203 protein-coding genes, 4 tRNA genes and 1 riboswitch (2 of these 208 only partly in view) are annotated in these 230,686 nt (G+C 61.6%); of the genes, 56 read left to right on the top strand and 151 right to left on the bottom strand.

Translation table 11 applies throughout. The annotated features are described in order from the left end of the window. On the top strand, window positions 1-2,538 hold the 3' portion of the coding sequence (locus CVS27_RS05870; protein ID WP_103464819.1) for a glycoside hydrolase family 2 TIM barrel-domain containing protein. It extends 549 nt beyond the left edge of the window; 2,538 of the gene's 3,087 nt are visible here — the last part of the coding sequence; its start codon lies beyond the left edge, outside the window; its stop codon occupies window positions 2,536-2,538. Window positions 2,539-2,686: 148 nt separating this feature from the next. On the opposite strand, the gene tsaD is transcribed toward CVS27_RS05870, so the two are convergent. The 5 genes from tsaD to alr are packed head-to-tail and all read right to left on the bottom strand — an operon-like array spanning window position 2,687 to window position 6,814. Continuing rightward, window positions 2,687-3,778: a tRNA (adenosine(37)-N6)-threonylcarbamoyltransferase complex transferase subunit TsaD gene (gene tsaD, locus CVS27_RS05875; RefSeq protein WP_103464820.1), complete on the bottom strand. Its 1,092-nt coding sequence runs from the start codon at window positions 3,776-3,778 to the stop codon at window positions 2,687-2,689. Further along, entirely contained in the window at window positions 3,775-4,311 is a 537-nt protein-coding gene (rimI, locus tag CVS27_RS05880) for a ribosomal protein S18-alanine N-acetyltransferase (RefSeq protein ID WP_306418477.1), read from the bottom strand. The genes tsaD and rimI overlap by 4 nt, the downstream gene beginning before the upstream one ends. Continuing rightward, a complete protein-coding gene (gene tsaB, locus CVS27_RS05885) occupies window positions 4,308-5,042 on the bottom strand; it encodes a tRNA (adenosine(37)-N6)-threonylcarbamoyltransferase complex dimerization subunit type 1 TsaB (RefSeq protein ID WP_103464821.1) in 735 nt (244 codons plus the stop codon). Before tsaB ends, rimI begins: the two co-directional genes overlap by 4 nt. A 12-nt stretch (window positions 5,043-5,054) precedes the next feature. Continuing rightward, entirely contained in the window at window positions 5,055-5,624 is a 570-nt protein-coding gene (gene tsaE / locus CVS27_RS05890; RefSeq protein WP_103464822.1) for a tRNA (adenosine(37)-N6)-threonylcarbamoyltransferase complex ATPase subunit type 1 TsaE, read from the bottom strand. Further along, on the bottom strand, window positions 5,624-6,814 hold the full coding sequence (gene alr, locus CVS27_RS05895) for an alanine racemase (RefSeq protein ID WP_306418478.1): 1,191 nt from the start codon (window positions 6,812-6,814) through the stop codon (window positions 5,624-5,626). The genes tsaE and alr overlap by 1 nt, the downstream gene beginning before the upstream one ends. Before the next feature lie 217 nt (window positions 6,815-7,031). Here alr and mshA point away from each other — a divergent pair, with 217 nt between their 5' ends. Then, window positions 7,032-8,282: a D-inositol-3-phosphate glycosyltransferase gene (gene mshA, locus CVS27_RS05900; protein WP_103464824.1), complete on the top strand. Its 1,251-nt coding sequence runs from the start codon at window positions 7,032-7,034 to the stop codon at window positions 8,280-8,282. A 351-nt stretch (window positions 8,283-8,633) separates the two neighbouring features. Continuing rightward, window positions 8,634-11,765 (top strand): S8 family serine peptidase, encoded by a 3,132-nt coding sequence (locus tag CVS27_RS05905; protein ID WP_243400072.1) that lies wholly within the window; start codon window positions 8,634-8,636, stop codon window positions 11,763-11,765. A gap of 100 nt (window positions 11,766-11,865) precedes the next feature. On the opposite strand, the gene CVS27_RS05910 is transcribed toward CVS27_RS05905, so the two are convergent. Together CVS27_RS05910 and CVS27_RS05915 are read right to left on the bottom strand one after the other, a co-directional pair. Then, on the bottom strand, window positions 11,866-12,411 hold the full coding sequence (locus CVS27_RS05910) for a serine protease inhibitor (RefSeq protein ID WP_306418479.1): 546 nt from the start codon (window positions 12,409-12,411) through the stop codon (window positions 11,866-11,868). Between the two features lie 88 nt (window positions 12,412-12,499). Continuing rightward, window positions 12,500-13,675, bottom strand: a complete 1,176-nt coding sequence (locus tag CVS27_RS05915; RefSeq protein WP_103464826.1) for an ROK family transcriptional regulator — start codon at window positions 13,673-13,675, stop codon at window positions 12,500-12,502. 106 nt (window positions 13,676-13,781) lie between these two features. On the opposite strand from CVS27_RS05915, the gene CVS27_RS05920 reads away from it, so the two are divergent. The 5 genes from CVS27_RS05920 (at window position 13,782) to CVS27_RS05940 (ending at window position 20,205) form a co-directional block, all read left to right on the top strand. Next, window positions 13,782-15,935 carry an alpha-galactosidase gene (locus CVS27_RS05920; RefSeq protein WP_103464827.1) on the top strand — a complete coding sequence of 718 codons (2,154 nt, stop codon included), beginning with the start codon at window positions 13,782-13,784 and terminating at the stop codon, window positions 15,933-15,935. Between the two features lie 9 nt (window positions 15,936-15,944). Then, window positions 15,945-17,255, top strand: coding sequence for an ABC transporter substrate-binding protein (locus CVS27_RS05925; RefSeq protein ID WP_103464828.1), 1,311 nt, complete (start codon window positions 15,945-15,947; stop codon window positions 17,253-17,255). A gap of 2 nt (window positions 17,256-17,257) precedes the next feature. Continuing rightward, window positions 17,258-18,187: a carbohydrate ABC transporter permease gene (locus CVS27_RS05930; protein WP_103464829.1), complete on the top strand. Its 930-nt coding sequence runs from the start codon at window positions 17,258-17,260 to the stop codon at window positions 18,185-18,187. Further along, window positions 18,184-19,062: a carbohydrate ABC transporter permease gene (locus CVS27_RS05935; RefSeq protein WP_103464830.1), complete on the top strand. Its 879-nt coding sequence runs from the start codon at window positions 18,184-18,186 to the stop codon at window positions 19,060-19,062. Before CVS27_RS05930 ends, CVS27_RS05935 begins: the two co-directional genes overlap by 4 nt. A gap of 192 nt (window positions 19,063-19,254) precedes the next feature. Continuing rightward, window positions 19,255-20,205, top strand: coding sequence for a DUF559 domain-containing protein (locus CVS27_RS05940; RefSeq protein ID WP_103464831.1), 951 nt, complete (start codon window positions 19,255-19,257; stop codon window positions 20,203-20,205). 144 nt (window positions 20,206-20,349) lie between these two features. Here the strand turns inward: CVS27_RS05940 and CVS27_RS05945 are convergent, their stop codons facing one another. From CVS27_RS05945 to glmS, 6 genes are all read right to left on the bottom strand, one after another. Then, a complete protein-coding gene (locus tag CVS27_RS05945; RefSeq protein WP_103464832.1) occupies window positions 20,350-21,429 on the bottom strand; it encodes an inositol-3-phosphate synthase in 1,080 nt (359 codons plus the stop codon). Window positions 21,430-21,650: 221 nt separating this feature from the next. Then, window positions 21,651-22,688, bottom strand: a complete 1,038-nt coding sequence (gene mgrA, locus CVS27_RS05950) for an L-glyceraldehyde 3-phosphate reductase (RefSeq protein ID WP_103464833.1) — start codon at window positions 22,686-22,688, stop codon at window positions 21,651-21,653. A gap of 109 nt (window positions 22,689-22,797) precedes the next feature. Further along, window positions 22,798-24,918, bottom strand: a complete 2,121-nt coding sequence (gene glgX / locus CVS27_RS05955) for a glycogen debranching protein GlgX (RefSeq protein WP_103464834.1) — start codon at window positions 24,916-24,918, stop codon at window positions 22,798-22,800. Between the two features lie 14 nt (window positions 24,919-24,932). Then, entirely contained in the window at window positions 24,933-26,438 is a 1,506-nt protein-coding gene (locus tag CVS27_RS05960; RefSeq protein ID WP_103464835.1) for an NAD(P)H-hydrate dehydratase, read from the bottom strand. A 1-nt stretch (window position 26,439) separates the two neighbouring features. Beyond that, window positions 26,440-26,787: a holo-ACP synthase gene (locus CVS27_RS05965; protein WP_103464836.1), complete on the bottom strand. Its 348-nt coding sequence runs from the start codon at window positions 26,785-26,787 to the stop codon at window positions 26,440-26,442. A 196-nt stretch (window positions 26,788-26,983) separates the two neighbouring features. Next, window positions 26,984-28,888 carry a glutamine--fructose-6-phosphate transaminase (isomerizing) gene (glmS, locus tag CVS27_RS05970; protein ID WP_103464837.1) on the bottom strand — a complete coding sequence of 635 codons (1,905 nt, stop codon included), beginning with the start codon at window positions 28,886-28,888 and terminating at the stop codon, window positions 26,984-26,986. A gap of 133 nt (window positions 28,889-29,021) precedes the next feature. Between glmS and coaA the strand changes: the two genes are divergently transcribed. The 3 genes from coaA (at window position 29,022) to mscL (ending at window position 31,463) form a co-directional block, all read left to right on the top strand. Then, window positions 29,022-29,999: a type I pantothenate kinase gene (coaA, locus tag CVS27_RS05975; protein ID WP_243399918.1), complete on the top strand. Its 978-nt coding sequence runs from the start codon at window positions 29,022-29,024 to the stop codon at window positions 29,997-29,999. A gap of 242 nt (window positions 30,000-30,241) precedes the next feature. Continuing rightward, window positions 30,242-30,991, top strand: a complete 750-nt coding sequence (locus CVS27_RS05980) for a M15 family metallopeptidase (protein ID WP_103464839.1) — start codon at window positions 30,242-30,244, stop codon at window positions 30,989-30,991. Window positions 30,992-31,055: 64 nt separating this feature from the next. Next, the gene (gene mscL, locus CVS27_RS05985) at window positions 31,056-31,463 is read left to right on the top strand and encodes a large conductance mechanosensitive channel protein MscL (protein ID WP_103464840.1); all 408 of its coding nucleotides are present in this window, start codon (window positions 31,056-31,058) and stop codon (window positions 31,461-31,463) included. 67 nt (window positions 31,464-31,530) lie between these two features. Here the strand turns inward: mscL and glmM are convergent, their stop codons facing one another. The 38 genes from glmM to rpsJ form a co-directional block, all read right to left on the bottom strand. Next, a complete protein-coding gene (glmM, locus tag CVS27_RS05990; protein ID WP_103464841.1) occupies window positions 31,531-32,877 on the bottom strand; it encodes a phosphoglucosamine mutase in 1,347 nt (448 codons plus the stop codon). Window positions 32,878-33,213: 336 nt separating this feature from the next. After that, entirely contained in the window at window positions 33,214-33,729 is a 516-nt protein-coding gene (rpsI, locus tag CVS27_RS05995) for a 30S ribosomal protein S9 (protein ID WP_103464842.1), read from the bottom strand. A 36-nt stretch (window positions 33,730-33,765) separates the two neighbouring features. Continuing rightward, window positions 33,766-34,209: a 50S ribosomal protein L13 gene (gene rplM / locus CVS27_RS06000; RefSeq protein ID WP_103464843.1), complete on the bottom strand. Its 444-nt coding sequence runs from the start codon at window positions 34,207-34,209 to the stop codon at window positions 33,766-33,768. Window positions 34,210-34,457: 248 nt separating this feature from the next. Next, window positions 34,458-35,378 (bottom strand): tRNA pseudouridine(38-40) synthase TruA, encoded by a 921-nt coding sequence (gene truA / locus CVS27_RS06005; RefSeq protein ID WP_243400073.1) that lies wholly within the window; start codon window positions 35,376-35,378, stop codon window positions 34,458-34,460. Window positions 35,379-35,483: 105 nt separating this feature from the next. Beyond that, window positions 35,484-35,978, bottom strand: a complete 495-nt coding sequence (rplQ, locus tag CVS27_RS06010; RefSeq protein ID WP_103464844.1) for a 50S ribosomal protein L17 — start codon at window positions 35,976-35,978, stop codon at window positions 35,484-35,486. 87 nt (window positions 35,979-36,065) lie between these two features. Beyond that, the gene (locus CVS27_RS06015; protein WP_103464845.1) at window positions 36,066-37,076 is read right to left on the bottom strand and encodes a DNA-directed RNA polymerase subunit alpha; all 1,011 of its coding nucleotides are present in this window, start codon (window positions 37,074-37,076) and stop codon (window positions 36,066-36,068) included. A 130-nt stretch (window positions 37,077-37,206) separates the two neighbouring features. Next, window positions 37,207-37,608, bottom strand: a complete 402-nt coding sequence (rpsK, locus tag CVS27_RS06020; RefSeq protein WP_038464649.1) for a 30S ribosomal protein S11 — start codon at window positions 37,606-37,608, stop codon at window positions 37,207-37,209. A gap of 103 nt (window positions 37,609-37,711) precedes the next feature. Next, window positions 37,712-38,089, bottom strand: coding sequence for a 30S ribosomal protein S13 (rpsM, locus tag CVS27_RS06025; RefSeq protein WP_103464846.1), 378 nt, complete (start codon window positions 38,087-38,089; stop codon window positions 37,712-37,714). A 188-nt stretch (window positions 38,090-38,277) separates the two neighbouring features. After that, window positions 38,278-38,391, bottom strand: coding sequence for a 50S ribosomal protein L36 (gene rpmJ / locus CVS27_RS06030; protein ID WP_011775570.1), 114 nt, complete (start codon window positions 38,389-38,391; stop codon window positions 38,278-38,280). 29 nt (window positions 38,392-38,420) lie between these two features. After that, the gene (gene infA / locus CVS27_RS06035) at window positions 38,421-38,642 is read right to left on the bottom strand and encodes a translation initiation factor IF-1 (RefSeq protein ID WP_009358723.1); all 222 of its coding nucleotides are present in this window, start codon (window positions 38,640-38,642) and stop codon (window positions 38,421-38,423) included. 160 nt (window positions 38,643-38,802) lie between these two features. Then, window positions 38,803-39,780: a P1 family peptidase gene (locus CVS27_RS06040; protein ID WP_103465082.1), complete on the bottom strand. Its 978-nt coding sequence runs from the start codon at window positions 39,778-39,780 to the stop codon at window positions 38,803-38,805. Window positions 39,781-39,957: 177 nt separating this feature from the next. Continuing rightward, window positions 39,958-41,307 carry an ABC transporter substrate-binding protein gene (locus CVS27_RS06045; protein ID WP_103464847.1) on the bottom strand — a complete coding sequence of 450 codons (1,350 nt, stop codon included), beginning with the start codon at window positions 41,305-41,307 and terminating at the stop codon, window positions 39,958-39,960. Window positions 41,308-41,411: 104 nt separating this feature from the next. Beyond that, window positions 41,412-42,332 carry a carbohydrate ABC transporter permease gene (locus CVS27_RS06050; RefSeq protein ID WP_103464848.1) on the bottom strand — a complete coding sequence of 307 codons (921 nt, stop codon included), beginning with the start codon at window positions 42,330-42,332 and terminating at the stop codon, window positions 41,412-41,414. Beyond that, entirely contained in the window at window positions 42,332-43,261 is a 930-nt protein-coding gene (locus tag CVS27_RS06055) for a carbohydrate ABC transporter permease (RefSeq protein WP_103465083.1), read from the bottom strand. Before CVS27_RS06055 ends, CVS27_RS06050 begins: the two co-directional genes overlap by 1 nt. A gap of 34 nt (window positions 43,262-43,295) precedes the next feature. After that, the gene (locus CVS27_RS06060; RefSeq protein ID WP_103464849.1) at window positions 43,296-44,066 is read right to left on the bottom strand and encodes a glycerophosphodiester phosphodiesterase; all 771 of its coding nucleotides are present in this window, start codon (window positions 44,064-44,066) and stop codon (window positions 43,296-43,298) included. A 249-nt stretch (window positions 44,067-44,315) separates the two neighbouring features. Beyond that, window positions 44,316-45,152, bottom strand: a complete 837-nt coding sequence (map, locus tag CVS27_RS06065; RefSeq protein ID WP_103464850.1) for a type I methionyl aminopeptidase — start codon at window positions 45,150-45,152, stop codon at window positions 44,316-44,318. 110 nt (window positions 45,153-45,262) lie between these two features. Continuing rightward, window positions 45,263-45,823, bottom strand: a complete 561-nt coding sequence (locus tag CVS27_RS06070) for an adenylate kinase (protein WP_207767467.1) — start codon at window positions 45,821-45,823, stop codon at window positions 45,263-45,265. Between the two features lie 5 nt (window positions 45,824-45,828). Further along, entirely contained in the window at window positions 45,829-47,154 is a 1,326-nt protein-coding gene (gene secY / locus CVS27_RS06075; RefSeq protein WP_103464852.1) for a preprotein translocase subunit SecY, read from the bottom strand. A gap of 222 nt (window positions 47,155-47,376) precedes the next feature. Beyond that, entirely contained in the window at window positions 47,377-47,856 is a 480-nt protein-coding gene (rplO, locus tag CVS27_RS06080; protein ID WP_103464853.1) for a 50S ribosomal protein L15, read from the bottom strand. A 1-nt stretch (window position 47,857) separates the two neighbouring features. Further along, window positions 47,858-48,070: a 50S ribosomal protein L30 gene (gene rpmD, locus CVS27_RS06085; RefSeq protein ID WP_103464854.1), complete on the bottom strand. Its 213-nt coding sequence runs from the start codon at window positions 48,068-48,070 to the stop codon at window positions 47,858-47,860. After that, window positions 48,070-48,780 (bottom strand): 30S ribosomal protein S5, encoded by a 711-nt coding sequence (rpsE, locus tag CVS27_RS06090; protein ID WP_103464855.1) that lies wholly within the window; start codon window positions 48,778-48,780, stop codon window positions 48,070-48,072. Before rpsE ends, rpmD begins: the two co-directional genes overlap by 1 nt. After that, entirely contained in the window at window positions 48,777-49,148 is a 372-nt protein-coding gene (gene rplR / locus CVS27_RS06095; protein WP_103464856.1) for a 50S ribosomal protein L18, read from the bottom strand. Before rplR ends, rpsE begins: the two co-directional genes overlap by 4 nt. 2 nt (window positions 49,149-49,150) lie before the next feature. Beyond that, window positions 49,151-49,687 carry a 50S ribosomal protein L6 gene (rplF, locus tag CVS27_RS06100; protein ID WP_103464857.1) on the bottom strand — a complete coding sequence of 179 codons (537 nt, stop codon included), beginning with the start codon at window positions 49,685-49,687 and terminating at the stop codon, window positions 49,151-49,153. 23 nt (window positions 49,688-49,710) lie between these two features. Beyond that, window positions 49,711-50,109, bottom strand: a complete 399-nt coding sequence (gene rpsH / locus CVS27_RS06105; RefSeq protein WP_103464858.1) for a 30S ribosomal protein S8 — start codon at window positions 50,107-50,109, stop codon at window positions 49,711-49,713. Window positions 50,110-50,212: 103 nt separating this feature from the next. Next, entirely contained in the window at window positions 50,213-50,797 is a 585-nt protein-coding gene (gene rplE / locus CVS27_RS06110) for a 50S ribosomal protein L5 (RefSeq protein ID WP_103464859.1), read from the bottom strand. Beyond that, window positions 50,794-51,156: a 50S ribosomal protein L24 gene (gene rplX, locus CVS27_RS06115; protein ID WP_103464860.1), complete on the bottom strand. Its 363-nt coding sequence runs from the start codon at window positions 51,154-51,156 to the stop codon at window positions 50,794-50,796. The genes rplE and rplX overlap by 4 nt, the downstream gene beginning before the upstream one ends. A 3-nt stretch (window positions 51,157-51,159) precedes the next feature. Next, window positions 51,160-51,528: a 50S ribosomal protein L14 gene (gene rplN, locus CVS27_RS06120; RefSeq protein WP_062286641.1), complete on the bottom strand. Its 369-nt coding sequence runs from the start codon at window positions 51,526-51,528 to the stop codon at window positions 51,160-51,162. Window positions 51,529-52,123: 595 nt separating this feature from the next. Continuing rightward, window positions 52,124-52,420, bottom strand: a complete 297-nt coding sequence (rpsQ, locus tag CVS27_RS06125; RefSeq protein WP_103464861.1) for a 30S ribosomal protein S17 — start codon at window positions 52,418-52,420, stop codon at window positions 52,124-52,126. Beyond that, on the bottom strand, window positions 52,417-52,740 hold the full coding sequence (gene rpmC, locus CVS27_RS06130) for a 50S ribosomal protein L29 (protein ID WP_103464862.1): 324 nt from the start codon (window positions 52,738-52,740) through the stop codon (window positions 52,417-52,419). Before rpmC ends, rpsQ begins: the two co-directional genes overlap by 4 nt. A gap of 2 nt (window positions 52,741-52,742) precedes the next feature. Continuing rightward, a complete protein-coding gene (gene rplP, locus CVS27_RS06135) occupies window positions 52,743-53,159 on the bottom strand; it encodes a 50S ribosomal protein L16 (RefSeq protein WP_062286639.1) in 417 nt (138 codons plus the stop codon). Then, on the bottom strand, window positions 53,160-54,008 hold the full coding sequence (rpsC, locus tag CVS27_RS06140; RefSeq protein ID WP_103464863.1) for a 30S ribosomal protein S3: 849 nt from the start codon (window positions 54,006-54,008) through the stop codon (window positions 53,160-53,162). Continuing rightward, on the bottom strand, window positions 54,009-54,374 hold the full coding sequence (gene rplV, locus CVS27_RS06145) for a 50S ribosomal protein L22 (RefSeq protein ID WP_062286637.1): 366 nt from the start codon (window positions 54,372-54,374) through the stop codon (window positions 54,009-54,011). It lies immediately after the preceding gene. Window positions 54,375-54,412: 38 nt separating this feature from the next. Further along, the gene (rpsS, locus tag CVS27_RS06150; protein ID WP_062007556.1) at window positions 54,413-54,694 is read right to left on the bottom strand and encodes a 30S ribosomal protein S19; all 282 of its coding nucleotides are present in this window, start codon (window positions 54,692-54,694) and stop codon (window positions 54,413-54,415) included. Window positions 54,695-54,706: 12 nt separating this feature from the next. Continuing rightward, window positions 54,707-55,546, bottom strand: a complete 840-nt coding sequence (gene rplB / locus CVS27_RS06155) for a 50S ribosomal protein L2 (RefSeq protein WP_103464864.1) — start codon at window positions 55,544-55,546, stop codon at window positions 54,707-54,709. Between the two features lie 30 nt (window positions 55,547-55,576). Then, window positions 55,577-55,882, bottom strand: a complete 306-nt coding sequence (gene rplW / locus CVS27_RS06160) for a 50S ribosomal protein L23 (RefSeq protein WP_103464865.1) — start codon at window positions 55,880-55,882, stop codon at window positions 55,577-55,579. Further along, complete coding sequence (gene rplD / locus CVS27_RS06165) at window positions 55,879-56,712, bottom strand: 50S ribosomal protein L4, sunset domain variant (protein ID WP_103464866.1); 834 nt, start codon at window positions 56,710-56,712, stop codon at window positions 55,879-55,881. The genes rplW and rplD overlap by 4 nt, the downstream gene beginning before the upstream one ends. Before the next feature lie 4 nt (window positions 56,713-56,716). After that, window positions 56,717-57,367 carry a 50S ribosomal protein L3 gene (gene rplC / locus CVS27_RS06170; protein WP_103464867.1) on the bottom strand — a complete coding sequence of 217 codons (651 nt, stop codon included), beginning with the start codon at window positions 57,365-57,367 and terminating at the stop codon, window positions 56,717-56,719. A 17-nt stretch (window positions 57,368-57,384) separates the two neighbouring features. Next, entirely contained in the window at window positions 57,385-57,693 is a 309-nt protein-coding gene (rpsJ, locus tag CVS27_RS06175) for a 30S ribosomal protein S10 (RefSeq protein ID WP_038464699.1), read from the bottom strand. Between the two features lie 445 nt (window positions 57,694-58,138). On the opposite strand from rpsJ, the gene CVS27_RS06180 reads away from it, so the two are divergent. Further along, window positions 58,139-59,401 (top strand): MFS transporter, encoded by a 1,263-nt coding sequence (locus CVS27_RS06180; protein ID WP_103465084.1) that lies wholly within the window; start codon window positions 58,139-58,141, stop codon window positions 59,399-59,401. Window position 59,402: 1 nt separating this feature from the next. Here CVS27_RS06180 and CVS27_RS06185 read toward each other — a convergent pair whose 3' ends face one another. From CVS27_RS06185 to rpoB, 9 genes are all read right to left on the bottom strand, one after another. Then, the gene (locus CVS27_RS06185) at window positions 59,403-63,185 is read right to left on the bottom strand and encodes a hypothetical protein (RefSeq protein ID WP_103464868.1); all 3,783 of its coding nucleotides are present in this window, start codon (window positions 63,183-63,185) and stop codon (window positions 59,403-59,405) included. Window positions 63,186-63,642: 457 nt separating this feature from the next. Beyond that, the gene (locus tag CVS27_RS06190) at window positions 63,643-64,119 is read right to left on the bottom strand and encodes an SRPBCC family protein (RefSeq protein WP_103464869.1); all 477 of its coding nucleotides are present in this window, start codon (window positions 64,117-64,119) and stop codon (window positions 63,643-63,645) included. A 3-nt stretch (window positions 64,120-64,122) separates the two neighbouring features. Continuing rightward, complete coding sequence (locus CVS27_RS06195) at window positions 64,123-64,674, bottom strand: hypothetical protein (RefSeq protein WP_103464870.1); 552 nt, start codon at window positions 64,672-64,674, stop codon at window positions 64,123-64,125. Between the two features lie 443 nt (window positions 64,675-65,117). Further along, window positions 65,118-66,308: an elongation factor Tu gene (tuf, locus tag CVS27_RS06200; protein WP_103464871.1), complete on the bottom strand. Its 1,191-nt coding sequence runs from the start codon at window positions 66,306-66,308 to the stop codon at window positions 65,118-65,120. 159 nt (window positions 66,309-66,467) lie between these two features. Then, the gene (gene fusA / locus CVS27_RS06205) at window positions 66,468-68,582 is read right to left on the bottom strand and encodes an elongation factor G (RefSeq protein ID WP_103464872.1); all 2,115 of its coding nucleotides are present in this window, start codon (window positions 68,580-68,582) and stop codon (window positions 66,468-66,470) included. Window positions 68,583-68,655: 73 nt separating this feature from the next. Continuing rightward, window positions 68,656-69,126, bottom strand: coding sequence for a 30S ribosomal protein S7 (rpsG, locus tag CVS27_RS06210; protein ID WP_038464713.1), 471 nt, complete (start codon window positions 69,124-69,126; stop codon window positions 68,656-68,658). 1 nt (window position 69,127) lies between these two features. Further along, the gene (gene rpsL, locus CVS27_RS06215) at window positions 69,128-69,502 is read right to left on the bottom strand and encodes a 30S ribosomal protein S12 (RefSeq protein WP_038464715.1); all 375 of its coding nucleotides are present in this window, start codon (window positions 69,500-69,502) and stop codon (window positions 69,128-69,130) included. Between the two features lie 513 nt (window positions 69,503-70,015). Continuing rightward, window positions 70,016-73,918 carry a DNA-directed RNA polymerase subunit beta' gene (locus tag CVS27_RS06220; protein WP_103464873.1) on the bottom strand — a complete coding sequence of 1,301 codons (3,903 nt, stop codon included), beginning with the start codon at window positions 73,916-73,918 and terminating at the stop codon, window positions 70,016-70,018. 102 nt (window positions 73,919-74,020) lie between these two features. Then, window positions 74,021-77,539: a DNA-directed RNA polymerase subunit beta gene (gene rpoB / locus CVS27_RS06225; protein WP_103464874.1), complete on the bottom strand. Its 3,519-nt coding sequence runs from the start codon at window positions 77,537-77,539 to the stop codon at window positions 74,021-74,023. A gap of 511 nt (window positions 77,540-78,050) precedes the next feature. Here rpoB and CVS27_RS06230 point away from each other — a divergent pair. Beyond that, window positions 78,051-79,250: an acetyl-CoA C-acetyltransferase gene (locus CVS27_RS06230; RefSeq protein ID WP_103464875.1), complete on the top strand. Its 1,200-nt coding sequence runs from the start codon at window positions 78,051-78,053 to the stop codon at window positions 79,248-79,250. Beyond that, window positions 79,247-79,735, top strand: a complete 489-nt coding sequence (locus CVS27_RS06235; RefSeq protein WP_103464876.1) for an aminoacyl-tRNA deacylase — start codon at window positions 79,247-79,249, stop codon at window positions 79,733-79,735. Before CVS27_RS06230 ends, CVS27_RS06235 begins: the two co-directional genes overlap by 4 nt. Before the next feature lie 148 nt (window positions 79,736-79,883). Here CVS27_RS06235 and rplL read toward each other — a convergent pair whose 3' ends face one another. The 9 genes from rplL to CVS27_RS06280 all read right to left on the bottom strand — a co-directional run bounded on the left by rplL (window position 79,884) and on the right by CVS27_RS06280 (window position 85,862). Continuing rightward, window positions 79,884-80,258: a 50S ribosomal protein L7/L12 gene (gene rplL, locus CVS27_RS06240; protein ID WP_103464877.1), complete on the bottom strand. Its 375-nt coding sequence runs from the start codon at window positions 80,256-80,258 to the stop codon at window positions 79,884-79,886. Window positions 80,259-80,359: 101 nt separating this feature from the next. Continuing rightward, entirely contained in the window at window positions 80,360-80,947 is a 588-nt protein-coding gene (rplJ, locus tag CVS27_RS06245) for a 50S ribosomal protein L10 (protein ID WP_103464878.1), read from the bottom strand. 377 nt (window positions 80,948-81,324) lie between these two features. Beyond that, on the bottom strand, window positions 81,325-82,404 hold the full coding sequence (locus tag CVS27_RS06250) for a GNAT family N-acetyltransferase (RefSeq protein ID WP_207767457.1): 1,080 nt from the start codon (window positions 82,402-82,404) through the stop codon (window positions 81,325-81,327). Window positions 82,405-82,411: 7 nt separating this feature from the next. Beyond that, window positions 82,412-82,975, bottom strand: a complete 564-nt coding sequence (locus CVS27_RS06255; RefSeq protein ID WP_103464879.1) for a GNAT family N-acetyltransferase — start codon at window positions 82,973-82,975, stop codon at window positions 82,412-82,414. Window positions 82,976-83,097: 122 nt separating this feature from the next. After that, the gene (gene rplA, locus CVS27_RS06260) at window positions 83,098-83,805 is read right to left on the bottom strand and encodes a 50S ribosomal protein L1 (RefSeq protein WP_103464880.1); all 708 of its coding nucleotides are present in this window, start codon (window positions 83,803-83,805) and stop codon (window positions 83,098-83,100) included. A gap of 150 nt (window positions 83,806-83,955) precedes the next feature. Then, on the bottom strand, window positions 83,956-84,387 hold the full coding sequence (rplK, locus tag CVS27_RS06265) for a 50S ribosomal protein L11 (protein ID WP_062286616.1): 432 nt from the start codon (window positions 84,385-84,387) through the stop codon (window positions 83,956-83,958). A gap of 129 nt (window positions 84,388-84,516) precedes the next feature. Continuing rightward, window positions 84,517-85,296, bottom strand: a complete 780-nt coding sequence (nusG, locus tag CVS27_RS06270) for a transcription termination/antitermination protein NusG (protein ID WP_103464881.1) — start codon at window positions 85,294-85,296, stop codon at window positions 84,517-84,519. An 88-nt stretch (window positions 85,297-85,384) separates the two neighbouring features. After that, window positions 85,385-85,675 (bottom strand): preprotein translocase subunit SecE, encoded by a 291-nt coding sequence (gene secE, locus CVS27_RS06275; RefSeq protein ID WP_103465085.1) that lies wholly within the window; start codon window positions 85,673-85,675, stop codon window positions 85,385-85,387. A 114-nt stretch (window positions 85,676-85,789) separates the two neighbouring features. Further along, a tRNA-Trp gene (locus CVS27_RS06280) sits at window positions 85,790-85,862 on the bottom strand. A gap of 254 nt (window positions 85,863-86,116) precedes the next feature. On the opposite strand from CVS27_RS06280, the gene CVS27_RS06285 reads away from it, so the two are divergent. Continuing rightward, window positions 86,117-87,349 (top strand): pyridoxal phosphate-dependent aminotransferase, encoded by a 1,233-nt coding sequence (locus tag CVS27_RS06285; protein ID WP_103464882.1) that lies wholly within the window; start codon window positions 86,117-86,119, stop codon window positions 87,347-87,349. Between the two features lie 157 nt (window positions 87,350-87,506). Here CVS27_RS06285 and CVS27_RS06290 read toward each other — a convergent pair whose 3' ends face one another. Both CVS27_RS06290 and CVS27_RS06295 read right to left on the bottom strand, forming a co-directional pair. Further along, window positions 87,507-88,163 (bottom strand): LuxR C-terminal-related transcriptional regulator, encoded by a 657-nt coding sequence (locus CVS27_RS06290; protein WP_103464883.1) that lies wholly within the window; start codon window positions 88,161-88,163, stop codon window positions 87,507-87,509. Continuing rightward, the gene (locus CVS27_RS06295) at window positions 88,160-89,434 is read right to left on the bottom strand and encodes an ATP-binding protein (RefSeq protein ID WP_103464884.1); all 1,275 of its coding nucleotides are present in this window, start codon (window positions 89,432-89,434) and stop codon (window positions 88,160-88,162) included. Before CVS27_RS06295 ends, CVS27_RS06290 begins: the two co-directional genes overlap by 4 nt. A 114-nt stretch (window positions 89,435-89,548) precedes the next feature. Here CVS27_RS06295 and CVS27_RS06300 point away from each other — a divergent pair, with 114 nt between their 5' ends. The 3 genes from CVS27_RS06300 (at window position 89,549) to CVS27_RS06310 (ending at window position 92,384) form a co-directional block, all read left to right on the top strand. Beyond that, on the top strand, window positions 89,549-90,898 hold the full coding sequence (locus CVS27_RS06300; RefSeq protein ID WP_165788259.1) for a PspC domain-containing protein: 1,350 nt from the start codon (window positions 89,549-89,551) through the stop codon (window positions 90,896-90,898). A 53-nt stretch (window positions 90,899-90,951) separates the two neighbouring features. Continuing rightward, window positions 90,952-91,233 carry a hypothetical protein gene (locus CVS27_RS06305; protein WP_103464886.1) on the top strand — a complete coding sequence of 94 codons (282 nt, stop codon included), beginning with the start codon at window positions 90,952-90,954 and terminating at the stop codon, window positions 91,231-91,233. 125 nt (window positions 91,234-91,358) lie between these two features. Next, on the top strand, window positions 91,359-92,384 hold the full coding sequence (locus tag CVS27_RS06310) for a 6-phosphofructokinase (RefSeq protein WP_103464887.1): 1,026 nt from the start codon (window positions 91,359-91,361) through the stop codon (window positions 92,382-92,384). A gap of 151 nt (window positions 92,385-92,535) precedes the next feature. On the opposite strand, the gene CVS27_RS06315 is transcribed toward CVS27_RS06310, so the two are convergent. The 3 genes from CVS27_RS06315 to CVS27_RS06325 all read right to left on the bottom strand — a co-directional run bounded on the left by CVS27_RS06315 (window position 92,536) and on the right by CVS27_RS06325 (window position 97,795). Further along, a complete protein-coding gene (locus CVS27_RS06315) occupies window positions 92,536-93,462 on the bottom strand; it encodes a class C sortase (RefSeq protein ID WP_103464888.1) in 927 nt (308 codons plus the stop codon). Window positions 93,463-93,539: 77 nt separating this feature from the next. Next, window positions 93,540-94,988, bottom strand: coding sequence for a SpaH/EbpB family LPXTG-anchored major pilin (locus CVS27_RS06320; RefSeq protein ID WP_103464889.1), 1,449 nt, complete (start codon window positions 94,986-94,988; stop codon window positions 93,540-93,542). Window positions 94,989-95,056: 68 nt separating this feature from the next. Then, window positions 95,057-97,795 (bottom strand): LPXTG cell wall anchor domain-containing protein, encoded by a 2,739-nt coding sequence (locus CVS27_RS06325; RefSeq protein WP_133162889.1) that lies wholly within the window; start codon window positions 97,793-97,795, stop codon window positions 95,057-95,059. Window positions 97,796-98,087: 292 nt separating this feature from the next. Here CVS27_RS06325 and CVS27_RS06330 point away from each other — a divergent pair, with 292 nt between their 5' ends. Next, a complete protein-coding gene (locus tag CVS27_RS06330; RefSeq protein WP_103465086.1) occupies window positions 98,088-98,819 on the top strand; it encodes a GNAT family N-acetyltransferase in 732 nt (243 codons plus the stop codon). Here CVS27_RS06330 and CVS27_RS06335 read toward each other — a convergent pair. The 5 genes from CVS27_RS06335 to CVS27_RS06355 form a co-directional block, all read right to left on the bottom strand. Continuing rightward, window positions 98,758-100,263 (bottom strand): DHA2 family efflux MFS transporter permease subunit, encoded by a 1,506-nt coding sequence (locus CVS27_RS06335; protein WP_103464891.1) that lies wholly within the window; start codon window positions 100,261-100,263, stop codon window positions 98,758-98,760. The two genes, CVS27_RS06330 and CVS27_RS06335, sit on opposite strands and share 62 nt — an antisense overlap. A gap of 40 nt (window positions 100,264-100,303) precedes the next feature. Next, the gene (locus CVS27_RS06340) at window positions 100,304-100,867 is read right to left on the bottom strand and encodes a PadR family transcriptional regulator (RefSeq protein WP_103465087.1); all 564 of its coding nucleotides are present in this window, start codon (window positions 100,865-100,867) and stop codon (window positions 100,304-100,306) included. A 91-nt stretch (window positions 100,868-100,958) separates the two neighbouring features. Continuing rightward, window positions 100,959-102,056 (bottom strand): CAF17-like 4Fe-4S cluster assembly/insertion protein YgfZ, encoded by a 1,098-nt coding sequence (gene ygfZ / locus CVS27_RS06345; protein ID WP_103464892.1) that lies wholly within the window; start codon window positions 102,054-102,056, stop codon window positions 100,959-100,961. Window positions 102,057-102,226: 170 nt separating this feature from the next. Next, complete coding sequence (locus CVS27_RS06350) at window positions 102,227-102,829, bottom strand: nitrobindin family protein (protein WP_103464893.1); 603 nt, start codon at window positions 102,827-102,829, stop codon at window positions 102,227-102,229. Window positions 102,830-103,004: 175 nt separating this feature from the next. Beyond that, on the bottom strand, window positions 103,005-103,739 hold the full coding sequence (locus CVS27_RS06355; RefSeq protein ID WP_103464894.1) for a permease: 735 nt from the start codon (window positions 103,737-103,739) through the stop codon (window positions 103,005-103,007). Window positions 103,740-103,881: 142 nt separating this feature from the next. Between CVS27_RS06355 and CVS27_RS06360 the strand changes: the two genes are divergently transcribed. From CVS27_RS06360 to asd, 13 genes are all read left to right on the top strand, one after another. Next, entirely contained in the window at window positions 103,882-104,580 is a 699-nt protein-coding gene (locus CVS27_RS06360) for a winged helix-turn-helix transcriptional regulator (RefSeq protein ID WP_103464895.1), read from the top strand. 302 nt (window positions 104,581-104,882) lie between these two features. Beyond that, window positions 104,883-105,869: a mycothiol synthase gene (gene mshD / locus CVS27_RS06365; protein ID WP_103464896.1), complete on the top strand. Its 987-nt coding sequence runs from the start codon at window positions 104,883-104,885 to the stop codon at window positions 105,867-105,869. Between the two features lie 127 nt (window positions 105,870-105,996). Next, complete coding sequence (locus tag CVS27_RS06370) at window positions 105,997-108,207, top strand: RNA degradosome polyphosphate kinase (RefSeq protein ID WP_370739478.1); 2,211 nt, start codon at window positions 105,997-105,999, stop codon at window positions 108,205-108,207. Next, on the top strand, window positions 108,207-109,172 hold the full coding sequence (locus CVS27_RS06375; RefSeq protein WP_103464897.1) for an NUDIX hydrolase: 966 nt from the start codon (window positions 108,207-108,209) through the stop codon (window positions 109,170-109,172). Before CVS27_RS06370 ends, CVS27_RS06375 begins: the two co-directional genes overlap by 1 nt. A 122-nt stretch (window positions 109,173-109,294) precedes the next feature. Beyond that, entirely contained in the window at window positions 109,295-110,311 is a 1,017-nt protein-coding gene (locus CVS27_RS06380) for an isopenicillin N synthase family dioxygenase (protein WP_103464898.1), read from the top strand. Window positions 110,312-110,405: 94 nt separating this feature from the next. After that, entirely contained in the window at window positions 110,406-112,073 is a 1,668-nt protein-coding gene (locus tag CVS27_RS06385; RefSeq protein ID WP_165788260.1) for a hypothetical protein, read from the top strand. Window positions 112,074-112,079: 6 nt separating this feature from the next. Then, on the top strand, window positions 112,080-112,475 hold the full coding sequence (locus CVS27_RS06390; protein ID WP_103464900.1) for a GntR family transcriptional regulator: 396 nt from the start codon (window positions 112,080-112,082) through the stop codon (window positions 112,473-112,475). Between the two features lie 10 nt (window positions 112,476-112,485). Continuing rightward, on the top strand, window positions 112,486-113,304 hold the full coding sequence (locus CVS27_RS06395) for a thymidylate synthase (RefSeq protein ID WP_103465089.1): 819 nt from the start codon (window positions 112,486-112,488) through the stop codon (window positions 113,302-113,304). After that, the gene (locus tag CVS27_RS06400; protein ID WP_103464901.1) at window positions 113,301-113,891 is read left to right on the top strand and encodes a dihydrofolate reductase; all 591 of its coding nucleotides are present in this window, start codon (window positions 113,301-113,303) and stop codon (window positions 113,889-113,891) included. The genes CVS27_RS06395 and CVS27_RS06400 overlap by 4 nt, the downstream gene beginning before the upstream one ends. Window positions 113,892-113,893: 2 nt before the next feature. After that, entirely contained in the window at window positions 113,894-114,253 is a 360-nt protein-coding gene (locus tag CVS27_RS06405; protein ID WP_103464902.1) for a hypothetical protein, read from the top strand. Between the two features lie 69 nt (window positions 114,254-114,322). Then, entirely contained in the window at window positions 114,323-114,700 is a 378-nt protein-coding gene (locus CVS27_RS06410) for a hypothetical protein (protein WP_103464903.1), read from the top strand. Window positions 114,701-114,727: 27 nt separating this feature from the next. After that, a complete protein-coding gene (locus CVS27_RS06415; protein ID WP_103464904.1) occupies window positions 114,728-115,231 on the top strand; it encodes a hypothetical protein in 504 nt (167 codons plus the stop codon). Window positions 115,232-115,356: 125 nt separating this feature from the next. Further along, window positions 115,357-116,493: an aspartate-semialdehyde dehydrogenase gene (gene asd, locus CVS27_RS06420; RefSeq protein ID WP_103464905.1), complete on the top strand. Its 1,137-nt coding sequence runs from the start codon at window positions 115,357-115,359 to the stop codon at window positions 116,491-116,493. Window positions 116,494-116,559: 66 nt separating this feature from the next. On the opposite strand, the gene CVS27_RS06425 is transcribed toward asd, so the two are convergent. From CVS27_RS06425 to CVS27_RS06455, 7 genes are all read right to left on the bottom strand, one after another. Beyond that, window positions 116,560-117,693: a winged helix DNA-binding domain-containing protein gene (locus CVS27_RS06425; protein ID WP_103464906.1), complete on the bottom strand. Its 1,134-nt coding sequence runs from the start codon at window positions 117,691-117,693 to the stop codon at window positions 116,560-116,562. Window positions 117,694-117,812: 119 nt separating this feature from the next. Continuing rightward, window positions 117,813-118,940 carry a fatty acid desaturase family protein gene (locus CVS27_RS06430; RefSeq protein WP_103464907.1) on the bottom strand — a complete coding sequence of 376 codons (1,128 nt, stop codon included), beginning with the start codon at window positions 118,938-118,940 and terminating at the stop codon, window positions 117,813-117,815. Between the two features lie 229 nt (window positions 118,941-119,169). Next, complete coding sequence (locus CVS27_RS06435) at window positions 119,170-120,261, bottom strand: UDP-N-acetylmuramate dehydrogenase (protein ID WP_103464908.1); 1,092 nt, start codon at window positions 120,259-120,261, stop codon at window positions 119,170-119,172. Further along, window positions 120,258-121,574 carry an MFS transporter gene (locus CVS27_RS06440; protein ID WP_103464909.1) on the bottom strand — a complete coding sequence of 439 codons (1,317 nt, stop codon included), beginning with the start codon at window positions 121,572-121,574 and terminating at the stop codon, window positions 120,258-120,260. Before CVS27_RS06440 ends, CVS27_RS06435 begins: the two co-directional genes overlap by 4 nt. Continuing rightward, complete coding sequence (locus CVS27_RS06445; RefSeq protein WP_103464910.1) at window positions 121,571-122,011, bottom strand: MaoC family dehydratase; 441 nt, start codon at window positions 122,009-122,011, stop codon at window positions 121,571-121,573. The genes CVS27_RS06440 and CVS27_RS06445 overlap by 4 nt, the downstream gene beginning before the upstream one ends. Then, the gene (locus CVS27_RS06450) at window positions 122,011-122,460 is read right to left on the bottom strand and encodes an FAS1-like dehydratase domain-containing protein (protein ID WP_103464911.1); all 450 of its coding nucleotides are present in this window, start codon (window positions 122,458-122,460) and stop codon (window positions 122,011-122,013) included. The genes CVS27_RS06445 and CVS27_RS06450 overlap by 1 nt, the downstream gene beginning before the upstream one ends. 38 nt (window positions 122,461-122,498) lie before the next feature. After that, window positions 122,499-123,065, bottom strand: a complete 567-nt coding sequence (locus tag CVS27_RS06455; protein ID WP_103464912.1) for a TetR family transcriptional regulator — start codon at window positions 123,063-123,065, stop codon at window positions 122,499-122,501. 79 nt (window positions 123,066-123,144) lie between these two features. Between CVS27_RS06455 and CVS27_RS06460 the strand changes: the two genes are divergently transcribed. Beyond that, the gene (locus CVS27_RS06460; protein ID WP_103464913.1) at window positions 123,145-124,701 is read left to right on the top strand and encodes an MFS transporter; all 1,557 of its coding nucleotides are present in this window, start codon (window positions 123,145-123,147) and stop codon (window positions 124,699-124,701) included. A 94-nt stretch (window positions 124,702-124,795) separates the two neighbouring features. Here the strand turns inward: CVS27_RS06460 and CVS27_RS06465 are convergent, their stop codons facing one another. The 19 genes from CVS27_RS06465 to CVS27_RS06560 form a co-directional block, all read right to left on the bottom strand. Continuing rightward, complete coding sequence (locus tag CVS27_RS06465) at window positions 124,796-125,041, bottom strand: DUF3188 domain-containing protein (protein WP_103464914.1); 246 nt, start codon at window positions 125,039-125,041, stop codon at window positions 124,796-124,798. 55 nt (window positions 125,042-125,096) lie between these two features. Further along, window positions 125,097-126,011, bottom strand: coding sequence for a DUF2797 domain-containing protein (locus CVS27_RS06470; protein ID WP_103464915.1), 915 nt, complete (start codon window positions 126,009-126,011; stop codon window positions 125,097-125,099). An 8-nt stretch (window positions 126,012-126,019) separates the two neighbouring features. Beyond that, window positions 126,020-126,892: an HpcH/HpaI aldolase/citrate lyase family protein gene (locus CVS27_RS06475; RefSeq protein ID WP_103464916.1), complete on the bottom strand. Its 873-nt coding sequence runs from the start codon at window positions 126,890-126,892 to the stop codon at window positions 126,020-126,022. A 63-nt stretch (window positions 126,893-126,955) separates the two neighbouring features. Beyond that, window positions 126,956-130,156: a hypothetical protein gene (locus CVS27_RS06480; protein WP_103464917.1), complete on the bottom strand. Its 3,201-nt coding sequence runs from the start codon at window positions 130,154-130,156 to the stop codon at window positions 126,956-126,958. Window positions 130,157-130,243: 87 nt separating this feature from the next. Continuing rightward, on the bottom strand, window positions 130,244-131,818 hold the full coding sequence (locus CVS27_RS06485; RefSeq protein ID WP_103464918.1) for a Na+/H+ antiporter: 1,575 nt from the start codon (window positions 131,816-131,818) through the stop codon (window positions 130,244-130,246). 34 nt (window positions 131,819-131,852) lie between these two features. Then, the gene (locus tag CVS27_RS06490; protein ID WP_103464919.1) at window positions 131,853-132,518 is read right to left on the bottom strand and encodes an NAD(P)H-binding protein; all 666 of its coding nucleotides are present in this window, start codon (window positions 132,516-132,518) and stop codon (window positions 131,853-131,855) included. Window positions 132,519-132,681: 163 nt separating this feature from the next. Next, window positions 132,682-132,755: transfer RNA gene (locus CVS27_RS06495), tRNA-Met, on the bottom strand. 64 nt (window positions 132,756-132,819) lie between these two features. Continuing rightward, a tRNA-Thr gene (locus CVS27_RS06500) sits at window positions 132,820-132,891 on the bottom strand. Window positions 132,892-133,143: 252 nt separating this feature from the next. Then, a complete protein-coding gene (locus CVS27_RS06505) occupies window positions 133,144-135,102 on the bottom strand; it encodes a DEAD/DEAH box helicase (protein WP_207767458.1) in 1,959 nt (652 codons plus the stop codon). 447 nt (window positions 135,103-135,549) lie between these two features. Further along, window positions 135,550-138,909 (bottom strand): beta-xylosidase family glycoside hydrolase, encoded by a 3,360-nt coding sequence (locus tag CVS27_RS06515; RefSeq protein WP_165788261.1) that lies wholly within the window; start codon window positions 138,907-138,909, stop codon window positions 135,550-135,552. 66 nt (window positions 138,910-138,975) lie between these two features. After that, complete coding sequence (locus CVS27_RS06520) at window positions 138,976-139,638, bottom strand: MOSC domain-containing protein (RefSeq protein ID WP_103464923.1); 663 nt, start codon at window positions 139,636-139,638, stop codon at window positions 138,976-138,978. A gap of 68 nt (window positions 139,639-139,706) precedes the next feature. After that, window positions 139,707-141,167, bottom strand: a complete 1,461-nt coding sequence (locus tag CVS27_RS06525) for an MFS transporter (RefSeq protein ID WP_103464924.1) — start codon at window positions 141,165-141,167, stop codon at window positions 139,707-139,709. An 86-nt stretch (window positions 141,168-141,253) separates the two neighbouring features. Next, entirely contained in the window at window positions 141,254-141,928 is a 675-nt protein-coding gene (locus tag CVS27_RS06530; RefSeq protein WP_103464925.1) for a response regulator, read from the bottom strand. A 10-nt stretch (window positions 141,929-141,938) separates the two neighbouring features. Further along, window positions 141,939-144,503: a DUF4118 domain-containing protein gene (locus CVS27_RS06535; protein ID WP_103464926.1), complete on the bottom strand. Its 2,565-nt coding sequence runs from the start codon at window positions 144,501-144,503 to the stop codon at window positions 141,939-141,941. A 3-nt stretch (window positions 144,504-144,506) separates the two neighbouring features. Then, window positions 144,507-145,103 carry a potassium-transporting ATPase subunit KdpC gene (gene kdpC / locus CVS27_RS06540; RefSeq protein WP_103464927.1) on the bottom strand — a complete coding sequence of 199 codons (597 nt, stop codon included), beginning with the start codon at window positions 145,101-145,103 and terminating at the stop codon, window positions 144,507-144,509. Between the two features lie 15 nt (window positions 145,104-145,118). Next, on the bottom strand, window positions 145,119-147,239 hold the full coding sequence (gene kdpB, locus CVS27_RS06545; protein WP_103464928.1) for a potassium-transporting ATPase subunit KdpB: 2,121 nt from the start codon (window positions 147,237-147,239) through the stop codon (window positions 145,119-145,121). Continuing rightward, the gene (gene kdpA, locus CVS27_RS06550) at window positions 147,236-148,891 is read right to left on the bottom strand and encodes a potassium-transporting ATPase subunit KdpA (RefSeq protein WP_103464929.1); all 1,656 of its coding nucleotides are present in this window, start codon (window positions 148,889-148,891) and stop codon (window positions 147,236-147,238) included. Before kdpA ends, kdpB begins: the two co-directional genes overlap by 4 nt. A 9-nt stretch (window positions 148,892-148,900) precedes the next feature. Further along, complete coding sequence (gene kdpF, locus CVS27_RS06555) at window positions 148,901-148,993, bottom strand: K(+)-transporting ATPase subunit F (protein ID WP_103464930.1); 93 nt, start codon at window positions 148,991-148,993, stop codon at window positions 148,901-148,903. 142 nt (window positions 148,994-149,135) lie between these two features. Next, a complete protein-coding gene (locus CVS27_RS06560; RefSeq protein ID WP_103464931.1) occupies window positions 149,136-149,885 on the bottom strand; it encodes an SDR family oxidoreductase in 750 nt (249 codons plus the stop codon). A 170-nt stretch (window positions 149,886-150,055) separates the two neighbouring features. Between CVS27_RS06560 and CVS27_RS06565 the strand changes: the two genes are divergently transcribed. Beyond that, window positions 150,056-151,492: an amidohydrolase gene (locus CVS27_RS06565; protein ID WP_207767459.1), complete on the top strand. Its 1,437-nt coding sequence runs from the start codon at window positions 150,056-150,058 to the stop codon at window positions 151,490-151,492. 112 nt (window positions 151,493-151,604) lie between these two features. Here the strand turns inward: CVS27_RS06565 and CVS27_RS06570 are convergent, their stop codons facing one another. Beyond that, window positions 151,605-152,282, bottom strand: coding sequence for a LysM peptidoglycan-binding domain-containing protein (locus CVS27_RS06570; protein WP_103464932.1), 678 nt, complete (start codon window positions 152,280-152,282; stop codon window positions 151,605-151,607). A gap of 334 nt (window positions 152,283-152,616) precedes the next feature. Here CVS27_RS06570 and CVS27_RS06575 point away from each other — a divergent pair, with 334 nt between their 5' ends. Next, a complete protein-coding gene (locus tag CVS27_RS06575) occupies window positions 152,617-153,822 on the top strand; it encodes an ROK family protein (protein WP_165788262.1) in 1,206 nt (401 codons plus the stop codon). A gap of 235 nt (window positions 153,823-154,057) precedes the next feature. Further along, window positions 154,058-158,068, top strand: coding sequence for an alpha-N-acetylglucosaminidase TIM-barrel domain-containing protein (locus CVS27_RS06580; RefSeq protein WP_103464934.1), 4,011 nt, complete (start codon window positions 154,058-154,060; stop codon window positions 158,066-158,068). Window positions 158,069-158,208: 140 nt separating this feature from the next. Here CVS27_RS06580 and CVS27_RS06585 read toward each other — a convergent pair whose 3' ends face one another. Beyond that, window positions 158,209-159,372, bottom strand: coding sequence for a cystathionine gamma-synthase (locus CVS27_RS06585; protein WP_103464935.1), 1,164 nt, complete (start codon window positions 159,370-159,372; stop codon window positions 158,209-158,211). Window positions 159,373-159,396: 24 nt separating this feature from the next. After that, window positions 159,397-160,782 (bottom strand): cystathionine beta-synthase, encoded by a 1,386-nt coding sequence (locus CVS27_RS06590; protein ID WP_103464936.1) that lies wholly within the window; start codon window positions 160,780-160,782, stop codon window positions 159,397-159,399. A 111-nt stretch (window positions 160,783-160,893) separates the two neighbouring features. On the opposite strand from CVS27_RS06590, the gene CVS27_RS06595 reads away from it, so the two are divergent. The 5 genes from CVS27_RS06595 (at window position 160,894) to CVS27_RS06615 (ending at window position 163,982) form a co-directional block, all read left to right on the top strand. After that, window positions 160,894-161,331, top strand: a complete 438-nt coding sequence (locus CVS27_RS06595; RefSeq protein ID WP_103464937.1) for an SRPBCC family protein — start codon at window positions 160,894-160,896, stop codon at window positions 161,329-161,331. Window positions 161,332-161,340: 9 nt separating this feature from the next. Beyond that, on the top strand, window positions 161,341-161,910 hold the full coding sequence (locus tag CVS27_RS06600) for a P-loop NTPase family protein (protein ID WP_103464938.1): 570 nt from the start codon (window positions 161,341-161,343) through the stop codon (window positions 161,908-161,910). Between the two features lie 9 nt (window positions 161,911-161,919). Then, a complete protein-coding gene (locus tag CVS27_RS06605) occupies window positions 161,920-162,327 on the top strand; it encodes a helix-turn-helix transcriptional regulator (protein WP_103464939.1) in 408 nt (135 codons plus the stop codon). Between the two features lie 68 nt (window positions 162,328-162,395). Continuing rightward, a complete protein-coding gene (locus CVS27_RS06610; RefSeq protein WP_103464940.1) occupies window positions 162,396-162,797 on the top strand; it encodes a VOC family protein in 402 nt (133 codons plus the stop codon). A gap of 180 nt (window positions 162,798-162,977) precedes the next feature. Continuing rightward, on the top strand, window positions 162,978-163,982 hold the full coding sequence (locus CVS27_RS06615; RefSeq protein WP_133162891.1) for a type IV toxin-antitoxin system AbiEi family antitoxin domain-containing protein: 1,005 nt from the start codon (window positions 162,978-162,980) through the stop codon (window positions 163,980-163,982). Window positions 163,983-164,096: 114 nt separating this feature from the next. On the opposite strand, the gene CVS27_RS06620 is transcribed toward CVS27_RS06615, so the two are convergent. Then, window positions 164,097-167,549, bottom strand: a complete 3,453-nt coding sequence (locus CVS27_RS06620; protein WP_103464942.1) for a bifunctional proline dehydrogenase/L-glutamate gamma-semialdehyde dehydrogenase — start codon at window positions 167,547-167,549, stop codon at window positions 164,097-164,099. A 146-nt stretch (window positions 167,550-167,695) separates the two neighbouring features. On the opposite strand from CVS27_RS06620, the gene CVS27_RS06625 reads away from it, so the two are divergent. Further along, entirely contained in the window at window positions 167,696-168,619 is a 924-nt protein-coding gene (locus tag CVS27_RS06625) for a LysR family transcriptional regulator (protein WP_103464943.1), read from the top strand. Window positions 168,620-168,656: 37 nt separating this feature from the next. On the opposite strand, the gene CVS27_RS06630 is transcribed toward CVS27_RS06625, so the two are convergent. The 4 genes from CVS27_RS06630 to CVS27_RS06645 form a co-directional block, all read right to left on the bottom strand. Continuing rightward, the gene (locus CVS27_RS06630; protein WP_103464944.1) at window positions 168,657-169,088 is read right to left on the bottom strand and encodes a hypothetical protein; all 432 of its coding nucleotides are present in this window, start codon (window positions 169,086-169,088) and stop codon (window positions 168,657-168,659) included. 139 nt (window positions 169,089-169,227) lie between these two features. Next, window positions 169,228-170,055 carry an ABC transporter permease gene (locus CVS27_RS06635; RefSeq protein ID WP_103464945.1) on the bottom strand — a complete coding sequence of 276 codons (828 nt, stop codon included), beginning with the start codon at window positions 170,053-170,055 and terminating at the stop codon, window positions 169,228-169,230. Beyond that, the gene (locus tag CVS27_RS06640; RefSeq protein WP_103464946.1) at window positions 170,052-171,083 is read right to left on the bottom strand and encodes an aliphatic sulfonate ABC transporter substrate-binding protein; all 1,032 of its coding nucleotides are present in this window, start codon (window positions 171,081-171,083) and stop codon (window positions 170,052-170,054) included. The genes CVS27_RS06635 and CVS27_RS06640 overlap by 4 nt, the downstream gene beginning before the upstream one ends. A gap of 49 nt (window positions 171,084-171,132) precedes the next feature. After that, a complete protein-coding gene (locus CVS27_RS06645) occupies window positions 171,133-171,963 on the bottom strand; it encodes an ABC transporter ATP-binding protein (protein WP_103464947.1) in 831 nt (276 codons plus the stop codon). A gap of 6 nt (window positions 171,964-171,969) precedes the next feature. After that, window positions 171,970-172,081: riboswitch (SAM riboswitch) on the bottom strand. A gap of 143 nt (window positions 172,082-172,224) precedes the next feature. Here CVS27_RS06645 and CVS27_RS06650 point away from each other — a divergent pair. After that, window positions 172,225-173,178: a DNA-3-methyladenine glycosylase family protein gene (locus tag CVS27_RS06650; RefSeq protein ID WP_103464948.1), complete on the top strand. Its 954-nt coding sequence runs from the start codon at window positions 172,225-172,227 to the stop codon at window positions 173,176-173,178. Window positions 173,179-173,250: 72 nt separating this feature from the next. Then, a complete protein-coding gene (locus CVS27_RS06655) occupies window positions 173,251-173,529 on the top strand; it encodes a putative quinol monooxygenase (RefSeq protein WP_103464949.1) in 279 nt (92 codons plus the stop codon). A 73-nt stretch (window positions 173,530-173,602) separates the two neighbouring features. Here CVS27_RS06655 and CVS27_RS06660 read toward each other — a convergent pair whose 3' ends face one another. The 3 genes from CVS27_RS06660 to CVS27_RS06670 form a co-directional block, all read right to left on the bottom strand. After that, on the bottom strand, window positions 173,603-173,983 hold the full coding sequence (locus CVS27_RS06660; RefSeq protein ID WP_103464950.1) for a thioredoxin family protein: 381 nt from the start codon (window positions 173,981-173,983) through the stop codon (window positions 173,603-173,605). Between the two features lie 71 nt (window positions 173,984-174,054). Next, entirely contained in the window at window positions 174,055-175,215 is a 1,161-nt protein-coding gene (locus tag CVS27_RS06665; RefSeq protein ID WP_442319966.1) for an MFS transporter, read from the bottom strand. 118 nt (window positions 175,216-175,333) lie between these two features. Beyond that, window positions 175,334-175,768: a MarR family winged helix-turn-helix transcriptional regulator gene (locus tag CVS27_RS06670; protein ID WP_243399974.1), complete on the bottom strand. Its 435-nt coding sequence runs from the start codon at window positions 175,766-175,768 to the stop codon at window positions 175,334-175,336. Between the two features lie 212 nt (window positions 175,769-175,980). On the opposite strand from CVS27_RS06670, the gene CVS27_RS06675 reads away from it, so the two are divergent. Next, the gene (locus tag CVS27_RS06675) at window positions 175,981-176,247 is read left to right on the top strand and encodes a hypothetical protein (RefSeq protein ID WP_243399975.1); all 267 of its coding nucleotides are present in this window, start codon (window positions 175,981-175,983) and stop codon (window positions 176,245-176,247) included. Window positions 176,248-176,329: 82 nt separating this feature from the next. On the opposite strand, the gene CVS27_RS06680 is transcribed toward CVS27_RS06675, so the two are convergent. The 3 genes from CVS27_RS06680 to CVS27_RS06690 all read right to left on the bottom strand — a co-directional run bounded on the left by CVS27_RS06680 (window position 176,330) and on the right by CVS27_RS06690 (window position 177,836). Beyond that, window positions 176,330-177,046, bottom strand: coding sequence for a hypothetical protein (locus CVS27_RS06680; protein ID WP_133162892.1), 717 nt, complete (start codon window positions 177,044-177,046; stop codon window positions 176,330-176,332). Between the two features lie 95 nt (window positions 177,047-177,141). Beyond that, a tRNA-Tyr gene (locus CVS27_RS06685) sits at window positions 177,142-177,226 on the bottom strand. 244 nt (window positions 177,227-177,470) lie between these two features. After that, a complete protein-coding gene (locus CVS27_RS06690; RefSeq protein ID WP_103464954.1) occupies window positions 177,471-177,836 on the bottom strand; it encodes a hypothetical protein in 366 nt (121 codons plus the stop codon). A gap of 245 nt (window positions 177,837-178,081) precedes the next feature. On the opposite strand from CVS27_RS06690, the gene CVS27_RS06695 reads away from it, so the two are divergent. Both CVS27_RS06695 and CVS27_RS06700 read left to right on the top strand, forming a co-directional pair. Then, window positions 178,082-178,570: a YajQ family cyclic di-GMP-binding protein gene (locus CVS27_RS06695; RefSeq protein ID WP_103464955.1), complete on the top strand. Its 489-nt coding sequence runs from the start codon at window positions 178,082-178,084 to the stop codon at window positions 178,568-178,570. 156 nt (window positions 178,571-178,726) lie between these two features. Continuing rightward, window positions 178,727-179,503, top strand: a complete 777-nt coding sequence (locus CVS27_RS06700) for a VOC family protein (RefSeq protein ID WP_103464956.1) — start codon at window positions 178,727-178,729, stop codon at window positions 179,501-179,503. Between the two features lie 83 nt (window positions 179,504-179,586). Here CVS27_RS06700 and CVS27_RS06705 read toward each other — a convergent pair whose 3' ends face one another. From CVS27_RS06705 to CVS27_RS06720, 4 genes are all read right to left on the bottom strand, one after another. Beyond that, a complete protein-coding gene (locus CVS27_RS06705; protein ID WP_103464957.1) occupies window positions 179,587-183,000 on the bottom strand; it encodes a M66 family metalloprotease in 3,414 nt (1,137 codons plus the stop codon). Window positions 183,001-183,370: 370 nt separating this feature from the next. Further along, window positions 183,371-184,045, bottom strand: a complete 675-nt coding sequence (locus tag CVS27_RS06710; protein WP_103464958.1) for a response regulator — start codon at window positions 184,043-184,045, stop codon at window positions 183,371-183,373. Next, complete coding sequence (locus CVS27_RS06715) at window positions 184,042-185,322, bottom strand: sensor histidine kinase (protein WP_165788263.1); 1,281 nt, start codon at window positions 185,320-185,322, stop codon at window positions 184,042-184,044. The genes CVS27_RS06710 and CVS27_RS06715 overlap by 4 nt, the downstream gene beginning before the upstream one ends. Window positions 185,323-185,368: 46 nt before the next feature. Then, window positions 185,369-186,064, bottom strand: a complete 696-nt coding sequence (locus CVS27_RS06720) for a histidine phosphatase family protein (RefSeq protein ID WP_103464960.1) — start codon at window positions 186,062-186,064, stop codon at window positions 185,369-185,371. 152 nt (window positions 186,065-186,216) lie between these two features. On the opposite strand from CVS27_RS06720, the gene CVS27_RS06725 reads away from it, so the two are divergent. Further along, window positions 186,217-187,056 carry a hypothetical protein gene (locus tag CVS27_RS06725; protein WP_103464961.1) on the top strand — a complete coding sequence of 280 codons (840 nt, stop codon included), beginning with the start codon at window positions 186,217-186,219 and terminating at the stop codon, window positions 187,054-187,056. Window positions 187,057-187,065: 9 nt separating this feature from the next. After that, window positions 187,066-187,482 carry an ankyrin repeat domain-containing protein gene (locus tag CVS27_RS06730; protein WP_370739474.1) on the top strand — a complete coding sequence of 139 codons (417 nt, stop codon included), beginning with the start codon at window positions 187,066-187,068 and terminating at the stop codon, window positions 187,480-187,482. A 158-nt stretch (window positions 187,483-187,640) separates the two neighbouring features. On the opposite strand, the gene CVS27_RS06735 is transcribed toward CVS27_RS06730, so the two are convergent. Then, the gene (locus CVS27_RS06735; RefSeq protein ID WP_103464962.1) at window positions 187,641-189,107 is read right to left on the bottom strand and encodes a catalase; all 1,467 of its coding nucleotides are present in this window, start codon (window positions 189,105-189,107) and stop codon (window positions 187,641-187,643) included. A gap of 2 nt (window positions 189,108-189,109) precedes the next feature. Then, window positions 189,110-189,577, bottom strand: a complete 468-nt coding sequence (locus tag CVS27_RS06740; RefSeq protein ID WP_103464963.1) for a Fur family transcriptional regulator — start codon at window positions 189,575-189,577, stop codon at window positions 189,110-189,112. 150 nt (window positions 189,578-189,727) lie between these two features. On the opposite strand from CVS27_RS06740, the gene CVS27_RS06745 reads away from it, so the two are divergent. Beyond that, window positions 189,728-190,363 carry a DUF2461 domain-containing protein gene (locus tag CVS27_RS06745; protein WP_103464964.1) on the top strand — a complete coding sequence of 212 codons (636 nt, stop codon included), beginning with the start codon at window positions 189,728-189,730 and terminating at the stop codon, window positions 190,361-190,363. Between the two features lie 40 nt (window positions 190,364-190,403). Here CVS27_RS06745 and CVS27_RS06750 read toward each other — a convergent pair whose 3' ends face one another. From CVS27_RS06750 to CVS27_RS06775, 6 genes are all read right to left on the bottom strand, one after another. After that, complete coding sequence (locus tag CVS27_RS06750) at window positions 190,404-191,189, bottom strand: oxygenase MpaB family protein (RefSeq protein WP_165788264.1); 786 nt, start codon at window positions 191,187-191,189, stop codon at window positions 190,404-190,406. Window positions 191,190-191,330: 141 nt separating this feature from the next. Then, window positions 191,331-192,839, bottom strand: coding sequence for an amino acid permease (locus CVS27_RS06755; RefSeq protein WP_103464966.1), 1,509 nt, complete (start codon window positions 192,837-192,839; stop codon window positions 191,331-191,333). 130 nt (window positions 192,840-192,969) lie between these two features. Continuing rightward, complete coding sequence (locus CVS27_RS06760; RefSeq protein ID WP_165788265.1) at window positions 192,970-194,664, bottom strand: sigma-70 family RNA polymerase sigma factor; 1,695 nt, start codon at window positions 194,662-194,664, stop codon at window positions 192,970-192,972. A 235-nt stretch (window positions 194,665-194,899) separates the two neighbouring features. Beyond that, the gene (locus tag CVS27_RS06765; RefSeq protein ID WP_165788266.1) at window positions 194,900-196,723 is read right to left on the bottom strand and encodes a DUF7927 domain-containing protein; all 1,824 of its coding nucleotides are present in this window, start codon (window positions 196,721-196,723) and stop codon (window positions 194,900-194,902) included. A 203-nt stretch (window positions 196,724-196,926) separates the two neighbouring features. Beyond that, complete coding sequence (locus CVS27_RS06770) at window positions 196,927-198,339, bottom strand: FAD-dependent oxidoreductase (RefSeq protein ID WP_103464969.1); 1,413 nt, start codon at window positions 198,337-198,339, stop codon at window positions 196,927-196,929. A gap of 180 nt (window positions 198,340-198,519) precedes the next feature. Beyond that, a complete protein-coding gene (locus tag CVS27_RS06775; RefSeq protein WP_103464970.1) occupies window positions 198,520-199,710 on the bottom strand; it encodes a putative Ig domain-containing protein in 1,191 nt (396 codons plus the stop codon). A 166-nt stretch (window positions 199,711-199,876) separates the two neighbouring features. Between CVS27_RS06775 and CVS27_RS06780 the strand changes: the two genes are divergently transcribed. The 3 genes from CVS27_RS06780 to CVS27_RS06790 all read left to right on the top strand — a co-directional run bounded on the left by CVS27_RS06780 (window position 199,877) and on the right by CVS27_RS06790 (window position 203,448). After that, complete coding sequence (locus tag CVS27_RS06780; RefSeq protein ID WP_165788267.1) at window positions 199,877-200,977, top strand: hypothetical protein; 1,101 nt, start codon at window positions 199,877-199,879, stop codon at window positions 200,975-200,977. 114 nt (window positions 200,978-201,091) lie between these two features. Further along, the gene (rarD, locus tag CVS27_RS06785) at window positions 201,092-202,036 is read left to right on the top strand and encodes an EamA family transporter RarD (RefSeq protein WP_243400076.1); all 945 of its coding nucleotides are present in this window, start codon (window positions 201,092-201,094) and stop codon (window positions 202,034-202,036) included. A 29-nt stretch (window positions 202,037-202,065) separates the two neighbouring features. Next, window positions 202,066-203,448 (top strand): FAD-dependent oxidoreductase, encoded by a 1,383-nt coding sequence (locus tag CVS27_RS06790; protein ID WP_103464973.1) that lies wholly within the window; start codon window positions 202,066-202,068, stop codon window positions 203,446-203,448. A gap of 142 nt (window positions 203,449-203,590) precedes the next feature. Here the strand turns inward: CVS27_RS06790 and CVS27_RS06795 are convergent, their stop codons facing one another. The 4 genes from CVS27_RS06795 to CVS27_RS06810 form a co-directional block, all read right to left on the bottom strand. After that, window positions 203,591-204,412 carry a universal stress protein gene (locus CVS27_RS06795; protein ID WP_103464974.1) on the bottom strand — a complete coding sequence of 274 codons (822 nt, stop codon included), beginning with the start codon at window positions 204,410-204,412 and terminating at the stop codon, window positions 203,591-203,593. Window positions 204,413-204,794: 382 nt separating this feature from the next. Beyond that, a complete protein-coding gene (locus CVS27_RS06800; RefSeq protein ID WP_133159203.1) occupies window positions 204,795-205,745 on the bottom strand; it encodes a hypothetical protein in 951 nt (316 codons plus the stop codon). Between the two features lie 219 nt (window positions 205,746-205,964). After that, the gene (gene gabT / locus CVS27_RS06805) at window positions 205,965-207,326 is read right to left on the bottom strand and encodes a 4-aminobutyrate--2-oxoglutarate transaminase (RefSeq protein ID WP_103464976.1); all 1,362 of its coding nucleotides are present in this window, start codon (window positions 207,324-207,326) and stop codon (window positions 205,965-205,967) included. Between the two features lie 48 nt (window positions 207,327-207,374). Then, window positions 207,375-208,805, bottom strand: coding sequence for an aminobutyraldehyde dehydrogenase (locus tag CVS27_RS06810; RefSeq protein ID WP_103464977.1), 1,431 nt, complete (start codon window positions 208,803-208,805; stop codon window positions 207,375-207,377). Window positions 208,806-208,946: 141 nt separating this feature from the next. Here CVS27_RS06810 and CVS27_RS06815 point away from each other — a divergent pair, with 141 nt between their 5' ends. Further along, complete coding sequence (locus CVS27_RS06815; RefSeq protein ID WP_103464978.1) at window positions 208,947-210,395, top strand: PucR family transcriptional regulator; 1,449 nt, start codon at window positions 208,947-208,949, stop codon at window positions 210,393-210,395. A 62-nt stretch (window positions 210,396-210,457) separates the two neighbouring features. Here the strand turns inward: CVS27_RS06815 and CVS27_RS21230 are convergent, their stop codons facing one another. Both CVS27_RS21230 and CVS27_RS06825 read right to left on the bottom strand, forming a co-directional pair. Next, window positions 210,458-211,540 (bottom strand): hypothetical protein, encoded by a 1,083-nt coding sequence (locus tag CVS27_RS21230; RefSeq protein WP_243400077.1) that lies wholly within the window; start codon window positions 211,538-211,540, stop codon window positions 210,458-210,460. Between the two features lie 101 nt (window positions 211,541-211,641). Then, window positions 211,642-212,550 carry a hypothetical protein gene (locus tag CVS27_RS06825; protein ID WP_133162894.1) on the bottom strand — a complete coding sequence of 303 codons (909 nt, stop codon included), beginning with the start codon at window positions 212,548-212,550 and terminating at the stop codon, window positions 211,642-211,644. A gap of 455 nt (window positions 212,551-213,005) precedes the next feature. Here CVS27_RS06825 and CVS27_RS06830 point away from each other — a divergent pair, with 455 nt between their 5' ends. Together CVS27_RS06830 and CVS27_RS06835 are read left to right on the top strand one after the other, a co-directional pair. Further along, window positions 213,006-214,310 (top strand): MFS transporter, encoded by a 1,305-nt coding sequence (locus CVS27_RS06830; protein WP_370739479.1) that lies wholly within the window; start codon window positions 213,006-213,008, stop codon window positions 214,308-214,310. Window positions 214,311-214,425: 115 nt separating this feature from the next. Further along, a complete protein-coding gene (locus CVS27_RS06835; protein ID WP_306418480.1) occupies window positions 214,426-215,001 on the top strand; it encodes a FadR/GntR family transcriptional regulator in 576 nt (191 codons plus the stop codon). Between the two features lie 37 nt (window positions 215,002-215,038). On the opposite strand, the gene CVS27_RS06840 is transcribed toward CVS27_RS06835, so the two are convergent. From CVS27_RS06840 to CVS27_RS06905, 14 genes are all read right to left on the bottom strand, one after another. Beyond that, a complete protein-coding gene (locus CVS27_RS06840) occupies window positions 215,039-216,499 on the bottom strand; it encodes an FAD-dependent oxidoreductase (RefSeq protein ID WP_207767461.1) in 1,461 nt (486 codons plus the stop codon). A 32-nt stretch (window positions 216,500-216,531) separates the two neighbouring features. Next, window positions 216,532-217,812, bottom strand: a complete 1,281-nt coding sequence (gene cobA / locus CVS27_RS06845; RefSeq protein ID WP_103464982.1) for a uroporphyrinogen-III C-methyltransferase — start codon at window positions 217,810-217,812, stop codon at window positions 216,532-216,534. 99 nt (window positions 217,813-217,911) lie between these two features. After that, window positions 217,912-218,808 carry an ABC transporter permease gene (locus CVS27_RS06850; protein WP_103464983.1) on the bottom strand — a complete coding sequence of 299 codons (897 nt, stop codon included), beginning with the start codon at window positions 218,806-218,808 and terminating at the stop codon, window positions 217,912-217,914. After that, window positions 218,801-219,610 (bottom strand): ABC transporter ATP-binding protein, encoded by an 810-nt coding sequence (locus CVS27_RS06855; RefSeq protein WP_103464984.1) that lies wholly within the window; start codon window positions 219,608-219,610, stop codon window positions 218,801-218,803. Before CVS27_RS06855 ends, CVS27_RS06850 begins: the two co-directional genes overlap by 8 nt. Next, window positions 219,607-220,767, bottom strand: coding sequence for an ABC transporter substrate-binding protein (locus CVS27_RS06860; protein ID WP_103464985.1), 1,161 nt, complete (start codon window positions 220,765-220,767; stop codon window positions 219,607-219,609). Before CVS27_RS06860 ends, CVS27_RS06855 begins: the two co-directional genes overlap by 4 nt. A gap of 239 nt (window positions 220,768-221,006) precedes the next feature. Next, entirely contained in the window at window positions 221,007-222,014 is a 1,008-nt protein-coding gene (locus CVS27_RS06865) for a GTP pyrophosphokinase (RefSeq protein WP_165788179.1), read from the bottom strand. Window positions 222,015-222,167: 153 nt separating this feature from the next. Next, window positions 222,168-222,611 (bottom strand): VOC family protein, encoded by a 444-nt coding sequence (locus CVS27_RS06870; protein WP_103464987.1) that lies wholly within the window; start codon window positions 222,609-222,611, stop codon window positions 222,168-222,170. A gap of 175 nt (window positions 222,612-222,786) precedes the next feature. Further along, on the bottom strand, window positions 222,787-224,172 hold the full coding sequence (locus CVS27_RS06875; protein ID WP_103464988.1) for a sulfate adenylyltransferase subunit 1: 1,386 nt from the start codon (window positions 224,170-224,172) through the stop codon (window positions 222,787-222,789). After that, window positions 224,172-225,119, bottom strand: coding sequence for a sulfate adenylyltransferase subunit CysD (gene cysD, locus CVS27_RS06880; RefSeq protein WP_103464989.1), 948 nt, complete (start codon window positions 225,117-225,119; stop codon window positions 224,172-224,174). The genes CVS27_RS06875 and cysD overlap by 1 nt, the downstream gene beginning before the upstream one ends. Beyond that, window positions 225,116-225,829 (bottom strand): phosphoadenylyl-sulfate reductase, encoded by a 714-nt coding sequence (locus CVS27_RS06885; RefSeq protein WP_103464990.1) that lies wholly within the window; start codon window positions 225,827-225,829, stop codon window positions 225,116-225,118. Before CVS27_RS06885 ends, cysD begins: the two co-directional genes overlap by 4 nt. Next, window positions 225,826-227,583, bottom strand: coding sequence for a nitrite/sulfite reductase (locus tag CVS27_RS06890; RefSeq protein ID WP_103464991.1), 1,758 nt, complete (start codon window positions 227,581-227,583; stop codon window positions 225,826-225,828). The genes CVS27_RS06885 and CVS27_RS06890 overlap by 4 nt, the downstream gene beginning before the upstream one ends. A 196-nt stretch (window positions 227,584-227,779) precedes the next feature. Further along, window positions 227,780-228,751 carry a thioredoxin domain-containing protein gene (locus CVS27_RS06895; RefSeq protein ID WP_133162895.1) on the bottom strand — a complete coding sequence of 324 codons (972 nt, stop codon included), beginning with the start codon at window positions 228,749-228,751 and terminating at the stop codon, window positions 227,780-227,782. Between the two features lie 218 nt (window positions 228,752-228,969). Then, entirely contained in the window at window positions 228,970-229,671 is a 702-nt protein-coding gene (locus CVS27_RS06900) for a sirohydrochlorin chelatase (protein ID WP_243400078.1), read from the bottom strand. A 71-nt stretch (window positions 229,672-229,742) separates the two neighbouring features. Then, window positions 229,743-230,686: the 3' portion of an MFS transporter gene (locus tag CVS27_RS06905; protein ID WP_103464993.1), read on the bottom strand. 469 nt of this gene lie beyond the right edge of the window; 944 of the gene's 1,413 nt are visible here — the last part of the coding sequence; its start codon lies beyond the right edge, outside the window; its stop codon occupies window positions 229,743-229,745.

A 230,686-nucleotide genomic window follows, 5' to 3' on the forward strand; every position in this document is an offset into this window, starting at 1 on the left:
CCCGGAGCCAACATTGTGGTTGTGCGCGTGCACCAATGGTCCGCCGCCAGCTACCTGGAAGATCAGGACCAGTGGTGGCTGCCGGGCATTTTCCGTGACGTGACCTTGCAGGCCCGCCCGGCGGGCGGCATCACCGATGTGTGGCTGCGCACCGGCTGGTCCGCCGGAAACGGTGCGGGCACGGGAACCTTGGACCCGGAAATCACTGCGGACGCAGACGCCTTCCCGGTCACCTTGACCGTGGCGGAGCTGGGCATCAACGTCACCTGGGGCTCTGCCGCGGAGATTGTGCCACTTGAGCTCAACAATGTAGCGCCCTGGTCCGCGGAGGTCCCCCGGCTGTACGACGCAACGGTGTCCAACGCGGCGGAGAGCATTGCGTTGCGTTTGGGCTTCCGAACGGTGCAAATTGTTGGCGACCAGTTCCTGGTGAACGGGCGCCGCGTGGTGTTTCACGGCGTCAACCGGCACGAGACCCACCCGGATCGCGGCCGTGTCTTTGACGAGGCCGGGGCCCGCGAGGATCTGGCCCTGATGAAGCGCTTCAACGTCAACGCCATCCGCACCAGCCACTACCCGCCCCATCCGCGCCTGCTGGACCTGGCGGATGAGATGGGCTTCTGGGTCATTCTGGAATGTGACCTGGAAACCCATGGCTTTCATGCCCGGAACTGGGTGGGGAACCCCAGTGACGACCCCGCGTGGCGTGACGCCTTCGTTGACCGGATGGAGCGCACGGTGGAACGGGACAAGAACCACCCTTCCATCGTCATGTGGTCCCTGGGCAATGAATCCGGAACCGGCGCCAACCTGGCGGCCATGGCCGCCTGGACCCACGCCCGGGACGCCTCCCGCCCCGTCCACTATGAAGGCGACTACACCGGCGCCTACACGGATGTGTATTCCCGCATGTACTCATCCATCCCGGAGACGGACTCCATTGGCCGGGACGATTCCCACGCGCTGCTCCTGGGCTGCGACGCTGCCGAATCCGCCCGCCAGCGCACCAAGCCGTTCATCTTGTGCGAGTACGTCCATGCCATGGGCAACGGCCCGGGCGCCATGGACCAGTACGAGGGCCTGGTGGACAAGTACCCGCGCCTGCACGGCGGGTTTGTGTGGGAGTGGCGCGACCACGGCATCCGCACGCGCACCGCGGACGGCACCGAGTTCTTTGCCTACGGCGGGGATTTTGGCGAGGTGGTCCACGATGCCAATTTCGTCATGGACGGCATGGTCCTCTCCGATTCCACCCCCACGCCGGGCCTGTACGAGTTCAAGCAGATCGTCTCCCCGCTCCGGCTCAGCCTGGAGCTCTCCGCTGACGGCAGCCCCGCCCTCGCGGTGGCCAACCTGAGGCACTCGGCGGATGCGTCCGACGTCGTGCTGCGCTGGCGGGTGGAGCACGACGGCATCGTGGCAGCCTCGGGCGAGGTGGCCGCGGACGGCGGCGACGGTCCGCTGCGGGCAGGCGAATCCGCCCTCGTGGCGCTGCCTGCCAGCCCTGTGGCACCTCACGGGGAAACGTGGCTCAGCGTGGAGGCCGTGTTGCGCGACGCCACCGGTTGGGCCCCCGCCGGGCATCCCCTTTCGTCAGTGCAGCTGGATCTTTCGGCCCCGCGCGTGCCGGCACGGATGCCCCGCCCGGCTGCGCCCGGCCGCGGTGAGCCTCCCGCCACCCTGGGCCCGGCCACGTTCGACGCCGGAACCCTGGTCTCGCTGGCAGGCCTGCCTGTGTCCGGTCCCCGGCTCGAGCTGTGGCGGGCACCCACCGACAATGACAGGGGCGCCGGGTTTGGTGCCTACGGTCCGGACGATCCGTGGCTCAACAACGGCAAGGGCGTGCCTGCGCCGTCGTCCGAGGCCGTGTGGAAGCAGGCCGGGCTGGACCGGCTGACCCGGCGCGTGGAGGAGATGGCAGCGCTGCCCGACGGAATGCGCGTGCGGACCCGCTATGCGGCCGCCAACAGCGCCCACACCGTGGCCGTGGAGGAAACGTGGCAACTGGCCGGTGAGGAGCTGTGGCTGCGCATTGACATCACGCCTAGTTCGGGATGGGACCTGGTGTGGCCCCGTATCGGGGTGCGCCTTGATCTGCCCACGGACGTGGACGGTGCGGCCTGGTTCGGTGCGGGCCCGCGCGAGTCCTACCCGGACAGCATGCACGCGGCCAGGGTGGGGCGGCATGCCGGTTCGATCGATGAGCTGAACGTCCCGTATGCCCGGCCGCAGGAAACCGGGCACCACAGCGATGTGCGCTGGCTGGAGTTGGCCCGTGACGGTGCTCCGTGGTTGCGGATTGAGGCCGAGCCCGATGCTGCCGGACGCCGGCCCGGGTTCACGCTGGCACGGCACACCGCCCAGGAGATCACTAAGGCCGGACACCGGCACGAGCTGCCGGCACCAAGCCACAGCTACTTGTACGTGGATGCGGCGCAGCACGGCCTCGGATCCCGGGCCTGCGGCCCGGACGTCTGGCCGGAATTTGCCCTGCGCCCGGAAGCCCGGACCCTGGTCCTGCGCATCTCCGCCGCCTAACTCCAACGCCCGCTCACTTACGGGGGTTTAACCCGTAACGCCCGCTCACTTACGGGTGGTTTTTCGCCGACGCTCGTTCACCAAGTGAGCGGGCGTCGGCGAAAACAGCCCCGGAAGAGAGCGAGCGTTTTATGAGAGCCAGTTCCTCTTACAGGCTGATGCTGGTCACTGGCATGGAGGAGTCCGGGGCAAACGCCAGATCGCTCGGGGCCACGCCGTTCATGACCAGCTGCGCGCCCAGCGCTGCCACCATGGCTCCGTTGTCGGTGCACAACGACAGCTTGGGCACCAACAGCGTGATGCCGGCCGCCAGGCAGCGCTGCTGCGCCAGCTCCCGCAACCGGGAGTTCGCAGCCACGCCGCCGCCCAGCAGCAAGGTGGTGATGCCCTGCTCCTTGCACGCCAGCACAGCTTTGGCCGTGATGACATCCAACACGGCTTCCTGGAACGACGCCGCAACGTCGGCCACCGGGACGGCCTCGCCACGTGCCTCGTACCCCTCAACGCAGCGGGCCACTGCCGTCTTCAGACCGGAGAAAGAGAAGTCGTAGCGGTGCGGACCGGGAGCCTCGGCGGTGCCCATGTATTTGGGCATGGTCAGCCCGCGCGGGAACCGGATGGCCTTGGCATTGCCTTCACGGGCCAGCCGATCAATCGCGGGCCCGCCCGGGTAGTTCAGTCCCAGCAGGCGGGCCACCTTGTCAAAGGCCTCCCCGGCGGCGTCATCAATGGTGGCACCGAGCAACTCCACATCGGAGGCAAGGCTGCGCACGCGCAGAATCTCCGTGTGCCCACCGGAGACCAGCAGTGCACCAAGTTTTTCTGGCAGCTGCCCGCCCTGATAGACGGCAGCGATGGACTCATCCAGCAGCCCCACCCCCACGTGCGCCACCAGGTGGTTGATGGCGTACAGCGGTTTGCCGGTGGCCAGTGCCAACGCCTTGGCTGCGCTGACACCCACCATGAGGGCGCCGGCCAGGCCCGGGCCGCTGGTGACGGCAATGGCGTCCACATCCGCCAGGGTGACTCCGGCATCGGAAAGCGCCTGCTGCAAGGTGGGGACAAAGGCGTCCAGGTGTGCCCGGGAGGCAATCTCCGGGATCACGCCGCCAAAACGGACGTGCTCCTCCATGGACGAGGAAACGGTGTTTGTCAGCAGCGTTGTGCCTCGCACCAATCCCACACCCGTTTCATCACAGGAGGATTCAATGCCCAAAATCAACGGGTTGCTCTGGTTCATGAGGGGTCCTTCACATCAGTGGGTGTGGGCAGTGACAGGCGCATGATCAGCCCGTCCGAGCCGTCCCTGTAGTACTTGCGCCGCGTGTGAATGTGCTCAAAACCGTAGCGCTTGTACAGGTCTTGGGCGCGCGGGTTGGCGGTGCTGACCTCGAGCATGATCTCCTTGGCGCCGCGCCGGACAGCCTCCGCAATGAGATCGGCCATCATGGCTCGGGCAATACCGCGCCCCTCAAACTCCGGCAGGACACCAATGGTCTGGATGTCCCCCACCGGCTCCACACACATCAGGCCGGCATAGCCTGCCAAGTGCAGATGTCCGACGTCGTCTGGAACCTCCGCGACAATGTACCGCCGAGTGTCGGGCTGGGCCAGCTCATCCTCAAACATGTACCGCGGCCAGCAGTCCACCCCAAAAAGTTGGGCGTCCAGGGCCGTGATGACGTCAATGTCGCCCGGTTCCATGAGGCGCAACACGGCAGGACCCTGCACAGCCGATCCCGGCCGCTGGGCACCTGCCGCGGCCGCGGTCACAGTGCCCTCTTTCGGGGGCCGGGAACCTTGGCGTCGGATTCGCGCATGTACAGCGGTGTGGAATCCAAGAATCCTGCGCCTTCCAGGGATCCTGCGGCGGCAATCTTGCGCATGGCGGCCCGGCCCAGCTCCAGGGCAGTGGGCTGTTCCTGGGAAAAGCTTGCCTCCACAACACAGCCGCCGGCTGCGAGTTGCTGGGCGTAGATGCCGGCGCCGGCACCAAACACTTGCACAGGCAAAATGTCTGCTGCCGGGCCCACGTGCGGGCCGTCGATCAGGGCAGCACTGGCACTGTATTTGGCCCAGTACACCTCCTGGCGGCGCGCGTCCGTGGCGACCACAAAGTCGGCCATGGCCAGTGGCGCAACTGCCCGTCCGTCAACATAACGTGGAGTGTCAAAAACTTGTTGGGCCAAGGCGTCAAGGCTCATCATTCCGTACAGCTTCACACCCCAGGTGAAGGCCAGTGTGCGAGCAACAGTGATCCCGGAACGCAGGCCCGTAAACGGGCCAGGGCCTGTGCCCACAATGATGGCATCCAGCGCGGGGCCTTCGGTGACGGGGTCGGTGAACAGCGACTTCACCCCGGGGGCCAGCACCTCGGCGTGGCTGCGGGTGTCTTTGGTGGCAAAATTCGCCACCACCCGCGCCGTCCGGGCCAGGTCTTGGGGGTCGAAGTCCAGCACTGCCGCACTGGCCACAGCTGAGGTGTCAATGGTCAAGATTCGCACAATATCTACTGTCTATTCTGTTGAAAGCTGCTGGCCGAGCACGGAAAAATCGGTGCCTTCCCAGCGCGGACCAATGGCTTGGACACGCAAAAGGCGGGGTTCGTCGTCGTCCTCGTCGGCAAAATCAAAGGTGTCAGCATCGAGGTCCGGGGCAGCCGTGGGAGCAGGAGCCCCGCCAACGGCACGCACCAACTCGATGTCCAGGCGGCTCGCTGCCAAGTGCTCCACCCTGTCCACGCCCCACTCCACCACTGTCACCGAGGAGTCCATGGTGTTTTCCAAGTCAATGTCATCAATTTCGCCCGGCGAGGAAAGCCTGTACGCATCGACGTGGACCAGGTCCGGCCCGCCCGGGTTGGGCCCGTCGGGGAGGTTCGGGTGAATTCGCACCAGTACAAAGGTGGGGGAAATGATGCCCGGCCGAACCCCCAAACTGCTGCCCAGTCCTTGCGTGAAGGTGGTCTTGCCCGCTCCCAGTTCTCCGCTGAGGATGATCAAATCGCCGGCCTTGAGCAGCCCTGCCAGCCGGTGTGCCAGCTCCTGGGTCTGCTCGGCAGTGCTGGTGGCAAATTCCCACACCATCAGGCACCGCCAATGTAGCTGCGCGGAACCCGCTGGCTGATGCGTGTCACCACTTCATAGTTGATGGTCCCGGCGGCCGCCGCCCACTCCTCCACCAGGGGTCCGCCGTCGGCCCCGTTGCCAAACAAGACGGCGGTGGAGCCCAACGCCGAACCCGGCACCGGCTCTTGGGCAAAGCCCTCGCGCGCTTGAGGACCTAAGTCGATGACCATCTGGTCCATGGCGATCCGGCCCACCACGGGGTAGGTGGTGCCGTTGACGCGCACGGGCCCGCCGGTGGCAATGCGCGGGATGCCATCGGCATAGCCCAAGGGAACCAATCCCAAGGTGGTCTCGGCAGTGGTGGCGTAGTTGAGCCCGTAGGAGACACCCTGGCCGGCTGGCACATCCTTGCAGTGCGCAATTTGTGTTTGCAGCGTCATGGCCGGCACCAACCCCAAGTGTGCGGAGGTGGTGCCTTCAAACGGCGACAGTCCGTAAATGCCAAGGCCCACCCGCACCATGTCAAAGTGCGAATCCGGGCGCGTCAGGGTGGCCGGCGTGTTGGCAATATGGCGCACTTCCAGGTCCGCGCCAGCATTTTCGGCAACTGCCACGGCTTCGCGGAAGCGAGCCAACTGCTCGTCCGTCTCGGGCCGGTGGGGTTCATCGGCCACGGCCAGGTGGCTGAAGACTCCCGCCACGCGCAGCAGCCCTTCGGCCTGGTAGCTAAGGGCTGCAGCAACCAGGGCAGGCCATTCGGCGGGTGTGCAGCCGTTGCGGCCCAGGCCTGTATCGATTTTCAGGTGGATGCGTGCCGGACACTGCAGGGACCGGGCCGCGGCAACAATATGCTCCAGCTCCCAGCCGGAGCAGCCCAGGTCAATGTCATGGGCAACAGCCGCCGTGAAATCGCTGGCGGGGGTGTGCAGCCAGGCCAGGACAGGCACCTCCAGGCCAGCTGCCCGCAACGCCAGGGCCTCGCTGATGTGCGCGGCACCCAGCCAATTCGCACCCGCGGCCACGGCAGCCCGGGCCACCGGAACCATGCCGTGGCCATAGGCGTCGGCCTTGACCACTGCCATGAATGTGGCAGGTTCCACCAGGGAACGCAGGTGTCGGATGTTGTTGGCGATGGCGGACAGGTCAATGATGGCTTGCCGTTCAAGGCCCGGGGTAGGCTCTTGAACCGACGCAACGAAGGAGGTCACCAGCCCATTTTAGGCCTTTTTGCGGGAGCCCGCCCCACGGTGGTGCGTCTCACTCGTGGTGGCGTGATGTTTTCCCGGCAAGATTCCCCCTGGCCATGGGCTAGGTGGTGGTCATCGGCAGTGACAAGATATGAAGTGACACGTTTATTGCCGTTGCCCCTGCCCGCCCCGCGCCCCACCGCCGGAGCCTGCCTCAAGTACCGTTAGGAGGGAAGCCATGCATCAGATTCGCCGCGTCGCCATGCTCTCCTTGCACACGTCTCCGCTGGAGCAGCCAGGCGGCGGTGACGCCGGCGGCATGAACGTCTATGTCCGCCATCTGGCCCTTGAACTGGCTGCCGCGGGCGTGGCCGTGGACATTTACACCCGCCGCACGGCAGCATCCCAGCCGGATTCTGTTCAGCTGGCCCCTGCCGTCACCGTCCACCACATCACTGCTGGCCCTTTCTCCAAGGTCTCCAAGGAGGCCCTGCCGGAGCTCATCAATGAAATGGCCGACGCCGTTTCCGCCCAGGTGGAATCCCTCACAGGCGTTCCGGTCAAGGTGATCCATTCCCACTACTGGGTCTCCGGGATGGCCGGCATTTTGGTGGCCAAACGCCTGGACCTGCCGCTGGCACACACCATGCACACCATGGCGCGGGTCAAGAACCACCACCTACCGCAAGGCCAAACGGCCGAACCCGGCATCAGGGTGGACGGTGAGCAGCACATTGTGGCCGCAGCAACGCGCCTGATTGCCAACACCACGGCTGAGGCGGCCGAGCTGGAGCGCCACTACGACGGCTGCGAGCAGCGCATCGACGTGGTCTCCCCCGGTGTTGACCTGAAAGTCTTCAAGCCGGCGTTCCGGGACAGGTCACGTCAAAATCTGGGCATAGCCCCCGGGCGTTTCCACGTGGTGTTTGCCGGCCGCCTGCAACGCCTCAAAGGCCCGCACGTGCTGGTCAAGGCTGCCGCGTTGCTGCGCGAGGAACGCCCCGACATTGACTTGGCGATGACGTTCCTGGGTGCCCGCAGCGGCAACGACAAGTATGACCTTGCCCGTCTCATTGACGACGCCGGACTCACAAGTGTTGCCTCCATCCACCCGCCCGTTGGTCCAGCGGAACTGGCCGATTGGTATAGAAGCGCCGACGTGGTGGCGGTACCGTCCTCCAGCGAGTCCTTTGGCCTGGTTGCGCTGGAGGCGCAGGCCTGTGGCACTCCGGTCATTGCCACCAATGTTGGTGGCTTGCCGCGGGCTGTCAGCGATGGCCGCACAGGCCTTCTGGTGGAAGGCCGCTCACCGGTTTTGTGGGCCAACGCCATTGCATCACTGCACGACTTTGGCGAAACCCGGGCGGACATGGGCCGGGCAGCCTCGGTTTTTGCCGAGTCCTTTGGCTGGGAAAAAACAGCTGCCCAGACCATCCTCAGCTACGACCTTGCCTTGAAATACCAGTACGAGGCCCCGCCGGGCTGCTAGCTGTGTGCCTCTGACGGGCGAAATCCACGTTTAAAACTACAGCTGGGCCTTGCGGCCATGGCGGACTCCCGGCGTCGTACTTTGGGCCAGTGCCCCGCCCGCATCCCCCTGCCTCTTTGACCAGTCCACAGCTTTTTCACTGTGTTCCCGCTCACATGAACCCTACTGGTCGGTAGCCTGTTCTGGTTGGCTGCGACGGCTCACAGCACCCTTTCATCATTCGGGATGCCTGCCGGACTGCCATGTTGCACCCGACAGGCAAGACGCCTGTCGGAGATCCTGTTGAAAGGTCACAGCACCATGAAACGAACGGGAAGAACTCTCTTTCGAAGCCCAGGACTGCGAAAGGCCGTGGCGCTTTGCGCGGCTGTTCCGCTGCTCCTGGCCACAGTGGGGGCATTGCCGGCGTCGGCCAACCCGAGCCAGCCTGCCTTGCCCGGCATCTCCCAAACGGACGTTGCGCCGCTGAGCTACCCGGGCGGACGCTACATTGTGGTCCTCGCCGAGCAGCCCATCGCCATGTACGACGGCGGCACGGCGGGCCTTGCCGCCACCAAGCCGGCGGCCGGGCAAAAGCTCGACGCCACACGATCCGAGGTCAAGAAGTACAAGGCCCATCTGGAGGACAAGCAGGCCGCCGTTGCCAAAAGCGAAAACGTCAAGGTCAAACGGGCGTTCACGGCCGCGCTCAACGGCTTCTCCGCAGACCTTTCGGCGGACCAGGCCTTGGCCCTGGCCAAGGACCCCAATGTCCTGATCGTTGCCCCCGACACCGAGAACGCCCCGGACTATTCCAGCACCGATTTCCTTGGCCTCAGCGGCAATAAGGGCAGCTGGAACACAAACTTCGGCGGGCAGGACAAGGCTGGCAAGGGCGTTGTGGTCGGCATCATCGACACCGGCTACACGCCGTCGAGCCCGTTCTTCGCGGGCGAGGAGGTCCTGCCGCTGGCGGGCAACCCAGAGGTTGGTGTCCCCTACCGCACCGACGACGGCAAGATCGCCATGCTCAAGGCCAACGGCGACACCTTCTCCGGCGAATGCCAGAAGGGTGTGGACACGGGAGCCGATTTTGATGGCACCGCCTGCAACTCCAAGGTGCTCAGCGCCCACTACTTTGCCGATGACTTCCTGAATTCCGTGCCGGCCGGAGACCGCGCCCCCAACGAGGTCCTGTCCCCCGTGGACGTTTCCAGCCATGGCACCCACACCGGTAGCACCGCCGCCGGAAATGCCAATGTGGCGGCAAAAATTGGTGACCGCAGCATGGGCATCACCAGCGGTGTGGCCCCTGCCGCCAAGCTCTCCGTGTACAAGATTTGCTGGGAGGACACCGATCCGGACACAGGCGGCTGTTACTCCTCCGCCGCCGTCGCGGCCATCAACCAGGCCATCTTGGACGGCGTGGACGTACTGAACTACTCCATCTCGGGCAGCACCTCCTCCACCACGGATCCCGTTTCCCTCGCGTTCCTCTCGGCCACCTCGGCCGGAATCTTCGTGGCGGCATCGGCCGGCAACTCCGGCCCCACGGCAGGCACCGTCAACCACGGCGCGCCGTGGCTGACCACGGTGGCTGCCACGTCCTTCTCCTCCGAGCTCCAGGGTACGGCGGAGTTCTCCGATGGCACCAAGTTCCGCGGCGCCAGCATGATGGACCAGAAGGTTCCAGCAAGCCACGTGATCCTGGCGACCACGGCTGCAGCGGCCGGTGCCGCCAACCCCGCACTGTGCGGCCCCAACACCTTGGATGCCGCCAAAGTGGCAGGCAAGATTGTGGTTTGTGATCGCGGCGTCATCGACCGCACAGCCAAGAGCGCCGAAGTGAAGCGCGCCGGCGGGGTGGGCATGATCCTCACCAACGTCAGCGCATCCTCGGAGGACGTGGACCTGCACGCAGTGCCCACAGTCCATGTGAACCCGCCGGCAACGCAGCTCATCAAGGACAAGGTCGCCGCCAACCCGGAGATCCTGGTTTCCCTCGTTGACACCGACACCACCGGATTGCCGGTTGCCCCTCAGCCACAGGTGGCCGGATTCTCCTCGCGCGGGCCGCTGGGCGCCACAAATTCGGATCTACTCAAGCCCGACGTCGCCGCCCCCGGCGTTGCCGTGCTGGCCGGCGTTTCACCCATCGCCACCGGCGGTGACCAGTTTGGCATGATGTCCGGAACATCCATGGCCGCACCGCATGTTGCCGGCTTTGGCGCACTTGTCATGGCCAAGAATCCCACCTGGTCACCAGCCACCGTGAAGTCGGCCATGATGACGACGGCCACCAATGTGGTGAACGAGGACGGCAGCAAGAACAGCGACCTCTTTGCCACAGGCGCTGGCCAGACATCCGTCGTCAAGGCCCTGACACCCGGGCTGGTGTACGACGCCGGCGACACCGATTACCTGAAGTTCATTCAGGGCACGGGAATGGATCTGGGCATGCCGGGGCTGGGCAGCACCGCACCGCGTGACATGAACGTGGCGTCCTTCGCCGTTGGCAGCCTGGCCGGAAAGGTCACCGTCACCCGCACGGTCACGGCATTGACTCCCGGCATGTACCGGGCCACGGCCAACGTCCCCGGGATCAACGTCAAGGTCACCCCCTCGGTGCTGAACTTCTCACAGGCTGGCGAGCAGCGTACGTTCAAGGTCACCTTTGAAAACGCCGGCGCAACCCTGGGCGCGTTCGCCATGGGCAGCCTGAGCTGGCAGGGCGCAGGCGCCGCAGTGACCTCACCGGTGGCCGTGCGCCCGCTGGCAGCCTTGGTGGCGCCGGAGATCAGCTTCAGTACCAACAAGGGCACCGGTAGCGGCAAAATTCCAGTCGTTTCAGGGTCCAATGCGCCCGTCGCATTGACCCTCAACGGTCTTTCCAAGGCGGATTCCAGCGCCATTGCGCTGGTGCCTGGTCCGCTCGCAGTCGCCACCAACGCCTCCAACTTCCTCAAGGAGGTAGTTGTTCCGGCGGGAACTGAACTGGCCAAGTTCCAGGTCATCTCCGCAGATCCGGGCGCCGACTACGACATGATCGTTTTCAACCCGCAGGGCCAGTACAGCGACGTCCGGACGGCTTCCTCCAGCGAAACACTGTCGCTGACCAACCCCGCCCCGGGGACCTACACTGTGCTCGCCAACCTGTACTCCAGCACTGGCGGGGGTGCCGTGAAGGCCACGGTTGATGCAGCGATCCTCGGTGCCAACGCCGGCAACGCCTCGGTGGCACCCAACCCGCTGAATCTGGCCAACGGCAAGTCCGGCAACGTGACGCTGAGCTGGAGCGGACTGGCCCCGGGCAACTACCTGGGCCGGGTTGCCTTTGGCAGTGCGGGCACGGCAACGTTTGTCTCAGTGATCGTTACGCCAGGAGGCACCGCGGTGGTTCCCAACGAGAACGGCAACGGCAAGGACAAAGACAATCCGAAGAAGGGCAAGAAGCAGGAGTTGGCATTCCCCACGGAGCCAGCGCCCCGCGACTTGAAGTTGTAGACCAGGGCCAGCTGAGCGCTGCGCCCAGTCTCACCGCACGACGGCGGCCATCCAGCAAGTTTGGATGGCCGCCGTCGTGAGTGGTTTGGGTTGGACGCTGCTAGACGGCTCCCGTTCCGCCGGCCAACGCGCCGAACAACGGGGCAAGGGCCGTCCAGCGTGAAATTTCACAGCCGTCGGTCCGGCTGAAGGAAGCGTTGACTTCCCTGCCGTGGAACCATCCGGTGACCACCGCAACCTGCGGGCCGCCATACTGCTCGGTGCAAACACGGTTTGGATCCGGCAGGGCGAAGAACATCTTTTCGCCGTGCAGTTCCACGGCGGCCAGGGCCGCAGCGGAGTCGGGCAGGGTCGATTCCGGGGCCGGGGTTGAACCGTTGGCAACCAGCCGGAATGTCCGCGGCGTGGCCCCCGGCGATTCGGTCAGCGTGATGGTCAGGTCGATTCCCTCAGCTGGCGGAGTTGCCACTGCCGAAGAGGAACTCGCGGGCGGCGCTGCCGGCACCGGGGCCGTGCCGGTGGCTGTGCCGGGCTGTTGCTGTGCGCACCCGGAAACTACTGCCACAACGCAGAGCAGAAGGGCCGCCACGGCAATCCGCGGGCTCAGAGCGTGCACCGAGTTTCCTAGGCTGTAGATTTTTGGCATGATGGCCGACTCCTTGCGTTTCTGCCATGGTAGCCCATGGCACGTTCAGTGGCCACGGAAACAGAGGGCGAACGCGAGGGTTGCCAGGCTAGACGATGAAGGCCTGGGCCTGGATGGCCACGGCCGCCGCGCCGCGGGCCCATTCGGTGAAATCTGCGGAGGCCACGCGCAGGCTGACTGCCTCGGCTTCCGGGTCCCTGTCAGCAGCGAGTGCCGCCCGGACAGTGGATTCCGTAGCCGTGAACAGGGCTATCCCCTCGCCACCGAGCACAACAGTGTTAACCATGGTGAGGTTGACCGCTGCGGCAATCAATTTGCCCAAGCCCCTGGCGGCAGAGGCAAAGACAGCCTCGGCCACGCGGTTGCCGCTGGCAGCCAGTTCCAGTGCCTGGTCGTACGTGACGGCTCGGCCCAGCACCGTTGAAATCTGAGCGCAGACACTGGGGATGGACAGCATGGCGGTGGAGCATCCCCGATGCCCGTCCATGCACAAGGGGCCGTTGGGGTCCAGGGGGAAGTGCCCGCCCAAGCCCAGTCCCGTGTCCACGGTCCGCCTGACGTGGTCACGAATCACCAAGCCATAGCCCACGCCGGCACCAATGGTGATGACAGCAAAATCAGCGGTTTCCTTGCCCGCGCCAAACCATTGCTCGGCGGCCGCCAGTGCACTCACATCGTTATCGGCCACCACTGGCAGACTCAGCTGCTGCGCCAGCATCTGGGCCAGCGGCACGTCCTTCCAGCCAAGGAACGGTGCCCTGTGCACCACGCCGTCGGGGCGCACCTGCCCACCCAGGGAGACCCCCACACCTGTCAACGTCACAGCTTCCTGCACACTCAGCCGCTCCACTACTTCGGCAATCCCTGCCACCACGGCTGCAGGGGACGTATCAGCCAGTGGCAGGGTGGCAACGGCCAAGATGGTGGCCCGGGTGTCAGTCAACACCGCCTGCAGGAGATCTCCGGTGACCTTGACACCCACAAAATGGGCGCAGTCGCTGCGCACATCCAGTAGCCTCACGGGCCGCCCCACCGTGCCATCAGCCACCAGCGCCCCTTCGACGAGGAGTCCGGCATCCAGCAGCGGCTTGCTGAGACGGGTCAGGCTCGCCACGCTCAATTTCAATTCCCGGGCCAAGTCGCCGCGCGAGATGGGGCCGCGAACCAGCACCAGGCGCGCCAACTCAAGGGCGGAGTCGGCGAGCGCCGCGGGGTTTTTGGGCTGCTCCGCGTGGCGGACTGTCAGCGGAAAGACTGAGTTCATGGCCCTAGTTTATTGCAGTTTGCATCTAATTGAGTGAGACACGGCCACTTTTACGGCAATAACGTGACTCTTGACACTCCAATTACTTTTGCGGTAAAACTAATACATGAGTTTTGAATATTCTTACACCCAGCTGCATCGCGGCGGCACCACAGTCATCGTCGACTTGGGCACGGCAGGCATCCCCACCATCATCCATTGGGGGCCGGACACCGGCATCCTGACAGAATCCGAGCTGGCGGCCGCAGCCACGGCTGCAGCGTCCCAACGCGTCTCCGGCGGCATCGACATTCCGGCCCGCTTGACGCTCCTGCCCCAGGAAGTCTTTGGCTGGCAGGGCTCCCCCGCTTTGCTGGGCCAGCGCTCAGGTGCCGCCTGGGCCAGCGCCCTGGCCACGTCCCAGGTAGAGCTTAGGGACCACGCCTTGACCATAACGGCCCAGGATTCTGCGGCCGGGCTTCAGCTGGTCTCGGAACTGGCCCTGAGTACCCACGGCGTCCTGCACCAGCGGCACACCCTGACAAATGTTGGTGCCGGCGACTACCAGCTACACCAGCTGGGCACGGTGTTCCCGCTCCCCGCCACGGCAGCGACCATCCAGGACACCACCGGCCGGCATTTGAAGGAACGCACCGCCCAGCGGCGCCCGCTCACAGTCGGTGCACACGTCAGGGAGAGCCGCCGCGGACGCCCGGGCGCTGACTCAACGTTGCTCATGCTGGCCGGCTCTGCCGGCTTTGGCCACCGCAGCGGCCTGGTCCACGGTGTGCACCTGGCCTGGAGCGGTAACCACAGGCTCAGCGCAGAGCGCACCATCACCAGCGACAACTTCCTCACCGCTGCCGAGCTGCTGCTGCCCGGCGAAGTGACGCTGGGACCCGGCGAAAGCTATTCCACCCCGTGGGCGCTCGGTTCCTGGGGCAACGGTTTGGACGAGCTCTCGGCGCGCTTCCATGCTGATCTGCGCGAACGCCCGGCGCACCCCACACGCCCCCGGCCTGTCACCTTAAACACCTGGGAAGCCGTTTACTTTGATCATGACCTGAGCACACTTCAGGTTCTGGCCAACAAGGCTGCCGCGATTGGTGTTGAACGCTTTGTGCTCGACGACGGCTGGTTCCTAGGCCGCCGGGACGACACAGCAGGTTTGGGCGACTGGTTTGTGGATCCGGCAGTTTGGGCCGACGGCCTAGGGCCCATCATCAACCATGTCGTGGGCCTCGGCATGGAGTTCGGCCTGTGGTTTGAACCAGAAATGGTCAACCCCGACAGCGACCTAGCCCGCAACCATCCGGACTGGATCCTGCACACGGACGGCCGTTGGCCCGTCAGTGCCCGCCAGCAGCAGGTGCTCAACCTGGCCCATCCCGAGTGCTTCGACTACCTCATGGCACGCATTGACGCCATCCTGACCGAATACCCCATCAGCTACATCAAGTGGGACCACAACCGGGACCTGCTCGATGCTTCCGATCCCCGCACCGGCCGCGCGGCTGTCCGTGAAACCACTCTGGCCCTGTACCGGTTGCTGGCCGAGCTCAAGGCCCGCCACCCTGGCCTGGAAATTGAAAGCTGCGCCTCCGGCGGCGCCCGCGTGGACTTGGGCATCCTGAAGTTTACGGACAGGATCTGGACCAGCGACTGCATCGATCCCATCGAAAGGCTCGACAACCAGGAAAACACTTCCCTGCTGGTCCCCTACGAGCTCATGGGCGCCCACATTGGCGGCCCCAAGTCGCACTCCACGCACCGCCAGCACAGCCTCGGGTTCATGGCCCGTACGGCCATCTTTGGCCACTTCGGCATCGAATGGAACATTGCGCACATCAGTGCCGAACAAACCACCGAACTGGCCGGCTGGGTGGCCTTCCACAAGGACAACCGGGACCTGTTCCACTCAGGTGCCTCCGTTCACGCCGATCTCGCCGACCCGGCCCTGGACCTGCGCGGTGTTGTGGCCCAGGACGGCGAGCGCGCCATCTTTGCCCTCACCCAGCGCGAAGCCTCCATCACCTACCCCTCCGGACGGGTCACCATTCCCGGCCTGTCACCGCAGGGCCGCTACCGGCTGGCCCTGTCGCATCCCCTGGATGAGGAAGTGGGCAACGGCCAGTCCCCGCTGGCATGGCCCTTGGCGGACTGCGTGCTCTCAGGACGCGTCTTGGAGACTGTGGGCATTGCCGCCCCCGTCCTCTTCCCCGAACAATCAGTGCTCATCATGCTCACCAGGGTTGACGCCGATCCTGCGCGGGCCATCTAAGGAGTTCGCATGTTTGCAACACAACGCCTGAGCCAGGCGCTCCGGAAGGGACCGGGCAAGGCTGCGGCAAGTGCCGCCGTCGTCCTGGCCCTCACCCTGAGCCTGAGCGGCTGCGGCCCCGCCGACGACGGCCGCGTCAAGCTCGATTTCTTCCAGTACAAACCCGAAGCCGTAGGCCAGTTTGAAAAGATTGTGGCCGACTTTGAGGCCGCAAACCCGGGGATCGACGTGGTTATCAACAACGTTCCCGACCCGGACACTGCCATCCGCACACTGCTGGTGAAAGGCAAGACACCCGATGTCCTGACCCTCAACGGCAACGGCAACTTCGGTGACCTGTCCACGTCCTGCGTCTTCGCGGACCTCTCGGAGCTGCCCGCGGCGAAACGGGTGATCCCCTCCGTGCAGGATATTTTGGACGGTTTGGGCACCTGCCACGGCAGCGAGAGCAACGGTTTGCCGTTTGCCAACAATGCCAGCGGCGTCCTGTACAACCCGAAGATTTTCGCCAAGTATGGCGTCGATGTGCCGGAGACCTGGGATGACCTCATTGCCGCGGCCGACACCTTCAAGTCCAACGGCGTCAACCCGTTCTACATGACCTTGAAGGATGCCTGGACTGTGCTGCCCTCCTATGTGAACCTTGCAGGCAACCTCATGCCGGCGGACTTCTTTGACGACGTCCGCTCTGCCGGCTGGACACCCGCAACCGGGCAGTTCAGTTTTGAAAAGGACGGCACGGAGGCGGCCGCCAAGCTGGCAAAACTGTTCAGCTACGCCCAGCCCGGCGCCGAAAGCGCCGGCTACAACGACGGCAACGCAGCGTTTGGTGCCGGCGAATCCGCCATGTACCTGCAGGGCAGCTTCGCCATCCCGGCCATCCGCGCGTCGAACCCTGAGGCGAAGGTCAAGTCCTTCCCGTACCCCACCACCAACGATCCTGCCAAGAACACCCTGGTCTCCGGCGTGGATGTGTCGCTGGCCATCGGCAAGGACACCAAGCACCCCGCCGAAGCCAAAAAGTTCGTTGAATACCTCATGTCGGCGCCGGTCTTGGACTACTACTCGGCCGCCCAGTCATCCCTGACGCCTGTCTCGGATGCCGCGGCCAGCACCGATCCGGCCCTGGCCGGCATGCAGGGCTTCTTCAACGACGGCCGGGTCATCGGCTACTTCGACCACCACGTGCCGGCCAGCATCCCACTGCCGGCGCTCCTGCAGCAATTTGTCCTTGACGAAAACCAGCCCGCATTCCTGACCCGCATGGATCATGAATTTGAAAAGGTCGCAGCCCGCACCACCACCAAGAAAGGCGATTGATCATGACCACCACAACGGCCAGGGCAAAGAAGCCCCGCAGCGCACCCGGGCTGCAACGCCGGCGCCCGCCCCGGGCCAACAAGACGTTTTACTGGATGGTGGTTCCGGCCCTCGTGCTGTTCCTGGTCCTGCACACCCTCCCCACCCTGACTGGCATCTTCTATAGTTTCACCAACTACGCCGGCTACGGCGAGTGGAACTTTGTGGGACTCTCCAACTACGTGAACCTGTTCAAGGACGACCGGATCATGGATTCCTATGTCTTCACGATCCTCTTTGCCGTCACCACCACCATTGTGGTCAACCTGGGCGCCTTGTTCATTGCGATCCTGCTCAACTCCAAGATCAAGTACCAGACGGCGTTCCGTGGGATCTTCTTCATCCCCAACATCCTCTCGGTGCTGATTGTTGCCTACGTCTTCAACTACCTGCTCTCCAACAACTTGCCGCTCATTGGCCAGGCATTGGGCATCGAGTGGCTCTCCACCTCCATCCTGACCAACCCCGACCTGGCCTGGCTGGGCATTGTGGGTGTCACCGCGTGGCAGTCCATCGCCTTCAGCGTCATCATCTACCTTGCCGGACTGCAAACAGTTCCCGGTGAGCTCTACGAAGCTGCCAGCCTGGACGGGGCCTCACCGTGGCGCCAGTTCGCCTCCATCACGTTCCCACTGATCTCGGGCTACTTCACCATCAACATGGTGCTTGCCCTCAAGGGCCTGCTTCAAGTCTTCGACCAAATCGTGGCCCTGACCAATGGTGGTCCCGGCACCTCCACCGAATCGGTGGCCATGGTCATCTACCGCGGCGGCTTCCAAGGCGGGGAATTTGGTTACCAAATGGCCAACTCCGTGGTGTACCTGGTGGTCATCGTGGCCCTGGCCTTACTGCAGCTGCGCGTCCTGTCGCGCAAGGAGGTTGATTTCTCATGAGCACGCCCACGCAAACCACGGCAGAGGTGACGGCCGGCACCCCGGCCAAGGTCCGCCGTCGCACCTCCATCAACATCCCCTTGACACTCCTGGTGGCGGTGCTGTCACTGACGGTGCTGATTCCGCTGTACTTCACCATTGTCACGGCGCTGAAATCGTCAGACCAGCTCAGCAGCAACGGAATGGCCCTGCCCACCAGCATTCACCTGGAGAACTTCGCCAAAGCGTGGACGCTGACCAATTTCCCCAACGCGCTGCTCATCTCGGGCATCGTGACCGTGGGGGCAGTCATCTTGACCATTCTGACAAACTCCCTGGTGGCTTACGCCATTGCCAGGAACATGCACCGCCCGTTCTTCAAGGCGCTGTACTACTTCTTCATCGCCGCGTTGTTTGTGCCGTTCCCCATCATCATGCTGCCGGTGACCAAGCAGATGTCCATCCTTGGTTTGGACAACCCCGTGGGCTTGTTCCTGCTGTACACCGTTTACGGGCTGAGCTTCAACATCTTTGTCTACACGGCCTTCATCAAGTCCATCCCGGCCGAGTTGGAAGAGGCCGCCATCATGGACGGTGCCAGCGTCTGGACCACCTTCCGCAAGGTCATCTTCCCGGTGTTGACACCCATGAATGCCACCGTGGGCATCCTGACCTGCCTGTGGGCGTGGAATGACTTCATGCTGCCGCTGGTGATCCTCTCCGATCCCAGCACACGCACCCTGCCCCTGGTCCAATTCGTCTTCCAAAACCAGTTCAACACCGACTACACCACAGCGTTCGCCTCCTACCTCATGGCCATGGCGCCGTTGCTCCTGATCTACATCTTCGCCCAGCGCTGGGTCATCTCCGGCGTCATGAGAGGATCCGTCAAATAGCCCCACCGGCCCCACCTCCAGACGCTCGCTCATATAAGGGGCACTCCCCGGCAACGCTCGCTCACATCCGGGGCACCACGGAGCAACGCCCGTTCACATCCGGCCGCCGTCAGCATGACGGCGGCCGGTCGCATGCCGACTACCTGTGGATAACTTCTGCGGGCGCCGGCGGATAGGGGCGACAATGTCATCATGGACTTTCCGCAGACCCCCAGGCTTCCCGACGGGCCGTTCACCTTAGGTGAGGCGCTGTCGCTGGGTGTGTCGCGTAACAGGCTCCGCAATCGCGAATTCACCGGTGTAAGTCGTGGTTTGTACCGCCCGGCGTCTTGGGACTTTGAGCTTCGAGAAGCTGCGCGGGCCTTGTCCACAGCGACTCCGGGGGCATGGATCTCGCACACAACAGCGGCGCAATTGCACCAGTTGATCCTGCCGCCGTGGCTTTCTGAATCAAGGGAACTGCACCTGAGTAAGCCCCAAAACCTGCCTGGAGTGCGAAGGGCCGGCATCCTCGGCCACACAGTAGTTGCCCTGCCGGGCGAAGTCGAGGCCACAGGGGAGCTTCGGATCAGCACCCCGGCACGCACGTGGCTCGACCTGGCACGCATTCTGCCCCTGAATGATCTGGTATGCATGGGCGACCAGCTCATCCGCATCCCCCGGCCGGAATTCGAGGGCAGAAGTACGCCACACACCACTCCGGCATTCCTTCGGGAGATGCTTGGCCGGCACCGGAACCTGCAAGGAATCGTCCGCGCCAGGGCCGCCCTGGAGCTCATGCGTATCGGCGCCGATTCTGGCCCTGAAACTCTGCTGCGGTTGGCCATGCTCGACGCCGGCCTGCCGGAGCCCGAATTGCAGCTCACCTTGTGGAACCGGCCCGGTGGCCCATCGGCCGACGCCGGCTACCGTGCCCGCCGAATTGCTCTCCAGTACGACGGCGCCCATCACCTGGATGAGCTGCAGCAACGCAGCGACAGGCGGCGGGACAAAGCCTTCGAGGCCGCCGGCTGGACTGTTCTGGTCTTTACCCAAGAAGATGTGGCCGACGGATTTCACGATGCTGTACGGCTCATCAAAAAGACGTTGCAGCATGCATGGATGGATCCAGCAATCGCCTCCGGTTTTGCCCCCGGCCGTTAACGCCACCAAGACTGCCGCTTTAGTTAAATGCCGAACGCTCCCTCACTGTGCAGTGAGGGAGCGTTCGGCATTACCCACCCATATCTGAGCGAGCGTCGGTATAAAACGCCCCGTATGTGAGCGAGCGTCGGTAGGGGGATGGAGTTAGATGTCGCCTCGAATGAAGGCTTCAACCTTCTCGTGGGCCACGTCGTCCGCGTACTGCTCCGGCGGGGACTTCATGAAGTAGCTTGAGGCTGACAGGATGGGCCCGCCGATGCCGCGGTCCAGGGCAATCTTCGCCGCACGGATGGCGTCGATGATGACACCTGCCGAGTTGGGTGAATCCCATACTTCAAGCTTGTATTCCAGGGACACGGGGGCGTCACCGAAGTTGCGGCCTTCCAAGCGGACGAAGGCCCACTTGCGGTCATCGAGCCAGGCTACGTAGTCCGACGGACCAATGTGGACGTCGTCTGCACCCAACACGGCTGAGGTGTTGGAGGTGACGGCCTGGGTCTTGGAGATCTTCTTGGATTCCAGACGGTCGCGCTCGAGCATGTTCTTGAAGTCCATGTTGCCACCAACGTTGAGCTGGTAGGTGCGGTCCAAAATGACGCCGCGGTCTTCGAAGAGTTTCGCCATGACGCGGTGCGTGATGGTGGCACCGATCTGGCTCTTGATGTCATCGCCCACGATCGGCACGCCTGCGGCGGTGAACTTGTCAGCCCATTCCTTGGTGCCGGCAATGAAGACGGGCAGGGCGTTGACGAAGGCAACGCCGGCGTCGATGCAGCACTGTGCATAGAACTTGGCCGCCGCTTCCGAGCCAACAGGAAGGTAGCACACCAGAACATCAACCTTGGCGGCTTTGAGTGTTGCCACAATGTCTACGGGGTCGGCGTCGGACTCCACGATGGTCTCGCGGTAGTACTTGCCCAGACCGTCAAGTGTATGTCCGCGCAGTACGGGAACATCGAGGTTCGGCACGTCGGCCAGCTTGATGGTGTTGTTCTCACTGGCCCCGATGGCGTCCGAGAGATCAAGTCCTACCTTTTTGCTGTCAACATCAAACGCGGCTACAAACGTCACGTCATTGACATGGTACTTGCCGAACTCAACGTGCATCAGGCCCGGTACTTTCACGGACGCATCAGCATTTTGGTAGTACTGGACACCCTGGACCAGAGACGAGGCACAGTTACCCACACCGACAATGGCAACCCGAATAGGATGATTGGACACGGAACTCCTTCATAAAAACTAACAGGGTCCGGCTCTCACACTTGTGGTGATGGGTCGACGCACGCCTTCACGGTTGACATAAAGACACGACGCACGGCTATTTCGACCGGACCTGACGCCCCAACGGCGCCCTTAACCATTCTAGTCAACTACTGCTGCCCCGATTTTGTTCCCTCAGGGCAGCAGTGTCTCGCAGTTTTGTCACAAAACCGCCAAGAACGCTACTTTTGCGCCCAGCGGTTGATGTCGGATTCCACAGCGAACTCATCAATGGCATGTAGCTCAGCCGCGCTAAATTCCAGGTTGTTGATGGCTGCAATGTTGTTTTCCAGCTGCGCCACGCTCGAGGCACCCACCAGGGCCGAGGTGACCGGCGTGCCTTTGGGCTGCTCGCGCAGAATCCAGGCGATGGCCATCTGGGCCAGTGACTGGCCGCGGCCGGTGGCAATCGCATTGAGGCCACGCACACGATCCATCTTCTCTGCCGTGAGGTCATGCTCGTGCAGGAAGTGCTCCTTCGCCGCACGGGAATCGGCGGGAACGCCCTTCAAATAGCGATCAGTGAGCACGCCCTGCGCCAACGGTGAGAAGGCAATCGAGCCGGCGCCTACGGCGTCGAGCGCCTCATACAGGTTCGGCTCCCCGTTTTCAGTCCAGCGGTTCAGCATGGAGTAGGAGGGCTGGTGGATGAGCAGCGGCGTGCCCATTTCCTTCAGGATGCGGGCGGCTTCCAGGGTTTGGGCCGGCGTGTAGGAAGAAATGCCTGCGTAGAGTGCCTTGCCCGAGCGCACGGCGTGGTCAAGTGCGCCCATGGTCTCCTCCATGGGCGTTTCCGGGTCCGGGCGGTGGCTGTAGAAGATGTCAACGTAGTCCAGACCCATGCGGGTCAACGATTCGTCCAGGCTGCCCAGCAGGCTCTTGCGGGAGCCCCACTCGCCGTACGGGCCGGGCCACATCAAGTAGCCGGCCTTGGTGGAGATGACCAACTCGTTGCGGTGCGCAGCGAAGTCATCCTTGAAGTGTCGGCCAAAATTGGTTTCCGCACTGCCTGCCGGCGGGCCGTAGTTGTTGGCCAGGTCAAAGTGGGTGACACCTAAGTCGAAGGCGCGGCGCAGGATGTCCCGCTGCACGTCGAAGGATTTGTCATCCCCAAAGTTGTGCCACAAGCCCAGCGAAATGGCTGGCAATTTTAGTCCGCTGCGTCCAACGCGGCGGTAGGGCATGGTCTCGTAACGGTTTTCCGCTGCATGAAAAGTCATACTTGTTATCTTGCCACCACTGGTCCCCTGCCAACCGCCGTTTGGGTGGCCCTGCCAGACATACCCTTACGGAGCCGTCCCGTCCCCCCGCCAGCATGTCTGTGAAGGATCACCTGCCATGAATGGCCCGCAAGATGAGGGCCGAGCGCGATGCCACCGGGACCACATCCCCGGCCCCGAAGTGGCTGGCAATGGGCCCGTCGGTGTGGATCTCCACCACCCAGCGCTGGGCATACTCGGCACTGGGAAGCGTGAAATTCACACCGTCCTCACTGGCGTTGAAGAGCATCAGGAAGGAATCATCCACTACGGCCTGGCCTCGGGCGTCGCAGTCAGGGATGCCGTCACCGTTCAGGTAAACACCAACGCTGCGACCCATTGCGTTGTCCCAATCGGCTGCGGTCATGGCCGCTGAGTCGGGACGCAACCACACAATGTCCGGCAGCTCGGCGTCGTCCCCGCGATCCACGGGCCGCCCGCTGAAGAACCTGCGACGGCGGAACACGGGGTGCGCCGCCCGCAACCGTCCCAGCCGGGAGACAAAGTCCACCAGCTCCGTGTCCGCAGCCGCCCAGTTGATCCACGTCAGCGGCGAATCCTGGGCGTAGGCGTTGTTGTTGCCGTTTTGGGTCCTGCCCAGTTCGTCCCCGTGCAGGATCATCGGGACGCCCTGGGACAGCAGCAAGGTGGTGAGGAAGTTGCGTTGCTGGCGGGCACGCAACACGTTGATGCCGGCGTCGTCGGCGGGGCCTTCCACACCAAAGTTCCAGGAGCGGTTGTGGGATTCACCGTCCCGGTTGTCCTCCCCGTTGGCCTCATTGTGCTTGTTGTTGTAACTGACCAGGTCGGCCAGGGTGAATCCGTCGTGGGCGGTGACAAAGTTGATGGAAGCCACGGGGCGGCGCCCGGAATGGCCATACAAATCCGAGGAGCCTGTGAGGCGGGTGGCAAATTCGCCCAGGGTGGCCGGTTCGCCGCGCCAAAAGTCCCGCACAGTGTCGCGGAACTTGCCGTTCCATTCGGTCCACTGCGGCGGGAAGTTGCCCACCTGGTAGCCACCGGGACCCAAATCCCACGGCTCCGCGATCAGCTTGACCTGGGAGACCACCGGATCTTGCTGCACCATTTCAAAGAACGTTGACAGCTTGTCCACATCATAGAATTCGCGGGCCAGTGTGGCGGCCAGGTCAAAGCGGAAGCCGTCCACATGCATCTCGGTCACCCAGTACCGCAACGAATCCATGATGAGTTGCAGGGCGTGCGGTTCCCGGACGTTGAACGAATTCCCCGTCCCGGTGTAGTCCAGGTAGTGCTCCGGCTCCCCTTCGATGAGCCGGTAGTAGGCATCATTGTCAATCCCGCGGAAGGACAGCGTGGGGCCCAAATGGTTGCCCTCGGCCGTGTGGTTGTACACCACGTCAAGGATGACCTCCAGGCCGTTGGCGTGCAGTTCCTTGACCATTTCCTTGAACTCGCGCACCTGCCCGCAGGGATCGCTGCTGGACGCGTATTCATTGTGCGGAGCGAAGAAGCCAATGGTGTTGTAGCCCCAATAGTTCCGCAGCCCCTTGACCTCCAGGGCATTGTCCTGGACAAATTGGTGCACCGGCATAAGTTCGACGGCGGTCACCCCCAGGTTTTTCAGGTGGGCCACCACCGCGGGGTGGCCCACCCCGGCATACGTGCCACGCTGATGTTCGGGTACGTCCGGGTGCAGCGCCGTCAGCCCCTTCACATGGGCCTCGTAGATGACGCTTTGGTGGTACGGAACATCCGGGTGGGCGTCGGCGCGGCCATGGGCGTCGGTCCAGTCGAAGCCGTCCGGCACCACCACACTCCGGTAGCTGTGGGCGGCCGAGTCCTCATCATTGCGGGTCAGCGGCTGTGCAAAATCGTAGGCATACATCGGCTGGCCCCAGACGATGTTCCCGCTCACGGCCCGCGCATAGGGATCCAGCAACAGTTTGTTGACGTTGAAGCGCAGCCCGTTGGCTGGTTCCCATGGCCCATCCACCCGGTACCCATAGTGCTGGCCGGCCCCCACTCCGGGGACATAGCCATGCCAAACGTAGCCATCCACTTCCGTGAGCGGCAGGCGGGTCTCCGCTCCGGCGTCGTCAAACAAACACAGCTGCACCGCCTGCGCACCGTCACTGAACAAGGCAAAATTGGTGCCTTGTCCGTCTGCGTGTGCTCCCAGCGGGTGATCCTTGCCCGGCCAAATTTCCACGATTCCCCTTGTCCTCAGCGCTTCTGGCTTAGTGCTGCCCACACGGCAGGGATGCGCGCCGCCAGCAAACCCGCGTTTATGGGCTGCTCAACGTCGGTCTGCGCCAGCTGGCCGTGGAGGGCGGCTGCGAGCGCAGCGGTCCTGGCCAGGTCGATCGGTCCGGCACTCATGGCCAGCAGGGCCGCCAATATCCCGGCAAGAGTGTCTCCGCTCCCAGCTGTGGCCAACCGGGCCGTGCCGTTAGCTTGGGTGAAGACCGCCCCATTGGGAGCGGCCACAATGGTGGTGGGCCCCTTGAGGAGCACCACAGCCCCCAGCAGCGCCGCGGCCTGGCGGGCGGCGGCCAGTGGGGAGGCCTCAATCTGGGCGCGGCTCACTAAAACTCCACAGCGGGCCAGCAGTGCCGAAAGTTCCCCGGCATGAGGGGTCAGGATCAGGTGTTCGTTGGTGGCGGCCTGGGTGGCTGGCTGCACCAGAGCCAAGGCTGCAGCGTCCACCACTGTTGGCAGCCCTGAAGCAATCGCCGCGGCGGCCCGGTCCAGTTGGGCCTGGTCTCCGTCAATCCCGGGCCCGGCGAGCCACGCTTGAACGCGCACCTCATCGGGAGAATTTTGCGAACAGACTACTTCGGGGTTGCGCACGTGGATGGCTGCTGCCACCTGCTCGGGGCCAAGATAGCGCACCATCCCCGGCCCGCACGCGGATGCCGCCGCCACGGCCAGCAATCCCGCGCCGGGATACTGCACCGACCCTGCAATCACCCCTGCAACACCGCGGGTGTATTTGTGGGCCGCGGCCGAGGGCTGCGGCAAGAACGCAGCCAAATCCCCTGCTTCGAGTCGGGACAATTCGGGCGGCCCCAGCTGCTGGCCGATTCCGAGGTCCACCAGGGCCACGGTGCCGGCGGACTGCTCGCCCGGAGCGCTGAGCAGTCCCGTTTTGTGGGCACCAAAAGTGACCGTGAGATCGGCAGGCAGCACGGGGCCATGCACCTCCCCCGTCGTCGCGTCCACGCCGCTGGGGAGATCGCAGGCCACCACCGCGGGCCCGTCGCCGGCAAATTCCGCCAGTAGCGCCACAACCCCGGCCACAGGCTCCCGCAGTCCGCCGCTGCCGCCGGTCCCCAGCAATCCGTCAATGACGACGTCGGACTGCCGGGCTTCGTCCATAAAGCTCACCGGTGCGCCATCTGCGCCAAGCACAAGGCAACGTCCCCCGGACTTCCCAAACGCGGCCAGCGCCTCGGGGTGGGTCCGTGCACTGGTGAGCAACGCCGTCGTCCGGGCTCCGCGCGCGGCCAGGTGGGCGCCCGCGTAGAGGGCATCCCCGCCGTTGTTGCCCGATCCCACCAGCAGCACCACGTTAGCCCCGTAGATGCCTTTTCCCCGCGAGCGCAGCACCGAGACCACGCCCATGGCGAGGCCGTGCGCTGCTGTGCGCATGAGTTCCGGGCCACGCCCGGCACTGAGCAGTGGCTGTTCGGCGGCCCGGACGGCGGCGGCTGAGTAGGCCTGGAGCATCTCAGCTCTCGGCTATCACCATGGCTGTGGAAATACCGCCATCGTGACTCATGGACAGGTGCCAGTGCTTGATGCCCTTGGACTTGGCCACGGCCGCCACGGTCCCCAAGACGTTGATAGTGGGCCCGTTCTCATCCAAACCGATCCAGCAGTCCTGCCAGTTCATTCCAGCCGGTGCCCCCAAAGCCTTGGCCACGGATTCCTTGGCGGCGAACCGGGCGGCGAGCGACTGCGTGTTCAAACCGCGTTCGGCCGGCACAAACAGCCTGTCAATCAGCCCCGGAGTCCTCTCCAGCTGGCGGCCGAAGCGCTCAATATCAACAACATCTACACCAATCCCAATGATCATGACCCCAGCCTATTCCCCAGCGGCTCCCCCGGCTCGCAAGCTCACCGCGGGCCCCTCGCCACCGTGGCCCCACCCAGCGGCTCCCCCGGCTCGCAAGCTCACCGCCAAAAAGGACGGCGCTTGCGGTTAAAGCCGGCGGTGGAGCACCGGCTTTAACCGCAAGCGCCGTCCCACGTGGGTCAGCGTGCCGTTTCCGTTATTCGACGGTGACGGACTTGGCCAGGTTTCGTGGCTGGTCCACGTCATAGCCCTTGGCCATGGCCAGTTCGCAGGCGAAGATCTGCAGCGGAACAGTCGTCAACAAGGGCGCCAGCAGTGGGCTGGTTTCGGGGATGTAGAAGACGTGCTCGGCAAATTCGCGCACCGACTCGTCGCCTTCTTCTGCAATCACAATGGTCTTGGCGCCGCGCGCCCTGACTTCTTGGATGTTTGACACCACTTTGGAGTGCAAGGAATCACGGCCGCGCGGAGATGGCACCACCACAATGACCGGCTGGCCCTCTTCAATCAAGGCGATGGGCCCATGCTTGAGCTCGCCGGCGGCAAAGCCTTCGGCATGGATGTAGGCCAATTCCTTGAGCTTCAGCGCCCCTTCCATGGCCACGGGATAGCCCACGTGGCGGCCCAGGAAGAGGACCGAGCGCGTGTCAGCCATGCTGCGGGCAAGTTCCTTGATCTGCTCCGAGTTGGCCAGCACGGTGGCAATCTTGGCAGGAGTCTTAGCCAGCTCAGCCAGAATGTCCTTGATCTGTCCCTGGAACAGGTTTCCGCGCAGCTGTGCCAAATAAAGACCCAGCAGGTACGCGGCCGTGATCTGGGCCAGGAACGCCTTGGTGGAGGCAACAGCAATCTCCGGGCCCGCATGCGTGTACAGGACTGCGTCAGATTCGCGGGGAATGGTGGATCCGTTGGTGTTGCAGATCGCCACAGTCTTGGCGCCCTGTTCGCGGGCATAACGGACAGCCATCAAGGTGTCCATGGTTTCCCCGGACTGTGAGAGGGAAACGATGAGGGTGTTTTCATCAACAATGGGGTCGCGGTACCGGAACTCATGGGACAGTTCCACTTCGGTGGGAATTCGGCACCAGTGCTCAATGGCGTAGCGGGCCACCTGCCCGGCGTAGGCCGAGGTGCCACAGGCCAGCACAATGATTCGGTTGATGGATTTCAGGACTGCCGGGTCCACCCGGATCTCGTCCAATGTCAGGTTGCCGTCAATGTCAGAGCGACCCAGCAAGGTCTGCGCCACGGCATCCGGCTGGTCGTTGATCTCTTTTTCCATGAAGGACGGGTAGCCGTCCTTTTTGGCGGCGGCCGCGTCCCAATCCACCAGGTATTCGCGGCCTTCGGCGGGCACGCCGTGGAAATCGGTGATGGTGACGTTGTCCGCGGTGATGGTGACGACCTGGTCCTGGCCCAGTTCCACGGCGCGGCGTGTGTAGTCGATGAAGCCGGACACATCTGATCCCAGGAAGTTTTCGCCGTCACCCAAACCAACAACGAGGGGCGAGTTCCGGCGGGCGGCAACAACCACTCCGGGCTCGTTGGCGTGCGTTGCCACCAGGGTGAAAGCCCCTTCGAGACGCTGCGCCACCATCTGCATGGCCGTGGAGAGCAGGCTGCCCTCAACCGTTCCAGCGGCCTCCAAATCCTGGTACACCTCACCCAACAAGGTTGCGGCCACTTCGGTGTCAGTCTGGGAGCGGAAGCTGTGGCCGTGCGCCACCAGCTCTGCTTTGAGCGGAGCATAGTTTTCAATGATGCCGTTGTGGATCACGGCAAGCTTTCCGCCAGCAACCACGTGCGGGTGGGCGTTGGCATCCGTTGGCCCGCCGTGGGTGGCCCAGCGAGTGTGACCAATCCCTGTCACAGAGGCCGGGAGGGGGTTGGCATCCAGTTCGTCCAGGAGCCGGGCAAGCTTGCCGCTTTTCTTGCGCATTTCAATGCCATTGGCCGTGACCAACGCAACGCCAGCGGAGTCGTAGCCCCTGTATTCCAGTCGGCGCAGCCCCTCAACGAGGACTTCCAAAGCACCGTGAGTTGCTGACGACGTTGATCCTTGAGCCGGGGCAGTACCGGCGTATCCCACAATTCCACACATGAAAATCAATCATAATCCCCACTGTGAAGGCAGGACGTTCTACCTTATCGAGGGGAATGTGACGTGAAAAACAGTCAGTGATGTTTCTCCCGCCGTAACCTCCCGTTTCCCACCCCACCCCAAACAAGGCAGAATTGAAAGTGTGACAGCGCAAAGAACTGAGTCCGCCAACAGCGTCAGTGCCTCCCCTTTTGTGGAGCTGGACCGGCAAACGTGGTCCCGCCTTGCCAACAAAATTGAACAGCCGCTGGATGAGGAAGACGTCCAGCGCCTCCGCGGCTTGGGAGATCAGTTGGACATGCGCGAAATCCGTGACGTCTATTTGCCGCTCTCACGCCTGCTGAATCTCTACGTGGGCGCTGCCGGCCATTTGCACAGCGCCACCACCACTTTCCTGGGTGAGAGGGGTTCACGCACACCGTTTGTGATTGGTGTTGCCGGTTCTGTTGCTGTGGGCAAGTCCACAACTGCCCGCGTGTTGCGTGAAATGCTGCGCCGCTGGCCGGACACCCCCAACGTTGAATTGGTCACCACCGACGGCTTCCTCTACCCCAACGCCGAGCTGGAACGCCGCGGGCTGATGGGCCGCAAGGGCTTCCCGGAGTCCTACGACCGCCGAGCGCTTCTGCGTTTTGTCAGCACCGTCAAGAGCGGCGCCGAGGAAGTCCGCGCCCCCATGTACTCCCACCTGAGCTACGACATCCTGCCGGACAAGGAAGTGGTTGTCCGGCGCCCCGACGTGCTCATAGTGGAGGGCTTGAATGTCTTGGCGGCTGCTCGCCCGCGCGCCGACGGCCGCTCAGGCCTGGCCGTCAGTGACTTCTTTGACTTCTCCATCTACGTCGACGCCAAAACCAGCTACATCGAGCAGTGGTATGTGGAGCGCTTCCGTTCCCTGCGCACCAGCTCCTTTGCCGATCCCGAGTCGTACTTCCGCCGCTACGCCGGCCTCTCAGACAGCGAAGCCACGGCCACCGCGTCCCGGATTTGGAAGAGCATCAACGAGCCCAATCTGCTGCAGAATGTGCTCCCCACCCGTGGCCGCGCCCAGCTGGTCTTGACCAAGGAATCCGACCATTCAATTCGGCGCATGTTGTTGCGGAAAGTCTAGCGCCAGTGGACCGCCTCCGCCCGACCCCGCGTAGCTTGGCGGATCGCCTGCGAGCCGGCTTGAGCTGGCCACGCCCGGGCAGTGTGGCGGTCTCAGCCATCGGCGCTGGGCTGATTTTCTGCGGCGCGGTGGGGCTGGAAGCTGGGTCACTGCAATCATCTGCCAACCCATCCCCGCCCAGTACGACGGCGAACTCGACTCCGCGCCCGCCCTCCCCCTCCTCTGGGCAACCGTCATCCCCGGTGAGTCCACGCTCCACCACCCAGGCTCCGACGTCGACCATCCCCAGCACGCCCGCCAGCTCCCTCCCGATCGCGGGCGCAAGTGCTGACGCCCCCATTCAAAAGCTCTTCGCCACGGGAACGGCGGCACCTGCCCAGGAATCCCTGCGCAGTATCGCCAACCCGGAGAGTCCTTTGGTGTTGGTCAACAAGACACACCCACTGACCCCTGTGGACTATATGCCAGCTGATTTAGTTACCCTGCCCGTGCGCACAGGATCCACGGAACCTGCGCTGCTGCGCGCCGAGGCCGCAGCGGCGGTGGAGCGCATGTTCGCTGCGGCCGCTGCCGAAGGTGTCAGCATCAGCATCAAGAGCAGCTACCGCTCCTTCGAAACCCAGACCAGCGTGTACAACGGCCATGTGGCCAGCAAAGGGGTGGCTGCGGCAGATGCCTCCTCCGCCCGGCCCGGTTTCTCCGAGCACCAAAGCGGATTCGCCCTGGACATTGGCGACGCCAATTCCGGCGCCGACTGCGATTTCACCTTTTGTGTGGCGGACACGGCGGCGGGGAAGTGGGTGGCCGCGCACGGGGCCGACCACGGCTTTGTGGTGCGGTATCCCGTGGGCTTGGAGTCCACAACCGGCTATCTCGCTGAGCCATGGCACCTGCGCTACCTGGGGATTGCCGTAGCCCAGGACATGAGGGTCAGGGGGATCCAAAGCTATGAAGACTATCTGGGGTTGCCTGACGCCCCCAGCTACAAATAGCCGTGCGAAAAAATGTATGAACACAAAGCAGTCATAACAACCCCAAGTGCGGTATTTTAGGGACATGTTAAAGGGATTCAGAGACTTCATAATGAAAGGCAACGTCGTAGACCTTGCCGTCGCCGTCGTCATCGGTGCAGCGTTCGGGGCCGTCATCACTTCCCTGGTCGAGAACATCTTGATGCCGCTTCTCGCGGCACTGACGAGTTCCCCCAACTTCGATGCCTTCGGCGTCGTCAACGTCAATGGCGTTGACATCAAATTTGGGGTGTTCCTGACCGTACTGGTCAACTTTGTTTTGGTCGCAGCAGCCATCTACTTCGTGGTCGTCATGCCCATGAACCATATGATCGCCCGACGCAACGCGAAGCTGGGCATCAAGGAAGAAGAACCGCCCGTTGACGCGCAAATTGAGCTGCTCACCGAAATCCGTGATGCACTCACGGCCCGTCCCAGCGGCGGAGCCCACTAACACCCACTTCTAATGCAAGGAGGCAGCAACCCCACCGGGGTTGCCGCCTCCTTGCATTAGAAGTCTCTTAGAGCGACAACTCAGCCTTGACCACGTTGACCAGCTCGTTGCAGATGCGCTCAGCAGTTTGCATGTCAGCGGCTTCCACCATGACCCGGACCAAGGCCTCGGTCCCCGACGGGCGCAAGAGCACCCGGCCGGCGTCTCCCAGCTCGGCCTCAGCCTTTGCTATGGCTGCGTTAATGGCCGGCACGGACGACGCGCGGGACTTGTCCACGTTCTTGACGTTGATCATCACCTGGGGCAGCTTGGTCATGGCGCTGGCAAGTTCCTTCAGCGACTTGCCAGTCAAGGCCACTTGGGCAGCCAGCTGGAGGCCTGTCAGTACACCGTCGCCTGTGGTGGCGTACTTGGAGAAAATGACGTGCCCTGACTGTTCTCCACCGAGGGTGTAGTCGCCCCGGCGCATTTCCTCGAGCACGTACCTGTCCCCGACGCCTGTTTCGCGGATGGTGATCCCGGCGTCGCGGAGGGCAATCTTCAAGCCCAGGTTGCTCATGACAGTGGCCACCAGGACATCGTCCTTGAGTTCGCCGGACGCTTTCAATGCCAGGGCCAATATGGCCATGATCTGGTCGCCGTCAATGACGTTGCCTTCATGGTCGACGGCCAGGCAGCGGTCAGCGTCGCCGTCGTGGGCTATGCCCAAATCAGCGCCTGTTGCGAGAACTGTCTTCTGGAGTAATTCGAGGTGGGTGGAACCAACCCCGTCATTGATGTTCAATCCGTTTGGCTCGGCTCCGATGACCGTGATCTGTGCGCCGGCATCAGTGAAGACCTGGGGTGAACATCCGCTCGCGGCACCGTGGGCACAGTCCAGAACAATCTTCAGACCGTCGAGCCGGTGCGGCAGGGTGCCCAGCAGGTGCACAACATACCTGTCCTCGGCGTCCGAGAAACGCTGAATCCGGCCCACATCGATGCCTACCGGTCGGTAAGCGTCGTGCTGGAGCTGAGCTTCAATGGCCTCTTCCACCTCGTCAGGCAGCTTGGTGCCGCCCCGAGCAAAGAATTTGATGCCGTTATCTGGTGCCGGATTATGCGAGGCGGAGATCATCACACCAAAATCAGCACCCAGATCAGCGATCAGGAAGGCTGCTGCGGGCGTGGGCAGCACCCCGGCGTCGTACACGTCGACGCCGGCACTGGCCAGTCCCGCTTCAACAGCAGCACCGATAAACTCGCCACTGGCGCGCGGGTCGCGGGCTATGACGGCTCTGGGGCGCTTTCCCTCGCTCATTTGCTCGTGGCCCAACACCACAGCAGCGGCTTGAGCGAGTGACAGGGCTAGTTCAGCCGTCAGCAGGCCATTGGCCAAACCGCGGACACCGTCTGTTCCAAATAATCTTGACATCCCGTTCAGTCTAAATCATGGAGCCGTAGAATCAGCTTTCCTCTCATGATGCGATAGACCACACGGCACTGGGCCCGGATGATTGCGCTGCTTTCATGCCACCATTCTCGTCCGGTTGCGAGGCTGCGGGGGCGTTACAGACATTCGCCTCAGGTGGCCCGGGGACGCATGTCCGCAACGGCCCACGGGCACAAAAAGTCCTCGGCTCGCAAAGCAAACCGGGGACTTTTGAAAGCGATATTAGCGCTTGTGGAGCCAAGCGCTCAATTCAGCGCCGGAACCCAAAAAGTCCCCGGCTCGCAAAGCGAGCCGGGGACTTTTATGGGAGCGCTGAATTTAGCGCTTGGAGTACTGCGAAGCCTTACGTGCCTTCTTAAGACCGGCCTTCTTACGCTCGATGACGCGAGCGTCACGAGTCAGGAAGCCTGCCTTCTTCAGGATCGCGCGGTTGTTCTCAGTGTCGATCTCGTTCAAGGAACGAGCAACACCCAGGCGCAAAGCACCGGCCTGGCCTGAGGGGCCACCACCGTGGATGCGGGCCCAAACGTCGTACGCGCCATCCAGGTCGAGGAGGCGGAACGGGTCGTTTACTTCCTGCTGGTGCAGCTTGTTCGGGAAGTAGTTGGAGAGCTCGCGGCCGTTAACGATCCACTTGCCGGTGCCGGGTACAACGCGAACGCGGGCAATTGCCTGCTTGCGACGACCAACAGCAGCGCCTGAGACTGTCAAAGCCGGGCGTTCCTTCTTGGGTGCTGCGTCTGCTGCAGCTGAGCTTTCGCTCGTGTAGCTAGTCAAAACTTCTTCCTCGGCCACGACGGCCTCGGCGTTCAGCTCTTCAGTATTCTGAGCCACGATTCTCCTTGATAAATATTGGGTTGGTGGCCAGGACTACTGGGCGACCTGGGTGATTTCAAACGTCTTGGGCTGCTGAGCGGCGTGCGGGTGCTCAGCACCGCGGTAAACCTTCAGCTTGCCGATCTGGGCTGCGCCCAGCTTGGTCTTCGGGAGCATGCCAGCGATGGCCTTCTCCACTGCGCGAACCGGGTTTTTCTCCAACAGTTCGGCATAGTTCACGCTGGACAGACCGCCCGGGTGACCGGAGTGGCGGTATGCGCGCTTCTGTTCGAGCTTGGCGCCTGTCAAGGCAACCTTCTCGGCGTTGATGATGATGACGAAATCGCCCATATCCATATGGGGAGCGAAGGTCGGCTTGTGCTTTCCACGCAGCAGAGGTGCAGCCTGGCTGGCAAGACGGCCCAAGACAACGTCGTTGGCATCAATGATGTGCCACTGACGGTTGATATCGCCGGGCTTCGGGGTGTACGTACGCACGGTTTTTGCCTTCGTTTCTTGTTCTTAGGTGGTGTCACAGATGGTTGACACCTGCTATCTATGCGCTTACCGGAACAGAGGTGAGGGCTCTAACACCAGTCATCCTTACACTTCCCGATGACACCCGTTCAGTGGTAGTCCTGCAACCGGACCTGTAACGGGCGCGTGATATCGAGATAGGACACGCACAACGACTACCAACGATAGCGTTAATACTGCCCTCTGGTCAAAGCGAACGAAATGTCTGCTCAGATTCCGGCTCCGAGAGGCGCCTTAATGGTGTCTGTTGGCACGCGCCGCGTCCTGGTCAGGACCGCCCGTTCATGCATAGCCGTCTCGTGAGGGTAGTGAACTTCCTCAAGAATTAGTGGGTGCGGCGCCGCCAGAACCGACTTGGCGTCCCGGATTCCCGCCACTAGGCGCTGGTTCATCCAGTCAGGGCTTTCGCGCCCCTCCCCCACCATCAGCGCAGCGCCTGTCAACGCCCGGACCATGTTGTGGCAAAAGGCGTCCGCCTGAACGTTGAGATTAATGACACCATCGTCGTCTTGTTCAAAATCAAGGCGCTGCAAGGTACGCACGGTGGTCGAACCCTCCCGTGGCTTGGCAAATGCAGCAAAGTCGTGCAGTCCCAACAGCGGCGCCACGGCTTGGTTCATGAGCGCCACGTCCAACTCGCGGGGGTGCCACAGGGTCAGTGCCCTCTGCAGCGGGTCCCTGCGTGTGCAGCCATCGGCGATGCGGTAGCTGTAGCGCCGCCACAGGGCCGAGAAACGGGCATCAAAGCCCGTGGGTGCCACGGAGGCCCGCACAATCTCCACTGAGCCGTGCAGCTCGCCCAGTACCCGCCCCAGGGCGCCGTTGAGGCGCCGTTGGAGGGAAAGTTCGGACACCTCGTCATGTCCGCGCCGCAGCCCGTCCCATTCCGCCGGGGTGAAGTCCAGGTGGGCCACCTGGCCGCGGGCGTGAACGCCAGCGTCGGTACGGCCGGCAACGGTGAGGCGTACAGGCCTGCGCACGATCATAAACAGGGCTTCCTCAATGACGCCTTGGACTGTGCGGACACCTGGCTGGATGCCCCAGCCGTTGAACGGGCTGCCGTCGTAGGCAATGTCCAACCGGGCCCTCATCAGGCCTCGTGCTTCGGGGGAAAGTTTGGGGTTGTGCATGGCCTCAATTCTACCGGGGGCGCCACCTGGGCCGGAACGCAAAGAACCCGCCACCCAGACGGGTGGCGGGTTCTTTGCGTTAGGATTAAAGCTTTCGCTTAGGCCTTACTTGGTCTCTTCAGCAGCAGCTTCGTCAGCTACAACTTCGGTTTCCACAACTTCTTCGCTCGGTGCTTCTTCAACCGGAGCAGCCTTGACTGCAGCAGCTGTAGCTTCCTTCACAACGGCCTGCTTGGCGCTGACCGGCTCCAGAACGAGCTCGATGACAGCCATGGGGGCGTTGTCGCCCTTACGGTTGCCGATCTTGGTGATGCGGGTGTAGCCGCCGTCGCGGTTCTCCACAGCCGTGGCGATGTCGGTGAACAGCTCGTGGACAATGCCCTTATTGCTGATCAGGCCGAGAACGCGGCGGCGTGAAGCCAAGTCGCCACGCTTTGCGAAAGTTACCAGTCGCTCTGCGTAGGGGCTCAGGCGCTTTGCCTTGGTCAAGGTGGTGGTGATCCGCTTGTGCTCGAACAGAGCGGCGGACAGGTTCGCGAGCATCAAGCGCTCGTGAGCCGCTCCGCCTCCGAGGCGGGGACCCTTAGCGGGTGTAGGCATGGTGTTTCTCCTCAAGTATCAGTCGGACCGCAAGCGGATGCATCATTTGCATCCGCCGGGCCGACTAAAAAATATTGTTGTTCGTCTTTAGAGTTCGTCGTCGCTGTAAGCGTCGTCGTTCTCGTCAAGGGCTGCGGCACGGGCGGCCAGATCAAATCCTGGAGGGGAATCCTTCAGGGAGAGACCGAGCTCAACCAACTTTGCCTTTACCTCGTCGATGGACTTCGCACCAAAGTTGCGAATGTCCATCAGGTCAGCCTCGGAGCGAGCAACGAGTTCACCCACGGAGTGGATGCCCTCACGCTTGAGGCAGTTGTAGGAACGAACCGTCAGGTCCAGGTCCTCGATCGGCAGGGCCATGTCTGCGGCAAGAGCAGCATCCGTCGGGGACGGACCAATCTCAATGCCCTCAGCCGCGGTGTTCAGCTCGCGGGCCAATCCGAACAGTTCAACCAGCGTGGTGCCGGCAGAGGCAATGGCATCCCGCGGGGAGATGGCCTGCTTGGTCTCTACATCAACAATCAGCTTGTCAAAGTCAGTGCGCTGTTCAACACGGGTTGCTTCCACGCGGAAGGTCACCTTCAGAACGGGTGAGTAGATCGAGTCAACCGGGATACGGCCAATCTCTGCATCGACGTTCTTGTTCTGGGCTGCTGAAACGTAGCCGCGACCGCGCTCGATGGTCAGCTCGAGTTCGAACTTGCCCTTCGAGTTCAGCGTGGCAATGTGCATGTCAGGGTTGTGGAATTCCACACCGGCCGGCGGGGCAATGTCTGCAGCCGTAACAACGCCAGGGCCCTGCTTGCGCAGGTAGGCGACGACGGGCTCGTCATGCTCCGAAGACACGGACAATCCCTTGATGTTCAGGATGATCTCAGTGACATCTTCCTTAACACCGGGAACCGTGGTGAACTCATGCAGAACACCATCGAGGCGGATGCTGGTGACAGCAGCGCCAGGAATGGAGGACAGCAAGGTCCGACGCAGGGAATTTCCCAGGGTGTAACCGAAGCCAGGCTCCAACGGTTCGATAACGAACCGTGAACGGTTTTCGGAAACTACTTCTTCAGATAGGGTGGGGCGCTGTGCAATGAGCACTGGGGTTTCCTTTCAGCGAGCATCCGCTATATGACGCAACACAGGTAGTGGAAATGACGGCTGACGAAACTTACCGGCGGCGGAGTTGGCCCCCACCAAGGTGAAGGCCAACTCTGCTGCTTAAATCTCGTTAGACGCGACGGCGCTTGGGCGGACGGCAGCCGTTGTGGGCGCTGGGGGTGACATCCGAGATGGAGCCAACCTCAAGTCCAGCAGCCTGCAGCGAACGGATAGCCGTTTCGCGGCCCGAGCCCGGACCCTTTACGAAAACGTCAACCTTGCGAAGGCCATGCTCCTGTGCGCGCTTGGCAGCTGCTTCAGCAGCCATCTGTGCAGCGTACGGAGTTGACTTACGCGAGCCCTTGAAGCCAACTTCACCGGCAGAAGCCCATGAGATGACTGCACCGTTCGGATCCGTGATGGAAACGATGGTGTTGTTAAAGGTGCTCTTGATGTGCGCCTGGCCCAGCGCAATATTCTTTTTATCCTTGCGACGCGGCTTACGAACCGCTCCACGAGTCTTTGGGGGCATTATATTCTCCTACGAAAGTTTTTTAAGGGCGGTGGACACTGAGGCCCACGCTAGCCGGGTTCCTAAGGAAATTGCGGAGCAATTCTTAGGGAGGTAGTGGTGACTACCTGCCGGCCTTCTTCTTGCCTGCGACGGTGCGCTTCGGACCCTTGCGGGTACGTGCGTTGGTCTTCGTGCGCTGGCCATGCACAGGCATGCCGCGACGGTGACGGATACCCTGGTAGCTACCGATTTCAACCTTGCGGCGGATATCAGCTGCAACCTCGCGACGAAGGTCACCCTCAACCTTGTAGTTACCCTCGATGTTGTCGCGCAACTGAACGAGCTCAGCATCGGACAAGTCCTTGACACGGACATCCGGGGAAATCCCGGTCTCTGCCAAGACTTTTTTTGCACGGGTCTTACCGACGCCGTAAATGTATGTAAGCGCTACTTCCAACCGCTTTTCGCGGGGAAGGTCTACGCCAGCGAGACGTGCCATATTTGGCTGCTCCTTGTGTAAACCGGAGGTCGTAGACAGTACACCCGCATATTATCTAAATGCGGCCCTGGCCTCCGACCAGGGGTCCATTGAACGGTTGCGGATTGCTCCGCCTTCGTCCAACCTTGTGCTGCCTTATATATGTACTTGCATGAGCAGATGCTCAGGGATTTCCTCAAAAGAGGAAATTAGCCCTGGCGCTGCTTGTGGCGCGGGTTCTCGCAGATCACCATGACTCGACCGTTACGGCGAATCACCTTGCACTTATCGCAGATCTGCTTGACGCTCGGCTTAACCTTCATGGCATTCCTTTGCGTGATTGCAGTTGTGGTTATTTGTAGCGGTAGACGATACGACCACGTGTCAGATCGTAAGGGCTCAGCTCCACCACAACTCGGTCCTCAGGAAGGATACGAATGTAGTGCTGGCGCATTTTTCCTGAGATATGGGCAAGAACGATGTGCTTGTTCGTCAACTCAACGCGAAACATCGCGTTGGGAAGCGCTTCAGTCACAACGCCCTCGATCTCAATGACCCCATCTTTCTTGGCCATATCCTCCGCTAACTTTGTTGCGCCGACACAGTCTTCTCCTGTTGGGGAAGAATGTCATCGGCATTCGATTTGCTACTGATTACTGTTCGTCCGATTGCACACCGCAAATGGGCAGGCACAGACAACCAACAACCTACTCTAGTGCAAATTGGCAAATAAGTTAAATTGAGCTATTGAGCGCCTGCTCCGGCGGGTACGGATTCAGCCTACCGGCGGGTGTTTCCACAGCATTGGCGCTGCGCACACCGTCGTCAATGGCCAGACGCACCGCCTCCGCTGCAGCACTTTGCAGCTCAATGAGGGCCGCCACCGGGATGTCCGGATGGGGAACCAGAATTTCCGCGCACGTGGCCAGCGCAAAGATGGTATCGCCGTCGGCCAGTGTGTGCACAGGGTTCAGTGCGCGCGCCATGCCTGCGTGGGCGGCCGTGGCCGTTCGCTTGGCCTCGGCAACGGTCAGTGTCGCATTGGTGGCGACCACCACCAATGTGGTGTTGAGCCCCTCCCCCGCGGTCGGCGGCACCGTCCCGGGGAGCCAGGGAATGCCCGCGGCGTTCACCACAGCCACGGCGCCAACCACAATGTGGGCGTTCTGCCCCGTCAGCGACACCGAAGCAGTTCCCAGCCCGCCCTTGAAGGCGCCGGCGCCGATGGCCGCTCCCGTACCGGCGCCCACGTTCCCGCGTTCGACGACGGCCCGCTCGGCGGTGCTGGCGGCGTCCAGTGCCGCCTCGTAGCCCATGTCGGCGTTGGGCCGGGCGGAGAAGTTGCCGCCGCGGCCAAGGTCAAAGATCGCGGCTGCGGGCACAATGGGGACCACGCCGCCGGGGACCCGAAAGCCCCTGCCATTTTCTTCACACCAGCGCTGCACACCGCCTGCGGCAGCCAGCCCATAGGCGCTGCCGCCCGTGAGAACCACTGCATCAACGGTGGAAACCATGGTGGTGGGATCCAGTGCATCCGTTTCGTGGGTTCCCGGGCCGCCACCACGGACATCGACGGATCCTATGGTTCCTGGCGGCGGCAGGACCACGCTGACGCCGCTCAGCCAGCCGTTGCCGATGCGCTGCGAGTGACCTAGCTGAATGCCCGGCACGTCCGTGATGGCTCCGTGGCCTTTCCCTGCTGCTGCGCTCATGTGCCGTTCCTTGCCTGAGTGGTCCGCGCCGTGCATGGCCCGACTCCCTTCAACGATTATGTCCGGGGTCCGGCGCCCAAAGAGCAACTAACCCGCAGAAATCGCCGAAAAATCCGTCAAAAACGCATATTTTCGTCGATTTCTGCGGGCCAGTTGTCAGGGCAGGAACGAACAACCCTAGAGGTAGGGCAAGACGTTCTCTTCGTACGACTTCGTGATGGACGTCGCTGCCGTGGCGAAGGCTTCGGCCGGATCACCCTTTTGCAACATGATCTTTTCCAGTGCCGTGGTCAGGTCCTTGTCGCCGTTGGGGACAAACACACGGCCCCAGTCTTGGACGCGGGTGCCCGCCAGTTGGTCCACGGCCGTGCGGAACTGCGGTGTCTTGGCGTAGACGGCCTTCATGGTCTCGCCTTCCAGGGCCGAGGTGCGCACGGGCATGTAGCCGGTGTTGGAGGAGAAGTAGGCGGTGTTCTCCGCATTCGTCAGGAATTTCAGGAACATGCCGGCAGCCAGCTGCTGCTCCGGTGTCTTGTCTGCGGGGATGGCCAGGCCGGTGCCGCCCGTGGGGCAGGCGGGGCCCTTGGCACCCTCGGGCAGGAAGCCGGTTCCGACGTCGAACTTGGAGGAGGCGAGGATGCCGCTCAGCGACCCCGTGGAGGCGATGGTGCAGCCGGTGAGGCCCGCCCCGAAGTCGGCCACCTGATCCTTGGCTGTGACGGCAGCGCTCTTATTGTCGTAGATAATTGTCTGCAGGTACTTGGCAGCTTCGAGCGCCTCCGGCGTATCCAGGGTCATGGCCCAGTCCTTGGAATAGGCGCCTCCTGCACCCCACAACATGTTGCAGAACCACCAGGCGCTCCATGAGGTGCCCTTGCCCAGGCCCAAGGGGGTTATCTCGGTGGTGGCCTGGATCTTGGGCGCCCACTCATCGAATTCTGCCCACGTCTTTGGTGCACGGTCGGGCAGGCCGGCCTTCTCCCACACGGCCTTGTTGTAGTAGAACAGCGGCGTGGAGCGGGCATAGGGAACAGCCCAGTGTGACGCGGAGAATTCGTAGTCGCCATACAGCGTGCTGTTGAAGTCTTCGGTGTCGAACTCCAGGTGCTTGGCCAGCTGGTCCAGCGGCAGGATCTGGCCGTTGATCATGTAGCGGAACCACCAGACGTCGCTGGCGATGACTAGATCCGGTACATTGCTGGAGCCCGACGCGGCCTGGAACTTCTGGGCAACCTCGTCATAGTTGGCACCAGCGGTCACCAGGTTGACCTTTATGCCGCTCTCGGCCGTGAAACGCTTGATGATCTCCGATTCAATGTCCTTTGAGGTGCCAGGGTGGTTGGACCACCACGTGATCTCCTTGGCGGGGGTCACGGAGGCCCAGTCGGTGGCCGTCTCGGTGGCAGCACCGCCGGCTTGGCCGACGGCGGGTCCCCCACAGGCTGCCAATGCTGCCGAACCACCCACGAGGGCGGCTAGTTGGAGCAGCTGTCGGCGGTTCAGGTTTGCAAACGGTGAAGCTGTCATTCTTGTTCTCCTTGAAATCGTTGCCACCCGGAAAAGGGAAGGCATGTGCATGGCATAGGTGAAATTGCGGGCAGGGCGGTGCAGTTGGCAAGCATGGTTGGGCCTTAGCCGGTCACGGCACCGGAGGTGAGGCCTGTGACGATCCGGCGCTGCAGCAAGAAGAAGACGATGAGCACGGGAACCGTGATGAGCACAGTTCCGGCCATGAGCACACCCCAGTTCGTGACGCCGTCGTTGTTTTGCAAGAGGGTCAGACCCACGGGAAGTGTCATCATTTCCGCCTTGTCCACCACCAGCAGCGGCCAAAGGTATTCGTTCCATTCGGACACGATTGAAACCAGGGCCACCGCCGCGATGGTGGGTGCGGAGATCGGCACCACAAAACGCCACAGGCGGGTCCAGTGGCTGGCGCCGTCGAGCGCGGCGGCTTCGAGGATGGAGACCGGCAGGGTCAGGAAGTGCTGGCGGAACAAGAAGGTGCCAAAGGCGCTGGCGAGCCCGGGCAGGATCAGGCCTTGGTAGGTGTTGATCCAGCCAAGGTCGGAGATCAGGGTGTAGTTGGGGATGATGACGATCTGTTGCGGAACCAGAAGCGCAAAGACCACCAGTCCGAACACAAACTTCTTGAACGGGAATTCCAGAAACACCACGGCGTAGGCGGTGGTCAGGCCCAAGGTGATCTTGAGGGTGGCGCCTACAACGGTGGTAATCAATGAGTTGATGAAAAAGTTGCCAAAGGGAACGGCGGCCAGCGCACCGACATAGTTGGACAGGGCAAAAGACTCCGGCACCCATTGGATGGGAACCGTATAGATTTCGTCGCGTTGCTTGAAGCTGGCAAGCAGCATCCATACCAACGGCAGCACCATTGCGGCAACGGCAAGCAACATCAGGAGGTAGCCGCCGATCCGGGGCCGTCCTTTCCTTGGCGGCTGTTGTGCCCGCTTCCCTGCGCCCTCGCCGTCGGTCCACGGCAGCATGTCTTCGCGCGGCACAGGGGATTTCCTTCTCACATCGAGGCTCATCAGTAGTGGACCTTCTTTTGGATAAACAACATTTGCACGGCCGTGACAACCAGCAGGACAAAGAACAAGACGGTGGCGATCGCCGAGGAGTACCCGGCCCTGCCGGTGGCAAATCCTTCCTGGTAGATCTGATACATCATGGTGGTGGTGCCTTCCAGCGGCCCGCCCTTGGTCATGGCCTGGATGATGTCAAAGGACTGCAGGGAACTGAGCAAGGTGGTGACAGAGAGGAAGAATGTGGTGGGCCCCAGCAGCGGCAGCACCACGTTGCGGAAATTGGCGAAGGGCCCGGCCCCGTCCAGCGTTGCCGCTTCAATGAGGTCCTTGGGCACGGCCTGCAGGGCGGCGAGGTAAATCAAGGCCACATAGCCGACGTTTTTCCACAGGTACACGACGATGATCATGGGCAGCGCCCACGCCGGATCGTTGTACCAGTCCGGCGAACCCAGCCCGACGGACTTCAGCACGGCGCCGAGAACACCAAAGTTCGGGTCAAAGACAAACAGCCAGAGAAGTCCGACGGCGACCCCGGACAAGACATACGGCGCAACGACTACCGTGCGGGCCATGCCCGTCCCCCGGAGTTTTCTGTTGAGCAGGAGCGCCAGGGAAAGGCCCAGGACCATGCCGCCCACAACAGTGACCAGTGTGAAGATGACTGTCACCCGCACCACGTTGGCGGTTGCGGGATCCGTGAACCAATTGACGTAGTTGTCCAGCCCGATGAAGCGGGCGGTGGCCGAGCCGATGTTCCATTGCAACAGCGAGTATTGCAAGGACTGCACCAGCGGCTTGTAGGTAAAGATGACTAGCAGGGCCACGTTGGGGCCGGCAAAGAGCAGGAACAGCAGCCACGATTTCCATGGCGTGCGGCGCTTGCGCTGCACCACCGGGTTCTGGTCTTGCTCCCCCGGGGTGGGCCGTGGCATGGCGTCTGCAACGGTTGCTAGCTGTGTCACCCGGTCAACGCCCTGCCATGGCGGGGGTGTCCAGGACGGCAGCTCGATCTCCGCGGATCAGTTCTGGATCGTCGGTGCAGATGCCGTCAGCACCCATGTCCAACAATTCCTGGGCCCGGAGAGGGTCGTTGATGGTCCATGCCCAACCTTGCAGGCCGGCACTGTGAATCAGCTCGATGTCGTCCCGGTCCAGTCCAGCTTCCCAGATGGACACACCTTCACCGCCGTGGAGAAGTGCGAATTCAATGGCGGACGCCAGGTCTCTGCCCGCAAATTCTTCCTTGCCGACGCCCTCTGGGAGGAGCGCCGCAATCTTGTCAAAACTGCCCACACACAGCGGATAAACCTTGGCTCCCGGAGACTTGCGGACCAATTCGGCCAGCGCGTTCCAGTCTGCCGAAGAAGCAAACCAGTCAAGTCCCGGCACCCCGGAAACAACCTCGGCAACCGGGCCGGCCGACAAGGAGTCCTTGAGCTCGATGTTTACCCGCAACTTGCCGGCAGCCAGGTTGAGGACTTGTGCCAGGGTGGGCACGAACTGCCCAGCACCGGCGTCGAGCAGGCCAAGTTGATGCGCCGTGAAGTCAGTGATGTTTCCGGTGCCGTTGGTAGTGCGGTCGGCCGTGTCGTCATGGATCACTACGGGGATCCCGTCTGCGGACAGGTGCACGTCCAATTCAATGCCGTCAATACCAAGTTCAATGGCCCGGGAAAAGGCAGCCAGGGTGTTTTCCGGAAGATGCGCTGAAACGCCTCGGTGGGCATAGATGGACATGGATTTGCACTCCTGCAGTTTGTGGTCTGAGGGGCAGCCTTCGCTGGATTGGCGCGGGCCCCTTCGGCTTCATTGACCAAGCTACGGAGTGCAATATCAATTCCGGTGGCGCCAAGGTGGACTGCAGACAAACTAAGCCCAAATTGTTTCGTCAAACAAAAGTAACCCGCAGTAGTGGTCGAAAACTCACGAAAATCGTTGATTTTTCGACCACTACTGCGGGTCAGTTTGGAGGGGTGGCTGGAGGCGTTAGTCCAGCGGGACGGGGGTGACGCCCCACTGTGCCAGGCGCTCTGCTCCGCCGTCGGCGGCCGTCAGAACCCAAATGCCCTTGTTATGCACGGCAACTGAGTGTTCCCAGTGCGCAGCGCGGGCCTTGTCCGTGGTGACAACTGTCCAGTCGTCTTCGAGGGTCAGCGTTTCCAGTCCCCCACGCACCAGCATGGGTTCCAGCGCCAGGCACATGCCGGGCTTGAGCTTCGGGCCGCGGTGCTTGGACGCGTAGTTCAACACATCCGGTGCCATGTGCATGGCTGAGCCGATGCCGTGGCCCACATAGTCTTCCAAGATGCCGAGTTCTTTGCCGGGCTGGGAGGTGACGTATTCGTCAATGGCATCGCCAATGTCGCCAACGTACTTGGCACTGGCCATGGCCGCGATACCGCGCCACATGGCTTCCTCCGTAATGTCGCTCAGGCGGCGATCCGCGGGATCCTCGGCGCTGGGACCACCCACGATGGTTGTTCTGGCCGAGTCTGAGTGCCAGCCCTCCACAATGGCGCCACCATCAATGGAGATGATGTCGCCAGCTTCCAACACCCGGGCGCCTGGAATGCCGTGAACCACTTCTTCATTCACCGAAGTGCAGATGGAGGCGGGGAAGCCGTGGTAGCCCAGGAAGTTGGAGGTGGCTCCAGCCTTCTTCAGTTCCGCCGCGAAGATGGCATCCAGTTCGCCTGTGGTGACACCCGGCGCAACGGCTGCAATGGTGGTGTTGAGTGCACCATCAAGGATTAGCCCGCTGCGGCGCATGATGCGCATTTGGTCGATGGTCTTGTATTCAATTCTTTGCTGGCCAAACACCATGAAAGAACCCTTTCGCTAAAACGATTGAGGGCTCCTCCCCGTAAAGCGGGAAGGAGCCCTCCTTCACAACCCGGCACCAGAGAGGTGCCGTTGACAATACATTTTTCTGCTTAGACGTTTTTGATGGCGTCCATGATGCGCTCAGTAACTTCGTCCATGGGACCCAGTCCGTCAACCTTGGCCAAAATGCCGCGCTCCGCATAGCGGGACACTACAACCTCAGTCTGTTCACGGTAAAGATCCAGGCGGTGCCGGATGACTTTTTCATTGTCGTCGGTGCGTCCGGTTTCCAGTGCCCGTCCCAGCAGACGCTTGACGAGTTCCTCGTCGTCGGCCGTCAGCTGGACCACAACATCAAGATTCACACCGGCCGCGGCCAGAATGTCATCGAGTTCGTCCACCTGGGGCGAGGTGCGGGGGTAGCCATCCAACAAGAAGCCCTGCGCAACATCGCTCTGGGCGAGCCGATCGCGCACCATCCGGTTGGTCACGCTGTCCGGAACAAAGTCACCGTTGTCGATGTACTTCTTTGCTTCCAGACCCAAGGGAGTTTCGCCCTTGACGTTGGCGCGGAAGATGTCGCCTGTGGAGATGGCAACAATGCCCAGCTCCGAACAGATCCGGTCAGCCTGTGTGCCTTTGCCTGAACCGGGAGGCCCAATGATCAGCATTCTTGTCATCGCAATAACCCTTCATAGTGGCGCTGCTGGAGCTGCGCATCAATCTGCTTGACAGTCTCCAACCCAACACCCACCACGATCAGAATAGACGTGCCACCGAACGGGAAGTTCTGGTTAGCCCCAATCATGACCAAGGCGATGAGAGGGATCAGAGCAACAATTGCCAAGTAGAGCGCACCCGGCAATGTGATGCGCGAGATTACGTACTGCAGGTAGTCCTGGGTAGGACGCCCTGCACGAATACCGGGGATGAATCCGCCGTACTTCTTCATGTTGTCGGAGACCTCTTCGGGGTTGAAGGTGATCGCGACGTAGAAGTAAGTGAAGCCGATGGTCAACAGGAAGTACAGCGCCATGTAGATCGGGTGATCTCCACGTGTGAGGTAGTTGTTGATCCATTCAACCCAGCCCGGAATTTCAGAGCCGTCTGCCGGTGTGGCAAACTGTGCCAGCAAAGCCGGCAGGTACAGCATCGAGGAGGCAAAGATCACCGGGATAACACCGGCCATGTTGACCTTGATGGGGATGTAGGTGCTGGTGCCGCCCATGGTGCGGCGTCCCACCATACGCTTGGCGTACTGGACGGGAATGCGTCGCTGCGACTGCTCAACAAAGATAACCAAGGCCATGACCAGCAGGCCAACGACCATGACGATCAGGAAGGTGCCCCAGCCCTGGGTCTTCAGGATGGCGCCCAAGGAGGTGGGGAACATTGCTGCGATGGCAACGAAGATCAGCAAGGACATGCCGTTGCCGACACCCTTTTCGGTGACGAGCTCGCCCATCCACATGATCAAGCCGGAACCGGCTGTCAGGGTGATGATGAGCAACAAGATGGTGATCAGGTTGTCGTTGGGGATCAACGCGCCAGGTGTTCCTGCAGCGCCACAGCCAGCAAAGAGCTGGCCCGAGCGTGCAAGGGTGATCAGGGTGGTGGCATTGAGCAGACCCAAGGCGATAGTCAGGTAGCGCGTGTACTGAGTCATCTTCGCCTGGCCCTGGGCACCTTCAAGGTGCAGTTCCTGGAAGCGGGGAATGACCACACGCAACAGCTGAACAATAATGCTCGCGGTGATGTAGGGCATGATTCCCAAAGCGAAAATGGAAACCTGAAGCAAGGCGCCGCCGCTGAACAAGTTAACCAGCTGGTAGATACCCTGGCTTGTGTCAGCAGCATTCACGCACTGTTGGACATTTCGGTAATCAATTCCAGGCGAGGGGATAAAAGCGCCCAAGCGGAAGATGGCAAGAATTCCCAGCGTGAACAACAACTTGCGTCGCAGATCAGGCGTGCGAAAGGCGCGGCCAAATGCGGTAAGCAAGCGTCCTCCTGATGTGTAGTAATGGAGTTGACTTCTCGAATGAAGCCCAAGGAAAGATTCTAGTGGGTGATCTGGCTCGCATTGAAACTGTGACGGTACAGCAGACCCATAAGGCGCGGCCAAACCAACACGGAATCCATAAAACGAAAGACCCCTGGTGAGCGGAACATGAGCTCCGCTCACCAAGAGTCTAATCGTTAGATGTGCGCATTTGTGAACTATTTACAGTTCGGTGGTGGTTCCACCTGCAGCAGCGATCTTTGTAACAGCGCTGGAGGAGAACGCGTGGGCGGTGATATCAACCTTGACGGTGATTTCGCCGGTGCCCAGCACCTTGACGGGCTGGTTCTTGCGAACGGCACCCTTCTCAACCAATGTTGCAACGGTGACAACGCCACCTTCGGGGAAGAGCTCGTTCAGCTTGTCCAGGTTTACAACCTGGAACTCGACGCGGAACGGGTTCTTGAAGCCACGCAGCTTCGGCAAACGCATGTGCAGCGGCAACTGGCCGCCGGCAAAGCCAGCCTTAACCTGGTAGCGAGCCTTGGTACCCTTGGTACCGCGACCTGCAGTCTTACCCTTGGATCCTTCACCACGGCCAACACGGGTTTTAGCCGTCTTGGCGCCGGGTGCGGGACGCAGGTGGTGGACCTTGAGCGCATTCTGCTTCTCAGCAGTTTCTACAGTCTTGTCAGTAGCCACTTTACTTAGTCTCCTCAACCTTGATCAGGTGCGGAACCGTGTTGACCATGCCAGCAGTCACTGCGTCAGCTGAGCGAACAACGGTGTGACCGATGCGCTTCAGACCCAATGAGCGAAGGGTGTCCTTCTGGTTCTGCTTGGCGCCAACGAGGCCCCTGATCTGAGTGATTTCCAGCTTTGCGTCGGAAACCTGAATGTTCTTCGGTGTAGTCATTACAGACCTGCCTTTTGCATGTTGCGCAAGAGAATGGCCGGAGCAACCTCGTCCAAGGGCAAGCCGCGGCGAGCCGCAACAGCCTTGGGGTCTTCCAGGCCCTTCAATGCAGCAACAGTTGCGTGAACAATGTTGATGGCGTTTGAGGAACCAAGTGACTTGGACAGCACGTCGTGGATGCCAACGCATTCCAAGATGGCGCGGACCGGGCCACCGGCAATAACACCGGTACCAGCAGCAGCCGGGCGCAGCATGACGACGCCAGCGGCGGCCTCACCCTGTACGCGGTGCGGGATGGTCTTGCCGATCATCGGAACGCGGAAGAAGGACTTCTTGGCTTCTTCAACGCCCTTGGCGATGGCCGCGGGAACTTCCTTGGCCTTGCCGTAGCCGACGCCAACCATACCGTTGCCGTCACCGACGATTACCAGAGCGGTGAAGCTGAAGCGACGACCACCCTTGACAACCTTGGCAACGCGGTTGATGTTGACAACGCGCTCGATGAACTGGCTCTTCTCAGCTTCCTTGCCACCGTCGCGACCGCGGCCACGGCCACCGTCGCGACCGCCTTCGCGGCCTCCACGAGCGCCGTCGCGACCGCCACGGCCACGAGCGCCATCGGCGCCTGCAGCTGTCTCAGTCTTCGCAGCAGCACCGTCAGTTGCAGTTGCTTCTGACACAGTGTTCTCCTTGTTAATGTTTTCGGTCACAGTGCCAGACCGCCTTCACGTGCGCCGTCAGCAACAGCTGCAACACGACCGTGGTAACGGTTACCGCCACGGTCGAAGACAACAGCTTCGATACCGGCAGCCTTGGCACGCTCAGCAATGAGCTCACCAATGCGCTTGGCCTTGGCGGTCTTGTCACCGTCGAAGGCACGCAGGTCAGCTTCAAGGGTCGATGCCGAAACCAGGGTCAGACCCTGAGTGTCATCGATGACCTGAACGAACATGTGACGAGCAGAGCGGTTGACCACCAGACGCGGACGTACAGTGGAGCCACTGACGCGCTTGCGCACGCGCAGGTGGCGACGACCGCGTGCAGCGGCCTTGGACTTTCCTCTTATGGATAGTGCCATGGTTACTTACCAGCCTTTCCGACTTTACGGCGGATGATTTCGCCGGCGTAGCGAACGCCCTTACCCTTGTACGGGTCGGGCTTGCGCAGCTTGCGGATGTTGGCAGCAACTTCGCCCACTTGCTGCTTGTCAATGCCTGACACGGAGAGCTTAGTGGGGCTCTCAACAGTCAGTGTGATGCCTTCGGGTGCCTCAATGACAACCGGGTGGCTGAAGCCCAGAGCGAACTCCAGGTTCTGGCCCTTGGCAACAACGCGGTAACCGGTACCAACAATTTCCAGCTTCTTCTCGTAGCCTGCAGTGACACCGATGATCAGGTTGTCAATGAGGGTGCGAGTCAAACCGTGGAGTGAACGCGAAGCGCGCTCATCGTTGGGGCGGCTAACGGTTACGGTGTTCTCTTCGAGTGCAACCGTGATGGGGCTGGCAACAGTGTGTGACAGCGATCCCTTCGGGCCCTTGACGGAAACCAGGTTATCTTCAACCTTGACCTCGACGCCGGCAGGCACGGAGATGGGGAGACGTCCAATACGTGACATAAGTTCTTTCCCTTCTCTCTCTACTACCAGACGTAGGCGAGGACTTCCCCACCCACGCCCTTCTTGGCAGCCTGACGGTCGGTCAAAAGACCGGAAGACGTCGACAGGATGGCGACACCCAACCCACCCAACACGTTGGGGAGGTTTGTGGACTTTGCGTAAACGCGCAGGCCGGGCTTGGAGATACGGCGCAAGCCAGCGATTGAACGCTCACGTGCGGGGCCGTACTTCAGGTCGATGGTCATCTTCTTGCCAACTTCGGCGTCTTCAACCTTCCAGGCAGCAATGTAACCCTGCGCCTTGAGGATGTCGGCGATGTGGCCTTTGAGCTTGCTAAACGGCATGGACACGGTGTCGTGGTGTGCCGAGTTTGCGTTGCGCAGACGCGTAAGCATGTCTGCGACAGGATCTGTCATTGTCATTTGGGCGCTTGCCCTTCCTCGTAACGGTTTCCTTCGCGGCGATTAGAAGCGGCGGCAAAAAATGCCAACCCTTCATACCCGCAGAACGGACCTTTTACGTAGATTATTTATCTTCGGATTTAAACGGGAAGCCAAGCGCCTTAAGCAGCGCGCGGCCTTCGTCATCGGTCTTGGCTGTGGTCACGACGGTGATGTCCATACCGCGGGGGCGGTCAATGGAATCCTGGTCGATCTCGTGGAACATAACCTGTTCGGTCAAACCGAAGGTGTAGTTTCCGTTGCCGTCAAACTGCTTGCCACTGAGGCCGCGGAAGTCGCGGATACGGGGCAGTGCAAGTGTGACCAAACGGTCCAGGAATTCCCACATGCGATCTCCACGCAGGGTAGCGTGGCAACCGATCGGCATGCCTTCGCGCAGCTTGAACTGTGCGATCGACTTGCGAGCCTTAGTTACCTGAGGCTTCTGACCGGTGATGGCGGTGAGGTCGCGAACGGCGTGGTCAATGAGCTTGGAGTCCTTAGCGGCATCTCCAACACCCATGTTGACAACAACCTTGACCAGGCGCGGAACCTGGTTGATGTTCGCGTACTTGAATTCCTCGACCAAAGCCGGCTTGATCTCCGCTGCGTAGCGGGTCTTCAAGCGGGGGATGATCGTGGGAGTGTTCTCTGCAACTACCGAGCTCATGGCAGGTCCTTCCCCGAGGTCTTGGCAACGCGGATACGTACTTGACGTTCGCGGCCATCGCGCTCAACGGTTTCGATGCGGTAGCCAACGCGAGTCGGCTTCTTCGTGGACGGGTCCACTACGGCAACGTTGGAGATATGAATGGGTGCCTCGACGCTCTCGATGCCACCAGTGTTGGTGCCACGTTCGGTCTGACCGGCCTTGGTGTGCTTGGTGACACGGTTAATACCCTCAACCAACACGCGGTTGGTCTCGGTGTATACCTTCAGGACTTTGCCCTGCTTGCCACGGTCGCCGCCACGCTCAGCCTTGGCGCCTGTGATGACCTGAACCAGGTCACCCTTTTTGATTTTTGCCATGAGTTACAGCACCTCCGGAGCCAACGAGATGATCTTCATGAACTTCTTGTCACGAAGTTCACGGCCAACCGGGCCGAAGATACGGGTACCGCGGGGGTCCCCGTCAGCTTTGAGAATGACAGCTGCATTCTCATCGAACTTGATGTAGGAACCATCCGCACGGCGGCGTTCCTTCTTGGTACGAACGATGACAGCCTTGACGACGTCACCCTTCTTTACGTTACCGCCGGGGATTGCATCCTTGACGGTTGCGACAATGGTGTCGCCAATGCCTGCGTAGCGGCGCCCAGATCCACCGAGAACGCGGATTGTCAAGATTTCCTTGGCACCCGTGTTGTCGGCGACCTTAAGCCGCGACTCCTGCTGAATCACTAGTGTCTCCTGTTCGTCGCGCCGGTTCTTGGCCATAAACCATCTATGGATAAGCCTTGCGGAACGTATTGTTCGGGATGTCTCTTGACGTGCCTGGATTTTGCCAAAACACGCCTAAATACCTCATGCCAACTGCACTTTCCGTACCGATGCATGGATAAATCCACGGATCGAACGGCAGTTTGTAGGGGCACGAGCATTTACGAGGTATTTGCGCACCTGACATGCCTGCCGAAAACGGCGGCACAGAAAAGGCGCAGCAATAAATAATCCTAGCACGACGGCGGAACCTCACGGTACGCTGCCAGCCCACCAAAGGCGTTACCTCCCCCACACTCCCCGCACCTTCGCTGAGTCAAGGTTCCGAGCCCGCGGCGGGGCTGGTGTTCTCGTAGGCTGCGTCAGGGAGACCAGAGGCCGCCCGCGGCCGAAGGTCGGAGAGCAGCCGAGAGAATGCCGGCTTCGCCGCCGGGCCAGCCGCCAAGGTCTCAGCCGCCGTCGAGCATTGGGGGTTAAACGACGTTGGGCCCGCCGCCACAAGTGGCAACGGGCCCAACGTTTTAGTAATCAACCACGCACAAGTGCGTGAGTTAAGTTACTTAGCCTTCTCTACGATCTCAACCAGGCGGAAACGCTTGGTTGCGGAGAGCGGGCGGGTCTCGGAGATGATGACCAGGTCGCCGATGCCGGCGCTGTTCTCTTCATCGTGAGCCTTGATCTTCTTGTTGCGACGCAGAACCTTGCCGTACAAGGCGTGCTTCACCCGGTCTTCGACCTCTACAACGATGGTCTTTTCCATCTTGTTGGAGACGACGTAGCCGCGAAGCTTCTTACGCTCGTTGCGGACAACTGCATCCGCGCCTTCTTCAATGTTGTTTACAGAATCGCTCACTTGGCGTCCTCCTCAGATGTTTCAGCCTTCTTGGAGGCCTTTTTGGCTTCCTTGTCAGCCTTCTTGGAGGCCTTCTCCACGGGTGCAGCAGCAACCACGTCCGGGCGAATGCCCAGCTCGCGCTCACGCATGACTGTGTAGATACGGGCGATGTCGCGCTTTACAACGCGCAAACGACCGTGGCTTTCCAGCTGTCCTGTAGCGGACTGGAAACGCAGGTTGAACAGTTCTTCCTTAGCCTTACGAAGTTCTTCGACAAGACGTGCGTTATCGAATCCGTCAAGCTGTGCAGGGGCAAGTTCCTTAGAACCAACTGACATCTCTACTCACCACCTTCGCGACGCACAATGCGCGCTTTCAACGGCAGCTTGTGGATTGCCAGGCGCAATGCCTCGCGTGCTACCTCTTCTGATACACCGGAGAGTTCAAAGAGAACGCGTCCGGGCTTGACATTCGCAATCCACCACTCGGGCGAACCCTTACCGGAACCCATGCGGGTTTCGGCAGGCTTCTTCGTCAAGGGACGGTCGGGGTAGATGTTGATCCACACCTTACCGCCACGCTTGATGTGACGAGTCATGGCGATACGAGCGGACTCGATCTGACGGTTGGTTACATATGCAGGCGTGAGAGCCTGAATGCCCCACTCACCAAATGAAACCACGGTGCCGCCAGTAGCCTGACCGGAACGACCCGGGTGGTGCTGCTTACGGTGCTTTACTCGACGTGGGATAAGCATTTAAGCCTGTCCTCCTTCTACTGCCGGAGCTGCAACCTCTGCAGCTACAGGAGCCTCAACCGCGGCAGCTGCCTCGGTGCGCTCAGGACGGTCGTTACGACGACGGTCGCCACCGGCACGGGGGCCGCGGGTTCCGCGGTCATCGCCGTCACGACGCGGGCCACGGCCACGAGCAGGAGCAGCGGCTGCCTGAGCAGCCAGTTCCTTGCTGGTGACATCGCCCTTGTAGATCCAGACCTTGACACCAATGCGGCCGAACACGGTCTTGGCTTCGAAGAAGCCGTAATCGATGTTGGCACGCAGGGTGTGCAGGGGCACACGACCTTCGCGGTAGAACTCGGTGCGGGACATTTCAGCGCCACCCAAGCGACCGGCACAAGCGACACGGATGCCCTTGACGCTGCCAGTGCGCTGTGCGGACTGCATTGCCTTCTTCATCGCGCGGCGGAAAGCCACACGTGAAGTCAGCTGCTCTGCGATGCCCTGGGCAACGAGCTGAGCGTCTGCTTCCGGGTTCTTGACTTCCAGGATGTTCAGCTGAACCTGCTTGCCGGTGAGCTTTTCGAGCTCGCCGCGGATGCGGTCTGCTTCTGCTCCACGACGACCGATAACAATACCGGGGCGTGCGGTGTGGATATCCACACGTACACGGTCACGGGTGCGCTCGATCTCAACCTTGGAAATACCGGCACGATCCATGCCCGTGGACATGAGTGCACGGATCTGGATGTCTTCTTTAACGAAGTCCTTGTAACGCTGGCCGGGCTTGTTGCTGTCCGCGAACCAATGTGAACGGTGGTCCGTGGTGATACCGAGTCGGAACCCGTGCGGGTTTACTTTCTGTCCCACTTAGCGAGCCTCCTCTTTCACGGGGGTAGCGACAACCACTGTGACGTGGCTGGTGCGCTTCTTGATCTCAAACGCACGACCCTGAGCACGCGGTTGGAACCGCTTCATGGTCGGGCCCTCGTCAACGAAGATCTCGCTGATGTAAAGATCATTTTCGTTGAACGCGATGCTGTCGCGGTCAGCCAGAACGCGGGCGTTAGCCACTGCGGACTGGACTACCTTGAATACCGGCTCCGAAGCTGCCTGGGGGGCAAACTTCAAAATCGCCAATGCCTCATTCGCCTGCTTGCCACGAATCAGGTTGACGACGCGCCGGGCCTTCATAGGCGTAACGCGCAGATGACGCGCACTTGCCTTGGCTTCCATTGCTATCTCTCTCTCGTCTTGCCGTAAAGTCAAGCGCCTTAGCGGCGCTTGCCCTTACGGTCGTCCTTGACATGGCCGCGGAATGTCCGCGTGGCGGCGAATTCGCCGAGCTTGTGCCCGACCATCGACTCAGTTACAAACACGGGGATGTGCTTGCGACCATCGTGTACAGCGATCGTGTGACCGAGCATGTCCGGGATGATCATCGATCGGCGGGACCAGGTCTTAATAACGTTCTTGGTGCCCTTTTCGTTTTCCCTAGCTACCTTTACAAAGAGGTGCTGGTCAACGAAGGGACCCTTTTTCAGGCTACGTGGCATGTCTGCCGGCTCCTATCGCTTGTTCTTGCCAGTACGGCGGCGACGAACAATCAGCTTGTCGCTCTCTTTGTTCGGACGGCGAGTACGGCCTTCACGCTTACCGTTCGGGTTGACCGGGTGTCGTCCACCGGAGGTCTTACCTTCACCACCACCATGCGGGTGATCAACAGGGTTCATAGCAACACCACGAACTGTCGGGCGTACGCCCTTCCAGCGCATACGGCCAGCCTTACCCCAGTTGATGTTGGACTGCTCAGCGTTGCCGACCTCGCCGATGGTTGCGCGGCAGCGCACATCAACGTTGCGGATTTCGCCGGAGGGCAGACGCAACTGTGCGAAGCGGCCTTCCTTGGCGACGAGCTGAACAGACGCACCAGCGGAACGAGCCATCTTGGCACCGCCACCGGGACGCAGCTCCACAGCGTGGATAACAGTACCCACAGGGATGTTGCGCAACGGGAGGTTGTTGCCAGGCTTGATGTCAGCTTCGGGGCCGGCTTCTACGAAGTCGCCCTGCTTGAGCTTGTTCGGGGCGATGATGTAACGCTTGGTGCCATCAACGTAGTGCAGGAGGGCAATGCGTGCGGTGCGGTTGGGATCGTATTCGATCTCAGCAACGCGAGCGTTAACGCCATCCTTGTCGTGACGACGGAAGTCGATCAAGCGGTACTGGCGCTTGTGGCCACCACCCTTGTGACGTGTCGTGATACGACCGGTGTTATTGCGGCCACCCTTTTTGGGCAGGGGACGGACCAGAGACTTCTCCGGCGTCGACCGCGTGATTTCACTGAAGTCGGCAACGCTCGAGCCGCGACGGCCCGGGGTTGTCGGCTTGTATTTACGGATTCCCATAGTATATTTCCTCGTTAAAGTGGTCTCCGCTTATGAAAGCGGACCGCCGAAGATGTCGATCGTGCCTTCGCGAAGGGAGACAATGGCGCGCTTGGTGCCCTTGCGCTGTCCCCATCCGAACTTGGTGCGCTTGCGCTTACCAACACGATTGATGGTGTTGATCGTGTCGACCTTGACGGAGAAAATTTTCTCCACGGCCAGCTTGATCTCGGTCTTGTTCGAGCGGGGGTCAACCAAGAAGGTGTACTTACCTTCGTCGATCAAGCCGTAGCTCTTTTCCGAAACGACGGGTGCAAGCACTACGTCGCGCGGATCCTTGATGGTGACGGCGCTCACTTGGCGTCCTCCTCAATCGTCTGGGCAGCTTCGCCACCGGCGGGAACAAAGCCTGCGGCCTTGGCTTCCTCAACGGTTGCGAACCAAACCTCGGCCACAGTGGCGTCATACCAGCGTGAACCAGGCACGTGGTACTTCATGGAGTCCTTGTTGCCCTTGATGGTGCCTTCGGCATCATCGGCATCTTCGGAAACCAGGTCTTCAACCAACAGCATGCTGGAAGCGAAAGCTTCTGCAGCGGCACGGCCGGAAACGAAGACTTCGTATGCAGCCTGTGTGAAGACGATGTCATCAGAAACGAGCACGTCGTAGGTGTTGAGCTGGTCAACATACAGAACGTGGAGGTTGGTGATGTTACGTACGCTCAAAGCGGCAACGTCGTTGGCGCGCTCAATAACAACCAAGAGGTTCTTACGTGAGGAAACGCCGGCAAGGGTGGCCATGGCAGCCTTGGTGGAAGGCTTGGAGCCTGCAAACAATTCAGCAATAACGTGGATACGGCCGTTGCGTGCCCTGTCAGAGAGAGCACCGCGCAGTGCAGCAGCCTTCATCTTCTTGGGGGTGCGCTGGCTGTAGTCGCGGGGTGTGGGTCCGTGGACAACACCACCACCAGTCATGTGAGGGGCGCGGATGGAACCCTGACGGGCGCGGCCGGTACCCTTCTGTGCGTGCGGCTTACGGCCTGCACCGGATACTTCGGCGCGGGTCTTGGTCTTGTGAGTACCCTGACGGGCGGCAGCAAGCTGAGCTACGACAACCTGGTGCAACAAGGGCACGTTGGTCTGAACGTCGAAGATGTCAGCAGGCAGATCTACTTTGACAGTAGTCATTTACTTATGCTCCCTTCACGGCGGTGCGTACCAGGACGACCGAGCCGCGGGCGCCGGGGACGGCACCCTTGATCAGCAGTAGCGACTTCTCGGCGTCAACGCCGTGAACCGTGAGGTTCATGGTCGTTACGCGCTCGGCACCCATACGGCCTGCCATCTTCATACCCTTGAAAACGCGGCCGGGGGTGGACGCGCCACCGATGGAACCGGGCTTACGGTGGTTCTTGTGAGCACCGTGAGAGGCCGGGGCGCCATGGAAGCCGTGACGCTTCATAACACCGGCGAAGCCCTTACCCTTTGAAGTACCGACGACGTCGACCTTCTGGCCGGCTTCGAAGATCTCAACGGAGAGCTCCTGGCCGAGGGTGTAAGTGTCAGCGTCTGCAGTGCGCAGCTCGACGACGTGGCGACGAGGCGTGACGCCTGCCTTTTCGAAGTGACCAGCCAAGGGCTTGGTTACCTTACGAGGATCGATCTGGCCGTAGCCGATCTGGATCGCTACATAGCCATCTACCTCTGCGTTGCGCAGCTGGGTGATGACGTTGGAGTCGGCCTGGACGACGGTTACGGGAACAAGCAAGTTGTTCTCGTCCCAGACCTGGGTCATGCCGAGCTTCGTGCCCAGGATGCCCTTAGTGTTTCGGGTCGCGGTCATAGTTTCTCAGCACCTCCCTACAGTTTGATTTCGATGTTCACGTCGGCCGGCAAGTCGAGACGCATGAGCGAATCTACTGCCTTGGGCGTGGGATCAATGATGTCGATAAGACGCTTGTGCGTGCGCATTTCAAAGTGCTCGCGGCTGTCCTTGTACTTGTGAGGAGAACGAATTACGCAGTAAATGTTCTTCTCGGTGGGCAGCGGCACCGGGCCGACTACCGTTGCGCCTGCGCGCGTGACCGTCTCAACGATCTTCCGAGCTGAAACATCAATAACCTCGTGGTCATATGACTTCAGCCGGATGCGGATTTTTTGTCCCGCCATGGCGTCGTGACTCTCTTTCCTGTAACGAAGCATCCTGTAGGAGCAATGCTGTGGACGTAAACGCTGTTTACTTTTACCTGTTCAATGTGGCACTCACAGCCACGCTTCCAATGAACTGAATCCGGATAATTCCGGGTTCCTCAATCCACCGAAGCTCCGACCCCCGCGGTCGGGCGTGTCGTGAATAATTCACGCACGTACCCGCACTGATAATTCGAAGGAAGGTTATGTTTGGGCTTTAGCTTGGACCCTGCATCGAGCATTATCTCGACCGGGACACGAAAAAGCACTTGAACAACTCAATAAGTATGCCGGATTCTGCGCCCAAACGCCAATCGGGGCTGGCGTGGCCTTGCTTGCCCTCGCCGCAGCTTCGCATCATCTGCGCCACTCTTGACGACCATGAGAGGCTTCACCTGTGGGTAAAGTCACTAAAAATACTGGGGTGCCTACTCCCCCGAAGACGCTGTCATTGGCATCGGTTCCCACCCGCCGGGTCAGTGGCCGGTGGGTTTCCTTGTTTGCCCTGAGCTGGTTCGGCGTATGGATTGCGCAGCTGACACCCGTGCAGCTGCTGCTTCCACTGCAGGTGGAGAAGTTCCTCAATGCCACAGACTGGGTCCAGAACGTTCTGGGGTTTGGCTACATTTCAGGCATCGCAGGGGCCTTCGCGCTGATTGCCTACCCGCTCACGGGGGCACTCTCCGACAGGACCACCTCCCGCTTTGGTCGGCGCCGACCTTGGATTGCCTTGGGCACGGCCGGCTTTTCCGTTTCACTGCTGGTTCTGGGTTTGCAGACATCATTGCTGGGGATTGGGATTTGCTGGGTGGCTGCCAGCACCTTCTTTTGTGTTCTCACGGCCGCCTTGACGGCTGCCATCTCCGACCAGGTCCCCGTCAATCAGCGCGGCTATGTCTCGGGGTGGATCTCCGCACCCCAGGCCATTGGCATTATTGCCGGATTGGTCCTGGTGATGACCCTTGGGCTGAGTACCTTTGGCGGCTACGCCCTGATGGCCTCGCTTCTGGTGGTGCTGGGCCTGCCGTTCCTACTGCTGGTCCCCGATCAAGTCCTGCCGGCGGGGATTGTTCCGCCGCTCACGTTCCGCTCGCTGCTGCAGGGCCTGTGGATCAGTCCGCGAGCGTACCCTGATTTCGGCTGGACGCTGTTGAGTCGCATCCTGGTGAACCTAGGGAACGCCTTTGGCACCAGTTTGCTGCTCTACTTCCTCATGTACGGGCTCAAGGTGCCCGACGCCGAGGACTCGCTGATTCTGTTGACTCTCGTTTACATGGTGTTTGTGATCATTGCGTCGCTGTGGCTGGGCAGGCTGTCCGACCGGTTGGGCAGGCGCCGGGTGTTTGTTTTTGGCGCTTCCGTCGTGCAGGCTGTTGCCGCCCTCATCCTGGCGTTTGTCCCCACCATGGGGGCAGCCACCGTTGGCGCAGCCTTGTTGGGGCTGGGATATGGCTGCTTCCTCTCGGTGGATCAGGCCCTTGCGACCGAAGTCCTTCCCGACCAGCTCTCGCGCGGGAAGGACCTTGGCATCATGAACATCGCATTGACGGTGCCGCAAGCGTTCGCGCCCATGCTGGGAGCCTTGCTGGTCAGCGCCGTGGGCGACTTCACCCTGCTGTTCCTTGTCTCCGGCATCACCGCCCTGGGCGGCGCCGTTGCCGTCGGCCAGGTCAAGGGGGTGCGCTGAGCTACTGCGGGGGTCCGGACAGGTACACGGGAACCGTCTCTTCCTCTACCGGCTTCTTGCGAGTCAGCCGCCAGATCGCGAAGGCTATGAGCGCCAGTGCCAGCAGAGCCAGCAGGAGGAAGGTGTAGCCGCGCACATACCAAATCACAGCCGTAGTTACGCCGATGGCGCCCCAGATGGTGAAGATCCGTTCGTTCAGGCTCATGCCCACGGCCAGCATGGCAACGAAGATCAGCAGCGAGATCAGCTGCTGCAGGGTGTCGCCACTGAAAATGGTCAGGAGAGCCCCGAAGCTGGCGAGGCAGGCCGCCGCCAGCAGGAGGAATTTGCCAGTTCTTTCCTGCTTTGCCAAGTATCGAATCAGCGCCAGGCCTCCCAACGCCGCGGCGCACCACTGCACAAACCAGAAGAGGCCAAGGTCCACGTAGCTGGAGCATGCCAGGAACCACACCAGTGCGCACGAAACCACCGCACCGTCCACACAACGACGCCGGATGTTGGCTGGCGCTTCCAAACAGCCCAACACGGCGATCAGCGTGAAGGTGCCCGCCCCGAGAAGCACGCTGCGGTGATCAGCCATGGTCATGAGGGAGAAGACGGCGCCTCCGGCCAGCGCAACACCCACCACGCTCCACCGTTGCACATACGGCGCATCCAGCAAATCCAGGAGCACCAGGCGCACCAGATACAAAGCGCCAACCACAACCACAAAGCTGGTAAAGGCTGCGACGCCCCTGAGCAGGGTTAGCTCGAATACTTGACTGCCAAACATCATGGCTGAAAGGAAAATCAGCAAAGCCCCGGGCAGCGTCAACCACGGCAGTCCCATCAAATGTGCCGCCACAATGAAGGCCAAACCAGCCACCAGCCACATGGCTGCAAAGATGCCAGTGGCGGCATCAGCATCCACAACGCAGGCAGCCAAGAGGAAGGTCGACGTCGCCACCAACCAGTACCAGCGCATCTCCGGTTCCTGGGGCGTGTAAAGGCACCGCCAAGCAATGACAGCTACGCATAGTGCCAGGAGAATCAATGCTGTGGCACCCGGCCACAGCACTGGTGCTATGACTGCGGCACCGCCCACCACTGCAACAAGTGCCAGATACGAGGCACCGCGCTGTGAAAGGAGCAGCTGCGCAACGACAGCCGTCACGGCAAGAGCCAAGAGTTCCACAGCCACCACCCACCGCAGAGCTGTTCCCTGAGCCGCGAAACCACCTGTGAGCTGGTGATAGGCAACAGGTACAAGGACCTGCCCGCCCAGCACCAACCACAGGCTGATCCGCAGGAGTACCGGCTCCCCCACAAGGTGTGCAGCCTTGGTGCGCTGCGCAAGGTACTGCACCAGAACTTGGAGCAGCAGGGCCACCGTCAGCGTCAGCGTGGTTACTGCAGGACTATCCAGCAGCTGGGCTGCGCCAACACCCACCAGCGCTGTCAAGGCAAGGCGGGCCACCATGAAGTGCACACCTCGGAGCACAGGGGTGGTTGCCTTGAGCGTCAAACCGCCGGACGTTGCCACGATGATTGCCAGGACCACTATCAGTGCGCCATTGCTGCCAGCGCAGCTCAAAACCAACGCCAGCATGGCGGCGGGCGCGGCCCACTGGACCACGGCCGGCCAAACAGCTCGCAGTGCACCGGCAATACTCAACGACGCGATGGCCACTGCGGCCAGCCCCACTGCAACCAGCGTGGCCCAGTTGGCGCCATGGTTGCCGATACCACTGACGGCCGCAACCAGCACCAGAAGGGACAAGGTGACCCCGGCGTCCATCTGCAGGCCGGTGATTGTCTGGCCTCGCCATTGCACGGCAGCGAGGATGAACAGTTGCGGCACCAGGGCAAGCATGATGACAAGTCCCAGATTGACGGTGGTGCCCGCGATCTGAGTTGCGGGGTCGGCCTCGGCCCAGAGCTGGAACAACGCCACCGCCAGCAAGAGGGAGCTCAGTCTGGCCGCCCACCAGTAGAGCCAGCGGTGCAAGGACTCGCTCTGGGAAGGAAGGAACAAGCCGGCGGAGATGAGAAATGTCGTACTCAGGGCCCAGCCAACACTGGCCCCGGCTGCGTTGAAGACTGGTCCCGCACTCAGGGCCGCAATGCCAAGGACCAGCGGTGCCACGAGCTCCGCGCTTGAGTAGCCGCTGGGGCGGGGCAGTCGAAAGAGCGAATAAGCCATGGCGGCGGCAGCCATCGCGACGGCCGCCACGAGGAACTCCCAGCGCGTTGCAACAAGCACGCCGGCGGTGGCATTTCCTGTGGCCTCTTGCCACAGGTGGCTCACCGACAAGGCAACCACCAGTGCTGTCCCCACCAGCGCCCATGCTGCGGCCGAGCAACTTGTTACGGTGCTAATTCTGCCAAGCTTGCCGATGAGGGCGTCGGCGAACAGTTGGCCGGCGGCAATGATGCCTATAACAGCTGCTATCAGCTGGGCTTTGCCCGGCTGGGACGGCACAAAGGTGGCCAAGGTCGAGGCCGCCAAGGCCGTCAGGAGCAGCCGGGAGGCAACCAACATGGCGGCGCGAAGGGCGGGCCTTTTGCTGGTGAGGAAACGCACCACCGTGTAAACAAGGGCCACCGCCAACAGCACTGACCAGCCGGCAGCCTCCAACAAGGGCGAGTAGATGAGGATGGCCCCCACGGCAGGAAGAGGCAGCCATTCCCCGCGTGGCAGGAATGCCGGCACGGCAGCCATGGCAATAATCAGCCCAACGGCCACACCGAGCACAGCAAATGAAGTGCCCCCATCATCATTGTGTTGCCAATGCAGGCTAATGCTCCACAGCAGTGCTGCCATGTTCATGAGGGGAATGCCGGTGAATACGTCCCATCGCACCCACCTCTCGCTCCCCAGGAAGCGGGCCAAAGGCGTCTTGGCATAGGCCACCGCGATGAGCTGCACGGCCAGAACCACCGTGAAGGATGCGGCTGCCCAGGCTGCGTTCGGCTCGATCATCCAAGAAATGAAGGGGGCAGTCAGCGTCAGAGAAAACCTCAGCCCCAGGTAGTTGTAGCCTTTCAGCGCCGGAGCGCATGTCGCCGTCATCACGAGGTAGTAGATGACTCCGGCCACCATCACCAGCGCGTGGTCGGCGGCGTTGAGGGCAAGACTGAAGATTAACGAGCCAACCAGGCCGGCGGGCGCAAACCACGGGCCAAGATCGTTCAAGGGTTTCGCATAGATGCTGGTTTCCCTACCGTTTGCGTCGCCGCCACGCTTCAGGAGCAGGCCGGCCAAAGACAGCAGAGCGGCAAAAACTATGAGTGCCGCAAAGTACCAGGCCAACGCGGCCCCCAGAACTGCTACCGAGGACCATGCTGTGGAGAGCAGGAAGGCCAGGGAAAGGTAGACCACCAGGCGGCTTTGCAGCCGCACAGCGGCAAGGATATAGGCAGCTGTGCCTATCAGGGAGGTGCCGAGCCAAACGGAAGACGCTGCGGGGAAGCCCAAGTTGTAAGTCGCCAGACCTGCAAAGGGAATGATTGCCAGCGCTGTTCCTGCGAACGCCACAGCGGCTGGTTTCAGCCTGGCAACCTTGCTGTGCAGCACCAGTCCGGCTGTGTAGAAGAGCGCAGTTCCGAGCCACACGCCCACCAGGCGTGCCACCACCGGGAGGGTGCTGCCCACAAAGAGGGCGGCTGCGGCAACCATGAGCAAGCTGGCCACATATAACGTGACGTTGATGTTCTGCGTCTCACGCCTGCGCTTCGTGGCGGCGACGGCGGCAGGGTCCAGCGGGGCAGGCGCGTGCGCCCGAGGGTGTGGCATTGTGGGCATGGCCGGCGGCCGCCCATAGGTTAATGACATAGCCGGCGCATTCACCGGAAGCCGCGCACCGGGCTGGCTGGGCACCGGCACCGTTGCGAAAGGTGGTGCCGGAGTGCGGACTGGCGGAGCACTTGCCGGACCGCCAGCGGCACTCCCTTGGTGGGCAGCCGGCTCTGGCCGGACCGCCTGTGCCGCAGCGGCAAGGGCATCGCTCCAGCCAGCGCGATGCCCTTGCAAATAGCCTTGCCGGTACGCTTCAGCGGTGGCGTTTCGCTCCGATGGACGTGGAGACGCGGCGGGCTGCTGACTCATGTCATTCCTTACTACTGGCGAACTCTCAGCTTAGGGCAATTCAAGCACCCAACGGTCAATTACGCCATCAAATGGGCATAACTACCCATGGTGTTGGCTGTTCGAGAATTCTGTACTCCGGGCTGATCACGAATACCGCGGCGACGGGCACCACTCAGCCCGAGGCACCCAAGTCGGCAATGAGCTGTGGATCATCGCACGCTGCAGCAAATGAGGCGATTCGCCGTTCAATTTCCCGCCCCAACAACCATTTGCCCACCGGGTTGGCCAATGGCTGCAGGAAACGGGGTGTGCACGTGAAGGTGTACTTCCAGACCAGTCTTGTGCCGCCGTCGGACTCGGCAAAGCGCCACCCAGCACCAAACGTGGCAAAGAACCACGGCCCGGCCACCATTTTCATGCCAACGTTTTTGCCCGGCACGAAGGACACGTACTCACTGATCATGAGCAGCCCCATCCTCGACCGCGTCCGGGTGCGCACGCCCTTGGCCGCCCGCGTGGCACCGCCCTCAAAATGCTGCGAGTGGATGAAAGGGTCCCACTTCAGCCGGAAATCGCCAGTGGTCTGGGAGAGTTCGAACGCGGTGGCAGCATCCAGCCGTACAGTCCGCTCGGCAATGACTTGGGGCACGGATCAGCCCTCCCGAATCTGGCGCATGGCGCGCACCAGGCTCACGGTTCCGCCAACTGCCGCACCAACGGCTAGGACCATGAGCCCCAAGCCCAGGTAGTTGGGGAAGCTCCAGCCCTCTGCGACAAGGGCCGGAATTTCACGCTCAAGCTCGACGGCGGGGCTCTCGCCCAGGCGGTAGCGCACGGGCTGGCCCACGATCTCAGCCTTCGTAGGGAAGTCCAACAGCCAGCCTTGGGTGGAGGTGCTGGGCGCTGGATGCAGGGGAAAGTGGTTGGTAGTGAGCGTATGTTTCGTTCCGTCGCTGCCCAGGAACGTCAGTTCCACGCGAAAGAGGTGCTGTAGCCCGTCGCCAGCGTAGCCCACATTGACCCGCGCATCGGTGACAGTTCCAGGCAGCCCTGACTCCTGCAGCTCCCGGGCACTACTCCCTGGATTGCTCCCGACCTGAAACATGTTGACGCCAAACAGCAGCATGGTTGCGGCAAATGCCAAGATGATGATGGATGCGGTTCGGAGTGTTCTCGCGGGAATCCGTTGCTTGCTGATGGCCATCGTTCCAGCCTATAGTGCGGCCGCTGACACACCATGGGTAATCCTGCCCATCGGAAATTTCGCTCATTTCTTCTGCGTTGGTCATACGAACTTGGCCCCGCACCACCGGCAGGCCACGCCGGCAAGATTTGCCTCCTCCGCCCGAACAGACTGATAGGGACGAACCAATGCTCAACCAGCTGCTGCCGGACAGCCAATGGACGCAACACTGGTGCAGAGCATCGTGGACGGCATCGCACCCATGAACTAACCGGCGTTGCCCAGGCCGGGCACCACCTTGGCCGCGATCCGCACGGAAGGCCGCATCCGCCGTCGAACATTTCCAGCAGCTCCGCAGAAAGTCGCGAAAGCCACCCAACGGACATGTCGGGTGTGCAACCAAGTTTTAAACGGGAAGGGCCCCAGCCGAAGCTGGGACCCTTCCTATAGATCTAAGTAATTAATTACTTGATGATCTTGGTGACACGACCTGAACCAACGGTGCGGCCGCCTTCGCGGATAGCGAAGCCGAGGCCCTCTTCCATGGCGATCGGCTGGATCAGCGCGACAGTCATTTCGGTGTTGTCGCCAGGCATAACCATTTCCGTGCCCTCAGGCAAGGTGATAACGCCGGTAACATCCGTGGTGCGGAAGTAGAACTGCGGGCGGTAGTTGGAGTAGAACGGGTTGTGACGACCGCCCTCATCCTTGGCCAAGATGTAGACGTTGGCTTCGAAATCGGTGTGCGGGGTAATGGAACCCGGCTTCACGATAACCTGGCCACGCTCTACGTCTTCGCGCTTGATACCGCGGAGCAGCAGACCACAGTTCTCGCCGGCCCAAGCCTCGTCGAGCTGCTTGTGGAACATTTCGATACCGGTAACCGTGGTCTTCTGGACCGGACGGATGCCGACGATCTCGACCTCAGAGTTGATGCCCAGGGTTCCACGCTCGGCGCGGCCCGTAACAACAGTTCCACGACCAGTGATCGTGAAGACATCTTCAACCGGCATCAAGAACGGCTTGTCCTTGTCGCGGATCGGGTCAGGAACGTGGTTATCCACAGCATCCATCAAGTCCTCAACGGACTTGACCCATACGGGATCGCCTTCGAGAGCCTTCAAGCCGGAAACGCGGACAACAGGTGCCTCGTCGCCGTCGAAGCCCTGTGAGGAAAGAAGTTCGCGAACTTCCATCTCCACCAGGTCGAGGAGTTCTTCGTCGTCAACCATGTCGGACTTGTTCAGTGCGACCAGCAGGTAGGGAACGCCAACCTGGCGGGCCAACAGAACGTGCTCGCGAGTCTGAGCCATCGGGCCGTCAGTGGCGGCAACTACCAAGATAGCGCCGTCCATCTGGGCAGCACCGGTGATCATGTTCTTGATGTAGTCAGCGTGACCGGGGGCGTCTACGTGTGCGTAGTGGCGCTTCTCAGTCTGGTACTCAACGTGGGAGATGTTGATCGTGATACCGCGCTGCTTCTCCTCGGGAGCCGAGTCGATGGAGCTGAAATCACGCTGCTCGTTGAGTGTCGGGTACTTGTCGTACAGTACCTTGGAAATGGCAGCCGTCAACGTGGTCTTACCATGGTCAACGTGACCGATGGTGCCGATGTTAACGTGCGGCTTGGTCCGCTCGAACTTTGCCTTTGCCACAGGTTCCTCCTAGAACATTTTAGAAAACTTACTCTCAGTAGCGCTGTTCGCCACTGAAATCAAAATAAGTCTACTGGGGGCTTTTGATATTTAAGAAATTGCTTGCTGGTTGGGTCTGTTCCAGCCTAAGGCCAGAACAGACCCAAACAAAAAGTACGACTACTCGCCGCGTGCCTTCTGGATGATTTCGTCGGCTACTGCCTTCGGAACCTCAGAGTAGCTGTCAAACTTCATCGAGTACACGGCACGACCCTGGGTCTTGGACCGCAAGTCACCGATGTAGCCGAACATGCCGGACAAGGGAACAAGAGCCTTGATGACCTTGACACCGCTTGCGTCCTCCATGGACTGCATCTGGCCACGACGAGAGTTGATGTCACCGATAACTTCACCCATGTATTCCTCAGGGGTGCGGACTTCAACTTCCATCAACGGTTCAAGAAGAACCGGGTTGGCCATCCGAGCAGCTTCCTTGAACGCCATTCGACCGGCGATCTTGAAGGCCATTTCGGAGGAGTCAACATCGTGGGACGCGCCGTCGAGCAGCGTGGCCTTGATGCCAACCATCGGGTAACCGGCCAGCACGCCGTCAGGCAATGCGGACTGGATGCCCTGGTCAACGCTGGGGATGTATTCACGAGGAACACGGCCACCAGTGACCTTGTTCTCAAACTCGTACATCTCGCCTTCAGCAGTATCCATCGGCGCAATGGCGATCTGGATCTTAGCGAACTGACCTGAACCACCGGTCTGCTTCTTGTGAGTGTAGTCGTGCTTGACAACAGCGCGCTTGATGGTTTCGCGGTACGCAACCTGCGGCTTGCCAACGTTGGCTTCAACGTTGAATTCGCGACGCATGCGGTCCACAAGGATGTCCAAGTGGAGCTCGCCCATGCCGCCAATTTCGGTCTGACCGGTGTCTTCGTTGAGGTTGACGGTGAACGTCGGGTCCTCAGCGGAGAGCTTCTGGATAGCCGTGGAGAGCTTCTCCTGGTCACCCTTGGTCTTCGGCTCAATGGCAACGAAGATCACGGGAGCGGGGAAGGTCATCGACTCAAGAACAATCTGGTTTGCCGGATCACACAAGGTGTCACCGGTGGTGGTGTCCTTGAGGCCGATCACTGCATAGATGTGACCCGCGTGGATCTCATCTACAGGCATTTCCTTATTGGCGTGCATCTGGAAGAGCTTGCCAATGCGCTCTTTCTTGCCCTTGGTCGAGTTCATCAGCTGCGTACCGGAGGTTGCCCTGCCGGAGTATACGCGGATGAAGTTCAACTGGCCGAAGAACGGGTGCGTTGCGATCTTGAAAGCCAAAGCCGAGAACGGCTCGGTTTCACTCGGCTCGCGCTTGATCTCGATGGACTCGTCGCGAGGATCGTGACCGATCATGGCGCCAACATCCAACGGGTTCGGCAGGAAGTCAATAACAGCGTCGAGCATGGGCTGCACGCCGCGGTTCTTGAATGCGGAACCACAGAAGACCGGGTAGATCTCGGAGTTAACCGTCAGCTTGCGAATGCCAGCCTTCAGCTCCTCGATGGAGGGTTCAATACCTTCGAGGTACTTCTCCATGAGCTCTTCGGAAGACTCGGCAGCTGCCTCGACGAGGGCTGCGCGGTATTCTTCAGCCTTCTCCTGGAGATCAGCGGGGATCTCCTGGATTTCGTAGGCGGCACCCATGGTGACGTCACCCTTGGAGTCACCGGCCCAGACGAAGGCCTTCATGGTGAGCAGGTCGACGACGCCGGTGAATTCGCTCTCGACACCGATCGGCAGCTGCATAACCAGGGGCTTTGCACCGAGACGGTTGATGATGGTGTCTACCGTGAAGTAGAAATCAGCACCGAGCTTGTCCATCTTGTTGACGAAGCAGATACGCGGGACGTTGTACTTGTCAGCCTGACGCCAAACGGTCTCGGACTGAGGCTCAACGCCTTCCTTGCCGTCAAAAACAGCAACAGCGCCGTCGAGAACTCGCAAGGAGCGCTCAACTTCCACCGTGAAGTCAACGTGGCCAGGGGTGTCAATGATATTGATCTGGTTCTTGTCCCAGAAGCAAGTCACGGCGGCAGACGTGATGGTGATGCCGCGTTCCTTTTCCTGTTCCATCCAGTCAGTCGTCGAAGCACCGTCGTGGGTTTCGCCGATTTTGTGGTTCACACCCGTGTAGAACAGGATGCGCTCAGTCGTAGTGGTCTTGCCGGCATCAATATGGGCCATGATGCCAATGTTGCGGACCTTGTTAAGGTCTGTAAGCACTTCCTGTGCCACGTTGTCTCCCTTTTCTAGAGATGAGCTACTGCGTGTCCGGCGGGGTTGCCGCCGGACACGCGTACGGCTCTAGTTACCAGCGGTAATGGGCGAAGGCCTTGTTGGACTCGGCCATCTTGTGGGTGTCTTCGCGACGCTTGACAGCGGCACCAAGACCGTTGGAGGCATCCAAAACTTCGTTGCGCAAACGCTCGGTCATGGTCTTCTCGCGGCGAGCCTTCGAGTAACCAACCAACCAACGCAGGGCCAATGCGGTCTGGCGACCGGGCTTGACTTCAACCGGAACCTGGTAGGTAGCTCCACCAACACGGCGGGACTTGACCTCAAGGCTGGGCTTGATGTTCTCCATGGCCTTCTTCAAGGCAACAACGGGATCAGCGCCGGTCTTTTCGCGTACACCCTCGAGTGCGCCGTAAACGATGCGCTCTGCGGTGGACTTCTTGCCGTCAACGAGGACCTTGTTGATCAACTGAGTGACCAACGGGGAGCCGTATACGGGATCTACAACTAGCGGCCGCTTGGGGGCCGGACCCTTGCGAGGCATATTACTTCTTCTCCATCTTCGCACCGTAGCGGCTACGAGCCTGCTTGCGGTTCTTAACGCCCTGGGTATCCAATGCGCCACGGACGATCTTGTAACGTACACCGGGAAGGTCCTTAACACGGCCTCCACGAACGAGCACGATGGAGTGCTCCTGGAGGTTGTGGCCTACACCGGGGATGTAAGCAGTAACTTCCACGCCACCGTTAAGGCGCACACGTGCAACCTTACGCAGAGCCGAGTTCGGCTTCTTCGGTGTGGTGGTGTAAACGCGCGTGCAAACGCCGCGACGCATGGGGCTGCCCTTCAATGCGGGAGCCTTGGTCTTCGTGACCTTGGGTGTCCGGCCCTTTCGGACCAGCTGGTTAATCGTAGGCACTTTCGTGTTCTCCGTTGTTTTATCGTGTTGCTTGCCCCGCCGGCCGGAATGAATCAGCCGCTGGGGGTAAGCCGTTTACTGGTAGTCGCAGGCTTGGCGACTTCACAGCGCCTAGGCATGCAAAAATGTGGCATTCGCTGTACAAGAACCGTACAACCCGGACCCGCATCCACTTTCTTCACCTAAGCGAAGGAAATAGAAGCTCTTATCCACTGCCACACTAACAATTACTTATTACATTACCACGGGTTAAGACCAGCCAAGAAATCGGCCTGCTCCCCCACCGGACGCTCGCTCAGATACGGGGCTGTTCCGGCCAACGCTCGCTCACATACGGGGCCTTTTCGGGCAACGTTCGCTCACAGCACTGCGCGAGCGTTGTAAAAAAGCGGCCCGTATGTGAGCGAGCGTGCCATGAAAACGGCCCGTATGTGAGCGAGCGTTTGGTTAAAGCACGACGGCGGCTGGTGAGCTTCGCAATGAAACTCACCACCCGCCGTCGTAAATCAGCTATTAGCCGGAGAAGTTGGTGCCCAAGTCGTAGTCATCCAAGGGGATGGCGCGGAACTCGTTGCCCAAGTCTCCAACTCCGCCCACGTAGTCGAAGTCGCTGAATGCGCTCGGACCTGTGAACAGATTGGCTTTGGCTTCTTCTGTGGGCTCCACCGTGACGTTGGTGTAGCGCGGCAGACCCGTACCAGCCGGGATCAACTTACCGATGATCACGTTCTCCTTCAGACCCAACAGCGGGTCAGACTTGCCTTCCATGGCCGCCTGCGTCAGAACGCGGGTGGTTTCCTGGAAGGAAGCAGCGGAGAGCCATGACTCGGTAGCCAAGGAAGCCTTGGTGATACCCATGAGCTCGTTACGGCCTGATGCCGGCTTCTTGCCCTCGGACACAACGCGACGGTTTTCCGTCTCGAAGCGGCCACGCTCGGCAAGCTCACCGGGCAGCAGCTTCGAGTCGCCGGACTCGATAACCGTGACGCGGCGAAGCATCTGGCGGACGATAACCTCGACGTGCTTGTCGTGGATACCCACACCCTGGCTGCGGTAAACGCCCTGAACTTCCTCAACGAGGTGCTTCTGAGCGGCACGCGGGCCGAGGATGCGCAGAACCTGCTTGGGGTCAACAGCTCCCACAATGAGCTTCTGGCCAACTTCAACGTGCTCGCCGTCAGCAACTGTCAGACGTGCACGTCGCAGAACCGGGTAAGCGATCTCTTCGGTGCCGTCGTCCGGTGTGAGGATCAAACGCATGGTCTTCTCGGACTCATCAATGTTGATGCGTCCGGCAGCTTCTGCGATGGGAGCCACACCCTTGGGGGTACGTGCTTCGAAGAGCTCCTGGATACGAGGCAGACCCTGGGTAATATCCTCGCCACGGCTGGCAGAAACAGCACCACCGGTGTGGAAGGTACGCATGGTCAGCTGGGTACCGGGCTCACCAATGGACTGAGCGGCGATGATACCGACGGCTTCACCAATGTCCACGGTCTTACCCGTAGCCAAGGAACGGCCGTAGCAAAGAGCACAGGTTCCAACAGTTGACTCACAGGTGAGTACTGAGCGGACCTTGATCTCTTCGATACCAGCGGCGAACAGTTCACCGATCAGTACGTCTCCAACGTCGGCGCCAGCAACAGCCAGCACCTTGCCGGAGGAGTCCACTACCTCGGCAGCCAAGGTGCGTGCGTACACGCTGTTCTCGACTTCCTCGTGCAGCACGAACTCGCCAGCAGCGTCAACCACTGCGATCGGCAAGGTCAAGCCGCGCTCGGTGCCACAGTCGTCTTCACGAACAATGACATCCTGGGAAACGTCAACCAGACGACGTGTCAGGTAACCGGAGTTAGCTGTACGCAGAGCGGTATCGGCCAGACCCTTACGGGCACCGTGAGTAGCAATGAAGTACTCCAAAACCGACAGGCCCTCACGGTAGGAGGACTTGATCGGGCGAGGAATAATTTCACCCTTGGGGTTGGCTACCAAGCCACGGATACCGGCAATCTGGCGAACCTGCATCCAGTTACCACGAGCACCGGAGGAAACCATACGGTTGATCGTGTTGGATGCGGCGAAGGACGCACGCATCGCATCAGCGATCTCGTTGGTTGCCTGGTTCCAGATGTCGATGAGCTCCTGGCGGCGCTCGTCATCAGCAATCAGACCCTTGTCGAACTGTGCCTGCACCTTGGCGGCCTTGATTTCGTAGCCTTCAAGGATGGCCGGCTTGGACTCGGGCACCTTGATGTCCGAGATCGCAACCGTGACACCTGACCTGGTTGCCCAGTAGAACCCGGCATCCTTCAAGTTATCCAGTGTTGCTGCAACAACAACCTTGGGGTACCGCTCGGCGAGGTCATTGACGATCTCGGAGAGCTGGCCCTTGTCTGCAACCTTTTCTACCCAGGGGTAGTCGGCCGGCAGGGTTTCATTGAAGATGACCTGGCCAAGGGAGGTGTCGATGATGGCGGAATCGCCAGCCTCGAACCCTTCCGGCGCTTCGCGGTCAACGCTGGGAACAAAGTCGCTCAAGCGGATCTTGACCTGTGAGTTCAAGTGCAACTCACCGGCGTCGAACGCCATGACAGCCTCAGCCGAGGTGGAGAAGCTGCGGCCTTCGCCAGCTGAACCAACACGCTTGGTGGTCAAGTGGTACAGACCGATGATCATATCCTGCGAAGGCAGGGTAACCGGGCGGCCATCGGAAGGCTTCAAAATGTTGTTCGAGGACAACATCAAGATGCGGGCTTCTGCCTGCGCTTCGGGGCTCAGCGGCAAGTGAACTGCCATCTGGTCACCGTCGAAGTCAGCGTTGAAAGCGCCACAAACCAGCGGGTGAAGCTGGATTGCCTTGCCTTCAACAAGCTGGGGCTCGAACGCCTGGATACCCAAACGGTGCAGGGTTGGTGCACGGTTCAGCAGTACCGGGTGCTCGGTGATGATCTCTTCGAGAACATCCCAGACCTGGGGACGGAAACGCTCAACCATGCGCTTGGCGCTCTTGATGTTCTGTGCGTGGTTGAGATCAACCAGGCGCTTCATCACGAACGGCTTGAAGAGCTCCAGGGCCATCTGCTTGGGCAGACCACACTGGTGCAGCTTCAGCTGCGGGCCAACAACAATAACCGAACGGCCAGAGTAGTCAACGCGCTTGCCGAGGAGGTTCTGACGGAAACGACCCTGCTTGCCCTTGAGCATGTCAGAGAGCGACTTCAACGGACGGTTGCCCGGCCCGGTGACGGGACGGCCACGACGACCGTTGTCGAACAGGGAGTCAACGGCTTCCTGCAGCATGCGCTTCTCGTTGTTGACGATGATCTCCGGAGCACCCAAATCAAGCAGACGCTTGAGACGGTTGTTGCGGTTGATCACGCGACGGTAGAGGTCGTTCAAGTCCGAGGTGGCGAAACGGCCACCGTCGAGCTGAACCATGGGGCGCAGTTCCGGCGGGATCACCGGGACGGCATCCAGAACCATGCCCAGCGGGCTGTTGTTGGTGGTCAAGAATGCGTTGACAACCTTCAGTCGCTTGAGGGCACGGGTCTTGCGCTGGCCCTTGCCATTGGCGATGATGTCGCGAAGGATCTCCGCTTCACCGGCCATGTCAAAGGTCTCAAGACGGCTCTTGATGGCTTCGGCACCCATGGAACCTTCGAAGAACATGCCGTAACGGTCACGCAGTTCGCGGTACAGGGCCTCGTCACCTTCGAGGTCGGCAACCTTCAGGGCCTTGAAACGGTCCCAAACCTGCTCGAGGCGGTCGATGTCGGCGTCGGCGCGCTTGCGCACGTTGGCCATCTGACGGTCCGCAGAATCGCGGGCCTTCTTCTTATCGGCTGCCTTGGCGCCTTCGCCCTCAAGGCGCTGCAATTCGCCCTCGAGGTCGCGGGCGATCGTGGCGATGTCGCTGTCGCGGGTGTCAACCATGCGCTTCTTTTCCAGATCATGCTCGATCTGGAGGTTCGGCAGCTCGGCGTGACGTGCGTCGTCGTCAACACTGGTGATCATGTAGGCAGCGAAGTAGATGACCTTTTCAAGGTCCTTCGGTGCCAGGTCCAAGAGGTAGCCCAAGCGCGAGGGAACGCCCTTGAAGTACCAAATGTGGGTTACGGGAGCGGCCAGCTCAATGTGGCCCATGCGCTCACGGCGTACCTTTGCGCGGGTGACTTCAACGCCACAACGCTCGCAAATGATGCCCTTGAAGCGTACGCGCTTGTACTTGCCGCAGTAGCATTCCCAGTCACGCGACGGGCCGAAGATCTTTTCACAGAAAAGACCGTCTTTTTCCGGCTTGAGCGTGCGGTAGTTAATGGTTTCCGGCTTCTTGACTTCGCCGTGGGACCAATCGCGGATATCTTGCGCGGTGGCCAGGCCAATCTGCATGAAGCCGAAGGAGGATTCGCTGGACATATGGGTCCTGTTCTCTCTAATTCTCTAAGTCTGAATGTCTAAGCGGGTTACGGGAAGAAGTGAGGGTTCGACGGCGGTGGGCTGGCCACCGCCGCCGACTCACTAAACTTCTTCGACAGAGTTAGGCTCGGCCCGTGACAGGTCGATGCCCAGCTCCTCCGCGGCCCGGAAGACTTCTTCATCCGAGTCACGCATCTCAATCGTGGTGCCGTCCGTGGAAAGAACTTCCACGTTCAGGCACAGCGACTGCATTTCCTTGATGAGAACCTTGAAGGATTCCGGGATACCCGGCTCCGGGATGTTCTCGCCCTTGACGATGGCTTCGTAAACCTTCACGCGGCCATGGATGTCATCGGACTTGATCGTCAGCAGTTCCTGCAGGGTGTATGCCGCGCCGTATGCTTCCAGTGCCCAAACTTCCATCTCACCAAAGCGCTGGCCACCGAACTGGGCCTTACCGCCCAAGGGCTGCTGGGTGATCATGGAGTACGGACCCGTGGAGCGGGCGTGAATCTTGTCATCCACCAAGTGGTGAAGCTTCAAGATGTACATGTAACCAACAGAGACCGGATCCGGGAACGGCTCGCCGGAGCGGCCGTCAAACAGTTGGGTCTTACCCGAGGAGTCGATCAGGCGAACGCCGTCGCGAGTCACGTTGGTGGAATCGAGCAGGCCAGTGATTTCCTCATCACGGGCACCGTCGAACACCGGAGTGGCAACGCGGGTCTGGCCGATTTCACGGGGCAGGTTCGGCAGGTTCTTAACCCAGTCCGGCTCGCCCTCAATCTTCCAACCGGTCTTGGCAACCCAACCGAGGTGGATTTCCAGAACCTGGCCAACGTTCATTCGACCCGGAACACCCAAGGGGTTCAGGACGATGTCAACGGGGGTACCGTCAGCAAGGAACGGCATGTCTTCGATCGGGAGGATCTTGGAGATGACACCCTTGTTACCGTGACGGCCTGCAAGCTTGTCACCATCGGTGATCTTGCGCTTGTTGGCAACGTACACGCGAACCAGCTGGTTCACACCGGGGGGCAGATCGTCTTCGGAGTCACGGTCAAAGACGCGAACGCCAATGACAGTACCGGACTCGCCGTGGGGCACCTTCAAGGAAGTGTCGCGAACTTCGCGGCTCTTCTCACCGAAGATGGCACGGAGCAGACGCTCCTCCGGGGTCAGTTCGGTTTCACCCTTGGGGGTGACCTTACCTACCAGGATGTCGCCGGCTTCAACTTCTGCACCGATGTGGATGATGCCGCGCTCGTCCAAGCCAGCAAGGATTTCCTCGGAAACGTTCGGGATGTCCCGGGTGATTTCCTCGGCACCAAGCTTGGTGTCGCGAGCGTCGATCTCATGCTCTTCGATGTGAATGGAGGAGAGCACATCTTCAGCAACAATGCGCTGCGAGAGGATGATGGCATCCTCGTAGTTGTGACCTTCCCAAGACATGAAGGCAACCAAGAGGTTCTTACCCAAGGCAAGCTCGCCCAAGTCCGTTGCCGGACCGTCAGCAATGATGCCGCCAACTTCCAGACGCTGGCCCTCAGAGGCCAGAACGCGCTGGTTGTAGGCCGTTCCCTGGTTGGAACGCTGGTACTTGGCGATCGGGTAGTTGGTCTCGGTGCCGTCATCGTTCAACATGACAACGATGTCTGCGGAAACCTCCGAGACAACACCAGCCTTCTTGGCGATGACCACGTCACCGGCGTCAACAGCAGTGGCGCGCTCCATGCCGGTTCCCACGAACGGGGACTCGGACTGAACCAACGGCACAGCCTGACGCTGCATGTTCGCACCCATGAGGGCGCGGTTAGCATCATCGTGCTCAAGGAACGGGATCAAGGCCGTAGCCACAGACACCATCTGGCGCGGGGAAACGTCCATGTACTCGACGTCGTCGGCCGGGATCAAAACAGGCTCGCCGCCACCACCGCGCTGGCGAACCAGAACGGAGTCTTCGGAGAAGTGGCTGTTGGCATCCAAAGGCGCGTTGGCCTGTGCAATAACAACATCCATCTCGTCATCAGCTGTCAGGTAGTCAACTTCGTCAGAAACGAAGCCGTCCTTGACGCGACGGTACGGTGTCTCAATGAAACCGAACGGGTTGATGCGTCCGTAGGAAGCCAATGAACCAATCAGACCAATATTGGGGCCTTCAGGAGTTTCAATGGGGCACATACGGCCGTAGTGGGACGGGTGAACGTCTCGAACTTCCATGCCTGCACGGTCACGGGACAAACCGCCCGGGCCCAGCGCGGACAGACGACGCTTGTGCGTCAGACCGGCCAGCGGGTTGTTCTGATCCATGAACTGTGACAGCTGGGAAGTTCCGAAGAACTCCTTGATGGCAGCCACAACGGGACGGATGTTGATCAGGGTCTGCGGCGTAATCGCTTCGACGTCCTGAGTGGTCATACGCTCACGCACAACGCGCTCCATGCGGGAAAGACCCGTACGGACCTGGTTCTCGATGAGCTCGCCAACGGCGCGGATACGACGGTTACCGAAGTGGTCGATGTCATCGACGTCAACGCGCAAGTCAACCTCGGCGCCGTCGCGCTGGCCCTTGGTGGTCTTGTTTCCGGCGTGCAAAGCAACCAGGTACTTGATCATGGCGACAATGTCATCCACGCTCAGGACAGAAGCCTTCTCGTCGCTCAACGGCAAATCAATACCAAGCTTGCGGTTGATCTTGTAACGGCCAACCTTGGCCAGATCGTAGCGCTTGGGGTTGAAGTACAGGTTGTGCAGCAACGCGTCGGCAGCGTCAACTGTGGGCGGCTCGCCCGGACGCAGCTTGCGGTAGATGTCCAGCAGGGCATCTTCGCGGCCTGTGGTGGCATCCTTTTCCAAGGTGGCACGGATGGAGTCGAACTCGCCGAACTCCTCCAGGATCTGACCTTCGGTCCAACCCAAAGCCTTCAGCAGTACAGTGACTGACTGCTTGCGCTTGCGGTCAAGACGGACGCCAACCTGGTCGCGCTTGTCAATCTCCAGTTCGAACCATGCACCACGTGAGGGGATGATCTTGGCGGTGAAGATTTCCTTGTCACTGGTCTTATCCGCGGTGCGCTCAAAGTAAGCGCCCGGGGAACGAACCAGCTGCGAAACAACAACACGCTCGGTGCCGTTGATGACGAAGGTGCCCTTGTTGGTCATAAGCGGGAAATCGCCCATGAAGACAGTCTGCTGCTTGATTTCACCGGTCAAGTTGTTCATGAACTCGGCCTTGACGTACAACGGCGCGGCGTACGTGGCGTCGCGGTCCTTGCACTCGTCAACGGTGAACTTGGGGTCAGAGAATTCCGGCTCCGTGAAGGACAGGGACATGGTGCCCTGGAAGTCCTCAATGGGGGAAATCTCTTCGAAGATGTCGGAGAGGCCCGAGGTGACGGCCACGCTGTCATCGCCAGCGTCCACGGCCGTTTGCATGCGGTCCTGCCAGCGCCCGTTACCTACGAGCCAGTCAAAGCTCTCGGTTTGGAGGGCAAGCAGATTCGGCACGTCAAGCGGCTCACGAATCTTTGCGAATGAGAGGCGACTCTTTGCACCGTCGGTGCTGTTTGAATCGATAGCGGTTGCAGCGTTATTTACATTAGAGGTGCTCGAGGCGACCAAGAGGGATCCTTCCACAGACCTGCAGGCTTGTTCTTACGAACCCTCACCCGAGCCGATAGTGGTCATCAAACCACTACGGTCGCTGGTCAAAAGTTGATCCAACACGCATCAATGGCTGCTCTAGTCAGTCACTGATTCGCGTGGTCCAAAGTCTCTTGTCCGAAGCAAAGCCCACCGCTATATGAAGGCTGAAGGTTAAGAGGGATACGCAAAGAACTACATTACAGGCAAAGTTACTCCCGTGTCTACCCCACGGGACAAAAATACGCAAGTATTGATATTCCCACAGTGAAAATTGGCGGATTCATAAGGAATTTTTTGCGTTTCTTTGACATCTGCTGTGGCGTAACACTCACTTGGTGAGCAGGCTGCAGGTGCGCACCGGACGGGCGGCGCGTGAATGTTGGCAAATTCCGAAATTTCCGGCAGCGCTGTGCTGTTAGATTCTATGGAGGATACGTATGGCTCAACGAGGAGCCGCACGGCACGAGGTTCAAGGAGCGCGGCAGCCATGACGGCACAAGCAAATGATGTAGTGATTCTTGCAGGAGCCCGCACCCCGCAGGGCCGACTCAACGGGCAATTGGCGCCCTTTACCGCCGTCGAACTTGGTGCTAAGGCCATAGCCGGTGCCCTGGCCAAATCCGGCGTCACTTTCGCCGATGTAGATTTTGTGGTGATGGGCCAGGTCTTGCAGGCCGGCGCCGGGCAGAATCCGGCACGCCAAAGCGCAGTGGGTGCCGGGATTGGCTGGAATGTTCCGGCCGTGACCATCAATAAGGTGTGCTTATCGGGGCTGACGGCCGTGATCGACGCCGCGCGCTTGATCCGCAGCGGCGAGGCCACTGTGGTGGTGGCTGGCGGCCAGGAGTCCATGACGCGTGCCCCGCATATTCTCCCGGGCTCACGGCAGGGCTGGACGTACGGCGCGATCCAAGCCCTGGACGTGGCCGCACATGACGGCCTGACGGACGCCTTTGACTCCGACTCCATGGGGCTTTCCACCGAGCGGGGCAATATCCGCCTGAACATCAGCCGAACGGCTCAGGACCAGGTTGCGGCAGCCTCGCACCAACGTGCTGCCGCTGCGGCGACGGCGGGCGTCTTTGATGCAGAGATAATCCCTGTCACAGTGCCCCAACGAAAAGGTGACGCACTTGTTCTCAGCCAGGACGAGGGCATCCGCGCGCAGACAACCGTGGAAACCTTGGCCGGATTACGCCCTGCCTTCACGGCCGACGGCGCCATCACGGCAGGCAATTCCTCTCCCCTGTCCGACGGCGCCAGCGCCCTGGTGCTTTCCACCCGCGCCTATGCGGAGGAAAACAAGCTTGCGTGGCTGGCGGTGGTGGGCTCCCCCGGCCAAGTGGCAGGACCGGATAATTCGCTGCACTCCCAACCCTCCAACGCCATCCTCAAGGCCCTGCATACTGCCGGCTGGAGTGTTGGCGACCTTGACTTCATTGAGATCAACGAAGCCTTCGGTTCGGTGGCCGTCCAGTCGCTGCATGATCTTGGAATCCCGCTGGAAAAGTGCAATATTCATGGCGGCGCCATCGCCCTGGGCCACCCCATTGGCGCTTCAGGTTCCCGGCTAGCCTTGCATGCCGCCCTGGAACTAAGCCGGCGCGGATCAGGCAAGGCTGCGGTTTCGCTGTGCGGCGGCGGCGGTCAGGGTGAAGCGCTGCTCTTATTCCGGGACGCCGAGTGAGCGCCGGGGACGCCCCTGCCTCGGGCCATGCGCGCGTGGCTGCGGATGCCGCGGAGCGCGGGCTTGAGGTGGAGATTTTTGCCAGGCCTGCGGCAAACTCACTCACAGAAGCCGCAGCGCTCCTGGGCATTGAGCCCGGCGACATTGTGAAGTCGCTGGTGGTCAAACGCAGCGACGGAACCTTCCTCTTTGCCCTTGTTCCGGGCGGCCGGGCCATCTCCTGGCCCAAGCTGCGCGCCGCGGTGGGGGTCAACAAGCTCCAGATGCCGCACGCCGAAGTGGCATTGGCTGCCACCGGCTACGAACGTGGCACCATCACTCCCCTGGGCAGCACCACGCCGTGGCCCGTGTTCGTCGATGTTGGAGTCCGTGGGCGCCGCGTTGCCATGGGCGCGGGCGAGCACGGCTACAGCATGTTCGTGGAAGCAGATGCCCTGATCGCAGCGTTCGAAGCCACAGTGGCCGACATTTCCGTGCCCGAGTAACCGCCTGCCGCATAAACGTACTTTGTCCGCTTGTAGGCAGTTGCCCCACACCCTAGAAGCGGACAAAGTACGTTTGTGCGGAAAAGCCCCGGACGCAAAGAAGCCCCACACCAAACGGTGTGGGGCAACTTTAAGAAGTGCGAGGTGATTACTTGACGGTAACCGTGGCGCCGGCAGCTTCGAGAGCTTCCTTGGCCTTCTCTGCAGCTTCCTTGGTGGCGCCTTCGAGAACAGCCTTGGGAGCCGAGTCAACGACCTCCTTGGCTTCCTTCAGACCCAAGGAGGTCAGTGCGCGAACTTCCTTGATAACAGCAATCTTCTTGTCGCCAGCGGCTTCGAGGATTACGTCGAATTCGGTCTGCTCTTCAGCTTCTTCAGCTGCGGCACCGGCCGGGCCAGCAACTGCAACAGCAGCAGCGGTAACTTCGAAGGTCTCTTCGAACTGCTTAACGAACTCGGAGAGCTCGATGATGGTCAGTTCCTTGAAAGCTTCAATGAGCTCGTCGTTGGTGAGCTTAGCCATGGGTGGCGCTCCTTCTGTGTTCTTGCCCGGTAAGGGCGAATCTAAAAACCTAAGTCCTCATGGAATTAGGGACAAACTTGAGGGACGAATCCCATGAGGCTTTAGGCCTCGGTGGTCTCAGCTTCTGCGGCGGGAGCCTCTTCAGCAACCGGCGCTTCGTCAGCTACGGGAGCTTCTTCAGCGGCCGGAGCCTCTTCGGCGGGAGCGCCTTCGGCAAGCTTCAAGCGCAATGCTTCGAGCGTGCGTGCAGCGGCTGCCATCGGAGCCTTGAGGATGCCGGCAACCTTGGCCAGCTGCAGCTCGCGTGATTCCAGGGCGGCCAGTGCGGCAACCTCGGAAGCGTTCAGAGCCTTGCCTTCGAAGACACCGGTCTTGATGACCAGCTGCTTGTTGGCTTTTGCAAAATCCGTCAGGCTCTTTGCTGCTGCAACAGCGTCACCCTTGATGAAAGCAATAGCGGTAGGACCTGACAGCTGACCCTCGAAAGCGTCAACACCAGCTTCCTTGGCCGCAATGGCAGTCAGGGTGTTCTTTACGACCGCGAACTTGGTGTCCTGGCCGAGAGAAACGCGCAGCTCCTTGAGCTGAGCAACGGTGAGCCCACGGTATTCGGTTAGGACTGCTGCAGTCGATTCGTTGAAATCCTGTGTGATTTCAGCAACTGCGGCCACCTTTGTTGGCGTTGCCATAACACTCCTTCCGGGAATTAATGCCGGCCTTTACGTGTCCTTGCCGGTAGCCTGCAAGCAGGTTGGCGGCAAAAAGAAAACGCCCCGCACAGATGTACGGGGCGTTGGTTTGCAGCGGATCAATAGGTTTTCACCCACGTTCAACACTGCAAATAAGCTTTGTGCACCTGCGCTGGTCGCCCTCTTGAAGGACTTTTCGGATGCTAATCTGCCCGAACCCAACTCAAACAGGCGCATGGTGCACCTGATGGCTGGGGGTGATTATCATCGACCGACGGTCTTTGGTCTTAAAAGACTACAGGACGCTCCGTATGGAGTCCAAATCGGCGGTACGTGTGGACGGCCACACACCTGTTGGCCACCAGTGCGAATCAGCGCTAGTCGATGGCGTTAAAGTCCTTACGCCACTGCCCCGTAACACCTGCGCTGACAAATCCCAGCTGGGCGTTGACTGAGAGCATGTAGGTGTTGTCCGGAGAATTCCAGGTGTAGAGGGTCTTGACCTGAGGGAATTCGCGCGTGAGCTGTTCCATGTTCTCCACTTTGATGTGCAAGCCAACGTCCTTGCCGCGGTGCTGGCTATCCACCACAGTGTCATCCTGGAAGGCCACGTCGTCGCGGTGTTTCAGCACAGAAATCGAAGTGAAGGCCACCAAGGCGCCGGTTTCCAAGCACTCTGCAGCGCTCACCAACGTATGGCGCCCCGTCAAGGCGGAGAGTTCCTCCGCCTCACGCAGTTTCGCCACATCCCACGCCTCCGGGGCGCCGTCGTCGTCACTGATACTTTGTTCCAGACGCACAATGTCCTGAGCCCACTTCTCCGGGCAGGTGTCCATCCACCGGTGCACAGCGTAAGCCGAACTGTGCGCGGCGATTGCACGATCCTTCAAGCGGCCGCCGAGAGACGGGGGCAGCGGAAGCGCACAGGCACCGAATTGTTCCACCTGTTCCAAGACGTAGCCGGCGTTGTGGGCAAACAGGGCTTCGCGGCTACTCAGGGGCATGAGACTGCCGTCGCGGGTGGCCGCCACGTGCTCGGGTGCTTCCACACGCAAATCGGCTGCGGGATGGTTAGTTTCCACCACAACAATCCGCCGGTTCTCACCCCTAACAAAGAGCTCAGCGGCCTCGAGCAACTTGCGGCCCAGACCGCGACCCTCGGCCGCGGGAAGCACATCCAAGGTCACGTGCGCCAGATCGGTGTTGTCATCCAGCGGCAGGGCAATGCCAGCGCGGCCCACAATGGCACCGTCCAGGCGCACCACCAACACCACGTACCACTCATAGGGGTCATGGCACAGCTGGAAAAGCTCCTCGGCGGTGTAGGCCAGCTCATCGTTGCCCCAGGTGTTGACACGCACCTTGCGGGACACTTCCACCGCTTGCAGGAACTCGGTCGCCGAATCGCCGTCGAGAGCGTCAGGCACACGCAGCTGCTCGATAGTTATCTCTGTCATGTTGGATCTACCCCGTCGTTGTCTGGCCTGTTGGGCGCACCATGACGTAGTCATGCTCGACCCTGTTCCCGAGCCAAAAGCGCTTGGACCCAGCAATGGTGAAACCGTGTTTTGTGTAAAAGCCCTGCGCGCGCAGATTCTCCTGGTTGACACCCAGCCAGACCTGGCTCCTGCCCAGCTGCTGCGCCCAATCAAGGCTGGCCGCCATGATCTTGGCGCTGAGGCCGCTCCCGTGGGTGTCAGGGTGAGCGTAGCACTTGCTCAGTTCCGTCGAATTTTGCGCGGCCACCACTGCCGCAACGTCGGAGTCCGACGGCGGGGAGTCCACCAGCATGGTGTAGGCCAGCAGGCGTTGTTCACCGCTCCTTGAAGTCCCCTGTGCCACGAACAACTTCCGAAGCGGGTCGGCCAGGTACTGGCTGAATGCTTGAACGCTGAGGTTCTGAGCCACGAACGTGTCTATCTCGTCCAACGGGCTGCCGGGAGGGCAGGCCAACGGAAACGTAACCGCGGCCAAGACAGCCAGTTCCGGCGCATCAGCCGCCACCGCCGCGCGAATGCTCAGAACCATGCGTTTGCTCCTCTTGGGCTGCAGACCCGTTGATGCGGGTAAACCCTCATCATCACAGCTTACAAAGAAAGGGCCAGTGTAGCTCTACGCTACACCGGCCCTTTCTTGTGAAAATCTAAGACTTACGCCTCAATGACAACCTTGGTTGCCTGAGGATCTACCGGAATGCCCGGGCCGAACGTCGTGGAGACGGTGGCCTTCTGCACGTAACGGCCCTTGGAAGCGGACGGCTTCAAACGAAGCACCTCTTCCAGAGCAGCTGCGTAGTTCTCAGCCAGCTTGACGGCGTCGAAGGAAACCTTGCCAATGATGAAGTGAAGGTTGGAGTGCTTGTCGACGCGGAAGTCGATCTTTCCACCCTTGATGTCGTTAACAGCCTTGGCAACATCGTTCGTTACCGTACCGGTCTTCGGGTTCGGCATGAGGTTACGAGGACCAAGAACCTTACCCAAACGGCCAACCTTACCCATGAGGTCAGGTGTAGCAACGGCTGCGTCGAAGTCGGTCCAGCCGCCCTGGATCTTTTCGATCAGGTCGTCGGTGCCAACAAATTCGGCGCCGGCTGCGATAGCAGCCTCGGCACGCTCACCGGTTGCGAAAACCAGGACGCGAGCAGTCTTACCGGTACCGTGGGGCAGGTTAACCGTGCCACGGATCATCTGGTCAGCCTTGCGAGGGTCTACACCCAAGCGGAAGGCAACCTCAACGGTAGCGTCGAACTTGGACGGGTTGGTGTCCTTGGCGAGCTTGATAGCGTCGAACGGTGCGTAGACATTGTCTGCATCGATCTTGGCTACGGCTGCCTCATATGCTTTACTGCGCTTTGCCATGCTGCGTTTCTCCTTGTGCAGTTGTGGTCGTTAGGACCGCGCGGGCCCTGCCACTACGTACGTCGCCAGCCCACCAAAGGTGAGTTGTACGGCGTCGTTCTTAATGTTTATTGGTGCCCAAATGGGCGTAAAGCGAAAGTCTGGGAAGACTTAAGCTTCGACGGTGACACCCATGGAACGGGCGGTACCGGCGATGATCTTCTCGGCGCCTTCAATGCTGGTGGCGTTGAGGTCGACCATCTTCTGGGTTGCAATCTCGGTAACCTGAGCCTTGGTCAGCTGAGCAACCTTGACTGTGTGAGGTGTACCTGAACCCTTAGCAATGCCTGCAGCCTTCTTGATGAGCTCGGCAGCCGGCGGGGTCTTGGTGATGAAGGTGAATGAACGGTCTTCGTAAACCGTGATTTCAACCGGGATAACGTTTCCGCGCTGGGATTCCGTTGCAGCGTTGTACGCCTTGCAGAATTCCATGATGTTGACGCCGTGCTGACCAAGTGCCGGACCGATGGGCGGTGCCGGGTTAGCGGCGCCTGCCTGGATCTGCAGCTTGATAAGGCCGGTGACCTTTTTCTTGGGAGCCAATGTAGGGTCCTTCTCTCAATATCTTTCCTAGGACGACGGAGCGCGTCCAAGGTGGGTGGCCGAATGGCGTCCGGCCGAACGTTTCACAGGAACAAAGCTATGAACCTGCGAAACGAAAATTGTGGACAACTAGATCTTGGTGACCTGGTTGAATGCAAGCGTGACGGGGGTTTCGCGCTCGAAGATGGAAACCAAAACCACCAAGTGCTGTGATTCGGGCTTGATCTCGGAGATCGACGCCGACAGGCCTTCGAACGGACCGTCCTTGACGATGACTGCTTCGCCAACTTCAAAGTCGATCTCGGCGTCAACGGGATTGTGGCGCAACGGTACGCCGGACTCTTCAGCCTGCTGCTCCTCGAAGATCGGGGCAAGCATGGAGAAGACCTCATCCAGGCGCAACGGGACAGGGTTGTGGGCGTTGCCCACGAAGCCTGTGACACCCGGGGTGTGGCGTACAACACCCCAGGAAGCATCCGTCAGATCCATGCGGACCAAAACGTATCCGGGAATGCGAACGCGGTTGACAACCTTGCGCGTTGCGTTCTTGATCTCCACGACTTCTTCCATGGGGACCTGAACTTCGAAGATGTAATCTTCCATGTTCAGCGACAGGCTGCGGGACTCAAGATTGACCTTGACGCGGTTTTCGTAACCAGCGTAGGAGTGGATGACGTACCAGTCACCCTCTTGGCGGCGCAGCTTGGCCTTGAATTCTTCGGCCGGGTCAACTTCGGGCTCGGCATCTTCTGCCGGCTCTTCGGTAACGTCGGCGTCTACAACAGCTGCTTCAGTTTGCGCATCAGCTGCATCATCAACGGCATCAAGGTCGGCATTGATGGCAGCATCAGCAACCACAGTGTCCTGGTCCTGCTCACTGTATGTAGCCTTGGGCTCCAGCTCAGACACGAATTTCCTGCTTTCCTTGTGCGTTTCTTAAATGGCTCAAACCGACCCCGTGCCAAATTATTCGGCGGGGTCGGCCAAGTTGAGCTTCTTACTGCTCGATGTTTACGTTTCCACCAAAGACCCACAGGACGGCTTGACCGAAACCCAGATCCAAGACAGTAACAATAGCCATCACGATGACAACGAATACCAGCACCACTGCGGTGTAGTTGATCAACTCTTTGCGAGTGGGGGTGACAACCTTCTTCAGCTCACCAATTACCTGGCGAAGGAAGAGAGCAATCCGGCTAAAGAGGCCGGGCTTGCCGGGCTTTGCAGCCTTCTTCACAGGGCCCTTGGAGCTGCTTGCCGCAGTTTCGGTCACCAGTGCCTCACTCATCATTAGTTGGAATACACGCTGGCCCGGTGATCCGGACCGTGTGATGTGCAAACATTCGCTCAGACGAGAGTTTCTTACACGTATAACAGTGTAAAAAACCGCTACGACTATGCGCAGGGCAGACAGGACTCGAACCTGCAACCTGCGGTTTTGGAGACCGCTGCGCTACCAATTGCGCCACTACCCTTTGAAATTTGTCCCTAAGGTCCCTGTGGGCACCCGCGGGCAAACATCCATTCCTTGCTAATTGCCATGAATAACTTACAGCGTTGAAGCGGTCTTTCCAAACCGGCCTCAAGGCGTGAACCATCATGGAAGTTCAACACCGGTTACCCATTCTACGCATTCTTAGGCTCATTCGTCGAACCGGGCGCCCAATGCCCCTAAAGTAGACACTGACGATGAAAGTATTTTGGGTCTCCCACCGAAGAAAGAATCATGATGTCTGCCGACTTGACAGCTGACCACGCCTCCGGGCGCCGTGTTTCCGCACGGATCGCCGCTATTGCCGAATCCGCCACACTGGCAGTGGACGCCAAAGCCAAGGCACTGAAGGCCGCCGGCCGCCCCGTCATTGGGTTTGGCGCCGGCGAGCCCGACTTCCCCACACCTGACTACATTGTTGAGGCAGCCATTGCTGCCGCCCGCCAGCCCAAGTACCACAGGTACTCCCCTGCTGCCGGACTGCCGGAATTGCGCAGCGCCATTGCAGAGAAGACCCTGCGCGATTCCGGTTACGCCGTGGATCCGGCCCAGGTGCTTGTGACCAACGGCGGCAAGCAAGCCGTCTACGAATCCTTCGCAACACTCTTGGATCCAGGAGATGAAGTCATCCTCCCGGCCCCTTACTGGACCACCTACCCCGAAGCGATTCGCCTGGCCGGCGGCGTTCCCGTCGAGGTTTTTGCCGGTCCCGAACAGGGCTACATGGTGACGGTTGAGCAACTGGAAGCCGCACTGACGCCCCGCACCAAGGTTTTGCTCTTCGTGTCGCCGTCCAACCCCACAGGCGCGGTTTACTCGCCCGAGCAAACTCGCGAAATTGGTCTCTGGGCGGCATCCAAGGGTCTGTGGGTTATCACCGATGAAATCTATGAGCACCTCACCTACGACGGCGTTCCCTTCACCTCGATCGCCACGGCAGCCCCCGAGCTGGGCGACCGCGTGGTCATCCTCAACGGCGTAGCCAAGACCTACGCCATGACGGGTTGGCGTGTGGGCTGGATGATCGCACCACTGGATGTCACCAAGGCCGCCACCAACATGCAGTCCCACGCCACCTCCAATGTGGCCAATGTGTCCCAGATGGCAGCCCTTGCCGCGGTTGCCGGCCCGTTGACTGCTGTGGATGAGATGAAGGTGGCCTTTGACCGCCGTCGCAAGGCAATGGTTTCCGCCTTGAACGCGATCGACGGCGTGGAGTGCCCCACCCCGCACGGCGCGTTCTACGCCTATGCGGATGTGCGAGGCCTGCTGGGCCGCGAAATAGCTGGCATCCGCCCGGCAACGTCCGCCGAACTGGCTGCCCTGATCTTGGACAAGGCTGAAGTTGCCGTTGTTCCCGGCGAGGCCTTTGGCCCCAGCGGCTACCTCCGCTTGTCGTACGCACTGGGCGATGACGACCTGGCCGTGGGTGTGGCTCGCCTGCAGGAATTCCTGGGCTCCGCGAAATAACCCAAGCAAGTCCTGAACTTATGCGCACAACTCGGCTCGAGTTGTGCGCATAAGTGTTTATGCGCAGAACTCGACCTGGGTTCAGCGCATCAGTTCAGTCGAATGAACTGATGCGCAGAACTCGACCTGGGTCCAGCGCACAAGTTCATGGATCCCTTTAGAGCAGGCGGCGGTCGGCGGCCCAGCGGGTCAGCTCGTGACGCGAGGACAGCTGCAGCTTGCGCAGCACCGCTGAGACGTGGGTTTCCACTGTCTTGATCGAGATGAACAGCGCTTTGGCCACCTCCTTGTAGGAGTAGCCGCGAGCAATCAGGCGCATGACTTCAAGCTCGCGTGCCGAGAGCTTGTCCAGCTCGTCCTCCACAGCAACTTCCGCCGTGCCGAAGGCATCCAGCACAAATCCTGCCAGCCGGGGCGAAAAGACCGCGTCCCCGCCCGCCACCCGCCGCACGGCGTCGGAGATCTCTGCTCCGGAAATTGACTTCGTAACATAACCTCGGGCGCCGGCCCTGATGACTGAAACCACGTCCTCGGCCGAGTCGGAAACACTCAGGGCCAGGAACTTCGTGGTGGCCAACTGCGCCGTGCACCCGGCAATGACTTCCCGCCCGCCCTGACCGCGCCCGCCCGGCAGATGAACATCGAGCAGGACCACATCGGGCAAGGTGGCGTTGACTGCGGCAATGGCGTCCTCAACAGTGGCGGCTTCTGCCAGGACCAGAATGTCCTGGGCCAGATCAGCCTTGAGCCCGGAACGGAAAATGGCGTGATCATCCACAATCACAACCCGGATGGGCGTTGGCGGCATTGTCATTTTGTTTCCTCGGTGGCTGTCGTTTCACTGGGCAGGTGCAGGCGGACTTCCGTGCCGTCCGCTGAACTAATGATCTCAGCGCTCCCGCCGTTGCGCTGCATGCGTCCGACGACGGACTCCCGCACTCCCAGCCTGTCCGCCGGCACGGCGCTGACATCAAAGCCCGGACCGCGGTCCTTGACAAAGACGTCAACTCCCGCAGGCCCTGCTTCCACATAGACGGAGACGGTGGTGGCACCGTGTCGGGCCCCGTTCAGGACTGCCTCACGCACGGCTTGGACCAGCGCATGGCTGCGTTCGGTGAGTTCGGCATCGCCCACGGTGACAACCTCGACGGCCTGGCCGTACAGGTCTTCCACCTCGGCACACACTGCCTTGACCCGCTCCACCAGGGCACCTGTGCTGTGCGTACCATCCTGATAAATCCATTCACGCAATTCACGTTCCTGCGCACGCGCCAACCGCGTCACATCGGATGGGGAGTTGGCGCTCTTTTGGATGAGGGCAAGTGTTTGCAGCACTGAGTCGTGCAGGTGGGCGGCGATTTCCGCCCGTTCCATTTCTCGAATGCGCCCCGCACGTTCGCCTTGGAAATCCCGCCAAAACTTCAGCCCCCAGGGGGCCAGAACAAGTCCCACACCTGCCAGCACCGCCAGAGAAGCAACCACTGAGGCCCACACCAGCGTCCACGAACCCGATCCGGTGACAATCACGATGACCCCAACAATGACCAAGGCAATTCCGCCACCCAGCCGCCACAATGCACTGGGCGTATCCATTTTGGCTGCGCTGAGCAGCCCAACCCGGCGGGTATTGTCCAATTGCATCCACGCCAGCACGGCGCCGATGGCTATGGCAAACAATGGAATCAGGGTGCCTAAATTCAGGTTCAGGCCCAGCTGCTGGCTCATCAGGACCACCGCAGCAATGAGCAGGCCGCCACCAATGAGCACTTCCTTGAAGCCCAGGGACAGTTTGGGCCGCGGCACGGCCGGCACAGAAACGGCCGGGGCTCCCGGTGCCGGCCGGAAGAGTTTCAGCCGCGGATTTCCGTCGGTATCCAGCAGCTTTCCGCCACTGACCTTGTCCTCACCGGCCAGGGGAACCAACAGCCACAGCCAGGCATAGAAGACCAGCCCCGCCCCATAGAAGAAGCTGGCGCCGACCAGGATGGCACGCACCAGCCCCACCTTGATGCCAAGGTGTTCGGCCAATCCTCCCGCAACCCCGGCGATAACCCGCGCTTGGGAACGGTACATCTTTGCGCTCATGGTTCCATCCAAACACGGCAAGGGCTAAGCCGTGGGGGTTCTCGGGGGTGCATCAGGGTTCTTTCAGGGTCACCCCCGATGTTCAGCAGCCGTTCCAAGGACCACCATGGAACTATGAACAACATTCAGGACACCCCAGATCCAGCCGCGGGCCCAACGCCGGCCCCGGAAACCTTCGCACAAGCTGCCCCCGCCCCCCAGCCCGAATCCGCCAGGTTTTTTCACTGGCTTCGTGGTTTGGGCGTACAGCGTGGCCCCAATCGTTGGGTAGGCGGCGTGTGCAGCGGCTTGGCCACGAGATGGGGCATTGACCCTGTCATAGTTCGCGGCCTTGCTGTGGTTCTCACTCTCTTCTTTGGGGTGGGACTGTTGGCCTACGGCGTTGCATGGGCGCTTTTGCCCGAACCCGATGGCCGCATCCACGTTGAAGAAGTGGCCCGCGGCCGCTGGTCAACAGGGATGACCGGAGCCTCCATTGTGACGTTCCTGGGCCTGGTTGGCCCGGGGCAAGGACTGGTCTGGGGCGACCATGACGGTTGGTTCCCGTGGCCGCTGTTCTGGATTGCAGCAGTGGCTGGGATCATCTACTGGGCAATTAACCGCGGCAAGGACAAAGGGCCCCAGCCTGTCCACGGTGGTGTGAATGAGCAGCTCACGCAGCCCTTCGGAGCGCCGCCCTATGGCGGGCCGCAGCAGTTCGCGGCACCCTACCAGGCCGGCCCCAACGCTCCAGCGCCTGCTTACGCGGGGCAGCAAGCCCCTTTCCTGCCCACGCAGCAATTCATCCCGGCTCCCCCGAAACCCCACAAGCCGGTCAAACTGACACAACGCCTGAGTGCCGCAGCAAGCCTGCTCGCGTTGGGCCTGGCCATCATGGTGGGTGCTGCGGTCCTGATTTTGGACGCCACGTCCGTCATTGACCTCAACGGCTACCAGATGGCCACGGCGGCTGCGGCTGCCGGCATCACCGCTGGCGTGGCCATCATTGTGGCCGGTCTCATGGGCCGGGCAGCCGGCGGCGTGGGCGCCTTTGCGATCATTGCCTTGTTGGCAGGGAGCCTATTCAGCCTGCCCCTGCACAACGGACAGTTCACACCCCTGCAGGAGATGAACTGGGCGCCGGCCACCGTCAGCTCCGCCGAAGCCGGCCGGTCGCTGGTGCTGGGCAACGCCACCCTTGACCTGACCAAGTTCGACGACGGCACCACCCTCACCTCCGATGTGAGAGTCCCGCTTGAATTGGCTGCCTCCACAGTGATCCTCAAAGTGCCCACCAGCATTCCTGTCCGCATTGAAAGCCAACTCGCTGCCGCCTCGCTGACTATTGACGGGCAAAACAACGGTGGCGCCATTGCCGAAGAGTCCACCACTGACCTCAACCCCGACGCCAAGGGATACGGGCTGATCATCACCTTGCAGGGGGCGGCCAGTGACATCACTGTGGTTCCCGTGGCAGGCCAGTGATGACCGTCCCGCCAACCCCAGACTCAACACCCACCACTGCAACGGAGCCACTCATGTCTAATCCCACAGAACCCCTGGAGATCCCCGACGTCGTCAAGCATCCCGAGCCGGGGAGCCACCCTGCCAAGGAGGGCACAACCAGGGCAGGCACAGTCCGGGTGGGCACAATAGTCTGGGGCGCCGTCGTGGTGGCCCTGGGTATTCTCATCATCCTCACCCGGCAGGCCGGGCTTTCCCTAGACGCCGGACAGACCGCCATCTGGCTCCTGTTCGGGGCAGGGGTGGCCATGGTGGCCGGCGGGGCCATCAACCTACTGCGCAGAAAAGTCCAATAGCGAACTGTCCACGGATGCGCCTGCGAGTTGCCGAGATCACATGAACGTCTAGAATGGTCTACAGAGGAGCTCAATGATGCGCTCAAACCACATTGACTCCATCCCCTCGAAGGACCTAAATACTCATGAAGATTGGAATTCTCACCAGCGGCGGAGACTGCCCTGGATTGAATGCAGTGATCCGCGGAATCGTCCTCAAGGGCATCAAGGTTCACGGCCACGAATTTGTGGGCTTCCGTGACGGCTGGCGAGGCGTGGTTGAAGGCGACATCATGGATCTTCCACGCCAAATGGTGCGCGGAATTTCCAAGCAGGGTGGCACCATTTTGGGGACCTCCCGCACCAACCCGTTTGAGGGCAATGGCGGCCCTGAGGTCATCAAGGCGCACATGGACCGCCTGGGCATCGACGCCATGATTGCGATTGGCGGCGAAGGCACCCTGGCCGCGGCCCGCCGCCTGACGGATGCCGGACTGAAAATTGTTGGCGTGCCCAAGACGGTGGACAACGACCTTGACGCAACGGACTACACCTTCGGTTTTGACACTGCCGTGCAGATCGCCACAGAAGCCATTGACCGTTTGCGCACCACAGGCGAATCACACCACCGGTGCATGATTGCCGAAGTCATGGGTCGCCATGTTGGCTGGATTGCCCTGCACGCCGGCATGGCAACAGGCGCACACGCCGTCTTGATCCCGGAACAAAAAACCAGCATGGACCAGATCGTTGAGTGGGTTCAGGAAGCCCACGACCGCGGCCGCGCCCCCTTGGTGGTTGTGGCTGAGGGTTTTGTCCCCGACCACAAGGATTCCCCGCACTCCCAGCGCGGACTGGACGCGTTCGGCCGCCCGCGACTGGGCGGCATTGCCGACCAGCTGGCCCCGGAGATTGAAGCCCGCACAGGCATCGAAACCCGCGCCACCACGCTGGGCCACATCCAACGCGGCGGCGTTCCCTCCAGCTTTGACCGTGTGCTAGCCACACGATTGGGCATGGCAGCGGTTGACTCCGTGGTGGAAGAACGCTGGGGCACCATGGTCTCACTCAAGGGAACCGAGATTGAGCATGTTCCCTTCGAGGCCGCCCTGGGCAACCTCAAGACAGTTCCGCAGCACCGCTACGACGAGGCCTCCATCTTGTTCGGCTGACAGTAAATAAAGCGCCCCGCAGCATTTATTGCTGCGGGGCGCTTTTTGCTTGGGCACTCAAACCAAAGGGGACCCTCGTCTGGGGGAATCGAGGGCCCCCTCTGGTGATGCTGTCCATGCCGTCGCCTGGGGGTGCAACGGCCGGACTGACCTAGGACGCCGGGGGGACGTCCCAGGATTCTTTGTGGGGGCGGCCACGGCGCGCGGCCACCAACAAAATACTGATTGAGCCGAGGGCTGCCGTTCCCATGCCAACGGCCCACCAAGGGAAGCCGGCGTCGATCGACCGCCCACCTGGCGCAGCGTCAGCGGACACGGTGGGGATGCGCTCCCCTGTAACAACCAGACGGTGGGTGTTGATGCCGATGGGGGTGCAGGTGATCAGAGACAGGAGATCCTCACCCGGCACCGGCCTGAGGGACTGCGTCTCGGTCGGCAAAATGGTTTCAATGCTGGAGACGCGGTAGGTCAGCACTTCGCCGTAGACTTCCAGTGAAATCTGTTCACCCACCTTGACCTCTTCAAGATCTGTGAAGATGGTGGACTCCGGAAGTCCCGAGTGCCCGGTCAAAACGGCGTGGGTTCCCGCACCGCCCACCGGCAGCGCAGTTCCGAACAGGTGCCCCACTCCCCGCCTCAGCACCGAGTCACTAGTTCCGTGCAGTACCGGCAGGTCCGCCCTAATGGAGGGGATCTGCAAACGTGCCATTAGCCCGTCCGAGCTGAGCGCCAGCTGCTTTCGATATTCGGCGCCAGCCCCGGTCTGTCCGCCCGCGGGGTTGTTGTTGAACGGATCAAGCAAAGCCCCGCCCGTCAACGTCTTGTTGTACTCCCGTGCCGCGTCAAGGGCCTCGTTGCGGCCTTCCGGGCCAAGGATCTCCACGCTGCTGCCGTAGGTATTCAAATCCCGTGACTGCTGCAGCGTGGAGAACCAACTTGCCGTGGTCGGGTAGAGAAGAACGCTTACGCCAACAAAGATCAGTACGGCAATGAATACCACCGAGCCCGGGACCTTGCCCCGCTGGCCTGGCGCCGCACCGGCCTGTGCCAGCTGCGTCAGCGTGTCATCTCGTCCCATGTGCAGGAGGACTCCTCAATCAAGGACCCTGGCGGGAGACGTGAGCACGTCTCCCGCCAGGGCACAACGGGTGTTGATTAGACCTGCGAGACGCGGCGGGTGCTGCGCTTGCGGAGGGCAACGCCACCGGCGATGGACAACAGTCCGAGGCCGACGATCATGAAGGCCACGGTGCCGGGGCCACCCGTGAGCGGGAGCGTGAACGGCTTGGTCTGCGGGTTGGCAACGATGATGTCAACGGTGGTCGTGATTTCGGTGTTGACGATGAACGACTTCGGGGCTTCCTTGCTCACGTCGGCGGCAATAGTGTAGCCGGCAGGTGCCTTGGTCTCAACCAACCAGTAGGTGATGGGCGCACCCGCACCATTCAGATTCACCCGCAGGCCGGCGATGTTGACGCGGCCGTTGGCGTCCGAGGGGAAGACGGTGCTGCCGGAGACGGAGATGGGGTTGTTGTCGTTCTTAGCGTCTGCTTCACTCGCGTAGACCTTGAACTCTGCGCCCTGCAGGAACTTCGTCGCCGTGCCAGCGGCAACCTTGCTGATGATCACATTGCCCCAGTTGGTCTGCACTTTGGTTGATGTGGTCTTGCTGCCGTTGATGAATACAGATGCGTCGTTTGAGATGATGCCTGAGGTGTTGCCAAGTGAGGTGACAGTGGTGATCAGGCCAACATTGACAGTGGCGCCCGGAGCGAGTTTGAGCAGGCCTGCGGCAGTGAAATTGAAGGTCACGGTGCCGGGAACCGTAGTGGTGTCGATCGTATAGTCGGCCGGCGCGGTTACCACCGTGCCAGATGACAAGGTCACGGTGGAGCTCTTGTATGTCAGGCGGGAATCGAGCGTATCGGAGATGGCGAAGCTCGTCAGCACATTGCCCTGGGATGCGTTGGGCACTTTGGCGGCAATGTTCCACTTGACGTCGGATCCGAGTCCTTTGGCCGCTGAATCGTCAACCGCTTTTGTCACCGAAGCCAGTGAGTTCTTCGGGTAGACGTGAACGCCATAGATCCAGGTGTTGTCCGTGTTGTTCGGCAGCGGCAGCGTCACCAAGAAGGGCTGAGCGGCAAAGGCGATGTTGTTGGCGCCCGGAAGTGTCTCGGTGACGAGATAGACGGCTTGGTCGAGACCTGCAAAGGTGAGGAGGCCGTTAGCGTCGGTCACGCCTGTTGTTGCCGCACCGAGCTGACCGGCAACGCCCGCCGGCGTCAAGCCAACCGTCTTGGCCCATCCTGCGTTGGTGGACAAGTCAACGAAGCTGCTATTGACCTTCTGGATCTGGAAGGTGACCCCGTTCAGTGGATTCGGCGGAGGGGTGACGAGCTCGAGTCCATTCGGTGCCGTCCCCAGTGTTTCCGGCTGGGCGTGCTTGTGGATGGTGATTGACTTCGGTGCATCCGGAACGATGTTCCCGGCATCGGCTGCGCTGGCCGGCAGCATGCTTCCGAAGAGTGCTGCGGTGGCCAGGGCGGCGATGCCGAGACCGGCTGTGATGCGCCGCGCGAGCGGTGTTCTTGCAGTGGACATGAGCTTTTCCTATCAGGAGAGGGTGAGGTTTGGAGAAGATTAGTTGTGGGTTTGAGGTAAGGATGGGGTCACGGTCGGTGGGCCTTGATCCGTCTAAATACGATCCAGCCGGTGGTGAAAATTGCCAGCAGCAGCAGTCCGCCACCAGCGAGCATGTAGGCCGAGGTTCCGGTTCCGCCGGTCAAGGGGAGGGTGAGCGCCGGAGCGCTGGCGTTGACGAAGCGGTATACGCCGTGGTGGCCTGTTGCGACGGACACTGTTGTGGGGTCGGCATCGACCCAGGCGTTCGGATTGGCAAGGCTGCCGTCGGCGTTCAGGGTGCCTGCGTAACGTTGCATGCTCAGCTGCAGGTAGGCGGGTTTGAGGGCGCTCGACTCGCTGACCGTGTGGTTCACACCGGCAGTCACGGACTCAGTATTGGAATCCGTCACAGCCATGGCGCCGGGAACATTCCAGGCCGTGCCACCTGCTGGCTTTGCAGTCAGGGTGAAGTCGCCGGGGACCAGGCTGCCGCCGTTGCGGTTGTCAATGAACTTCAGCAGTGTCAGCTCTGTTATGCAGTCCACCGTATTGGTAATGGTGTAGCTATTGGCACCGGCAGCCAGGGTGGCCACATGGGGGAGGGCGACCGACGTCGTGGTTGCGTTGGCAGGCGTTAGCGTCGAGGACTTGAGCGTGCACTTCATGGGTGAAGCGAAGCTGGTGGTTTCGTTGATGCTCACGGAATTCCCGGCAAAGTAGCCGCTGCGTACAGTGGCCCATGCTTGGTTGCTGGCACCGGCTGTGCCCGGGCCGGTGAGCGTCAGGTTCGCGCTGATGCCCTGCGGCTGCTGCCCGTTGTCGTAAGCTTTGCCGTCTACGATCCACTTCTTAGCCACCACAACCGTGGCAGCGGCGTTCGTGTTGGTGTAGGCGCAAGTGACATTGCTGGCACCGAGAACAAACGAACCTGTCAGCACTCCCGTGGCCACGAGTGTGCCTGCAGCGTTGGTGCACCTGAGGGCTGAGATATAGGCACCCTTGTTGGTCGATGCCAGCACCTCGGCGACATTCACCGTGGTGCCCTGGGGAAAAGTGGTCGTGATGACATTGCCGTTGGTTAGTGCCGTAGAGGATCCCTGCGCAGCGTTGCCATTGGCACTGAAGGACGCCTTATCACCGGCGACCGCGTTGACCCAGGTCTTCGTGACAGTGACTTGTGCCGACAAGGGCTGGTTGGTGATCACACAAGTGACATTGACGCCGCTGGTTGTTGACTGCGGGAAAACGAACGTGCCTGAGGTCCCAGTGCCGCTGGCAACCGTGACGTCGCCTTGGTCCTTGCAGATCCAGTTTGCGGTGTACTGGGACAGGGCGGTCCCGGGCGGTCCGGTTTCCGCAATCGTGATGGTGGTGCCACTGATCGGGACGCTGGAGGCAAAGGTGCCCGGACCGGTTTGCAGGCCGGTGGAGGTTCCTGTGGTGGTTCCCGAGGCGCCGATTTCAGTAGTGCCCACCGAGGCTGTCAGCTTGAACTGGTCAGTGCTGACAACTCGTGCGCCAATGTTCTTTTGAACCTGCAGCGTGTTGTTGTACTGGCAAGAGGCCATGTCCACCGGTGCGCCATTCTGGAGGGTGGAGGTGGAGATTACGGCCCCGGTACTTGGGTTTACCTTGTAGAAGTCCTTGCCTGAGGTATCCAGGTAGAGGAAGCCGCCGTCAAAGGCGATCCCATTGAACTGCTTCTGCTGGTTGTTGATGTTCAGGAAGCTGACCAACGTTGCGGTCAGGGTGGCGTTGCTGCCGGCCGTGGGCAGCTGCTGGCTGACCCGCATCAACGCATTTGAGTTTGACGCCGTGGTGTTGGAGCTGGCCACGAAGTACATGATGCCCTCGGAGCTGAACACCAGGTCGCCGTTGGTGCGAGCCACGCCCGCGGAATCAGTCGTGATGGCAATTGACCCTACGAAGCCGATGCTGGTGTTCGTCGTTGTGTTGAATCCATAGAGTTCGAGTCTGTTGTCTATAACCCGGCCGTAGTAGTAGAAGCCCGTTGCCGGGTTGATGCCACCCATGACGAAGGTGCCATCTTCCTCTTGGAGGTTCTGCACCCCGTTGAACGAATTTGTGACGCCCGTTGCGGAGGTGTATCGGTAGACAGTCATGTTGCCGTTGTTACTGGCGGTGTCTCGCACAGCGTAGGCGTACTGGCCGTCCTTTGTGAGTGCCAGGGCGTTCAGATCGTTGTTTGAGCTGATGTCGCCAATCGTGGTTTGGGCTGCGGTGTTGGTGTTGACCAGGAGCAGCGTGCCATCACTGTCGATCGTGTAAACGGTTCCGTTCTGGCAGGTCAGTGGCGTGGCGGCTACCGCCAGTGCCTGAGCTTGAGGCAGAATCTTTGCGACCGGCGGGGCGCTCGTGGGCTGGAGAGTGGAATCGGGGGTCGGAACTATTGTGGGAACCTCCACAGGTGCCGGAACACTCGTAGGCTCGACGGGCGGAGCGGCCGTGGCCAGATCGTCGGCAGGAGCCGGGGTGCTGCTTGCCGTGGCGGGCGGCGCAGCTGGCGCCTGTTCGCCGGCAGCCGGGACATCCGCAGCTGGAGTGGCCTCGCTTGCCGGGACAAGGGCCGATTCCGTGGTCTCGGGAGCGGCTGTCAGTTCAGTTGCCGAAGCGGAGGCCACGGCACCGGCGCCTGCGCTGGCCACCAGGGCCAGGCCCAGCAGGCCGGCGGCGATCCGCAGCATGGCGGGCTTGGCTGGAACACGCGAAGTGTCCGAAAAATGCTGGCCTTCGCGCCGCCTTCGGGCAGACGTGGGTAAACGCATAACAACTCCCCCAGAGAAATGTTGGTCGGCGCGGTGATGCGCAGGATCAACATTAGGGAGGCACCGATCATCAAAACACGAGTGGTGGACACCTCAATTTTTGGCGTCCGCCACTCTAATTTCTGCCCAAGCACTCACAAATTTGTGCCCCACCACTTAGTTTTTGAAAATGTGTCATTAGAGTGGTGTGGACCTGAACATGGCCGGATTTCCTTGCGGGGCCGCGGAAAAATCCCGGATACGCCAAACGCCCCACAGCATGTATTTGCTGCGGGGCGTTACGGTTAAAGTTATGACATTCGATCTGAGCTCGTCCCCCATTGTCCGGCTGGCGTGGGAGCGCGGCCTGAATCTGCCCGCGGACTCCTTGGTCAACGGCAACCAAAGCGGCCGCATCACCCACGCAGTCCAGAGCCCGTCCCTGACCTTCATCAGATTGTGGGATCAGTCAATCCTCACGGGCCCGCAGCATTTGTTGGACGTGGCGGAATCCTTGGACGACGACGAGCTCAGCGACCACTCGATCATGCTCCGTTTGACCAAAAACGACGGCGGACGAGGCTTGGGCACCCAGGGCCTGTACTACGCGGACGATCTGGCGCTGCACCAGCCCGCAGATACCGTCCACGTTTCAACCTCCAGCCAGGCGGCGCAAGAGCTGGAGGCTCTGTGCCCGCCCGACGACGTGAATGACGTGGGGCTCGCCCACCGGGCCCACAAGTTCACACTCATGGCCCATGGGGAGCCCGACGCCGGGCCGTTGGCTTGCAGCGCCTACTCCGAATACCAGGGGCTGCTGGCACAGGTGGGAACCTTGGTGTCGCCCGACTTTCGCCGGCAGGGCTTGGGTCGGCTGGCCACCAGCATTGCAGCCCATGAGGCCCTGGCAGCGGGCCTCATTGTGCAATGGCGGGCGGACATCAACAACGCCGCCGCCCATGCCCTGGCAACGTCAATGGGCTTTAGTGTTGCTGGCTTGCAGACGCAGGTTTCCCTGCAGACGGATCAAACTCGGCGTAAATAGCATCCACGGGGCGCGGCTTGGCAAACAAGATTGCCATGGCGGCACCCAGCAGCACCACGGCCGCCGGCAGGATGGTTGACTGAGCCATGGCCGTTGAGAACCCCGCATGCAGGGCCTCGGGCAGTTGACCGCCCATCCCCTGGGCGCCTTCGGCGGACCCTGCCGGCAATTCGGCGCTGAGCCGGGCGGTGATGAGCACGGCAATGGCCGCGCTGCCCAGGACCGCTCCGATCTGCCGGGTCGTGTTGTAGATGCCTGCACCTGCGCCTGCCTCGCGCGGCCCCAAGTTGCGGGTGGCCGTGGTCGAAAGCGGCGCCCAAATACCTGAACTGGCAATGCCCAACAAACCGCTGGGCAGCAGGAACAGCCAGATGGGGGTGTCGGCGCTCATCAGGGCAGCCGTCCACAGCAGCGAGACGGACATCAGGATGAAGCCCGTGAATGCCACGTAGCGCGGGTTGACGATGTCCACCAGCTTTCCAACGAAGGGCGCGAGGATGCCGGAGAACAAGGCCATGGGGATCATCATGAGGGCCGACTGGGTGGGCGTCATGCCGCGAACCAGCTGGTAGTAAAAGAACAGCGGCAGGCTCATGGCCGTGATGCTGAAGCCCATGGACATGATGGCCACATTGGCCAGCGAGAAGTTGCGGAACTTGAACAGGTGCAGCGGCACCAGCGGCTCGCCCTTGGTGACAGCCTGCCAAATGACGAACAGCACCAATACCACCACACCAGCAATGATCAGGCCCCAGACGGAGAAGGGTCCGGCAATGGTGCCCCAGTCGTACTTTTCACCTTCCTGGATGCCAAACACCAGCATGAACAAGCCCACGGAGCTGAGCAGGATGCCCAACAGGTCAAACTTGTGGTTGTGTGTCGCCAGCTTGGGAACCAAGCGCCATGCCATGACAAAGGCGACGATACCCACCGGAACATTGACAAAGAAGATCCATTCCCAGCCAAGGCCGTCCACCAGCACGCCACCGAGGATGGGCCCAACCAGCATGGCAACACCTGCCGTGGCTCCCCAAAGACCCATGGCGGGGCCGCGCTTGTCCGGGGCGAAGATGCGGGTGATGACTGCCATGGTTTGCGGCGTCATCATGGCCGCACCCAGCCCCTGTACCGCGCGGGCCCAGATCAGCATGCCAATGTCGCCGGAGAGGCCGCACCAAAGCGAAGCCAGGGTGAAGACGCTCAGCCCCACCAGGTAGAGGTTCTTGGGCCCGTACTTGTCCCCCAGTCGTCCCGTCACCAGCAGCGGCACGGCATAGGCCAGCAGGTAGGCGCTGGTGACCCAGATGACCGAGTTGATGTCAGTGTTCAAGCCTTCCATGATCTTGGGATTGGCCACCGAGACAATGGTGGAATCGACAAGGATCATGAAGAAACCCAGAACAAGTGCCCATAACGCGGGCCACGGTTTTGCCACGATTTCCATGGGTGTTCCTTAATCTAAAAGAAGTTTTTGCTGTGCTTGCTCACCAAGGAATGGTGCCATGGGCGATGTTGGCCCGCAGGCCGCCCACCCATTGAATTTCTGCTCGCAGTTGATGTTGTTGATAGCCCACATCGATCCAATATTTTTCCGCCACTCCCCGGGATGTGCCCTGTGCGGCGTCGGCGTTCAGGATGGCAAGTCCAGCTTCCAGTGCTGTGAGGCGCGTTTCCAAAAGTCCAAGCACGACGCCGGACGGAAGATTATGTGCCTCACCCAGCGCCTGCGGGAAACAGGGATACTCATTGACGGGCGTCGACAAGAGTTCCTTGATCCGGCCCTCCAGCGCTGCTTTCCCTTCAGGGCAGACAGCATAGGTGGTCCGCTCCGGACGATTGCCGTCCCTGTCCGTGCCCGTCGGCTCCACCAGCCCGGCAGCCGCCAGGCGGCCCACCATGTGGTAGAGCGTGCCACGGCGGATTTTCACCAGCCGGTCCTCGTGGCGCTGCATAAGCAGCTGATACATCTCATAAGGATGCATGGGACGCTCCACCAGCAGCCCCAGGGCCGCCACGCCCAGTGGTGTCAACGGAGTTTTCCGCGCCACACGCACCACCTTTCCGCCCAAATAGTCCACATGAAGTATTCCACGTGGACTATTTGGGGGCAACGGTTTCCAGTCGTGAACTGGATCTCATTTAGCGCGGTGCGCGCAGGAAACCGGTTTGGCGGCCAACCACTTGGCCAGCGTCGGTGGCCACGATGATCTCCTGGCTGGCAGGATACTTCTCGCCGTCGTCGTCAACCATCAGCACAGCATCAGGGTCAACCGTCCGCTTGATGAGGGCAAGGGCAATGGGGCCCATTTCAAAGTGCTGCGCCACGGAGGTAACCCGCCCCACTACTCGGTCCTCCAAATACACCTCACTGCCGGGGGCTGGCAGCGTGTGCAGGGAACCATCCAACTGCAGGAACACCAGCCGTCGCGGCGGGTGTCCCAAATTGTGCACCCGAGCCACCGTCTCCTGGCCCTTGTAGCAACCCTTGGACAGGTGAACGGCCGTGCGCATCAGATCGAGTTCGTGCGGAATGGACTTCTCATCGGTTTCGGCTCCACGGCGCGGACGCCATGCAGCCAGACGGAGGGCCTCTGCAGCCCACACACCTGCGAGGGGGCGCTGGCCCACTGCCGTCTCCAGCTCGGCGGCAGGTACCAAGTATTCACGCCAGGGGCGCTCCAGCCCGGGGTGCTGGTCCTCGGCAATGGTGGCGTAGCTGTAACCGCCCACAGCAAGGTGCGGCCACGGATCAACCCAGACCAGGAATTTGTCCCACTCGGGCACCTCGGTGACCGAGCCAAGCACCGCCCAGTTGGCGGAAACGTCAGTGATTTCCACGCGCAGCATGAACTTCATGGAATTGAGCCACTGCGCCAGCGGTTCCGCCTCAGCGGTTTCCACCACCAGCCAAGTGGTCTCACCGTCGTCCACCACCCGGGCGTCATACTCGATGCGCCCCTGGACCGTCAGCAGCAAAAGCTCCGTGCCAGTATTGGGTGCCAGATTTGTCAGTTGCTGGGACGACAGTGTGTTGAGCCAACTCAGCCGGTCCGGTCCGGACACGGTCACCACGCCCCTGTGGGAAAGGTCAACCAGAGCACTGCCGGGCTTGCCCAGATACCCCGCCAACAAGCGCTGCTCACGGTTGGGATCCCCATAATGGGCGGCCACACCAGCATCAAGGCCGCCAGCCTGCACGGCACCTGATCGGTTCAACAAAGGACTCAAATAGCTCATAACGGGTGCAACGCCTTCTCTAGGTGACCTATTCCGCGCCCGTCGCATCGCGAGTTCTTGTGCCGACGCGCAGCGACGGTGGGGGCTGGCGGCGCGGTGCGGGCAACAGCCCCCACCTCGCGAAAGCGTCGGCACAAGACCTCGACCGACAGGGTCCGGCGCCGGAAGTGTTACGGCGTGACTTTTTTCAGGGCTGCTGATGCGTGGGCGTCGAGGGATTTGCCGTTGGCGGCGACGTCCCAGCGCCAGTACAAATCGCCGTTGACCAGGCCGAAGATGCGGGTGGCAGCGGTGTAGTCCTTGGCTCCTGCACCGCGCATAACGGCGTCGGTGGAGAGCCGGATTTGGGGGCCTTTGATGGAGCCGTAGTACAGCTCGGAAATGCCGCCGGGGTGGACAATGTTGACCATGATATCGAAGCCGCCATCGGCGTTGCGCAAGGCTTCTACATCGTCGGCCGTTCGCAACGCGGGCACAATGTCCGCGGGAATCAGGCCAGGGCCGCCGTCGGCGTCGTTCAATATCCTGTCAAGCTGCCAAAAGCCAGTCTCAACGGACAGGGGACGCAAAACAGTCCCCTCCTCATCGGTGAGCCACGACTCCGCCGTGTACTGCAGATACGGCAGGCCGTTGGCCTTGAAGGTGACGGTTTGGGTGAAGTATTCGGAGTCTTCTTCGCCTGAGCCGAGACGACCAGCGCCAGTCCAGGTGCCAAGGAGCCAGGAAAGTGGCACCAGCTCCGGAGTCAGGTCCGAGGGAATTTCAATAGGCATGGCGAATTACTGCTGGCCCTTGAAAAGGCGCCACACCACCAGACCCGCGAACCAGGCCATGGCCACGCCGGCCAACACCAAAAGGCAAATGAAGAAAATTTCCAAGGCAAGTATGCTCATGATGCCATCCTACAATGTTCCTGACGGGGGACATTGACGAAGGGACGCGCCGGTCCTAGGACAAGAGCATTTTTTCTACGAAATACACCAGTGCACCCATCGACAATACGGGCGCCAGCGCCGCAGCCACCGAACCGAAACTTAGCTTCTGGTGGCCGGTGAGTGTCCGCAGTCGCCGGAAAGCTGCCACTACTGCTGCCACCAGAACGCCCAGCACAATGGCCGGAAGAATGCGCACATCGGAGAACATGAGCGCTGCCAAGGGGCCCGCCAAAGCGGCCAGCACAATGGCCAACGGTGCCACCACCCTGTCCGGCCACGGCAGCATTCCGACCATGAGGGCCACTGCGGCACCAATGGCCACGATCAGCGTCATTCCGGGTTCACCCAGGAACCTGAACGAGGCCACCCAGCCGCACGTAAACCCCGCGATGACCACGCCAGCGCCGGAACCCAGGGTGGATTCCAGCCGGTGCTTTTGTCCTGTGCCGCGAATCAGTTGCACCACCATGATGGCGCCGAATCCAACGGCGATGAAGATGGGCGTCCACACCAGATAGTCGACGCCGCTGGTGAGTCCCGCCGTCAGCGCGGCAACCGCTCCGGTCAGAGCGATGACAGTGCCCAGTGTCTTCTTGGCCGGGATCCCCAAATAGTACGGCCAGCCATAACCAAAAACGGCGGCCAGCCCAATGCTGACTCCCACTGCATAGCCAAGCCCCAAATAGTGCCCGGCCACCAGCAGAACTAGTGCAAGGATTCCAATAAGACCGGCTGTAGATGACTTCACACATCAATCCTGCCCTATTCTGCCGGTACACTGTGGAACAACCCCGTGGCGGAGGCGTTTAGTTTTTTGCCCCACACCCCGCAGGGCTCGTCAGTGGTTCGTCGCTCAAAGATGCGCATACACAGCACTTTGTTAGGAATACATGTCGCAGATTTTATTGCTGACCAATAACCACGGTTCGTCCGTGGATGTTTTGCCTGCGCTGGAACTTTTGAGCCACCACGTACACATTCTCCCCGCCGTACCAACGGCCCTGCTGGATGCCAAGCCCTCCGACCTGATCATGGTCGACGCCCGAAAAGACCTTGTTGGTTCCCGTTCCTTGACCCAACTTTTACGCGCCACAGGAATCAGCGTGCCGTTGCTGCTGGTGTTGACCGAAGGCGGAATGGCAGCCGTGACGGCCTCATGGGCTGCCGACGACGTCATCTTGGAATCCGCGGGACCGGCTGAAGTTGAAGCACGGATTCGCTTGGCGTTGACCCGCGCGGCGAGTGCCGAAGATGGCACCCATCAGGAAATCCAGGCCGCCGGGATTGTTATTGACGAAGACAGCTACACAGCCCGAGTGCACGGCACGGCATTGAATTTGACCTACAAGGAATTTGAACTGCTGAAGTACCTTGCCCAACACCCGGGACGGGTCTTTACCCGGGCCCAGCTGCTCAATGAGGTGTGGGGCTACGACTATTACGGGGGCACCCGCACCGTGGACGTTCACGTTCGGCGCCTGCGCGCCAAGCTCGGCTCCGAGAACGAGAGCCTGATCAGCACCGTTCGCAACGTTGGGTACCGGCTCACGGTTTCACGCCAGCCCGACGGCGACATGGCTGACGTTTAGCGCTTGCGAACTGTTGGGCAGAACGCAGAAGGCCCGCAGCAATTGCTGCGGGCCTTCACTATTTGGTGGAGGACATACGGGTCGAACGTATCGAGGACACCCCACTGGTGCATCCCCCCAGTCAAACAACAAGCTGCATGGGTTTCCCCGTCCAGCTGCCCTCAAACTCTATGCCACCACCTTGCCCGCATGCAAACCCGCACCCATCGCAGGCAGCCTTGCACCCGCCCCAGACTCCTCTGCCCGAGAACTATTTACGCGGAGTCTCGCGCTAGCTGACATAGGCCTACTAGGCTGTTGCTATGAGCCCCGCAAAGACTGACAGCTGGCCAGTGACCATAATCGCAGGAGCCCCCGGCCCTGAGATTCGCCGAGAGATCCAGACGGTGATTGACGCGGCCGAAGACGCCGACGGCAACCCGCCATTCTCGGAACAAACACTGGTGGAACTCAAATCCACCCAGGCAGGCCCGCACAGCGTCCTGACGCTACTTACCTACGCCCCCGAGGACGCCTCCCCAACTGTGGGCGAGGACCTGGCCGGCGTTGCCATTGTGGTCCTCGATGGCAATGAGGGCGTGCTGGAGCTGGTGGTGCACCCTGCCTACCGGAACGACGGTGTGGGCGCTATTTTGGCGGACAAGCTGGTTGAGGTCCGTGGGTTGCAAGGCATCAAAGCCTGGTCCCACGGCGACCATGAGGCCGCCGCCGATCTTGCCGCCAGCTACGGGTATAGGGCCATCCGTGAACTGTGGCGCATGCGTCTGGTCAGGCAGGCGCCGCAATTCACACAGCCGGTCGAGCCGGTTCAAGCGGACTACCCAACCCCCGACGGCGTGAGCTTGCGAACATTTGTGCCGAACCAAGACGAAGACGCGTGGCTGGCAGCCAACGCGGCTGCCTTTGCCCACCACCCCGAGCAGGGCTCGCTAACGCGCTCCGACTTGCGGGCCCGCATGGACGAGGACTGGTTTGATCCGGCAGGTTTCTTCCTGGCCGTCAATGGGGCCGATGAGATTCTGGGGTTCCACTGGACAAAAATTCACCCCGCACGCTCCGGCCAGGCGGCCATGGGTGAGGTTTACGTGGTGGGAGTGACGCCGGCCGCTCAAGGAATGGGGCTCGGCAAGACCCTCACCCGGGCGGGCATTGACTACCTGCACAACGCCGGTTTGCGCGCCATTATGCTTTACGTAGACGCCGACAATGAGGCTGCTGTGGCACTGTACCGCAAGCTGGGATTCGCCAAGTGGGACTCCTCTGTCATGTACGGGCCCATGTCCGCCTAGACCCCATCCCTAGCCTGCACGCAGGAAATTTTCCCAGCTGTGACCCAAACTTGTACTGTTGTTTCAAAGCATCACCAACTATGAGGACTCGTCGATGAAGCGCGAATACAAGGGACCCGTGAACAGCATGGCATCCAACGGGCAGGAACGGTTCTTTTCGGGTGAAGTGCCGGCCTCACGGGCCACCCAGGACAGGATCGAGATCCCGGAGTTTGAGCCCACGCTCATCCCAGAGGGCGACATCAGCCCCGACAGGTTCCTTGACCGGGAGCTGAGCTGGTTGGCCTTCAACTCCCGCGTGCTCGAACTTGCCGAGGATCCGGATCTGCAGCTGTTGGAGCGGGTTAACTTCCTTTCCATTTTTGCCTCCAACCTGGATGAGTTCTTCATGGTGCGGGTGGCCGGGCTGAAGCGCCGCATTGCTACCGGCTTGGCCGTGCCCTCCCCCGCCGGGCTCAGCCCCGTCGAGGTCCTGGAACAGATCAGCGACGCCGCCCACGAGCTACAGGCCCGGCATGCGCACGTTTTTGCCAGTCAGATCCGCCCGGCCTTGGCCTACGAACACATTCACTTGGTCCATTGGGAAGAACTTGATGACCCGTCCAAGGTGCAGCTCTCCAAAATGTTTGCCGAGAAGATGTTCCCCATCCTCACCCCACTGGCAGTGGATCCGGCCCACCCCTTCCCGTACATTTCCGGCCTGTCCCTGAACTTGGCCGTTGTGGTCCGCAATCCGGTCAGCGACAAGGAGCTCTTTGCCCGCGTCAAGGTGCCGGACCTGCTGCCGCGCCTTGTCTCGGTTGACGGCCCTCGCGCTGGCACCGTGCCGGGGCGTGTGGCGCGTTTCATCCCGCTGGAAGAGGTCATTGCCGAGCACCTGGACCAGTTGTTCCCGGGCATGGAAATTGTGGAGCACCACTCGTTCAGGGTGACCCGTAATGAGGACCTTGAGGTTGAAGAGGACGACGCTGAGAACCTCCTGCAGGCGTTGGAGAAGGAACTGCTGCGACGCAAATTTGGTCCACCCGTGCGCCTTGAAGTCGCGACCGACATCAACCCCAGCATCTTGGCGTTGCTGGTGCGCGAGCTGGATGTGAACGAGACAGAAGTTTATTCACTGCCGGCACCTCTGGATCTGCGTGGCTTGTCCATCATTGGCAGCATCGACAGGCCGGATCTGCGCTATCCCAAGCATGTAGCCCACACCTCCCGTGACTTGAACGCCTCGGAGACGTCCAAGGCGGCCAACGTATTCGCGGCCATGCGCCGTCGTGACATCTTGTTGCACCACCCCTACGATTCCTTCTCCACCTCGGTGCAGGCGTTTCTTGAACAAGCTGCCGCCGATCCCAAGGTACGCGCCATCAAGCAGACCCTGTACAGGACATCGGGTGACTCCCCCATTGTGGATGCCCTGGTGGATGCTGCCGAGGCTGGCAAGCAGGTTTTGGCCCTGGTGGAAATCAAGGCCCGCTTTGATGAGCAGGCCAACATCTCCTGGGCCCGCAAGCTGGAACAGGCTGGCGTGCACGTGGTGTACGGCATTGTGGGCTTGAAAACCCACTGCAAACTCTCCTTGGTGGTTCGCCAGGAACAAGATGGATTGCGCCGTTACTGCCACATCGGCACAGGCAATTACCATCCCCGCACGGCCAGATACTACGAGGATCTGGGCCTGCTCACGGCGGACAACCAGGTGGGCGAGGATCTGTCCAAGCTTTTCAACCAGCTCTCCGGATACGCCCCCAAAACCACTTTTGACAGACTGCTGGTGGCACCGCGTTCGGTGCGTTCGGGCCTGATTGCACGCATCGACGCCGAGATCGCCAACAAGAAGGCCGGCTTGCCCGCCCAAGTGCGCATCAAGGTCAACTCCATGGTGGATGAGGCCATCATCGACTCCCTCTACCGCGCTTCGCAGGCGGGTGTGGATGTGGGTGTGATTGTGCGCGGCATCTGCTCATTGCGCCCAGGCGTTCCCGGACTTAGCGAAAACATCACCGTCCGCTCGGTGCTGGGCCGCTTCCTGGAACACTCGCGCGTCTTCACGTTTGCCAATGCCGGGGACCCCAAGGTCTACATTGGCTCCGCTGACATGATGCACCGAAACCTGGACCGCCGCGTTGAGGCGCTGGTAAGGCTCTCCAACCGGGAAGACATTGCAGAGGTCACCTCACTCCTGAACCGCTACCTGGACTCCGGGACTGCCAGCTGGCATCTGGACAACGACGGCGAGTGGACACGCCACCACCTCGACAGCGCGGGCAACCCCTTGCTCGATATCCAATCGTGGCTGCTGGCCAGCCGTTCACGCCAGCACTCAATCCTGCACCGGTAATGCGCAGCGCTGAACACATCGAAGACCCTGCGGTTGAGGGCACTGAAGTCTCCATCTATGCAGCCGGCGCGCTGTGCTGGCGACTGAAGAAGAAAAAACTGGAAGTTCTGCTCATTCACCGGCAGCGCTATGACGACTGGTCCTGGCCCAAGGGCAAATTGGACAAGGGCGAAACACTCCCCGAATGCGCTGTGCGTGAAGTGTTTGAGGAGGTGGGCCTGCCCATTACCTTGGGCATCCCGCTGCCGTCCATCCGCTATGCCGTAAAACCTGGCAACAAGGAAGTCCACTACTGGGCCGCCCGCGTGGATGACGTGCCCCCGATCCCCGACGGCAAGGAAGTGGACGCTGTTATTTGGTGCAGTCCCACCAAGGCACGCGGGCTGCTGTCCAACCCCTCCGATGTGGAGCCGTTGGATGCATTGGTGACTGCCCATGGGGCTAACACCCTGGAAACGTGGCCGCTGCTGATAGTCCGTCACGCCAAGGCCAAGCCGCGTTCGGCATGGACACGGGCCGAGGGTGAACGCCCTCTGGCGGCAACGGGCAAGCGGCAGGCGCTGTATTTGCAACGCCTGCTCATGTCCTGGCGTCCGGGCAAGGTTTACACCAGCGGCTGGACAAGGTGCATTGCCACCATCTCCCCTTACGCGCAGGCAACCAAAGCCAAGGTAAAGGTGGTCCCGTGGTTGACGGAGGCCGACCACAAGCGGCATCCGGGCAAGGCCAGGTCGGTGATTGAAAAGTTGTTGACCCGATCCAGTGCGGCTGCCGTGTGCACCCACCGTCCCGTCATACCATCAGTCCTGGCCGCCTTGGCCGGGCACATGTCCCATGATTTGGCCCACGAGCTGCCCGTCTTGGACCCGCACCTGTCGCCCGGTGAGGTTCTGGTGGCCCACGTTTCGGTCGCAAATCCTGGCCGGATCGTTGCACTTGAGCAGCACAAGCCTTACGAGGACTAGCGGCACACTAGGAGCAATTTGTAGTAATTCGACATGTTCTTCCCCATTGACGGCCTAAGGTACGTAACATTGGAGCGAATAAGGGATTTCGCTTGCCAACGTCGCCGTAAAGGATATATAGCATGCCGTCACTCGATTCACTGCCAGTATTGGACTTCTCCCGGCTCAGCGCCGGCCCGGAGGAGGCCACCCAGTTCCGAAATGACCTGCGTGATGCCATGCATGAGGTCGGGTTCCTGTACCTGGCCGGCCATGGCGTACCCCAAGAACTCACGGACGCCATGCTTTCAGTTTCCCGCCGGTTCTTTGATCTACCCGAGGACGTAAAGCTCGCCGTAGAGAACATCCACAGCCCCCAATTCCGCGGCTACACCCGCATGGGTGGCGAGCTCACCGACGGGGGCGTGGATTGGCGCGAGCAGATTGACATCGGCGTGGATCGCGACATTGTTGCCCCAGGCCCCGGGGTGGCTGACTACTGGCGCTTGGAAGGCCCCAATCTGTGGCCCGAAGGGCTGCCGGAGATGCGCGCTGTCGTCTCCGAATGGACCGAGCGGCTCAGCGCCATCTCACTGGAACTCCTGCGGGCCCTGGCCCTCTCACTGGGGGCACCCGGGGACACCTTTGATGCAGCATTCGCGGCCCAGGCTTTCCCTGTGCTCAAGATTGTGCGTTACCCCGGCGAGTCTGACCCGGAGCCCAAGCAGGGTGTGGGCTCGCACCGCGACGGCGGCGTGCTGACACTTCTACTCGTGGAACCTGAAAAGGGTGGGCTCCAGGTGGAGTATCAGGGCAAATGGATCGACGCGCCGCAGGTGCCTGGCACCTTTGTGGTCAATATTGGCGAGATGCTTGAGCTGGCAACGAACGGTTACCTCAAGGCGACCTTGCACCGGGTCATCTCCCCGCTGCGAGGCACCGACCGGATCTCCCTGCCGTTCTTCTTCAATCCTGCACTGGATTCGACCATGCCCCAGCTCGCCGTCAGCCCGGAATTTCAGTCCAAAGCCCGCGGATTGTCTGTTGACCCGGGCAACAGCCCCATCCTTCAGACGTACGGCGACAACGCCCTTCGCTACCGGATCCGGGCACACCCCAACGTTGTTGCCGCCCAGCATGCGGACCTATTGGTGGACTAAGCCCGGCCGCCGCCAATCCGAATAACGGCGTCACAGTGCGCTTCGCCCTTTCCCACACCTTCTTTGTACCTTACTCTTGATACAAAGATTCTTGATGGGGGAAATGATGGCTCCAAATCCGCTCGCGCCAACGTTCATGGAAATGGTCATGTCACTGGGCGTCCCACTGGCGCTGCTGTGCGTGCTGTTCTATTCTGTGCTGCGTTTTGCCGTGTGGACACCTCGCGGCGGGCCATCGTTGGAGCGCATTCGCAAGCACGCCCTGTGGACGGGTGTCATCGCTTGGGCATTCAGCAGCCTTTCGGCCGCAGGACAAGCCGGCATCTCCCATTACGGCCAGTCGACCGAATCGATGGAACCGTGGGGGCTCATCCGATGGACAGCCCTCCTCACCCCAGTTGCAGCGGTTCTTATCATCCACACCATCGGGCAGGCCACGTGGCCGGCGCCGAAGTCCGCAAAGCGTAAGGCCAGCCTGGAATTCCGACGAGTGCGCGATTATGTGGAGCCGGCACTCGGCTGGACCGTATTGGGCGTTTTCCTGGTGAGCGCAGCGGTCATGCCCTTCGTTGCCGCCGCCCGCAGCTTTGGCGCAATTGACCGTCCCGCACCCGGCTCCGTCGGACTCTGGACCCTTGGCCGGGTGGACGGCTGGGCCATGGCGATTGCCCTCTCCTCGGCGCTGGTTCTCCTGGCTGCAGGCACGCTGCTCGTCATGCGACTCATCGCCTCGCGACGATCACTTGAAGCGCTGAGTCCCAAGCAGAACAACACCCTGCGTGTCATCGGAATGAACCGGTTGCTGCGGGTGTCAGCCACTGTGGCTTCAGGCCTATCCGCGATTGCAGGGAACTACTTGGTGCAGCCGGTTCCGGGCAGCGATGTGCTGTCCTACACAAATTGGTTGGGACTGGTCAACATGGCCGTCCTGGTCACGATGTTGTTTTGGAAGCCGCCGACCCTGGATCCGGTGTCACCCTTCAAGTCGGTGCCCCTGGCCGCAGCGGAACAACCCAGCCGCGAGAGCGTTGCGGCTGCAAAGCTGATGGATTCCACGGTGGTGGTGCTGATTCCGGCCATGGCGGCCGGGGTCTTACTCGGTTTGGTTGTACGGCCCTGGCTGGGGTCGATGGGCATCGTCACGGCAACCCTTGCCTGCATGGTGTTGGCCCATTTGGCACTGGAATGGGTCCTGAAACGGAACTACTCAGTTCGGCGGCATTCCGGCGTCGGGCGGACAGTCACCCTGACCGGGGCCCTGCCACGGTACACCTGGGCAGCATTTGGGCTCAGTGCAATGGGGCTTGCCGGTGCCTTTGTGTATGCCTCGGCCGTTGCCACTGGAACGACACCGCTCAGATGGGACGGCAGTCCCAACCCCATTGCCATCTATTGGGTGACCAGCCTCCTGGCGGCTTTCATCCTGCTGGCGGGTGCCGCGGCCATGTGGTTCGTGCTTACGCGACCAGAGCTGCACCAAGTGCCGGCCGCTCTTGACGATACTCTGCGCCGCAGGTCCCTGTTTCGCATCGCTCGAACGGTTGCGAGCTGCTGGTTCGCTCTGGCGGGCCTGTTGCTGTCCATGGCGGGACCGCCAACCAGCACAAACCCGCTGGCACCACAATTCGACCCGGGCGCCCTGGCTGCCCTCTGCTTTGCGCTGTCGCTCATGCTGCTGTTCTTGCCGGCCAGGGGCTACACGCCCGCTGATTTTGCGCCGCCCGCCCCAGTCCAGTCCAGCAACACGAGTCCGAGCAAGTAGCCCACCGTGGAAGCACAAATCGTCATTGACCTGGAAACAGCCACCCCGCCGTACGAGCAGGTGCAAACGCAAATAGCATCGCTCATTGCCGTGGGAGAACTTCGCGCCGGCACCCGCTTGCCCACCGTCCGCAGCTTGGCTGCCGATCTTGGCGTTGCTGCGGGCACCGTGGCCCGGGCCTACAAGGGGCTCGAAGCCACCGGCTTTGTCACTACCAACCGCAGGCAGGGAACCGTTGTTGCCCGGTCACGTCAGGCTCGACCACCGACTGATCCGGGAGCGTCCGGGGAGGTGATGGCCGCCGTCGACCATCTCCTGGCGGTGGGCGAGCGTGCCGGGCTGGATGGAAAGACGTTGATCTCACTTCTTCAAGGGCGACTGAACCAGCGGGGCTCCCAGTAGACTTGTGCGCGTGACTATTTTGACCCCTTATGAGGACATGCTGCGCGATGTGCTGGCCAACGGTACCGCGAAGTCGGACCGCACCGGCACCGGCACGCGGAGCGTTTTTGGCCGCCAGCTGCGCTTTGACCTGAGCGAGAGTTTCCCGCTGATCACCACCAAGCGCGTGCATTTCAAGTCCGTGGCGCTGGAACTTTTATGGTTCCTGCGCGGCGACTCGAACGTGGGCTGGCTGCAGGAGAACGGTGTCAAGATTTGGAATGAATGGGCGGACGACGCCGGAGAGCTGGGTCCTGTCTATGGCGTCCAGTGGCGCTCCTGGCCCACTCCGGACGGCGAGCACATTGACCAGATTGCCCAAGTCATGGAATCGCTGCAAAGCAACCCGGATTCTCGCCGCCACATTGTCTCAGCCTGGAACGTGGGCGAGCTGAAAAACATGGCGCTGCCGCCGTGCCACGCATTTTTCCAGTTTTATGTTGCCCCCACCGAGGACGGCCGCGGCAAGCTTAGCTGCCAGCTGTACCAGCGTTCCGCCGACACCTTCCTGGGCGTGCCGTTCAACATTGCCTCCTACGCCCTGCTGACCATGATGGTGGCGCAGCAATTGGACATGGAGCCGGGTGAATTCATTTGGACCGGCGGCGACGTCCATATTTATGACGACCACCTGACGCAGGTTGCCGAGCAGCTGTCCCGCGAACCATACCCGTACCCGCAGCTGCGTTTCACCCGCAAGCCCGAGTCAATTTTTGACTATTCCTTTGACGATTTTGAGCTGGTCAACTACCAGCACCACCCCACAATTAAGGCACCGATCGCTGTATGAGTGACACACCTGCTTTGAACATTCCCACTTTTTACCGCTTCAGCCAGCCCATTGTTGGCATGATCTGGGCGCAGACAAACGGTGGCGTCATTGGTGCCGATGGCGGCATGCCCTGGCACTTGCCGGAAGACATGGCCCATTTTAAGCGGGTAACCACGGGTCACCCCGTGGTCATGGGCCGGCGCACGTGGGAATCGTTCCCGGAAAAGTACCGGCCGCTGCCGGATCGGACCAACATTGTGGTGACCCGCCAAGAAGGCTGGAGCGCAACGCCCGAGGCAAGTGGCGCCGTCGTCCTTGATTCGTTGGAAGAGGCGCTCGTGGAAGCGCAGTTCTCCCCCGGCGGCGATGAGGTGTGGGTTATTGGCGGTGGACAGGTTTATGCGCAGGCCCAGGAGCACTGCAACGTTGCGGTGATTACTGTCATCAACTCGGATGTTTCCGGGGACACGCAGGCGCCGGGGCTGGGGCACGAATGGTCGTTCCGCGGCGCGTCGCCGCTGGAGGGCTGGCACACGTCCAAGAACGGCACCGAATATCGGATCACCCTCTGGGCCAAGGGCGACACGGAGTTCCAGGCGGAATAGTCATGGCAGACGGTTCAGAGCAGCGCGAGTCCCCCAACGGGGCGAACCATGACCCCAACCCGTTCAACGTGCGCCAGTACGAACAGGAGTATGGGCCGGGCGGGGTGCCACCGGATTACACATTCCAGGCAAAGACACCACTGCAAAATCCGAACGCCATCCGCTTTCTGGGCGTTGTCTTGTTCGTCATTGCTTGCGTCCCGATCTACCCGGCCACAATTTCCGGCTTCGCCTTGCCCGGCAGCATTTATGCCGGCCTGGTCTTTTTGGGAGCCGCCACGACAGGCGTCTGGGCCTTCATCGTTGCCAACCGCCGGCAGAAGTGGCTCATCGCTAAGCGCGTGCCGCGCAAGGATTGGTAGTCCGGACGTAAACTGCGCGCTCCACCGACTGGCGCCCTTTGAGAATTCGTTGCTACCAATGAGGAACCCATGACCCACATCGCTCCGGAGCAACCCTCCGAACCTTACGAGCCACACCACAACAACCTCATCCGTGACCGCAGGAGGATGCGGAGCCAGTACGGCCCCCACGCCTACACGCGCGGCATGTACGTCAACGGGTCCCAGACGCCGCTCAAGCCAAGGAACATCCGCATTCAGAGCGCCATACCCATCGTCTTTGCCGTGGGGTTCTTTGCCTGCGGCGTCTGGTTCCTGGTTGCCAGCGAATACCCTGTGGGCGGGCCGGTCATGTTCGGGGCCGCCGCCTTCATGCTTTTCCTCAGCTGGATTGAATTCCGCACCGCCCGCCTCCGTGAAAAATGGGAACGCGAGAACCCGGAGCTGGCCAAGAACATCGACTACTGACGAACACTCGCAGGATTGGGAACATCAATGAGATCCAAAGCGGAGCGTGACCAGCGCTGGCACCAGAAGCAGCGCGAAAAACGCGAGAAGCACGAACAGCGGGAGCTGCGGGACGCCCAGACCATGGCGTGGCACGATGCGGCAGCTGCCAGCGGCCAGAAGCGTTACCTTGTACGCGCCAACAACGGCGAGCTGGTCAGCTACCTGCCCGAGGAATACGGTGTGTGGCGCGGTGGACAGGGGCCGGTGATTCGAACGGTTTGGGGCTGGGCAGTATCAACAGCAACCCTGCTATTTCTGAACGTTGTTATGATCCTTGCCATACTGGGCAGCGCCAGGGAGAATCCCGGAAACCTCCACGGGGGCCTGTGGTTCGGGTTCGCGCTCTCCCTGCTCATACTTGTGGTCATTGGCCGCTATCTGGTCATCGAGGCCAAGGCCACGCTCCTGCGCCGTCAAAGGGGTTTGCCCACGCCCTCTGGAACACCCATGCTTGCCGAGAACCCGGTACCGGGGAACTACACACGCTAAGCCCTGCACGGAACGTGCACCGCGCCCGGCTGCACCTTCGCGCGGCGGTGCGAAACGCCGTCGTACGTGTTCATTGGGTGACACGGATTTGCCGCCAGTTTGCCCCTCCATCGTAAACTTGGGGCATGACCAATAACAGTGTTCCTTCCGTCGGCCTTGTCGGCTGGCGCGGCATGGTCGGTTCCGTTCTGCTGCAGCGCATGCAGGACGAAGGCGACTTCGGCGATATCAACCCCGTCTTCTTCTCAACCTCGAACGCCGGCGGCGCTGCCCCGGCGATTGCAGGCTCCGGCGACGCCGGCAAACTCGAAGACGCCTTTGATATTGACACTCTGGCGAAGCTTCCCATTATTGTCACAGCCCAGGGCGGGGACTACACCTCCCGCGTGCACACCGAGCTGCGCAACCGCGGCTGGGACGGTCTCTGGATGGACGCGGCCTCCACGCTGCGCATGAACAACGACTCCATCATTGTGCTTGACCCGATCAACCGCGGTGTGATCGACGCCGGGTTGGCTTCTGGAGTCAAGGACTTTGTAGGCGGAAACTGCACCGTCTCCTGCATGCTCATGGGCCTGGGCGGGCTGTTCAAGAACGGCCTGGTCGAGTGGGGCACCTCCATGACCTACCAGGCTGCCTCCGGTGGCGGCGCCCGCCACATGCGCGAGCTGCTGAACCAGTTCGGCACACTGAACTCCGAGGTTTCCTCCGAACTGGACAACCCGGCGTCGGCCATCCTGGAGATTGACCGCAAGGTCCTGGCCCACCAGCGCGAAGGCATCGACTCCTCGCAATTCGGCGTGCCGCTGGCCGGTTCCTTGATCCCCTGGATCGACGCCGATTTAGGCAACGGCCAGTCCAAGGAAGAGTGGAAGGCCGGGGTTGAGACCAACAAGATCCTGGGCACCTCTGCTTCCAACCGCGTGATCATGGACGGGCTGTGCGTGCGCATCGGCGCCATGCGCTCCCACTCGCAGGCCCTGACGCTGAAGCTCCGCGAGGACCTGTCAGTGGCGGAAATCGAGTCCCTGCTGGCCAACGACAACGAGTGGGCCAAGGTGGTTCCCAACACCAAGGAAGCCTCCATGGCTGACCTGACCCCCGTGGCTGCATCCGGCACGCTTGAGGTCCCCGTGGGCCGCATCCGCAAGATGGAAATGGGCCCGGAATACATCAGCGCGTTCACCGTGGGCGACCAGCTCCTCTGGGGTGCCGCCGAGCCGCTGCGCCGCATGCTGAAGATCGCCACCGGCACCCTCTAACCCCCTCCTCCCAACTGAGACGCACTTGATGCTATAAATCACGCGATTTTTAGCATCAAGTGCGTCTCAGTTGGGGAGCAGGAAGCGTTTGTAGGCGGTTGACGACTTTTCCAGCGACCTGGTTTGGTTCGGGCTTAGCTCACCAAAGAGTTCCGGAAGCACGACGCCGGCCAGTTGCCTTTGTTTTTCAGCCATACCTTGGGCTTTGCGCCAGGTTCCGGCCACCTTTCCGCCAGCCACGACCGTTGCCTTGAACACGCCATTACCGCCCGGAACCGTCAGCGGGGCGTGGTGCGGAGCCAGAGCGGCACTGCGGTCGGTGTACCCCAAGAGGTACTCATCAAAGCCCGGCAGCAATAGCAGAGACCGTGCCCCGGGAACCGTCCCGCCGAGGAGCTCAGCCGTCTCAGGCGCCAGCCAGTAGCTGACGCCGTTGCACACCACGCTGGCCAGCTGATCGCCCAGCTGGGCCAACCCTGCGCTGATGTCCTTGAGCGTCAGCTTGGACCACCATTGAAAGTCCTTGATAGTGGCCGGACCATGGCTGCTGAAGTAACGCAGCGCCAGCTCGGCCAGGGCTTGTTCACGGTCCATGGCGCGCGGATTCTTGATCCACGCCTCCGCGCTGACAAAGAACTGGGAGTTGCCGTTCCCAGCCGCACTATTGATGGGCCCCTGCACCAAGGTTCCTTGGAGGCAGAGCAGAAACAAGAGGTGATAGCCACGCTGGGCCTTCGTCCCTTGTCCTGCGCGCTCAAACGCAGTGAACAGCTCATCCCGGGACACTCGGCCGCCCTGCTCGGCCACCAGCGCCAAGGCGAGCTCCCGCACCTTGTCTACATCCGCCGTCGTGATTTCCAGCTCGCGGTGGCGGGTGGACATGCCGGACTCCATCCGCTCAGCCGTGAGGGACAAGATCCAGCCCAGGTCCTCTGCAAGCGTCACATGCAACGTGCCGCGCATGGGCCATGACCTCACCAGTTCACCGCTGTTGAACGCCGCTTCAACAGCGGCGCGGGTGCTCCCCGGTGAGCGCAGGCCGATCGACCACAGCACGCCGGGGAAATCCTGTCCTTGGAGTGCTGTCAAGGAACGCACAACGTCCCCCGGCCCCGGACCGGGACTGATGGACGTAGGCAGGATTCCCTGGGCGGCAAGCCGCAGCCGGGCCAGGACGGTGGGTGTGACACTGGGACTCATGCTCCCAATCTAGGCCCACCCACAGAACTGACCCGCAGAAAACGCCGAAAAATCAACGATTTTCGTGATTTTTCGGCGTTTTCTGCGGGTCAGTTGCTGGGCCCACGAGGGCGTGGGGATTAGCGGGCCGTGCGCATGTTGGCCGTGATGGGGCACTCGAACGGGTCGCGCTGGCCCAGGCCCACACGGTTCAGGTAGCGCATCACGATCATGTAGGACTGGCCCAACGTGGTCTCCGTGTACGTGATGTTCCGCTCGGCACAGTATTCGCGGACCATAGGCTGGACGGCCTTGAGGTTCTTGGAGGACATGGTGGGGAACAGGTGGTGCTCAATTTGGTAGTTCAAACCGCCCATGCCAACATCTACCCACCAACCGCCGGAAATGTTGCGGCTCATGAGGGTCTGGCGGCGCATGAAATCGATCTTGACGTCCTTGGGAACCAACGGCATGCCCTTGTGGTTAGGGGCGAACGCGCAGCCCATGTACAGGCCCAGCCCCATGATCTGCACGGCGACGAACGCCAAGCCGATACCCCAGCCGAGGAACCAGACGGTGAACGCGGGGAGCAGGACCAGGCGGACAACGAGCAGGGCGATCTCGGCCTTGCGTTCGGGCACAATCTGCTTGCGGTCCAGTACGCGCTTGACGGCGGCGATGTGCAGATCCAGCGCGGCGAGGGTCAGCAGCGGGAAGAAGAAGGCGCCCTGACGGCGGGCAAACCACTTGGCAAAGCCCGTGCGCTTGGCGGCATTCTCGGGATCAAACACGAGGGCGCCGGGATCAATGTCGCCGTCCACGCCGATCTTGTTCGGGTTCAGGTGGTGCTTGCCATGCTTGTTCATCCACCAGCCGTAGCTCAAGCCGACGAATAAATTGCCGGCAATGCGGGCCAGCCAAGCGTTCTTCTTCGCGGAGGCGAACACCTGACGGTGCGCGGCGTCGTGGGAAATGAAGGCGGTCTGGGTGCACATGAAGGCAAACAGCACGGCCGTAACCATCTGCCACCAGCTCTGGCCCAGTGTCAGGAACAGCGCCAACACGGCCAAGTAGCCAATGCTCTGGCGGACGATGCGCAAAACGTACCACTTGATGTCGCGTTCCATGAAGCCCGCGGCACGAACCTGCTCGGTCAGCTGGATGAAATCAGTGACGTGACGGTCCCGTGCCGGGCGTTTTTTTGCTGTCTTGGTGAGAGTGTCGCTCTCATCCAAGACATCCGGGCTATCAAGTGTTGCCGACGACATGGGTACTCCTCGTGCCGGGCTTCCCAAACAGAAGCGCCAAGCTAATAGAAAGGACAGATCTTTCCATTAACACTACGAAAAGCCCCGGAGCTGCACATCACACTCGGGAGCCGTCTTGACCCCCTACCCCGGTACGGGGTGACTGCCGTGGACTCGGCCAGCGCGGATGTTGGGCCCACGCGCCCGAGGGCCCCGCGGCGAGCGTGCGAGCCGTGGGAGGGCGTGGGGATTACAGCGAGCAGCCCACCAGCACCGGTTCCGGCACCAGGGTGATCCCAAATTTGCGTTCGACGCCGTCTCGAACCTCCCGCGCCACCGCCAAGATGTCCTCGGCCCGGGCCCCGCCACGGTTGGTGATGGCGAGGGTGTGCTTGGTGGAGAGGGAGGCGCGTGGCGGGGTCCCGGCGTCGTCCGACTGGCCGGCTGCTGGCACTTCGCCCAACAGGCCGTAGCCCTTGGCGAAACCGGCATGTTCTATCAGCCAGGCTGCACTGAGTTTCACCAGATCGCCCGCGGGATAGCGCGGCGCGTCGGCGGGGAGCGTGGCGGCGACCTCCGCGGAAACGATGGGGTTGGTGAAGAAGGAGCCGGTGGAGAAGGTGTCGCGGTCGGCGGGGTCCAGGACCATGCCCTTGGAGGCGCGCAGGGCCAGCACGGCACGGCGGACGTCCAGGGAGTTTGCCCGCTGGCCAATCTCGACGCCCAGCGTGCGGGCCAATTCGCCGTACTTGATGGGCGCGCTCATACGGCCCAGCAGGAGCTGAAATTCAACATTGAGCACCACGTAGCGAGGGGATCCGTTGACGGTGGTGGCCTTGAGCAGGGATTCCCGGTAACCGAACTGCAGCTCGGAGCTGGTGAAGGTGTGGACAGCGGTTTTCTCCCTGTCCCAGGTCCGCACTGCGGCGATGGTTTGGGAGACGTCGCAGCCATAGGCGCCTACATTTTGCACGGGCGTTGCGCCAGCGCTGCCGGGGATTCCTGACAGGGCTTCCAGCCCGCTCCAGGCATGCAAAACGCTCTGGTGAACAAAGTCGTCCCAGTCATGACCCGCTTGGACTACCACCGAGGCACCGCCGCAGGAATCCTGCGAATCAACGGCATAGCCCTGGCTGGCGATCTTCACCACGGTGCCATCGAAGCCTTCATCGGAGATGAGCAGATTGGAACCGCCGCCCAGGATTAGGAGCCGCTCACCGGTGCGGTCCGCTGCCGTGACGGCCTCAATGATTTCCGCCTCGTTGGTGGCCGCAACGTAATTCTTGACTGGGCCACCCACGTGCAACGTCGTTAGGGAACTTAGAAACTTTTGCTCATTCACAATTCCACATTAGCCGCACTGCGCTCATTGACTGTGTTCTCTAGGTACTTTGGTTTGCGCACCACCGGTGTCAGGAAGAAGGCCACCACCAACAGGCCCAGCACCGCCAGCAGCGAGTGCAGGACGCCCACATGTTCAGCCAGCAGGCCCAAGAGCGGCGGACCACCCAGGAATGCGCCATAGCCAACGGTGGAAACCACCGAAACGCGGGCCGCGGCGTGCTCCGGGTCGTCGGAGGCGGCCGACATTGCCACGGGGAAGCCCAAAGCTGAGCCCAGACCCCACAGGACCAGGGCACCCAAGGCAATCTCTGCCGAGGGTGCAAACACAAACAAGCCAAGTCCCACCACGGCCAGGGCGGCACCGGCCCGGAGTACCGCCACGCGGCCGTACTTATCCAGGAGCACGGTTCCGGCAAAGCGGCCAATGGTCATGGCGGAGACGAAGATGCCGTAGCCAATGGCACCAATCGAGTCCTTGGTGCCGTAGCCGTCCACCATGGCCAGGGCCACCCAGTCACCGGCTGCACCTTCAGCCAGACCCAGGCCCAGCACCAGGGCGCCCAACATCAAGGTGCGGGGGTCACGCCAAGCGGCGGCAATCTTGGCCTTGCCTGCGCGTTTGCCAGCCGCAGCCGCCTTGGCGTTGTGATCCTGCGTGCTCGAGGCCGTAATGACGGGGATGGGACCGGTGCCTGGCACCGCGCCGGAATCGCCCAGGTCAACCAGCGCAGCCGTTGAGGTTAGCTTGTCCGCCTGGTAGTAGCCGGCGCCTATCAGCACAGCAAGGCAAACTGCCACCGAAACCACTGACAGGTGAATCGCCACAGGGAGGTGAATGGATGCCGCCAAGGCGCCCAGCCCGGCGCCCGCGACCGTGCCAATGCTAAAGGAGCCGTGGAGCCGTGGCATGATGTGCCGCCCCAGCGCCCGCTCAACGGCGGCCCCTTCAATGTTTGAGGAGGTGTTCCAGCTGCCCGTGCCCAGGCCCACAATCACCAAGCCGGCACCCACCACATACGTTTCGGCGAACACCGTGGCACCTAGGCCCATGATGATGACGCCGACGGTCTGGATGATACTGCCCAGCCGTGAGGTCAGTTTGGAGCCAAGGCGCAGAACTACCAAGCCGGAGGCTGCCACCGAAACAAATGATCCCAGGGACATGCACAGCAGCATCAGCCCCACCTGGCCCGCGCTCAGGCCCAGATCGTCACGGATGGCGGGAATACGGGAAACCCAGGTGGCAAAGACCAGCCCGGAGCCGGCGTACGCGGTGACTACACCGTTACGCCAGGCTTTGACGCTGCTCACGCCAAGCGGACCGTGGCTTGTGCCTTGACCAAAACTTTTTGTCCGTCCAAGGTGACGGTCAGGTCGATCCTGGCGGTTCCGGCGTCGGAATCCAAGGCCCCAACAACGCCTGTCACAGCCACCACGGCACCGGGCCCACCCTCTAGGTCAGCAACGGGGACGGGCTTGGTGAAGCGTGTTCCATAAGATACGACGGCGGCCGGGTCGCCCACCCAGTCGGTCACCAACTGGACGGCAGCGCCCATGGTGAACATGCCGTGGGCAATGACACCGGGCAGTTCCACTTCGCGGGCAAAGCGCTCGTTCCAGTGGATCGGGTTGAAGTCCCCGGAAGCACCGGCATATTTGATGAGGTCTGCGCGGGAGATCTCAATGACGCGTGAACCAATCTCGGTCCCAACGCTCAAATCTGCAATGTTCAATGATGCTGTCGTCATTACTGTCCCTCCCCGCGAACCAAGATGGCTGACACTGTGGTGGCTACTGCCTCGCCGGTAACAGTGGAAATTTCTGCGCGGGTGGTGATCATGGCGCCACCACCCATGCCGCGGACGGCGTCCACGTGAAGTTCGGCAACCAGTTCGTCCCCGGCCACAATGGCCCGGTGATGCGTGAAGCGCTGTTCCGCGTGAACCACGCGGGAGAAGTCAATCCCGGAATCGGCGTCGTTGATCAGCAGGGCGTCGGCCCGCTGGGCCACAATGATGGCATAGGTGGGCGGAGCCACCAGATCCGCATGCCCCAATTCGTGGGCCGCGGCAACCTCAAAATGGGCTGCATGGGTGGCCTTGACCGCCCGGGCAAAGTCGCGGATGGATTCGCGGCCAACACTGTAAATTTCGCCTAAGCGGTAGCTGCGCCCCTGCAGCTCGGGATTGATACTCATGGGCTTAAGCGTATAGCCCGGCCATGCCTAAAAGCACACTACGACCGCGTGCCGGACCGCATCCTGTCCACCACCTCCAGGAGTGAGGCTACATCCACTTTTTCTTGGGCGTTTGCCGGACTTGCCACCACGGTGGGGAATCCAAAAAGTGTTGCATTGAAATACAACCCGTCACCCAGCAGCATCACCGCGCGGGCCACGGCAGGATCGCCAATATCGCTCAGGATCAGCTCGAACCATCGGGCATGCAGTTCGGCGAAAACGTGCCGGACGGCATCGTCGTCGCTTTGAATCAGCCGGTGGGCCGCCACTATGGCGCGGTCAAAGGGGGTGTCGCCAAAAACGCTGGTGCGCACGTAGTACTTGGCGCAGCCTTCGGGGTCCTGCGCCATCGCAGCAAAGTCCAGCTCGGCGTACCCTCGCAACTTCGCGAGAAGCCCTTCCGTCAAGGCTTCCTTGCTCTTGAAGTGATAGAGCAAGCCCCCCTTGGAAACGCCAGCGGCAGCAGCAACGGCGTCCAGGGTGGCTGCGCGCGGGCCATCGCCAATAAGCAGGTCCTCATAGGCAGAAAGCACCCGGTCACGGGCTGAGGGTTGTGTAGTCATTGGACAAGCCTACAAGAAGTGACGAACTAAACCGTCCAGACGGTACAGTAAACCGGCTGGACGGTATAGAATTGTTAGCATGGCGATATCAGTAAGCACATCAAAACTCGGTTCCTCCGACGGCCCGGCGCGTGCAGGCGTCCGTTCATGGATAGCACTGGCGGTCCTCATGCTGCCCGTTCTGCTGGTCTCCGTGGACAATACCGTGCTGAGCTTTGCCATCCCCTCGATCTCCCTGGCACTTGTTCCCTCCGCCTCGGAGCTGTTGTGGATCATCGACGTTTACCCCCTGGTCTTGGCAGCATTGCTGGTGCCCATGGGCAGCTTGGCCGATCGGTTCGGCCGGCGCAAGCTGCTGCTGATTGGTAGCACGGGCTTCGCCATCGTCTCGGTTTTTGCCGCGTTTGCCCCCACGGCCGGTGCCTTGATTGGCTACCGGGCACTGCTTGGTTTGTTTGGTGCCATGCTGATGCCATCAACACTGTCCCTGATCCGCAATTTGTTCCTGCACCCGGCTCAGCGACGCAAGGCCATTGCCATCTGGGCGGCCGGCTTCTCCGGCGGTGCCGCGCTGGGTCCCATTGTGGGCGGATTCATTCTGGAGCACTTCTGGTGGGGCGCCGTCTTCTTGATGTCGGTGCCGGTGCTGATCCCGCTGCTGATCCTGGCCCCGATCTTTGTGCCGGAGTCCAAGGATCCTGCCCCGGGCAAAATTGATGCCCTGAGCATTCTGTTGTCCTTCGGCGCCATGGTGCCCACCATTTTCGGCATCAAGGAAATTGCCCAGTCGGGTCTCTCCGTCACCAATATTGTCCTGATCGTGGCTGGACTGACCTTGGGCGCCGTGTTTGTGCGCCGTCAGCTCCGCCGCGAAAACCCGATGATGGACGTGACCCTGTTCAAGAACCCGGTCTTCAGTGGCGGTGTCATGGCGAATCTGCTGAGCATTTTTGCGCTAGTGGGATTCCTGTACTTCATCACCCAGCATCTGCAGCTGGTTGTGGGCCTCTCCCCCACCCACGCCGCCTTTGTGTTGGTGCCAGGTCTTGCCATCACCATCATCTCCGGTCTCCTGGCCGCATCATTGGCCAACCGGATCCGGCCGTCGTGGCTGGTGGCGGGTGGATTGCTACTGAACGCCATGGGCTTCTTGATCGTGTGGCTCAACACCGACGGTTCAGTGGCCGGCATCATTGCGGCCTTTGTTGTCCTGGGCGCCGGCGTTGGCATGGCGGAGACCATTTCCAACGACCTCATTCTCTCCGCTGCCCCGCCCGCCAAGGCTGGTGCTGCCTCGGCAATCTCGGAGACCGCCTACGAGGTGGGCTCAGTACTGGGAACGGCCATCTTGGGCAGCATCTTGGCTGCCGCGTACAGGATGAACGTGGTGCTCCCTGCTGGCGTGTCCGAGGCGGAGAGGGAAACCGCATCCCAAACCCTGGGTGGTGCCATTGATGTTGCCGGAACGTTGCCGGCCGCGCAAGGCGAGGCCCTGCTCAGCTCAGCCAAGCACGCCTTCGATTCCGGTTCCGGAACCGTGGCCATGGTGAGCGTTGCGCTCATGCTGGGTGCGGCACTGATGTGCCTGTGGGCCTTGCGCAGTGCCGTGGCCAACCCGGAGCCGGTGGACCACTAGGCCGCTCAAAGCCAGAACGCCGGCGGCGTGCCAAACGGGTGGGGACCTATGAAACTTCATGTGTCCCCACCCGTTTGGCACGCCGCCGCATGTTTTAAGCTTTGCTGCGCTTTTCCGCAGCCTTGAGTTCCTTGCGGATGTTGCGTCCGCGCAGGCCCAGGGACGCCATGTGCGCCAGCAGTCCGACGCCGATGAACGGCAGGGCGATGTAGGTCATGGAGGGTGTTGTTGTCAGGGCACCGATCACAATGATCACGATGCCGATGAAGGTCAGCCCCATGCCGCCAAAAACGGCGTATTTGTAGGCGGGCGGAGCGGTTTCCCAAAAGTCATTAAGCACCCGCTAAGTCTACCGGCCGAGGGCCCCGCCGCGGGCGGTGTGAGCGGCTCGAGGTTTAGAAGAGCGATTCCTGCAGCGCCGGAACCACGGTTTGGTAGTCGCCGCAACGAATCTTGTGCCCCTTGAGCCCGCCCAGGTCCACCAGGAACGCCCCATCCACGCCGTCCAATCCCGCGAGGGCTGTGGGGCCCAGCATCGAGTCCAGCCGAATGCCGTGCCTGCCCGAATCCAGCGGTTGCGGGTACGCCGTGCGACGGCTTGGAATCGCCACAGCTCCCGAAAAGCCAATCCGCTGCCATTGCTCCTCCACCGCCTCAAACCCTTCCAGCGCCAGACCCGCCACATATTCACGGACGACGTCGGCCATCGCCTTGTTCGTTTGTTCCAGGTGCAGGGGTGGCCGGGGATGCAAAAGCGCTGCAAACTTTGCCGCCCCGCGCACGAATTGGGTGGGTGGCAGGTTGGTGGACACGGCATCTTCAAGGTGCCGCACCACAGCACCATCCTGTGCGCGGGCCACGTAGCGGGCCACCAGCGCACCCTGTTCGGCCAGGCGGCTCCATTTGCTGCGCTCGGATGCCGTACCCACCTTGGTGGTGCCGTCGGCAAAGGTGGCAATGTAGAGCCAGTGCTGCTGAGCCAGATACGCCTTCAGTCCGGGCGGGGCGTGGCCGCTGCGGTGGAAGTCGTGCATGAGGCGCATCTGGTCCTTGGCGAAACAGGCACCGCACTGGAAGCCTCGTTCTGCGCCCTGCCCCGTGGGACATGCGAAGTGTTGGGGCTGGCCCGACTCCTCCACCCGGGTGAACCCCAGACAGAGGCGGGCCGGGACGCCATCGCCGGAAAGCACCTCAAACCTCAGCCACTGCCCCGGCAGCAACGGCAGCCTCGCATCGCCGTCGTGCGTTGTCAGGGTCAGCGCAGGACCCTGCGCATTCCAAGAGACGCCGCGGACCAGCCCACCATCCATCAAGTGGTTTAGAGTGCGGGCTGGACGCCGTAGGCGATGGCCAGCTTCATGATCTTCTCGGCGCGGCCCAGTCGGGGCAGGTCGGAGCCGTCGCGGATCATGCCGCCGCGGGCGTTGAAATCGTTCATGAAGTCGGTGGCCCAGGCAACATCAGTAGGTGTGGGGCTGATGACTTCGTTGATGATGGTGGTCTGGTCGATGGCCAGGGCCAGCTTGCCGGTCATGCCCATGGAGACGGTGATGGCCGACTGTTCGCGCAGGATCGGGTGGTTGGTGCCCACTGTGGGTCCGTCAATGGGGCCCGGCAGGTTGCCCACACGGCTGGCGACGACGAGCTTGGCGCGCGGGTAGGCCATGGCTTCGCGGTCGGCCGCCATGCCGGTGTCGCGGCGGAAGTCGCCGGAGCCGAACGCAAGGCGGAAGGCACCTTCGGCACGGGCAATGTTGTTGGCTTCCTCGATGCCGAGGGCGGATTCAACCAGGGCCAGGACACGGGTCTTGCCGTCGAGACGGTGGTAGGTTTCCTTGACCTGTTCGGCTTGTTCGGTCTTGGCCAGCATGACACCGAGCAGGCCGGGGGTGTTGCGCAAGCCTGCCACGTCGTCGGCCCAGAAGTTGGAGTGGACGTCGTTGATGCGGACCCAGGCTTGGCCTCCGTTGCGCAGCCAGTCGATGACGTCGCTGCGGGCGGCGTCCTTCTTCTTGGGATCCACTGCGTCTTCAATGTCGAGGACGACGGCGTCGGCGCGTGATGCTGCCGCCTCATCGAATATTTCCGGCCGAGTGGCCGGGACCAGGAGCCATGAGCGGGCAATTTCCGCCGGGATGTTGCGGGTGCGGACGGGCTTGGATGCGGCTTCGTTGCCAACGGTGCTAGACATGCTTCTACCGTATACGTCAACAGCCAAGGATTCGATGTGTCTTCCTACAATCCTTGCGTGTCATTACTGGCTGACTGCACCAGTCGCCTTCCCTTTTTCCAAGTAGTCCAAGAGCAGGTCGAAAGGCTGCTGTTGTCCCTGGTCCGCTGTGACACCGGCGTTAGGGTCGGGCCGGGAACCTGCCTCGGTCGTCATCGCATGCTCCAGCTGGTCTTGGCTGAGCGCAGAAAGCGACCAGCCAAGCGGCGCACCCAGTGCGGGCACACTGTTGGGCGCAACCACCACCACGGACTGCCCACCCAGTGCTGTTGAGACGGACTCGGTGGCCTCCGCGCAAAGCTTGGCACTGGCTCCTGCCGGGTTCTCCTCACCCGGGATCTCCACGGCTGGGACAGGACACACGTTGCCTGCTTCCTCCAGCCGCTGAATCCAGGACCTTGTTGCGGATTGGAGCTTCCTCGCGCCTAAACCGACCAGGGGCACTGCCAATTCGCCGGCGGCTTTCGGTGGGCGGCCTACGAGGTCCGCACCCGGGGAATTCTGCAGGAACACGAACACCGGCGCCACGAGATCAGCTGTGGCCTCGATGCCCGGGCAGGGAGGTGCGTTCCCTGGTGCTGGAAGATTCACCACGGCCAGCGCCGCCGTAACGCACGCATTGTGGCCCAATACCTCTTTTTGCAGGGCGGGCCACAAGTCGCTGATGGTTCCCAGCCCCGATCCCTCGGAGTAGCCGCCATCGATGAGTTGAAAGTTGGCACCGCCCTGGCAGTTGGTGGGCTTCCCGGCCTCGTCAAGCCTGACAGGATCACGTCCGGCAGGAGAAATAATGGGGAATCTGGCAGAAAGCAAGGCCGCCGAGGACCAGCGCAATGCCAGCGGGCAATCGGTCTGCCGGTCGAGCAGGTCAACAGTCAAGGGGAATCCTTGCGCACCGCTGCACTGAAATCCAGCATTACTGCCGGGGGCTGCCTTTCCCGGCAAATCAAGTTGGCTGATGACCACCCGGCAGTTGCTCCCGGCATCGGTGGAATTGAGCAGGAGGGCACCCGTGGGGCCTGCAGTGGTGGCGTCAAAGGCTTCTGCAAGCTTGGGAGCCGACACTTCCCACAGTGACTCCATGAGCCCGGCACGATCGTTCCACACGCGCGGTGCCGCGCCCCCGGTTGGGGCGCCCACCTGTGTGGGGATCAACAGGCCCGTGCCGGAGGCAATAACATCCCCCACAATGGCCCCCGAAACCGCAGCCGCCAAGGGGTTCGGTCCGGACAACGCTTCCATTCTCTCCACCGCACCGCTGGCCCCGTAGAGGTGACTCAAGGTCAATCCCACCGAGCCGCCGCTGATTCCCGACGAGGCCATCACCACGTCACCGCCGCAGCCCCCCGTCTCCGCCAGCTTGTCAAAGGCCTGAACCGTCCAGCTCGCGGCCCGGATGCCGCCTCCTTCGGCTGCGACGAGCACCATGGGCCGAACCCGGATCGCAGCCGCCCCAGCGGATGGGCCCGGCGCAACATCCCGGGCCAGGTTCCGCCCGCACGCTGCACTGCGATCCAACCAATCCTTGAAAGCCTTCGCGACCCCGGGCCTTGTGGCAAGCACGGACGGGTCTTGGACGGACTCAAGATCCCGGATCTGGTGCAGGGCCGGATTGCCGCCACCGAATGACCCTACGGCGAGGACGATGGCAATGAGGGTCATGACCGGGGCTGCCCGGAGTCCCAGCGCTTCAAAGATCCGTGGTGGCCGCTGCCGCTGCAGGGCAACGGTGGCCAGCCCAATCACCATGGCCCAGGACCCGACTGCCAGCACCGCAGTTCCCGCGACACCGGCGGCCGTGCTGGTCCACACTGGCAGGAAGGCAAAGGCTGACACGATGATGGCGAACAGTGCCAGCAGGACCAACGAAATCCGGATCGTTGCCGACCCGGCGACCTCGCGGGGGTCCAAGAATTTTCCCCACGTGGCCCGGCACAATAATGCACCCGCCCCAAAGACGAGACCGGCCAGGGCAACTCCGAATGTCAGATAGAGGCCAGCCACCCATTGTTGACCCGCGTCCCACCTCAGAGACCCCGCGATACCCAAGGCGATCGGGGCGGTGAAGGAACGGACCAGTGCCATGCCGGAAAAGGCCAGAAAAACCATGGCCAGCACGTCGCCGCACCGCCACGCGTCCACGGCGCGTTGCCGGGAAGTCGGCCGTGGCGGGAGAGGCGCCACGGAGTCACCTCGATATTCCATCCATATGCTCACGAGGGCAACGAGCAGGGGCAACCCCATGGCCACTCCGGTGCGCCAGTCCACGGGGACTGTGTGCCCGCCTCCCAACAAAACGGCGCCAATGCCCAGTACCAGAAGGACCTGAGGAATCATCCACATCCAGTAGCGGGGCGCATTGTCGGGCACCTGCTGTTCGCCGGCGTATAGGGACCATGCCAGCTCGCTGCGGCGCCGCCCCAGGTAGAACAAGCCAAAGGACACCAAGAGCGCAGCCCAGCTCGTGATCAGAAATTTTCCCGGGCCCAAGTTGAGCCAGGCCCTCTGCGTGTCGGGCATTTGGTCATTGACGCCGGCAATTGGTAGCAGCGCCAGGGCCCCTATGAGCAGGACGGCGGCGAAGGCCAGACGGTGGAAAAACAAGGCGTTCCACGCGCGACCAACATTCCGCGAAACCCGCAGGCGCAGCCTGGCATATACAAAAACGGATGCCGCCAACGTCGCCAGCCCGGCCCATTTCAGGAATGTTGCCAGCACGGCCAACCACGCCAGCTCTGTCATCAACGCCAGACCCGGTTGTTCATCCAGGCCCAAGGCATAGTTGCCAACGAGCTGGGTGGCCACTTCCAGCAGTTCACCGAGGATGACGGTGCCGATGGCCAGCTTCGCCACCTTTCTGGAGCCAAAAAACCTGCTCAGTAAGGAAATGTAGAGCACCGCGAACAACACGTCGAGGCAGACGTAGATGGCCAGCAGGATCCTGACCTGGCTACAAATTCCCTCGTCCAGCCCCAGCCAAATGCCCCAGTTTTCCCAGCCCAACTGCGGGTCAAGGCCTTGCAGGGAACTGGCCGAGCCCGAGCGGCCTGTCTCGGTGGCCGTATCGGCAATCAGGCGGTCCACCTCAGCCATGGCGATCCACACGGTCACGACCAGTAAGACCCGGGTCCCTGTAAACCAGCGCGTCAACCGCGCCAAGAGCGCCCGGTCGGGACGTTCGACAAGTGGGCGGGCATCCATGATCAGTGCAAGGAGTGCATTCATGACCGGCTCCTGACCCCGCAGAGAAACCAACACAGCATGTTCAGTACAGTGGACACCCGACGCCGTGCAAGGTCAAGGATTGACTTTCTAGTTCTCCGGCATGATCATGGTGCGCAGGTCCAGCTGGCGCAGCACCCTGTCCACCACCTCCGGGTCAGCCTCCGGTTCGTTGCGGGCGCTCAGGACCTCGGCCCGGGCGGCGTCCAGGGCAATGGTTTGCACAGCAATGGCCAATTCCCGGCCACGACGACGGCGCTCGTCAGCGTCTTCATTCTTCAGGCTGCCATCAAGGAGTTCCGCGTGCAGCCGTTTCATCTTTTCCTTGACCAGGGACAGCTTTTCCGGCGGCAGGTTCTTAATGATCTCGTTGTCCCGCAAGGCGGCAATGGCCGCGTCCTGGGCACGCAGGGCCAAGACCTTGGCCGCCTCACGTTCCTCCACGCCGTCGTCCGTGGCTTTCAGGACCCGCATGAGCCAGGGCAGCGTGAGCCCCGGCAGCACCAGCGTGGTCAGCAGCACGGCGCAGGCGACGACGATAATCTCATGCCGCGCGGGGAACGCTTCCCCGGTGGGCAGCACCGTGGGCAGCGCCAGGGCCAAGGCCAAAGTGGCCAGCCCGCGCATGCCGCACCAGGTGAGGATGATGACGTCCTTGAGGCTGGTGGGCGGAAGGTCGCCGTCGTGCTTCTTGGAAAGCAGCGCCAGCAGGCCAAACCAGAGGAAACGCACCACAATCACCAGAACGCTGACTGCCACGGCCGCGGGCAGCATGCCCCAAATATCCGAGCCCTCGGACTTGATGACTTCGCGAACTTCCAGTCCCACCAAGCCAAAGGCGAGCCCCGTCACGAGCAGCTCAACCACGTCCCAGAAGGCGGCACGGGTGATGCGCTCGGTGGCGTCCTCGGCCCGGGCATGGCGTTTGATCTCCAACGCGGTGACCACCACGGCGATGACGCCCGAGGCGTGGACTTCCTCGGCCAGGATGTACGCGGCAAAGGGAACAATGAGTGTCACGGCGCTGCGGGCCACGGAGGAGGTGATGAGCTTGGTGATCACGCCCGTCAGCCAGCCCATCAGCATGCCAACCGCCACGGCAACCACGGCGCCGAGCAGGAATTCACCCACCACGTCCACGCCGAACGGCTGACCGTCCATGGTGCTGGCCACGGCGGCCTGGAAGATGACGATGGCTGCGGCGTCGTTGAACAAACCTTCACTTTGCAGGACAGTGATCAGCCTGCGCGGCATGTGGACACGGCCGGCCACTGATTCCACGGCCACCGGGTCCGGCGGCGCACACATGGCGCCCAGGGCGATCGCAGCAGGTAGGCCAATGCCCGGAATCAACAGCCACGCCGCGCCTGCCACCATGGCCGTGGAGACAACCACCAGGGCAACGGCCAGCATGATTATGGTGCGCCACCGGACCCGGAAGACCGCCCACGAACTTTTCTGCGCCGTAGCGAACAACAAGGGTGGCAGGAAGATGGGCAGGATCAGCTCGGGGTTGATCCGCAGATCGGGGAACCCTGGAATGAAGGTCAGGGCTCCTGCCATGATGAGCATGAGCACCGGGTAGGGCAGCCTGAGCTTGTCCCCCAACCCGACGGCAAGCACTGTGGCGAATAAGAGTCCGATGATCAATACGAGCTGTTCCACGCAATGTATTTTACGGGGTCAGCACCTGGGCGATTTACGGGGTCAGCACCTGGGCGATTGACTCGTGCCCGTCTGTGAACTCGATGGTTCGCATGATGGTTCTGGGATGCTGGAGCACGGCTGCTGCCACGAGGGCCACGTTGCCGCGCGAGGTGTTGGTGGATGCGGCAGGGTCGCGCTCCGCTGCCGGGGTGGGGTCAATCAAGCCCGTGGGTTCGTCCAGGGTCAAAGCGCCGGGGGCCAGGATGGTCCATGCCAAGGAACTTGCCGACCGCAGGTGCTCATCGGCGGCCGCTTTCGCTTCGGCGTAGGCGTGGAAGCTGTTCTCCGGCGGGACCCCGTGGTCCGTCCTGGCACCCAGGTAGGAGACCATGATGTATCTCTGGACGTCGGCTGCAACGGCCGCATCAATGGTGGCGATGGCCGCATCCCGGTCCACGGCGTACGTGCGCTCGGGGCTTCCACCGCCAGCACCGGCGGACCAGATGACAGCGTCTTGGCCGGCAAAGAGGTCGGCGAGCTCGTCAACCGAGGAGGAACCGACGTCGTGCACCACGGGCATGGCGCCGGTGGCTGCCACAGCGTCGATCTGGGCGGCATTGCGGATCACCGAGGTGACCTCCAGGCCCGCAGCTGTCAGCAATGGCGCCAGCAGCATCGCAATCTTCCCGTGCCCGCCAATTATCAGAACCTTCTTCATTGTTTCTCCCTCGCATTGGATTGAACCGTTGGGGGCAGCCTACGCCACGAGTCTCTGCGCGCACTGGGAGCCGGATCAATTCGGGGTCACTTGCCACCGCGAGATGTGGTTCCGGGGAAACAAGAAGGCCCCTTTCACACATAGTGCGAAAGGGGCCTTTCTGTAGCGGCACCGAGACTCGATCTCGGGACCTCACGATTATGAGTCGTGCGCTCTAACCAACTGAGCTATGCCGCCATAAATGAGAGTGGCCCGTGCCGCCCCGGACAAAACCGTCTTGACACGAGCCTTCTCATTTGCGAGCCCCCCACCGGAATCGATCCGGTGACCTCGTTCTTACCAAGAACGCGCTCTACCACTGAGCTAGGGGGGCAACGAGAAAATACTTTACCAGTGGATTGGCAGGAAGTGAAATCGAGGAACGCCCCTAACGCCACAAGCGGCGTACCCGGCACTCATTCGGCCCAAAAAGTCATAGAAAAGGCGTCCTGAAACCGCTAAAACTCAATGAACTTCACCCTCTTGACGCATGATGAATGAGTTGCGTCACATGGGGTGGAATGCAAGAAAAGGGCCGGTTGTCTTTATGACAACCGGCCCTTTTTAGCACCCTAGGGCGTGGTTGTTACCACTTGCCCTTGCTGTTGAAGCTCTGGCCACCCTCGTGACGGGGACGACGGTCGCCGCCACCGTGACCTGTGTGGCCCTGGCCGCGATCGCTGCTGAAGCCGCGGTCGTTGCCACGCTCTGCGCCACGCTCTGCGCCACGGTCTGCGCCGCGGTATCCGCCGCTGCGGTCGCCGTCGAACTTCTTTTTGAAGCCGCCCTGGCCGCGGTCGTTACGCTCGCCGCCGCCCTGGTAGGGAGCGCCTGTGCCTCCACCGGAGGGGCGACGGCCCTTGTCGAGCTCGAGGTTGATGAGCTCGCCGCTGATGCGGGTCTTGCTCAGTGCACGCCACTGGTCTTTGCTCAGCTCTGCCGGCAATTCCACCAAGGTGTGATCGGCGCGGATGTCAATGCCGCCGATCTGTGAAGAGGACAGGCCGCCTTCGTTGGCAATGGCGCCAACAATGGAGCCGGGCATGACGCGCTGGCGACGGCCTACCGAGATACGGTAGGTGGCGTTGCCTTCGGTCAGGGTGCGGGTCGGGCCGCGGGAGCCGAAGCCGTCCTTGGAGCGTTCCTTCTTCTGGTATTCAGGTGCTGCCGGCAGGTCGTTGACCAGCAACGGCTGTCCGCCCTGTGCCATGACAGCCAAGGCTGCGGCAATCTCCGAGGCGGGAACGTCGTGCTCCTGCTCGTAGGAGGCGATCAGGTCGCGGAACTTGGCAACGTCCTGGCTGGCCAGGGTTTCGGTGATCTTCTCAGCGAACTTGCCCATGCGCAGGGTGTTGATGGTTTCGGCGCTGGGCAGGTGCATCTGATCCACCGGCTGGCGAGTAGCCTTCTCGATGGCGCGCAGCAAGTACTTCTCACGGGGAGTCATGAACAAGATCGCGTCACCTGAACGGCCAGCGCGGCCGGTACGACCAATGCGGTGAACGTAGGATTCGGTGTCATGCGGGATGTCGTAGTTGATGACGTGAGTGATGCGCTCCACGTCCAAACCACGGGCAGCAACGTCGGTGGCGACCAGGATATCGATCTTGCCGTCGCGGAGCGCCTCAATGGTGCGCTCACGCTGCTGCTGCGGGATGTCACCGTTGATGGCGGCAGCCAAGAAGCCGCGTGCCTTCAGTTTGTCAGCCAGGTCCTCGGTAGCCATCTTGGTGCGAACGAACGCGATAACGCCCTCGAACTGCTCAACCTCAAGCACGCGGGTCAGCGCATCGAGCTTGTGCGGGCCCATGACCTGCAGGTAACGCTGGCGGGTGTTGGCACCTGTGGTGGTCTTGGACTTTACAGTCACCTCGGCGGGGTTGTTCAGGTACTGCTTGGAGATACGGCGGATCTGGCCAGGCATCGTGGCGGAGAACAGGGCAACCTGCTTCTCCTTCGGTGTCTCAGCCAGAATCTTCTCTACATCTTCAGCAAAGCCCATGCGCAGCATCTCATCGGCTTCATCCAAGACCAGGTACTGCAGGTTGGACAAGTCCAAGGAACCCTTGGAGAGGTGGTCGATGACGCGGCCGGGGGTACCGACTACAACCTGTGCACCGCGGCGCAAACCGGCCAGCTGCGGGCCGTAAGCCGAGCCACCGTAAACGGGGAGAACGGAGAAGTTGTCCATGTACTTGGCGTACGAGGTGAAAGCTTCTGCAACCTGCAGGGCCAATTCACGGGTAGGTGCCAAAACCAGGATCTGGGTGTCCTTGGTGGGACCGTTGAGGTCCATCAGCTCAGCCATGCGGGACAGGGCGGGGACGGCGAATGCTGCAGTCTTGCCTGTACCGGTCTGCGCCAAACCAACAACGTCGCGGCCTTCAAGCAGCAACGGAATGGTGGCGGCCTGGATGGGTGAGGGCTTCTCGTAGCCAACGTCGCTCAGGGCAGACAGCACACGGCCGTCAATACCCAAGTCAGCGAAAGTAGTTTCGTTTTCTTCCTCGGTCTCCGGGGAAGTTTCTGTCAAGTTTTCGGGCATGGTCAAAATGTCCTCATTCATAGGGCCAAGCGGCGAGGTTGCCGCATTGCAGAAATCCAGCCGCTACTCGGCATCCCGGGCAGGATCTCGCGCCATGTATGCGCCGTTGGTACGGCCGCCGATGTTGAAAGTAACCAACACCGCATGGCGTTTCTTTGCCGGCAATCCCCTATGAACGCTACTTGCCCGCACAAAAACGTTGCGGGCCCCAAACACTTCAGGCTCCTGCCTCAAAAATTGGGCAGAAAATAAAAGGAGATACCGGAGTGGGGGATATTTAAATTGTAGGGCATACCTTACCGCCATGACAGAGCTAAAGTCGATGCCGACCAGTGAGGTTCGGCACATGCCCCTCCCTCCTTAAACAACTAGCCCGCAGAAAACACCGAAAATCACGTCGAAACCGTGAATTTTCGCCGTTTTCTGCGGGTTAGTTGGCGTGAAGGGCTAGGCGTGGCGCGGACGTCCTGCCGCGAAGAGCACCAGACCCACGATGGCGATGGCTAATCCACCTACCGCAAACCCGAGCCCAGCTCCCGTCTTGGCCAGATCATCCTCCGGGTATGCAACTTCCGGGGTTGCCGAAGCTGTTGCTGGTGCTGTTACCTCAACCTGCTCGGTTGGAGTAGTGCCCGGACTCGGCTCGGCGCTCGGAGAGGTCGACGGCGTCGAACTCGGCGTCGCGCTGGGCGAGGCACTTGCACTCGGTGATGCCGACGGCGTGGGCTCCACAACGGCCTCGCAATTGACCTCGGTGCCGGGCAGTTTTGTGGGCAGATCGGCGACAACAACCCACCTGTACGCCTGGGTGGCGACGCCGTCGGCACCCATCGTGTTGACCTCAATGACGTTGGGTCCGGCCATGAGCTTGAAGGTGTGGCTGCCATTTGCATTGGCCTTGGCCGGCGCATCGTTGAAGATCACTTGAACTTTGGTGCCTGCAACCTTGGGCACAAAGGTGGTGCTGATGGACGTCACCGATGGGTCGGTGTACTTCAACCATGCGAGCGGGGACTTGGCCGTACCAAAGTCGATGCCGGACCAGACCGGATCGGCCAGTGCTGCCGCGTATTCCAGCGGGCCCGGGGTGACGATGGTGCCAAAGATGGGCTGTGCCTTGCCGCTGACCATCATGGCGCTGTACGTGAACGGCGTATTGGCGTCACTGAGCCCGCCAGTCAGCAGGCCCGCCCTGGCTGTATCGCCGACCGCAGCATTGGTGATGGTGCCAACACTGGTGAAGATGATCCCGTCGGTGGAGTAGCTGCCGGCGTAGCTGGTGTCCGTGCGCTTGAGCTTGAGCCAAATGTCCGCATTGGCAGGTGCCGGAATCTGGGTGCTCTCATTGCCGGCGCCGGCCGTCTCGGTGACCACGGCCAGCACGGGTGCGCCGCCGGCATGCTTGCGCTGAAGCGCCACATAGTTGTCGTCGTTGCCATAGAACATGACGCCGGATTCTTCATACTGACTCTTGGTGGCACCGCTGACTTTGACCACGATCTCCGCGTCGCCCACGGAGGGGGCCTTTTGCACCAGCATGTTGGCAGCCACGTTTTGGTTGGCCCACAGACCGTTGACGCCTGCCTTGATGGCCACGGTGTTCTTGTCCACGGCGCTCCAGCGTGAGCTGTCCTCGCGCAGCCAGCGCAAGGCCGGGTCCAACGCGGACACGGGCACCCCTGTCAGGTCGACATTGTCCTCGTTGACCAGGACGCCGTCTCCAACCACATGGACCTCACTGGCGGCCATGTTGCTGGCTGTGTTGGCACGCAGGTTGAACCCGGGCGCGTACTGGTTGCCGGAAATGGTGATGTTGGCGCTGCCGGTGAAATCAAACATCGGCTTGCTGGAGACACTCTTGGGATCCACGGGCGTGGTGGGTGCGTAATGGTTCACAACGTTGTTGGTGAAGCTGAGATCGGACACGGACTTTCCGTTGACCAGCTGGCCGCTGGGCTTCAGGGAGAACCGGTTGGAATCGATCTTGACGTTTTGGTGAACTGTCTTGCCCGGCACCACCTCGGTGCTGAACGGCTCAATCCAGATGGCGCCGTAGTTGCTGGTGGGCCTGTCAAAAACGTTGTTGCGGATGGTGACATCCTTGACGGCGCTGGATTCATACCAGCCCACGGCGTCGGCGGAAATGTAGATGCTGGCCATGCCCATCTGGTCGAAGTGGTTGCGTTCAATGACAACCTTCTTGGGTGTGGTGACCAGAATGCCGCGGGTTGGCGTGGATTTGAACGTGTTGCCAGCGATGTAGACCTCGGGCGTGTACGTCAGGTTCTCGGCCACGAAGGTGTCCACTGCCAGTTCGGCAGGCAATTCCTTGTCCAAGGTGACTGTCATTTCTCGCAGGTTGCCAATGGTCTCCGTGCCACTGGGTCCCGAGACGGCCATGACTTTGTAATCCTCGACGGCGGTGGGGATCATGGTGCTGCGCTTGACGAACCGCATCTCGTTGCCCAGGTAGAACTGGGGGAAACCTGCGGTATCGGAATGTTCGTACCGCAGCACAACTTTCTTGGCGGCCCTGTCGATCGACTTCACCTGCACATAGGTGCCGTGGACGTTGATGGGGTCATCGTGCGGGTTATCGAAGATGGAATTGGTTACCTGCACCTTGCCACCCACGCCTGACATGTGCAGGAAGTCGGCAAATACGGAGGTCTGGCGCCACGTTCCGGCATCCGTACGCATGGTGATCTTGTCAAAGGAGATGTCCTTGGACAGCTGGCCCACCATACCGAAGCCGTGCATGTAGTGCAGGGTCAGGGTCTGCAGGGCTGTGCGCTCAGATTCCCAGATCATGACGCCGGGGGCGTCTCGGGTGTGGCGGCGAGTTTCGTAAACTTGCCCTTCACCGCCCGGATCCTGATTTCCTGCGTAGGTCACACGCATGATGTCATTGCCCATGTCCGCAACGGACGTGGAGTTCTTCCACAGCGGGATTCCGGAAGCCTGACGCAACGTCTCACCCGTGGCGAGGTCACGGATCTGGTTCTGCCAGCCCATGGTTTCACCGGGGACCTGGGTCCAGTAGGGCAGGCCCGTGACGGGACTCTTCTCCCCCATGAACGTGGCCGTGGCGCCGTTGATGGTGTAGCTGTTTCCAGGGGGCAACTTGTAGTCCCGGTAGCCCTGGCCATTGGCAACACCTGAGTCCATGATGGTCAAATCCAGCACGCCAGGGGAATACCAGTCAGTGGTGAAGTTCCTAAAGCTGACATCCGTGGAGCGGATGGAGGAGAACTCCGTTTGGCTGCCGTGGTACGTCAGCGCGGAGCCCATGCCGTCAACAATCACATCATCCATGTCCTCGATCAGGATGCCGATGTTCTTGTTGACGTATTCCGGATTGGTTCCCACCGTGTTGGAGATGTACAGGTTCCGTTTAGGGGTGTTTTCCGGGTAAATGGTGTAGCTGCCGCACGGGAACGCAATGGTGGTGGGGGCCTTCAAGCTCTTGGCGTGAAGGATGGCGTCATTGATGGCCTTGGCTGAATCTTGCACGCCGGTGGGATCGGCACCGAAATCGGTGACGTTCACAATGGTGCGGTTGGCTGCGTGCACCGGCATGACCGATTTGTCAGGTGTGGCTGGCGTCGAGGCGTAGTAGCCCACCGTGGACGAATTCAAGCCCGCTGCAGGCAGCGGAGCGGTGGGGTCCGCTGCATGGGCCGGGGCGGGCATGGCGCCTGCGGCTAGGACGAGGCCCATGCCAAGGGCCAGAAGTCCAGCACCCCACGCTCGAAATCTGACTCCGGACGTCTCTGTCCGGAGATACCATGATGGATTGTTTGTCATGTCGTCGACAGTAGTTATCGATAACATGTGTTGTCCATCACGTGCGAAATGTTAAGTTGCGTGCCCTTATGTATTTTTTTGCAGGATTCTTTCGAAGCGGCTCCAATAGTGGGCGTTCAAGGTGAGTTCGCCGGCGTGGTGCAGCTTCTGCAGCGTGTTCACATCCTCAAGACTGGGGTCACTAAAGAACTTTCCTACAGTGATGCCGTGGCTGGGGACATGCTCAACCGTGATGGTGTCCCCCGTCTGAACAGTGCCCCGTTCCAACACCCGCAGGTAGGTGCCAACCCGGCTGGCCGCGGTGAAGCGCTTGACCCACTGCGGCTCATCCATCCGTTCCCCGAAGGTGGCGCACGGGACGCGCGGAGAGGTCACTTCCAACAACGCCTTGCCAATGCGCCAGCGCGTACCAATCACGGCACCAGTGGTTTCAACACCCTGGGTGCGCAAATTTTCGCCAAAAAGCCCCGGCGGAATATCCCGTCCCAGCTCGGCACTCCAATAGTCGGCGTCTTCCTGCGAGTAAGCATAGACAGCCTGGTCAGGGCCGCCGTGGTGTTCGGTGTCAGCCTGCACGTCACCAAACACACCAAACGTCCGCAGCTTGACGGGCCCATGAACTGCGCGCTTGTCAATGGCCGTGACACCAGCACCCGCTGCGATGGTGATGAGTTGGTGGACGCGACAAATGGCGAGGAGCGAGCCTGGCGGCGGAGCAAGGTTGGTCATGCACCCACCCTAGGACAAGGTGCCGCACCCGCACAGCAGAAACCCCGTGCTGGCCGGCGTCGTAAATCCTAGGCGTCCACCAGCTCATCAACCGGGTCCGACTCCGAGGCCCAACGCGGCAGGAACGTGGCTGCAATGGAGGCCAGGACCATCCCGCCGGCCATCCACCACATGGTGAACGTGAAGCCCTCGATGAACACGGCCGACTGGCTGGCGGCGGTGCTGGTTTCCAGTGAATTGAAGAAGATGGTGCCAATGATGGCAACACCCAGGGCACCGGCAAGCTGACTGGTGGTGTTGAACAGGCCCGAGGCGCTGCCGGCAAACTTGGTGGGAACTTCGGAGAGCACAAAGATGCCAACCGGTGCCACCACCATGCCGAAGCCCGCGCCGCTGAGGGCAAGCCCAGCCAGCAGGTGCCACGGGGTTACGGCCCCGCCCACTGCGTGAACCGTGAAGATCAGGACAACGAAGCCCGCGGCGATGACCAACGGACCCAGCTGCAGCACCACGCGGCCGATCTTGCGCGCCAGGATCGCGGCCGAGATGCCGGCCAGGACCGGGACCATGATGGAGAACGGAATCATGGTCAGCCCGGCCTTCAGGATGGGGTATTCCAGGCCCAGCTGCAGGAACAAGGTCTGAATCAGGAAGAAGCCGTTCATGGGGATGAAGAACAGGAACATCATGGCGATGCCGGCGGCAAACGGGCGGCTCTTGAACAAGGAAACGGCCACCAGGGGCTCGCCGCCGTTCTTTTCCTCACGGCGTTGCAGCAGCACAAAGCCCACCAGCACCAGTAAGCCAAAGGCCATCATCAGGAACGTCCAAATCGGCCAGTTTTCCTCCCGGCCCATGGTGAGCGGGTACAGGACGGCCAGCATGCCCACGGCAAGAATCACGACGCCGGACAGGTCAAGTTTGTGCCGCACGGGCGCCACCGACTCTGGCACGTACTTGACGGCGCAGATGACAGCAAAGATGCCTACAGGGATATTCACGAAGAAGATGGTGCGCCAGCCCCAGCCAAAAATGTCCGCATTGGTCAGAATGGCGCCCAGGATGGGGCCGGAGACCGCGGCAACACCGGCCAGGGCCGAGAACCCCGCCATGGCACCGGCACGCTCGGACGGCCTGTACATGACCTGAAGGCTTGAGAGCACCTGCGGGATCATGGCCGCGGAGGCAAAGCCCTGCAGGGCGCGGGAGGCAATAAGCATCTCCGGGTTCATGGCCATGCCACACAGTACGGAGGCCACCGTGAAGATCACCAGGCCGATGATGAATGTTTTCTTGCGGCCATAGATGTCGCCCACCCGGGAGCCGGTGATGAGACCAATGGCCAGGGCCAGCGTGTACGAGGCCACCATCCACTGCAGCTGCGCACTATTGGCGCCGAGCGCCCGTTCAATGTCCGGCAGGGCAACATTGACGATGGTGGCGTCCAAGAGCTCCATGAAGGAGGCCATGAACAACGAGATCAAGGCTATGGAGCGTGCCCTGCCGACGGGTGGTGCTGTGGTCTTCATGAGTTCCTTGTAAAAGATGTGCGAAAAGAGGTGGTGCCCTGCAATTCTGCCATCTCGAATTGGAACGTGCTTTCCCCTGGTGCGTCCTACGGCGCGAACCTGTACCCCATGCCCGCCTCGGTGAGCAGGTGCGCCGGATTGGCGGGATCGTTCTCCAGCTTGCGCCGCAACTGCGCCATGTAGACACGCAGGTAGTGGGTTTCCTTGGCGTAGGCCGGGCCCCACACCTCCGTGAGAATTTGCTGCTGGCTGACCAGGCGGCCGGGATTGCGCACCAACAGTTCCAGCACGCTCCATTCGGTGGGCGTCATCCGCACCGCCTCGCCGTGGCGGAAAACCTGCTTGTTGGCCAAATCCACGGTAAATTCAGCCGTCTCCACCCGTGGTTCTGCAGTCTGTGTGCCGGAACGCCGTGTGGCCGCCCGGAGCCTGGCCAGCAGCTCATCCAGGCCAAAGGGTTTTGTCACGTAGTCGTCGGCGCCGGCGTCCAGCGCCTCCACTTTGTCGTGGGATCCGTGCCTGGCCGACAGCACAATGATGGGCACCTCGGTCCAGCCGCGCAACCCGGCAATCACATCCAGGCCGTCCATGTCCGGCAGCCCCAGGTCAAGGACGACGACGTCGATCGCCTGGGTTTGGGCGGCGGCCAGCGCCGTGGTCCCGTTGGGGGCCGGCACCACCGTGTAGCCGTGGGCGTGCAAGTTGATTTGGAGGGCGCGCAGAATCTGGGGTTCGTCGTCAACTACCAAAACCGTTGTCAAAGTTCAGTCCTCAAAGTGTCCTCATAATACCGGTGGAAAGCGGCATCCTAATGATCATGGTCAGGCCGCCGCCGGGGGTTTGTGCCGCTTCAAGCACGCCGCCCATAATTTCGGTAAAACCTTTGGCAACAGCCAGCCCCAGACCCACACCGGTGCCGCCCTGCGGACCGTAAGAGACGTCGTCGAGCCTTTGGAAGGGCTTGAACATGGCCATGACCTCAGCCGCTGGAACGCCCTTGCCATGATCCACCACGCGCAGTTCGCTGGCAGGGTGGCCGTTGATCGTGGCGCTGCCGCTGCCACCAATGGAACCCACCACCAGGATTTCCGAGTCGGGGGCGTACTTCACCGCGTTTTCCACAATGTTGGCAATGACCCGCTCCAGCAGGCCGGGATCGGCGTCGATGGCGGGCATATTGGGCGGCAGTTCCCGGCGCACCCGGTCCGAGGGGACACCATGCAAAGCCGCCGGCAATACTTCCTGCCACGCCACGGGCCCCACCACGGGGCTGACCATTTGAGCGCTCAGCCGGGACATGTCCAAAAGGTTGCCCACCAGGAGGTCCATCCTGTCCGAATAGTGCTCAATGGTGCCCAGCAGTTCGGCTTCGTCCTCGGGGCTGAACGTCACCTCATTCTGGCGCAGGCTGCTGACGGCCAGTTTGATGCCGGCCAGGGGTGTGCGCAGATCGTGGGACACCGCCCGCAAAACTGAGGTCCGGATGTTGTTGTCCTGGCTCAGTTGCAGGTTCTCGCGTTGGGTGACACTGAGCGCCTCGCGTTGTTCCAGGGCCAGCAGATGTGCACCAAAAGCGCTCAGCAGGCGCCTGTCACTGGCCGGCAAAATGCGCCCCGAAAGGCCCAGCATCCAGTGCTCGGACACCTCTTCAAGCGTGTCGGCCTGCTCGGGGATTTGCGGCGGTTCATCCCCCACGGAGGCTTCCATGCTCCAGCCGTTGCCGTCCTGGGCACTTGCGGGCTGGGCACCGGCTGACGTGGTGTTGCGAAATAGAGTCACCGCCCGCATGGCGAAATGGTCCCTGAGCTGTTCGAGCAGCACCTGCACGGTGTCCTGGGAGGCAAGGATTCCGCGGGCAAGTTCGCTCAAGGTGGCGGCCTCGGCGCCGGCCCTGATGGCTTCCCGCGAGCGCCGTGCGGATTGGTCAACAGCCAAGGCAACAGCCACGGCCACCAACAGGAAAACGGCCAGTGTCAGCAGATTTTCCGGGTCGCTGATGTTCAGGGTTCCCACGGGGGGTGCCGAGAAATAGTTCAGCAGCAAGCTCCCCCACACGGCGGCAAGCACCGCCGGCCACAGCCCACCCACAAGGGCAACGGCGACAGTCGCCGCCAGCTGGACAACCATGGTGGTCTGCAGGCTCAAGGCTCCCGTGAACAATTCCACGAGGATAGGGAGCGCCACAGCCAGGATAAATCCGGCCATGACGCGTTTTTTGTTTAGCTCACCCCGGTTGCGCACAGGTCCGCCGGAGCCACTCAGGGGGTGCGGGACCATGTGCACGTCCATGTCGCCGGCGTCGCGCACCACCCTCGCCCCCACACCTGGGCCATTGAGGAAGCCCAGGCGTGGTTTGCGGCGCGAGGAGCCGATGACTATTTGGGTGGCGCCCACATTCCTGGCAAAATCCAGCAGCGCAGCCGCGGGGTCCGCACCGCCCACAAAGTGGTAGGTGCCGCCCAGGTCCGTGACCAGTTGCCGCTGTCCTTCAAGGGCCGACGGCGCGTCCCCTGCAACGCCGTCGGACCGGGGCACGTGCACGGCGAGTAATTCTCCGCCGCTGACCCGGCTGAGGATACGGGCCGCACGGCGCAGCAGCACTTCGCCAACGGGTCCGCCGGGCAGCCCGACCACAACACGTTCGCGGGTGGGCCAGCTAGTGGCGATGCCGTGACTTTCCCTATAGGCAGCCACGCCTTCTTCCACCCTGTCGGCCAGCCACAGCAGCGCCAGTTCACGCAGCGCTGTGAGGTTTCCAAGCCTGAAGTAGTTGGCCAGCGCGGCGTCCACCTTGTCGGCGGCATACACGTGCCCGGTACTGAGCCGCTGGCGCAGCAGTTCCGGCGGGATGTCCACGAGCTCTATTTGGTCCGCCCGGCGCACAATGTCATCCGGCACGGTTTCTTGCTGGCGGACGCCGGTGATGGTCTCCACCACATCCCCCAGCGAGGCCAGGTGCTGGACGTTGACAGTTGAGTACACATTTATGCCCGCGGCAAGGAGCTCTTCCACATCCTGCCAGCGCTTGGCGTTGCCCGCCCCGGGAATGTTTGAGTGCGCGTATTCATCCACCAGGGCCAGGGCCGGCTTGCGGGCCAGCAGGGCTGCGAGGTCCAGTTCCGCAAAATCAGTGCCACGGTAGCTGATGACACGGGCCGGGAGGACCTCGAGTCCGGCAAGTTGCGCGCGGGTTTGCTCCCGGCCGTGGTCCAGGACAATGCCTGCCACCACGTCAACGCCTGCCGCGGCTTGGGCATGGCCTTCCTCCAGCATGGAGTAGGTCTTACCCACCCCGGGAGCTGCACCAAGGAAGATCCGCAATATGCCGCGCGTCATAGTTTATTCTCGCAGGCCTGTGGCGGTTTTCTGCACACCCGTCAGGGCAGCATTCAAGGTGGTGGTGTTCACCGATGGCTGGCCCAGAAAGGCGTTCACCCCGGTGCTGGTGTTCTGTGAAACCAGCTCCCGCACGGCTGCTTCGCTGAGCCCGTTGGCGGCCGCCACCCTCGGCACTTGCAGGGTTGCGTACGCCGGTGAAATGTCAGGATCCAGACCCGATCCACTGGCCGTGACTGCGTCGATGGGCACATCGCCCGGTGCTGCTTTCTCCCGTGCGGCCACCTCTGCCCGGTTGGTGGCAATCGCCTCCTCCAGTGCTGTCTGGTTGGGTCCCAGGTTGGTGGCCGACGACGTCGCCGGGTCCCAGCCCACCGCCGAGGGCCGCGGGAAGAAGTAGGCGGTGCCGGTGACGGGCTGGGCCAGCAGCGAGGAGCCGGCAGCCTTGTCCCCGACTGTCAGAATGGAGCCGTTGGCCTGGGCCGGGGCCACTACCTGGCCCAAGCCAAAGATCAGCACCGGATAGGCCAGCCCCAAAAGCAGGGTGGCGCACAGCAGGAACCGCAAAGCCGTGAAAAGTTGACGTCCATAAGCGTTCATTGTGCTGTCCTTAATTTAGCGCTGGGCAATTGTGGGGATGAGTGAGACCAACAGGTCGATGAGCTTGATGCCGATGAACGGGGCGATGACGCCGCCCAGGCCAAAGATGAGCAGGTTCCGCGACAGGGCCTTGGCTGCCGAGACAGCCCGGTACTTCACCCCGCGCAGCGCCAACGGCACCAGCGCCACAATCACCAGGGCATTGAAGATGACAGCCGAGAGGATGGCGCTCTCGGGTGAGGCCAGCCCCATGATGTTCAGCAGCCCCAGCCCCGGGAACGTCGCCGCAAACAGGGCCGGCACAATGGCAAAGTACTTAGCAACGTCGTTCGCCACCGAAAAAGTGGTCAGCGATCCGCGCGTGATCAGCAACTGCTTGCCTATGCCCACAATGTCAATGAGCTTGGTGGGGTCCGAATCCAAATCCACCATGTTGGCCGCTTCCTTGGCCGCACTGGTGCCCGAATTCATGGCCACACCCACATCAGCCGCAGCCAGCGCCGGGGCATCATTGGTGCCATCGCCGGTCATGGCCACCAACCGTCCAGCCTCCTGCTCAGCCTTGATGACAGCCAGCTTGTCCTCCGGGGTGGCCTCGGCAACAAAGTCATCCACCCCGGCCTCAGCGGCAATGGCAGCGGCGGTGACCTTGTTGTCCCCGGTGATCATGATGGTCTTGATGCCCATGGCCCGCAATTCGGCGAAGCGTTCCTTCATCCCGGGCTTGACCACATCCGCCAGGTGAACCACACCCAAAACGTGCGCGCGCTCGCCGTCGTACGTGGCCACCAGCAGCGGGGTGCCACCTGTCCCGGAGATCGTCTGCACGGCGTTTTCGAGTTCCTGGGGCAGGAATCCGCCGCGTTCCTTTGCATAATGTTCGACGGCGGACGCCGCCCCCTTGCGCACCTCAAGGATGCTGTGGCCCGGGTTGGCGGGATGCCCCACCGGCAGGTTCAGTCCGCTCATTCGCGTGACGGCGCTGAACTCAATCACGTCAACATCCGGGGTGAGCGTTGCCGTTGCGTCCTGCGCAGCCTGCTTCTCTGGACCCTCGGCCAGATCCACAATGGAGCGGCCCTCGGGTGTCTCGTCTGCCAGCGAGGACAAGCGTGCCGTCTCGATGAGCAGTTGCTGGTTCACGCCGTCGGCCGCTATGAAGGCAACGGCGCGGCGATTGCCGTAGGTGATGGTGCCTGTCTTATCGAGCAGGAGGGTGGTGATGTCGCCGGCTGTTTCCACGGCCCGGCCTGAGGTGGCCAGGACGTTGCGTTGGATCAGCCTGTCCATGCCGGCGATGCCGATGGCCGGCACCAGCGCGCCGATGGTGGTGGGGATCAGGCAGACCAGCAACGCCACCAGAACCACCGGGGTGGGAAGTGCGCTGGCGAAGTTCGCCATGGGGGCCAGCGTCATGACGGCGACCACGAACACAATGGTCAGCGAGGCGAGCAGCACGTTCAACGCGATTTCGTTGGGCGTCTTTTGCCGGGTGGCGCCTTCCACCAGGGAGATCATCCTGTCCAGGAACGTCTTGCCGCTGGCCGCCGTGATGCGAATGACGATCCGGTCCGAGAGCACCATGGTGCCGCCCGTGACGGAGCTTCTATCCCCGCCCGATTCACGGATGACGGGGGCCGATTCGCCGGTGATGGCCGATTCGTCCACGCTGGCCAAGCCCTCAATGACGTCGCCGTCGCTGGGGATCAGGTCCCCCGCTTCACAGATCACGATGTCACCCACCTCGAGGTCGGTGCCGGGCACCAACTCCTCTTCATACTCGGCGTTACCCTCCCGACCCGCGCCGGACGCACCGGCGGGCACCAAGGCCCGGGTCCGGCGTCGTGCCATGACTGAGGTGCGGGCGGCACGCAGACTGTCAGCCTGCGCCTTGCCACGGCCCTCGGCAATGGCCTCGGACAAGTTGCCAAACAGTACAGTCAACCAAAGCCACACCGTGACAATGATGGAAAATACTGCCGAATCGGAGCCAATGGCCAGCTGCTGGACGCTAACTGCGGTGCAGACAATGGAGCCGATCAGCACGGTGAACATGACGGGCGAGTGAATCATTTGGCGGGGATCGAGCTTGCGGAAGGCCAGGGGCAGCGCCGCAAGGGTGTTATTCAGGTTCATTTCAGCAGTCCTTCAGCGGCCGGGCCCAGGGCGAGCGCGGGGAAGTAGGTAAGTGCGGTCAGGATCAAGGAGATGCCGCCCAACAGCACGGCAAAGAGCGGTCCGTGCGTGGCGAGTGTTCCCGTGGTTGCAGGGATTTTGCGTTGCTTCGCCAAGGAGCCTGCGAGCGCCAAAACCAGCGCTATGGGCAGGAATCGGCCGATCAGCATGGCCAGCGCCAGCATGGTGGCAAGCCCGGGACCTGCGCTGGTGATGCCACCAAAGGCGGAGCCGTTGTTGTTCGCGGCCGAGGTGAAGGCGTACAGGATTTCACTAAATCCGTGCGGGCCTTCGGCAGGGGCAGCTGCGGCCAGTGACGGGATGGCAACGGTGATGGCCGTGCCCAGCAATACCAGTGTGGGGGTGACCAGGATGTACAGGGCCACCAACTTCATCTGGGGCGCGCCAATCTTCTTGCCCAGGAACTCCGGGGTGCGCCCCACCATGAGGCCGCCAATGAACACCGCCACCACGGCCAGGATCAGCATTCCGTAGAGGCCTGAGCCCACGCCGCCGGGAGCAATCTCACCCAGCATCATGTTCAGCATGGCCAAGCCGCCGGCCAGGGGCGGCAGGGAATCGTGGGCAACGTTGACGGCGCCGGTTGAGGTGAGCGTGGTGGCTGTTGCGAACAAGGCGCTGGGTGCAACGCCCAGGCGCTGCTCAAATCCTTCACCCACGCTGGTGCCGTTGCCGTTGAAGGCGGCAATGGCCCACGCCATCAAGGTGGTGGAGGCCAGCCAGAACGCCACCATCACTGTCAGTACTGTGTAGCCCTGGCGTTTGTCGCCCACCATGCGTCCGTACATGGCCGGCAAGGAGAACGGGATCACCAGGATCAGGAACACCTGGAACAAGCTGCTGAATGCCGTGGGGTTTTCAAAGGGGTGGGCCGAGTTGGCGTTGAAGTAGCCGCCTCCATTGGTTCCCAGGAGCTTGATGGCTTCCTGCGAGGCCACCGGACCACCCGGAACCGTCTGCTGGGCGCCCGTGACGAGGGTGTGGATGCTGGTGCCGCCCCAGTTCTGGATGACGCCGGTGATCATCAGGACCACCGCGCCAATCACTGCCAGCGGTAGCAAGACGCGCAGGGTGCCGCGTGTCAGGTCGACCCAAAAGTTGCCGAGGTTGCTCGTTTGGGCCCTGGTGAAGCCGCGAATCAGGGCCACCACAACGGCCAGCCCCACAGCGGCACTGAGGAAGTTCTGCACAGCAAGGAGCATCATCTGTATCCCGAAGCCAAGAGTGGTTTCCGGGACATATGTCTGCCAGTTGGTGTTGGTGACAAAGGAGACTGCCGTGTTCATGGCAACCCACGGGTCAACGGCGCCCAGGCCCTGATTGAAGGGCAGGATTCCCTGCAGCAGCTGGCCAAGGAACAGCACCACGATGGAAACAATGCTGAATGCCAGCAGCGAGCGCAGATACACCTTCCAGTGCTGGTCAGCCTGCGGGTCGACGCCGGAGAGTTTGTAGAGTCCGCTTTCCACCGCCAAATGCTTGTGACTGGTGAACGTGTTCGCCAAGTACTTGCCTAGGGGCTGGTGCAGGGCAGCCAGCACCACTATCAAGACGGCCAGCTGGGTGGCCAGCGAGAAAATACTAAGGTCCATGGTGTCCGCTCACCACTTCTCGGGGCGGATGAGGGCAGCCAGCAGGTACACCAGCAAGGCCAGCCCCACCAGCCCCAAAATTAACCACGTCGCTAAATCCACAACAGTCCTACTTTCACAATGTGCGTTGATTTCTTTCTCAATCGCACACCCGTGGCGTGGGCTTGGAGCTTGTTTTTACGTGTTCTTTACGCTGTTTAGGGCAATCTTGACGGCTTCCTGACAGCGCGCAGGATTCATGCGATTACGCCGAGAAACCGCCGTCGGCCTTGATCAGCTGGCCATTGACCCAGCGCCCGCCCGCCGAGAGCAGGAAAGCCACGGTGGGCGCAACATCAGCGGGGGTTCCCAGCCGCCCGCCCGGTTGCAGCGCCGTCATGGCCGCGCGGGTGGCCTCGTCCATCCAGCCGGTGTCCACCGGGCCGGGGTTGAGCACATTGGCGCTGATGCCCTGTCCGCCCAGCTCCCTGGCCGCCGCAATGACAATCCTGTCCAGGGCGCCCTTGGATGCGCCGTACGGCAGGTTGAACGCCGTGTGGTCGCTTGTCAGCGCAACGATGGCGCCGCCGTCGGGCGTGGCCTGCCGGGCAAAGGCCGCAATCAGCTGCCAGCTGGCGCGGGTGTTGACGGCAAAGTGCCGCTCAAAACTCTCCAGCGAGGTGTCCAGGATCCCCGAGTCCACCGACTCGCAGTGCGAGAGCACCATGCCCGCCAGGGGGCCGGCCTGCTGCGCAATTTGGGCCATGAGGCGTTCGACGGCGGAGGGGTCGCCAAGGTCGGCCGGCAGCGCCCACACCGTGGCGCCCGCGGCTTCAAACTCCGCGGTGAGGGTGTCGATGTCCTCCGGCTGGATCCCCCAGGGCATGCGCTCGTCATACTCCTGCCAGTAGTTCAGGACCAGGTCCCAGCCATCCGCAGCGAGTGCGCGGGCAATCCCGGCGCCGATTCCCACTGTGCGGCCCACACCTGTAATCAAGGCAATTTTCTTGTGCATGGCCCCCAGCCTATGTGCGGGAGCCTCCGCCGCAGGGCAGCGTGAACTTATGCGCCGAGCTGGCGGCGGGTTCTGCGCATAAATACTTATGCGCAAGACTCGCTGCGAGTTCACCGCATAAGTTTACGATGTAGCTTGGAGGAGTCCCCATTGCTTAGCGAAAGGCCGTCATGACTCCCTCATTGCCCACACCGAAGCCCGGCGGAACATCTGAGGGCGGCTTTGTGCCGGGACGGGTTACGCGCAGGGCGGCCGCGCCGGCAGGAACGCCCGGCGCCATCCCCGCCAAGGCGGTCCCGGGCACCGGCGCCGGCAAGGCAGTCCCAGGCAAGGCGGGCAAAAAGCAGGCCAAGGCGGCAACGCCCGCCAAGGCCGCCGCGAACACGGCCTCGATCAGTGCCACCATTCGGGAGGCGGCCGCCGCCGCAAAACGGCGGGTCCTGGCCATCACCAACGCCCATGTGGTCCCCATTGATGGGGAACCGTTCACCGGGACTGTCCTGGTTGAAGGCGGCAAGATCCTGGGACTTGGCGCCTCCCTCCAGGTCCCCGAGGGCGCCGACATTGTGGATGCCAAGGGCCAGTGGCTGCTGCCCGGTTTTATCGACGCCCACGTGCACTTGGGCATGGACCCCGAAGGCGAGCTGGAGTCCGCCAGCGACGTCAATGAGATGACGGATCCCGTCATGGCGGGGGTCCGGGCCATTGACGCGGTGGACCCCTTTGACCCCGGCTTTGACGATGCCCTGGCCGGCGGCATCACGGCCGTCAACGTGAATCCCGGTTCCGGCAACCCGATCGGCGGGCTGGCGGTGGCGCTGCACACGCACGGGCGGTACATCGAGGAAATGGTGCTCCGCTCCCCCAGCGGGCTGAAGTCGGCCCTGGGCGAGAACCCCAAGACCGTGTACGGCGAGAAGAAGAAGACGCCCTCCACCCGGCTCGGCACGGCCCTGGTGATCCGGCAGGCATTCATGGCCGCGCAAAACTGGCTGGCGCAACCCGAACCGCGCCCCCGCGACGCCCACATGGAGGCCCTGGCCATGGTGCTCCGCAAGGAGATCCCCTGGCGCCAGCACTGCCACCGCGCCGACGACATCGCCACGGCCATCCGACTGGCCGACGAGTTCGGCTATGACCTGGTCATTGACCACGGCACGGAGGCCCATGTGCTGGGCGATGTCCTGGCCGCCCGCGGCACTCCTGTGCTGATTGGGCCGCTGTTCACCAGCAAGTCCAAGCCCGAATTGCGGGGCCGCTCCATTGCCAACCCGGGCAAGCTGGCCGCGGCCGGCGTCGAAATTTCCATCATCACCGACCACCCCGTGGTGCCCATCGGCTTCCTGGTCCACCAGGCCGCGTTCGCCGTGAAGGAAGGCCTGGACCGGGACACGGCCCTGCGCGCCATCACCATCAACCCGGCCAAGGCGCTGGGCCTGGACCACCGGATGGGCTCGCTCAAGGCGGGCAAGGATGCCGACCTGGTGCTGTGGAGCGGCGACCCCCTGGACATCATGTCTCGGGCGATGGGCGTGTTCATCGGCGGCAAGCAGGTTTACACGTACGACGCCGTTGCCCACGCAGGTGCCAGCGCCTCCCGCGTGTAGGGGCAACGTGTAGGGGCAAGACAAACTGACCCGCAGAAGTGGTCGAAAAAACACGATTTCGCGCTGTTTTTCGACCACTTCTGCGGGTCAGTTTGTCTTGGTGCGGCCTCGGTTAGGCCGGGAGCTGCAGCACTGCTCCGGTGAAGATAAGGTCCTGGTGGATCACTGTGTCGGCATTCGCCTGGAACAGGGTCTCCCACCCTCCTTCGATGCCCAGCTTGTCGGCAATGATGCTCAGGGTGTCGCCGGATTCGATGGTGTAGGTCTCACCACTCAGCGCAACGTCAATCGCGGCGGGAGCCTGTGCTGCGGGAGCCTGCTCCACTGGTGCTTGCTGGAGCGGGGACTCGACGGGGGCCTGCTCCAGGGGCACTACCTCAGCGGACTGTGCAGCCACTGGGGCAGGCGCAGCTGGAACTGCAGCGGGTGAATAAGCTTCCCCGCCGCCACCGCTCAAGCCAAGCTGCGCGGCGCAGGAAGGCCATGCTCCCCAGCCCTGTCCCGCCTGAACACGTTCTGCCACTGCTATCTGCTGTTCGCGGGAAGCATTTTCCGGTGAACCGGTTCCGCCGAAGGCAGCCCACGTGCTGGGCGTAAATTGCAGGCCGCCGGAGAATCCATTGCCCGTGTTGATGGCCCAGTTGCCGCCGCTTTCACACTGGGCGAGGGCATCCCAGGTGCCGCCGTCGGCCGCGTTGGCCCCGGTTCCAGCAACGGCCAGCCCGCCCCCGGCTAGGGCACCAATAGCCAAGACGCGGCCGATGTTGCGTGTAATTGTAGAGTTTTTCATCGATGCGTTCTCCCGAAGGCCACCTGCGCTCCATCCGTCCCCGGACATCCGTGCGCCACCGTCCAACCTGTAGATATGGAGGTTGTTTCCGTGGCCTTCCGCATGACGGTGTGCGGTGTTGGAAGGCCCGGGCATTCGTGGGGGCAAAAGGCGCCGCCCGCCCCGCAGGGCATAACCAACCCTAAAACGATATCGAATCGATACGCAAATCAGCTAAGTGTTACCTTACTGTCACTCATTTTCACAGCCCGATGGTGTATGTCGATGGCCGTCACCTAGTCGCTTGGCGGTCATGCGTGCAGTTGCACGGGGTAAGGTGCGCTATGGTTCACGCGTGAGGAAATCCCCCAAGGCGGTCTCCAGTGCGGCGGCCGCCCAGCTCAGCTCCATCAATGGCTCCACCATCAGCGACACCTCCCACATGCGTGCCATCAACGCCCGGGCAATCTTTCAAGTCCTGCGCCGTGACGCGTGGGAACCGACCCTGACAGACCTCAAGGAAGCCACGGGGCTCTCACGCCCCACCCTGGAAGCAGGTTTGGCCGAGCTGGCTGCCAAGGGCTGGGTTGCAGAGCTGAGTCCTGCGGAGAAACCGCTGCATTCGGGGCGGCCGGCCAGGCGGTATCGTTTCCTTGCCGAGTCTGGTTGCGTGGCGGGAATCGATGTTGGCCCCAACAAAGTTGACCTGCATGTGGCCGATCTTCGCGGGGACCTGCTGGCAACCAGCAGGGTCTATCCCGCAGCCAATGCGCCACTGACCCCGACCATGGTGCACGCCATGCTCGCAGAGCTGCTGGACCGGCCGGCACTGGCAGGGCGAACCCTGCACATGGTAACGGTGGGCGTGCCTGGCGTGGTCAACAACGCCGGAGAACTAACCCATTCCTTTGTCATGCCCCATTGGGCCAATGCCGCGGTCCGCGAGGAACTGGCTGCCCTGATGGGTGCCGCCGTGCGCCTGGAAAATGACGCCAATCTGGCGACACAAACAGAATTCAGCATTGGCTCGGGCCAGCACAGCGACAGCATGATTTACCTGATGCTGGGCACCCGCATCAGCTCCGGGTCCATCATCAATGGGCGGCTGCACCGTGGCGCCCACGGCGCAGCCGGGGAAGTTGGCTCCCTGCCCACCCGCCTGTGGCCGGACGTCCGTCTGGAATTGTTGAGCGAGCTGCGCCAACGCCCTGCCACTGGCAGCGCCGAAACCGAGCGCAGCGACTCAGACCTGATGCAGGAAGTTTTTACCTCGGCCTCAGCCGGTGATCCCGTGGCAACGGCGCGCGTCCGGAAATTTGTGGCGGGCATTGCCGACGCCCTGGTGGTCCTGCTCTTGGCCCTGGACCCGGAGTTGGTGGTGGTGGGCGGCGGCACTGCCCGTGCCGGGGAGGCGCTTCTTGAGCCCCTTCAACAGGCCCTCAATGTGCGCACCCTGGTGCCCGTTCCGGTGGAACTTGCCACCCATGCCGACGGCGCGGTGGTAGAAGGGGCGCTGCTGACAGCCCTGGCAGATCTCAGGGCTGACGTCTTCGGCGGGTAGCGCCGCCGTGTTGGCGCCCGCGTGGTACCGGGCGTCCAGAACCACCCTCGAGAGCCTGATTGGCAGGTCCCAGTCGCCTAAGAGGTCCTACAACTGGCCGGATTTAAAGTGTGAGTAATATTACAATGCCTTTGCATTATTCACTTATGCTATCCATAACATTGCTCCCTCCGTCTTGCCAAGCACCAGAAGCCGCACAGGTGCCACGCATCCACTCCAGCAAAGGACCTTGCGTATGAAAACCTCACGATTTAGTTGGCGCAACTTAGTTGGCTTCGGTGCCGCCACAGCCGTCGTGGCTGTATCGGCTTCACTTTTGGGCCCCATCTCCCCCGCGGGTGCGGTACCCACAGCGCCACTCGCAGCCCAGATCGGCGCCGGAGCCGAGCCTGCAGCCACTGTCTTGGACAAATTGGTTGGAGCTGACGCCGGGAAATTCGATCTGAAGATCATCGCCAAAAATGCCGGCCAGGACACCTACAAGGTCACAGCCGCTGGCGGCCGGGTGACCATTGAAGGCTCCACCCCCGCCACCATCCTTGCCGGCTTCAACGCCTATGTGGGCCAGGTCCTGCACCAGTCAACATCCTGGAACAGCAACTCCCTGAAACTGCCGGCAACGCTGCCGGGCACAGCGCTGATTCAGAACACGGCCAATGTCCAGCACCGCTTTGTCAACAACGACGTCGAGGACGGCTACACGGGCGCCTACCGTTCCCTGCAGCAGTGGAAGGACATGATTGACACCTTCGCCCTGCACGGCCTCAACGAGGTCTTCATGCCCGTAGGTGCTGAGGCGGTCTACCTGGATGTCCTGAAGCAGTTTGGCTACAGCGAGGCGGAAGTCCTCGCCTGGATCCCCCAATCGGCCCATCAGCCGTGGTGGTTGCTGCAGAACATGTCAGCAGATCCCCACCCGATCACGCTGAACACGGTCAACCAGCGCGCGGCCCTGGGCAAGGACATTGCCAATTACATCCGTTCACTGGGCATGGTGCCCGTTCTGCCGGGCTACTTCGGCACGGTTCCGGCCGGATTCAAGGCCAAGAACCCGACAGCCTCGGTGGTCCCGCAGGGCAATTGGGTGGGCGGCTACCAGCGCCCCGACTGGCTGGATCCCAACAACGTGGTGTTCCCACAGATCGCCAAGGCCTTCTACGACGCCTCCACTGCGCGCCTGGGCGCATCCTCCATGTACAAGATGGACCTGCTCCATGAGGGTGGCATCGCCGGAACCGTCAACGTTTCCACGGCAACAGTAGCCGTGGAAAAGGCCCTGCAAACAGCCCACATGGACGCCATTTGGGTGCTCTTGGGCTGGCAGAACAACCCGCCACAGGCCGTTGCCGCGGCGGCGAACCCGGCCACCACCTTCATCGTGGACGGCATCTCGGACCGGTACAACAACCAAAACCGCGACGCCACCTGGAAGGGCATCCCCTACGCTTTCGGCACCATCTGGAACTTTGGCGGGCACACCACCATGGGCTCGCAGCTGTCTGTCCAGAACACGCGCTACTTTGAATGGCTGAACAAGCCCGGCAGCGCCATGAAGGGGCTGGCCATCATGCCCGAGGGCGGCGACAACAATCCGGCAGCCTTCGACTTCTTTGCCGGCCTGGCCTGGCGCAGCGCCCCCACGGACCTCACCGCATGGTTCAGCGACTTCGCCCAGCGGCGCTACGGTGTGGCAGACGCCAACGCGGCAGCGGCTTGGGATGTGCTGCGACAGACCGCATACGACCTGCCCGCCAATGACGGCTGGAGTGAAGCTGCCGATGGCCTGTTTGGTGCCGCACCGTCCCTGACTGTCAACAAAGCGGCGGCCTGGTCACCCGGCTCGCAGCGCTACAACATGGACACGTTTGCCACGGCACTGCCCAAGCTCCTGGCCGCCAGCCCGGCCGTCAAGGCCACCGACACCTACAAATACGACCTCATGGATGTTTCCCGCCAGGTGCTCTCCAACCTCTCCCGGACCATGCTGCCCAAGATCAAGAAGGCGTACGACGCCGGTGAGGTTGCCGAATTCGAAGAGCTCACCACCTTGTGGCTGGAGTCCATGGACCTCATGGACAAGATTGCCGGCACCAACTCCCAGCAGTTGCTGGGCAGCTGGATCAAACAGGCACGCGATTTCACCACAATTGCCGCGGACAAGGCAGGCATGGAAGCCGACCAGCGCTCCCTTGTCAGCCTCTGGTCCCCCGGCATGTCCAACCTCAACGACTATGCCAACCGTGAATGGAACGGCCTGGTGGGCGGTTACTACAAGGCCCGCTGGAGCGCCTACTTCACGTCCTTGGAGCAGAAGATGACGGGCAGCGGGCCCGGCACCGCCCCGAACTTCGCGGCCCTGGGTGCTGCGTTTATCAACGGCACGGGCCCCTACGAGCCCGCCGGAGGCTACCCAACCACCGCAACAGGTGACATGGTCGCCTTAGCGACTGACGCCGTCGTGCGCTACAACGAGGTCATCAACTTCATCCCGGCCTTGCCTGTGCTGCCCGCTCCGCCGGGCAATGGCAAGACCCAGCTGTCCGAGCTGCCGTTCGTGTCCAACGAGTCGGACGCGTCGCTGGGGCCGATTGGGCGCAACACAGCCATTGGCGACAACACCACCAAGGTGCGCAACAAGATCACCCTGGCCGGCATCGTATACGAGAAGGGCCTGGGCGTGAACTCGCCCTCCACGATCGTGTTCAACCTGGGCGGGAAGTGCACGAACTTCTCCGCAACAGCCGGCATCGACAGCACCATGGACGCCTCCGGCAAGACACCCAACGTGATTTTCAATGTGCTCGGCGACGGCACCAGCATCTACACCTCGGGCGCCTTCACAGGCACCACCGGAGCCGCACCGCAGGCGCCGGTGAAGATCTCCGTGGATGTCACAGGCGTGCAGCTGCTGACGTTGAACGTAGACCCGAACGGTGTGAACTGGTTTGACCGCGCCAACTGGGCCGACGCGCAGGTGACATGCGGCGGGGACCAGCCCGCCCCGGCAGCCCCGGGGAACGGTACGACCCAGTTGTCGCACCTGCCGATCCTGGCTGCTGACTTTGATCCCGCGTTTGGTTTGGTTGCCCGCGACACCGAGATTGGCGACGCCGCAACCCGCGTGCGCCGTCCGTTGATGCTGAACAATGTCACGTACGCAACCGGTTTGGGCGTCCAAGCCCCCACAACGCTGGAGTTCAACGTGGGCGGGCGCTGCAGCGTCTTCCAGTCGTTGGCCGGCATTGACGGCACCATGGACCAGGCCGGCAAGACCCCGTCTGTCACGTTCATTGTCCTTGGCGACGGCGTTCAGCTCTACACCAGCGGCGAGTTTTCCGGTGGCGAGCCCAAGTCCATCAACGTCCCCATCAAGGGAGTCAAGAAGCTGACGCTGAAAGTCACCGAGGGCACTGTCAACTACTTTGACAGGGCCAACTGGGCCAACGCCCGCGTCACCTGCGCCGATCCCGAGACTGCCCCGGTAACTACCGCCACTCTCCCGGCAGCGTCCGCCTCCGGGTGGCACACTGTTGCCCCCTCCCTGACCTTGACCACGGAGCCCGCCAAGGTTCTGCGGAGTGAGTACAAGCTTGGAGCAGGTGCATGGACTGTGTACACAGCACCCATCGCCCTGCCCGAAGGTGCTGCGAGCGTTTCCTACCGCTCCGTGGCTTTGGGCGGAACCGAGGAAACGGCCAAGACCTTGGGGACTGTCAAGGTGGACACCATCCGCCCCACGGTTGCCTCGAGCGTTTCCCAGCGCATGGTCACCTTGACCGGAGCCGATGCAGGCTCCGGTGTGGCGTCCATTGAGTCCAGTGCCGACGGCGGGGCCACCTGGCGCAGTTACAGTGCACCCATTGCAGCCGGCGACGTCGCGCTGACACTGACTTACCGGTCAAGGGACGTTGCCGGCAACACCTCTGCGCCGGTCACGCCGCTGGTCATTGATGCCGTCCCCACTCCCAGCGCAGCCCCGTCGGCCACGGCTTCAGGATTGGCATCTGCCTCAGCAACCCCGAGTTCCACGGGATCCGCGACGGCGAGCGCCAGCGCAACGTCCACGGCAGGCAGCAGCACCCCGGGCGCCACGCCGTCGAACAGCACAAGCCCGACAGCCACAGCCGCTACAAGCGAGTTGTCCCACACCGGCGCAGGGTCAACCCCCTTGCTGATCATGGGCATGGTGGTTCTGCTGCTGGGAACCGTGCTGACCCTGGCGCGCCGCAGAGCACAGCACGGCTAACAGGCCAATAGCAACAACAACAGACGCTCCTTCAGAAGAGGGGCACTTTTCGCGAACGCTCCTGCAGTCTGTGAGCGAGCGTTCGCGAAAAGTGCCCCGTATCTGAAGGAGCGTTGTGTGTGTGGAGCGTTGTGCGCGGGTCAGCCCAGGGTGTTCAGCGCCTGCTCCAGGTCTGCAATGAGGTCGGCAACGTCCTCAATGCCCACCGACAACCGGATCAAATTGACCGGTACGGCCAGCTCGGTCCCCTTGACGGAGGCGTGCGTCATCTCCGAGGGGTAGTTCATGAGCGATTCAATCCCGCCCAAAGACTCGGCCAGGGTGAACAGGTGCGTTGACTCGGCAACCTTGCGTGCCGCCGCCTCGCCGCCCTTGAACTGAACGGAGATCATGCCGCCAAAGCCGCGCATCTGCTTCGCCGCCAACGAATGGCCCGGATGATCCGGCAGGCCGGGGTACAGCACACGCTCCACCTCGGGCCGGGTAAGCAGCCATTCGGCAATGGCCTGGGCGTTGGTGCAGTGCCTGTCCATGCGCACCCCCAGCGTCTTAAGCCCGCGCGTGGTCAGCCACGCCTCCATGGGGGCTGACACGGCGCCCACGGCGAACTGCACAAAGCCGATTTTCTCGGCTGCCTCCGGGTCGGAGAGCACAATGGCCCCACCGGAGGCATCGGAGTGCCCGCCAATGTACTTGGTGGTGGAATGCACCACCACATCCGCGCCCAGGGCCAGCGGGTTTTGCAGGTACGGGGAGGCGAAGGTGTTGTCGACCACCAGCAGCGCCCCGGCGGCATGTGCCACCTCGGCGAGCGCGGCAATGTCAGTAATCTTCATCATGGGGTTCGACGGCGTCTCCACCCACACCATCTTCGTCTTGCCTTCCGGACCACCGGCGGCTACAGCGGCAGCCAGCACGCCGGCGTCGGACATGTCCACGGCAGCGTTGCTGATGCCCCACACCGACAGGACCCGGTTGATGAGCCGGTACGTGCCACCATAAACATCGTTGCCCATGATGATGTGATCGCCCGGAAGCAACAGGGCACGGATCAAGGCGTCCTCCGCGGCAAGACCCGAGGCGAAGCTGAACGCGAACTCGCCACCCTCCAGCGCCGCAAGCTGGGTCTGGAGCGAATCACGGGTGGGGTTGGTGCCGCGGCCGTACTCGTAGCCGTTGCGCAGCTGGCCAATGCCGTCCTGGGCGAACGTGGTGGTCTGGTACAGCGGCACAATGACGGAACCCGTGGTGGGATCCGGGGTCTGGCCGGCATGAACCGCGCGGGTGTTGAATCCTTCAGTCATGGTGTCTCCTAGCGTGGTGGAAAGTCAGTCGTTGAGATAGTTCAGCAGGTCGTGGCGCGTCAACACGCCCACGGGCGCACCAACAAACGTCACCATGAGGGCGTCCACGTCCTGCAGTTTGGCACGCGCCGCGGCGATGGGTTCCAAGGAGCCGATGATGGGCAGCGGCGGCTGCATGTGTTCGGTGATCTTGTCCGTCAGCTTAGCTTCGTGGCGGAAAAGCTTGCCGGTGAGGGTGCGCTCATCCACCGAACCAATCACCTCGCCCATGACCACCGGCGGTTCGGCGGACAGCACGGGAATCTGCGAGACGCCGTATTCTGCCATCAGGTTGATGACGTCGCGGACGGTCTCGTTCGGGTGGATGTGGACCAGGTCCGGCAGCTGCCCCGTCTTGGCCTTGAGTAGTTCCCCAATGGCCGGCTCATCCGTGGCCTTCAAGAAGCCGTACGACTGCATCCACTTGTCATCAAAGATCTTCGCCAGATACCCGCGGCCGCTGTCCGGAAGCAGGACAACGACGACGGCCTCCTCACCCAGGTCTTTGGCCGCCGCCAGCGCGGCCACCACGGCCATGCCGGAGGATCCTCCCACCAGCAGGCCCTCCTCCCGGGCCAGGCGCCGGGTCATGGCGAAGCTGTCGTTGTCGCTCACGGCCATGACCTGGTGCGGCACCTTGGGGTCATAGGAGGGAGGCCAAATGTCCTCGCCCACGCCTTCAACAAGGTACGGTCGCCCGGTGCCACCCGAGTACACCGACCCTTCGGGGTCGGCACCAATGACCTGTACTTCGCCACCCTCGTGGGCGGGCCGGTCCTTGGAGACCTCCCGCAAGTAGCGGCCCGTGCCGGAGATGGTGCCGCCGGTGCCCACGCCGGCCACGAAGTGTGTGACCTTGCCTTCTGTGTCACGCCAGATTTCCGGGCCCGTTGTTTCGTAGTGGCTCAGCGGCCCGTTTTGGTTGGAAAACTGGTCGGGCTTGTAGGCGCCGGGGATTTCGGTCACCAACCGGTCGGAGACACCGTAGTACGACTGCGGGCTGTCGGGTGCAACCGCTGTGGGCGTCACCACAACGTCCGCACCGTAGGCCCGCAGCACGGCACGTTTGTCCTCGCCCACCTTGTCGGGGACCACAAACACACAGTTGTAGCCGCGCTGCTGGGCCACCATGGCCATGGCCACGCCGGTGTTGCCGCTGGTGGGTTCCACCACGGTGCCGCCGGGCTGGATGAGGCCTGCTTTGGCAGCCTCGTCCAGCATCTTCACGGCGATGCGGTCCTTGGCGGATCCGCCGGGGTTCATGTACTCAAGTTTCACCAATATGGTTGCTTTGATGCCCTCGGTGACCTTGTTCAGTTTCACCAGCGGTGTGTTGCCGATCAGGTCCAGGACTGAATTCGCGTACTTCATGAGTCCAAACGTATCGGTAAGCGGCCGCCGTGACCACCGGGCATTACGCCGTGCTGGCGGCCCACAACACTGCCCCCTGCGTGCAGGGGCGTACGGGTATAGGATTCGGCCATGGAATACACTCAGGACATCATTGTCAACGTCCCCCGGCAGCGCTTCATTGAGCTGTTCGACAATGTCGAGAACATGCAGCAGTGGATGGATGGCCTTCTCTCCTTCGAGCCCCTGACAGGGGTGCCCGGCCAAGCCGGTGCCACCTCCAAGCTCACGTTCAAGCGCGGACGCGGCACCATGGAAATGGTGGAGACCATTGTGCGCAGGGAACTGCCGGACCATTTTGACGCCAACTACGACGCCAAGGGTGTGCACAATATCTGTGAGAATCAGTTCATTGAACTGGACGGCACAGCCACCAAGTGGGTGGCACACAACATCTTTGAGATGAAGGGTTTCATGAAGGTGGTTGGGGTGCTCTTTGGCTCCAGTTTCCCGAAGGAAAGCTACAAGTCCATGGAGGCGTTCAAGGCCTTTGCCGAGGCCAACGCCTAGAATCACGGGATGCTCTCCGCCACCGATCCCCTTCCCGCCCGGCCGCAACGAATCCTGGTGGCCGGGGTCTCCGGCTCCGGCAAGACGTCACTGGCCGGGCGGTTGGGACAGCTGCTGGAGGTTCCCCACACCGAGATCGATGCTCTGTTCCACGGACCAAACTGGACGGAGCGCACGGATTTCATGGCCGACGTCGACCATCTCAGCAGCGCACCGGGCTGGGTCACGGAGTGGCAATACCGACAGGCGCGCCCCCTGCTGGCTGAACGTGCCGACACGCTGTTGTGGCTCGATTTCCCCATGCCGGTTTCCATGTGGCGGCTCATCCGGCGCACGGCCAGGCGGCGGCTGCGTCGCGAGGAACTGTGGAATGGCAACTTTGAGGGGCCCCTGTGGACACTTTTCACCGACCGCGACCACATCATCCGGTGGGGCTGGCAAACCCGAAACAAGCTCAAGGCTGCCATCCCGGTTTTGGCGCAATCTCAGCCACATCTGCAGGTTGTCCGTTTGCGCTCACCCCGCGAGGTGGAGCACTGGGTGAAGAACCTTCGCCACGCCCTCGCAGCTGGCTGGTAGCCTCAAGCCATGACTCCCGATGAGCTGGCCGATCTGGCCCACCTGCGCCGGGCACGGGACATGATCGATCGGGACTATGCCCTGCCCCTGGATGTGCCCACCATCGCTGCGAAGGCGTTGATGTCCCCAGCCCACTTCTCCCGAAAATTCAAGGAAGCCTACGGCGAAACGCCCTACAGCTACCTGATGACCCGCCGCATTGAACGGGCCGCGGCATTGCTGCGCAGCGGGATGTCGGTGACGGATGCGTGCATGAGTGTGGGAGCCACGTCGCTGGGATCCTTCAGTTCACGGTTTACCGAGATCATGGGCGAGACACCCAGCAGCTACGGAGCCAGGAAGCACACCGCCATTGAGGCCATGCCACCATGCTTTGCCAAAGGCACCACCCGCCCAGCCAGGGTAAGTCGCACCTAGGCCAGCGTCCGGAAAAGTCGAGCAGGAATGGAGAAGCAGACCAGGGTGCTTAGGGATAGTTTCTACTTATGGCTATTTCACTTCAGTACACAAACATCACCGTCAACGACGCCGAGGAATCAATCGCCTTCTACCGCGATGCCCTTGGCCTAAGCGTCAGCAACGACGTCAAGTCCGGCGAATTCCGCTGGGTCACGCTCAGCACGGACACCCAGCCTGGTCTGGGGATCGTCATCTCCGAACCCCATGCCGGGCGCTCCAAGGCCGACGGCGACGCCCTGCAGGAGCTGCTCATCAAGGGCATGCTCCCCATGCTCGTGTTCAGCACCGACGATTTGGACGCAACCTTTGAGCAGGCCACGGCCGCTGGTGCCGAGGTTCTCGAGGAACCCAAGGATCAGCCCTGGGGCCCACGGGACTGCGCGTTCCGCGATCCCTCGGGGAACATGGTGCGCGTCTCACAGGCCTAGCCCACCTGGTCCATTTCACCCGCCGCGCCCGTCCCCGCTTTTCGCGCCCGTCTCAACGGGCGCGAAAGCAGGGGACGGGCGCGGCGGGTCGCTGTGGGGCTGTGGATAACCGCTCCGGGTTTTCCACAATTTCCGGATTGCCCCTTACCTCCGTGCCGGCCCGCTGGAACGCTTGACTCCATGAAGCCACCACGCCTGATTCTCCCCTCTGACATGGAATTGCAGGGCCTGGATTCCCGGCTCCTGGCCAAGCTCAAAAGACAGGGGCGCCTGGCATGTGTCCGCCGCGGCGTCTATATGGAAGCCGCCGAGTGGAACGCCATGGGCCCTGCGACACAATACGGCCAGCAGGCGGCGGCATTTCAAACGCGGTCGCGGCGTCCACCGGTCTTCTGCCACGCCACGGCGGCGCTCGTGTGGGGCTTGTGGCTCGTGGGCAATCCCCAGCGGATACATGTCATCACTGAGTCGAAGGCAGGGGGCCGCAGCCGTGACGACATCAGCCGGCATGTTGGCTCACTGGGCGAAGGCGTTGTCCAGTGCGGAGGCCTCCTGTTTACCGACAAGCTGACCACCACCATGCAACTCATCACCGGGTTGTCCTTTGAACTCGCCGTGGCAATCTGCGATTCCAGTCTTCACCGCCCCATGAGGCACAAAGCCGAAAACACTTTCACACCGGCAGGCATCCCAGACGGCATCCCTGAACCATCGTGGAACAACGACCAGCCCCAAGGCCCGCCCCTGAAAAAGTCAGAGCTGATGAGCGCTGCGGAGCAGCTCCCCTCGCAGGCCGCCCGGAATCGCGCCATGGCAGTGATTGAATTTGCGTCCGGGCTCTCCGGCTCCGCGGGTGAATCCCTGAGCCGGGTCAGGATGAATCAGCTGGGTTTCACCACCCCGGAGCTGCAACGCAAGTTCGTGCTCCGCGACGGCAGCGACGCATTCGTCGATTTCTGGTTCGGGGAGCAGTGCAAGGCCGGGGAATTTGATGGCCGGGGCAAGTACCTGCGTAGTGACTGGAGCGGGGGAACTCCCGTTGCGGACCGAATCCTGAAGGAAAAGGACCGCGAGGACCAAATTCGTGCGCAGGGTGTTGGGTTCTTCCGATGGACCTGGGCCGAAATGATGAACCTGCGCGGCTTCGAACGGCTGCTCCGCCAGGCCGGGATACCGCAAAAATAGCCCGCTCCAACGAGCACCGCGCCCGTCCCCGCTTTTCGCGCCGTTGGGACGGGCGCGAAAAGCGGGGACGGGCGCGGTGGCGTGGGCAGCCGGTGCGAGTGGGACCAGTGGGGGCTAGATCAGGCCGTCCGAGAGGTGGTTCGGGGTGCCGAAGCGGTGCGCCGTGATGCTGACTGCCTGCTCATGCAGGAACGGCAGCATCTCAACGCGGCCAGCCTCGGTGACCTCGCCAGCGTAGATGGCCAGATCCGGACGTCCGCCGGTTGCTTCGTAGACAGCACTGGTGTCGCCGCCAATCAGCCGGATGCGGCCGGCACCGAACGCGCGGGCGGTACCCAGCCAGTCGGCGTCGGACTCCACGGTGACGTTGATGCGCAGGCTCAGCAACAGGGCCTGCACCGAGGTGGGAAGTGCGACGCCGGAGGAGACTTCCGGTGTTGCTCCGGCGGTGATGCCTGCCGCAAGAACGCGGATCAACTTGGCAACGGGCTCACCCTCAGCCAGGCGCACCAGCGGGTTCAGCGGCAGGTAGCGGAACACATTGCGCTCGGCGGAGAGCCCCGAAACATCCTTGGCCACGCCAAACTCGTCAGCCCATGCGGCGGCGTCGCTGTGCAGCGAGCGCAGCAGGAATGCCTGCTCCGCAGCTGTCAGCTCGGTGGCAGCAGCAATCATCTTGGCGGCGGGGTCACCCAGCGGCTCGGTGGCCGTGGATTCGGCGGTTTCCCACGAGCCCAACCCCATGAGGTAGTTGGGTCCGCCCGCCTTGGTGCCGGCACCCACTGCCGACTTCTTCCAGCCGCCGAACGGCTGACGCTGCACAATGGCACCGGTAATGCCGCGGTTGACGTACAGGTTTCCGGCCTGGACGGTGTCCAGCCAGAGGCCAATCTCCGCGGAATCCAAGGAATGCAGGCCGGAGGTGAGGCCGTAGTCGATCGCATTGACCATGGCAATGGCCTCCTCGAGCGTGTCTGCCTGCATGACGCCCAGCACGGGGCCAAAGAACTCGGTCAGGTGGAAGGTGGAGCCCGCGGCAACACCCGTACGAACACCCGGGGACCAGAGCCGTCCGGTGGAATCGAGCTGCTGGGGCTCGATGGCCCAGCTTTCGCCGCTGTCCAGGGTGGTCAGGGCTCCCAAGAGCTTGCCGGCGGCCGGTTCAATGACCGGGCCCATCTGCGTGGTGGCCGTCTCCGGGTAGCCAACGCTCAGGCTGGAGGCGGCATCGATCAGCTGGTTGCGGAAACGGGCTGACTTCGCCACCGACCCCACCATGATGACCAGCGATGCGGCGGAGCACTTCTGGCCGGCGTGGCCAAACGCGGACTGGACCACGTCCTTCGCAGCCAGGTCAAGATCTGCGCTGGGGGTGACGATGATGGCATTCTTGCCGGACGTCTCGGCCAGCAGTGGAAGATTAGTGCGGAAGCTGCGGAACAGTTCTGCTGTCTCGTAGCCGCCGGTAAGAATCACACGGTCCACGGCCGGGTGGGCCACCAGTGCCTTGCCCAGCTCGTTCTCACCGAGCTGGACCAGCGCCAGCACCTCGCGGGGAACACCGGCTTCCCACAATGCTGCCACCATGAGTGAGCCGCTGCGCTGGGCTTGCGGTGCAGGCTTGATGACGACGGCGGAGCCAGCGGCCAGTGCGGACAGCGTTGAGCCGGCAGGGATGGCGACCGGGAAGTTCCACGGCGGGGTCACCACTGTGAGCTTCGCTGGGACGAACGCTGCGCCGTCGACAGTTTCCAAATCTTTGGCGCGCTCGGCGTAGTAATGGGCAAAGTCGATGGCTTCGCTGATCTCCGGGTCGGACTGGTCCAGTGTCTTGCCGGTTTCGGCGGCCATAACCTCCATGAACTCGGCGCGGCGGGACTCCATCACGTCGCCTGCACGGTGCAAGATGGCCGCACGCTCGGCGCCACTCAGCGCTCCCCACGCAGCAGCGGAGGCGACGGCGGTGTCCACAATGCTGTTCAACTCATCCAGTTCGGTGACAGTGGTGGCCGCGACAATGTCGTTGGCCAGCACGGAGCCGGGGATGCGGGCCAGAATGTCCTTGCCCCAGGCGTGGTTGGCCACCAGTGACGGATCGGTGTCCGGGGTGTTGGCGAAGGAATCCGCGGGCGCTGCAACGGCGGGCTGATTGCGGTCCTGGACACGGTTGGTGGGCGGCACAGTGGTGTCCAGGTCCGCCAGGGAGGCTAGGAAGCGCTGCTGTTCGCGCTGGAACAATGCCTCATTCTCGGAGAGTTCAAACACGGCTGACATGAAGTTGTCCTGGCTGGCACCTTCCTCCAAACGGCGAATCAGGTACGCGATGGCAACGTCGAACTCGCCCGGGTGGACCACGGGTGTGTACAGCAGCAGTGAGCCAACATCTTTGCGGACGGCCTCGGCCTGGCCGGTGGCCATGCCCAGCAGCATCTCAAATTCCAGCTGGCCGGAGGTGGTGTCGATGCCGCGCTGCTTGGCCAGCAGCCAGGCGTGGGCAACGTCGAAGAGGTTGTGGCCGGCCACGCCGACGTGGACGGCGTCAATGTGCTCGGGGGTCAGCGCGTAGTTCACCATGCGCTTGTAGTTGGTGTCCGAATCCTGCTTGCTGCCCCAGGTGGCCAGCGGCCAGCCGAAGACTGACGCCTGCACCTGTTCCATGGGCAGGTTGGCGCCCTTGACGATGCGCACCTTAACGGCGGCGCCACCTTCGGCGCGGCGCCGCGTGGCCCATTCGGTTAGATCGATCATGGCCGCGAGGGTGTCCGGCAGGTAGGCCTGGAGCACAATGCCGGCCTCCAGGTTCCTGAACTCCGGCTTGTCCAAGATGCGCTTGAACACGGCGATGGTCATGGTGAGATCCTTGTACTCCTCCATGTCCAGGTTGATGAACTTGGCCTTGGGAAAGGAGTTGGCCAGCGTATACAGCGGGGTGAGCTTCTCAACGATGTGGTCAACGGCGTCGTCGAAGGCCCACGGCGAGTGGGGTGCCACGGTGGAGGATTCCTTGATGGAGACATAGTCGACGTCGTCCCGCGCCAACAGATTCAGGGTTCCCTCAAGGCGCCGGGCGGCTTCGTTCTCACCCAGGACCGCCTCACCGAGGAGGTTGATGTTCAGGTCCACGCCACCCTTGCGGATCTTGGCGATGGCCGGGCCCAGCTTGGCATCGGTGGCGTCCACAATCAAGTGGCCCACCATGTCCCGGAGCACCCTGCGGGCAATCGGGATGACGATGCCCGGCAGGATCGGGGCCATCATGCCGCCGATCCGGACGGCGCCGCGCATGTACCACGGCAGAAATGCCGGAACCTTGGGGGCCAGGATGGCAAGGTTGCGGGCGGCAACCGCCAGGTCCTCGGGACGAATCACGCCATCAACAAAACCCACGGTGAAGTCCAGGCCATTGGGGTCCTTCAGGACGCCGGCAAGGCGCTGGGCCGAGACATCCGCCGGGAACGTGGCGGCCTCGGTGAGCCAATGCCGGACAAGGGCGATGGTTTCCTGGGCAAGATCATTGCTGGGAACCGGAATGTTTGCGGAAGTGGCCGCGGTGACGGAACTAGTCATAGTTGCTGATGCATTCATTTCTGCTGGCTCTATTGGGGGTTGGGGAATTCGATTCTAATGACCAGTATGAGACCTTTGTTCAATAAGCAAAAGTGGTGATTTATGATGAATATTAGTCATTTCTACTAACTCTTTGGGAGGCGCCCATGCTGGACGTCAAACGCCTGCGATTGCTGCGGGAACTGCAGCTTCGCGGGACCTTGGCCGACGTGGCCGCGACCTTGCAATACAGCCCCTCTGCCGTGTCCCAACAGTTGGCACTGTTGGAGAAGGAGGTAGGCGTAAAGCTTCTGCTCAAAGTGGGCCGGCGTGTGCAGCTCACGCCCCAAGCCGAGATCTTGGTGGAACACACCACTGAGCTTTTGGAGACCTTGGAACGGGCGGAGGCAGACATGTCCGCCTCCTTGACCACCGTGACCGGCACAGTGAAGCTGGCCGTGTTTCAATCGGCGGCCCTGGCACTGTTGCCGGACTTGCTCACTGCCATGGCGGCGGCCCACCCCGATGTGCGGATTGAGATGGTGCAACGCGAACCCGAAACGGCACTGTACGAGACGTGGGCCCGGGACTTTGATCTGGTCGTGGCCGAACAGTATCCCGGCCATGCCGCTCCCCTGCATCCGGGGCTGGACAGGATCACCCTCACCACCGACGCCATCCGGCTGGCAGTTCCCACTGCCGGCGTGGCTGGCGGCATGACCCGGCTGCGCACGGAGCCCATCACAGACCTTGAGGACACGGCCAACCTGCCCTGGGTCATGGAACCGCGCGGCGCGGCATCGCGCCACTGGGCCGAACAGGCGTGCCGGCAGGCAGGTTTTGAGCCGGATGTGCGCTTTGAAACGGCCGATCTGCAGGCCCAAGTCAGGCTCATTGAATCCGGCAACGCCGTGGGGCTGATGCCGGACCTCATGTGGACCGGGCGACCTCCCGCCCTCACGCTGATCGACTTGCCCGGACTCCCCCGGCGCACAGTCTTCACCTCGGCGCGACGGGCCAGCCGCCGTCGTCCGGCCATTTTGGCGTGCCGGGAAATCCTGGCGCAGACGGCACAGTCGCTCACCATCTAGCTTCTCCAGGAGGTCCGACGGCGGATGGCCGGGTTCGTTAGGCCAGCTCGGCGATGATGGGACCCAGCAGGCGGCGCAATTGTTCGGCATCCCTCCGCGCCGACTCGCTCAGAAGCACCCGACTTGGTCCTGCCCGACGAAGCCAGAAACCGGCAACGGGCAGGATCAGCACGTCCAGTTCAAAGGGTGCCGCCTTGTTTCCGCGGTTCTTTTCGATCGACTGCACCAAGGAAGTCATCATCATGCCGTGGGCCCTGAGGTTGGCGTGGAATGCCGGTGCACGATCCGCCAACGACATGTACTCGATGCCTGCGTTGCTGGGCATATCCAGATGATCGGCCAATAAATCGGAGAACCAGAGTACCCATTCATCGGCGAGGGCGACGTCGGTGAGTGGACCAGTGACAGGAATGCGCTCAGCAACTTCTGGCACCACGGGTGGGACAAAGAACGGTTTGGTGGCAGGCAATCCCAGCGAGTCTCAAAGGTGAAGTGCCACCGTCAGCGGCCAAAAGAGGCCCTCGCTCATACGCCAGCTCCGCGTTCTCGCAAACTGCATCGCGCCCCCTAGTGTGTGCCCTCACCCTACGCCTGTCCGCCGAGCGTGGCTACGACCAGCGGCGCACAGCCCACTTCTCGGCCAGGCCCAACAGAGCGTCGGTGGCTTTTCCGAGAATGGCCAACAGCACAATGGCCAGCAGCAATCTGTCGGTGCGGCCGTTGTTTTGCGAATCCGTCAGCAGGAATCCGAGCCCCATGGAGGAGGCGATCAGTTCCGCTGCCACGAGGAACAGCCACGCTTGGGCGAGCGCCAGGCGCAGGCCGGAGAAGATGGCCGGAACCACTGCCGGTAGCTGAACAGTGGTCAGCAATTTGAGGCCCTTCAAGCCAAAGGCCCGGGCTGCCTCAACCAGATTTTTATCCACGTGGCGCAATGCCAAGGAAACCGTGGTGAATACAGGAAAGAACGCACCAATGACTATCAGCGTGACCTTTGAATCCTCGCCGATCTTCATCCACAGGATCAGCAGCGGCACCCACGCCAGTGAGGGGACGGCACGCAGCGCCCCGATCGTGGGTCCCAGTAACACGTCAGCCGCTTTGGAAAGCCCTACGAGAGCCCCCAGCGATAAGCCCAGGACTGCGCCGATGAGGAAGCCGATCAACACCCGTTGGGTCGAGATGGCCACGTGGTTGAATAATTCATTGCGCCCGATGAGCTCGGTTCCGGCGTCCAGTACTGCGCGGGGCGACGGCAGCTGGACCGGTGAAAACACCCAGGCAGCGGTGCTTAGCTGCCAGGCGAGCAGGATTAGGACAGGAAGAATCAGGCCCAGACCCAGCCTGGTCCACGAACGGGCGAAGATAGCAGAACCCGCCTTCGGCGAAGCATTCGTTGCCGTGCTAGCCGCTGCGCCACTATGGACAGCCATCATGATTCCTTGATGGAGGCGGGATTGGCTTTCACGGCCAGAGAATCATCCAGGAGGGAGGACAGCGCGGTGTCCACCTCGGCCTGGGTCTTGACATCACCGAGCTCCACAAACGTGGGCCCAATCTTCGCCAGCACTGCCCGCTGCTTCTCGCCCGGGATGCCGGAGACATTAAGATTGCTGCGTTTAAGTATGACGGTGCTGGCAACTTCCGGCTTGAGTCCTGCGGCTGTAGCCAGGATCTGTGCTGTCTCTTCGGGGTTTTCCGCTGCCCAAATACGCGCCTTTTCATAGACGTCCACCACGCTCTGCGCCAGTTCCGGCTTGTCCTTCAGGAATGACTCTGTGGCGTTCAGGAAACCGTAAGTATTAAAGTCCAGGTTCCGGTAAAAGAGGGTTGCACCTTCTTGTTCGGCCGTGGCCATGATCGGGTCCAGACCTGCCCACGCATCAACGGAACCGTTCTCCAAGGCGGCCCGGCCATCGGCATGCTGGAGATTCTGCACTGTGACGTCATCTGTGCTCAGGCCGGCCGCCTCCAAAGCCTGGACCAGGAAGAAGTAGGGATCGGTGCCCTTGGTGGCAGCAACTGACTTGCCTTTGAGATCGGCTACCGACGTGATGGCTGAGCCCTTGGCGGCAACCAGGGCAGCCCATTCGGGCTGGGAGTAGATGGAGATCGTTTTAATGGGCGATCCATTGGACCGGGCCAGCAGCGCGGCTGATCCTGCCGTGGAGCCGACGTCGATGGCTCCGGCGAGCAAAGCCTGATTGGCCTTGTTTGAACCGGCGGACTGCACCCATGTCACGGTGACGCCCTTGCTGGCCAGGGTTGCCTCCAGCCAGCCCTTTTCCTTGATGACAAGGCTCAGCGGGTTGTAGGTGGCAAAGTCGATGGTTAGTGTGCCGCCATCCTTGCCGGCGATGTCGGTGGCTGCATTCTCGCCGGCGCACCCCGCTAGGGCGAGTGCGGAGACGGCGGCAGCGACGCTGAGGAAGGAACGGCGGTTAAGGGTGGGAGAAAAAGGCATGGTGGTCCTCACGAAAGGTTGTGTTGATGAAAGGGTGTGGGAAAAGTGGCTAGTGGCCGTTGACGCCAAGGCTGGCCAGCAGTGAACTTCGAAGTCCGGCCAGCGCCGTTGATGCCCGGTCGCGGGGGCGGGGGCCTGGCACTTCCACGGTGCGCACAATGGTGGCCCCCGGAGCGCCGGTCCCGTCAGGGCCAAGCAAAATGATGTGGTCGGCGAGCTGAAGGGCCTCGTCGACATCATGGGTGACCAGCAAGACAGTGGTGGGCTCGGCCTGGTGTACGTCCAGCAGCAAATCCTGCATGGTGATCCGGGTCAGTGCATCCAATGCGCCGAAGGGCTCATCCAGCAGCAACACCCCGGGGTTTCGGGCCAGCGCCCTGGCCAGCGACGCCCGCTGGGCCATGCCGCCGGAGACCTCGCGCGGGCGGTGACCGGCAAATTCGGACAACCCCACCAGTCCGACGAGCCTTTCAACTACCTCGCGGGTGCGGGCGGCGTTGGCGCCGGCGGGGACGCCAATCGCCACGTTTCCGGCGATGGATTTCCATGGCAGCAGCCTGGGTTCTTGAAAGGCGACGGCGCAGCGCGAATCAATGCCGGACACGGCAGTGCCGTTAATAGTCACCGCGCCTGTGCTGGGCGTATCGAGCCCTGCCACGGCGCGCAGCAAAGTGGACTTCCCGCAGCCGGAGGGCCCCAATAACGCCACGATCTCCCCAGCTTGCACGTCGAAGGAAACCTCCCGAAGCACCGTGTGGGCACCGTGTCCAGTCCCAAAGGACCGGCCCAGGTTTTGAAAGGACACAGCCATGGCGGCAGTACCTTGCGGATCTGGCAGGGCGGAGGCCGTGGCAACGGACGGCGAAAGTAAAGCAGGCATGAGTGCACTCCATCGGTCCTGGCGGTAGCACCCTGCCGGCATTGATACCCGCACAGGGTGTCAACCAGGGTTGCTGCGGCGTCGTGGAGCCAGATCTCTCGGCCGCTCGGGATGGTCAACGTAAGACTAAGTCCTGCAGCAGGACCGGCAAAAATCGGGGCCGGTTCGGCAGTTCGCGAATCGTAACAATCCGAGCGCCCGGCCGGGGCCGCATTTGATGTCACACACCTGGTTGTCAGCCCGGTGTGCCACCATGGACCCATGACAGTCGCCGCAACCGCGGGGCCCACAATGGTTTGGGATGCCCACGGACCCTACTCCCTACACGGGACGTTGGGCATCATTGGTAGGGGCCCTGCCGATAAAACCATCCGGCTGGCCCCGGGCGCGGCCTGGCTGGCCTTCAACACCCCCTCCGGACCAGCAACTTTGGGCATCAACCAACAGGGCAACGAGCTGCACGCCCGGGCTTGGGGTCCCGGCGCGGACCACGCCCTGACGGGCGTCCCGGCGCTGCTGGGCACCCACGACGACTGGTCCCATTTTGATTCACCCGGCTTTGCCGCCACGCTCCCCCGCGCAGTGAGGGATGCCCGACGCCGGCACCAGGCAGTGCGGCTGCCCTCCACCGGGCGCATGGTTGACGCACTGGTGCCTGCCATCTTGGAGCAAAAGGTCACATCCCTTGAGGCTCTTCGCAGCTACGCCGTCTTGTTGCGCAGATTCGGCACCGAGGCCCCGGGCGTTGGTGCTGACCCGGGTGTTCCGCACAATCTCCTGGTGGCCCCCACCCCCGCCCAATGGGCCGCGATTCCATCCTGGGAATGGCACAAGGCAGGTGTTGGACCACAGCGCTCGGCCACCATTGTGCGGATGCTGCGAGCGGCGTCGGGCTTGGAGCGTTTGGCGAAGCTGCCAGCAGCGGAAGCGGGCGCAAGGATGCAGAGCATCCCCGGCGTTGGGGTATGGACGGCGGCGGAAGTCACCCAGCGCACCCACGGTGACGCCGATCAGGTGGCCGTGGGCGACTACCACCTGGCCGCCTACGTGGGCTGGGCGCTGGCCGGGAAACCAGTGGACGATACTGGCATGCTGGAACTTTTGGAGCCCTGGCGCGGGCACCGGCAGCGGGTGGTGCGCATGTTGCAACTCAGTGGTTTCCGCAAGCCGATGTTCGGTCCGCGCATGACCATCCAAGACCACCGCGGGCACTGACGTGCTGGCCGGATGCGTTCACACTGCGGAACCGCTTCCGGGGCCGGCCCCGCCATCGCCTAGGCTGGTGGAATGAGTGAGATCATCAACCTACAGGCCACGTTCATCCCCAATGAGGGCGAATTCTTCCGCGTGAAGCTCGCCCTCGAGATCGCGATTGAGCAGGTCGTCGAAGAAACCGGCTGCATTCAGTATGAGATCACGGAGGAATCCGAGGAAAAGATTGTCCTGACTGAGCAGTGGGCGTCCGAGGCGGACCTGGAAAAGCACGGCAAGGGCATCGCCGTTCAGGACCTGAACGAATCCCTCAGCGCGCTGTTGGCGGAGCCGGTCAAGCTGGAACGCCACTAACAACGAATGACGCCAACGTCGAGGGGCCCGTCACCAGATGGTGACGGGCCCCTCGACGCCTGCGCGAAGAACTCTATTCGGCTGCACTACCTTCGGCCTGCTTGGCGGCCACGGCTGCGTGAACCTCGCTCATGTCCAGTGCCTTGACGGCCGTGATGACCTCATCCAGCTGGGTGCCGTTGAGCGCACCGGGCTGGGCAAAAACCAGCACCTTTTCCCTGAACGCCATCAGCGTGGGGATGGAGGTGATGTTTGCTTCGGCGGCGAGCTGTTGCTCGGCTTCCGTATCCACCTTGGCGAACACAATGCCGTCGTGCTTCTCGGAGGCAGCCTCATAGGTGGGCGCAAAGCGCACGCAGGGCTGGCACCAAGACGCCCAGAAGTCAACGATCACAATGTCGTTGCCTTCAATGGTGGGACCAAAAGTTTCTGTGGTGATATCAACTGTAGCCATGCGTTAACCGTACGGGACGGGACAAAAGCATGGCTACAGTTTCGCTCAACGCGTGAGCGGGAATATCGGGATCAGACCCCGAGCGGTGCGTGCTCCGTCAGAAGCTTTCGTCCGGCAAAGATGACGACGGCGCTGATCAGAACAGCCGCTGCCGCAACATAAAAGGTGGCCGAGGCGTTGACGTGTTCGGCGATCTTGGCCGCCATGAATGGGGCCAGGGCGCCGCCCATCCAGCGGATGAAGTTGTAGCCGGCGCTGGCCACAGGGCGCGGGGAGTCCGAGACGGACATGGCCATTTCGGTGAACAAAGTGTTGTTGATACCCAGCAGCGCACCGGAGAGGACTGTCAGCACCACAACGGTGGTGACCGAGTGCCCGGCAGCCAGGGCGAGGCCGATGAGGATCACCATCAAGCCCAGCAGGGACCCGGTGAGTGCTCGGGTCGGCCCAAACCAGCGCTGAACCAGTGGCGCCACGAAGACCGAGAAGACGGCCACGGCAACGCCCCAGCCAAAGAATACGGCGCCGATCCCGTAGGCATCAAAACCCAGGATGAAGGGCACAAAGGCCAAGATGGTGAAGAAGCCGTAGTTGTAGAACAAGGCGCTGCCGGCCGTGGTGCGCAGCCCCTTGTGGCCCAACGCCAACAACGGGTCGCGCAGCCGGGTCTTGGTGGCAGGCAGCGGAGCCTTGGGCAACATGACAATAACCAAGATGAAGGCGATGGCCATGGCCGTTGCCGTGCCAAAGAACGGTGCACGCCATTGCCAGCCACCCAGCAGGGCACCCATGAGCGGGCCAAGGGACAAGCCCAAACCTAGGGCGGCCTCGTACAAAATGATCGCCGTGGCCGCGCCGCCGGAGGCAACCCCCACCATGACGGCCAAGGACGTGGCAACGAACAAAGCATTGCCCAGGCCCCACCCGGCGCGGAAGCCCACCAGTTCATCGACCGTGTTGGAGAATCCCGACAAGGCCGAGAAAACCACAATGATGCCCAGCCCAATCAGCAGCGTCTTCTTGCCGCCAATGCGTGAGGACACAAACCCGGTGATCAACATCGCGATGGCCGTCACCAGGAAGTAGCTGGTGAAAAGCAGGGACACCTCACTTGGGGTGGCGTCCAGGTTCTCGGCAATGGCCGGCAGAATGGGATCCACCAGACCAATGCCCATAAAAGCAAACACGGCCGCGAACGCCACCGCCCACACGGCCTTGGGTTGTTTCAGCATGGAACGTTTCTCGTTCGCCAACACGTCGTCAATCTGTTGGGCAGCCTTGGCTGCCGTTGTGCCTTGCACGGTTTCTCCTTGCTTCATGATGTTCTTGCGGCAGTACGTGCCATCGCTGTCAGCTGGCCAGTGCCTCGTTGAGTTTGGCAATGGCGGGAATCGCTTTGGCCACGGCCTGGAGCTCATCGGCGTCGAGAGTCTTCAGCGCCGTGGCCATCGTGGCGTTGCGGCGGGCATTGGCTTCAGCTAGGGCGCTGCGCCCGGCATCCGTGAGACCAACCAGGACCACGCGGGCGTCGGATTCATCAGCTTTGCGCTCCACCAGCCCCAAACTGCCCAGCTTGATGACCTGCTCGGTGGCACTGGGGACGCGGATGCCGGCGTTGCGGGCAATGGCTCCCACCCGCAGTGGTTGGGCGGCGATCATGTTCAAGGTGGCCACTTGGCCGGTACTCAATTCACCGTCCGCGTCAATGGAACGGACCAAATAGACGGCCTGGCGCAGAATGTCGCGATACCGGCGGGCCAAGTCATGAAGCTCAATGTCGTCCATAGTTAGGTAGCCTAACATATAGTTAGGGCACCTAACAGTCTCTTGTTGTGCAGCCAACCATTGGTGAGGCCTCCCACCTGCCCTGGCTCCGGCGTCGAACACCGGGGGCGAAACACTTCAAGGAAAGGTCGCCGGGAGGACACATGGTATTCACAGCCAATTCACCCGGCCCGTGGATACTGGCGTTATTGACTATAGAAAAGGAAGCAGCGATGACTTTCACTTCAGGAGACCCCATGACACGCCCCATCCACCACCGCGCATTCGTAGACCCCGAGAACCACGAAGTCTGGCCGGCACTGAACAAGAATCAGCCCGTAGCGCTGGTCAACGGCCGCGGCTGGCGCCTGTCCGGCCGCGTGGAGACGCTCAGCAGCGACCGCCAGTGCCTTTGGATCCAGCTCGACGCCGGCATGGGCCGCCAGCTGATCCACCACCAGGACGGCTTTGTGCTTGATGGCTACACCGACATCAACTGACGCCGAGCAAACAAAAAACGCCCGATTCCTCCATGGAATCGGGCGTTTTTCTTGCGGGTCTGGCCCTGGCCTTGACTGCCGGCTAGTCTTCGGGACCGATCATGGACACAAACTCCATTGCCTCGGCAGTACCAATGTCCGCATGGCTGCACAGGAGGCTGGCTGCGCCATCGAGATCCCCAGCCCGAGCCAGAGTACGGATGCGGGCGAAAATCTCTTCGTTCAGGCGCGTGCTGGCAACTTCACGAACCTCCTCGCCGCTCGTCACGATGGCACGGTAGCGGTACTTGCTAGCTGCCGCCGGAATGCCGACCACCTCCGCACTGGCCGCTTCCACGGCGGCAGACTCCTGGGGAGCTAGATCCTGCAGAGTGGCCGGCTGTGGGGCCGCGTTCATGATGTCTTCCACCGTCAGCGCTGCGTCCGCTTTTGCTGGTTCGGGGGACGGCTGGGGAAATTGCGCCAACGCGGCGATGGCAGCGACTGATTCAGCCAAGCCCAGGCGCGTGGCCTTGCGGTATTCCTTCACTGCGCTGAGTACTTGATTTTGGGCTATCAAGGAATAGACGGTTCGGTGCAGTTCCGGTGTGAGTCTGGCGCTGGCTTCCTCGGCGCCCTCCCGGGTGACCTCCGGGCCGCGGCGCAGCGGCTTCCCTGACTTGGATGCGGCGACCTTGGGTCCGCCATCCTCGGCCGGAGTCTGGTGAACGGCCCGGCCACGACGCCCAATGAATCGGTTAGCAACAACCACGACGATGACAACGACCAGCACAATTATCAGGGGCACAACATATTCCATGCCTTAACTGTAGTTCCGCCAGCCACATCACAGGCACAGAACACAAAAAACCCGGAACCCCAGCGATTACTCGCGGTGGTTCCGGGTTTCCCGTTTGGTGGCAGATACTGGATTCGAACCAGTGAAGGCGTTGCCAGCTGATTTACAGTCAGCCCCCTTTGGCCGCTCGGGTAATCTGCCGTGGCCAGTCAAACCTCAACATCAGGTTCAACTTTCGCCCCCAACAAGTGGGAGCAGTAAAACTGTACTAGGGTTTTGCCGAAAAACCGAATCGAGAGCTTTTGCGGCCTCTTGGCCGCCGATATTGGGCCTGCAAAACAGCGCTTTCCGGGCATAAACGCGCTTTGTCCGCTCATGGGGTGTTGCCCAACCCCCTATAAGCGGACAAAGTACGTTTATGCGACGATCCGCGGATTGGGCAGGCTCAGACGCCCGGCTGGATCCGCTTCACAAGCTGGTTTTCCAAGAACGCTGCCTGCGACGCGGTGATCTGACCTAGTTGCACGGCCCGGGCCATGTCTTCATGCACCCCGGCGATCCTCGAAGAGGCGGAGTTGGGCGGGGAACTGATGATGCTGCCCGAATTCAGGCCTGATGCTGACGCGCCAGCCAGCGCAGGGCCACTCAAAACTGTTACAGCGGCCAACGTTGCCGCCGCCACCGCAGTTCCTACAGCTGCTCCCACAGTTCTTTTGGCGGGCCGGGCTTTGGCACTGGCAACGTTCTCCCCTGCCACAGGCGGCAGGGGCTCGTTGTCAGGTGCTGACGCCGTGCGGTCCTTGCTGGTCATCGCTCCTCCTCATTGCTGACTGTCTCAACAACGTCAACTTTGCCAAGCGCAAATGTGCACGGGCCGTACAGATCCTAAGAACAAACTGTGAGCGCCCTCCCTAAACCTCGCTTCTCCCCAGCGGCTCCCACCGCTCGCAAGCTCGCGGCGGGACCCTCGCCGCCGTGGACCCGCACTTTGGGGCCCTCGGGCGCTACGCTTGTATTCAGATCAATCGCTCAAATTTCCACGTACATGGAGGAATCATGGCTAGTGAGTCAACATTCGACGTCGTCAGCAAGGTCGACAAACAAGAGGTCGCCAATGCGCTGCACCAGGCCCAGAAGGAAGTAGTCCAGCGCTACGACTTCAAGGGAGTCGGTGCTGAGATCGATTTCAGTGGCGAAAAGATCTTGATCAAGGCCAACTCTGAAGAGCGCGTCATGGCCGTCATGGACGTTTTCGAATCCAAGCTGATCAAGCGCGGCATCTCCTTGAAGTCCCTGGACGCCGGCGAGCCCTACGCCTCTGGCAAGGAATACCGCCTCGAAGCCGAAATCGTTGAGGGGATTGCCCAGGACATCGCGAAGAAGATTAACAAGTTGATCCGTGATGAGGGTCCCAAGGGCGTCAAGTCCACCATCCAAGGCGATGAGCTTCGCGTGAGCTCCAAGAGCCGTGACGACCTTCAGGAAGTCATGGCGCTCCTGCGCAAGTTCGAGGACGCCGACCTGCAGTTCGTGAACATGCGCTGACCGCACAGCGCACCTAAAGCGCCTACCCGATGGATTTACCCACCACACAGTGGGCAACTATTCATCAGGTGGGCGCTTTTTTGCTCTTGCCTGCAGCTCGCGTGCGGGCATAGTCTTCCCTTGTCCCTAGCCAACAATGTGTATTTTGGAGCTGCCATGACTTCGCATGATTTCCCCGCCGGCGCACCGTGCTGGATTGACCTGATGACCTCGGATATGAGCCGTTCACGCGAGTTTTACAGAGCGCTCTTCGGCTGGAATTACGAGGTGGGGGATGAAGAGAAGTACGGCGGCTACACCACGGCCTTCAAGGACGGCAAGAGCGTTGCCGGACTCATGCAGAGCCAGGACGGCGGCCAGGGCTACCCGGATGTGTGGAGCACCTACCTGCGCGTGGATGACATTGCCGCGTCCATGTCGGCAGCCACCAACGCTGGCGCCATTTCCTACCTGGACCCCATGGACGTGCCGGAACAGGGAAAGATGGCCATGCTCGGCGATCCCAGCGGCGCCTCCGTGGGGCTGTGGGAATTTGGCGGCCACACAGGTTTTCAGGCCCACGAGGAAACCGGTGCCGCCGCCTGGCACGAACTGCACAGCAAGGACTACCCGGCCGCCGTGAGCTTCTACCGGGACGTTTTTGGCTTGCAGACCTCGGTCATGAGTGACACCCCCGAGTTCCGCTACACAAATCTGCTCGACGGCGAACAAGAGTTGGCTGGCATCATGGATGCCGCCGCGTTCCTGCCGGATGAAGTCCCCTCCAGCTGGCAGGTGTACTTCCAAACGGACGACGTCGACGCCACAGTAGCCTTGGCACTCACCCTGGGTGGCACGGTGATCAATGCGGCGGAGGACTCCCCGTACGGCAGGATTGCCGGGCTGAGTGACTGCACGGGCGCCATGTTCAAGCTAGTCCAGCCCCAGGCCTAGGCACCCAAACAAACTGACCCGCAGAAATCGCCGAAAAACGCGTCAAAAACGCATATTTTCGTCGATTTCTGCGGGTCAGTTGTTTAGAGGCCCAGCTCCCCCAGTTTCTTCAGGGTCGTGGCGTCAAGCAGAACCAGGGCCGGCACGGTGCTGGTGGTCAGCCCCGTCCACTTTTGATTGCTGCCGTCTGTTGTCTGGTACAGGATGGGCAGGCGGGTGGCCCTGTTCAGGTCCATGGAACGTCCCGGCGAAGCCACCGAGTTCAAGTGGCCGTCAGCCTGATACACCCATTGCTGAGACGCATTGGAGAAGTCGCAGTTGCTGGGCCGACTCGGGTTGTTGCTGGTGATGCACAGATCCGGACGGGCCACACTGTGCACGGCACCGCGGGCATCCATGACCCACTTCTCATTGGCCGCGCCGGTGCATTCGGTGGCCACCGTTGCTGCCGCGGGAACACGGGCCTCCAGCGTCCCATCGGGGTTGGTGTAAAGCTTCAGGCAGTAACCTCCAGCTACCCCGCTGTTGCCAATGTCAACTTTGATGGCTGCGCCGGCAGGAACCACCGGGGTGGCCGGGGAGGCAGTGAGCGCTGAACTGCTGAGCAACTCCTTGAACCGGGTCTGTGTGGCGGTGGTGGCCATGGTGTCCTGGTAGTAGCGCACAAAGTTCTCAGCATTCTTCTTTGCCAACTCCATGCCGAGGATCTTCTCGGCAACAGTCTTGGCGGCCGGGCTCAAGAGGTTCAGGCTGCCCTTCCAAGTGGTCAAGGCCGCCTTTGAAGCGTGACCCAGCAAGGGGAACGTGCTGGTGGCCAGCGATTCCAGTTCCGTTTGCAGGGGCGGCAGTTCGGCGTCGCGCACGGCCGTGTATCCGGCATCCTGGCCAATGGTCACCGCAGAAGGCATGGCCGGCAAATCCGTGGCGATATCGATGCGGTTGCCGTACTGGCTGGTGACACCGTTTTGCTTGCAGGACAGCTGGGCACCCGTGGGCTTGTCGGCCTGGGCAATGTTGATGTTGAACTGCAGGGCGTTGCCCACGGGAACTCCACTGACGCCGCCGCTGAGCGCAAATGCCTTGGATGCCCCGCCAAGGAAGTCAACGTCCATCCAGCAAACCCGGGTGGCCGCCGGGGCGTCCTGAACCGGCGCCGGGTAGTTGAAGGCGTTGCCCCAGTTGGAGCGGAAGGCCGGGTACAGCACTGCCTTGGTTGAGTCGGCAGGCACATAGCCGCCCAGCAACGTCACCACGGGCACACCAACGGCGGTGGGGCGCAGCGAGTTGAACGCGGGGTTGGCAACCTTGGCGTCCACGTAACTCTGCGTGGCTGCGTCCCAGTTGCGGTAGCCGCTGGGGTAGGCCAGGTCCGGGACCACCTTGGTCCATGATTCCTGAATCCTGTCCGCGCTGTAGCCGGTGTGAAGGGTGTAGTTCGAGTACTTGCTCTCAACCCAGCCGCCGGCCATGGCGTCCACCAGGTAGTTGTAGGCGCCACCAAAGGTCTGCTTGAACGGCAGGTTGTTGATGCTGACGCCGTCGGGCTGGAATGCACCCATGCGCAAATTGCTGCGCAAGGCGCCACGGTAGGCGTTGTATCCCCAGCCGGAATCGGCGTGGTGGGTGGCGTTGATGGTTGCTGCGTCCCCCGGCAGGGCTGAGTTCTGGCCGGGGTAGTGGCCCAGGCCGTACGAGTGGCCCAGCTCGTGGCTGAGTTCGTTGCCGCTGGAGGCGTAAATGGTGGCCATGCCGTTGCCGCCGGACAGGCCGTGTTCGGCACGCCCGTTGGCGTAGAGCCCGGCCGAGTGGTGGATGATCCGCTGGTTGTACAGGGACGGCTGCTGCTGGTTCATGGGCCCGGAGGTCTGGCCAAAGTTGGCAAGGTTGATGCCCGTTGAGACCTGCGCCTTGCCCACGTTTTCACGCATGTCCCCCGAGTAAACATCGCCGTTGGTCACGGAGGGATTTTCCGGCGTGTAGATGTTTCCGTTGGCCACGATGACCTTGTTCAGCTGCACGGTCTCGTACTTGGCCATGACCAGCTTGGACACCGGGATGGTCTGGAAATAGTCCGCCGCCGACTGCGCCGGCTTGTTGATGAACGCGTGGTCCCCATTCATGTTCGGGGTGGTCAGCATGCCCAATTCAATGTTGTTGATGACCAGCTCGGAAGGTGGGGCCATGGTGATGTTCGACGCCGGAAGGGTGCCGGTGCCGCCGTCGGCCGCGGTAAAGGTAAGTTCCAGCCCGGGGACAACCACATCCCAGGGCAGGTCCACGCTCCAAGCCCGCTTGGAGTACACCACAGCCGGGCGCCCGGCCGGGAAATTCGCATCGGTTTCGGGCAGGGCGTCGGGGGCATTCAGCACAAACACGCCCTTGGCGACGCCCTTGACGCTGGCTGCAACGCTCACGCTGCTGGTGGCCTGCGACGGGGTGAAGAGCAGCAGGGCCTGGCGCTGGGCCACAAGGTCCGGCATCTCCGTCGCGTCATTTCCGGCCGGATTGACCGTAAGGCTTTGGGCGAATTCCACCATGCCAGTCAGCGTGCCTGCGGAGAGGTCGTTGCGGATGGTCCGCGGCGCCCCGTCCTTGTCCACGTCGTGGAAGCCCAGTCCGCGGTCCGCGGGAGCTGCGTTGAGGTATCCGGCAAGGGGGTCCGACAGTGGCGTCCCCAACTTGACCGGATCGGTGGTGAGAGCAACCGTGACAGTGCCTGCACGCCACGAGGTGACGGGCAGGAAGTAGCCCCGGTCCAATTCCTCCCGGGTCACCGTGTGCTTGGCCGTCGTGCAGCTGTAGCTTGCACCTGCGGCGAGGCTGGGTTGGGCGCAGTTGCCTGCACCGTCGGCGGGCAAAAAAGGCGTAAATGCGCCGGCAACGGTGGCCACCTCAACGGCATTGGTGCCGTTGTTGGCGACAGTGAAAGTGTAATCAATGGCCTCGCCCACGGTGTACGGCGAGGTTGTTGTGTTGCGCTGAGGATTTGTTGGCGTCCCTGAAATGCTCAGCTGTCCAACGGCAGTGGAGGCCCCTGCACGCAGGTTCACGGCTGGCGTCGAAAGCGTCTGGCTTTCACTGCCCACCTGCCAGGAGGTTGTCGTGGCAAAGGAGCCCGCGGCAAGGTCGGCGGCCGTCACTGTGTGTTTGGCGGTGGCGCACGTGTAGCTGGCACCGGCCAGCAGGTTGACATACCGGCAGTTTCCGCCGCCGTCCGCGGGTACGAACGGCTTGAAGCCGCCCGACAGCGGCACTACCGTCACCGTCTGGGCACGGCTGTTGGTCACCTTGAAGGTGTAGTTCACCTTCTCGCCCAGGACGTAGGGATTCAGCAGGACATCCCGGGTGACGTCGGTGAGCTGACCGGTGATGCTCACGCCGCTGATGTCGATGGCAGCAGTCCCTGCGGCCAGCACAAACGCCGATGCGTTCAGCGGAACGGCGGGTGCGGCGGTGGCCGGAAGCGGCATGGTGCTGCCCACCAAAACGGCCAGCATTGCCCCAGCGAGGACTGTTTTGCTAGTGGTTCTTCTTGAGCCTTTGAAAGGCGAGGTTCTCTTCACTGCGTTCCTAGGTGTCAGGGGTGCCTGCACCCGTGAGCGCAGCACCCAGCGTAGAAATCGTGGCTTGAAGCGCACTGTCCAGATAGGACGTGGGTTCTAACGCGGGCGCAAGGACACCGCCCACAGCTGCTGGCCCCCATCAGCTGCTAGAGAAGAAACTAACACTATTGTGAGGTGTTTTGAGACCGGTACCAGTAATTAGGTTATGGATAACATAGAGTTTGGCGCATTGGACAAGCAGGTGCCGAGTCAACTGGCCAAAGAGGCAGTCTTCGGCCCAACCTTTTAGCTAGTGGGTGGGTGCCTAAGAGCCCGGTTCGACCAAACCCGTGTCGTACGCCAGCACCACGGCCTGGACCCTGTCCCGCAATTCCAACTTCGCCAGAATCTTGCTGACATGCGTCTTGACCGTTTGCTGGGCAATGAACAGTTCTGCCGCAATTTCCTGGTTGGAGAAGCCCCGACCCAGCAGCGTCATGACCTCAAGTTCCCTGTCGGTCAGCCCATCCAGGCGCTCCTTCGACAACACGGGTTTGGCCCCGGCAACGGCAAATTGTTCAATCAATCGTTTGGTCACCGACGGGGCCAGCAGTGCTTCCCCCGAGGCCACAATCCGCACGGCCGCCACCAAATCCTCAGCGAGCGCATCCTTGAGCAGGAAACCGCTGGCCCCCAGGCGCAGGGCGTCGTAGACGTAATCGTCAACATCAAAGGTTGTCAGCATCAGCACATGAATGGTGCTCTGCGCATCCTCTGGTACGCCCGAGAGTATCTGCCGGGCCGCCTCCAGGCCGTCCATGACTGGCATGCGGACATCCATGAGCACAACGTCCGGACGGTGGTCCCGGGCCATCTCCACGGCGCGGGCACCATTCTCAGCCTGGCCCACCACCTCAATGTCATCCTGGGCGCCAAGAAGAGCGGCAAAGCCTTCCCGGACCATGGCCTGGTCATCCACAACCAGCACTCTAATGCTCACAGCTGGCCACCTCCTTTGGCGGAATTTCCCGCGTTGCCGGAGCTCAGTGGCAGCTTGGCTGTGACGCTGAAACCGCCGTCGGACGTTGGAACGCAGACCACAGAGCCGCCCACAATGGCTGCCCGCTCACGCATTCCAATGAGCCCCTGACCCACGTGGGCACCCTTGTCCAGCTGCGCCATCACGGCCCCCACGGCTGAGCTGGAATTGACCACCGAAACACTCAGGGTGCCGTTGCGCACAGCAAACCCCACCCGGACGGTGGCCCCCGGAGCATGCCGGATGACATTACTCAACGCTTCCTGAACAATCCTGTAGGTGGTCAGAGCAATGACCTCGCCAATGTCTTGATGTTCGACGTCGGAAAGCTCAGGTTCGGCGATGCGCACCCCCGCGGAGCGTGCCGAGGCAAAAAGCTGTGGCAGATCAGCCAGGGTGGGTTGTGGCCCCAACTCGCGGCCGGCGTCGGCGTTCCGCAGTGAGCCGAGCATGCTGCGCATCTCCGTCATGGCGCGGCGTGAGTTGGCGGCAATGTCATCAAATTCCTGCTTCAGCTCATCACTCAAGCCTGCGTGGCGGTACCTGGCGGTGGTCGCCTGCACCACCACCACTGACATGCCATGGGCCACCACGTCGTGAAGTTCACGGGCAATGCGGGTTCGTTCCTCCGCCAGGCGGCGCAGCGACTGCTCCTCCGCGCTGACGCTGCGTTCGGCCGCCAACTCGGCGCGCAGGTGCTGCCATTGCTGGGCCACCACCGCTGCCACCATGAGCCCGCCGGATACGGCAGCAAAAATGACCACATTGTTTTGCGCACCGTCTGACTGGACCCCTCCCAGGGTCAGGTAATTGGAGACAACACCCACCATGACGCTGGCCAGCCAGCCGCCCGCCGCCACCATCCAGTGGGCGCGCAATCCCGCCACGCAGATGACAAAAACCTGGGTCACCATCGCCACCACACTGAAGGGCATGGGCGCTGCGCCCACTGGGATGGAAACCAGTGGCAGGATCGTCATGGGAATGATGGAGATCAGGACGCCGGCTACCGGCCGGGCGGCGGTGAGGCCCAGCGATGCCACGTGCAGGATCGTCAAGCCCAACCCAAAGGGCAGCGACATCCCGTACAGGTTCATGTTCAGTGGGGCACCCACGGCGAGCAGGGCAATGCAGACGGCAGCCGTGGCCAACCAAACCCAGCTGATCCCCTTCAGACGCCACAGATTTACCGTGCTAAATGGCGTGGCTTCAAAGACTTGGGCAGTGTCGGAGTTCATCGTTTCCAATGGAGCGGGCGCCCCGCCGCGGTCAGTCACGGAATTCCTAGACGTTTTCATGTCCGGCGACTATGGCCTCTGCTGTGAGTTCTGCTGTAGGACCGTCTGCATCCAAGCCCCTGAGCCCGCCGGCCGGTGAACCATGCCAGGAGCGGATCTCCCATCCTCCCGGGGTGGCACTGGGTGTGGGCTCACCCTCCATGATGACAATTCCCGTGTTGGATAGGTCATGATACTGGGGATCCGACCAGTCAAGATTAATACCCCGGTATCCTGCCCAGAATCGGATCATGGCGCCGTGGCTGACAACGGCAACGGTGCCGTTGCCGTTGGCCGCTTCCGCCACGACTGCGTCAAAGCGTTCCAACACTTGGTGGCCGGTTTCTGTGCCGGGCATGCGGACGTCAAGGTCGCCTGTCAACCATGATTTCAGGGTGCGGAGATACGCCTCAACGGAAGTCCTGTCACCCTTCATTTCCAGGGTCCCGGCACTAATCTCGCGCAGCCCGCTCCTGACCGTTGGGGTGAGTGTGCGGGCGGCAGCCAAGGGTGCGGCCGTCAGTGCTGTGCGGGTTAGATTAGAAATGTACAAGGCATCAATCGCTTCACCCGCCACGGCATCAACCAGCGCCTCCGCCTGCAGTTCGCCCAATGCCGTCAAGCCCGGCCCAGGCACTGCCGTGTCCAAAAGGCCGAGGACATTGTTGGGGGTTTGGCCGTGCCTTATCAAGATCAGTCGCATGCTTCCATTCTGTCTTACTCGCCAGACTTCTGCTCGGCAGTGGGCACAACGGCTGATCTGGTGTCACGGGCAGTCACAGCGCCACCATGTCCGCGAGTGCGCGGGCCGCCGTGGGTTATGCTGACAACGCGTCTCAGGGATGGAGGACCGGAGTGGCAGCAGTGCGTGAACAATTATTCGCTTCGACATTTTGGGGCATCCGCCGGCCCAAGGTTGCCTTGACCGCCGGACACTTTGTGATCCGGCTCAATGATCCCGCCTTGGCCTTTGGCGTTGACTCCGCCAGCGACTTGTTGGAGTGCTACCGCCGCCTCATTGCGGCCATGGAACACCTTCAGGGCCCAATTCTTGGCCACATTTATATTTCCCTGAACTGGCAGCCTGTTGGGGATGCCATCGGTGAGCCGGTGGCAGAAACGTCAACGCCCACCGTGCACGTGTTTCTGCACGGTGACGGGTTGCTGGCAGCCTCCAGCGTTTTGCAACAGCCCGCTCACGACAGGGTTGTTTATGGTGGCCCGGCCGATGCGGATTCTGCCTTGCGGCAGGCCCTGCGCAGCCAGCCCAGCCCCGTAGCCCCGGCACCTGCGCCCGCGCTTCCCACGCTTCCCGGCGCAAATTTCCGTATTGCCGAGCTTGGCGACGTCCAGTGGACAGCCACCCCGGAGCCCCCAACATCCACGCTGAGGAACCTGGGAGTCGAGGGGATCCTGGACCTTGCCGCCACGTTGGAGTCCCTTCATACCCGCTCCGTTCCCCCCTTTTCGGGTGCCACCTTGTGGGCCTGTGAACAGTGGGATGCCGGCGACAAGGCCGCCATGGGTGAAGGCGGCGCAGCAACCATCAATATCTTTGGCCGCCGCCACGGCGGGTCCCAGAATCCAGTGGCGGACTTTGTTCGCTCGGGAGCTCTGGAAATACCCGCAGCTGGGCCTAGCACCCACCGGCCTCCCCAGGATCGCTCCGCTCGCCACGGGCCCCTCGGCCGCTAGGCTGGAGGGGTGAACCACGAACCAGCACCCAATGACCCCACCCCAACGGACGGCACCCTCGATGACGAGCAGGCTCAGCGCCTCGTAGCCTTGGCCATGGATCTTGCCCGCGCCGGCGAGACGGCCCAGCTCGCGGAATTCCTGGACCACGGATTCGTCCTTGACCAGACCGATGTTGCGGGCAACACTCTCTTGATGCTTGCCGCCTACAGCGGACAAGCCGAAACGGTAGCCATGTTGCTGGCCAGGGGCGCCAATCCAGATCTGCTCAACGGCCGCGAGCAGTCCCCCGTGGCCGGCGCGCTCTTCAAGGGCGAGGACGAGGTGGTTGCCCTGCTGATTGCCGCCGGGGCCGATCTCGACGCTGGAACCCCCACTGCGCGGGTCGCTGCCGCCATGTTTGGCCGAGAACATCTGCTCAGCTAACCCCGAAACGAGCGACGGCGTGCCAAACAGGTGGCGGCGTGTGAAATTTCATGCGCCCCCGCCCGTTTGGCACGCCCTCACCCGTTAACGTGCGACGGCGGCACTTGCTTTTCGCTGTGAAGCGATAGGCAAGTGCCGCCGTCGTATGTTTCCAAGGACTAAGCCTTGGACGCCTGGTGAGCTTCAATGGCCTTGCGGACGCCTGCACCGTAGGCCGGGTCAGCCTGGGTGCAGTTGAAGATGTGACGCTCAATGGTGGCCTGCGAGGCACCGTCGATGGCGCGGGCGGTGTTCTCGAAGAGCACCTGGCGCTGCTCTTCGGTCATCTTTTCGCGGAACAGGATGCCGGGCTGCTCAAAGTAGTTGGCATCATCTTCACGGAAGTTGAAGCGGTCGGCAAGGGCGCCAATGGCCTGTGCCGGATCGGCGTAGGCCGGCTGCTCCGGCCAGCGGCCGTAGGAGTTCGGCTCGATGCCGGGGGTGCGGCCCTGGTTGCCATCAACACGGCCTTGACCATCACGGTGGTAGGTGTTGACGTTGTTGCGCGGTGCGTTGACCGGGATCTGGTGGTGGTTCACGCCGAGGCGGTAACGGGCGGCATCGCCGTAGGAGAACAGGCGCGCCTGCAGCATGCGGTCCGGGGAGAAGCTGATGCCCGGCACCACGTTGGCTGGTGAGAAAGCTGCCTGCTCGACGTCGGCGAAGTAGTTCTCGGCGTTGCGGTTCAATTCCCACTCGCCAACCTCGATCAGCGGGTAGTCCTTCTTGGACCAGACCTTGGTGAGGTCGAAGGGGTGGTACTTGTACGTGTCAGCATCCGCCTCGGGCATGATCTGAACCATGAGCTTCCATTTCGGGAAGTCGCCGTTCTCGATCGCATCGAAGAGATCGCGCTGGCTGGACTCACGGTCAGCAGCAACCAGGGCGCCGGCCTCTTGGTCAGTCAGGTTCTTGATGCCCTGCTGGGTGATGTGGTGGAACTTGACCCAGAAACGCTCGCCCTCGGCATTGATGAGGCTGAAGGTGTGTGACCCGAAGCCGTGCATGTGGCGGTAGCCGTCAGGGATGCCACGGTCGGACATGACGATCGTGACCTGGTGCAGGGACTCGGGCAGGTTGGTCCAGAAGTCCCAGTTGTTCTCGGCGCTGCGCAGGTTGGTGCGGGGATCGCGCTTGACGGCGCGGTTGAGGTCGGGGAACTTCAAGCCATCACGGAAGAAGAACACGGGGGTGTTATTGCCCACCAGGTCCCAGTTGCCCTCTTCGGTGTAGAACTTCAAGGAGAATCCGCGAATGTCACGCTCGGCGTCGGCAGCGCCGCGTTCGCCAGCGACTGTGGAGAAGCGAGCAAACATTTCTGTCTGCTTGCCAACCTCGGAGAAAATGTTCGCCTTGGTGTACTTGGAGATGTCATTGGTGACAGTAAAGGTACCGAAGGCGCCGGAGCCCTTGGCGTGCATGCGGCGCTCGGGGATGACCTCGCGGCTAAAGTGGGCCAGCTTCTCCAGGAACCAAACGTCCTGCAGGAGCATGGGGCCGCGAGGACCAGCAGTGAGGCTGTCCTGGTTGTTGGCAACAGGGGAGCCTGCGGCGGTTGTCAGCGGGGAGGTGTTTTCGATAGTCATGTTTACTTATCGCTCCTAGTGGTAGTCAGATTTTGTTGATTCACAAGTCTTTTGGTTGTGCAGTCCCGGCAGCTGCCCCAGTAAATAACCTCGGCCTCATCGATGACGAATCCGTGGCTGTTGGAGGCGTGCAAACACGGCGCTTCACCCACGGCACAGTCCACGTCCGCAATGTTTCCGCAGGAGCGGCACACCACATGATGGTGGTTGTCCCCTACCCGCGTTTCAAAGCGGGCGGGGGAACCCGAAGGCTCAATGCGACGCACCAGGTCAGCCTCAACTAGTGCCGCCAACACGTCATACACGGCCTGCTTGGACACACTGCCCAGAACAACCCGAACGGCACCAATAATGGTGTCGGCATCGGCGTGTGGATGAGAATTGACTGCAGCTAGAACGGCAACGCGAGGGCGGGTAACGCGCAGGGATGCTGCCCGCAACATCTCCTCCAGCGCCCGTTCTTCAACCATGACCCCATCATGGCAGCTATTCTGGACTGAGTCCAATAAGTCTGGGTTAACGTTGGATTAATTCCCCCACAGCCTTTGTCTAAGCCGCACTTATGCACCGTTGCCGCATTCGCTCTGGCGCCGGATTCGCTGTGTCCATAGGCTCAGTCCATGAACACTTTCATAGGCATTCCAGCATCAGCCGTGGAGTTTTATGCAGCACTGGAAAGCAATAACAACAAGCTGTGGTGGCTGGAGCACAAAGACACGTACGACGCCGAGGTGCGGCTTCCGCTGCAAGCGCTGGCGGACACGCTGGAGGCCAGATTTGGTGCGGCCAAGCTGTTCCGGCCCTATCGAGACGTGCGGTTCGGCCCAGATAAAACACCCTATAAGACCGCCCAGGGAATGTTTCTATCCAACTATGAGGGCGTGGGCTTTTACCTGCAGCTCAGCGCCGACGGTCTACTCATAGGGGGCGGCTACCATTCCTTCGCTCCCGCCCAGCTTTCGAGATACCGAGCAGCAGTGGATGCAACAGTCAGCGGAAAAGTGTTGATGTCCATCCTCGCAGGGCTTTCGGAGTCCGGTTTCAGTATTGAGGGCCAAACTCTCAAGACTGTCCCCCGGGGCTTCCCCAAGGATCATGGGCGGGCCGAGCTGCTCAAACACAAAACTCTTAGTGCCTCCATGGCGCTAGGGATCCCCGATTGGCTTGAAAGTGAGGAAATGGCAGGGGAGATTACTGACCATTGGGAGCAGCTGCGCCCCCTGGTGGACTGGGTGGTCCGTTACGCAGCACCCTGACACCGGTGGTTGAGCCTGTCGAAACACGTTGGCAGGAGGGCTACTGTGCACCTCCGGGAATGCGCTTGAGGTAATAGTGCATGGGGGCGTGTCGAATCCACGCGGGAGTGATCCTCACCAAAACGGACGCAGTCTTGAACAGCGCGCGCAAGGTCCGATCCTTTCGTGTGGGCCACGTGAAGCCGTACATTTCGCGAACGGCGGGAGGGAGCAAGCCAACCGTTAGAAACCTGACCAGCGGCATCAACACCTTGACCCACAGCGGTGCATGCTTGGCGGCGAGCAATGTCTGGGCCACTGCACGAACAGTGCTGTCAACGCTGAGGAGGGCCAGTTGCCGCTCCCAATACACCTCAAAGTCAGCACATGATGGTGGCCAGAGTTCGGCGGGCATGCCCAGCGCAGTCCCCAGTACTCCATAGCCGGCGTAAACCGACTCGGCGTCTGTGGCGGAGAGCGCCGGGAACACAGCCTCATAGGTCTGCGCCGCTGATTTGTAGAGCGTGGCTGCCACCCACAATTGCTGCTCCGGATTGGATGCGTTGTAGGCCGGGACTGCGTCCGAGCCCGCATATTTCACTGGCTGATGTGCCCGTCGTACCCGAGACTGAACAGTGCGCCGCTGTGCGGGCGTGCCGTTGCTCAGGGCGTAGATGTAACTCAAGGTCCCGTGCAGGCGCCGAAGCGGATCATGTGAAAAATTGGAATGCCGGGCAACACCGTAGCCCACTGGCGGATTTGCCAGTTGCAACAGGATGGCACTGCCGGCCCCGGCAAGCAGTACCGATTCCGGGGCCACATCAGCCAAAGTCAACGATGCCTTCACGGTAAAACCTCCCTGTCCCTCATACATTCCAGCGTGGCATACCCTGGGGCGTTAAAGCAGCAGGGAGGGAGATTCAGCTTGCGCCAGCCTGCACGGCCAAGCGAAAATCCGCATCCCCCTCCCCATCAAGCGGAGGTCAACCTAGCCGAGGTTTGCCGGCACAGTCTGTGTAATGCCTGCCGCTTCTTCGCGGCGCAAACGGGAGTTCCAATGCCCGTAGCTGAAGTAAAAGACCAAGCCAATGGCTACCCAGACGGCGAAGAATACCCAGGTCAGCGTTGCCAGATTCAGCATCAAGTAAATGCACAGCACGGCTGAAAGAACTGGAATCACCGGTCCAAAGGGAACCCGGAATGCGGGTTTCAGGTCCGGGCGTTTGTGGCGAAGCACCAAAATGCCAATGCTCACCATAACGAAGGCACTGAGTGTGCCAATGTTTATCATTTCGCTCAACAGTTCAACCGGTGTGAACCCGGCCAGGATGGCAACAAAAACACCACTGAGTATCTGTGTGCGTGCCGGAGTCGCGTGGCGGTCAGAGGTCTTGCTCAGCCCGCGAGGCAGCAGGCCGTCGCGGCTCATGGCCATCATGACCCGGGCCAAGCCCATAAGCAGCACCATAATCACAGTGGTCAGGCCAATGAGGGAGCCCAACGAGATGATAACTACCGCCCATTCGGCACCTACCAGCGAGAACGCCGTAGACAGCGAAGGATCATCAACCTGGGCAAGGTCCTTGTAGGACACCATTCCAGTAACTGCCAAGGTGACAAGAATGTACAAAACAGTCACCACCGCCAGGCCGGCAAAGATTCCGCGGGGCAGGGTCTTGGAAGGGTTCTTGACTTCTTCTGCGCTGGTGGCCACCACATCAAAACCAATGAAGGCAAAGAACACTAGGGCTGCGCCGGAAACTATTCCAACAAAGCCATAGATGGCTGGATCGGCTCCCGTGAGCAGTGACAGGAACGGCTGAACCTGCCAGGAGCTGTCGGTGACAACTGCAGGCTGGGACGGCGGTACGAACGGCTGATAGTTCTCCGCCTTGACGTAGAAGAAACCCACCACAATCACAAACAGGACGATCCCAATTTTGATCAGGGTGAAGACGTTGTTGATGCGTGCAGCCAATTTGGTGCCCATAACAAGAATGAACGTGAAAACAGTCACTACAACCAGCGGCCCCCAAAACACGGTTACGGGACCCAACGCGAAGTTTGAGGGAATATCCAGGTTCACTGCCTCAAAGAAGTTGCTGAGGTAGATACCCCAGTACTTGGCAATCACTGAGGCCGCCATGAGCAGCTCAAGGATCAGGTTCCAGCCAATAATCCACGCCAGAAGCTCACCCACCGTGGCGTAGGTAAACACGTAGGCACTGCCGGTTACTGGAATTGCCGTAGCAAATTCCGCGTAGCACATGATGGCCAAGGCGCAGGTGATTGCCGCCAAAACAAAGGAAATGGTGACCGCTGGCCCGGCATGATGAGCCGCAGCTTTTGCGCCCACGGAGAAGATGCCTGCGCCTACGGCAACGGCAATTCCCATGATCATCAAGTCCCACGTGGTGAGGGTTCGTTTGAGGCCGTGGCCTGGTTCGTCGGCATCTGCGAGGGAATGCTCGATCGATTTAGTTCTGAACAAGTTCATGTAAGCCGCTTAATCTTCAGGTATTTTCAACTTATCCACAGTAGCGAGCACTATCAGATTAATCATTTTCACTGAATTTTGTCTCACATTCCGAGACTTTTTGCATGACATATTGTGTCATGTCACCGAGTCAGTTGGGAGAGGACAGGAGAAGGGTTGCGGTGAAATCGGCGGTGCCAAGCGCAGAACCAGAAATTTCCATCGGGTAGCCGCTCATGATGTTCATGGTGGGCAGCGTCAGATCGAAGCTTGCCGTGCCCTGCTGCCAATTGGCTGCCGTGCATACGGCCCGGCCCATCATCACGCTGGAGGCATCCACGCACTCCCAGTCTTCTGGCCCGGTGATACCTAGTGCCAGCTCCAACCAATACCTGGGCATCGTGAAGGACACGGTTGCGTTGCGGAGTTCTGCTTGGCTGGCATTGGACAAGCTCACCCGGACCATGGACGTGGGGAAACCCCAGCGCGAAATGGTTGCCGACGCCCCGATGCCACCACCCTCCGGCGTTGGCGTTGGTGAGGGGACGGCCGTGGTTGGCGCCGGCGTGGCACTGGGCTCCGGCGACGGGCTCGGCGTGGGAGCTGTCGGCATCGCACTCGGCGATGGTGAGGGCCCCGCAGTCGGGACCAACGTTGGCAGCCACGTGGATGACGGCAGCTGTGGCTGTGGCTGTGCACCATGATCCTCGGCGCGGCTGCCTTCCGGCTGCGGCAGCCCTGCAGCTTCACTCTCCGTGACCGACGGTGTGGGTTCAAGCGGCCGGACGCTTGGTGCGGCCGAGCGTTGAGGGATGCCTCCGAGCCTTGCCATCTCGTTGGACGAGGCACTAGGGACCGGAATGCTGCCAGAATCCGGCGTGGACTGCACCACGGCGGCACTGACCACAGCGGCGACGAGGAGCAGACCGCCGGCAGCTGCGGTGACAGCCAGGCCTACCGTGCCGAAGGCGCCTGTCGCAGCGCTGGCACCTTTGCTTCCAAAGGCAGCTGCCTTGCCCAGACCGAAAGCAACGCCGGAGCCGCTGATGGCATCTTTCCCAGCAACGCTGAAACCCACCAGGGCAGGGAAGATGACTGAACGCATGCCCCCGCCGACGTCGTTTAGGTGCAGCAAAGTTTCGGCACAGCGCAAACAGTCCTGCAGGTGGACGTCAACCTTGGCTGAACGCCTCCGCGTCAACCCTCCACGAGCATAGGCGCCCAAGTTTTCGGCGTAGTAGCTACAGCCTGCAGTGGCCGTCGAGACATGGTTTTGCAGGTAGGCCTGCTTCAGCCCCTCGCGGGCGCGCAGTGCAAGAGCCGCCACAGCATTGGCAGAGATGCCCATTATGGGCGCCATGTCCGCCGGGGTCATGCCGTCCACCTCCGAATACCAAAGCACTGCCTGCCATCGCTCGGGTAAATCCTTGAACGATTTGCCGACAACTTCCTTCTCGAAGGCCGTTACGGCCGGATCCTTGTGCGGCGATGCCCCCATGACGCTTTCAAGATCGTCCATGGGGACATTCTTTTCATCAGCGGCCCGTTTGGCCATGGCCAAACGACGCAGCGTTGTCAGCAGGTAGGCACGGAAGAAGACCGTGGGACCATGTCCGGATTGCACTGCCTGCAATACCTTGGCGAAGGCTTCCGAAACCAGATCAGAAACGTCGCTGGGATTGCGGGCGTATCCACGCGCCGTCGCCAAGGCGGAGCCAACGTGGCGTTCGTAGAGGCCGGCAAAGGCTTCGGTATTGCCGGACCGCACTTGAAGTATTGCCGCCTCATCACCGGTTGGCGTGATGCTGGTTCCGTCGCCTGGTTCATCGACGTTTTTCCGACTCAACGTGTCCCCCTCTTCGCTGAATGAGGCCTGCTCGCAGGAACGAATAGTCTACGTTCATGCGCTTCTTTTGCACTGTGAGTGCAAAAGAGGAAAATCATGACGCGAAAATTGATAACTTTCTGAACAATCTTTTTCTGCCCTTAATCGCCAGTGTCACGGGCAGGCCAACTGTGTACCAGTGGGCCTGCCCGCGACGGGCGAAATTACTTCTGTGATGCGTTTCCAACAGTTAGTCCTAGTGCGTGCGACGAACCCGTCGAAGCAGCAACAAGGTGACTCCGCCTGCCATCAGCAATCCGCCAAGAAGCAAAGGCATGGTTGCAGTGGCTCCGGTGTGCGCCAAGTCCTCGTTCACCACAGCTGCTGCCGTGGTAGACGCCGGAGCGCTGGCCGCTTCAGTTGTTGCGGCCGGTGAGGTCGACTCGGTGGCGGTTTCAGTTGCGGTTGCGCTCTGAGTCGGCGTAGCGCTTGGAGCAGCCGACGCGGTCGGTGTGGGTGTGGGCTTAGCCGTCTCGGTGGGCTTGGGCGTGACAATGTCGGTGGTGGTGCAAGGCTTCTCCACAGCACACTCAGCCGGTGGCACAGTTCCCGTTCCGGAGACTGAATTGGTCAGTGTTGCGCCGTAGGCATCGTCATTGACAAGTGCTTGGTAGCTCAGGATTGCTGTCTCTCCCGTAGCCAGGCTGAAGGGCCCGGCGGTGAGGACGTTGGCCAGCGGGTCAGTCACGTCACTCGGGGCGCCAGCGGCCACTGTGAGCTTTGCCGAACCGGCAACAAAGGAGGCAGCGACCAAGACTCCGGCGAGGTCATCACGGAATGTGATGCCGTCAACTGTGCGCTCACCGGTGTTGCGGGCTTCAACCGTGTAATTGATGGTGTCACCCGGGCTGACCGTTCCCGTGGCATCGGAAGTCTTGGCCATGGTCCACGCCATCACGGGAGCCTTGTTGGTCACTGTGCAGGATGTGACGGTCCCGGCCACAGCGGTAACCTCAAAACCCACGTTTCCGGCGTCGCCAGTATTGGTCACTGCCAGTGGCGCACCGTCACGGGTGCACACGGCGTTGTAGCCGCCGTTTTGCACAACCGTGTAGCCCGGCTGTTGCCGTTCCTTAATAGTCACAGTGACAGGTTCTTTGGCCTGGAAGTCCAAGGCCATGCCCGCCTGCCCATTGGCGCCGGTGGTCACCACCGAGGCTGCGGCGTTAGAAGGTGTTGCATCAAATGTCCAGCCCTCACCAGGTGTGGTGACCGAAGAGTCGAAGGCCTCAACAGCCTTGTTGATGTTCAAAGTACCCGTGCAACCGGCCGTAGCAATGTCCTTCAGGATTTTCGCCAACTCGTCGTAGTTGGTGGTGAAGAAGTCGGAGCCTGCCTCGGGACCTGAAATTTTGGCCAGACGTGCGGCGTCCGCACCCTTAACACCCACGCCAATCATCCGGGTGCCGGCATCCTTGAGCCGGTTGGCCTCCGGGATGGCAGCATTTAGCGACGAAGTCACGTTGGTGTCATCTGATTGGCCAGTTCCGCCGTTGCCGCTGGTTTGGCTGTCACCGTTCTTCAGCGGTGTGGAGCCAAAGAACGTGGGGAGTCCATCAGTAAAGAAGATCACTCCGTCGTAGGCGTTCACGGGGACAACCGCCAGCGCTTGCTGCCAGTTGGTTCCGCCGAGCATTTCATTGGAACTGCCAGGACGAATGATTCCATTAATCGAGCCGGTCACCGCTGCGGTACCCTGGCTGCTTGCCACCGAAGTCGGGGCCAGTTCCTGCTTGGCGAAAGTTCCAAAGCTGTAGACGCCCATGGTGGTCCCGGTGCCTTGGAGCGCGGCAACTGCTTGGGTGCTAGCTGTTTTGACCGTCTTGACGTCGCTGTCACTCATGGAGTTGGACATGTCAAAGACCATGGCCAAATTCAGGCCACATTCTTGCGGGAGTTGGGGATTTAGGGACACGCTGGGTTCCGCCGCTGCGACAAAGCCTGCATCAGCCGGCGCAGTGCTGGCCAACGCGGGCAAAGCGCTTGCCACCATGGTTCCGGCCACTGCAATGGCAGCCACTGCACCGGCGACTTTGTGCCCCCGCCAAAGGTTTTTTCTCATCATGTGTAGCAATCAACTTTCACCTTGATGCCAACCGGGAATTCGGCTGATCACTAAGTGAGAGGTGATTCGCCACGGTTTATGACGAGAAAATCCACCAAAGGTGAACTAGTTCACCTTTGGTGGATTTTCAGGCACTTCGGAATTGTTGGGGCTTCTGCCTACCTGGAGAGGTCCACCATCTGCTGGCGGTCAACAACTTTTACGCGCTCACGAGTCACGTCAATTCCTGGCTCCGGCACATAGTTGGCACCCAATTCCTTCTCATGGGCGTCAAGCTTGTTCCAGCCCTCCCAGGTGGTGTAGTCCACGCCGCGGGATTCCAGCAACTGCACAATCGCATCCTCGCCGGGCCGCGGCGCTTCGGGCAAAGTCAGCCGGTCCTCCAGAAGGCAGCCAATCGTTTCCAGCGCGTCACCCTTGGTGCTGCCAATCAGGCCAACCGGACCGCGCTTGATCCACCCTGTCGCATACAGGCCCGGCACCTGGGTACCGCTGGAGTCCACCACGCGTCCGCCGTCGTTGGGGACAACGCCCCTGCGAGCATCAAAATCCACCTCGGGCAGCTCTGAGCCGAGGTAGCCCACAGCCCGGTAGACGGCCTGCACCTGGTAGTCCACCAATTCGCCGGTGCCGCGGACGTTGCCCGTTCCATCAAGCTCGTTGCGCTCAAAACGAATCCCTGAAACGTGCCCATCAGTGCCCATGATCTCCACGGGCGTGTGCAGGAAATGCAAGTGCAGACGGCGCGACGCCGGAACCCGGGTTTCGTCGTGATCTTCCGCCAGCCAGTTGGTCAAAGTGTTGACCATGATCTTGACCTGGTTGTTGCTCTTAATGGCGACGTCCGATGCCTCATCAAAGTCAAAGTCCTCTTCGTAGAGCACAATGTCCACGTCGCGGGAGTGGCTGAGCTCGCGCAGTTCAAGCGGGGTGAACTTCACCTGCGCGGGTCCGCGGCGGCCGAAAATGTGAACATCCGTCACGGGCGATTCCTTCAGCCCCGCGTAGACGTTGTCAGGAATTTCGGTGACCAGCATGTCTTCGGCGTGTTTGGACAGCACCCGGGCCACATCCAGTGCCACGTTTCCGTTGCCAATGACGGCAATTTCCTTGGCCTTCAGCGGCCACTCGCGCGGCACATCGGGGTGGCCGTCGTACCAGGACACAAAATCGGCGCCCCCATAGGAGCCTTCAAGGTCGATGCCAGGAATATCCAGGACTGCGTCCTTGGTGGCACCTGTGGCGAAGATGACCGCGTCATAGCACGAACGCAGATCGCTCAAGTGCACATCCCTGCCGTATGTGACGTTTCCAAAGAAACGGATGTCGCCCCTGTCCAGGACCTTGTGCAGGGCGTTCACGATGCCCTTGATCCGAGGGTGGTCCGGGGCCACGCCGTAGCGGATCAGGCCGTAGGGTGCCGGCTGCGATTCAAAGATGTCGATGCTGACGTGAACATCGCCGCCAGCGACTTCCTGAGACTTGGTCAAGATATCTGCCGCATAAACGCCCGCCGGGCCTGAGCCAATGATGGCGACGCGGAATGGGCGGGTGGCGCTCGAATTAGCCAAGAAACAAGTCCTTCCGAACTGTGAATCGCAACATTCACGGATGTGAAAGCTGCGCACGGAAGCGCGAATTAAGCGCCGCTTTCACAGTCTAATTGCCAAGCTACAGGACCGGTAAGGGCCGCCGAATGAAAGTGACTAAACCCTCACCGGCTGAGCAGGCCGGCTTTTTCGGTACCAGCGCTAGCTGTGGCGTGCCCTGCGCCGCCTGATTGCGCCGGTGACCACCAGACCAGCGGCAAGGATCAGGGACCCCGCAGCTGCTGTAGCCAGGACAGTGGAACCGGTCACGGGTAGCTGGCCCGTGCCAGCGCCTGTTCCTGCAGTTATTGCAGCGGAGACCGGAGCGGTCCCGGCCGGGGCTGAGGCGGCCGGGGCGCTTTCTACCGGCGCTGTGGTGCTCTGTGTAGTGGGTGGCTGAGTTGTTTCGGCGGCAATTGTGGGGGCGGATGAGGTTGCTGCCGGCGTTGTCACAGTTAGTGATGGTGTGACGGGAGTCGTCGCCGGGGTGGTCCCCGCCGCGGTGGTGGTGGGAACGGTGGTGGCGGGCACGGTGGTGGCCGGAGCCGTAGTTACGGCAGGCGTAGTGGGGAGAACTTCGGCAGCCACTGTGAGGGGCATTGTTTTGCTCGCCGTCAGTGGCGTGGCTGAGGAATCTGTCACGGTAATCATCGGAGTAAATGAACCGCTCTCCGAGGGCGTTCCACTGATGGCGCCCGTGAGGGCGTCGATGACCAGCCCATTCGGAAACCCAGTGCTGGAGTACTTGTACGGCGGCGTTCCATTGATGCTCGCTACTTTGGCTGCGTAACTTTCGCCCTGGGATGCGTCCACCAAGTCGCCAGCAAGCAGCATCAATGGCTGGCCCTCGATGCTCACGGTGCCATTGCTGGTCAAGGAAACTGACGCGTCCACTGCCGTCGTTGCGTCAGCAAATAGCACCAGAGACCAGGTGTGGGCATCCGTTGCATCCTGCGAGGCTGGGGCACTCCAGTGGATTGAAGCGCTGTCACCGGCGCCTGCACCCACGGTGCGCTTGAGGCAGTGCGCCACTGTATTGGCGGGTGTGAATGAACCGTCGTACAGTGCCGCCACCACTTCCCCATTCTCAGCCGTCAATGCAGCACTAAAGCTTCCGGAGCCGGATGTGGTGGTGCGGAATGTGACCACGCTGTAGCTGCGGGGAAGCCCGCTGGGATAGCAGCCTGAATTCGCCAAGGGTTGGTTGACCTGGGGGCTCGCCACGATGCGCACAGCAACATCAGCAGACACGGTGGCTTGGGCATTCCCGGCCACCATCACACTCCCAGCTACCGTCAAAAATGCCACGGCACAAGCGGCCAGAACAGACTTAGCTCCACGCCACTGCCTCATTGATTACTCCCTTGAAAGAATCTTGTGGCCGCGAGTTGGGGTTGCACCCGCACGCCTGTCTCGTCACATTTCATGCAGTTGTGCCTGACTATGATCACTAATGTGTATCCTGAGTCACATTAGATCAGTTGCACCGTGAATGATTGATTGTTACAGGAGATCCCACATGGCACGTCAAACCTCCAGCACTTCCTCTTCACTGGGGCGCCGCCGCCTTCTGGCTGGTGCCGGTGTTGCCGGGTTGGGTGCCTTGGCCGGGGTGGCCCTCTCTCCCGCTGCGCAGGCTGCCACTGGGGAGACGGCACTGCCCGTGTTGAGCCCGGGCGATGACTGGGCGGCTGTCCTGGCCACGACGCCGCAGGTCCAACTCGTTGCAGGGGCCGCCTACACTTTGACCGCTACGGTCAACTTGCCCAACAACACCCTGATTGAGGGCAACGGCGCCATCATTACGGTGGCAGCGGAGAACATGGCTGCCTTCACGGCAACATCCAAGGTGGGCATCACCATCCGCGGACTGACGCTTCAGGGCCGCACCCAGGATCCGCTGAACCAGCCGGCAAACTTCGCCCACACAGCCATCAAGCTGACCCGCTGCACAAGCTTCCGCATCACTGATTGCGACTTTAACTTCTGGCTTGGTGCCGGCGTAGTTGTCACCGGTTCCACCGCTGACGACTACTTCGCCTACCGCGGTCACATCCAGGGCAACAATTTTGTCCGGTGCTACTTTGGCGTTTCCTTCACTGATCGCGCCGAATACTGCTCGCTGAGCGAGAACATCTTCACGGCAAACCGCTTGGCCATTTGGAACAGCTCCGGCAACCTGACTGTCTCCTCAAACGTTGTGGTCAACTGCTACGGCGCCTACTACGCATATGCAAAAACCAGCCCCTACGGAGCTCAAACCTCGGACAACTGGAACCACGGCGCAGTCTCGGGCAACACCTTTAACCACAGCAACGGCAGCGGCGGCCCGCGTTGGACCAGCAACGCAGCATTCCCCATCGGTGGAACCGGCACTGATCCAGGAGCAGATGTTGTGGTTGATGGCCTGCTGCCCCCCACCTTCACCGGCAACACCTTGTGGTACACAAATATCAAGGCAAACAACCACGGCGCAAACCAGTGGTTGCTGACCGGCTGCGCGCTCTCCAATCTCTCCATCACAGCCACCGGAACGAATCCCATCAAGATTTTGGGCTTCCAATCCAATGGGGCCAACAATGCTCCCGTGCTGAGCGGCAACGTTCAGCACGTGTTCTAGACACCTCACAGCGGCCCTTGCCGTCCACTCGATTCGAAGTGGACATGGATTTTATGGGGCATCGGTGTTGTTATGGGGATTGTGAGTGTTAAAGAACCCCAAATCAACAATTCTGTGAAGAATCGACTGAAGTCCGGCAAGCCTGTCCGCTCGGAAGCGGCAACAGGCGTCCTTTATGGCGTGGGGGCCTATGGGCTGTGGGGTTTGCTGCCCATCTATTTCTTGCTGCTCATGCCTGCCAACAGCATCGAGATCGTGGCAAACCGCGTGGTTTGGTCACTGTTCTTTTGCGCCATTGTCATCACCGTCAGCCGTGGCTGGGGAAAAGTACGTGTGGCCCTCAAAAACCGCCGCATCATGGGAACCTTGACGGTTGCAGGCTTCCTGATAGTCATCAATTGGCTGACCTATGTGTTCGCCGTGACCACGGGCAGCGCCATTGAGGCATCCCTGGGCTACTTCATCAACCCGCTGGTATCAGTCCTGATTGGCGTTTTGGTTCTCAAGGAGAAGCTTCGACCTCTGCAATGGGCGGCTGTGGGGGTGGGCTTCATAGCCGTTGTGGTGCTTACCTTCAGCTACGGCAAACTCCCCTGGATTGCCCTGGTTCTTGCCTTCAGCTTTGGCAGCTACGGATTTGTGAAGAACCGCATGGGTGGCAAGGTTGATGCCATCACCAGCCTGAGCATCGAAACGGCAGTACTTGCTCCCTTCGCCGTAGCCACCATGGTGGTACTGACAGTTCTGGGGCAAGCCACCTTGACAGGGTTCGGCACGGGCCATTTCTGGCTGCTCGCCGCCTCCGGCATCATCACCGCTGTGCCGTTGCTGCTGTTTGGCGCATCAGCGAGCAGGTTGTCCATGACGGGCATTGGCCTGCTGCAGTTCATGACGCCGGTCATCCAGTTCATTGTTGCCCTGACGCTCTTTGGCGAACACATGAGCTTTGAGCGGTGGATAGGTTTTTCCATTGTCTGGGTTGCCCTGATCATCCTGGTGGTGGATATGCTTGCCGCCTACCGCCGCACGTCCCGGATGCGGAAGTTCGCCGCACTTTAGCATTGGCATACGCCAAGTAAGGACCACACATGGCCGTTCAAGAGTTTGACCTTCTTGTCTTAGGTGGAGGCAAAGCCGGCAAATCGCTGGCCATGGATTGGGCAGCGGCTGGGCAGCGCGTCGCCATGGTGGAGCGTGGCATGATTGGCGGCACGTGCATCAATGTGGCGTGCATCCCCACAAAGACCCTTGTCAATAGTGCTCGGCTTCTGCAAGTCACACGGCGTGCTGCCGAGTTCGGCATAGCGGGCGCCGACTCCCCCACCGTCGACATTGAGCTGCTGCGGGCCCGAAAAGAGGACGTAGTGGGCACCATGGTGGCCGGGCAGCGGAAGTCATTCCTGACATCAGGCATGGTTCTGGTTCTCGGTCAGGCTCGCTTCATTGCACCGCGGACTGTGGAAGTCATGGACAGCGACGGCACCCTCCGTACATTGCGAGGCACCAACGTGGTGGTCAATACCGGCATGGTGCCGTTGGTGCCAGACATCCCGGGGCTGCGCGCGGCTCAGCCACTGACCAGCACCACCATCTTGGAGCTGGCTGAACTGCCTGCCAGCATCATCATTGTCGGTGGTGGCTACATAGGGTGCGAGTTTGCCTCGATGCTCGCCATCATGGGCGTGCAGGTGACGTTGCTGCAGCGCGGGCGCTCCTTGTTGCCACGTGAGGACCCGGATGTTGCTGCCGCCGTATCAACGGCTCTTGAAGCCAGTGGCATTGCCGTAAGGCTGGCGGTCGAGACCGTTGCCGTGTCCCGCGTAGGTGGAGTAGTCAGTGCGGAACTCAGCGACGGCAGCAACGTGACCGCTGCGGAAATACTGGTTGCGGTTGGCCGCACCCCCGTCACATCGGAGTTGGGATTGGACGCAGCTGGCGTCCAAGTGACGGATCACGAATTTGTGCAAGTTGATGAGTACTTGCGGACCACCGCAGAGGGCGTGTGGGCAGCCGGCGATGTGGCCGGGTCGCCGCAATTCACTCATGCATCTTGGAATGACTACAGGATCTTGAAAACGAATCTGTCCGGAGGCAGCTGGAGCACGCGCGGACGATTGGTTCCTTACTGCGTTTTCACCACTCCTGAGCTGGGCCGGCTTGGCCTGTCCGAAAATGAAGCCCGGGCTGCAGGTCGCAACATCCGCATCGCGACCATGCCGGTTTCCGCCATCCCCCGTGCCCGCACCGTGGGCGCGCTCGACGGCGTGTGGAAGGCAGTTGTGGAGCGTGGCACCGACCAGATCTTGGGCGTTTCCCTCTTGGGGCACGATTCCAGCGAAGTGATAGCAGTGGTGCAAATGGCCATGCTCGGCAAGCTTCCCTACCAGCAACTGCGCGACGCCGTTATAGCCCACCCCACCATGGCCGAAGGCCTGCAACTGCTCTTCAGCGACGCCTTCCTGGAACAGTAACCCGGCCCCAACCGGCCAGCCCGGCGCAGCGGGATGGGGCTGGCGGCGTGGTGGGCGTCGCCGCGGACGCACCGACGAAGTCGTGTGTGGCGCGGTGCGGGCACCAGCCCCATCCCCCGGAGCCGGGCCCCGCCCGTTGCAGTTAGATGCCCTGCACCTGGAAGTCCCGGGGAACCACCACCATGGGCACCGGCAGCGAGCGCAGAATCTTATTAGCTGTGGAGCCGATGAAGATCTTTCGGTTCTCGGCCAGCCGGCTGGAACCAACAATGACCAGTTCCCCGGACTTCCAGCCGATGCCGTCCACGGCCTCTTCAATGTTGCGACCATGGGCAAGGGTGACGCTCACCTTGTTGTGCGGCAATCTGGCAGCAGCCTTGGCCAGTACGGTGTTTACATGCTGGCGGGCTGGGCTGAGGGCGTTGTTCAAGTCAAAGTCTGACTGCTCCAATTGGTCGATCTCCACCACCGAAACTAACCGCAGCGGCACGTTTCGCCGCCCGGCCGCGGTGATGCCGACGTCGAGCACCGCCTGCCAGCCTTCACGCATTCCTGTCATAACCGTCAGGCGGGTGAGCGGGTCCCTGCGGTTGTACCCGCGCGGGGCCAACGCCACTGGGACGGGGGACGCGTGCAGCAGCCCGTTCGCCACCGAACCCAGTGTGAACCGCTTGAACACGCCGTTGCTGGCGGCACCCACCACGATGAGCGCGGCGTCATCTTCTGTGGCCGCGTCGATGAGGCCGTGGACAAACGACTCGGAGGCACGGGACGAGAAGGTGGCAGCGACGTCAGCGGGCACCATGGCCAGCGCACGTTTTCCAATGTCCGGGTCAGCCGCTTTACCCCCATTCGTCACGTTGACCAGGTGAAGTTCCGCCCCTTGAGTGCGCGCAATGACCCCTGCGAGAGCAACGGCATCAGCGCCGCGCTCATCGGGGCGGTATCCGACAACATATTTCATGAATTCGACCCTTCGGCAGGCCCCGTGAACGCAGCTGGATATCGCGCACGCCGGGGCGTTCGTAGCACTGACTGTACAGCTGCCGGGCCATCACCGAAAGCTCTTTTTTTGCTAAGGGCACCCAGGAGAGGGACTTGCCCTTTGAGCGCAGGGCGCGAAGCCAAGGCACTTTGGGTATGGCCCTGCATCTGTGGGGACAGCGCTGCTTTGCCACTCAGATGAACGGGAAGGAAACTTACGCTGCGTCGGTGGCGGCCAAAGATCGAAGCAGCGGGTAGCATTGACGAAGAAGCCCCACCGGGTCGTCCCCCAATAGACCCGGTGGGGCTTCCTCCATGCCCGGACCCTGAGGTGGCGCGCATCAGCAGGCATCCAGGAAGTCTTAGATGGTCCCCGCCAGGGGTTCAGGCAAGTTGTTGGCCGGGTGCTGTGAGCTTACGCGAATGAGCACACCCCACAGCAGTGTCCCTGCGCCCACCAAGGTCAGAGGCGCTGCCAAAGCAACAATTTTCTGCGGCCATGGGATGTCTTGGAACATGCCGTCACTGACTGATTGGGTACCCAACGCCAGTGGAAACATCAGCTGGGCAAACAAGACAAAGGCAGCACAGGCCAGCAGGCTGACACCTGCAACCATGGCGGCCTTGGCTGAGGACGCCAGGCCACCCGATGTGCCGGTGGGACGAACCACCACCAAGACGACCAGTACGCTCAAACCGAACACTGCCAAGATTGGCATCGCCTGGTTGAGAATGTTTACCCAGGGGATTGGCCAGTCCCGAAATGATGAGCCGCTCAAGGCTTCCATGGTGAATGGAAAGAAGTTGTGATAGAAAACCGCCAACACCGCCGACACCAAGGCACCGATGCCTATGGCTGCCATGCCGGCCCGCATGGCTTTGGCGTAGGACGGATGCTGGCGGGATCCCAAGAACAGCATGAACACCACAAGTGCGGCCCCTGCCACAATGAGCGGCACCCCCAGGTCGAGGATGAGCCAGCCCCAAGGGGTCACGGACATGCCAAGAAAATCTTCCGGTTTCGCAGTTCTTGAAGCCGGAATCACGGTGCTCGCGTTGAGGACAAAGATCCCGGCAGCAATGCTCAGCAAGGCAGCAGAAATACCAACAACCCATGTACGGCTGGTCCATGGGTCATTGCTCGGTTTGGATTCGGGCACCTCCAGACCATCGAGGTGCTGCTCGTCTGCGACCAGAGTAGCTGTTCCAGTGGCCGGGACTGAATCTAGCGGCGCACTTTTCTGCACCGGCAAGCCATCACCACCGGGCTGGAACATTGCCGGATATCGATCGTCAAAACCCATGTTGCCCATGCCCGTGCCCACCCCAATGCGCCGTGCTTGTTAGAGACTATTCCTCCAAGAATACCCAGCCCCAGTCATCGAGTTTCTTTGTGACAACAAGGCGGCACCCCGGGTTGGCCAAGAGCCCAACCGGGGTGCCGCCGTCGTCCCCCACGCCTGTCCACCTGCTGGCACGCCTGCTGGCACGCCTGCAGCGGGACCCTCGGGCGTGTGGGCCCGTCATTTTGTCTAGACTGCTGCGCGGATCGCGTCGCCGAGGACGTCCAGGCCGTCGTTCAGAAGCTCGTCGCTGATAACCAGCGGGGGCAGCAGGCGGATAACGTTTCCGTAGGTGCCGCAGGTCAGGATGACTACGCCTGCCTGCAGGCAGGCTCCTGCAATGGCCTTGGCTGCTTCGGCGTTGACCTCCTTGGTGGTGGCGGCCGTGCCGGGCTTGACCAATTCGATCGCCATCATGGCGCCGCGGCCACGGATTTCGCCAATGATGTTGGCGGCACCCATTTCCTCAACGAGGGCCGCGAAACGGTCGGTGACGATCTTTTCAATATTGGCGGCGCGGCCGTTGAGGTCGTGCTCCTTCATGGTCTTAATGGCTGCCAGTGCTGCGGCGCAGGCGATCGGGTTGCCACCGTAGGTGCCGCCCAGGCCGCCGGGGTGAACGGCGTCCATGAGGTCGGCGCGGCCCGTGATGGCGCTCAGCGGCAAACCGCCACCGATGCCCTTGGCCATGGTGATGATGTCGGGAACAACACCCTCGTGCTCGGAGGCGAACCAGGCACCGGTGCGGCAGAATCCCGACTGGACTTCGTCGGCGATGAAGACAACGCCGTTTTCCTTGGCCCACGCGGCCAGGGTGGGCAGGAAGCCCTCGGCCGGGACAATGAAGCCGCCCTCGCCCTGGATCGGTTCGATCACGATGGCGGCAACGGAGCTGGCCCCGATCTGCTTTTCAATCATGGTGATGGCGCGGCGTGCGGCTTCCTCGCCCTTGATGTCGGCTTCTTCGCGGAAGGGGTAGCTCATGGGCACACGGTAGATTTCCGGTGCGAACGGGCCAAAGTTGGTCTTGTACGGCATGGCTTTGGCTGTCAGCGCCATGGTCAGGTTGGTGCGGCCGTGGTAGGCGTGGTCGAAGGCGACGATGGCGTCACGGCCGGTGGCCAGACGTGCAACTTTGACCGCGTTTTCAACGGCTTCGGCGCCGGAGTTGAAGAGGACGGTGCGCTTCTCGTGGGTGCCCGGGGTGAGTGCATTGAGCTCTTCAGCAACGGCCACATAGCCTTCGTAGGGGGTGACCATGAAACAGGTGTGGGTGAAGTGCCCAACCTGCTCGCGGACTGCGTCCACCACATTGGCATCGGATGCACCAACGCTGGTGACCGCGATCCCTGAGCCCAGGTCGATGAAAGAGTTGCCGTCAACATCTTTGATGATGCCGCCGTCGGCATCTGCAACGTAGACGGGAACGCCTGAGGCCACACCGGCTGCAACTACAGCCTTGCGGCGGGTCTCGAGCGCCACGGACTTCGGACCGGGGAACGCACCAAGAATCTGGCGCTTCTGCTCAAGACGGAACTGGATTTCAGACATGAAAATACCTTTCAAAAGGAGGTGCTAAGAATGTGTTGTGGGGGCGGACTACGCGTCCAGGTTGCTCATGACGTGCTTGATTCGGGTGTAGTCCTCCACGCCGTACATGGACAGGTCCTTGCCGTAGCCGGACTGCTTGAACCCGCCGTGCGGCATTTCGGCGGTGAGCATGATGTGGGTGTTGATCCAGACGGCACCAAAGTCCAGGTCGCGGGAGACACGCATGGCCACACCGTGGTTGGAGGTCCACACGCTGGAAGCCAAGGCGAACTCGACGTCGTTGGCCATTTCCACGGCCTCTTCCTCAGTCTTGAACGTCTGGACCGTGATGACAGGACCAAAGGTTTCCTGCTGCACAATGTCGTCAGTCTGCTTCACACCGTCAACAACTGTTGCTTCGAAGAAGAAGCCCTTGTCACCTGCGCGCTTGCCGCCGGTGACCACTGTTGCGTAGTCCGGGATGTTCGCAACTACTTCGCTGACTGCGTTGAAATGGTTGATGTTGTTCAACGGCCCAAAATAGTTCAGGGAGTCGTCCGAGTGGCCTGTTTCCAAACCCTTGGTGGCTGTGGCCAAGGCGGCGACAAACTCGTCGTGGGCTGATTCCTCAACGAGCACGCGGGTGATGGCCGTGCAGTCTTGGCCGGCGTTGAAAAAGGAGAACTCGGCAATGGACTGGGCTGTCTTGCCCAGGTTTGCATCGGCGAAGACGACGGCGGGCGCCTTGCCTCCCAGCTCCAGGTGAGCGCGTTTGAGTCCCTTGGCAGCACCCGTGGCAACGGCGATGCCTGCTCGAACGGAGCCGGTGATGGAGACCATGGCCGGGATCTTGTGGTCAACCATGGCCGCGCCGGTGGCACCGTTGCCCAGAACAAAATTCAGCACGCCTGCCGGAACAATGTCCTTGGCGATGTCGGCAAACACCATGGTGCTTTCCGGGGTGGTGTCGCTGGGCTTGAGAACAACCGTGTTGCCTGCGGCCAGGGCCGGGCCGATCTTCCAGATCAGCATCAGGAACGGGTAGTTCCATGGGGTGACTTGGGCTATGACGCCTACGGGTTCGCGGCGCACATAGGAGGTCATGTTTTCCATGTACTCCCCTGCAGAGCGGCCTTCGAGCAGGCGTGCTGCGCCGGCAAAGAAACGCAGCTGGTCCGCTCCTGCCCCTACTTCTTCGGCGGCAATCATGGCCTTGACCTGGCCGGTGTTGCGGTGCTGTGCTTCCACAATCTCGTCACTGCGGGCCTCGATGGCATCTGCAAGTGCTAGCAGCACGGTTTGGCGCTGACCGGGAGTTGCATGCTTCCACGTTTTGAAGGCTGTGGCGGCTGCGCTCATGGCGGCGTCCACATCGGTTTGGGAAGAGATGGGTGCCTTGGCAACAACCTCACCGTTGGTGGGATTGACGATGTCCAAGGATTCCTCGCCGGAAACCGGGACAAATGCGCCGTTGATGAAGTTCTGCAAGGTCTGGACCACAGTGTTCTTACCTCTTAGCTCGATGTAGGGACGCGGGTGATACACCGCATATGCGAAATCCTAAGCCCGCGGCAGCCCCTGAGCGAATAGCCATGTGCACCACGTCACCCATTGGACGTAGTGCGTTTGTATAGTTGTTACATGGCACTTTCCTTGGCTGACCTGCTCGGCGTACCCGGCTTATCCCTGAAGAATCTAGGCTCCGTGAGAACTCCCCTCACAGCGGCCATCGACTGGGTGGCCGTCACCGAGCTGGAAAATCCCCAATCGTTCCTCAGCGGCGGGGAACTGGTGCTGACCACGGGGGCCCGGCAGGGCACAGTCGATGCGCAACGTTCCTTCGTTCGGCAAATTAAGCGCGCAGGAGCCGTTGGTATTGGTTTTGGAGTTGGTTTTGAGCATGCAGCAGTGCCCGCAGCTCTTTTGGCCGAGGCTGACCGCTGGGCAGTGCCAGTTGTTGAAGTCCCCTACAGCACCCCCTTCATCGCCATTGGCAAGCTGGTTGCCGACGCCCGATCATCGGACCACTACGCCAAGTTGGAGCGGTTGCTGCGCGAGCACCAGGTGTTGGCGCGCGCACTGCTAACAGGGGGCGGGTTGCCAGCGTTGTTGCAAAAGCTTTCCTCCATGGTGGCGGCGGATTTGGTCATCACCCAGTTCGGCGGCGAGGTTGCCACCACCGCGCCGGGGGCAATCCCGGACGACGGCGCATGGCATGCCGTTGCGCTTTCAACCGGGAAACGGGATTCCAGCACCTTGTGGCTGCGCAAACCCTTCCACGACGATGGAATCGTTGACTACGCCCGTGGCCTCATCAGCATTGAACTCAACAACCTGGTGCAGCGCCGGCACACAGAACGCCAAATTGCTGGGCAGGTCATCGCAGACATATCCCGGGGCACCCTGGATGCCGCTGATTCATCTGCCCGGCTGGAGAACCTGGGCATCGCCACAACTGCCAAGAACTTTGTTTTGCTGGTGCGGGCCGAAGAAAGCCAGTTCACCACCCTTTCCACCATCTCACTGCCGATCAAGCTGGAGACTGCTGTGGCCGCCGTCGTCCGTTCCGAGGGAAGCCAGGAGCTGGTGCTGGTGGTTCCCGCCCAAGCTGGCGATCCTACCGAGCTGGGCAGGGCCCTCAGCCACCAGATGCACAATGTAGGGATCACGGCACCCGTGGGAATCGGTGGCACCTACTCCCAAGCCAATGGTTTGCGCTGGAGCTATTTCGAGGCTCGTGAGGCTGCCACCCGGGGATTGGAAGTCAACGCCCCGGAGCGGCTGAGTTTGACGTCGCTGCTGCTGGCCAGTGAAGACGTACCCATGGCGGACATGGCAGCCGAGGCATTGGGCCCTCTCACGGCCTTTGATGCCTCACATGGGGCCGAATTGGTGGACACCTTGGAGACGTACTTGCGGCTCAATGGATCAGTGGCGGCCGTGGCTGACGCCCTGGCCTTGCACCGAAACACTGTCCGCTACCGGCTCACCCAAATTGCCGAACTCACCGGCTACGACCCGGCACTGACGCCTGACCGCGTTCAATTGTGGCTGGCGCTGGCTGTGCGCAGGTTATCCCCGCCGGCTTGATTCATGGCCCCGTTCGTGGAACGGGGCCGCTGGATCAAGCCAGCGGGAACAAACCCTGTTGCCTATGCGACGCTGCTGTGGCTGAACCTGCGGACCAGCAGAAGCAAGCCGAGACCTGCAAAGAGCGCCAGGATGGACAGGTAGATCGGCCACAGCCCGGTCCCCGTGTAGGCCAGCTGGGCAGGTGCTGCTGCGCCCAAAGCCTGCACACCGGAGCTCATGCCGTGAACGTTGCTGACTGTCACTGTGGGGGTAACGTGAACCACCGGAACTTTCGGTGTCACGTGAGTTACCGGGGTAACCGGAGTTACCGGAGTTACCGGAGTTACCGGAGTAACGGGGGTAACCGGGACAACCGGAGTTACGGGAGTTACCGGCGTAACCGGGACAACCGGAGTTACGGGAGTTACCGTATTGGTGGCATGCGAGCCATTGGAAACAGCATTACCCAAAACACCCACGGCATTGCCGGAAACATTCACCGGAACCGTAATGGGAGCAGCAACCTGAACATTGCCCAGAACGTCACCAACAACCCCGCCCAGCAAACCGCCACCATCGTGCGAACCACCCTGGCCCGAACCCTGGTTGGAGTTCTGGTTCACCGGCGGAACAACAGTGGTGTTCGTGGCATGCGAACCATTGGAAACAGCATTACCCAAAACACCCACGGCATTGCCGGAAACATTCACCGGAACCGTAATGGGAGCAGCAACCTGAACATTGCCCAGAACGTCACCAACAACCCCGCCCAGCAAACCGCCACCATCGTGCGAACCACCCTGGCCCGAACCCTGGTTGGAGTTCTGGTTCACCGGCGGAACAACAGTGGTGTTCGTGGCATGCGAACCATTGGAAACAGCATTACCCAAAACACCCACGGCATTGCCGGAAACATTCACCGGAACCGTAATGGGAGCAGCAACCTGAACATTGCCCAGAACGTCACCAACAACCCCGCCCAGAAGGCCCCTGTCTGTATTGGGGATGGGCTGGGCAACTGTGCCCTGGGAAAGCCCACTCACTGCTGTTGACACGGCATCGGCACTGGGCTGCTCGGCGGCACTTGCCGCACCTGCGCCGAGGGCAAGAAGCCCGCCGGCAAAGACCGCTGCACAGAGCGATCGACGAATATTGACATGCATGATGTCCAACTCCTGACTAAGATTTTTTGACCCTGTTTGCGAATGCAAATCAAGGAAATACCGTTGCCTTTCCTGAACGCAGGAAAGTGCTCAACGGTCATCTAGTCAGGTGTGGATCCGGGGTCGCAGGACAAGGAGGCAGGCAGCGGCCAATTGCCGGTGCGCAATACTGATCCTGACAACGAAACAGAGGTGTTGTCAGCAAAATTTTCATGGGCTGCCGCAGAACCACCGGCTCCACCTGAGCCGCCAGAACCCGCACTGGAGGGGGCCCCTGAAGCCGGGCTGGAGCTTACAGCCGGCGCACACGGACCCACAGCAGAACCACTGGCGTCCGATCCGCAGACAGCATAGCCTGTGCCACCTGTTGGCACGGCCATTCCGGAACTCGAGGAAAGACCCTCACCGGCTGTAGAAGCGTTTGCTGCCATGGCGAGGTACTCAGCCAAGGTGCCAACGTAGGATGAACCGGGTGCAGCTTGAACGCCTGCCACCAGTTTTGTGGGGTCATCGCTTTGCGAGCCGTTCGGCCCCACGGACTCTCCGGCCCCGATCAGGCCCGGTACGTTCACGCCCGGCTCGACGCCTGTGACGGGCAGCTCAGGCACACCGGTTCCCGGGCCGCCTGGATTGCCCGGCAATCCGGGTGCTACAGGAGGCACGACCTGATCCACAATGTCAGAAACTCCGCCAGTGACGGTGTCGACAACTGGCTTCACAGCGCCCGTGACTGGATCAATAACCGGTGCCACAACCTCAAGAGCTGGGGCCGTGACCTGGTCGACGGTATTGAGAACTGGTGTGGTGACCGCGTCAACAATGTTGACCACTGGCGGCACCAGAGAGTTGGTGACATTACGGACTGGAGCAACTACCTGCCCTACGACAGGCACAGAAACTACAGTGTTTTCCACCTGGTCAGTCAATGTCAGCACTGGGGCCACCACTGTGCCAACCGTGTTGGAGGTGATGTCCTTGACCACGGGAACCTGGGAAACTGTTTTGTCCACCGTATTGACGATGGGGCTCAAAATCCCTGAAAGGAGACCTTTTCCCTGGCCAGAAGTTTGGCTGGAACTCGGTTTTGCGCCCTGATCTGAGTCAGTTGCGGCAAAAGCTCCTGATGAGCTCAAAACCATGAACAGGGCAGCAAATAATGCCACTCCGACGGCCAAGCGGAGGGCGCGCACAAGCGAAGTGTGGAGCAGCAATGACTTTGCGTCATGACCCACAGCATTCACCCCAAAACCGAATAACTAGAGACCTGCATCCAACCCAGCCCGCAAAAAAGCGTTTTCAGTCACATGCACTTGGAATGACTCTACGAGTCTCGAGTGAAAAAATCCAGCGTTGGAGCCTCAATTCCGCCTTTGCTACCGAAATTTCCCGAAATTTGCTGGGGCCCTCATACGCTTGACTCCCCTTTTTCACTTAGACATCAGACGTCTGGCTTCTTACTATTTTGCTGGTGAGCAAAACCCCCGAACACCCGTTTTCCGCAGAAATCGATGCCCCAGGACCTGCCCCGCGCACCAAAACCCGCGTTGTGGCAGCCGCCGGAATCCTCGCCGTCGTACTGATTGGTTTGAACCTTCGGGCAGGAATCTCCAGCGCCTCGGCCCTCTTCCACGATCTTCAGCAGGTGTTGGGATACGGGGCCTGGACAGCAGCACTGCTGCCCTCGATCCCCACCCTCTGCTTTGCGGTGGCCGGCGCTGGCACGTCCTGGCTGGTCCGTCGGGTAGGCGTGGAGAAGGCAATAGCCGTTGCCCTTTTCGCGCTGACGGCTGGGCTGGCGCTGCGGGCAGTTCCCAGCGTTGGCATGTTGTTGCTGGGCACCGTGGTCAGCATGTCCGGGCTCGCAGTGTGCAATGTGGCCATGCCGTCCTTCATCCGCGAACACTACTCGGACAAAACCGCCACCATGACGGGGGTTTACACCATCACCATGTCACTCGGTGCAACCATGTCCGCAGCCGTGAGCGTTCCACTCGCCCTCCAGCTGGACTCCCCGTCGCTGGGTCTGGCCGCCTGGGCCGTCCTGTCAGTGGTCACCTTGGCCGCCTTTGTGCCGATCGCCTTGGCCGCACACCGTCGACGTTCAGTTGAGCCAGCAGCACCCATTTCTCCCTGGTCGCTGCTGAAAACCCGAACCGGCCTGCTCATCACCGCGTTTTTCACCATCCAAGCGATCGCCGCATACTCCATCATCAGCTGGCTGCCCACCATTTTGATCGCGGCCGGGCTCGAACCTGCCGAAGCCGGTCTGTTGCTTGGACTGGCGCAGGTGGTTACCGTCGTTGGCAACGTTGCCCTACTGGCCTTGGCGGGCAGGCCGGGCGGCCTGCGCCGCGCGTTCATGGTGGCCAGCGTTTCATATTTGCTCGGCGCCGTGGCCCTGCTGGTGCTGCCTGTCAGTGCCGCCGTAGTGACTTCATTGCTGCTGGGCCTGGGGTTTGGCGTTTTCGCCCTGGTTCTGGTGGTTATCAGCCGCAGCGGAGGCACCACGGCGGAGGCCACTGCCATGTCCACCCTGGCCCAGTCAGTGGGCTACCTGCTGGGGACGCTTGGTCCGTTTGGGATGGGACTTGCGCACACCCTCAGTGGAGGTTGGAGCGTGCCACTCATGATGCTGGTGGGCGTGGCCGCCGTGCAGGTGGTTCTTGCGTGGCTACTCACGGCAAGGCGCGGGGACAAGGACGCGGCGGCAGATGAAGCACCCAGCACTGCCCCGGACCTGGTTCCAGCCTTGTCAGAAATACCGGCATGACCTGGCACCCTCGCGCCGCGAACCACTGGTCCAGGAGGTCATCGGCAAACTGCGCAACGCCATCAGCGCGGGGCTGTGACCCATCGACGGACGCATCCCGTCCGAACAGGTCCTGATGAAGGAACTCGGAGTCTCCCGCGGAACATTGCGGGAGGCCATCAAGTCCCTGGCCCATGTGGGCATGCTGGATGTCCGCCGCGGCGACGGCACATTTGTGCGGGCCACCAGCGAGATTGCCGGTGCAACGCAGAAGCTGATAGGCCGGCACGGGGCCAAACACGTCATTGAGGTCCGGCTGGGACTCGACGCCCAGGCGGCACACCTGGCAGCAATCCATGCATCAACGGAGCAGCTGGACCATATGCGTGGAGTGTTGGCTGCGCGGCGTGATGCCTGGTACAGCCAAGCCCTCGATGAGTGGGTGGCCCTCGATGGGGAGTTTCACCTTGCCGTGGCCCACGCATCCGCAAACCCCTTGCTCGCGGAGTTGTATGAGTCGTTTGGTGATGCGCTCCGCAGCACCCTCATGCCGGAATCCAGTGGAATCGGCGCCAGTTGTCCGCATGCGGGCCATGAAGACCTGCCTCGCGGCCATCGAAGCCAGGAACCCGGACGCCGCGGCGGACACCGTCAGGCCAGATCTAAATTCTTGAAGTTCCTTGCACCGGCACGAAAAATGCCGCCGCAATAGCGGCGGCATTTTCGCGACACAACCGTCCGGGCTGGTGTTAGCCAACCACTGAGGCACCGCGGGAGACGTCAACCATCTCATCGCGGGATACAACCTTGATGCGCTCGCGCTGCACGGGACCGGTCTCCGATGCTGCAGCACCGAGAGCCTTTTCGTGGGCGTCGAGTTCGTTCCAGCCTTCCCAAGAGGTGAACTTCACGCCGCGGGAATCCAGCAACTCGGTGACGGCCTCAATGCCGGGAACAGCTGCAACTGGCAGCTCTGCACGGTCTGCCAGCAAGTGCGTGATGGTCTCGAGAGCATCACCCTTGGTGTGGCCGATCAAGCCAACCGGTCCGCGCTTAATCCAACCCGTTGCGTAGATGCCGGGCACCTGGGTGCCGTCAACGCCCAGGACGCGGCCGCCGTCGTTCGTGACAACTCCGCGCTGGTGGTCAAACTCCACGTCAGGCAGGGCAGAACCAAAGTAGCCCACGGAGCGGTACACGGCCTGGACGGGGTAGTCGAGGAACTCTCCGGTGCCGCGGACGTTGCCCGTGCCGTCGAGTTCGGTGCGCTCAAACTTGATGCCGGAAACCTTGCCATCCGTGCCGGTAACCTCCACCGGGCTGTGCAGGAAGTGCAGGTGCAGACGGCGTGAGGCGCCCGTGGTGGGGTCGGCGTCGTCGTCGTCCTGCTCCACGAGCCAGTTGGTCAGCGTACCCACCATGGTCTTGATCTGGTTGTTGCTCTTGACGGCTGCATCGGAGGCCTCGTCAAAGTCGAAGTCTTCCTCGTACAAGACAATGTCCACGTCACGGGAGTGGCTGAGTTCGCGCAGTTCCAACGGCGTGAACTTCACCTGGGCCGGGCCGCGACGGCCGAAGATGTGCACGTCGGTGACGGGCGATTCCTTCAAGCCGGCGTACACGTTGTCCGGGATTTCGGTGACGAGCAGGTCATCGGCGTGCTTGGACAGCACGCGGGCAACATCCAAGGCCACGTTGCCGTTGCCAATGACGGCAATTTCCTTGGCATTCAGGGGCCATTCGCGGGAAACGTCCGGGTGTCCGTCGTACCAGGACACGAAGTCTGCACCGCCGTAGGAGCCGTCCAGCTCGATCCCGGGGATGTTCAGGTCCGCATCCTTGATGGCGCCAGTGGCGAAGATGACGGCGTCGTAATGGGTCTGCAAATCTTCCAGGGACAGGTCAGTGCCGTATTCAACGTTCCCGAAGAAGCGGATGTCACCGCGGTCCAGCACCTTGTGCAGCGCATTGACAATGCCCTTGATGCGCGGGTGGTCAGGTGCCACGCCGTAGCGAATCAGGCCATACGGCGCGGGGTAACGGTCAAAAAGGTCAATGCTGACGACCAAACCATCGCGCACTTCGGCGCTCTTGGTCAGCATGTCTGCGGCATAAACGCCGGCCGGGCCGGAGCCAATGACGGCAATGCGCAGCGGGCGCTCTTCGGTGCCGGGCGCTGCTGAAGTGTTTGATGACACGGCTGTGCTCATTTCTATATGTATCAAAGGTCTTATGGATAAGTCTAAGAGAGAGTTCTGATAGTTTCCCGCGTGCCGTAGTAGGCCGTAGCGAGTTCGGCCGGTGCCAGCGGACTGACACGCACCACATCGCCGACGACGACGACGGCCGGGTTGCGCACTTGGCCCGCCTGGGCGAGGGCCACAATGGTGCCCAGGGTGCCGATGGTGACGCGCTGGTCCTTGGCGAAACCGTTTTCAATGATGGCCACGGGGCAGTCCTTGTCCCGGCCGGCAGCTTCGAGAACGGGCATTGAGCGGTTGAGTGTTCCCACACCCATCAACAACACCACCGTGTGGTCGCCGCCGTGGGGGACGTTTTCAAGTTCCTCATGGCCGCTGATCATGGTGAAAGCCTTGGCCAGCCCGCGGTGGGTCACGGGGATGCCGGCTGCGGCCGGAACACTGACAGCGCTGGTGACGCCGGGGACAACTTCCACATCCACACCATTTTCACGGCAGGCAATGGCTTCCTCGCCGCCTCGGCCCAGCACATAGGGGTCCCCGCCCTTGAGCCGGACGACCCTGTTGCCCTTTTTGGCCTCGCGGACCAGGATGGCGTTGATTTCAGTTTGTGGCACGGGGTGGTGGCCGGGAGTCTTGCCCACCTCGATAATCAACACGTCCTCGCCCAGTGTTTCCAGCAGGCCGCGCGGACCCAGCCGGTCAGCCACAACAACATCGGCCTCGGCCAGAAGCCTGCGGCCGCGGACAGTGATGAGGTCTTCCGCCCCGGGGCCCCCACCCACCAGGGCCACCGAACCACTGCGCGCGGTGTTCGCTTGGGCGTGCCCGTTTCCTGTGCCGCGGTACCGGCGCAGCGGCAGGTCTCCGCTTTCCAGCGCAGCTGCAATGGCGTTGCGGATGGCCACCGCACGCAGCGGGTCTCCCCCGGCGTTGACTGCCACCTTGATGTCCTGGACCGTGGCCACTGCTGGCGTCCACGCAGCTGAATCCTGTGCGTTGGAATGGTTCACACACCACACACGGTTATCGTCGGCATCTGCAGCCACTTGGGCATCCACGGCAACGTTGTTGGTGGCTGTCACCGCGTACCAGGCATTGGCCATGTCGGCGCTTTCGTAGCCACGGGCGTGCCACGTAATAAGGCTGGCATCGGCCAACTGTTTGGCCGGGGCGCTGAGAACAGGGGCCACCAGCGTGACTTGGGCACCGGCGTCGAGCAAAGCCTTGGCACGCCGGGCAGCAACCGTGCCGCCGCCCACCACAAGGACGGGGCGGCCCAGAAGCCGGAGCGAGGTTGGGTAAAGATCCACAATTGCCATGAAATGACTTTAGAGAAGTGCAATATTTGGACACAAGGGGCGCGTTACACCCGTTAACGTGGCGTCACGTGAGGACATATTTCACATTCGATCCGGCGGCTACCGTGTGCTGCCGGCGAGCAGGCCGCGTCCGCGCAGAAGCCGCTTTTCCACTGGGGCAAAGATGAACAATTCAACGGCAATGCCGACGAAAAGGATGGTCAGGATGGCGGACATGACGATGCCCATGTCCGCAAGCTGGCGACCTTGTTCCAGCATGGAGCCCAGGCCAAAGCCCAGGGTGCCGCCCACAGCGATAATTTCCGCGGCCATCAAGGAACGCCATGAGAATGCCCAGCCTTGCTTGAGGCCGGCAACATAGCCGGGAAGGGCCGCTGGCAGCACCACCCGAACCGCCATCTCCCAGCGGGAGGCACCCAAAACTTGGCCCATCCGTCGGAACTCCGGTGGAATCTGGTCCACGCCGGAAATGAGGCCGTTGATGATGGAGGGGATGGCTCCCATCAAAACCACAAAGTAGACGGTGCCGTCGGTGAGGCCAAACCAGATGATGGCGGCCGGTACCCACGCGACGGAGGGAAGCACCTGCAAACCCGAGATGAGCGGACCAAAGGCGCGCCTGAGCACCTGGACCTGGGCAAGCAGCAGGCCGATGGGTGTGGCCACCAGGACGCTGATGGTAAAGCCCAAAATGCCACGCTGCAAGGAGGTGCCCAGGGCTTCTTGGACAGTGCCGTCGGCCCACAGGGAGCCCAAGGATCCGAGAACGTCCAACGGACCCGGTACCTGGTCGCGTCGGCGCAATCCCAAGGAAACATAGAACTGCCAGGCCAGCAGCAACACCGCCAGGGCCCCCACCGGCAGGAACACCCTGGACCAGTCGAAGCCCTTGCGGACGTCAAGATCGGACTGCAGCGAATCCAACCCGGCTTCAACTGAGCGGAGTTCCTCGGGCGTGCCGCTTTTGAGAACTGGGGCGGTAATTTTTTCAGGCATGACGGCGAATCTCCTCGCGCAATTTTCCGGTGATTTCGCTGGTCAGTTCGCCTGCTTTGCCTGCATTGGTCCGGTGCTCCTCGGAGACGTCCCATTGGGCCACTACCCGGCCGGGCCGGGAGGAGAGCAGCAAGACGCGCTGCCCCAGCCGCACTGCTTCACGAACATTGTGGGTGACGAAGATGATGGTGCGTCCGGTTTCGGCCCAGATCCGCTCGAGTTCATCATGCAAGAGGTCCCTGGTGATGGCATCGAGGGCGGCGAACGGTTCGTCCATGAGCAAGAGCGGCCGGTCCTGCGCCAGCGACCGTGCCAGGGCAACACGCTGGCGCATGCCGCCGGACAGTTCGTGGGGCCGCTTGTCGGCTGAATGGCCCAGCCGCACCAAGTCCAAGAGCTCGCTGGCGCGAGCGTGGCGCTCGGCCCGGCCCATGCCACGCAGTTTCAGCGCAAGTTCGATATTGCCGCGGGCACTGAGCCAGGGAAACAACGCGGAGTCCTGGAACATGAAAGCAGCCCCGTCTGACGGAACCTCAAGGGCTCCGGCCGACGGGGTGTCCAACCCCGCGATAATATTTAAAAGTGTTGACTTCCCACAGCCGGACGCACCCAGCAGGGCCACGAACTCGCCCTGCCTGACGACGGCGTTGACGTCATCCAATACAGGCAAGCCCTTGTCGAACCGCTTGCCGATGTTTTCCAGAACGACGGCGGCTGGCCGAGCGGCCGGTTGGCGGGCCAACCGGCCGCGGCCAGGTTCCTCTGGTGCCGTTTCCACTGTGGTGGGAAGACTATTACTCATTCGCTACCCAATCCCGCCGCACTAACGGCCGCTTTGCCAGCAGTTTTCAAAACCGCATTGATCGGTCCCAGATCAAAAATTCCCGAAATATCCGCTTCCTTCGTGACCCCGGCCTTCACCCCATGATCCAGAAGGGTGGGGAACGTTCCGGCCAGCGGATCAACATTGAACGTCAATTCAGTCAACGAGCGGTCGATGACGTTCTGGGCCAGCGGTTTGCCTGCAGTTTTTGTCAGTCCCGCATTGATGACTTCCGCGGCTTGAGTCTTGTTGTCGTTCAGCCAGTTGACGGACGCAACATGACCTTCCAAAAGACTGGTGACGGTTTGTGGGTGTTCCGCCAGAAACTTTTTGTTGACGATGAGAATCGTGGTGCTGAATTCCCCCTTGTCCCACAAATCAGCCTCGTTGACCAGAACCTTGGCTCCTGCTTCGAGCACCAGGCGTGAGGCCCACGGCTCCGGCAGCCATGCACCGTCGAGCTTGCCGTCTTGGAACAGTTTGAGGGTTTGGGCGTTGTCCGTGGGGTTGATAATCACATCGCCGCCACCGCCGGGGGTTGTCTTGAAGCCTTGGTCGACCAGCCAGGAGCGCAGGGCAACATCCTGGGTGCCGCCAAGTTGCGGGGTGGCCAGAACTTTGCCTTTGAGTTGTGCCGGGGAGGTGATCTCTGGCTTGACCACCAACTGTGCACCACCAGACGTGGCTCCAGCGATGATCCGCACGGATTCCCCTTGGCTCTTCACATAGGAGTTGATCGCAGGGTTCGGGCCAATATAGGCGGCATCAATGGCACCTGCGCTGAGCGCTTCAATGGCTGCCGGTCCCGCATTGAAAACTTGAGTGGTTAATGCCGTACCGTCCAGGGACTTAGCGAAAAGTCCTTCTTGGAGTCCGACGATGGCCGGGGCATGGGTCACGTTGGGGAAGTACCCCAACTTTAGGGTCGCGGCCTTGACGGGGACCGGGGCCGCAGGAGTCTTGTTGGTGTTGTTGATGGATACCACCGTGGCGCCTGCTCCAATAAGGACGACGAGCACTGCGCCCGCGATAAATTCCACTCGTCGGAACTTGCGTTTCGGTTTTTGGCCCGCCACGATGCGTGTGGTCTCCAAGTGGCCATTTTCGGGGCTGCTGGGGCCCTGGTTTGCAGTCATGGTGTGTGTCCTTCGGATGTGATGAGGAAAGGGATGGTAGCAAGCTAGTCATTGCTACATCGCCGCAGCCCGAGGCCTTTGCGGGCTGTTCCGTAGCGACTCATCAAATTCCCCTTCATCAATCCAACGGGAGGTGCCAAAGTGGTCATGGATACACGGTAGAGAAGGCTGACCAAGCTGTTCAATGGGAACGACACCAAAGTTCACAACGCTTCACGTGGCGTCATGAAATTCACTAGCTACGGGCGGTCGCGCTCGGTTCGCAACTTTTTCAACCGTGCCCGCAGTTTTCCTTCTCGATTTGAATCGTTTCCCACTGTTTTAGTCGCGGCGACATACTTTTCGCCGAGTGCCTGGAGCAGGAAGTCATCGGCAACCCTGACTTGGCCCGGAGCAAATCTGTAACCCATCATGCGGGACACTTTATCGCGGTCGGCTGACGCAAACCATGCTTCTGCTTCACTAACCGTATTTACGCCGCTGGCGGCCATAACCTTCACGAGCCACCCGTAGTGTCCTGCCTTGCTGCGCGGATAGTCCGGAAACACCCTGTCCAGCACCACTTGGAGCGAAGCGGCGTCAAGGGGATGCTGCTCTTCAGCCTGTGTGGCGGAAGTTTCGGATTGCAGACGCTTTAAGATGTCACTGATGTTCACGAACTGCTGGTCGGCCAGCTCGATCAGGGTGGAGGCCATGGTGAAGGCGCGGCTGATTTCCGCATTGTCGCGGCTTGAGCCCTTGAAACGTATATCGTGTTCAAACTCGGCCCACGCGTGCTGGAGCACGGTGCGGATCTGCACCTCGAAGCGCTGGCCCGGGTACTCGGCACATGCCGTGGGCGGGTTGTCCGCCGGCACCTCCAGGGTCAGATGCCGCCCGGCGTAGCCAATGCCGCCGTTCTTGCGCATCATGGCGGTTTTGTCTTCATCGTCGTGGCAGATGAACTGGCTGGTGAGGGCAATGGCCACCGCGTCTATGTCCGATTCCACAAACAAGATGACCCGCACACCGATCAAGTCATCGAGGGCCTCTGAACCGCCAGGGTACTTCAGCTGACCATCAGCATCCCGCCGCGAGATTTTCTCGGCTGCGGATTTGGCGGTCTTGACCCTCGCCTGCACATCGTGGTGGTTGAGCCCGTCATCGTGCAGCCTGCCCACAATGGTGTTGCGGATGGCCTGGGCCGCGTTCAGCAGTGTTTGCTCCTGGAACCGATGGTGATCCACACGCAATTCCGTGTCATTCACCGCCTGAATTTCAATGACGATCCCCCCTATCACAGCAAAATCTGAAACCCCAGGCCCAAAACTGAAAGCCGGTCTTTTTCAAATTCTCCCACCTCTGCGGTGGTTGTCCAGCACCGTTTGCAGCGGGCTCGAAGGACATAGTCCCTCCGGGAGTCAGGCGCCGTCGTGGTGCTGCGCCATGAACGCTTCCGGCCCCTGCTCGGCTGCCTTGGGGTCCATCCACAGGATGCTGAACCAATTGCCGTCGGGGTCCTCAAAATCGCGGGAGTACATGAATCCCATGTCCTGGGCTGGGCGGGGTTCGGCGCCTCCGGCGGCAAGCGCCTTCTCAAGCAACGCGTCAACATCGTCACGGCTGTCACAGCTGAGGGCCGTCTGAACCTGCAACGCCTTGGCAGGATCCATGATGGGCTTGTCGGTGAACGTGGCGAAGAAGTCGTACGTGAGCATCATGAGGTAAATGTTCTCGTCGATGACAACGCAGGCGGCGTTCTTATCGGTGAAGTTTGGCTCGATGCTCCAATCGAGTGCTGAAAAGAACTCCTTTGAGCGGTCCAGATCGCGGGTGGGAAGGTTGACGAATACCTGCGTTGGCATGATTTCTCCCTCAATACGGCCTCAACGGCCCAGAACGGTGCGGATAGTTTCATGCTTCCCAACCGCCGCGGCGATGTCAATGGCAACGTCTACGGGAAATGCCGCCGTTCCCGCCTTTTGCCGCCGATATGGCGACGGCATTTTGCGGGAACGGCGGCATTTCCTGGAAGGATCCCTAGATCACGTAGCGTTCGTCCTCATGGTCGCCCGGATGGTCCTTGACCAGGCCGGCGGCGAGGGTGTTGCCGTCCTGCGGATCGATCACCAAAAAAGCGCCGGTGCGGCGGTGGCGGGCATAGGACTCCACCGGCAGCGGTGATGCCAGGCGGATCTGGGCCGCACCAATGTCATTGAGCTCCAGCCCGGAGGCCGCCTCCAGCTCGAAGGAGTCCAGGTTCAGCTTGCCCGTCACGGCACGAACCAATCCCTGCACGGTCTTGCTGCCGTGCTTGATCAGCACCTTGGAGCCCTCACGCAACGGCTTGGCGGACAGCCAGCACAACTCCGCGTAAACGTCTTGGCTGACCTCGCCAAAGGTGCCGGTGGCGGCAATGACATCACCGCGGGCAATGTCGATCTCTTCGCTCAGGCGCAGCGACACCGACTGCGGTGCAACCGCACGCTCCAGCGAGGTGCCTGCAAAGTCGATCCCGACTACTGTGGCCGTGCGTCCAGCCGGGAGCACCGTGATCTGATCCCCCACTGACACCGACCCCGACGCCACTTGTCCCGCATAGGCGCGGTAGTCACGGAAGGAGGCACCGGCGTCGTCCGTCAGGGCAAGCTCGGGAGCCAGCGCACCCTGCGGGCGGATGACCAGCTGCACGGGGAAGCGGAACGGCTCCAGCCCGCGCTCCAACTCGTCGGTGGTGGGCAGCGTTTCCAGAATGTCCAGGAGGCTGGGGCCGGTGTACCACGGCGTGTGTGCCGAACGGTCCACCACATTGTCGCCTTCGAGGGCCGAGACGGGAACGACGACGACGTCGCTCAAGCCAATCTCGCCGGCCACGGACTGCAGATCAACTTCGATGGCACGGTACACAGATTCGCTGAAGCCGACCAGGTCGATCTTGTTCACGGCAACCAGCACGTTGGGAACGCGCAGCAGCTTCAGCACTGAGAGGTGGCGCCGGGTCTGCTCGAGGACACCCTTGCGGGCATCGATCAGCACCACGACGGCGTCCGCTGTGGAAGCGCCGGTCACAGTGTTTTTGGTGTACTGCACGTGCCCGGGGCAGTCTGCCAGGATGAAGCTGCGGCGGTCCGTGGCGAAATACCTGTACGCCACATCGATGGTGATGCCCTGCTCGCGCTCGGCACGCAGGCCGTCCGTCAGCAGTGCCAGGTCGATCTTCTGGGTGCTGCCGTTCTCGCCGCCAAAGCCGCGGTCCGCGGAGGTGCGGGTGACAGCGTCCAGCGTGTCCGCCAGAATGGCCTTGGAATCGTGCAGCAGGCGACCCACCAGGGTCGACTTGCCGTCATCGACGGAGCCGGCCGTGGCGAAGCGGAACAGGGTTCCGGTGCCCAGTGCGGCAGGAGTGGTTTCAAAAGCTGTGCTCATTAGAAGTAGCCGTCTTTCTTGCGGTCTTCCATGGCTGCCTCGGAGATGCGGTCATCTGCCCGGGTGGCGCCACGTTCTGTCAGGGTGGAGGCGGCAACTTCGCGCACTACGTCGTGGACTGTTGTTGCGTCGGAGGCCACGGCGCCGGTGCAGGACATGTCTCCCACGGTCCTGTAGCGGACCTGCTTGATGACCACTTTCTCATCGGGACGCGGCTCGGAGACCGGGCCCACGGCACGCCACATACCGTCACGCTCATACACTTCACGGTCATGGGCGTAGTACAGGCCCGGAAGTTCAATGTTTTCGCGGGCAATGTAGCGCCAGATGTCCAGCTCGGTCCAGTTGCTGATGGGGAACGCGCGCACATGCTGACCCACTGTGTGGCGGCCGTTGTACAGGTTCCACAGTTCGGGGCGCTGGTTGCGCGGGTCCCACTGGCCAAATTCGTCGCGCAGGGACAGGATGCGCTCCTTGGCGCGGGCCTTGTCCTCATCGCGGCGGCCGCCACCAAAAACGGCGTCGAACTTGTTCTTGGCAATGGCATCCAGCAGCGGCACCGTCTGCAGCGGGTTGCGGGTGCCGTCGGCGCGTTCGGCCAGCTCGCCACTGTCGATGAACTCCTGGACGGAACCCACCTCCAGGCGCAGGCCCAGGCGTTCCACAGTGCTGTCACGGAACTCAATAACTTCAGGGAAGTTGTGTCCGGTGTCCACGTGCAGAACGGGGAATGGCACCTTGCCGGGCCAGAACGCCTTGGTGGCCAGGTGCAACATGACCACGGAGTCCTTGCCGCCGGAGAACAGCAGCGCCGGGCGTTCAAACTCTGCCACCACTTCACGGATGATGTGGATGGCCTCGGATTCGAGCAGGTCCAGCGAGTTCAGGGACTCGAGCGGAGTTTCGACATGCTCAACCAGTGGGATGTCTGTGATTTGGGTGCTCATACGTGTAGCCCGCATTCTGTCTTGGAGGTTCCGGCCCAGCGTCCTGACCTGGGGTCGGCGCCGGGGGCCACTTTCTTGGTGCAGGGTGCGCAGCCGATGGACGGGTAGCCCTGGCTCAGCAAGGGATTCACCGGCAGGAGATTGTCATCGGAGTAGCTGATCAATTCTTCGTAGGTCCAGGTGGCCACGGGATTGACCTTAACCAGGCCGTTCTTTTCATCCCACACCACCAGCGGCGTATCGGTCCGGGTGGGTCCTTCATCGCGGCGCACGCCCGTGAACCACAGCTCGTAGCCACGCAGTGAGCGGCTCAACGGTTCAACTTTTCGCAAGGCGCAGCACTGGGCTGGATCGCGGGCAAACAAGTCCTTGCCCAGCAGCGAATCCTGTTCGGGAACGGTGTTCACCGGCAGGACGTCCACCACGTTGACCCGCAGGTTCTCCGCCACCTCGTTGCGCGTGGCGTAGGTTTCGTCGAAGTGATACCCCGTGTCCAGGAACAGCACATCCACTCCGGGGAGCTGGTCGGCAACCAGCGCCGGCAGTACGGCGTCGGCCATGGAACAGGCGACGGCGGCCGCACCCGTTGCGAAGTTGCGCGACACCCAGGCGATGATTTCCTCTGCGGACGCGTCCCACGCCAGTTCCGCAGCACCGGCCTGGGCAATGGACTTGAGCTCGTCATGCGAGCGGAGCGTTATGGTTGTCATTTCAGCAGCTCCTCATCGGCGCGGTGGGCGAATTCGGCGAATGTTTCGCCCTCTATGCGGGCGCCAACATACTGGCGCACCACGCGTTCCACGTAGTCGGGCAGCTCGGCGGCGGTCACCTTCAAGCCGCGAATGGTGCGGCCAAGGCCTGCCTCGACCCGGTTGTCGGTAGCCAGCCCGCCACCCAGGTGAACCTGGAAGCCGGGGGCTGTGCCGCCGTCGTCCGTGGGAAGCATCATGCCCTTCAGGCCGATGTCCGCGGTTTGGATGCGGGCGCAGGAGTTGGGGCAGCCGTTGATGTTCAACGCGATCGGCTGGGTCAGAACGTTGCTGTCCACCAGATCGGCCAGGCGTGTTTCCAAGGCGGTGATGGCCGTGGCTGCCGTGTCCTTGGTGTTCACCAGGGCCAGCTTGCAGTACTCGATGCCGGTGCAGGCGATGGTGGAGCGGCGGAACAATGACGGGCGGGCGGAGAGGCCCAGGCCGTCCAGTACCGTGATGAGCGGCTCAACCTGCTCCTTGGGCACGTCGAGGATGACGAGCTTCTGGTGCGGAGTGGTGCGCAGCCGGAACGAACCATGAGCTTCCAGAGCATCAGCCAGGGCAGTGAGAATGGTGCCCGACACCCGTCCCACGGTGGGCGTCACGCCAATGAAGAACTTGCCGTCCTTTTGCTCGTGGACACCAATATGGTCACCCGGCGAGGTGGGCTTGGGTGCGGGATCGCCGTCGGGCAGCTTGTGGCCCAGGTATTCGTCCTCCAGAATTTGGCGGAACTTGGCCGGTCCCCAGTCAGCCAGCAGGAACTTCAGGCGGGCCTTGGTGCGCATGCGGCGGTAGCCATAGTCGCGGAAGATGCTGGTGACGCCCAGCCACACCTCGGCGGCCACCTCGGGTGAGACAAAGACGCCCAAACGCTCGGCCAGACGCGGGTTGGTGGACAGTCCGCCACCCACCCAGAGGTCGTAGCCGGTGCCCAGCTCTGGGTGCACCACTCCAACCAGGGCAAAGTCGTTGATTTCATGCACCACGTCCTGCGAGGGGTGGCCGGTGATCGCGGTCTTGAATTTCCGCGGCAGGTTGGCCAGTTCCGGATCGCCAATGAACCGGGCGCTGACTTCCTTGATCAAGGGGGTGGGATCGATGATCTCATCCTTGGCGATGCCCGCCACGGGGGACCCAAGGATCACGCGGGGAACGTCGCCGCACGCCTCAGTGGTGGACAGGCCGGCCGCCTCGAGCCGGTTCCAGATCTCCGGCACGTCCTCAACGCGCACCCAGTGCAGCTGGACGTTCTGGCGGTCCGTCAGATCCGCGGTGTCGCGGCCAAAATCGGTGGAAATCTGCCCGATGACGCGCAGCTGCTCGGTGGTCAACGACCCGCCGTCAATGCGGACGCGGAGCATAAAGTACTTGTCTTCAAGCTCGTGGGGTTCCAGGGTGGCTGTCTTGCCGCCATCGATCCCCTGCTTGCGCTGGGTATAAAGCCCCCACCAACGGAAACGGCCGTGCAGATCGGTCTTTTCGATGCTGTCGAAACCGCCGGCGGCGTAGATGGTCTCTATCCGCTCACGGACGCTCAGCCCGCCGTCTTCCTGCTTCCAGACCTCGTTGGCGTTCAGCGGCGCGGTGCCGTCAACCTTCCACTGGCCGTGCGGTTTCGCCGCGGGCCGGGCACGTACGGGACGTGCCGGCGCTGTTTCGGATGCAGTGGGAGCCTGGGCGGTCGCTCCGGCTAGAGCTGTCTGTGTCATAGAAAGAGCGTAGGGTGCCGCGGCGTGCCCACCAATCAAGAACGAAATGCTGCTTCACCTTGGGCAACATTTCGTCATACGCCCCATTTTTGCCCGGCGTGTGCTTGTCCCAAGGCGGCTTTAAAGAAGGACGACGCCGGTCCCGCGCACCTTGGGCGGGACCGGCGTCGAACCTGGGTCAGCAGATCTGAGCCAGTTATTTTTTCGCAGCTAGGGCAGCGGCGGCAAAGTCCGTGAAGGAACCGTCTTGCCACTGCACGCCGTCCATGAACACTGTTGGGGTGCCCTGCACGCCGTGGGTGGACGCCAGACCGGTGGCAAAGGCAACGTAGGGCCTGTACGTCTTACTGTCCATGCAGTCTGTAATGTCCGCAGCCCCGGCCTCTTGTGCCAGCCGGCCCAGCTCGGCGGCGTCTAGGCCTTCACTGTTCTCTGCGGGCTGGTTGGTGAACAGCGAATCCAGGAACTTTTTGTAGTTCTGCGGGGATTCGCTGGCCACACACGCTGCCGCAGCAGCCGAGCGCGAGGAGTAATTGGTGCCGGCAGAGAATCTGTCCAAATACCCGATGGGCCGGTACTCTACAGTGATCTTGCCTTGGTCCTGCAACGCCTGGATGGCTGGGCCTTGGCTTTGCTCAAATGCTGCGCAATGCGGGCACATGAAATCGATGAACACCACTAGTTGCATGGGCTCACCGTTGGCTGATGCCTGAATGCCAATAGCCGCCGGGTCCAACGCCTGGCCGCCTTGTTCGGGCAATTGTGTGAGGTCAACGCGTGTGTCGGTAGTGGTGGGCGGGACCAGTGCGCCGCCCTGGCCGAAGGCGATCCCGCCAAACGCATTACTGTTCTCCGGGACGTTTCCTGTGCTGGACACGCCGCCCTTTTGGTTTGAGCCGTCCGGACTGCCCGCGGCGTTGTCGGCGGCCACACCGGCGAGGAAGAGCGATACCACAACAGCAATCACCCCCACAATGGCTGCCAGGGTCATTACATAACCAATGACGAGCCCGGCAATGGCCAGCCCCTTGCCCTCCTCCCCCGTTCGCTTGATCTGGCTCAGGGCAATGTGTCCGGTAATCACACCGGCAATGCCTACAAAGAAGGATGAGACCAGGGAAACAATGGCCAAGGTGTTGGTGCCGCCCTTGCCGCCGGGAGCTGGCATGGGCGGATACTGGCCGTAGGGCGGCTGCTGGCCATAGTGTGGCGGCGTCCATCCCGGCGGGTTTTGCGGATTTTCTGGACCTTGCACCGGGTTTTCCCCCACGAGTTTGCCTTTCGCTAGCTGAACATCCCACCCATCATCCCAGCGACAACCCGGACTGAGGCCATTGCGGCACAGCGGGTCGGGTTTTTCCCGGCCACCAACGGCTGGCGGGCGCGTTAGTCTTCGGTTCCCCGGCCCTGTGCAGCAAGGGCCGAGTCAAAGTGCTCCAAGGCAAGTTGGGCGAGCAGCACTGAGGGCAGCAACGGATCGGACACAAGATCCGCCCCGGCCTGGGACAACTGATCATGGAAGTATCCCGGCGCCAACAAGTATGAGGCAATGGCCACCCCTGCGGCTCCGCCCGCCCGCAGTTGTGCCACAGCTTCGGGCACCGAGGGAAGGGCGCTGGCGCCATAAGCCGCAACAATGCGTTGGGGCCGGCGAACCGCCAGATCCGCTGCCAGGACCTCAATTTGTTCGGCCGCTTCAGGCCGCGAGGATCCCGCGGCCGCCAGCACAATTCCCCAGTCCGCGGGCAAGTCGCCAAGCCGCTTGTGCAGCAACCCGGCCAGACGCGGGTCCGGCCCCAGCGGCTTGGCAGCAAGTGTTTCAGAACGGCTCTGGACAGCTTGGGCAATGTCCACCTGGACATGGAATCCCACGGTTAGCAGCAGCGGCACCACCACCGCCCGCACGCCCGGCGCCACGGCCGCCACCACATCGGGCAGTGCCGGCGTCTGGACATCCACATACGCTTCCAGCACGCTCAGGCCCGGGCGCAGCGCAGCAATTTCCGCCCTGAGTTCATTGATGCGGGCCTGCCCCTGCGCGCTGTTGGTGCCGTGGGCGCAGGCAATCATCACAGTCTCTTGTCCCATGGTTATGTCCTTTCAACGATTGTTCCCAGCCAATGTACGGCAGAAGGCGGTTGGGCCAATACTGTGTTGCGTCAGGGGTCACTGGCAGTATCCACGGCCTGCAGGCCTGCTGTCTTGTTGCTGATCCCCAGGGCCGAGACAACGCCGCCTGCAACAAAAAGCCCCGCTGTAATCAGCATGACACGCCGGAAGGATTCAACGTCAAGTGCCCCGCCCAATAAGAGCGCTGCCAAGGCCACTGCCAGGAGGCCGGCAACCCTTGACACTGCATTGTTGATGGCCGATCCAATGCCGCTTTGCCCCTGGGGCACGGCCCCCAGGATGGCTGCCGTCAACGGTGCCACCGTGATGGACAGGCCCACGGCAAAGACAATCTGGCCGGGCAGGATTTGCCACCAAAAGTTGAACGGCTCGGCCACGGATGTCATGAGCCAGTACCCCGCCCCGGCCACCACGGGACCTGCCGCCATGAACCAGCGCGGCCCGTACTTGCCAGCCAGGGTCCCGAACCGCCCAGCCAGAATCAACGAAATGACGGCGACGGGCAAGGACGCCAACCCGGCTTGCGCGGCGGAAAATCCCACAACCTCCTGCAGAAACAACACCACTATCAGCTGTCCCAAAGACAGTGCGGCATAGATGAAAGTGGTCGCGATGTTGCCCATGCCAAAGTTGCGGATCCGGAACAGGCCCAACGGCATCATGGGCGCTGCCACGCGACTTTCCCACCACAGGAAACCCGCCAGGGCCAGCAGGCCGGCCCCAAAAGGGAGGTAAACAGCGGGGTGTCCCCAGCCCAGCCGGCCTTGTTCAATCAGCGCGAACACTGTCCCGGCTAGGCCGGTAGCTGCCAGTGCGGCTCCCACAACGTCAATCCTGCGGCCGCGGCCTTTCGCTGTGGGGGCGGCGGACGCAAGCAGTGGTGTGGAAGCCGGCAGCGCCAGTCCCCTCAACAACCAGAGCGTGCCTGCAATAGGCACAACGTTGATGGCAAAGATGAGCCGCCAGCTGGCAT

The sequence above is a fragment of the Arthrobacter glacialis genome (assembly GCF_002909445.1).
Taxonomy (GTDB): Bacteria; Actinomycetota; Actinomycetes; order Actinomycetales; family Micrococcaceae; genus Specibacter; species Specibacter glacialis.

Bases quoted from the DNA above. Each gene is read 5' to 3' on its own strand.
- CVS27_RS06835 (WP_306418480.1), top strand. From the start codon at position 214,426: ATGAAGGAACTCGGAGTCTCCCGCGGAACATTGCGGGAGGCCATCAAG.
- CVS27_RS06680 (WP_133162892.1), bottom strand. From the start codon at position 177,046: ATGGAATATGTTGTGCCCCTGATAATTGTGCTGGTCGTTGTCATCGTC.
- CVS27_RS06860 (WP_103464985.1), bottom strand. From the start codon at position 220,767: ATGACTGCAAACCAGGGCCCCAGCAGCCCCGAAAATGGCCACTTGGAG.
- CVS27_RS05960 (WP_103464835.1), bottom strand. From the start codon at position 26,438: ATGCTCCAGGCCTACTCAGCCGCCGCCGTCCGGGCCGCCGAACAGCCA.
- rpsJ (WP_038464699.1), bottom strand. From the start codon at position 57,693: ATGGCGGGACAAAAAATCCGCATCCGGCTGAAGTCATATGACCACGAG.
- CVS27_RS06815 (WP_103464978.1), top strand. From the start codon at position 208,947: ATGGCACTTTCCTTGGCTGACCTGCTCGGCGTACCCGGCTTATCCCTG.
- CVS27_RS06745 (WP_103464964.1), top strand. From the start codon at position 189,728: ATGAACACTTTCATAGGCATTCCAGCATCAGCCGTGGAGTTTTATGCA.
- rplE (WP_103464859.1), bottom strand. From the start codon at position 50,797: ATGAGCTCGGTAGTTGCAGAGAACACTCCCACGATCATCCCCCGCTTG.
- CVS27_RS06490 (WP_103464919.1), bottom strand. From the start codon at position 132,518: ATGAAGAAGGTTCTGATAATTGGCGGGCACGGGAAGATTGCGATGCTG.
- CVS27_RS06505 (WP_207767458.1), bottom strand. From the start codon at position 135,102: ATGCCCGAAAACTTGACAGAAACTTCCCCGGAGACCGAGGAAGAAAAC.
- rpmJ (WP_011775570.1), bottom strand. From the start codon at position 38,391: ATGAAGGTTAAGCCGAGCGTCAAGCAGATCTGCGATAAGTGCAAGGTG.
- map (WP_103464850.1), bottom strand. From the start codon at position 45,152: ATGGTGTTTGGCCAGCAAAGAATTGAATACAAGACCATCGACCAAATG.
- asd (WP_103464905.1), top strand. From the start codon at position 115,357: ATGACCAATAACAGTGTTCCTTCCGTCGGCCTTGTCGGCTGGCGCGGC.
- rplP (WP_062286639.1), bottom strand. From the start codon at position 53,159: ATGCTTATCCCACGTCGAGTAAAGCACCGTAAGCAGCACCACCCGGGT.
- CVS27_RS06470 (WP_103464915.1), bottom strand. From the start codon at position 126,011: ATGGATGGTGGGCTGGTCCGCGGCGTCTCTTGGAATGCGCAGGGTCCT.
- tsaD (WP_103464820.1), bottom strand. From the start codon at position 3,778: ATGAACCAGAGCAACCCGTTGATTTTGGGCATTGAATCCTCCTGTGAT.
- kdpA (WP_103464929.1), bottom strand. From the start codon at position 148,891: ATGGACCTTAGTATTTTCTCGCTGGCCACCCAGCTGGCCGTCTTGATA.
- ygfZ (WP_103464892.1), bottom strand. From the start codon at position 102,056: ATGAGCTATTTGAGTCCTTTGTTGAACCGATCAGGTGCCGTGCAGGCT.
- CVS27_RS06855 (WP_103464984.1), bottom strand. From the start codon at position 219,610: ATGAGTAATAGTCTTCCCACCACAGTGGAAACGGCACCAGAGGAACCT.
- CVS27_RS06380 (WP_103464898.1), top strand. From the start codon at position 109,295: ATGCCGTCACTCGATTCACTGCCAGTATTGGACTTCTCCCGGCTCAGC.
- CVS27_RS06290 (WP_103464883.1), bottom strand. From the start codon at position 88,163: ATGACAATGCCGCCAACGCCCATCCGGGTTGTGATTGTGGATGATCAC.
- CVS27_RS06220 (WP_103464873.1), bottom strand. From the start codon at position 73,918: ATGTCCAGCGAATCCTCCTTCGGCTTCATGCAGATTGGCCTGGCCACC.
- CVS27_RS06285 (WP_103464882.1), top strand. From the start codon at position 86,117: ATGTCTGCCGACTTGACAGCTGACCACGCCTCCGGGCGCCGTGTTTCC.
- CVS27_RS06645 (WP_103464947.1), bottom strand. From the start codon at position 171,963: ATGCCTGCTTTACTTTCGCCGTCCGTTGCCACGGCCTCCGCCCTGCCA.
- CVS27_RS06525 (WP_103464924.1), bottom strand. From the start codon at position 141,167: ATGAAGACCACAGCACCACCCGTCGGCAGGGCACGCTCCATAGCCTTG.
- gabT (WP_103464976.1), bottom strand. From the start codon at position 207,326: ATGTCTGAAATCCAGTTCCGTCTTGAGCAGAAGCGCCAGATTCTTGGT.
- CVS27_RS06715 (WP_165788263.1), bottom strand. From the start codon at position 185,322: ATGAACTCCGACACTGCCCAAGTCTTTGAAGCCACGCCATTTAGCACG.
- CVS27_RS06415 (WP_103464904.1), top strand. From the start codon at position 114,728: ATGAGATCCAAAGCGGAGCGTGACCAGCGCTGGCACCAGAAGCAGCGC.
- CVS27_RS06305 (WP_103464886.1), top strand. From the start codon at position 90,952: ATGTCTAATCCCACAGAACCCCTGGAGATCCCCGACGTCGTCAAGCAT.
- rplV (WP_062286637.1), bottom strand. From the start codon at position 54,374: ATGGAAGCCAAGGCAAGTGCGCGTCATCTGCGCGTTACGCCTATGAAG.
- CVS27_RS06330 (WP_103465086.1), top strand. From the start codon at position 98,088: ATGACATTCGATCTGAGCTCGTCCCCCATTGTCCGGCTGGCGTGGGAG.
- kdpB (WP_103464928.1), bottom strand. From the start codon at position 147,239: ATGAACCTGAATAACACCCTTGCGGCGCTGCCCCTGGCCTTCCGCAAG.
- rplC (WP_103464867.1), bottom strand. From the start codon at position 57,367: ATGACCGCGACCCGAAACACTAAGGGCATCCTGGGCACGAAGCTCGGC.
- mgrA (WP_103464833.1), bottom strand. From the start codon at position 22,688: ATGACTTTTCATGCAGCGGAAAACCGTTACGAGACCATGCCCTACCGC.
- rpsS (WP_062007556.1), bottom strand. From the start codon at position 54,694: ATGCCACGTAGCCTGAAAAAGGGTCCCTTCGTTGACCAGCACCTCTTT.
- CVS27_RS06700 (WP_103464956.1), top strand. From the start codon at position 178,727: ATGACTTCGCATGATTTCCCCGCCGGCGCACCGTGCTGGATTGACCTG.
- CVS27_RS06480 (WP_103464917.1), bottom strand. From the start codon at position 130,156: ATGAATGCACTCCTTGCACTGATCATGGATGCCCGCCCACTTGTCGAA.
- CVS27_RS06895 (WP_133162895.1), bottom strand. From the start codon at position 228,751: ATGCCAGCTCCCGGCGGCAAGGGCGGCACCAACACCTTGGCCATTGTT.
- CVS27_RS06590 (WP_103464936.1), bottom strand. From the start codon at position 160,782: ATGAAGTACGCGAATTCAGTCCTGGACCTGATCGGCAACACACCGCTG.
- CVS27_RS06230 (WP_103464875.1), top strand. From the start codon at position 78,051: ATGACGGCACAAGCAAATGATGTAGTGATTCTTGCAGGAGCCCGCACC.
- rplL (WP_103464877.1), bottom strand. From the start codon at position 80,258: ATGGCTAAGCTCACCAACGACGAGCTCATTGAAGCTTTCAAGGAACTG.
- mscL (WP_103464840.1), top strand. From the start codon at position 31,056: ATGTTAAAGGGATTCAGAGACTTCATAATGAAAGGCAACGTCGTAGAC.
- CVS27_RS06185 (WP_103464868.1), bottom strand. From the start codon at position 63,185: ATGCCCACAATGCCACACCCTCGGGCGCACGCGCCTGCCCCGCTGGAC.
- CVS27_RS06250 (WP_207767457.1), bottom strand. From the start codon at position 82,404: ATGACAGAGATAACTATCGAGCAGCTGCGTGTGCCTGACGCTCTCGAC.
- CVS27_RS06780 (WP_165788267.1), top strand. From the start codon at position 199,877: ATGGCACGTCAAACCTCCAGCACTTCCTCTTCACTGGGGCGCCGCCGC.
- rplD (WP_103464866.1), bottom strand. From the start codon at position 56,712: ATGACTACTGTCAAAGTAGATCTGCCTGCTGACATCTTCGACGTTCAG.
- CVS27_RS05920 (WP_103464827.1), top strand. From the start codon at position 13,782: ATGAGTTTTGAATATTCTTACACCCAGCTGCATCGCGGCGGCACCACA.
- mshD (WP_103464896.1), top strand. From the start codon at position 104,883: ATGAGCCCCGCAAAGACTGACAGCTGGCCAGTGACCATAATCGCAGGA.
- CVS27_RS06450 (WP_103464911.1), bottom strand. From the start codon at position 122,460: ATGAGTATCAATCCCGAGCTGCAGGGGCGCAGCTACCGCTTAGGCGAA.
- CVS27_RS06735 (WP_103464962.1), bottom strand. From the start codon at position 189,107: ATGACTATCGAAAACACCTCCCCGCTGACAACCGCCGCAGGCTCCCCT.
- rpsM (WP_103464846.1), bottom strand. From the start codon at position 38,089: ATGGCACGTCTCGCTGGCGTAGACCTTCCCCGCGAAAAGCGGTTGGAA.
- rplJ (WP_103464878.1), bottom strand. From the start codon at position 80,947: ATGGCAACGCCAACAAAGGTGGCCGCAGTTGCTGAAATCACACAGGAT.
- CVS27_RS06320 (WP_103464889.1), bottom strand. From the start codon at position 94,988: ATGTCCACTGCAAGAACACCGCTCGCGCGGCGCATCACAGCCGGTCTC.
- secE (WP_103465085.1), bottom strand. From the start codon at position 85,675: ATGAGTGAGGCACTGGTGACCGAAACTGCGGCAAGCAGCTCCAAGGGC.
- rpsG (WP_038464713.1), bottom strand. From the start codon at position 69,126: ATGCCTCGCAAGGGTCCGGCCCCCAAGCGGCCGCTAGTTGTAGATCCC.
- CVS27_RS06795 (WP_103464974.1), bottom strand. From the start codon at position 204,412: ATGAAATATGTTGTCGGATACCGCCCCGATGAGCGCGGCGCTGATGCC.
- CVS27_RS06790 (WP_103464973.1), top strand. From the start codon at position 202,066: ATGGCCGTTCAAGAGTTTGACCTTCTTGTCTTAGGTGGAGGCAAAGCC.
- CVS27_RS06675 (WP_243399975.1), top strand. From the start codon at position 175,981: ATGACTTTCACTTCAGGAGACCCCATGACACGCCCCATCCACCACCGC.
- rpmC (WP_103464862.1), bottom strand. From the start codon at position 52,740: ATGTCAGTTGGTTCTAAGGAACTTGCCCCTGCACAGCTTGACGGATTC.
- CVS27_RS06660 (WP_103464950.1), bottom strand. From the start codon at position 173,983: ATGGCTACAGTTGATATCACCACAGAAACTTTTGGTCCCACCATTGAA.
- CVS27_RS06315 (WP_103464888.1), bottom strand. From the start codon at position 93,462: ATGGGACGAGATGACACGCTGACGCAGCTGGCACAGGCCGGTGCGGCG.
- CVS27_RS06615 (WP_133162891.1), top strand. From the start codon at position 162,978: ATGAAGCCACCACGCCTGATTCTCCCCTCTGACATGGAATTGCAGGGC.
- glmM (WP_103464841.1), bottom strand. From the start codon at position 32,877: ATGTCAAGATTATTTGGAACAGACGGTGTCCGCGGTTTGGCCAATGGC.
- CVS27_RS06070 (WP_207767467.1), bottom strand. From the start codon at position 45,823: ATGCTGATCATTGGGCCTCCCGGTTCAGGCAAAGGCACACAGGCTGAC.
- CVS27_RS06475 (WP_103464916.1), bottom strand. From the start codon at position 126,892: ATGTCTAGCACCGTTGGCAACGAAGCCGCATCCAAGCCCGTCCGCACC.
- CVS27_RS06300 (WP_165788259.1), top strand. From the start codon at position 89,549: ATGAACAACATTCAGGACACCCCAGATCCAGCCGCGGGCCCAACGCCG.
- CVS27_RS06040 (WP_103465082.1), bottom strand. From the start codon at position 39,780: ATGAGCGCAGCAGCAGGGAAAGGCCACGGAGCCATCACGGACGTGCCG.
- CVS27_RS05930 (WP_103464829.1), top strand. From the start codon at position 17,258: ATGACCACCACAACGGCCAGGGCAAAGAAGCCCCGCAGCGCACCCGGG.
- CVS27_RS05910 (WP_306418479.1), bottom strand. From the start codon at position 12,411: ATGCCAAAAATCTACAGCCTAGGAAACTCGGTGCACGCTCTGAGCCCG.
- CVS27_RS06870 (WP_103464987.1), bottom strand. From the start codon at position 222,611: ATGCCAACGCAGGTATTCGTCAACCTTCCCACCCGCGATCTGGACCGC.
- CVS27_RS06195 (WP_103464870.1), bottom strand. From the start codon at position 64,674: ATGGCCATCAGCAAGCAACGGATTCCCGCGAGAACACTCCGAACCGCA.
- CVS27_RS06350 (WP_103464893.1), bottom strand. From the start codon at position 102,829: ATGCCTATTGAAATTCCCTCGGACCTGACTCCGGAGCTGGTGCCACTT.
- CVS27_RS06840 (WP_207767461.1), bottom strand. From the start codon at position 216,499: ATGAGCACAGCCGTGTCATCAAACACTTCAGCAGCGCCCGGCACCGAA.
- CVS27_RS06885 (WP_103464990.1), bottom strand. From the start codon at position 225,829: ATGACAACCATAACGCTCCGCTCGCATGACGAGCTCAAGTCCATTGCC.
- CVS27_RS05940 (WP_103464831.1), top strand. From the start codon at position 19,255: ATGGACTTTCCGCAGACCCCCAGGCTTCCCGACGGGCCGTTCACCTTA.
- CVS27_RS06325 (WP_133162889.1), bottom strand. From the start codon at position 97,795: ATGCGTTTACCCACGTCTGCCCGAAGGCGGCGCGAAGGCCAGCATTTT.
- CVS27_RS06055 (WP_103465083.1), bottom strand. From the start codon at position 43,261: ATGCCACGGCCCACCCCGGGGGAGCAAGACCAGAACCCGGTGGTGCAG.
- CVS27_RS06610 (WP_103464940.1), top strand. From the start codon at position 162,396: ATGGCTATTTCACTTCAGTACACAAACATCACCGTCAACGACGCCGAG.
- rplF (WP_103464857.1), bottom strand. From the start codon at position 49,687: ATGTCACGTATTGGACGTCTCCCCATCTCCGTGCCTGCCGGCGTCGAG.
- CVS27_RS06560 (WP_103464931.1), bottom strand. From the start codon at position 149,885: ATGCACAAGAAAATTGCCTTGATTACAGGTGTGGGCCGCACAGTGGGA.
- CVS27_RS06405 (WP_103464902.1), top strand. From the start codon at position 113,894: ATGGCAGACGGTTCAGAGCAGCGCGAGTCCCCCAACGGGGCGAACCAT.
- CVS27_RS06875 (WP_103464988.1), bottom strand. From the start codon at position 224,172: ATGAGCACAGCTTTTGAAACCACTCCTGCCGCACTGGGCACCGGAACC.
- CVS27_RS06690 (WP_103464954.1), bottom strand. From the start codon at position 177,836: ATGACCAGCAAGGACCGCACGGCGTCAGCACCTGACAACGAGCCCCTG.
- CVS27_RS06425 (WP_103464906.1), bottom strand. From the start codon at position 117,693: ATGAGTCCCAGTGTCACACCCACCGTCCTGGCCCGGCTGCGGCTTGCC.
- CVS27_RS05915 (WP_103464826.1), bottom strand. From the start codon at position 13,675: ATGAACTCAGTCTTTCCGCTGACAGTCCGCCACGCGGAGCAGCCCAAA.
- CVS27_RS06455 (WP_103464912.1), bottom strand. From the start codon at position 123,065: ATGACTACACAACCCTCAGCCCGTGACCGGGTGCTTTCTGCCTATGAG.
- CVS27_RS06410 (WP_103464903.1), top strand. From the start codon at position 114,323: ATGACCCACATCGCTCCGGAGCAACCCTCCGAACCTTACGAGCCACAC.
- CVS27_RS06370 (WP_370739478.1), top strand. From the start codon at position 105,997: ATGGCATCCAACGGGCAGGAACGGTTCTTTTCGGGTGAAGTGCCGGCC.
- CVS27_RS21230 (WP_243400077.1), bottom strand. From the start codon at position 211,540: ATGCATGTCAATATTCGTCGATCGCTCTGTGCAGCGGTCTTTGCCGGC.
- CVS27_RS06335 (WP_103464891.1), bottom strand. From the start codon at position 100,263: ATGGAAATCGTGGCAAAACCGTGGCCCGCGTTATGGGCACTTGTTCTG.
- rplR (WP_103464856.1), bottom strand. From the start codon at position 49,148: ATGGCACTATCCATAAGAGGAAAGTCCAAGGCCGCTGCACGCGGTCGT.
- CVS27_RS06740 (WP_103464963.1), bottom strand. From the start codon at position 189,577: ATGGTTGAAGAACGGGCGCTGGAGGAGATGTTGCGGGCAGCATCCCTG.
- CVS27_RS06375 (WP_103464897.1), top strand. From the start codon at position 108,207: ATGCGCAGCGCTGAACACATCGAAGACCCTGCGGTTGAGGGCACTGAA.
- CVS27_RS05935 (WP_103464830.1), top strand. From the start codon at position 18,184: ATGAGCACGCCCACGCAAACCACGGCAGAGGTGACGGCCGGCACCCCG.
- CVS27_RS06670 (WP_243399974.1), bottom strand. From the start codon at position 175,768: ATGGACGACATTGAGCTTCATGACTTGGCCCGCCGGTATCGCGACATT.
- CVS27_RS06640 (WP_103464946.1), bottom strand. From the start codon at position 171,083: ATGCCTTTTTCTCCCACCCTTAACCGCCGTTCCTTCCTCAGCGTCGCT.
- CVS27_RS06385 (WP_165788260.1), top strand. From the start codon at position 110,406: ATGGGGGAAATGATGGCTCCAAATCCGCTCGCGCCAACGTTCATGGAA.
- CVS27_RS06655 (WP_103464949.1), top strand. From the start codon at position 173,251: ATGAGTGAGATCATCAACCTACAGGCCACGTTCATCCCCAATGAGGGC.
- CVS27_RS06720 (WP_103464960.1), bottom strand. From the start codon at position 186,064: ATGCGACTGATCTTGATAAGGCACGGCCAAACCCCCAACAATGTCCTC.
- cobA (WP_103464982.1), bottom strand. From the start codon at position 217,812: ATGGCAATTGTGGATCTTTACCCAACCTCGCTCCGGCTTCTGGGCCGC.
- truA (WP_243400073.1), bottom strand. From the start codon at position 35,378: ATGCACAACCCCAAACTTTCCCCCGAAGCACGAGGCCTGATGAGGGCC.
- rplQ (WP_103464844.1), bottom strand. From the start codon at position 35,978: ATGCCTACACCCGCTAAGGGTCCCCGCCTCGGAGGCGGAGCGGCTCAC.
- tsaE (WP_103464822.1), bottom strand. From the start codon at position 5,624: ATGGTGTGGGAATTTGCCACCAGCACTGCCGAGCAGACCCAGGAGCTG.
- infA (WP_009358723.1), bottom strand. From the start codon at position 38,642: ATGGCCAAGAAAGATGGGGTCATTGAGATCGAGGGCGTTGTGACTGAA.
- CVS27_RS06605 (WP_103464939.1), top strand. From the start codon at position 161,920: ATGACTCCCGATGAGCTGGCCGATCTGGCCCACCTGCGCCGGGCACGG.
- CVS27_RS06900 (WP_243400078.1), bottom strand. From the start codon at position 229,671: ATGGGACAAGAGACTGTGATGATTGCCTGCGCCCACGGCACCAACAGC.
- CVS27_RS06635 (WP_103464945.1), bottom strand. From the start codon at position 170,055: ATGATGGCTGTCCATAGTGGCGCAGCGGCTAGCACGGCAACGAATGCT.
- CVS27_RS06430 (WP_103464907.1), bottom strand. From the start codon at position 118,940: ATGTCGTCGGCAACACTTGATAGCCCGGATGTCTTGGATGAGAGCGAC.
- rplX (WP_103464860.1), bottom strand. From the start codon at position 51,156: ATGGCAAAAATCAAAAAGGGTGACCTGGTTCAGGTCATCACAGGCGCC.
- CVS27_RS05925 (WP_103464828.1), top strand. From the start codon at position 15,945: ATGTTTGCAACACAACGCCTGAGCCAGGCGCTCCGGAAGGGACCGGGC.
- CVS27_RS06400 (WP_103464901.1), top strand. From the start codon at position 113,301: ATGAGTGACACACCTGCTTTGAACATTCCCACTTTTTACCGCTTCAGC.
- CVS27_RS06705 (WP_103464957.1), bottom strand. From the start codon at position 183,000: ATGCTGGCCGTTTTGGTGGGCAGCACCATGCCGCTTCCGGCCACCGCC.
- mshA (WP_103464824.1), top strand. From the start codon at position 7,032: ATGCATCAGATTCGCCGCGTCGCCATGCTCTCCTTGCACACGTCTCCG.
- CVS27_RS06695 (WP_103464955.1), top strand. From the start codon at position 178,082: ATGGCTAGTGAGTCAACATTCGACGTCGTCAGCAAGGTCGACAAACAA.
- cysD (WP_103464989.1), bottom strand. From the start codon at position 225,119: ATGAGCACCCAAATCACAGACATCCCACTGGTTGAGCATGTCGAAACT.
- CVS27_RS06775 (WP_103464970.1), bottom strand. From the start codon at position 199,710: ATGAGGCAGTGGCGTGGAGCTAAGTCTGTTCTGGCCGCTTGTGCCGTG.
- CVS27_RS06535 (WP_103464926.1), bottom strand. From the start codon at position 144,503: ATGACGCGCGGCATATTGCGGATCTTCCTTGGTGCAGCTCCCGGGGTG.
- CVS27_RS06255 (WP_103464879.1), bottom strand. From the start codon at position 82,975: ATGGTTCTGAGCATTCGCGCGGCGGTGGCGGCTGATGCGCCGGAACTG.
- CVS27_RS06850 (WP_103464983.1), bottom strand. From the start codon at position 218,808: ATGCCTGAAAAAATTACCGCCCCAGTTCTCAAAAGCGGCACGCCCGAG.
- CVS27_RS06755 (WP_103464966.1), bottom strand. From the start codon at position 192,839: ATGAACTTGTTCAGAACTAAATCGATCGAGCATTCCCTCGCAGATGCC.
- CVS27_RS06360 (WP_103464895.1), top strand. From the start codon at position 103,882: ATGTCGCAGATTTTATTGCTGACCAATAACCACGGTTCGTCCGTGGAT.
- CVS27_RS06445 (WP_103464910.1), bottom strand. From the start codon at position 122,011: ATGACGACAGCATCATTGAACATTGCAGATTTGAGCGTTGGGACCGAG.
- CVS27_RS06515 (WP_165788261.1), bottom strand. From the start codon at position 138,909: ATGACAAACAATCCATCATGGTATCTCCGGACAGAGACGTCCGGAGTC.
- CVS27_RS06620 (WP_103464942.1), bottom strand. From the start codon at position 167,549: ATGACTAGTTCCGTCACCGCGGCCACTTCCGCAAACATTCCGGTTCCC.
- CVS27_RS06600 (WP_103464938.1), top strand. From the start codon at position 161,341: ATGCTCTCCGCCACCGATCCCCTTCCCGCCCGGCCGCAACGAATCCTG.
- CVS27_RS06310 (WP_103464887.1), top strand. From the start codon at position 91,359: ATGAAGATTGGAATTCTCACCAGCGGCGGAGACTGCCCTGGATTGAAT.
- CVS27_RS06520 (WP_103464923.1), bottom strand. From the start codon at position 139,638: ATGACCAACCTTGCTCCGCCGCCAGGCTCGCTCCTCGCCATTTGTCGC.
- CVS27_RS06570 (WP_103464932.1), bottom strand. From the start codon at position 152,282: ATGAAAAACTCTACAATTACACGCAACATCGGCCGCGTCTTGGCTATT.
- CVS27_RS06045 (WP_103464847.1), bottom strand. From the start codon at position 41,307: ATGACAGCTTCACCGTTTGCAAACCTGAACCGCCGACAGCTGCTCCAA.
- rpsK (WP_038464649.1), bottom strand. From the start codon at position 37,608: ATGCCCCCAAAGACTCGTGGAGCGGTTCGTAAGCCGCGTCGCAAGGAT.
- CVS27_RS06460 (WP_103464913.1), top strand. From the start codon at position 123,145: ATGGCGATATCAGTAAGCACATCAAAACTCGGTTCCTCCGACGGCCCG.
- CVS27_RS06890 (WP_103464991.1), bottom strand. From the start codon at position 227,583: ATGACACAGACAGCTCTAGCCGGAGCGACCGCCCAGGCTCCCACTGCA.
- CVS27_RS06060 (WP_103464849.1), bottom strand. From the start codon at position 44,066: ATGTCCATCTATGCCCACCGAGGCGTTTCAGCGCATCTTCCGGAAAAC.
- CVS27_RS06650 (WP_103464948.1), top strand. From the start codon at position 172,225: ATGACAGTCGCCGCAACCGCGGGGCCCACAATGGTTTGGGATGCCCAC.
- CVS27_RS06565 (WP_207767459.1), top strand. From the start codon at position 150,056: ATGACTCCCTCATTGCCCACACCGAAGCCCGGCGGAACATCTGAGGGC.
- CVS27_RS06580 (WP_103464934.1), top strand. From the start codon at position 154,058: ATGAAAACCTCACGATTTAGTTGGCGCAACTTAGTTGGCTTCGGTGCC.
- kdpC (WP_103464927.1), bottom strand. From the start codon at position 145,103: ATGAACGCTTATGGACGTCAACTTTTCACGGCTTTGCGGTTCCTGCTG.
- rplA (WP_103464880.1), bottom strand. From the start codon at position 83,805: ATGGCAAAGCGCAGTAAAGCATATGAGGCAGCCGTAGCCAAGATCGAT.
- CVS27_RS06050 (WP_103464848.1), bottom strand. From the start codon at position 42,332: ATGAGCCTCGATGTGAGAAGGAAATCCCCTGTGCCGCGCGAAGACATG.
- rplB (WP_103464864.1), bottom strand. From the start codon at position 55,546: ATGGGAATCCGTAAATACAAGCCGACAACCCCGGGCCGTCGCGGCTCG.
- CVS27_RS05965 (WP_103464836.1), bottom strand. From the start codon at position 26,787: ATGATCATTGGGATTGGTGTAGATGTTGTTGATATTGAGCGCTTCGGC.
- rpmD (WP_103464854.1), bottom strand. From the start codon at position 48,070: ATGACTACACCGAAGAACATTCAGGTTTCCGACGCAAAGCTGGAAATC.
- CVS27_RS06595 (WP_103464937.1), top strand. From the start codon at position 160,894: ATGGAATACACTCAGGACATCATTGTCAACGTCCCCCGGCAGCGCTTC.
- CVS27_RS06800 (WP_133159203.1), bottom strand. From the start codon at position 205,745: ATGGGCAACATGGGTTTTGACGATCGATATCCGGCAATGTTCCAGCCC.
- glmS (WP_103464837.1), bottom strand. From the start codon at position 28,888: ATGTGTGGAATTGTGGGATACGCCGGTACTGCCCCGGCTCAAGGATCA.
- CVS27_RS06625 (WP_103464943.1), top strand. From the start codon at position 167,696: ATGCTGGACGTCAAACGCCTGCGATTGCTGCGGGAACTGCAGCTTCGC.
- CVS27_RS06585 (WP_103464935.1), bottom strand. From the start codon at position 159,372: ATGACTGAAGGATTCAACACCCGCGCGGTTCATGCCGGCCAGACCCCG.
- CVS27_RS06665 (WP_442319966.1), bottom strand. From the start codon at position 175,215: ATGCTGAAACAACCCAAGGCCGTGTGGGCGGTGGCGTTCGCGGCCGTG.
- rpsH (WP_103464858.1), bottom strand. From the start codon at position 50,109: ATGACAATGACAGATCCTGTCGCAGACATGCTTACGCGTCTGCGCAAC.
- CVS27_RS06295 (WP_103464884.1), bottom strand. From the start codon at position 89,434: ATGAGCGCAAAGATGTACCGTTCCCAAGCGCGGGTTATCGCCGGGGTT.